At 67.1% G+C, this 230,686-nt stretch carries 208 protein-coding genes and 2 pseudogenes (1 of these 210 cut by a window edge); 96 read left to right on the top strand and 114 right to left on the bottom strand.

What is annotated here, in order from left to right:
• Positions 1–669: 669 nt before the first annotated feature.
• Complete coding sequence (locus K6T36_RS16440; RefSeq protein WP_222923814.1) at positions 670–1,560, top strand: ParA family protein; 891 nt, start codon at positions 670–672, stop codon at positions 1,558–1,560.
• Positions 1,560–2,024, top strand: a complete 465-nt coding sequence (locus tag K6T36_RS16445; RefSeq protein WP_222923815.1) for a DUF7970 domain-containing protein — start codon at positions 1,560–1,562, stop codon at positions 2,022–2,024. The genes K6T36_RS16440 and K6T36_RS16445 overlap by 1 nt, the downstream gene beginning before the upstream one ends.
• A gap of 177 nt (positions 2,025–2,201) precedes the next feature.
• Here the strand turns inward: K6T36_RS16445 and K6T36_RS16450 are convergent, their stop codons facing one another.
• The 8 genes from K6T36_RS16450 to K6T36_RS16485 form a co-directional block, all read right to left on the bottom strand.
• Complete coding sequence (locus K6T36_RS16450; protein ID WP_222923816.1) at positions 2,202–2,882, bottom strand: hypothetical protein; 681 nt, start codon at positions 2,880–2,882, stop codon at positions 2,202–2,204.
• Positions 2,883–3,037: 155 nt separating this feature from the next.
• Positions 3,038–4,609: a hypothetical protein gene (locus tag K6T36_RS16455; protein ID WP_222923817.1), complete on the bottom strand. Its 1,572-nt coding sequence runs from the start codon at positions 4,607–4,609 to the stop codon at positions 3,038–3,040.
• Positions 4,610–4,841: 232 nt separating this feature from the next.
• Positions 4,842–6,371 (bottom strand): succinyl-CoA:acetate CoA-transferase ScpC, encoded by a 1,530-nt coding sequence (scpC, locus tag K6T36_RS16460; RefSeq protein WP_222923818.1) that lies wholly within the window; start codon positions 6,369–6,371, stop codon positions 4,842–4,844.
• Positions 6,368–6,949 carry a MaoC family dehydratase gene (locus K6T36_RS16465; RefSeq protein WP_222923819.1) on the bottom strand — a complete coding sequence of 194 codons (582 nt, stop codon included), beginning with the start codon at positions 6,947–6,949 and terminating at the stop codon, positions 6,368–6,370. Before K6T36_RS16465 ends, scpC begins: the two co-directional genes overlap by 4 nt.
• A gap of 57 nt (positions 6,950–7,006) precedes the next feature.
• Complete coding sequence (locus K6T36_RS16470) at positions 7,007–8,206, bottom strand: acyl-CoA dehydrogenase family protein (RefSeq protein ID WP_222923820.1); 1,200 nt, start codon at positions 8,204–8,206, stop codon at positions 7,007–7,009.
• A gap of 44 nt (positions 8,207–8,250) precedes the next feature.
• On the bottom strand, positions 8,251–9,642 hold the full coding sequence (locus tag K6T36_RS16475; protein WP_222923821.1) for an MmgE/PrpD family protein: 1,392 nt from the start codon (positions 9,640–9,642) through the stop codon (positions 8,251–8,253).
• Positions 9,643–9,717: 75 nt separating this feature from the next.
• Positions 9,718–11,073: a TIGR00341 family protein gene (locus K6T36_RS16480; protein ID WP_222923822.1), complete on the bottom strand. Its 1,356-nt coding sequence runs from the start codon at positions 11,071–11,073 to the stop codon at positions 9,718–9,720.
• A 92-nt stretch (positions 11,074–11,165) separates the two neighbouring features.
• A complete protein-coding gene (locus K6T36_RS16485) occupies positions 11,166–11,849 on the bottom strand; it encodes a TIGR00266 family protein (RefSeq protein ID WP_222923823.1) in 684 nt (227 codons plus the stop codon).
• A 186-nt stretch (positions 11,850–12,035) separates the two neighbouring features.
• On the opposite strand from K6T36_RS16485, the gene K6T36_RS16490 reads away from it, so the two are divergent.
• The 5 genes from K6T36_RS16490 (at position 12,036) to K6T36_RS16510 (ending at position 16,135) form a co-directional block, all read left to right on the top strand.
• On the top strand, positions 12,036–12,590 hold the full coding sequence (locus K6T36_RS16490; RefSeq protein ID WP_222923824.1) for a DoxX family protein: 555 nt from the start codon (positions 12,036–12,038) through the stop codon (positions 12,588–12,590).
• Positions 12,591–12,664: 74 nt separating this feature from the next.
• Positions 12,665–13,216, top strand: a complete 552-nt coding sequence (locus K6T36_RS16495) for a VIT1/CCC1 transporter family protein (protein ID WP_222923825.1) — start codon at positions 12,665–12,667, stop codon at positions 13,214–13,216.
• A gap of 296 nt (positions 13,217–13,512) precedes the next feature.
• Positions 13,513–13,953, top strand: a complete 441-nt coding sequence (locus K6T36_RS16500; protein WP_222923826.1) for a metal-dependent transcriptional regulator — start codon at positions 13,513–13,515, stop codon at positions 13,951–13,953.
• A gap of 117 nt (positions 13,954–14,070) precedes the next feature.
• Entirely contained in the window at positions 14,071–15,228 is a 1,158-nt protein-coding gene (locus K6T36_RS16505; protein ID WP_222923827.1) for an ABC transporter substrate-binding protein, read from the top strand.
• Complete coding sequence (locus K6T36_RS16510; RefSeq protein ID WP_222923828.1) at positions 15,221–16,135, top strand: NAD(P)/FAD-dependent oxidoreductase; 915 nt, start codon at positions 15,221–15,223, stop codon at positions 16,133–16,135. Before K6T36_RS16505 ends, K6T36_RS16510 begins: the two co-directional genes overlap by 8 nt.
• 35 nt (positions 16,136–16,170) lie before the next feature.
• Here K6T36_RS16510 and K6T36_RS16515 read toward each other — a convergent pair whose 3' ends face one another.
• The 6 genes from K6T36_RS16515 to K6T36_RS16540 all read right to left on the bottom strand — a co-directional run bounded on the left by K6T36_RS16515 (position 16,171) and on the right by K6T36_RS16540 (position 25,126).
• Complete coding sequence (locus K6T36_RS16515; RefSeq protein ID WP_222923829.1) at positions 16,171–17,238, bottom strand: phosphotransacetylase family protein; 1,068 nt, start codon at positions 17,236–17,238, stop codon at positions 16,171–16,173.
• Positions 17,235–19,421 (bottom strand): acetate--CoA ligase family protein, encoded by a 2,187-nt coding sequence (locus tag K6T36_RS16520; RefSeq protein ID WP_222923830.1) that lies wholly within the window; start codon positions 19,419–19,421, stop codon positions 17,235–17,237. The genes K6T36_RS16515 and K6T36_RS16520 overlap by 4 nt, the downstream gene beginning before the upstream one ends.
• Before the next feature lie 284 nt (positions 19,422–19,705).
• Positions 19,706–20,410, bottom strand: a complete 705-nt coding sequence (locus tag K6T36_RS16525; RefSeq protein ID WP_222923831.1) for an endonuclease III domain-containing protein — start codon at positions 20,408–20,410, stop codon at positions 19,706–19,708.
• A gap of 236 nt (positions 20,411–20,646) precedes the next feature.
• Positions 20,647–21,309, bottom strand: coding sequence for an NEW3 domain-containing protein (locus tag K6T36_RS16530; RefSeq protein ID WP_222923832.1), 663 nt, complete (start codon positions 21,307–21,309; stop codon positions 20,647–20,649).
• The gene (locus tag K6T36_RS16535) at positions 21,302–22,306 is read right to left on the bottom strand and encodes a CARDB domain-containing protein (protein WP_222923833.1); all 1,005 of its coding nucleotides are present in this window, start codon (positions 22,304–22,306) and stop codon (positions 21,302–21,304) included. The genes K6T36_RS16530 and K6T36_RS16535 overlap by 8 nt, the downstream gene beginning before the upstream one ends.
• A 3-nt stretch (positions 22,307–22,309) precedes the next feature.
• Complete coding sequence (locus K6T36_RS16540) at positions 22,310–25,126, bottom strand: PKD domain-containing protein (RefSeq protein WP_222923834.1); 2,817 nt, start codon at positions 25,124–25,126, stop codon at positions 22,310–22,312.
• 192 nt (positions 25,127–25,318) lie between these two features.
• Here K6T36_RS16540 and K6T36_RS16545 point away from each other — a divergent pair, with 192 nt between their 5' ends.
• Entirely contained in the window at positions 25,319–26,353 is a 1,035-nt protein-coding gene (locus tag K6T36_RS16545) for a two-component system sensor histidine kinase NtrB (RefSeq protein ID WP_222923835.1), read from the top strand.
• 82 nt (positions 26,354–26,435) lie between these two features.
• On the opposite strand, the gene K6T36_RS16550 is transcribed toward K6T36_RS16545, so the two are convergent.
• The 5 genes from K6T36_RS16550 to K6T36_RS16570 all read right to left on the bottom strand — a co-directional run bounded on the left by K6T36_RS16550 (position 26,436) and on the right by K6T36_RS16570 (position 30,756).
• The gene (locus tag K6T36_RS16550) at positions 26,436–28,787 is read right to left on the bottom strand and encodes a hybrid sensor histidine kinase/response regulator (protein WP_222923836.1); all 2,352 of its coding nucleotides are present in this window, start codon (positions 28,785–28,787) and stop codon (positions 26,436–26,438) included.
• Between the two features lie 111 nt (positions 28,788–28,898).
• Entirely contained in the window at positions 28,899–29,399 is a 501-nt protein-coding gene (locus K6T36_RS16555; protein WP_222923837.1) for a hypothetical protein, read from the bottom strand.
• Between the two features lie 157 nt (positions 29,400–29,556).
• Positions 29,557–30,129 carry an ABC transporter permease gene (locus K6T36_RS16560; RefSeq protein WP_222923838.1) on the bottom strand — a complete coding sequence of 191 codons (573 nt, stop codon included), beginning with the start codon at positions 30,127–30,129 and terminating at the stop codon, positions 29,557–29,559.
• A complete protein-coding gene (locus tag K6T36_RS16565) occupies positions 30,130–30,276 on the bottom strand; it encodes a CBS domain-containing protein (RefSeq protein WP_222923839.1) in 147 nt (48 codons plus the stop codon). It lies immediately after the preceding gene.
• Positions 30,277–30,441: 165 nt separating this feature from the next.
• On the bottom strand, positions 30,442–30,756 hold the full coding sequence (locus K6T36_RS16570; RefSeq protein WP_222923840.1) for a hypothetical protein: 315 nt from the start codon (positions 30,754–30,756) through the stop codon (positions 30,442–30,444).
• 166 nt (positions 30,757–30,922) lie between these two features.
• Here K6T36_RS16570 and K6T36_RS16575 point away from each other — a divergent pair, with 166 nt between their 5' ends.
• Complete coding sequence (locus K6T36_RS16575) at positions 30,923–32,665, top strand: cytochrome c oxidase subunit I (protein ID WP_225935263.1); 1,743 nt, start codon at positions 30,923–30,925, stop codon at positions 32,663–32,665.
• A gap of 44 nt (positions 32,666–32,709) precedes the next feature.
• On the opposite strand, the gene K6T36_RS16580 is transcribed toward K6T36_RS16575, so the two are convergent.
• The 4 genes from K6T36_RS16580 to K6T36_RS16595 form a co-directional block, all read right to left on the bottom strand.
• Positions 32,710–33,753 carry a hypothetical protein gene (locus tag K6T36_RS16580; RefSeq protein WP_225935264.1) on the bottom strand — a complete coding sequence of 348 codons (1,044 nt, stop codon included), beginning with the start codon at positions 33,751–33,753 and terminating at the stop codon, positions 32,710–32,712.
• A gap of 397 nt (positions 33,754–34,150) precedes the next feature.
• Positions 34,151–35,056, bottom strand: coding sequence for a DUF7847 domain-containing protein (locus tag K6T36_RS16585; protein WP_225935265.1), 906 nt, complete (start codon positions 35,054–35,056; stop codon positions 34,151–34,153).
• The gene (locus K6T36_RS16590; RefSeq protein WP_222923843.1) at positions 35,056–35,508 is read right to left on the bottom strand and encodes an ArsR/SmtB family transcription factor; all 453 of its coding nucleotides are present in this window, start codon (positions 35,506–35,508) and stop codon (positions 35,056–35,058) included. The genes K6T36_RS16585 and K6T36_RS16590 overlap by 1 nt, the downstream gene beginning before the upstream one ends.
• A gap of 90 nt (positions 35,509–35,598) precedes the next feature.
• Positions 35,599–36,408 (bottom strand): DUF7847 domain-containing protein, encoded by an 810-nt coding sequence (locus K6T36_RS16595; RefSeq protein WP_222923844.1) that lies wholly within the window; start codon positions 36,406–36,408, stop codon positions 35,599–35,601.
• Between the two features lie 252 nt (positions 36,409–36,660).
• Between K6T36_RS16595 and K6T36_RS16600 the strand changes: the two genes are divergently transcribed.
• Complete coding sequence (locus tag K6T36_RS16600; RefSeq protein ID WP_222923845.1) at positions 36,661–37,095, top strand: DUF488 domain-containing protein; 435 nt, start codon at positions 36,661–36,663, stop codon at positions 37,093–37,095.
• A 272-nt stretch (positions 37,096–37,367) separates the two neighbouring features.
• Here the strand turns inward: K6T36_RS16600 and K6T36_RS19210 are convergent, their stop codons facing one another.
• Positions 37,368–37,523 carry a DUF7563 family protein gene (locus K6T36_RS19210; RefSeq protein ID WP_425601417.1) on the bottom strand — a complete coding sequence of 52 codons (156 nt, stop codon included), beginning with the start codon at positions 37,521–37,523 and terminating at the stop codon, positions 37,368–37,370.
• A gap of 197 nt (positions 37,524–37,720) precedes the next feature.
• Here K6T36_RS19210 and K6T36_RS16605 point away from each other — a divergent pair, with 197 nt between their 5' ends.
• The 7 genes from K6T36_RS16605 (at position 37,721) to K6T36_RS16635 (ending at position 44,458) form a co-directional block, all read left to right on the top strand.
• Positions 37,721–38,644: a TIGR03571 family LLM class oxidoreductase gene (locus K6T36_RS16605; protein WP_222923846.1), complete on the top strand. Its 924-nt coding sequence runs from the start codon at positions 37,721–37,723 to the stop codon at positions 38,642–38,644.
• Between the two features lie 389 nt (positions 38,645–39,033).
• Entirely contained in the window at positions 39,034–40,053 is a 1,020-nt protein-coding gene (locus K6T36_RS16610; RefSeq protein WP_222923847.1) for an endonuclease/exonuclease/phosphatase family protein, read from the top strand.
• Positions 40,054–40,436: 383 nt separating this feature from the next.
• Entirely contained in the window at positions 40,437–41,132 is a 696-nt protein-coding gene (locus K6T36_RS16615; protein ID WP_222923848.1) for a nucleotidyltransferase domain-containing protein, read from the top strand.
• Complete coding sequence (locus tag K6T36_RS16620) at positions 41,125–41,634, top strand: DUF8154 family protein (protein ID WP_222923849.1); 510 nt, start codon at positions 41,125–41,127, stop codon at positions 41,632–41,634. The genes K6T36_RS16615 and K6T36_RS16620 overlap by 8 nt, the downstream gene beginning before the upstream one ends.
• A gap of 311 nt (positions 41,635–41,945) precedes the next feature.
• Positions 41,946–42,173, top strand: a complete 228-nt coding sequence (locus K6T36_RS16625) for a DUF7385 family protein (protein ID WP_222609253.1) — start codon at positions 41,946–41,948, stop codon at positions 42,171–42,173.
• 112 nt (positions 42,174–42,285) lie between these two features.
• Positions 42,286–43,008 carry a profilin-fold protein gene (locus K6T36_RS16630; RefSeq protein ID WP_222923850.1) on the top strand — a complete coding sequence of 241 codons (723 nt, stop codon included), beginning with the start codon at positions 42,286–42,288 and terminating at the stop codon, positions 43,006–43,008.
• A 205-nt stretch (positions 43,009–43,213) separates the two neighbouring features.
• A complete protein-coding gene (locus tag K6T36_RS16635; RefSeq protein ID WP_222923851.1) occupies positions 43,214–44,458 on the top strand; it encodes a hypothetical protein in 1,245 nt (414 codons plus the stop codon).
• Positions 44,459–44,467: 9 nt separating this feature from the next.
• Here K6T36_RS16635 and K6T36_RS16640 read toward each other — a convergent pair whose 3' ends face one another.
• Positions 44,468–45,478 carry an aldo/keto reductase gene (locus K6T36_RS16640; RefSeq protein WP_222923852.1) on the bottom strand — a complete coding sequence of 337 codons (1,011 nt, stop codon included), beginning with the start codon at positions 45,476–45,478 and terminating at the stop codon, positions 44,468–44,470.
• A 189-nt stretch (positions 45,479–45,667) separates the two neighbouring features.
• Between K6T36_RS16640 and K6T36_RS16645 the strand changes: the two genes are divergently transcribed.
• A complete protein-coding gene (locus K6T36_RS16645; protein WP_222923853.1) occupies positions 45,668–46,420 on the top strand; it encodes an MBL fold metallo-hydrolase in 753 nt (250 codons plus the stop codon).
• A gap of 57 nt (positions 46,421–46,477) precedes the next feature.
• On the opposite strand, the gene K6T36_RS16650 is transcribed toward K6T36_RS16645, so the two are convergent.
• Positions 46,478–47,623 carry a tyrosine-type recombinase/integrase gene (locus K6T36_RS16650; RefSeq protein WP_222923854.1) on the bottom strand — a complete coding sequence of 382 codons (1,146 nt, stop codon included), beginning with the start codon at positions 47,621–47,623 and terminating at the stop codon, positions 46,478–46,480.
• A 216-nt stretch (positions 47,624–47,839) separates the two neighbouring features.
• On the opposite strand from K6T36_RS16650, the gene K6T36_RS16655 reads away from it, so the two are divergent.
• Complete coding sequence (locus K6T36_RS16655; protein ID WP_222923855.1) at positions 47,840–48,049, top strand: HalOD1 output domain-containing protein; 210 nt, start codon at positions 47,840–47,842, stop codon at positions 48,047–48,049.
• 155 nt (positions 48,050–48,204) lie between these two features.
• Positions 48,205–48,921 carry a hypothetical protein gene (locus tag K6T36_RS16660; RefSeq protein ID WP_222923953.1) on the top strand — a complete coding sequence of 239 codons (717 nt, stop codon included), beginning with the start codon at positions 48,205–48,207 and terminating at the stop codon, positions 48,919–48,921.
• A 47-nt stretch (positions 48,922–48,968) separates the two neighbouring features.
• Here the strand turns inward: K6T36_RS16660 and K6T36_RS16665 are convergent, their stop codons facing one another.
• The 4 genes from K6T36_RS16665 to K6T36_RS16680 all read right to left on the bottom strand — a co-directional run bounded on the left by K6T36_RS16665 (position 48,969) and on the right by K6T36_RS16680 (position 51,722).
• The gene (locus K6T36_RS16665) at positions 48,969–49,973 is read right to left on the bottom strand and encodes a ring-cleaving dioxygenase (protein ID WP_222923856.1); all 1,005 of its coding nucleotides are present in this window, start codon (positions 49,971–49,973) and stop codon (positions 48,969–48,971) included.
• A 103-nt stretch (positions 49,974–50,076) separates the two neighbouring features.
• The gene (locus tag K6T36_RS16670; RefSeq protein WP_222923857.1) at positions 50,077–50,808 is read right to left on the bottom strand and encodes a competence/damage-inducible protein A; all 732 of its coding nucleotides are present in this window, start codon (positions 50,806–50,808) and stop codon (positions 50,077–50,079) included.
• 142 nt (positions 50,809–50,950) lie between these two features.
• On the bottom strand, positions 50,951–51,298 hold the full coding sequence (locus K6T36_RS16675) for a HalOD1 output domain-containing protein (protein ID WP_222923858.1): 348 nt from the start codon (positions 51,296–51,298) through the stop codon (positions 50,951–50,953).
• The gene (locus tag K6T36_RS16680) at positions 51,291–51,722 is read right to left on the bottom strand and encodes a DUF7344 domain-containing protein (RefSeq protein WP_222923859.1); all 432 of its coding nucleotides are present in this window, start codon (positions 51,720–51,722) and stop codon (positions 51,291–51,293) included. The genes K6T36_RS16675 and K6T36_RS16680 overlap by 8 nt, the downstream gene beginning before the upstream one ends.
• A gap of 147 nt (positions 51,723–51,869) precedes the next feature.
• On the opposite strand from K6T36_RS16680, the gene K6T36_RS16685 reads away from it, so the two are divergent.
• Complete coding sequence (locus K6T36_RS16685) at positions 51,870–52,148, top strand: DUF7542 family protein (RefSeq protein ID WP_222923860.1); 279 nt, start codon at positions 51,870–51,872, stop codon at positions 52,146–52,148.
• Positions 52,149–52,249: 101 nt separating this feature from the next.
• Here K6T36_RS16685 and K6T36_RS16690 read toward each other — a convergent pair whose 3' ends face one another.
• From K6T36_RS16690 to K6T36_RS16700, 3 genes are read right to left on the bottom strand one after another with little or no spacing between them, the layout of a single operon-like run.
• Complete coding sequence (locus K6T36_RS16690; RefSeq protein ID WP_222923861.1) at positions 52,250–52,714, bottom strand: YeeE/YedE family protein; 465 nt, start codon at positions 52,712–52,714, stop codon at positions 52,250–52,252.
• Positions 52,714–53,208 carry a YeeE/YedE family protein gene (locus K6T36_RS16695; protein WP_222923862.1) on the bottom strand — a complete coding sequence of 165 codons (495 nt, stop codon included), beginning with the start codon at positions 53,206–53,208 and terminating at the stop codon, positions 52,714–52,716. The genes K6T36_RS16690 and K6T36_RS16695 overlap by 1 nt, the downstream gene beginning before the upstream one ends.
• Before the next feature lie 12 nt (positions 53,209–53,220).
• The gene (locus K6T36_RS16700) at positions 53,221–54,414 is read right to left on the bottom strand and encodes an MBL fold metallo-hydrolase (protein WP_222923863.1); all 1,194 of its coding nucleotides are present in this window, start codon (positions 54,412–54,414) and stop codon (positions 53,221–53,223) included.
• Positions 54,415–54,660: 246 nt separating this feature from the next.
• Here K6T36_RS16700 and K6T36_RS16705 point away from each other — a divergent pair, with 246 nt between their 5' ends.
• The 5 genes from K6T36_RS16705 (at position 54,661) to K6T36_RS16725 (ending at position 58,530) form a co-directional block, all read left to right on the top strand.
• The gene (locus K6T36_RS16705) at positions 54,661–54,906 is read left to right on the top strand and encodes a sulfurtransferase TusA family protein (protein ID WP_222923864.1); all 246 of its coding nucleotides are present in this window, start codon (positions 54,661–54,663) and stop codon (positions 54,904–54,906) included.
• Between the two features lies 1 nt (position 54,907).
• The gene (locus K6T36_RS16710; RefSeq protein WP_222923865.1) at positions 54,908–55,495 is read left to right on the top strand and encodes a DsrE/DsrF/DrsH-like family protein; all 588 of its coding nucleotides are present in this window, start codon (positions 54,908–54,910) and stop codon (positions 55,493–55,495) included.
• Positions 55,496–55,836: 341 nt separating this feature from the next.
• Entirely contained in the window at positions 55,837–57,273 is a 1,437-nt protein-coding gene (locus K6T36_RS16715) for a cytochrome ubiquinol oxidase subunit I (RefSeq protein WP_222923866.1), read from the top strand.
• Entirely contained in the window at positions 57,266–58,267 is a 1,002-nt protein-coding gene (locus tag K6T36_RS16720) for a cytochrome d ubiquinol oxidase subunit II (protein WP_222923867.1), read from the top strand. The genes K6T36_RS16715 and K6T36_RS16720 overlap by 8 nt, the downstream gene beginning before the upstream one ends.
• A 2-nt stretch (positions 58,268–58,269) precedes the next feature.
• A complete protein-coding gene (locus tag K6T36_RS16725) occupies positions 58,270–58,530 on the top strand; it encodes a hypothetical protein (RefSeq protein ID WP_225935266.1) in 261 nt (86 codons plus the stop codon).
• A 41-nt stretch (positions 58,531–58,571) separates the two neighbouring features.
• Here the strand turns inward: K6T36_RS16725 and K6T36_RS16730 are convergent, their stop codons facing one another.
• The 3 genes from K6T36_RS16730 to K6T36_RS16740 all read right to left on the bottom strand — a co-directional run bounded on the left by K6T36_RS16730 (position 58,572) and on the right by K6T36_RS16740 (position 59,868).
• Positions 58,572–58,832, bottom strand: coding sequence for a hypothetical protein (locus K6T36_RS16730; RefSeq protein ID WP_222923868.1), 261 nt, complete (start codon positions 58,830–58,832; stop codon positions 58,572–58,574).
• A gap of 69 nt (positions 58,833–58,901) precedes the next feature.
• Positions 58,902–59,300 carry a DUF5518 domain-containing protein gene (locus K6T36_RS16735; RefSeq protein WP_222923869.1) on the bottom strand — a complete coding sequence of 133 codons (399 nt, stop codon included), beginning with the start codon at positions 59,298–59,300 and terminating at the stop codon, positions 58,902–58,904.
• 118 nt (positions 59,301–59,418) lie between these two features.
• Positions 59,419–59,868, bottom strand: a complete 450-nt coding sequence (locus K6T36_RS16740) for a hypothetical protein (RefSeq protein ID WP_222923870.1) — start codon at positions 59,866–59,868, stop codon at positions 59,419–59,421.
• 288 nt (positions 59,869–60,156) lie between these two features.
• Here K6T36_RS16740 and K6T36_RS16745 point away from each other — a divergent pair, with 288 nt between their 5' ends.
• The 11 genes from K6T36_RS16745 to K6T36_RS16795 all read left to right on the top strand — a co-directional run bounded on the left by K6T36_RS16745 (position 60,157) and on the right by K6T36_RS16795 (position 77,738).
• Entirely contained in the window at positions 60,157–62,073 is a 1,917-nt protein-coding gene (locus tag K6T36_RS16745; protein ID WP_222923871.1) for a hypothetical protein, read from the top strand.
• 22 nt (positions 62,074–62,095) lie between these two features.
• Positions 62,096–63,733 (top strand): FtsZ/tubulin family protein, encoded by a 1,638-nt coding sequence (locus tag K6T36_RS16750; protein WP_222923872.1) that lies wholly within the window; start codon positions 62,096–62,098, stop codon positions 63,731–63,733.
• A gap of 3 nt (positions 63,734–63,736) precedes the next feature.
• Entirely contained in the window at positions 63,737–65,269 is a 1,533-nt protein-coding gene (locus tag K6T36_RS16755) for a hypothetical protein (protein WP_222923873.1), read from the top strand.
• Between the two features lie 81 nt (positions 65,270–65,350).
• On the top strand, positions 65,351–66,514 hold the full coding sequence (locus K6T36_RS16760) for an FtsZ/tubulin family protein (protein ID WP_222923874.1): 1,164 nt from the start codon (positions 65,351–65,353) through the stop codon (positions 66,512–66,514).
• A complete protein-coding gene (locus K6T36_RS16765; RefSeq protein ID WP_222923875.1) occupies positions 66,511–66,798 on the top strand; it encodes a hypothetical protein in 288 nt (95 codons plus the stop codon). Before K6T36_RS16760 ends, K6T36_RS16765 begins: the two co-directional genes overlap by 4 nt.
• A 1-nt stretch (position 66,799) precedes the next feature.
• Positions 66,800–67,843, top strand: a complete 1,044-nt coding sequence (locus tag K6T36_RS16770; RefSeq protein ID WP_222923876.1) for a hypothetical protein — start codon at positions 66,800–66,802, stop codon at positions 67,841–67,843.
• Entirely contained in the window at positions 67,840–69,924 is a 2,085-nt protein-coding gene (locus K6T36_RS16775) for a hypothetical protein (protein ID WP_222923877.1), read from the top strand. Before K6T36_RS16770 ends, K6T36_RS16775 begins: the two co-directional genes overlap by 4 nt.
• Entirely contained in the window at positions 69,924–71,123 is a 1,200-nt protein-coding gene (locus tag K6T36_RS16780; protein WP_222923878.1) for an FtsZ/tubulin family protein, read from the top strand. Before K6T36_RS16775 ends, K6T36_RS16780 begins: the two co-directional genes overlap by 1 nt.
• A 5-nt stretch (positions 71,124–71,128) precedes the next feature.
• A complete protein-coding gene (locus tag K6T36_RS16785) occupies positions 71,129–74,002 on the top strand; it encodes a carboxypeptidase regulatory-like domain-containing protein (protein ID WP_222923879.1) in 2,874 nt (957 codons plus the stop codon).
• 2 nt (positions 74,003–74,004) lie between these two features.
• Positions 74,005–75,006, top strand: a complete 1,002-nt coding sequence (locus K6T36_RS16790) for a hypothetical protein (protein WP_222923880.1) — start codon at positions 74,005–74,007, stop codon at positions 75,004–75,006.
• Positions 75,003–77,738 (top strand): COG1361 family protein, encoded by a 2,736-nt coding sequence (locus K6T36_RS16795; protein WP_222923881.1) that lies wholly within the window; start codon positions 75,003–75,005, stop codon positions 77,736–77,738. Before K6T36_RS16790 ends, K6T36_RS16795 begins: the two co-directional genes overlap by 4 nt.
• Positions 77,739–77,976: 238 nt before the next feature.
• Here the strand turns inward: K6T36_RS16795 and K6T36_RS16800 are convergent, their stop codons facing one another.
• From K6T36_RS16800 to K6T36_RS16820, 5 genes are all read right to left on the bottom strand, one after another.
• Positions 77,977–80,991, bottom strand: coding sequence for a hypothetical protein (locus tag K6T36_RS16800; RefSeq protein ID WP_222923882.1), 3,015 nt, complete (start codon positions 80,989–80,991; stop codon positions 77,977–77,979).
• Between the two features lie 2 nt (positions 80,992–80,993).
• A complete protein-coding gene (locus tag K6T36_RS16805) occupies positions 80,994–82,640 on the bottom strand; it encodes an ATP-binding protein (protein ID WP_222923883.1) in 1,647 nt (548 codons plus the stop codon).
• Positions 82,637–83,281 carry a hypothetical protein gene (locus K6T36_RS16810; protein ID WP_222609207.1) on the bottom strand — a complete coding sequence of 215 codons (645 nt, stop codon included), beginning with the start codon at positions 83,279–83,281 and terminating at the stop codon, positions 82,637–82,639. The genes K6T36_RS16805 and K6T36_RS16810 overlap by 4 nt, the downstream gene beginning before the upstream one ends.
• A 90-nt stretch (positions 83,282–83,371) precedes the next feature.
• Positions 83,372–84,406: a hypothetical protein gene (locus K6T36_RS16815; RefSeq protein ID WP_222923884.1), complete on the bottom strand. Its 1,035-nt coding sequence runs from the start codon at positions 84,404–84,406 to the stop codon at positions 83,372–83,374.
• A gap of 24 nt (positions 84,407–84,430) precedes the next feature.
• Positions 84,431–85,555 (bottom strand): hypothetical protein, encoded by a 1,125-nt coding sequence (locus K6T36_RS16820; RefSeq protein WP_222923885.1) that lies wholly within the window; start codon positions 85,553–85,555, stop codon positions 84,431–84,433.
• Positions 85,556–86,095: 540 nt separating this feature from the next.
• On the opposite strand from K6T36_RS16820, the gene K6T36_RS16825 reads away from it, so the two are divergent.
• Together K6T36_RS16825 and K6T36_RS16830 are read left to right on the top strand one after the other, a co-directional pair.
• Positions 86,096–86,341, top strand: a complete 246-nt coding sequence (locus tag K6T36_RS16825) for a DUF7331 family protein (protein ID WP_222923886.1) — start codon at positions 86,096–86,098, stop codon at positions 86,339–86,341.
• A gap of 2 nt (positions 86,342–86,343) precedes the next feature.
• Complete coding sequence (locus K6T36_RS16830; RefSeq protein ID WP_222923887.1) at positions 86,344–88,101, top strand: NAD+ synthase; 1,758 nt, start codon at positions 86,344–86,346, stop codon at positions 88,099–88,101.
• Positions 88,102–88,151: 50 nt separating this feature from the next.
• Here K6T36_RS16830 and K6T36_RS16835 read toward each other — a convergent pair whose 3' ends face one another.
• Together K6T36_RS16835 and K6T36_RS16840 are read right to left on the bottom strand one after the other, a co-directional pair.
• The gene (locus K6T36_RS16835; protein WP_222923888.1) at positions 88,152–88,670 is read right to left on the bottom strand and encodes a TrmB family transcriptional regulator; all 519 of its coding nucleotides are present in this window, start codon (positions 88,668–88,670) and stop codon (positions 88,152–88,154) included.
• A gap of 242 nt (positions 88,671–88,912) precedes the next feature.
• Positions 88,913–91,174 (bottom strand): NADP-dependent malic enzyme, encoded by a 2,262-nt coding sequence (locus K6T36_RS16840; RefSeq protein WP_222923889.1) that lies wholly within the window; start codon positions 91,172–91,174, stop codon positions 88,913–88,915.
• 147 nt (positions 91,175–91,321) lie between these two features.
• On the opposite strand from K6T36_RS16840, the gene K6T36_RS16845 reads away from it, so the two are divergent.
• The 8 genes from K6T36_RS16845 (at position 91,322) to K6T36_RS16880 (ending at position 101,645) form a co-directional block, all read left to right on the top strand.
• Positions 91,322–92,515: an MFS transporter gene (locus K6T36_RS16845; protein WP_222923890.1), complete on the top strand. Its 1,194-nt coding sequence runs from the start codon at positions 91,322–91,324 to the stop codon at positions 92,513–92,515.
• A 115-nt stretch (positions 92,516–92,630) separates the two neighbouring features.
• The gene (locus tag K6T36_RS16850; RefSeq protein ID WP_222923891.1) at positions 92,631–93,071 is read left to right on the top strand and encodes a universal stress protein; all 441 of its coding nucleotides are present in this window, start codon (positions 92,631–92,633) and stop codon (positions 93,069–93,071) included.
• Positions 93,072–93,317: 246 nt separating this feature from the next.
• The gene (locus K6T36_RS16855; protein WP_390182345.1) at positions 93,318–94,430 is read left to right on the top strand and encodes a TAXI family TRAP transporter solute-binding subunit; all 1,113 of its coding nucleotides are present in this window, start codon (positions 93,318–93,320) and stop codon (positions 94,428–94,430) included.
• Between the two features lie 125 nt (positions 94,431–94,555).
• Positions 94,556–96,676 carry a TRAP transporter permease gene (locus K6T36_RS16860; protein WP_222923892.1) on the top strand — a complete coding sequence of 707 codons (2,121 nt, stop codon included), beginning with the start codon at positions 94,556–94,558 and terminating at the stop codon, positions 96,674–96,676.
• A gap of 206 nt (positions 96,677–96,882) precedes the next feature.
• Positions 96,883–97,638, top strand: coding sequence for a glucose 1-dehydrogenase (locus K6T36_RS16865; RefSeq protein WP_222923893.1), 756 nt, complete (start codon positions 96,883–96,885; stop codon positions 97,636–97,638).
• 69 nt (positions 97,639–97,707) lie between these two features.
• Positions 97,708–98,139: a CBS domain-containing protein gene (locus tag K6T36_RS16870; RefSeq protein ID WP_222923894.1), complete on the top strand. Its 432-nt coding sequence runs from the start codon at positions 97,708–97,710 to the stop codon at positions 98,137–98,139.
• 774 nt (positions 98,140–98,913) lie between these two features.
• The gene (locus K6T36_RS16875) at positions 98,914–100,794 is read left to right on the top strand and encodes an ATP-binding protein (RefSeq protein WP_222923895.1); all 1,881 of its coding nucleotides are present in this window, start codon (positions 98,914–98,916) and stop codon (positions 100,792–100,794) included.
• Entirely contained in the window at positions 100,791–101,645 is an 855-nt protein-coding gene (locus tag K6T36_RS16880; RefSeq protein WP_225935276.1) for a tetratricopeptide repeat protein, read from the top strand. Before K6T36_RS16875 ends, K6T36_RS16880 begins: the two co-directional genes overlap by 4 nt.
• A 217-nt stretch (positions 101,646–101,862) precedes the next feature.
• Here K6T36_RS16880 and gfo6 read toward each other — a convergent pair whose 3' ends face one another.
• Together gfo6 and K6T36_RS16890 are read right to left on the bottom strand one after the other, a co-directional pair.
• Entirely contained in the window at positions 101,863–102,954 is a 1,092-nt protein-coding gene (gfo6, locus tag K6T36_RS16885; RefSeq protein ID WP_222923897.1) for a D-xylose 1-dehydrogenase Gfo6, read from the bottom strand.
• 64 nt (positions 102,955–103,018) lie between these two features.
• Positions 103,019–103,954, bottom strand: a complete 936-nt coding sequence (locus tag K6T36_RS16890; protein WP_222923898.1) for a DMT family transporter — start codon at positions 103,952–103,954, stop codon at positions 103,019–103,021.
• Positions 103,955–104,090: 136 nt separating this feature from the next.
• Here K6T36_RS16890 and K6T36_RS16895 point away from each other — a divergent pair, with 136 nt between their 5' ends.
• Both K6T36_RS16895 and K6T36_RS16900 read left to right on the top strand, forming a co-directional pair.
• Positions 104,091–105,116 carry an acetamidase/formamidase family protein gene (locus K6T36_RS16895; RefSeq protein WP_225935268.1) on the top strand — a complete coding sequence of 342 codons (1,026 nt, stop codon included), beginning with the start codon at positions 104,091–104,093 and terminating at the stop codon, positions 105,114–105,116.
• A 32-nt stretch (positions 105,117–105,148) separates the two neighbouring features.
• Positions 105,149–105,925: a sugar phosphate isomerase/epimerase family protein gene (locus K6T36_RS16900; protein WP_222923900.1), complete on the top strand. Its 777-nt coding sequence runs from the start codon at positions 105,149–105,151 to the stop codon at positions 105,923–105,925.
• Between the two features lie 21 nt (positions 105,926–105,946).
• Here K6T36_RS16900 and K6T36_RS16905 read toward each other — a convergent pair whose 3' ends face one another.
• The gene (locus K6T36_RS16905) at positions 105,947–106,528 is read right to left on the bottom strand and encodes a VIT1/CCC1 transporter family protein (RefSeq protein WP_222923901.1); all 582 of its coding nucleotides are present in this window, start codon (positions 106,526–106,528) and stop codon (positions 105,947–105,949) included.
• 6 nt (positions 106,529–106,534) lie between these two features.
• Positions 106,535–106,828, bottom strand: coding sequence for a DUF211 domain-containing protein (locus K6T36_RS16910; protein WP_222923902.1), 294 nt, complete (start codon positions 106,826–106,828; stop codon positions 106,535–106,537).
• Between the two features lie 142 nt (positions 106,829–106,970).
• Here K6T36_RS16910 and K6T36_RS16915 point away from each other — a divergent pair, with 142 nt between their 5' ends.
• Positions 106,971–107,426, top strand: coding sequence for a pyridoxamine 5'-phosphate oxidase family protein (locus K6T36_RS16915; protein ID WP_222923903.1), 456 nt, complete (start codon positions 106,971–106,973; stop codon positions 107,424–107,426).
• Positions 107,423–108,733: an APC family permease gene (locus K6T36_RS16920; RefSeq protein ID WP_222923904.1), complete on the top strand. Its 1,311-nt coding sequence runs from the start codon at positions 107,423–107,425 to the stop codon at positions 108,731–108,733. The genes K6T36_RS16915 and K6T36_RS16920 overlap by 4 nt, the downstream gene beginning before the upstream one ends.
• Here K6T36_RS16920 and K6T36_RS16925 read toward each other — a convergent pair.
• On the bottom strand, positions 108,712–109,419 hold the full coding sequence (locus K6T36_RS16925; protein WP_225935269.1) for a DUF2238 domain-containing protein: 708 nt from the start codon (positions 109,417–109,419) through the stop codon (positions 108,712–108,714). The genes K6T36_RS16920 and K6T36_RS16925 overlap by 22 nt on opposite strands.
• A 2-nt stretch (positions 109,420–109,421) precedes the next feature.
• Positions 109,422–110,114 carry a metal-dependent hydrolase gene (locus K6T36_RS16930; protein WP_225935270.1) on the bottom strand — a complete coding sequence of 231 codons (693 nt, stop codon included), beginning with the start codon at positions 110,112–110,114 and terminating at the stop codon, positions 109,422–109,424.
• Between the two features lie 27 nt (positions 110,115–110,141).
• Here K6T36_RS16930 and K6T36_RS16935 point away from each other — a divergent pair, with 27 nt between their 5' ends.
• The 4 genes from K6T36_RS16935 to K6T36_RS16950 all read left to right on the top strand — a co-directional run bounded on the left by K6T36_RS16935 (position 110,142) and on the right by K6T36_RS16950 (position 113,694).
• Positions 110,142–110,396 (top strand): hypothetical protein, encoded by a 255-nt coding sequence (locus tag K6T36_RS16935; protein WP_222923905.1) that lies wholly within the window; start codon positions 110,142–110,144, stop codon positions 110,394–110,396.
• Positions 110,397–110,499: 103 nt separating this feature from the next.
• Positions 110,500–110,802, top strand: a complete 303-nt coding sequence (locus tag K6T36_RS16940; RefSeq protein ID WP_222923906.1) for a HalOD1 output domain-containing protein — start codon at positions 110,500–110,502, stop codon at positions 110,800–110,802.
• 197 nt (positions 110,803–110,999) lie between these two features.
• Positions 111,000–112,154: a cobalamin-independent methionine synthase II family protein gene (locus K6T36_RS16945; RefSeq protein WP_222923907.1), complete on the top strand. Its 1,155-nt coding sequence runs from the start codon at positions 111,000–111,002 to the stop codon at positions 112,152–112,154.
• A gap of 106 nt (positions 112,155–112,260) precedes the next feature.
• The gene (locus tag K6T36_RS16950) at positions 112,261–113,694 is read left to right on the top strand and encodes an FAD-dependent oxidoreductase (protein WP_222923908.1); all 1,434 of its coding nucleotides are present in this window, start codon (positions 112,261–112,263) and stop codon (positions 113,692–113,694) included.
• A gap of 36 nt (positions 113,695–113,730) precedes the next feature.
• Here the strand turns inward: K6T36_RS16950 and K6T36_RS16955 are convergent, their stop codons facing one another.
• Positions 113,731–115,149 carry a glycerate kinase type-2 family protein gene (locus tag K6T36_RS16955; protein ID WP_222923909.1) on the bottom strand — a complete coding sequence of 473 codons (1,419 nt, stop codon included), beginning with the start codon at positions 115,147–115,149 and terminating at the stop codon, positions 113,731–113,733.
• 562 nt (positions 115,150–115,711) lie between these two features.
• On the opposite strand from K6T36_RS16955, the gene K6T36_RS16960 reads away from it, so the two are divergent.
• Positions 115,712–116,581, top strand: a complete 870-nt coding sequence (locus K6T36_RS16960; RefSeq protein ID WP_222923910.1) for a universal stress protein — start codon at positions 115,712–115,714, stop codon at positions 116,579–116,581.
• A gap of 83 nt (positions 116,582–116,664) precedes the next feature.
• Entirely contained in the window at positions 116,665–118,464 is a 1,800-nt protein-coding gene (locus K6T36_RS16965; RefSeq protein ID WP_222923911.1) for an acyl-CoA dehydrogenase family protein, read from the top strand.
• Between the two features lie 25 nt (positions 118,465–118,489).
• Here K6T36_RS16965 and K6T36_RS16970 read toward each other — a convergent pair whose 3' ends face one another.
• On the bottom strand, positions 118,490–119,236 hold the full coding sequence (locus K6T36_RS16970; protein WP_222923912.1) for a hypothetical protein: 747 nt from the start codon (positions 119,234–119,236) through the stop codon (positions 118,490–118,492).
• Positions 119,237–119,371: 135 nt separating this feature from the next.
• Here K6T36_RS16970 and K6T36_RS16975 point away from each other — a divergent pair, with 135 nt between their 5' ends.
• Positions 119,372–119,659, top strand: coding sequence for a DUF7526 family protein (locus tag K6T36_RS16975; RefSeq protein ID WP_222923913.1), 288 nt, complete (start codon positions 119,372–119,374; stop codon positions 119,657–119,659).
• Between the two features lie 123 nt (positions 119,660–119,782).
• Here K6T36_RS16975 and katG read toward each other — a convergent pair whose 3' ends face one another.
• The 3 genes from katG to K6T36_RS16990 form a co-directional block, all read right to left on the bottom strand.
• Positions 119,783–121,930, bottom strand: coding sequence for a catalase/peroxidase HPI (katG, locus tag K6T36_RS16980; protein WP_222923914.1), 2,148 nt, complete (start codon positions 121,928–121,930; stop codon positions 119,783–119,785).
• A 195-nt stretch (positions 121,931–122,125) separates the two neighbouring features.
• Positions 122,126–123,571 carry a dihydrolipoyl dehydrogenase gene (locus tag K6T36_RS16985; protein ID WP_222923915.1) on the bottom strand — a complete coding sequence of 482 codons (1,446 nt, stop codon included), beginning with the start codon at positions 123,569–123,571 and terminating at the stop codon, positions 122,126–122,128.
• Between the two features lie 224 nt (positions 123,572–123,795).
• Positions 123,796–124,194 (bottom strand): helix-turn-helix domain-containing protein, encoded by a 399-nt coding sequence (locus K6T36_RS16990; protein ID WP_222923916.1) that lies wholly within the window; start codon positions 124,192–124,194, stop codon positions 123,796–123,798.
• 351 nt (positions 124,195–124,545) lie between these two features.
• On the opposite strand from K6T36_RS16990, the gene K6T36_RS16995 reads away from it, so the two are divergent.
• The gene (locus tag K6T36_RS16995; protein ID WP_222923917.1) at positions 124,546–125,382 is read left to right on the top strand and encodes a DUF2270 domain-containing protein; all 837 of its coding nucleotides are present in this window, start codon (positions 124,546–124,548) and stop codon (positions 125,380–125,382) included.
• Between the two features lie 360 nt (positions 125,383–125,742).
• Here K6T36_RS16995 and K6T36_RS17000 read toward each other — a convergent pair whose 3' ends face one another.
• The 3 genes from K6T36_RS17000 to K6T36_RS17010 all read right to left on the bottom strand — a co-directional run bounded on the left by K6T36_RS17000 (position 125,743) and on the right by K6T36_RS17010 (position 129,189).
• On the bottom strand, positions 125,743–126,894 hold the full coding sequence (locus tag K6T36_RS17000; protein WP_222923918.1) for a PrpF domain-containing protein: 1,152 nt from the start codon (positions 126,892–126,894) through the stop codon (positions 125,743–125,745).
• A 105-nt stretch (positions 126,895–126,999) separates the two neighbouring features.
• Positions 127,000–127,899 carry an isocitrate lyase/PEP mutase family protein gene (locus tag K6T36_RS17005; RefSeq protein ID WP_222923919.1) on the bottom strand — a complete coding sequence of 300 codons (900 nt, stop codon included), beginning with the start codon at positions 127,897–127,899 and terminating at the stop codon, positions 127,000–127,002.
• 60 nt (positions 127,900–127,959) lie between these two features.
• Positions 127,960–129,189 (bottom strand): MFS transporter, encoded by a 1,230-nt coding sequence (locus K6T36_RS17010; protein ID WP_390182338.1) that lies wholly within the window; start codon positions 129,187–129,189, stop codon positions 127,960–127,962.
• 272 nt (positions 129,190–129,461) lie between these two features.
• Between K6T36_RS17010 and K6T36_RS17015 the strand changes: the two genes are divergently transcribed.
• Together K6T36_RS17015 and K6T36_RS17020 are read left to right on the top strand one after the other, a co-directional pair.
• The gene (locus tag K6T36_RS17015; protein WP_222923920.1) at positions 129,462–131,618 is read left to right on the top strand and encodes a dipeptide ABC transporter ATP-binding protein; all 2,157 of its coding nucleotides are present in this window, start codon (positions 129,462–129,464) and stop codon (positions 131,616–131,618) included.
• Positions 131,619–131,868: 250 nt separating this feature from the next.
• Entirely contained in the window at positions 131,869–132,723 is an 855-nt protein-coding gene (locus tag K6T36_RS17020; RefSeq protein ID WP_222923921.1) for an HpcH/HpaI aldolase/citrate lyase family protein, read from the top strand.
• Between the two features lie 32 nt (positions 132,724–132,755).
• On the opposite strand, the gene K6T36_RS17025 is transcribed toward K6T36_RS17020, so the two are convergent.
• The 3 genes from K6T36_RS17025 to K6T36_RS17035 all read right to left on the bottom strand — a co-directional run bounded on the left by K6T36_RS17025 (position 132,756) and on the right by K6T36_RS17035 (position 135,694).
• Entirely contained in the window at positions 132,756–133,496 is a 741-nt protein-coding gene (locus tag K6T36_RS17025) for an MBL fold metallo-hydrolase (RefSeq protein ID WP_222923922.1), read from the bottom strand.
• A 96-nt stretch (positions 133,497–133,592) separates the two neighbouring features.
• Positions 133,593–134,399, bottom strand: a complete 807-nt coding sequence (locus K6T36_RS17030) for an MBL fold metallo-hydrolase (RefSeq protein ID WP_222923923.1) — start codon at positions 134,397–134,399, stop codon at positions 133,593–133,595.
• Positions 134,400–134,557: 158 nt separating this feature from the next.
• On the bottom strand, positions 134,558–135,694 hold the full coding sequence (locus tag K6T36_RS17035) for a mandelate racemase/muconate lactonizing enzyme family protein (protein ID WP_222923924.1): 1,137 nt from the start codon (positions 135,692–135,694) through the stop codon (positions 134,558–134,560).
• Positions 135,695–135,792: 98 nt separating this feature from the next.
• Between K6T36_RS17035 and K6T36_RS17040 the strand changes: the two genes are divergently transcribed.
• The gene (locus tag K6T36_RS17040) at positions 135,793–137,940 is read left to right on the top strand and encodes an acetate--CoA ligase family protein (protein ID WP_222923925.1); all 2,148 of its coding nucleotides are present in this window, start codon (positions 135,793–135,795) and stop codon (positions 137,938–137,940) included.
• 203 nt (positions 137,941–138,143) lie between these two features.
• Here K6T36_RS17040 and K6T36_RS17045 read toward each other — a convergent pair whose 3' ends face one another.
• From K6T36_RS17045 to K6T36_RS17065, 5 genes are all read right to left on the bottom strand, one after another.
• Positions 138,144–140,249: a dipeptide ABC transporter ATP-binding protein gene (locus K6T36_RS17045; protein WP_222923926.1), complete on the bottom strand. Its 2,106-nt coding sequence runs from the start codon at positions 140,247–140,249 to the stop codon at positions 138,144–138,146.
• Positions 140,246–141,166, bottom strand: a complete 921-nt coding sequence (locus tag K6T36_RS17050; protein ID WP_222923927.1) for an ABC transporter permease — start codon at positions 141,164–141,166, stop codon at positions 140,246–140,248. The genes K6T36_RS17045 and K6T36_RS17050 overlap by 4 nt, the downstream gene beginning before the upstream one ends.
• Positions 141,166–142,149: an ABC transporter permease gene (locus K6T36_RS17055; RefSeq protein ID WP_222923928.1), complete on the bottom strand. Its 984-nt coding sequence runs from the start codon at positions 142,147–142,149 to the stop codon at positions 141,166–141,168. Before K6T36_RS17055 ends, K6T36_RS17050 begins: the two co-directional genes overlap by 1 nt.
• An 18-nt stretch (positions 142,150–142,167) precedes the next feature.
• Positions 142,168–144,144 carry an ABC transporter substrate-binding protein gene (locus K6T36_RS17060; RefSeq protein ID WP_222923929.1) on the bottom strand — a complete coding sequence of 659 codons (1,977 nt, stop codon included), beginning with the start codon at positions 144,142–144,144 and terminating at the stop codon, positions 142,168–142,170.
• Positions 144,145–144,366: 222 nt separating this feature from the next.
• On the bottom strand, positions 144,367–145,035 hold the full coding sequence (locus K6T36_RS17065) for a helix-turn-helix domain-containing protein (RefSeq protein ID WP_222923930.1): 669 nt from the start codon (positions 145,033–145,035) through the stop codon (positions 144,367–144,369).
• 320 nt (positions 145,036–145,355) lie between these two features.
• Between K6T36_RS17065 and K6T36_RS17070 the strand changes: the two genes are divergently transcribed.
• On the top strand, positions 145,356–147,323 hold the full coding sequence (locus K6T36_RS17070) for an aconitate hydratase (RefSeq protein WP_222923931.1): 1,968 nt from the start codon (positions 145,356–145,358) through the stop codon (positions 147,321–147,323).
• A 418-nt stretch (positions 147,324–147,741) separates the two neighbouring features.
• Here K6T36_RS17070 and K6T36_RS17075 read toward each other — a convergent pair whose 3' ends face one another.
• Positions 147,742–148,740: a Gfo/Idh/MocA family protein gene (locus K6T36_RS17075; protein ID WP_222923932.1), complete on the bottom strand. Its 999-nt coding sequence runs from the start codon at positions 148,738–148,740 to the stop codon at positions 147,742–147,744.
• A 610-nt stretch (positions 148,741–149,350) separates the two neighbouring features.
• Between K6T36_RS17075 and K6T36_RS17080 the strand changes: the two genes are divergently transcribed.
• Positions 149,351–149,719 carry a DUF8170 family protein gene (locus K6T36_RS17080; RefSeq protein WP_225935272.1) on the top strand — a complete coding sequence of 123 codons (369 nt, stop codon included), beginning with the start codon at positions 149,351–149,353 and terminating at the stop codon, positions 149,717–149,719.
• 100 nt (positions 149,720–149,819) lie between these two features.
• Here K6T36_RS17080 and K6T36_RS17085 read toward each other — a convergent pair whose 3' ends face one another.
• The 3 genes from K6T36_RS17085 to K6T36_RS17095 form a co-directional block, all read right to left on the bottom strand.
• A complete protein-coding gene (locus tag K6T36_RS17085) occupies positions 149,820–149,963 on the bottom strand; it encodes a DUF7557 family protein (RefSeq protein ID WP_222923933.1) in 144 nt (47 codons plus the stop codon).
• A 128-nt stretch (positions 149,964–150,091) separates the two neighbouring features.
• Positions 150,092–150,556 (bottom strand): DUF7992 family protein, encoded by a 465-nt coding sequence (locus tag K6T36_RS17090; protein WP_222923934.1) that lies wholly within the window; start codon positions 150,554–150,556, stop codon positions 150,092–150,094.
• A 153-nt stretch (positions 150,557–150,709) separates the two neighbouring features.
• Positions 150,710–151,369, bottom strand: coding sequence for a helix-turn-helix domain-containing protein (locus tag K6T36_RS17095; RefSeq protein ID WP_222923935.1), 660 nt, complete (start codon positions 151,367–151,369; stop codon positions 150,710–150,712).
• Positions 151,370–151,575: 206 nt separating this feature from the next.
• On the opposite strand from K6T36_RS17095, the gene K6T36_RS17100 reads away from it, so the two are divergent.
• Complete coding sequence (locus tag K6T36_RS17100) at positions 151,576–151,890, top strand: hypothetical protein (RefSeq protein ID WP_225935273.1); 315 nt, start codon at positions 151,576–151,578, stop codon at positions 151,888–151,890.
• 125 nt (positions 151,891–152,015) lie between these two features.
• Here K6T36_RS17100 and K6T36_RS17105 read toward each other — a convergent pair whose 3' ends face one another.
• Positions 152,016–152,402 carry a hypothetical protein gene (locus K6T36_RS17105; protein ID WP_222923936.1) on the bottom strand — a complete coding sequence of 129 codons (387 nt, stop codon included), beginning with the start codon at positions 152,400–152,402 and terminating at the stop codon, positions 152,016–152,018.
• Positions 152,403–152,519: 117 nt separating this feature from the next.
• Positions 152,520–153,311, bottom strand: coding sequence for a M14 family metallopeptidase (locus K6T36_RS17110; protein WP_225935274.1), 792 nt, complete (start codon positions 153,309–153,311; stop codon positions 152,520–152,522).
• 212 nt (positions 153,312–153,523) lie between these two features.
• On the opposite strand from K6T36_RS17110, the gene K6T36_RS17115 reads away from it, so the two are divergent.
• A complete protein-coding gene (locus tag K6T36_RS17115; protein WP_222923937.1) occupies positions 153,524–153,970 on the top strand; it encodes an Hsp20/alpha crystallin family protein in 447 nt (148 codons plus the stop codon).
• A gap of 141 nt (positions 153,971–154,111) precedes the next feature.
• On the opposite strand, the gene K6T36_RS17120 is transcribed toward K6T36_RS17115, so the two are convergent.
• Together K6T36_RS17120 and K6T36_RS17125 are read right to left on the bottom strand one after the other, a co-directional pair.
• The gene (locus K6T36_RS17120) at positions 154,112–154,744 is read right to left on the bottom strand and encodes a phosphoribosyltransferase (RefSeq protein WP_222923938.1); all 633 of its coding nucleotides are present in this window, start codon (positions 154,742–154,744) and stop codon (positions 154,112–154,114) included.
• A gap of 117 nt (positions 154,745–154,861) precedes the next feature.
• Entirely contained in the window at positions 154,862–155,260 is a 399-nt protein-coding gene (locus K6T36_RS17125; protein ID WP_222923939.1) for a MaoC family dehydratase, read from the bottom strand.
• An 87-nt stretch (positions 155,261–155,347) separates the two neighbouring features.
• Here K6T36_RS17125 and K6T36_RS17130 point away from each other — a divergent pair, with 87 nt between their 5' ends.
• Both K6T36_RS17130 and K6T36_RS17135 read left to right on the top strand, forming a co-directional pair.
• Complete coding sequence (locus K6T36_RS17130; RefSeq protein ID WP_222923940.1) at positions 155,348–156,157, top strand: alpha/beta fold hydrolase; 810 nt, start codon at positions 155,348–155,350, stop codon at positions 156,155–156,157.
• Positions 156,150–157,793 carry an AMP-binding protein gene (locus tag K6T36_RS17135; protein ID WP_222923941.1) on the top strand — a complete coding sequence of 548 codons (1,644 nt, stop codon included), beginning with the start codon at positions 156,150–156,152 and terminating at the stop codon, positions 157,791–157,793. The genes K6T36_RS17130 and K6T36_RS17135 overlap by 8 nt, the downstream gene beginning before the upstream one ends.
• 6 nt (positions 157,794–157,799) lie before the next feature.
• On the opposite strand, the gene K6T36_RS17140 is transcribed toward K6T36_RS17135, so the two are convergent.
• The gene (locus K6T36_RS17140; protein ID WP_222923942.1) at positions 157,800–158,438 is read right to left on the bottom strand and encodes an SDR family NAD(P)-dependent oxidoreductase; all 639 of its coding nucleotides are present in this window, start codon (positions 158,436–158,438) and stop codon (positions 157,800–157,802) included.
• 129 nt (positions 158,439–158,567) lie between these two features.
• Between K6T36_RS17140 and K6T36_RS17145 the strand changes: the two genes are divergently transcribed.
• On the top strand, positions 158,568–159,272 hold the full coding sequence (locus tag K6T36_RS17145) for a helix-turn-helix domain-containing protein (RefSeq protein ID WP_222923943.1): 705 nt from the start codon (positions 158,568–158,570) through the stop codon (positions 159,270–159,272).
• Between the two features lie 85 nt (positions 159,273–159,357).
• Here the strand turns inward: K6T36_RS17145 and K6T36_RS17150 are convergent, their stop codons facing one another.
• Together K6T36_RS17150 and K6T36_RS17155 are read right to left on the bottom strand one after the other, a co-directional pair.
• Positions 159,358–159,993 carry a type 1 glutamine amidotransferase gene (locus K6T36_RS17150; protein ID WP_222923944.1) on the bottom strand — a complete coding sequence of 212 codons (636 nt, stop codon included), beginning with the start codon at positions 159,991–159,993 and terminating at the stop codon, positions 159,358–159,360.
• A gap of 290 nt (positions 159,994–160,283) precedes the next feature.
• On the bottom strand, positions 160,284–160,718 hold the full coding sequence (locus tag K6T36_RS17155) for a universal stress protein (RefSeq protein WP_222923945.1): 435 nt from the start codon (positions 160,716–160,718) through the stop codon (positions 160,284–160,286).
• Between the two features lie 608 nt (positions 160,719–161,326).
• Between K6T36_RS17155 and K6T36_RS17160 the strand changes: the two genes are divergently transcribed.
• The 11 genes from K6T36_RS17160 to K6T36_RS17210 all read left to right on the top strand — a co-directional run bounded on the left by K6T36_RS17160 (position 161,327) and on the right by K6T36_RS17210 (position 174,106).
• Entirely contained in the window at positions 161,327–162,760 is a 1,434-nt protein-coding gene (locus tag K6T36_RS17160; protein WP_222923946.1) for an ABC transporter substrate-binding protein, read from the top strand.
• The gene (locus tag K6T36_RS17165) at positions 162,761–163,654 is read left to right on the top strand and encodes an ABC transporter ATP-binding protein (protein ID WP_222923947.1); all 894 of its coding nucleotides are present in this window, start codon (positions 162,761–162,763) and stop codon (positions 163,652–163,654) included.
• A 101-nt stretch (positions 163,655–163,755) separates the two neighbouring features.
• The gene (locus K6T36_RS17170; RefSeq protein ID WP_222923960.1) at positions 163,756–164,448 is read left to right on the top strand and encodes an ABC transporter ATP-binding protein; all 693 of its coding nucleotides are present in this window, start codon (positions 163,756–163,758) and stop codon (positions 164,446–164,448) included.
• Complete coding sequence (locus K6T36_RS17175) at positions 164,445–165,503, top strand: branched-chain amino acid ABC transporter permease (protein WP_222923948.1); 1,059 nt, start codon at positions 164,445–164,447, stop codon at positions 165,501–165,503. The genes K6T36_RS17170 and K6T36_RS17175 overlap by 4 nt, the downstream gene beginning before the upstream one ends.
• A 241-nt stretch (positions 165,504–165,744) precedes the next feature.
• Positions 165,745–166,944 (top strand): branched-chain amino acid ABC transporter permease, encoded by a 1,200-nt coding sequence (locus K6T36_RS17180; protein ID WP_222923949.1) that lies wholly within the window; start codon positions 165,745–165,747, stop codon positions 166,942–166,944.
• The gene (locus tag K6T36_RS17185) at positions 166,937–168,001 is read left to right on the top strand and encodes a 3-oxoacyl-ACP synthase (protein ID WP_222923950.1); all 1,065 of its coding nucleotides are present in this window, start codon (positions 166,937–166,939) and stop codon (positions 167,999–168,001) included. Before K6T36_RS17180 ends, K6T36_RS17185 begins: the two co-directional genes overlap by 8 nt.
• Positions 168,002–168,096: 95 nt before the next feature.
• Positions 168,097–169,290 (top strand): outer membrane protein assembly factor BamB family protein, encoded by a 1,194-nt coding sequence (locus tag K6T36_RS17190; RefSeq protein ID WP_222923951.1) that lies wholly within the window; start codon positions 168,097–168,099, stop codon positions 169,288–169,290.
• A 187-nt stretch (positions 169,291–169,477) separates the two neighbouring features.
• Entirely contained in the window at positions 169,478–170,746 is a 1,269-nt protein-coding gene (locus K6T36_RS17195; protein WP_222923682.1) for an acyl-CoA dehydrogenase family protein, read from the top strand.
• Positions 170,746–172,041, top strand: a complete 1,296-nt coding sequence (locus K6T36_RS17200; RefSeq protein ID WP_222923683.1) for an alkaline phosphatase family protein — start codon at positions 170,746–170,748, stop codon at positions 172,039–172,041. The genes K6T36_RS17195 and K6T36_RS17200 overlap by 1 nt, the downstream gene beginning before the upstream one ends.
• A complete protein-coding gene (locus K6T36_RS17205; RefSeq protein ID WP_222923684.1) occupies positions 172,038–173,510 on the top strand; it encodes a hypothetical protein in 1,473 nt (490 codons plus the stop codon). Before K6T36_RS17200 ends, K6T36_RS17205 begins: the two co-directional genes overlap by 4 nt.
• The gene (locus K6T36_RS17210; RefSeq protein ID WP_222923685.1) at positions 173,507–174,106 is read left to right on the top strand and encodes an adenylyltransferase/cytidyltransferase family protein; all 600 of its coding nucleotides are present in this window, start codon (positions 173,507–173,509) and stop codon (positions 174,104–174,106) included. Before K6T36_RS17205 ends, K6T36_RS17210 begins: the two co-directional genes overlap by 4 nt.
• A gap of 198 nt (positions 174,107–174,304) precedes the next feature.
• Here the strand turns inward: K6T36_RS17210 and K6T36_RS17215 are convergent, their stop codons facing one another.
• The 6 genes from K6T36_RS17215 to K6T36_RS17240 all read right to left on the bottom strand — a co-directional run bounded on the left by K6T36_RS17215 (position 174,305) and on the right by K6T36_RS17240 (position 179,518).
• Positions 174,305–175,546 carry an RNA-guided endonuclease InsQ/TnpB family protein gene (locus K6T36_RS17215; protein ID WP_222923686.1) on the bottom strand — a complete coding sequence of 414 codons (1,242 nt, stop codon included), beginning with the start codon at positions 175,544–175,546 and terminating at the stop codon, positions 174,305–174,307.
• A 1-nt stretch (position 175,547) separates the two neighbouring features.
• On the bottom strand, positions 175,548–175,952 hold the full coding sequence (gene tnpA, locus K6T36_RS17220) for an IS200/IS605 family transposase (RefSeq protein ID WP_222923687.1): 405 nt from the start codon (positions 175,950–175,952) through the stop codon (positions 175,548–175,550).
• Positions 175,953–176,373: 421 nt separating this feature from the next.
• Positions 176,374–177,153, bottom strand: coding sequence for a 2-oxo acid dehydrogenase subunit E2 (locus K6T36_RS17225; protein ID WP_222923688.1), 780 nt, complete (start codon positions 177,151–177,153; stop codon positions 176,374–176,376).
• Positions 177,154–177,159: 6 nt separating this feature from the next.
• The gene (locus K6T36_RS17230) at positions 177,160–177,471 is read right to left on the bottom strand and encodes a lipoyl domain-containing protein (protein WP_222923689.1); all 312 of its coding nucleotides are present in this window, start codon (positions 177,469–177,471) and stop codon (positions 177,160–177,162) included.
• Entirely contained in the window at positions 177,468–178,493 is a 1,026-nt protein-coding gene (locus tag K6T36_RS17235) for an alpha-ketoacid dehydrogenase subunit beta (RefSeq protein ID WP_222923690.1), read from the bottom strand. The genes K6T36_RS17230 and K6T36_RS17235 overlap by 4 nt, the downstream gene beginning before the upstream one ends.
• The gene (locus K6T36_RS17240; protein WP_222923961.1) at positions 178,493–179,518 is read right to left on the bottom strand and encodes a thiamine pyrophosphate-dependent dehydrogenase E1 component subunit alpha; all 1,026 of its coding nucleotides are present in this window, start codon (positions 179,516–179,518) and stop codon (positions 178,493–178,495) included. The genes K6T36_RS17235 and K6T36_RS17240 overlap by 1 nt, the downstream gene beginning before the upstream one ends.
• A gap of 319 nt (positions 179,519–179,837) precedes the next feature.
• On the opposite strand from K6T36_RS17240, the gene K6T36_RS17245 reads away from it, so the two are divergent.
• Positions 179,838–181,085 carry a sugar phosphate isomerase/epimerase family protein gene (locus K6T36_RS17245; RefSeq protein ID WP_222923691.1) on the top strand — a complete coding sequence of 416 codons (1,248 nt, stop codon included), beginning with the start codon at positions 179,838–179,840 and terminating at the stop codon, positions 181,083–181,085.
• Positions 181,086–181,200: 115 nt separating this feature from the next.
• Here K6T36_RS17245 and K6T36_RS17250 read toward each other — a convergent pair whose 3' ends face one another.
• A complete protein-coding gene (locus K6T36_RS17250; protein WP_222923692.1) occupies positions 181,201–181,413 on the bottom strand; it encodes a hypothetical protein in 213 nt (70 codons plus the stop codon).
• A 134-nt stretch (positions 181,414–181,547) separates the two neighbouring features.
• Here K6T36_RS17250 and fer point away from each other — a divergent pair, with 134 nt between their 5' ends.
• Positions 181,548–182,294 (top strand): ferredoxin Fer, encoded by a 747-nt coding sequence (fer, locus tag K6T36_RS17255; RefSeq protein ID WP_222923693.1) that lies wholly within the window; start codon positions 181,548–181,550, stop codon positions 182,292–182,294.
• A 22-nt stretch (positions 182,295–182,316) separates the two neighbouring features.
• Here fer and K6T36_RS17260 read toward each other — a convergent pair whose 3' ends face one another.
• From K6T36_RS17260 to K6T36_RS17275, 4 genes are all read right to left on the bottom strand, one after another.
• The gene (locus K6T36_RS17260; RefSeq protein WP_222609471.1) at positions 182,317–182,688 is read right to left on the bottom strand and encodes a winged helix-turn-helix domain-containing protein; all 372 of its coding nucleotides are present in this window, start codon (positions 182,686–182,688) and stop codon (positions 182,317–182,319) included.
• 434 nt (positions 182,689–183,122) lie between these two features.
• Positions 183,123–183,266 carry a hypothetical protein gene (locus K6T36_RS17265; RefSeq protein WP_222923694.1) on the bottom strand — a complete coding sequence of 48 codons (144 nt, stop codon included), beginning with the start codon at positions 183,264–183,266 and terminating at the stop codon, positions 183,123–183,125.
• A gap of 266 nt (positions 183,267–183,532) precedes the next feature.
• Positions 183,533–183,673, bottom strand: coding sequence for a hypothetical protein (locus K6T36_RS17270; RefSeq protein ID WP_222923695.1), 141 nt, complete (start codon positions 183,671–183,673; stop codon positions 183,533–183,535).
• 87 nt (positions 183,674–183,760) lie between these two features.
• Positions 183,761–183,919, bottom strand: a complete 159-nt coding sequence (locus K6T36_RS17275; protein ID WP_222923696.1) for a DUF7837 family putative zinc-binding protein — start codon at positions 183,917–183,919, stop codon at positions 183,761–183,763.
• A gap of 135 nt (positions 183,920–184,054) precedes the next feature.
• Between K6T36_RS17275 and K6T36_RS17280 the strand changes: the two genes are divergently transcribed.
• On the top strand, positions 184,055–184,495 hold the full coding sequence (locus tag K6T36_RS17280; RefSeq protein ID WP_222923697.1) for a hypothetical protein: 441 nt from the start codon (positions 184,055–184,057) through the stop codon (positions 184,493–184,495).
• A gap of 210 nt (positions 184,496–184,705) precedes the next feature.
• Here the strand turns inward: K6T36_RS17280 and K6T36_RS17285 are convergent, their stop codons facing one another.
• The 3 genes from K6T36_RS17285 to glmS all read right to left on the bottom strand — a co-directional run bounded on the left by K6T36_RS17285 (position 184,706) and on the right by glmS (position 187,587).
• Positions 184,706–184,984 (bottom strand): winged helix-turn-helix domain-containing protein, encoded by a 279-nt coding sequence (locus K6T36_RS17285; protein WP_222923698.1) that lies wholly within the window; start codon positions 184,982–184,984, stop codon positions 184,706–184,708.
• A gap of 105 nt (positions 184,985–185,089) precedes the next feature.
• Positions 185,090–185,608, bottom strand: coding sequence for a DUF7344 domain-containing protein (locus K6T36_RS17290; RefSeq protein WP_222923699.1), 519 nt, complete (start codon positions 185,606–185,608; stop codon positions 185,090–185,092).
• Positions 185,609–185,772: 164 nt separating this feature from the next.
• Positions 185,773–187,587 (bottom strand): glutamine--fructose-6-phosphate transaminase (isomerizing), encoded by a 1,815-nt coding sequence (glmS, locus tag K6T36_RS17295; RefSeq protein WP_222923700.1) that lies wholly within the window; start codon positions 187,585–187,587, stop codon positions 185,773–185,775.
• A gap of 354 nt (positions 187,588–187,941) precedes the next feature.
• Between glmS and K6T36_RS17300 the strand changes: the two genes are divergently transcribed.
• Entirely contained in the window at positions 187,942–189,027 is a 1,086-nt protein-coding gene (locus tag K6T36_RS17300; RefSeq protein WP_222923701.1) for a glucose-1-phosphate thymidylyltransferase, read from the top strand.
• A gap of 123 nt (positions 189,028–189,150) precedes the next feature.
• Positions 189,151–189,735, top strand: coding sequence for a DUF7344 domain-containing protein (locus K6T36_RS17305; RefSeq protein WP_222923702.1), 585 nt, complete (start codon positions 189,151–189,153; stop codon positions 189,733–189,735).
• 213 nt (positions 189,736–189,948) lie between these two features.
• On the opposite strand, the gene K6T36_RS17310 is transcribed toward K6T36_RS17305, so the two are convergent.
• The 3 genes from K6T36_RS17310 to K6T36_RS17320 all read right to left on the bottom strand — a co-directional run bounded on the left by K6T36_RS17310 (position 189,949) and on the right by K6T36_RS17320 (position 193,974).
• The gene (locus K6T36_RS17310) at positions 189,949–190,998 is read right to left on the bottom strand and encodes a sugar phosphate nucleotidyltransferase (RefSeq protein WP_222923703.1); all 1,050 of its coding nucleotides are present in this window, start codon (positions 190,996–190,998) and stop codon (positions 189,949–189,951) included.
• A gap of 261 nt (positions 190,999–191,259) precedes the next feature.
• Positions 191,260–192,600: a phosphoglucosamine mutase gene (glmM, locus tag K6T36_RS17315; RefSeq protein WP_222923704.1), complete on the bottom strand. Its 1,341-nt coding sequence runs from the start codon at positions 192,598–192,600 to the stop codon at positions 191,260–191,262.
• A gap of 60 nt (positions 192,601–192,660) precedes the next feature.
• On the bottom strand, positions 192,661–193,974 hold the full coding sequence (locus tag K6T36_RS17320) for a glycosyltransferase (protein WP_222923705.1): 1,314 nt from the start codon (positions 193,972–193,974) through the stop codon (positions 192,661–192,663).
• A gap of 175 nt (positions 193,975–194,149) precedes the next feature.
• On the opposite strand from K6T36_RS17320, the gene K6T36_RS17325 reads away from it, so the two are divergent.
• Positions 194,150–197,347 carry a PKD domain-containing protein gene (locus K6T36_RS17325; protein WP_222923706.1) on the top strand — a complete coding sequence of 1,066 codons (3,198 nt, stop codon included), beginning with the start codon at positions 194,150–194,152 and terminating at the stop codon, positions 197,345–197,347.
• A 298-nt stretch (positions 197,348–197,645) separates the two neighbouring features.
• Here the strand turns inward: K6T36_RS17325 and K6T36_RS17330 are convergent.
• Positions 197,646–198,280 (bottom strand): annotated as a pseudogene (locus K6T36_RS17330) (IS6 family transposase).
• A 176-nt stretch (positions 198,281–198,456) separates the two neighbouring features.
• Positions 198,457–199,827: a right-handed parallel beta-helix repeat-containing protein gene (locus tag K6T36_RS17335; protein WP_222923707.1), complete on the bottom strand. Its 1,371-nt coding sequence runs from the start codon at positions 199,825–199,827 to the stop codon at positions 198,457–198,459.
• A 275-nt stretch (positions 199,828–200,102) separates the two neighbouring features.
• On the opposite strand from K6T36_RS17335, the gene K6T36_RS17340 reads away from it, so the two are divergent.
• From K6T36_RS17340 to K6T36_RS17350, 3 genes are all read left to right on the top strand, one after another.
• A complete protein-coding gene (locus K6T36_RS17340; RefSeq protein WP_222923708.1) occupies positions 200,103–200,660 on the top strand; it encodes a metal-dependent hydrolase in 558 nt (185 codons plus the stop codon).
• Between the two features lie 205 nt (positions 200,661–200,865).
• Positions 200,866–201,885, top strand: coding sequence for a DUF1616 domain-containing protein (locus K6T36_RS17345; protein ID WP_222923709.1), 1,020 nt, complete (start codon positions 200,866–200,868; stop codon positions 201,883–201,885).
• Positions 201,878–202,858, top strand: a complete 981-nt coding sequence (locus K6T36_RS17350; RefSeq protein WP_222923710.1) for a hypothetical protein — start codon at positions 201,878–201,880, stop codon at positions 202,856–202,858. The genes K6T36_RS17345 and K6T36_RS17350 overlap by 8 nt, the downstream gene beginning before the upstream one ends.
• Before the next feature lie 26 nt (positions 202,859–202,884).
• Here K6T36_RS17350 and K6T36_RS17355 read toward each other — a convergent pair whose 3' ends face one another.
• From K6T36_RS17355 to K6T36_RS17415, 13 genes are all read right to left on the bottom strand, one after another.
• A complete protein-coding gene (locus tag K6T36_RS17355; protein WP_222923711.1) occupies positions 202,885–203,856 on the bottom strand; it encodes an NAD-dependent epimerase/dehydratase family protein in 972 nt (323 codons plus the stop codon).
• Positions 203,857–203,984: 128 nt separating this feature from the next.
• Positions 203,985–205,454, bottom strand: a complete 1,470-nt coding sequence (locus K6T36_RS17360; RefSeq protein WP_222923712.1) for a flippase — start codon at positions 205,452–205,454, stop codon at positions 203,985–203,987.
• A complete protein-coding gene (locus tag K6T36_RS17365) occupies positions 205,455–207,350 on the bottom strand; it encodes a hypothetical protein (RefSeq protein ID WP_222923713.1) in 1,896 nt (631 codons plus the stop codon).
• 106 nt (positions 207,351–207,456) lie between these two features.
• Positions 207,457–208,389: a glycosyltransferase gene (locus K6T36_RS17370; protein WP_222923714.1), complete on the bottom strand. Its 933-nt coding sequence runs from the start codon at positions 208,387–208,389 to the stop codon at positions 207,457–207,459.
• A gap of 4 nt (positions 208,390–208,393) precedes the next feature.
• On the bottom strand, positions 208,394–209,401 hold the full coding sequence (locus K6T36_RS17375; RefSeq protein WP_222923715.1) for a GNAT family N-acetyltransferase: 1,008 nt from the start codon (positions 209,399–209,401) through the stop codon (positions 208,394–208,396).
• Between the two features lie 142 nt (positions 209,402–209,543).
• The gene (locus K6T36_RS17380; RefSeq protein WP_390182346.1) at positions 209,544–210,557 is read right to left on the bottom strand and encodes a polysaccharide deacetylase family protein; all 1,014 of its coding nucleotides are present in this window, start codon (positions 210,555–210,557) and stop codon (positions 209,544–209,546) included.
• A gap of 50 nt (positions 210,558–210,607) precedes the next feature.
• Positions 210,608–211,639: a DUF354 domain-containing protein gene (locus K6T36_RS17385; RefSeq protein WP_222923717.1), complete on the bottom strand. Its 1,032-nt coding sequence runs from the start codon at positions 211,637–211,639 to the stop codon at positions 210,608–210,610.
• 5 nt (positions 211,640–211,644) lie between these two features.
• A complete protein-coding gene (locus K6T36_RS17390; RefSeq protein ID WP_222923718.1) occupies positions 211,645–213,213 on the bottom strand; it encodes an alkaline phosphatase family protein in 1,569 nt (522 codons plus the stop codon).
• Positions 213,210–214,019 (bottom strand): hypothetical protein, encoded by an 810-nt coding sequence (locus tag K6T36_RS17395; RefSeq protein WP_225935254.1) that lies wholly within the window; start codon positions 214,017–214,019, stop codon positions 213,210–213,212. Before K6T36_RS17395 ends, K6T36_RS17390 begins: the two co-directional genes overlap by 4 nt.
• Positions 214,016–215,380, bottom strand: coding sequence for a nucleotide sugar dehydrogenase (locus K6T36_RS17400; RefSeq protein WP_222923719.1), 1,365 nt, complete (start codon positions 215,378–215,380; stop codon positions 214,016–214,018). The genes K6T36_RS17395 and K6T36_RS17400 overlap by 4 nt, the downstream gene beginning before the upstream one ends.
• The gene (locus tag K6T36_RS17405; RefSeq protein ID WP_225935255.1) at positions 215,377–216,396 is read right to left on the bottom strand and encodes a Gfo/Idh/MocA family protein; all 1,020 of its coding nucleotides are present in this window, start codon (positions 216,394–216,396) and stop codon (positions 215,377–215,379) included. Before K6T36_RS17405 ends, K6T36_RS17400 begins: the two co-directional genes overlap by 4 nt.
• Positions 216,393–217,517: a DegT/DnrJ/EryC1/StrS family aminotransferase gene (locus tag K6T36_RS17410; protein ID WP_222923720.1), complete on the bottom strand. Its 1,125-nt coding sequence runs from the start codon at positions 217,515–217,517 to the stop codon at positions 216,393–216,395. The genes K6T36_RS17405 and K6T36_RS17410 overlap by 4 nt, the downstream gene beginning before the upstream one ends.
• Positions 217,514–218,125, bottom strand: a complete 612-nt coding sequence (locus tag K6T36_RS17415; protein WP_222923721.1) for an acyltransferase — start codon at positions 218,123–218,125, stop codon at positions 217,514–217,516. Before K6T36_RS17415 ends, K6T36_RS17410 begins: the two co-directional genes overlap by 4 nt.
• Positions 218,126–218,560: 435 nt before the next feature.
• Here K6T36_RS17415 and K6T36_RS19215 point away from each other — a divergent pair.
• A pseudogene (locus tag K6T36_RS19215) lies at positions 218,561–218,740 on the top strand (DUF7563 family protein); the annotation flags it as partial.
• 470 nt (positions 218,741–219,210) lie between these two features.
• Positions 219,211–219,462, top strand: coding sequence for a HalOD1 output domain-containing protein (locus K6T36_RS17420; protein ID WP_222923722.1), 252 nt, complete (start codon positions 219,211–219,213; stop codon positions 219,460–219,462).
• 50 nt (positions 219,463–219,512) lie between these two features.
• On the opposite strand, the gene K6T36_RS17425 is transcribed toward K6T36_RS17420, so the two are convergent.
• Complete coding sequence (locus K6T36_RS17425) at positions 219,513–220,514, bottom strand: GNAT family N-acetyltransferase (RefSeq protein ID WP_222923723.1); 1,002 nt, start codon at positions 220,512–220,514, stop codon at positions 219,513–219,515.
• The gene (locus tag K6T36_RS17430; RefSeq protein WP_225935256.1) at positions 220,511–222,121 is read right to left on the bottom strand and encodes an alkaline phosphatase family protein; all 1,611 of its coding nucleotides are present in this window, start codon (positions 222,119–222,121) and stop codon (positions 220,511–220,513) included. Before K6T36_RS17430 ends, K6T36_RS17425 begins: the two co-directional genes overlap by 4 nt.
• 462 nt (positions 222,122–222,583) lie before the next feature.
• Between K6T36_RS17430 and K6T36_RS17435 the strand changes: the two genes are divergently transcribed.
• Entirely contained in the window at positions 222,584–224,542 is a 1,959-nt protein-coding gene (locus tag K6T36_RS17435) for a right-handed parallel beta-helix repeat-containing protein (protein ID WP_222923725.1), read from the top strand.
• Positions 224,542–224,760, top strand: a complete 219-nt coding sequence (locus K6T36_RS17440) for a hypothetical protein (protein WP_222923726.1) — start codon at positions 224,542–224,544, stop codon at positions 224,758–224,760. Before K6T36_RS17435 ends, K6T36_RS17440 begins: the two co-directional genes overlap by 1 nt.
• 248 nt (positions 224,761–225,008) lie before the next feature.
• Here K6T36_RS17440 and K6T36_RS17445 read toward each other — a convergent pair whose 3' ends face one another.
• The 3 genes from K6T36_RS17445 to K6T36_RS17455 form a co-directional block, all read right to left on the bottom strand.
• A complete protein-coding gene (locus K6T36_RS17445) occupies positions 225,009–225,248 on the bottom strand; it encodes a hypothetical protein (protein WP_222923727.1) in 240 nt (79 codons plus the stop codon).
• Positions 225,249–225,352: 104 nt separating this feature from the next.
• The gene (locus tag K6T36_RS17450) at positions 225,353–225,559 is read right to left on the bottom strand and encodes a hypothetical protein (RefSeq protein ID WP_222923728.1); all 207 of its coding nucleotides are present in this window, start codon (positions 225,557–225,559) and stop codon (positions 225,353–225,355) included.
• A gap of 99 nt (positions 225,560–225,658) precedes the next feature.
• Complete coding sequence (locus tag K6T36_RS17455) at positions 225,659–226,600, bottom strand: DMT family transporter (RefSeq protein ID WP_222923729.1); 942 nt, start codon at positions 226,598–226,600, stop codon at positions 225,659–225,661.
• A gap of 167 nt (positions 226,601–226,767) precedes the next feature.
• Between K6T36_RS17455 and K6T36_RS17460 the strand changes: the two genes are divergently transcribed.
• The gene (locus K6T36_RS17460; RefSeq protein WP_222923730.1) at positions 226,768–227,253 is read left to right on the top strand and encodes an Lrp/AsnC family transcriptional regulator; all 486 of its coding nucleotides are present in this window, start codon (positions 226,768–226,770) and stop codon (positions 227,251–227,253) included.
• A 27-nt stretch (positions 227,254–227,280) separates the two neighbouring features.
• Here the strand turns inward: K6T36_RS17460 and K6T36_RS17465 are convergent, their stop codons facing one another.
• Positions 227,281–228,387: a GNAT family N-acetyltransferase gene (locus tag K6T36_RS17465; protein ID WP_222923731.1), complete on the bottom strand. Its 1,107-nt coding sequence runs from the start codon at positions 228,385–228,387 to the stop codon at positions 227,281–227,283.
• Positions 228,388–228,663: 276 nt separating this feature from the next.
• On the opposite strand from K6T36_RS17465, the gene K6T36_RS17470 reads away from it, so the two are divergent.
• A complete protein-coding gene (locus K6T36_RS17470; RefSeq protein ID WP_222923732.1) occupies positions 228,664–229,233 on the top strand; it encodes a gluconate 2-dehydrogenase subunit 3 family protein in 570 nt (189 codons plus the stop codon).
• Positions 229,230–230,686, top strand: the 5' portion of a protein-coding gene (locus K6T36_RS17475; protein ID WP_222923733.1) for a GMC family oxidoreductase. The gene runs 163 nt beyond the window's last position; the window shows 1,457 of its 1,620 coding nt (coding positions 1–1,457); its start codon is at positions 229,230–229,232; its stop codon lies off the right edge, out of view. Before K6T36_RS17470 ends, K6T36_RS17475 begins: the two co-directional genes overlap by 4 nt.

Here is a 230,686-nt window from a genome sequence, read left to right on the forward strand (position 1 = left end):
CCTTGTCCCGGGTGTGGGGATATCAATACAGATTTCGAACTTCTGGTCTATGTGTCTGTTATCGAAGCTCTCCCACCGTTCGATCGATAGGTGAGGTACCTAAGGTAGATATCTCGTCTATTCTTCTGCACCCTCTCCTTGCCTGACCAATAGCTGTCTCGGGTGCGTGGCTGATGCCGCGAGTATCGCACTCCCGTACCAATTCACGGGTTGTGGATCCCTCTCACTGACGAACAATAGCTAAGATACATCAGATAGCTATCTTAACTATCTTACCTATTTCAGAAGGTGTGGCTGAACGATGCTGCCGTGCGTGGTTGGCTCACCTCCTGTACCTGCGATCGATATCTTCTCTATTGGAGGTGACTCACCTGTTGAAGGTAAGTTACCTATCGTAGCTACCTTAGCTGAGATAGGTGGCTTCGATGGTTCACCTCGGGTTTCTGGCTCAGATGTCTTGCGTACCTTCTTGTATGATCCGCTGATACCCCTGTCTACAACACGGTAACCGGGCAGATCGATGTCGTCCCGTCGATCCTCCGGCCGGTGTGGAACACAAAATAGGCACAAACTTCGGAATAGGTGCCTATTTTGAGCGAGGTGAGGTACCTCGCTCAGCTACCTGTCCCACACTGGCGTCGTCGCTCGGTGGCCGACGAAGGTGATCCCATGTCAGAACACGACACTCAACCTCGCGCCGTCGCGGTCGGCGTTCTCAAAGGTGGCTTCGCGAAAACGACGACCGCGATCAACCTCGCGCGCGAGTTGGCACATCGGAACGAGTCCGCGCTCGTCATCGATCTCGACGACAACGGTCACATGACGCAGAATCTCGGCTTTATCGAAGAGTACGAAGCCGAGACGAACCACGTTCACGAGGTCCTCCTCGAAGACGGGGACGTACGCGATGCGATCGTCTCCGTCGTCGACGGTCTGGACCTCCTCCCGGCACATCAGGACCTCGAGGACGTTCAGACCCAATTGAAGAACGCGATGGGTGGTTCTACGCGGTTGAACACCCGTGTCGTCGAGCCGTTGCTCGGCGAGGAGTACGACTACATCGTCGTCGACTGCCCCGCCAACCAGGGGAAACTCAACGAAAACGCCCTGTACGCGACGAACAACCTCATTATCCCCGTGCGTCCGGAGACGGGATACGACTCCGGCATCCACAACACGGTCAATCGACTGGTGAAGGAGGCGCGCCAGTACTTCGAGTTGGACATTCTCGCGGTCGTTCCCTCGGGTTTATCGCAACGACTGGACCAGGACCGACGCGATCGCGCGCTTCTGCAGGAGATCAACTCGATGGGGATCGCCGATTCCGTCGTTCCGAACTTCTGTCGGATCTCCGACGATGACTGGGCGGCGATCGACGAGGGGACGTACGACGGTCCGCTCCCCGGGATCCGCTATCGGTCGGCGATCGACGACGCCAACGACGCGGGGCTCCCGTTGCGCGATTACGACGGCAGCTGCGACCAGCTCTCCTGTTACGGCGAACTAGCCGCGATCGTCGAAACCGGCGGCGTGGTCCGCGAGCGTGAGGTGGTGGCCTGATGGCGTTCGACGACCTCGACCAGGCAGAACAGGCCGAGGACGAGAGATCCGACACCCAGGATGCAGCGGAGGAACGAGACGCGTCTGAGCCGGTCGACGCGTCGGTCACAGAGGCCGATCTGACCGCCGATTCGGATTCACACTCCGAGAACCGCCGCCAGGACGATGCGGGACCCCTTGGATCGTCTGCCGGTACCGGTGAGGACACGACGGCGCATTCCGAACCGGCGTTCGGATTCGAGGAAGCGAAACAACGTCCGTTATACGCACGACAACGCGCGTGGGACGAGTTCGAGGACGCGCTCGCGATCGATGTCGAACCCACGCTACGGCGCCACGATGTCCGGGATGCGTCGAAGCGAGAACTCCACGACGCGGCGCTTCGTGTCCTCGCGGATCACGCCGAAGAGGTCGCGAATACGGTGCTGGAAGCTCGAGGACTCGGTTCGGACATCGACGATTGACTGTCCCGATAAATCACTAGCCGCTATATCAAGGGTGACTTGGAGGAGACTCCGGAGTTTCGGAGGATCGGCTCCGTGTATATCACGTCGAGAGGGTCTGGAGTACGCGAATTCGAAGGATTTCCGAATCTCAGGTACTCGATACGCTCGTGGAGAAGTATCCGATCCGCCGTAATTTCATTCAATCCGCTCGTACGATCCGTTCAGCAGGCGTCTGTACTGCCTACCATCGTACTCTATGATGCCGTTACCCAACGTTGTCGTCTCGGATTCTCCCACTGGGACATCCACGTCAGAGAGCGTCAGGCCAGACTCGGCGGGAGTGTAGGTGAAGGGAGCGTAGCTCTTTGCGTCGGATTCCGACAGTTTCCGCATCGAATCGGTGACATCGCGTCGAACGTCGGCATCGAACCGCTCTGCCTGTATCTGCGTATCGACGGCTCCGATCTGGGCGTTTTTGATGGCGGTGTAGGATTCACGCTGTTCGGGAGACATGTCCGCTATCGCCCCGAGCTCGCTGTGTAACGTTGCCATCTGTGCATCGACCATCGCGCCGGTGTTCGACTTCGGAACGTAGTCGGGTGATTTGATAGCCGCGAACGCCCGGTCCACCACGTCCGGGTAATCGGGAAGTCCCTCCGGCTCCGCTCGTTCGGAGCTCCCCAACCCGTCGGCGTCATCGACTGCCCCGTCCCCGATATCGGCCAGTGCGATGTCGGCCGATCCCGCTTCCGACGTGACGTCGAACAGCAGGCCGTCGAACTCGGCGGGGTCCGTGTCCAGCAGCTCGTCTACATCGTCGTCACCGTCCACCTCGGAAAGCACCCCGGCGATCGCTTCAAGCAGTTCATCAAGCATGGATTCTCGATACGGAGAGACGCCGGCCGCGATATTAGCCGTATACTCAACATTGTATCCGATTGTGGACCGTCTGTCGGGGTACCGTCCCTTCGTCCGTCCGGATACTGTGAACAGTGCAGGACTGTTCGTGTTGGCTCAGTGGGTGCACCCGTTTATTCCTCCTCCTCCGTCGCAGCGGTGAAGCCCTGTTCCCAGATATCCTGCCACGCCCGTGTCTCGAACGGGCAATCATCGAGGGACTCACCCGCATATGCAGCGATCATCCCTTTCTCGTAGACCGCCCGTTCCATCGGGTCGGAAACCGCAGTAAGCGTCTGCTGATCGGCGTCGGTAGCACTCCCGGCTCGGCGGTGCTGCTGTAACGCGGTCTGTTCGTCCTCGAATCCCCGCATCCAGATACGGTATTGCTCGGAGCCCGATTCGCCGGGGGCGATGCTCTCGGGCCGGTCGTTGTATGCGGCTGCAGCCCCCTCCCGGTACCACTCTCTCGCTTGCGGATCCGGGAGGTCCGGAGGCGGTGAGACGTGGGGGACGTCCATCCCGAGCAGCCGAGCTTGGGGTTCGTACCCGTCCTTCCAGTAATTCCGCCTCTGCAGGTTTCTGTAGGGACAGTCGGACACGTGCGAGCCTTCGGACGCTTGCCAAACACCCTCCATGTAGATCTCCCTCGGTTCTTGCTCGGTGAGCGAATAGGGGAGTTCGGGGGGATCAGGGTCCCGAAAGTCGTTCTCGTACGTGATCTTCGTCTCGGGCGTGATCAGGATGCGGCCTTCGGCAGGATCGGGAGTGCAGTCCCCGATCACGATCCCGATATCCCGGATGTTCAACGGGTACACGAGCTCATCGCCCGGCCGAACCACTGCCCGAACCAACTCCGATTCGAGTTTCTCGGTCTCGTCTCCGAACAGATCCGCGATGACCGTCACTTCTTCCGCCGCCGGTAGTTTCGAGGCTTCCTCCTCCCACCCTCGCTCCCAGCTTTTCTGCGTTTCCGGATCGTACCTCCGGAACGTCACGCTCGTGAACGGCTTGCTCTCTCGCGCCGATCGGACGCCGTCCCGATACGCCAGCACGTGGTCGACGGGCGAATCGGATTCGAGTGCGGACTCCAGAAACTCCGCCGGGAGGTGAATATCCGCCTCCGGAATCTTCGCGATGTTGTCCTCGATTCGTTCTAGCACCTCCCCGCGAACCTCACTGTCGTTCCGGGCATCTAGCAGCGTTCGGAGGTTCAGTTGGAGTTCGCGACACACCTTGTCGGCGTCGACCCCATCGAACCGAGTGAACCGATACTCCTTGGCGTATGTGGTCGTGATGGAGAGTTCCTTCCTGAGCTGTTCTTTCGCCTGCAACACCGCCGTGGGGAGTCGGGTGAAGATCGACGCTCGCCCGAGGGCGTTTGCCGCGGCACGCCTGGATTCGGTCCTCGGGGATTCGACGGACAACAGCCGGACCTGACTCAGTGGGATCTCGTCGGTTCCCTCGCGTTCGGTGTCGAGTATCACGAACCGACGGTCAGTCATCAACAGCAGTTTCTCCCCTTTTGGGGCGGTAGCCTGCTTGCAGAGTCGGGCCCAGACGGGGACCTCGCTCCCTTCGAGAACCGAGTCGATCGTCGGGCGGATGATCCGAACGTTCGCCGGGTTCGTGCTGTCGTCCCCGACCCGGAGAAAGTACAGCCGACCGTTATCGATCTCGAACTGCTTCAGCGTCCCCGTGTTCATACACGAGGAATCGCCGTCCCGAGGGTAATTCGAGTGGGGAATTCTTCCGGTTGTGGAAACCGATACCACTCGGTCCAGGAAACGACCCGCTCCGTCGGGTCCGAGCCAGTCAAACTCCGGTCAATAGATCGACAGTGACGGCGTACGTGCGGTCACGTCGACGCTAACGCCGCGCGTTCGAGCACGGAAATCGCGGGGAACCCGTGGAAGAGAAGAACGAATTGTCGACGATTCAGGCGTGCTCCGTCCAGTCGAAGGCGGTGTCGAGGTCGACGGGCTCGTGGCCGCCGGTCGCACCGGCGCGATCGAGATACGCCCGAAGGTCGTCGCGGTAGTCGGGATGTGCGCACTCGAGGAGCGCGCGGGCGCGCTCCCGCGGCGAAGTGCCCCGTAGGTCCGCCACCCCGTGTTCGGTGATCACCACGTCCACGTCGTGTTCGGTGTGGTCGACGTGTGAGGCCTTCGGGACGATCTTCGAGATGTCGCCGCCGGCGGCCGTCGAGCCGAGCGCGATCACCGACAGCGGGGCGTTGCGGGTGAAGTCGCCGCTGCCGCCGACGCCGCTTATCATCCGCGAGCCGCCGAGGTTGGTGGAGTTGACGTGCCCGTACAGGTCGACCTCGACGGCGCTGTTGACCGCGACGACGCCGAACCGATCGATCAGCGCCGGCCCGTTCGACACGTCGCCGGTGCGGATCACCACGTCCTCGGCGTATCGCTCGGCGTCGTCGAACAGGCGCTCTTGCCCTTCGGTCGACAGCGCCAGCGACGTGGCGCTCGCGGAGCGAAGCTCCCCCGCATCGAGCAGGTCGAGCAGGCCGTCCTGGAGCACCTCGCCGTAGTAGATCAGGTCGCGATCGCCGAGATCGGCGTCCCCGAGCGCGCCCATCAGGGCGTTGCCGAGGCTGCCGACGCCGAACTGGATCCGCAGCGAGTCGTCGTACAGCGACGAGCGCTCGACCTCGCGCTCCAGGAAGTCGCCGAGACGGTTCGCGATCCGCAGGTCCACGTCGGTCGGGTCGCGGAACTCGTAGGGGGCGTCGCGACCGGTCGTCTCGACGACGGCCTCGAGCTTCCCCGGCTCGAACGCGATCCGCGGGCCGCCGATGCGCTCGTCGGGGGTGGTCAACGGGATCGGGTCGCGCTCGGGCGGCGTCCCGGTCCGATACACGTCGTGGAACGCCGACAGCGACAGCGGCTGGTCCTCGTTCACCTCGACGATCACCGTGTCGGCAGCCTCGACGAACGCATGGGTCAGCCCGACCGACGTGGACGGGATCAACCAGTCGGGGCCGACGGCGACGGCCTCGACAACGGCGACGCTGCCGTCGGTGTCGACCATCCCGCCGAAGCGAACGTCGTCGCCGAGCGAGGAGATGTGTCGGTCGGCGAAGGCGACGCGGCCGTCGTTGATCGCGGCGTTGATCGCCTCGCGCGCCTGAAACGGGTAGCGTCGGTCGATCGCGCCGACCTCGACGAGCGCCTCGTCGATCTCCCCGCCGACGCTCCCGCCGCTGACGACCGACAGCGACAGATTTCGGCCGGCGTCGGCGTCCTCGCCCTCGGCGTCCCCGTCCCCGGCGGCCGCGTCGGCCAGCGCCCGCGGGACGGCCTTCGGGTAGCCGACGCTGCCGAAGCCGCTGACGAGCATCGTCGCGTCGTCGGGGACGTGCTCGGTGGCAGACGCGGCGTCGACGACCGGGAGATCGCCCTGGATCCGGCCGTCGGGGATCCGATCGGCGGGGTCAGACTCGCGGGTCACTCCTCGAGGTCCTCCGGTTGGGTTCCGATTCCCTCGGGCCACCCGGTCGGCGCCGCCGCCGACGGCTGTGCGTACTCGCGCTTCAGCACCATCGGCGTGCGCTCCAGTGTAAGCACGAGCTCGTCGTCCTGGTTGAACGCGCGCAGTTGGGTGGTGACCATGCCGACGTGGTCGCGCGACTCGCTCTCGCGCTTGTGGACCACCTCGCTCTCGGCGAAGATCGTATCGCCGTGGTAGACCGGCGCGTGATGGCGGATGTCGTCGTAGCCCAGGTTCGCGGTCGCGTTCGCGCTCACGTCGATGACGCTCATCCCGACGACGAGCGCGATGACGAACGTGCCGTCGACGAGGCGCTCGCCGAACTCCGTCTCGGCGGCGTACGCCTCGTTGAAGTGCATCGGGTTGAGGTTCATCGTGAGGTTGGTGAACCAGACGTTGTCCGTCTCGGTCACCGTCCGGCCGTACGGGTGCTTGTACACGTCGCCGACCGCGAAGTCCTCGTAGTAGCGGCCCTGCCAGCCCTCGACCAGTCGTCGCTCGATGTCGTCGCGTCCGTCGTCGGTGTCGTTGTCAGTCATGGTGTGAGTGGATCGTGGGTGTCTCTGTGTTGGTGAGTTCAGTGGCGCGTCCGTCCGTCAGTACGACCGCGGGAGCCCCAGCACGTTTTCCCCGAGGTAGTTCAGCGCCAGTTCCTGCGTGACGGGGACGAGCCGCGTGAGCCGCGCCTCCCTGAGGTACCGCTCCACGTCGTACGCGCGGTCGATCCCACGGCCGCCGTGCGTCTGGACCGCGGCGTCCGCGGCCTCGAAGGCGGCCTCCGCCGCGAGGTACTTCGCGGTGTTGGCCCACGCGCCGACGGCCTTCCGGTCCTCGTCGCCGGTCCGCTTCGCGGCGGCGAAGGTGAACTGCTTGGCCGCCTGCAGGCGGGCGTGTCCCGCGGCAAGCGGGTGCTGGATCGCCTGGTTCTGTCCGATTGCGCGGCCGAACACCTCGCGTTCGTTCGCGTAGTCGACGCCCTTCTCGACGGCGAGCTCGCCGAGGCCGACGGTCTCGGCCGCGATGACGAGCCGCTCCTCGTTGAGGCCGTCGAGCACCTGGTAGAACCCCTCGTCCTCGACGCCGATCAGTCGGTCCGCGGGGACGCGGAGGTCGTCGTAGGTGACCCGGAAGGAGCTGACGACGCCGCTCGCGGTCTTGTCGATCTCCTCCAGATCGAGGCTGCCCGCCTCGTGTCCCCGCTCGATGTCGACGAGGAACAGCGAGACGCCCTCGGTCTTCTTCTCGACTTCTTCGCGGGGCGTCGTCCGCGCCGCGAGCACGAGGTAGTCGCTCACGTCGATCCGGGAGGTCCACAGCTTCTCCCCGTTGATCACGTACTCGTCGCCGTCGCGGACGGCCTCGGTCTCGATCGCCGTCGACTCCGAGCCCGCCTTCGGCTCCGTCAGGCTGAAACACTGGATCCACGCGTCGCCGCTGGCGACCCGGGGAAGCAGATCGGATTTCAGTTCCTCGCTGCCGTAGTTCACGAGGGGCGCCGAATTGTAGATCGCCGCGTGGACCGTCTGGGCGCCGCTGAAACCGGCGCCGCTGCGGGCGATCGTGTACATCATCGCGACGGCCTCCTCCGTGCTGTATCCCTTCCCGCCGTACTCCTCGGGGAGGAGCACGCCGAGCCACCCCTCCTCGGCGAGGGCGTTCACGAAGTCGTGTGGATACTCGCCCTCGGCGTCGTGTTCCCGCCAGTACGCGGCGTCGAACTCGTCACAGATGTCGCCGACGGCGTCGCGGACCGACCGTTGTCGATCGGTCAACTGTACCGTGTCGGTAGCTACCATTCTGGTGTTCAAGAGTCCCGATAGCGAGCCAATAAACCGTCCGGTTACGGCAGTCGGGACGGGGTGTCGGCGCCGGCGACCGTCGCCGCCACGTCGTCCAGTTTCGGGAGCTCGCACAGCCGTTCGTACAGCCGTTCGGCGTCCTCGTCCGAGACCGCCCGCTCGGCGCACTCGAGGAACTTCGCGCGACGGCGCTCTGGCGACAGCGGATTCGTGTGGACCCCCGGGGGGTTCGTCCGCCGGCGCTCGTGGCGCTCGCCGTCGACGGTCTCGACCACGACGGTCGCCTCGTGTGAGTCGTACGGGAGCGACTCGTCGACGGCGAAGTCGACGCGCTCGCGGACGGCGTCGATCGCGGGGTCGGCGAGCGCCTCGGGCTCGAACGCCGCCAGGTCGACGCGCTCGCGGACGGCCGCGCAGGCGACGGCGTGCTCCATCGAGAACTTCGCCTGCAGCCCGGTCTCCGGGTCGGGATACGCGAGCGCGTCGCCGGCGCCGCCGGCCGCGCGAACCTCGATCCGGTCGATGTCGTCGGGGGCGACCCCGCCCTCGACGATATCCGCCGTCGCCGCGATGCTGGTGTGGGTGAAGTAACAGCACGGGTACGCCTTCGCGTGGATCCCCTCGGTCTCGATGGCCCAGTCGGCGTCCGGGTCGAACGCGAACACATCGCGAGCGTCGCGGTCAGTATCGTCCGCGTCCGGCCGGGGGTCGTACAGGTCCCAGAACCCCTTGTCGCCGGAGATGGCCGTCGTCGTCGCGGTGAGGCCGTCGCGCGCGAGCGTCGCGGCGGTGACGCCCGAGCGACAGCACAACCCCGCGTGCAGCGGCTTCGTCATCGACCCGAAGTTTCGTTTCGTCCCCGCGGGCGTCGACGCGGCGATGGACAGCGCTCGCTCGGTCGCGTCGGCGTCGAGGTCTAGGAGCGACGCCGCCGCGGCGGTCGCGCCGAAGGCGCCGAACGTCGACGTGGCGTGCCAGCCCGCCTCGTAGTGGGCGGGGCTGATCGGCCCGGCGAGCGCGCACTCGACCTCGAAGCCGACCGCGAAGGCCGCGATCAAGTCGCGCCCCGACGTGCCGGTTTCCTCGGCGAGTGCAAATAGCGGCGGAACCAGCGTCACGCTCGGGTGCCCGTCGAGGGCCCACGAGAGGTCGTCGTAGTCGAGCGCGTGGGCGGCAGTGCCGACGCGCAGCGCCGTCGCCGCGGGATCGTCGCCGCCGCCGGTGCCCAGCAGCGTCGCCGCGTCTGCGGCTTCGGGGTCGACCCCCGCCGAACGGCCGGTTTTCTCCCCCGCTCCCTCGACGGCACCCGTGAGGGTGACGCCGACGGTGTCGACGACCGCCCGGGTGACGGTCTCGGGGACTTCCTCCGGGAGATCGGCGTACTCCGTGTCGGCGACGAACGTCGCGAGTCGTCGCTCCGGTGTGTGGCCCATGGGTCTCTCTCCCCGACGAGCCGTATTAACCGTCCGTGTGGCGGCGAAGCTGCGTCGTGGTGTCCAGCAGTTCGGTCAGTGCTTCCCTGCCAGCATGTTCGACACTTCGGTGTCCGCGTCGGCCTCGCTCGTCGTGGCCGTCTGTCGCTCGATGAATTCGACGGTGACCGTCGCCTCCCTGTCGGTCTCGCGTTCGATCCGCTCGGCGATCGACCGACTCAACTCCGGGTACGGTCGGTCCGCGGGTCGGGCGACGACGACCGTGACGCGCTGCTCGTCGCCCACCGATACCGGGGCGCGGAGCCGGAACGCCGTCGACACCGACACGAGCTCCAGATCGGCGTAGGACTCGTCTGCGAGCACGTCGCCGGCGGCCTCGTTGGCCTGGCGCTCGAAGCCGATCTGTGCGGCCACGAGTCCGCCGCTGACGAGGAGGGTCGCGGCGAGGACGAGCGCCAGCACTGCCGCCGAGGCGTACCGGGGTGTGGCGCCGACGGCGTCGTCGCCGCCGGCGGTCGACCGCTCGGGGCGATAGCCGAGGTACCACAGCACCGCCGCCGCCGACAGGTGGATCGCGACGACGTTCAACACCAGCAGCAGGAACGCGCCCACCGCGACGCCGGGGACGCCCCACGCGATGCCGACGCCGACGGCGGCGGCCGCGGGAACCAGCGCGGCAGCGACCATCACGCCGACGAGCGCGACCGACACCCCGGTCGCGAGCCCGAACGCGCCGGCTGCGCCCGCGCACGCGCCGACGACGATCGACAGCAGCCCGGGCGAGACGCGGCCGGCGATCTGCTGGGTCGTGGTCACGTTCAAGGCCGGCGGGAGCACCGTCGCGTACCGCAGCGCGGCGCCGAACGCGGTCGCCGCCGCGATCGCGAGCACGAGTCCCAGGAGTTGCGTCTTCAACCCCTCCCACAGCATGTCGCGTTCGTCGAGGACGGTCCCCACGCTGGCGGTGAGCGCCGACCCCACCAGCGGCGCGATCACCATGGATCCGACGACGATCGCCGCGGAGTCGAGCAGGAGCCCCGCGGTCGCGACGAGCGCGCTCAGCGCCGTCATCGAGTAGTACGTCAGCGGGCTCGGCGTCAGATCGAGGGCGGTCGCGCGCACCTCCTCGGTGGCGATCGCGTCGTCCTCCTCGGTGCCGGTGACGAACCGCGCCTCCAGTTCGTCGACGTGGGGGGCGAACACCGACTCCGCGCTGGCGACGACCGTGTACGCGTCCTCGCCGTCCCCGATGTCGCGGAGCTCGTCGAGCACGGTTTCGACCGCCTGTGTCGGCACGGGGAACTCCACGAGCACCGCGTCTTCACGGTCGCTCGCCTCGCGCACGACCACGTGATCGATGTCGTAACCGTCGAGTATCGCCTCCACCTCGTCGACGGCGTCGGCCGACACCAGCGTCCGGACCAGTCGCATGCAGCCGGCTTCACGCCCCGGGGTGGTTATCCCGGGCGGGCGTTCTCACGACGCTGTGACGCGTGCGTCGTTCCGACTCACGGACCCGTCGCTCAGGTCGACGACGACGATGACCTGGTCGGCAGTTTCGGGATCAGCCACGAGAGGAACGCGTCCTGACTGCGCGACTGGAGCCACACGGTCCCCGAGCCGGTGAACTCACAGACGAGGCCCTCGCCGCTCGTCAGCGTCGAGCGCAGTCCCCCGACGCGCCGGACGGTGAAGTCGGCCGTCTCCTCGAAGGCGACGACGTGGCCGGTGTCGACGACGAACGAGTCGCGGTCGTCGAGGTCGATCGCCTCGATGGCGCCGTAGCTCGACACGAACAGCGGGCCGTCGCCGGCGACCCGCAGGAGGAACAGTCCCTCGCCGCCGAGGAACGTGCGCGCGCCGCCGAAGTCGGTATCCACGTCGAGGGCGGCGTCGCCCGCGAGGTACGACCCCGACTGGACGTACACCGTTTCCCCCCGCAGATCGAGGGTTGTGATGTCGCCAGGTAGCGGGGGTGCGAACTGTACGTCGCCGGCCTCCGTCGCGGTGAAGGTGTTCTGGAAGAAGCTCTCGCCGCCGACCGCGCGTCGGAGGGACTTCAGGAACCCGCCGGTCGCGTTCGTCTCGATGTCGACGCCGTGATCGTGGCTGACCATCGCGCCCGCCTCCGCGCGGACGGCCTCTCCCCGATCGAGGGAAACGGTGAGCAGCGCGAACGACGGACGCGAGGTGACCTCGTGATCCATACAGTGTGGTCGTCGCCTCACGAGAAATACGACTCCCACGGCTCCGACAGGTCGGGAACCGTCCCGGTCGGCGCGCCGCGCCACCGCTACCGGCGGGCGGAACGACCCGCGCAGGGTTCGGCTCCGCAGTCGGTCGAATATGTTCGGCGAGTAGACTTAATTAGGTGAGTTGTCATCTTCCGGTCGATGTCCACACGAGAGGTCGAACTGCGGAGCACGATCGGGGGGTTCACTGCGGAGGGCAAACTGCACACGTTGAGCGTCTGGTTCATCCTCGCGCTCAGGCTGATGATCGGCCTCGCGTTCTTCCAGAGCGGCGTCGACAAGGTGTTGTCGGGGAGCTTCAGCGCCGCCGGCTACCTGCAGAACGCGCCGCCGGCGAACGGAAGCCCGGTTGCCGGCCTGTTCGTCGCCATGGGGGACACGCCGTGGTTCGTCGACTTCGTCAACATCGCCGTACCGTGGGGCGAGGTGCTCATCGGACTCGGCGTGATCGTCGGGGGGTTCACGCGGCTCGCGGCGTTCTTCGGCGCGTTCATGATGCTGCTGTTCTATCTCGGCAACTGGGACATCTCCCACGGCTACATCAACGGCGACTTCGCGTACATGCTCGTGTTCCTCTCGGTCGCCGCCTTCGGCGCCGGTCGGATCCTCGGACTCGACCAGTACATCGAGGCGTACGACGTTGGTGGCGAAACCCTCGTCGAGCGGTACCCGTGGCTCCGGTACGTGCTCGGTTGACGTGCCGAGACGGCGTGTATGCGGCTGACTTCGCGGATCAGTTTATTCTACTCCGGTGACAATACCGGCTATCCATGATCGAACAGCTCCTCGGCGACGAAATCAAATCCTCCGGACGGTATCTCGCCGAGGTTATTTATGGGGCAAATGACGGAATCGTCACGACGTTCGCCGTCGTGTCGGGTGTCGCGGGTGCGGCGTTGAATCCCTCGATCGTGCTCGTGTTGGGTGCGGCAAACCTCTTTGCAGACGGCTTCTCGATGGGGATGAGTAACTACCTCAGCCGGCGTTCCGAACTGGATTACGAACGATCCCGCCCGGCCTTCAGCCCGGAGCGACCCCCGGATACGCACGACGGGAAGCCACCGTATCGGACGGCCGCTGTTACGTTTCTCGCGTTCGTCAGCGCCGGGTGGGCACCGCTGTTCCCGTACATCATTGGCGTGGCTCCCGCGTTTCGAACGTCGGTCGCGTTCACCGGAGCGGCCTTCTTCATCGTGGGGGCAAGCAGGAGTCTCGTGACGGCGCGGCCATGGTATCGCAACGGCGCCGAGATGCTCGCGGTCGGAATGGCTGCCGCCGGCGTCGCCTTCGGTGTCGGGCGTGCGCTCAGCGGGCTCGCGTGACTGGTAAGGGATCGCTCGGACCGGCTAAGCTGAGGGTGTAAATAGCAGGGTCTCGGGAGCCAGACCGTGTAGAGGCGGAGCGAAACGGGCCAGCGAGTCGTCTCAGTATTCGTTGCTCCGGTGAGCGGTTGGTTCCGTCGTTACACCGGAGCAACGGGGTGGACCGATCGCACCGACAGAATTTTTATTTTTTAGGTAGACCGAAAAAGCATGCGAGACGGATTCGGGTCGGGACCCGCCGACGGAGGGCCCGCGATCCCGGAGGACAGCCGCGAACCGCCGGAGGGAAGGGGCGGATGAGCGGTTCGGCGCAGTACCTACTCGCGCTGTTCATCTGTGAACACCGGCAGGACCCGCCGATACGGACCGGGACGGTCGCCGACCGGCTCGACCGGACGCCGGCGTCGGCGACGGAGATGATGAAGGATCTCGCCGAGGAGGGATACGTGGAGTACGAGCCGTACGAGGGGGCGACCCTGACGGAGGCGGGTCGCGAGCGCGCCGAGGAGTTGCACGAAACGTACGCCGCGCTGTCGTGGTTCTTCCGGGGCGTCCTGGAGTTGGAGGACCACGAGCGACAGGCCCTCGAGATCGCCGGTACGCTCGGTCCCGATGCGGCCGAACGGCTCGCCGACTCGTTACTCTCCTCGGACCCGGACGAGTTGCCGGACCGGTTCTCCGAACCGTCCGCCGGCGACGAGTCGCCCCCAGTGGACGCGGAGACGGAAACGGAGTGACGGTCGCTCCACAACCTACCGCTCGTTGACGGTCGTGTGGCCGCGAACGATTCGTCGGCGCTCTCCCCCGTGCCGGAAATGAGAACGTTTAGTATGTTTTAGGCTAACCTAAAAAATATGCCAGGAGAGATCCCACGGACGCGCCGGGACGTACTGGGCGGAGCTGTGATCGGCGCCGGACTGCTCGCGGGCTGTGCGGGTCGATCGAACGACGGTTCGGAGACGCCGTCCGACACTGAGACGACGACCGACGAGCCGACCTCGACTCCCGACCCGGGATACTCGGTGACGATGGAGCCGGCAGGGACCGTAGAGTTCGACGAGGTACCGGAACGGTGGGTGCCGTTCACCGGCGACTACGCCGACATGGGCGTCGCGCTGGGGCAGGCCGATGGGCTGGCCGGGATCGGGATCCCGGGCCGGTACGGCGCGCATCTCTACGAAGAGCTGCCGGGCGTCTCCGTCGACACCGACGAGCTCACCGCCCTCTATCAGGACGGCACGGGCAAGGAGATCTTCTACGAGATCGACGCCGACGTGCACGTCATCGACCCGAACTTCATGACCAACCGGCTCGGCTGGAGCCGGAGCGACGTGGACGAGGTCGCCGAGAACGTCGCGCCGTTCGTCGGCAACACGACGTTCACGCGAGTGTACGACTGGCACGACTACCCGCACTACTCGATGTACGAGGCGTTCGGGAAGCTCGCGGAGGTGTTCCGCGAGCGGGAGCGGTACGAGGCGTTCCGCGACTATCACGACGAGATCCTCGCGGACGTGCGGGACCGGCTGCCCGCTGAGACGCCGGACGTCGCGTTGCTGTATCCGGCCGACATCCCGCCGGAGGGGTTCTACCCGTACCTCGTTGGGGAGGGGACGACCTCGAAGCACTGGCGCGACCTCCGGGTGGGCGACGCGCTCGCGGCCGCGGGCGTAAACGACGCGCAGGCCGGCGGCGGCGTCCTCGACTTCGAGACGCTGTTGGAGATCGACCCCGACGCGCTCGCGATCCGGCTCCAGGGCGAGATCACCGAGGACTACTTCGACGAGAACGTTCGGTCGTACCTGGAGAACCACGAGGTCGCGAGCGAGCTGACGGCCGTCGAGAACGACCGAGTGATCTACGGCGGGCTCACCTACCAGGGGCCGATCATCAACCTCTTCCAACTCGAACAGGCCGCACAGGGCCTGTACCCCGACGAGTTCGGCGGCGAGGAGCTGTTCGATCGCGAGCGGGTCGCGAACATCGTCACCGGCGAGTTCGGCGATGCCTGAGCCGGACCACGGGGTCGTCGTCGTCGGGGGCGGCCCGACCGGAACCGGCGTGGGCGTGTTCACCGCCCGCTACGGCCTCGACACGGTCGTGTACGACCGCGGGAACGCGGCGCTCGCGCGGGCCGCGTTCATCGAGAACTACCCGGGCTTTCCCGGCGGGATCGACGTCGAAACGCTCACAGAGCTGTTTCGCGACCACCTCGCGGAGGCCGGAGGCGACCGCAGGGAGGACCTCGTCGAGTCCGTCGAGCGCGACGATACCGGGTTTCGGGTGACGCCTGCGGACGGGGAGCCGGTCACCGCCCGGTACGTCGTCGCGGCCGCGTGGTACGACGCGTCGTACCTCCGGGCGCTCGACGACGGCGACCAGTTCTTCGAGACGCACGAGCACCACGGTGAGGTGCGTGAACAGCTCGACCGCGACTTCCCGAACGACGACGGGAGCACCCCCGTCGACGGCCTGTACGTCGCCGCGCCGACCGACGGACGCAACGACCAGGTCGTCGTCGCGGTCGGCCACGGCGCCCACGTCGCCCGCACGGTGCTCGCCGATCACCGTCGGTCGGAAGGGTTCTCTGGCGGCGTCGTCCCCCACTATGACTGGCTCCGCCCGGACAGCGAGTTCACTGGCGAGTGGGCCGACCGCGACCGATGGCGCGAGTGGTTCGACAGCGAACTCGATGCGGACGACGATGTCCCGGCCGAGCGCATCGACGACCTTCGCGAGCGGTACATCGACCGAGCCTTCGATACGTGCCTGTCGGAGGAGGAGATCGCGGCGCGCCGCGAGCGGGGCCACCGACGCCTCGCTGAACACCTGGATTCGGACATCGTGCTCGATGCGATCGACGACGAGGAGATCGCCGCGTACCTCGCAGACAGCGACTCGAACGAATCAAGTTCGTAGCTGGAGGCGTCCGGGTTGCGGGGTTTACGGGTAACTCAGTCTCCGCCGGCCCCCAATAATGCCTCCACGTCCGCGTGCGTCTCCAGCAACTCCCGCATCACTTCGACCGTCCGCGCGTCGCGGGTCCGGCCGCTCCGGATCACGTCCTCCGCGCGATCGACGGTCGTGAGCGTGTCCGAGGCTACCGATAACACCGGGAGTCCAGCCTCCTTCGCCTTTCCGAGCACCGACCCGGAGGGACGGTGGCCGCCGGTGAGCACCAGGCAGCGCACGCTGTTGGCCTCGACGGCAGCCGTGGCGATGTCCGAGCGGTCGCCGCCGGTGATGACCGCGGCGTCGCGAGCGCGACGGAAGTGCCGCAGTGCCTCCTCGGCACCCATCGCCCCGACCATGAACCGCTGGACGAGCGCGTCCCCGTCTCCCTCGACGAGCACCTCCGCGCCGAGTTCGTCCGCCAGCGCCGACACGGTCACGCCGGCGAGCTCCGGACTGCGCGGCAGCGCACCGAGCGTGTCGACGCCGCGGCTCGTGAGGAACGGGATGGTATCCTGGTCGACATCGTCGTACACGGCGTCGTCGACGCGGTTGAACAGGACGCCCGCGAGTCGGTCGCCCACGTCGTCGACGGCCGCCAGCAGGTCGTCCACGTCGCCGGGTTCCCCGTAGTCGGCCACCAGCAGCACGTCGGCGTCGATCAACTCGGCCACCTCGGGGTCGGTGAGGTCGACGACGCCGCCGGTGCGGACGTCGCCGCCGCCCTCGACGAACATTGCGTCGACGTCCGCCGCGAGCCCGTCGTACGCCTCCGCGATGCGCTCGCGGAGCTCGTCGGGGTCCTCCCGGCCGCGGATCGCCCCCTCGATGAACGTCGGCGAGTAAACGATCGGCTCCATCTCGTGCATCTCGGCGTCGGTGCCGAGCAGTTCTCGCGCGAGCATGGGGTCCTCGTCGAGCGTCTTGCCGACGACGCTCTGGAGGCGTGTCCCCTTCGGTTTCATGTAGCCGACCTCGCGGCCGCGCTCGGCGGCGATGCGCGCGAGCGCGAGCGTGACGGCCGTCTTGCCGGTGCTCTCGGCGGTCGATGTGACGAGTAACGGGTTCATGACTGTGACTCCAGCTCCTCGGGGTCGACGGTGAGTCGCAGGTCGACGGCCCGGACCCCGTCGGGCGTCGCGACCAGTGGGTTCACGTCCAGTTCCACGATGCTCGGGAAGTCCGCGACCAGCTGTGACACTCGCCTGACGGCGTCGACGACGGAATCGAGGTCGACCGCCTCGCGCCCGCGGGCGCCGCGCAGCAGGGGCGCGGCCTCGATCTCCTCGGTCATCTCGGCGGCCTCGTCGCGCCCGACCGGCGCCAGGCGGAAGGTGGTGTCCTCCATGATCTCGACGAACACGCCGCCCAGCCCGAACATGACAAGCGGCCCGAACTGCGGGTCGGTGTGGCTGCCGACGATCGTCTCGACGCCGTCGTCGAGGTCGATCAGCTCCTGGATCTGCACGCCGAGGATCGTCGCGTCGGGCTGGTAGTTGCGTGCCCGCGACACCAGGTCCTCGTAGGCGTCGCCGACCTCCGCGACCGGGACGCCGACCTTGACGCCCCCGATGTCGGACTTGTGGAGGATGTCCGGCGAGACGATCTTCATCACGACCTCCTCGCCGATCCCCTCGGCGATCCGCTCGGCCTCGGCGGGGTCGTCGACGACCGCGCCCTCGGGCGTCGGGATCCCGTAGGCGTCGAAGATCTCCATCGCCTCGACGCCGAGGCGATTGTCCGACCGTTCGGTGACCGAAGAGAGGATCTCGCGGACGCGCTCGCGGTCCGCGTCGATCGGCTCGGGCTCGGGATACGACCGCCCGCGAACCTCGCGGTACTCCGCGAGCGACTCCAGGCCCCCGACCGCGCGCGCCGGGTCGAAGTACGACGGAACCCCGCGTTCGCGCAACACGTCGCGGGCGTCGGCGAGGCGACCGCCGCCCATTAGGCAGGCGGCCATCGGGACGCCGTGCTCGTCGGCGGCGTCGGCGATCATCTCGCCCAACTCGCCGAAGTCTAGCGTCGCCGTCGGCGCGGTGATCACCACAACCGAGCCCACGTCCGGATCCCGGAGGGCGATGTCGAGCGCCTCGCGGAACCGGTCGACGCTCGCGTCGCCGATCACGTCGACCGGGTTGTACACGTTCGCCTCGTCCGGGAGCGCCTCACTGAGGCTCTCGACCGTCCCGTCGTCGAAGCTGGCGAGGCGGAGGCGCTCGGCGTCGCCGACGGCGTCGGTCGCCATCACGCCCGGGCCGCCGGCGTTCGTCACGACGGCGACGCCGTCCGATTCGGGCACGTCGCCGCCGGCGAGCGCGCGGGCGGAGTCGAACAACTCCTGAACCGATTCCGCCCGGAGGACGCCGGCAGCATCGAGGCCGGCCTCGTAGGCCCGGTCCGATCCGGCGATGGCGCCGGTGTGGCTGGAGGCAGCCTGCGCGCCGGCGTCGGTGCGGCCGGACTTGACGACCGTCACGGGCGTGTCGTCGGTCGTCTCGCGGGCGGCGTCGACGAACGCGCGGCCGTCGTCGATGCTCTCGAGGTAGCCGACGACCACGTCGGTGTCGGGGTCGTCGCCCCACGCGCGCACGAAGTCCGTCTCGTCCAGGACGGCCTTGTTACCCAGCGAGACCACGTCCTTGAAGCCGATCCCCTGTTCTTTCGCCCAGTCGACGACGGCCGTGACGAACGCCCCCGACTGGCTCATGAACGAGACGCCCCCCGCGGGCGGCGCGTCGGGGCCGAACGTGGCGTTGAGCCCGCGCGGGCTCGACATGACGCCGAGGCTGTTCGGACCGACGAGGTTCAGGTCGTACTCGGCGGCGACGGATCTGAGCTGCTGTTCGCGGTCGGCGCCCTCGGCGCCGGTCTCGCCGAAGCCGGCCGTGAGCACGACGACGTTCCGGACCCCGGACTCGCCGCACTCGCGGACCACGTCGATGACGGCGCCCGGCGGGACCGCGACGACGGCCATGTCGGCGTCGGCATCGGCGACCGATCCCACACACGACAGGCCCAGCACCTCGTCGCGGCTCGGATTGACGGGGACGACCTCGCCGTCGAACTCGGCGATGAGGTTCTCCGTCACCGCCCGGCCCACCGACCCCTCGCGGTCGGTCGCGCCGACGACCGCGACGCGTTCCGGGGCGAACAACCCCGTGAGCGCACCGCCGCCGTCGGCCGTCACCTTGCCCCCGAACGACGTGTCGCCGTCGATCGATGGGTCGCCCGGCTCGTGGTCACCGCTCATCGCCCACCTCGCGTCGTCGACCGGGGCGTCGGCCGCCCCCGATCACGAGTCGACGGCGTCGGTCGGCCGACCGCGTCGGGACTCGTCTCGTACACATCACCGTGCGGCGGTTCGCGGCCGGGACACAAGAATCCATCCGCCGTTGTCAGCGGCTGGACCCCGCGAACGGTCGATCCGACGGTTCTACCGGAGGATCTATTATCTTCGTTCGTTGGTGACCCGGCGCCGCGTCCCGCGAGCGCGTCCGTTACCTCGTTCCGCGAGAGGGTTCGCCGGTGGGCCGGCTAACACCACTCGCAATCGCAGTATCGCTCGCACACCGGGTTGTCGCAGTCGGGACCGCGCGCCGAACAGTGGGTCCGCCCGTGTTCGATGAGCAGCACGTGCATCGGGTAGGTGAGTTCGTCCGGGATCGTCGCGTCCAGCACGTCGTGGGCGCGGGCGTTCGACGCCGACTCGGGGACGAGCCCGAACCGCTTGGACACCCGCTCGACGTGGGTGTCGACGGCCATCGTCGGCTTGCCGAAGTGGAAGTTGAGGACGACGCTCGCCGTCTTCGGGCCGACACCCTTGATCTCGGTGAGCCACTCCTTCGCCTCCTCGGTCCCCATCGCGTCGAGGAACGCCAGCGAGTACGCGCCGCCGGTCTCCTCGCGGATCGCCGCGAGCGCACGCTGGATCCGCGTCGCCTTCGTGTCGGCGAGGCCGGCGACGCGGATCGTCTCCGCGAGCTCGTCGGTCGGGGCCGATTCGATGGCCGCGAAGTCGTCGTACCTCGAAAAGAGACTCTCGGCGGCGCGGTCGGTGTTCGCGTCGGCGACGTTCTGTGAGAGGATCGTCGTCAGCAGCTGTCGGACACCCTCGCCCGGGTCGGCGTCGCTGTCGGCGCCGTGGGCGTCGCTGGCGCCGACAGCGCCGTGCAGTTCGACCAGTTCGGCGTGCAGGTCACGGACGGCCGCCTCGTCCCAGTCCGCCGATCGTGTCGACATATCACGTCGTCGGAGCCTGTGCGTCTTCAAGCACGCGGCCGCGCGACGACCGGGACGGTCGACGAGCAAATCCGAGGGAATCAGCAAGAGTTACCTACTTTGTCGATCGAGTACGAGCGGGTCGAACCGGTCCGAACCGTCGGGCCTCGGCCCTGTTGACACCACCCGCTGGACGGGGCGATCGGCCGTCGCCCCGGTCCGGTTTCCCGCGTGTCGTTCATCGCGCGACGCCTGCATCACTTCCGTCGACGAGTCGCCAGCGCCGCGGCGGTCAACAGGAGGCCCAGCACTGCCGGTACCGGACCGAACCCGGGCGTCTCCACCGAGGTGCGCAGTCGCTCGAGTCGCGACCGGGCGTCCGATCCCATCGGCGCGCCACCCCCCGAAGCGGCGTCGCTCGGCGTGGTCGTCGCGTCCGCCTCTCGCACCCTGATCGTGGTGCTCGCCGATGCCTCTCGATCCGTCCCGTCGCTCAAGGTTCCCGCCACCGTTCCCTCGCCCGCGGCGTCGGACGGCACCGCGACCACCACGGTGAACTTCAGCGTCTCGCCGGGATCGACCGCCGTCCAGAGCCACTCGTTCGTCGAGTCGCGGAACGCGGCGTCGGTTCCCGACCACGAATCGAGCGTCCAGCCGTCGGGCAGCGATGCCAACCGCAACACCGTGGCGGGCGCGACCGCGTCGCCTGCGTTCTCGACGGTCACGCCGATCTGAACCGTCTCGCCCGGCTCGACGGTGTCGCGAACCGGATCGAGCGAGAGACCGATCCCGTCGTCGGACTGGGCGGCGACTCCCGCCGTCGCCGTGGCAGCGACCACCAGCACCACGGCGATGGCGACGCAGCCCCACCGGATCCGCCGGGAGCGGGCGTCCGTACCCGTGTGTGACCGGTCACGCATCCGTCTCATCCTCGTTCGCCTCGATCCATTCGGTGACGAGTTGCTGGAGCGTCCCGGTGTCGACGGTCTCGCCGCCGGTTCCGGGCACGTGCGTGTCGTTCGTCCAGTGAGTGATCGCCGTTCTGATGTCGGTCGCGTCGAGCTCCCCGGACTCCCCCGCGATGGCCTCCCTGACGGACTGGGCCGTCTCGCGCACGTCGAACGAGTGCGTCACCGACTCCACGACCGAACCGTCCGCCTCCAGCGTGACCGTCACCGAGTGGGAGCCGGCCCGACGCCCGGAGACCTCGATCGCCACGTCCGTGCGGTCGCCGCCCGCGAGGGACCCCACCTCGTACGACGACCGGGCCGGCTCGACGCCCTCGTCGGACTCGACCGTCACCGAGAGGTCGGCGGATTCCGCGTCGCCGACGTTGCCGACGGTCGCGACGAACTCGACGGTGGTTCCACGCGTCAGCTCCTCGGGTGCCGAGTTCCCCAGGATACTCGGGGTCGCCGTCAGCGACGCCTCGGAGGCGACCGACGAGGCCGTGTCCGACGCCTCGCCGATGTCGCGTTCCGTGTTGCGGACGCGGTTCGTCGTCTCGACCAGCTCCGACCCGTCCCGGGTCCCCTCGAAGAAGTTCACCGCCTCGACGAGAAAGCCCGTCCTCGTCAGATCGGTCTGTGCGGCGTTCCTCGTGAACGCGAGCAGATCCTCCCGCTCGGATTCGGTGAGGGTGCCCTCCTCGACCGCCGCCATCGCACGCTGAGTGCGCGCCTGGAACTCCCGTCCGTTCCGTTCGTACGCGTCGGCGATCTGCCCGAGGATGGTTCGAGCGAGCACCCGACGGTCGTTGTCGACGGCCGTCGAGAAGTCGCTCAACAGCGAATCGACGCTCGACTCGGTGTCGTCGATCTGTACGGCGTATCCGACGGCCGCCGGGAGGTCTCCCTCCGCCAGCGCGCTGCGGTACTCGTCGAACAGCTCCGGTATCTGGGTGGATGTGTCCTGCATCGGTCACCCCCTGATGGCGTTGAACAGTCCGAGATGATGCGTCACGTTGATCTTCACAAGCGCACCGATCCCCCCGCCGGTCGCGAACGCGTCCACGACGCCGCCGGCGACGAACAGGACGACCGAGCCGATCGTCTTCGCGACCTCCCAGAGGCTGGGGTCGTTCCAGAGGCGATACACCGACTCCGTAAGCGAGAACGACTCGCCGAACTCCTTCGCGTCCCGGATGAGCCCCTGTGTGTCCTCGGCCTCGTTCGCGATCGAGTGTGAGGCGTCCGTCGCCGCGGACATGGCTGCGTTCGTGTCGCCCCTGAGCCCGCTTTCGGCCACGCGCTCGGGCGTGAGGAACTCGTAGAGGAAGTCGATGCCGGCCGCCAACGACGCCGGCGTCGACCCGACGAACGACCCGACGAGCGGGGAGACCCCGGCCGCCATCCGCGTCTCGGCGTAGTACTGGATCGACGTCGACACCGTGTCGATTATCCGTTGGACGGCCGCCTCGACGGCGTCGTTGACGGCACCGATCGTGTTCAGCCCGCCGGCGACGATCTCGCCGACGATCGTGTTGGCCTCGTAGTTGATCTTCGACATCGCGTCGATCTTCCGGCCCAACATCCCCTTCAGGATCGTCTTCACGGCGTCCTTGGCCTTCGACTTCGCCGTCGACAGGATCGCTTTCGTTCCGAGCCCGACCCCCTGTGAGACCTTCTTCGCGATCGAGACGACGGTCAACACCAGCTCCATCGCCGTGTTGATCGTCGGGAGCGCCATCTCCTGGGCCAGGTCGGCCCGATTGCTGCTCAGTTCGTCGGCGGGGCCGATGTGTTCGAGCGTGTGTTCCGTGACGCTCAGTCCCGAGTCGAGTCGACGGATCGCGTCGATCGCGGTGGCGTGATCGATGTCCCCCCGTTCGACGGCGTCGGTGAACGCGCGGTTCGCCCGTCGCGCCTTGGCGGTCGCGTCGAGGTTCGCGACGGAGATCGCGTCGACCCGTTCGGCCGTCTCTAGGTGCGCCGACGCGAGCGAGTCGAGCGGGCTCTCCGTGACGGTCACCGTTCCCCTGGTCGTTCCTTTCGCGCCCGCGTCGTCGACGACGGTGAGCGTGATCGTGTACTCCCCGGGCGACTCGTACGCGTACTCGACCCTCTCTCCGGTCGCGTCGCGGCTTCCGTCGCCGGTCAGGTCCCACCGATACTCCCGGATCTCCCCGTCCGGATCGGTGCTCGCCGACGCGTCGAATCGGACCGTCTCGCCGGCCATCGGTTCGGTCGTCGAGCTGTCGAACACCGCCGACGGAGGCTCGTTCTCCGGTTCGGCGACCGACACCGTCCGTTCGACCGCGTCGCCGGCGCCGTCGTCGTCGGTGACACGGAGGACGACCGTCGCGTCGCCGGCCTCCGCGAAGGTGTGTTCGACCGACGGACCCTCCGCATCGACGCTCCCGTCGCCGCCGAAGTCCCACTCGTAGCGCGCGATCGACCCGTCCGGATCGGCGGCGTCGGAGGCGTCGAACGTGGCCGCCGAGCCCGCGACCGGCGGCGACGGGGAGACCTCGAACTCCGCCGTCGGGGGTCGGTTCTCGGCTTCGCCGACCGTTATCGACCTGCTCGCGCGGTCGGTCGCCCCGTCGTCGTCGGTGACCCTGAGGACGACCTCGTACGTCCCCGCGCGCTCGACCGTTCGCTCGACGGTCCGCCCGGTAGCGTCGGTGTCGCCGTCGCCGTCGAGGTCCCACTCGTACCGCCGGATCGAGCCGTCGCCGTCGCTCGCGCCGCTCGCATCGAACGTGAGCGTGTCCCCGACCGTCGGCGACTGTGGTTCGATCCGAAACGCCGCCGACGGCGCGGCGTTTCCGCCGCCGACCGCGACGGTCCTCGTCGTCACAGCCGTGGCCCCGTCGTCGTCGGTCACCCGGAGCGACACCGGGTACTCGCCGCTGCTGCCGTAGGAGTGGACGACCGTCTCGCCCGTCGCGTCGTAATCGCCGTCGCCGTCGATGTCCCACGCGTAGCCGACGATCGAGCCGTCGGCGTCGCTCGCGTCGCTGGCGTCGAACACGACGTCGTCGTCGACCGTCGGCGACGAGGGCGCATATTGGAACGCCGCGTTCGGCACCTGGTTCCCGCCGCCGACGGTCTTCGCGACGACGGAGTCCCAGTACGCCGTGAAGTCCCCGCTGTTGAGCGTGAGATACGAGATGTCCGTCTCCCAACTCGCCGCGTCGACGGTCGTCGTTCCCCTGCTCGACCCGCCGTCGATCTCGTACTCGAGCGTGACCTCGTCGGCGCCGCCGTCGTATCGGTAGGTGATGTCGTAGCCGACCCACTCTCCGGGCGAGAACGTGCCGACCGCGACGTTACCGGGTGCATACAGCGTCCCGTCTCGGTGCATCGTGAGGATGGAACGGCTGGACCCGTCGGACCAGCCGCTACCGGCGTCGGTCCGCAGCTTGAGACGCGCGTAGTACTTGTCGTGGCAGCCGAAGGAACCGGCAGCGCCCGGGAGGATCGCCCCCGAGAATCGAACCGCGGTTTCGCCGGGATGGCCACCGATCGGCGCGTTCGCGATCGCTTCCCAGCAACCGCCGTGGCCGCCTTTGATCCGCAGCGACCTGCTCCCGCCGTGTGACCGTTCGCTCACGACCGACTGATCCGTGGCTCCGTCCTTCCTCCATCCGTCGGGATACCCGCCGACTGAGACGGACTCGAAGTCCTGGTCGAGCCCCGAAAACGACGCCCGCCCCACCGTCGTCCCGCCGACGGCGATCGACGCGGCTGCGCCGAGCCCGAGGAAGGTCCGTCTCCCGAACTGCCGATTCATACCGATTCACATACATATTCGTCGTATATATCTGTCCCATTATACACATATTGTTACCACGGAATGATCTGTCGGGTACGGATGTATGCTCCGGCAGTGATCGGACGGTTCAACGACGACGACGGCTCCGACCCGAGATCGTGACTACGGGTGGTTTTTCCGTGTTCGCACCCTCAAGACGGTAGTCTAGCAATGGACCCCGACATCCCAGTCGCCCCCGACGACTTCTTCCGCGCCCTCGTCGAGAACACCGCGGAGGGGATGTTGACGATCGACGAGGAGAGCACGATCCGGTACGCGAACCCGGCGATCGAGGACCTCCTCGGCTACTCGCCCGAGGAGCTCGTCGGCGAGTCGAAGATGGTAATCATCCCCGAGCGGCTCCGATCGATCCACGAGGAGGCGCTCGCTCGGTACGTCGAGTCGGACGAGCGGAGCATCGACTGGGACGGCATGGAACTCCCCGCGCTCCACAAGGACGGTACGGAAGTGCCGACGCTGATCAGCCTCCGTGAGCACACCCACGAAGACGAGCGATACCTCACCGGCATCGTCAGGGACATCTCCCAGCAGCGCGAGCGCGAGGCGGAGCTTCACGACCAGAAGGAGCGCCTCGACGACTTCGCGGACATCCTCGCACACGACATCCGAAACTCGCTGTCTGTCGCGCAGGGATACACGGATCTCGCTCGCCGGGAGCACGACGCGCCCGAGCTCGACACCGTGTCGGAGTCGCTCGACCGCATCGAGAAGCTCGTCGCCGACATCCTCGCGCTGTCGAAGGAGGGACGCTACGTCGGAGAGACGGAGCCGGTTCCGATCGCCGCGTGTGCCCGCGACGCGTGGAGAACCGTCCACGCCGACACGGCGACGTTCATCGTGGAGCTGGGGGAGGCGACGGTCGACGCCGACAGGAGCCGGCTCCAACAGCTCTTCGAGAACCTGTTTCGGAACGCGGTCGACCACGTCGGGGAGACCGTCACCGTCCGCGTCGGGAGCCTCGCAGATGACGACGGGATCTACGTCGCCGACGACGGCCCCGGCGTGCCGCCCGACGTTCGCGAGGAGGTCTTCGATCACGGGTTTTCGACGCGCGACCACGGGACCGGATACGGGCTGCCGATCGTCCGGCAGATCGCGACGGGACACGGCTGGACCGTCGACGTGGTCGACGGCGAGACCGGGGGCGCCCGCTTCGAGCTTCGCGGGCTCGACATCCGGTCGTGACTTCGGGGCCGATCTCTCCCGGTTCCGTCTCGTCGGACGCCCGCCTTCCGGTTGCATCTCGTCGACTCCGTCGACAGGGGTCCTAGTTCTCGACGGTGTCGACGCCGGTCACCTCGAACCGCGCCCCGCCGTCCCCGCCGTCGACGACATCGATCTCCCAGCCGTGTGCGTTCGCGATCTCCCGGACGATGTACAGTCCATACCCCGTACTCGCGTCGTCGGTGGTGTATCCGGGCTCGAACGCGGTCTCGCGCTCGTCGTCGGGGATCCCCGGGCCGTCGTCCGCGACGTAGAACCCGCCGGGGACGTCGCCGACGGTGATACGGCAGTCCTCGCCGGCGTGTTTCACCGCGTTTCCGATCAGGTTCTCGAAGAGCTGTTTGAGTCGGCTCGGGTCCGCACGGACGGTCCGGTCCGTCTCGACGACCAGCTCCGCCTCAGCCGTGTCGGTGTGCATCCAGCACTCCGAGATCGCCGAGGCGAGCTCGACGGGTTCGAGGTCCCCTTCGTCGTGTCCACGTCGCGCGACCGCGAGCGACTCCTCGAGCAGCGAGAGGGCCCGGTCGACCGCGCTCGCCGCGGGATCGAGGTGGTCGGAATCCGTCTCCTCGCGGGCCAACGAGATCCGTCCCTGCGCGACGTTGAGCGGGTTGCGGAGGTCGTGTGAGATCAGCCCGGCGAACTCGTCGAGCTGCTCGTTGCGCCGACGCAGCTCCTGTTCGTGTTCGACCCGGTTGAGCGCGGCGGTCACCGCCGTCGCCAGGATCTCGACAAATGTCTCGTCCGGCTCGTCGAATGCGTTCGGCTCCGTCGACGAGACGATGAACACCCCGTGGTCGTCGAGCGGGTGGACGATCACGCTCCGGCTCGGCGTCTCCTCCGCGAGGCGGTCATGCGTTCGGATGTCGTCGATGTGTCGTGGCTCGCCGCCGTCGAACGCGTCCCAGACGACCGCGCCGGCGGGGTCGTCCTCGACGCCCCGTTCGTACACCGGGAGTTCGTCGAACGACGACTCCACGAAGTCGGCGTGAGCCAGCAGTTCGAGCCGTCGGCCGCCGTCGCCGACGAGGTGGACTCCGCTCAGTTGCGCCCCGAGAGTCTCGCTGGCAGTCTCGACGGCGATATCCGCGATCTCCTCGGTGGTGGACGCCCGCATCAATCGCTGAGTGCGGTCCTGAAGTTCCTCGAGCACGTGCTCGCGCTCGATCCGGTGTAACACCGCGGTCGCGTGCTCGGCCAGCGTCCGCGCCATCGACACGTCGAGGTCGTCGAACGCGTCGCGTTCGGGGGAGCCGACGAGGAGCACGCCGTGATCCGACAGCGGGAGCGCCATCTGGCTGCGAATCGGCGTGTTCGGGTTGTACGGCTCAGTCTCCTCGGCGATGTCTGCGTACACGCGTGGTTCGCCCGCTTCGTAGGTTCTGCCGGCGATCCCCTGCCCGGGAGTGAACGTCGGCGGCGCCCCGACGATCTCCTCGGTCTCGCTCGTCCACGCGACCGGGACGAGTCCGTCCTCGCTCTCGTCGTAGAGGTGGACGCCGTTGAACGGGAGATCGAGCACGTCGCGGAGGGCATCGGCGGCGATCTGCGCGACCGACTCGGCAGTCGACGCCTCGACGAGTGCACCGGTCGCGGAGTGAAGCTCCTCGATCGCGTTCGCCCGGCGCTTCCGGTCGGTGATGTCGGTGTGCCACACGTACCAGCCGTCGGCACCGTCCTCGTCGGTTCCCCACGGGATCGCGCTCACCAGGAACTCCCGCTCGCCGTCGGCCGTCTCGCAGACGGCCTCTCCGAGTATCGGCTCGCCCTCGGCTATCCGAGACCGGACGGTCCGGTGCTCGTCCATGCGATCGGGGGGAATGATCACGTCGGCGATGTCCGATCCGACCACGTCGGTCGCCTCGTACCCGAACGTCTCCTCGAAGGCGGAGTTGACCGCCCGGATGCGATGGGTGTCGCCGCCGTCTACGATTTCTCCCTCGATGACCGAGTTGGGAGCGTTGTCGAACAGCGCCCGGAGTCGATCGTCCGCGGCCGATCGTTCCTCCGAACGGGTTCTTTCGACCGCCTTCCGGATCCCGTCGACGAGCCGTTCGTGTCGGTCCGTCCCCGCGTCCTTCGGGAGGTAGTCCGTCGCGCCCGCCGCGAACGCGTCGCTCGCTATCGCCTCGCTTCCCTCGCCGGTGTAAATGACGAACGGAAGATCTGAATGGTCCTCGCGCACCCGGTCGAGCAGCTCGATCCCGGTTCGGTCCGGCAGCGCGTACTCGGACACCACACAGTCGAACGCCGCCGACGCTATCCGGTCGAGCCCCTCCTCGGCGTCGGAGACGACTTCGACCACGATGTCGTCCGCGCGCTCGAAACGCTCCGCGATCAGTGCGGCTGACTCCGGCTCGGGGTCGATGTGGAGCACGCGGATCCGATCGACCATACTAACGGATCATCATTCCGTTGCCACGATATATACGTTCGGTAACAGTATCGACCGTGATTCTCTGCCGACGCGCTCGTGCGATTCGCCGTCGGTCCGTCTCCGCCCCGTTCACCAGTCGTACGTCCGGCGATCGGCTGATCCCTCGCCGGTGAGGACTGACAGCGTCGCGACGAACGTTACCGTCCCGTCGGCGACCGTCCGCGCGACGGGCGTGTCCGGGACTGCGACGGCGTAGGGGTCGACGGCGTGGCCGGCCGAATCCGTCAGATCCTCATAGAGCGCGCCGTGTGCCTCCGAGAGGGCGACGAACGCCGTCGGCGTATCGCCATCGCGGACCAGCGACGGGCCGTCCTCGTCGGCGCCCGGGACGACCACCGGGCCGGGGAGGCGGTCGGCGTCGTAGCGCAGCCGTACCTCGATGTGCTCGTCGCGGACGACGAACGCGACGCGGCACCCGGAGAGGGCGGACCACTCGTCGGTTTCGAGGCCGTCGGACCCGTACGCGACCGCCCGGTCGACCGTCCGTGCGATGTCGCGCTTGTCGGCGTCCGACAGCGGCGACCGCTCACGAGCCGTGATCGACGACCCGTCCTCCGCTGGCGACTCCATGCGCGGGACTTTCGGCCACGATACAAAACCGTTCGTTCCCGAGTATCATCCACGAAATCGAGATGTCGAGCTCTGACTGACCCAGTGGTTCGAAACATTACCAGACATACCTGTTGCTGGCGGCGAGAGCCACCGTTCTCGCTTATCCGTAGACGGGTCACGCGCCGGCAAGTTCCTGTGGCGTGTTGAACAACTTGATCCCGACGACGACCCACAGGCCGAGGCCGCCGCCACCGATGAAGAACGCGAGGTAGGCAGTCCCGACGGTGATGACCGAGGCAGTGCGGATTCCGGCGAAGATCACGGGGAGCGCGAGCGTGAGCTGGATCCTCCGGAGGATCTCCCAGTCGGTCGTTCCCATCCCCTGAGCCGCCTCGACGATCGACTCGTCGACGTCCTCGGTGCCCGCGATGGTGTTGGTGAGGATGGGGAGAATGGCGTAGGTGAACAGTCCCACGAGGGCCGTCGTGAACCCGATACCGAGGACGGGGAACACCAGGAAGATGATGGCGATAGTCGGCACCGACTGCGCGACGTTCCCGAACCCGAGGATGTATCGCTTCAGTTTCGGTCGTCGCGTCGCGAGGATACCCCCGGGGACGGCGACGAGGATAGCACAGACGACCGCAACGAGCACTAGCTGCAGGTGCGTGACGAGCAGTTGGAAGAACTGCTCCTGGTTCGCCAGCAGGTAGTCCCACGCGGCCGGGAGCTGTTGGACGATGCTCATCTATGCCCCCTCGCTGCGGCCGTCGCGGATCGCGGTCATCGTCACGATGCCGACGACTGCTCCGTCACGCGTGACCGGGAGCGCGTCGACATCGCTCTGAATGAGCTGTGAGAGCGCGACCTGCGTGCTGTCACGTCGGTCGATCAACCGACGCTCGACACCGCTCGGGAGCGGAACCCGGTACGAGAGAGGCGACAGCTGTTGACGACCGAGCGGACGGACGATGCTCGACAGCGGTAGGTGTCGTGATTGATGATCGCCAGCAGGGTTATCGGGATCGGATCCAGCGGGAGTTCCCTGACCGAGTTCCGTTCACCGGACAGTGGATAGCAGCGACGATAGAGAGCGGCCGACTACTCTCATTCGAGCCCACAGCTCGTGTGGCCATCGAGGCAGATGCCGCGGCAGATCCACGCCGACACACGTCGCTCCGACGCCGAGCGTACAGCGCTCGAACGCGCCGTCAGAGAGACTGCCCGGCTTCGAGCCCGATACCCGTTCCTCACAGGCGAACGCGAGACAGTCGAGAGACGGCTCGAACGCCCAGAGGTTGTGCGTCTCCTCGTTCACCCTGACCGCCCAGTTCGACTCCAGTAACTCGGTCGAACCGCTCTCGTACACAGTCACCACACGCGTCGTATACCCGTTCAACGAAGCCGCGTACCAACCCGTTCCGTCCGTTTGCACCGCCGTTCGGCTCCGATCGAAGATGTTCGCGATGGCGCTTACGGTACACTACCAGGATCCACGTAGCATGGCTACGGGAACCACTCAAATCGCCCTGACCGGAGTAATGGGCGTGTTTCTGCTCCTTGTGGTTCGGTGGCTGGTCCGCATCGAAAACTGGCGGTCGTACTCTCTCTCCGCCGGCGGGTCCGAAGCCAGCCATCACGAACAGGAGCACGTAGAGAAACCGAGCGGACTCATTCGATGGATCACGACTGTCGACCACAAGGATATCGGACTCATGTACGGGGTGTTCGCGGTGCTCTCGTTCGCGTGGGGAGGGATCGCCGTCGTCCTCATGCGGACGGAGCTGACGACGCCGCCGGTTGACCTGCTCAGCGAGACGTTCTATAACGCCCTGATGACGACCCACGGGATCACGATGCTGTTCCTGTTCGGCACGCCGATCCTAGCCGCGTTCTCGAACTACCTGATCCCGTTGCTGATCGGTGCCGACGACATGGCGTTCCCACGAATCAACGCCATCGCGTTCTGGTTGTTGCCTCCCGGGGCGCTGCTCATCTGGGGCGGGCTGATCCTCGAGCCGTTTCAGGTCGGCGTCGAAGGGGCCCAGACCGCGTGGACGCTCTATGCACCCCTGTCGGTCCAGCAGACGAACGCCGGTGTCGACCTGATGATCCTCGGGCTCCATCTGACCGGGGTGAGTGCGACGATGGGGGCGATCAACTTCATCACGACCATCTTCACCGAGCGCGGCGAGGACGTCACCTGGGCGAACCTGGACATCTTCTCGTGGACGGTCCTCGTCCAGTCCGGCCAGATCCTCTTCGCGTTCCCGCTGCTGGGGAGCGCGCTCGTCATGCTCCTGCTCGACCGTAACTTCGGGACGACGTTCTTCGCCGTCGAGGGCGGCGGGCCGATCCTCTGGCAACACCTGTTCTGGTTCTTCGGCCACCCCGAGGTGTACATCCTCGTGCTCCCGCCGATGGGACTCATCAGCTACATCCTCCCGCGGTTCGCTAGCCGGCGGCTCTTCGGGTTCAAGTTCGTCGTCTACTCCACGCTCGCACTCGGGGTACTGAGCTTCGGCGTGTGGGCACATCACATGTTCGCGACGGGGATCGACCCGCGACTCCGCGCGTCGTTCATGGCCGTCTCGATCGCGATCGCGATCCCCAGCGCGGTCAAGACGTTCAACTGGATCTCGACGATGTGGGGCGGAAAGATCCGATTGGTAACGCCGATGCTGTTCTGTATCGGGTTCATCGCGAACTTCATCATCGGCGGCGTCACGGGCGTCTTCGAGGCGGCGATCCCCGTCGACCTCGTGCTCCACGACACGTACCACGTCATCGCCCACTTCCACTACGTCATCATGGGCGGGATCGCGTTCGCGATCTTCGCCGGGATCTACTACTGGTTCCCGCTGGTCACCGGGCGGTGGTACCAGCGAACGCTCGGGAAGTGGCACTTCTGGCTCACCATGATCGGGACGAACATCACGTTCTTCCCGATGGTGTTGCTCGGCTACGGCGGCATGCCCCGTCGGTACGCCGGATACGACATCACCGTCGGCCCGGTCGGCTACTTCGCCGACCTCCACCAACTCGCCACGGTCGGCGTCTACATCCTCGCGATCGGACAACTGATCTTCGTGTGGAACCTCGTCACCTCGTGGCTGGAGGGACGCCCGATCGAGGACAGCGACCCCTGGAACCTCGACGAACACGGACTGCGTACCAACGAATGGGGCTGGCTCGAACAGCATCGGGAGACGGCGCTCGTCGACGGCGGTTCGGAAATGACCGATTCAGAGTCGTCCGAGAAGACATCGACCACGGACGATTGACGCCGGGTCCCTAGTTCGACTCGAACGGCCTCGGCGATGCTCGATCACCGTGATCCCACCGCGTTCATCAGCCGAATGACGAGGTAGCCGTACACGACCGCGCCCGTGAGAGCGAGTACGTCACCGGTAGTCGCCAAGATTGTGACCTCCGAAAGCGTCCCGACCACGATAAATACGAGCCCGCCCAACAGGGCGGCGATCACCAGCCACACGGTGGTCTCGGTCGCCCCCTTAAATCGACCCGCAGTGGGCGGGAAGAACTGCATCGCGAAGCCGATGATACACAACCCGAGAAACCCGAGGAGGTTCAGTTGAAGGTGCGCGGTGATCAGCTCGGAACTGACCGTTCCGAACGCGAACGAGAGGCCGAGTGATACCCCCGCGATCCCACAAATAACCCCGACAAGAACGCCGAAGAGACCGACAGTCCGTCGATCCGATCGGGCGAACAACAGGCCGTACACCCCCGTGAACCCGACCATCGCCGTCGCTTCGGCGATAGCACCGGCGATGAACGCCGGCCCGCCGCCGAGTCCGTACGCCAGCAATGCCGGGCCGAGTGCACCCGCTGGAAGGACGACGGCGACGAGTTCCTTCCGCGCCGGAACGCCGAGGAACCGCGGGGCGATACGAACGCCGAGCGTGAACACGAGCACCGTCGCACCTCCGGCAGCGAGGAGGTGGCTGACACGCGGGACGTATCCGTCCGTGATCCCTGGGAGCGGGGATCCGGGCGCGAGCAGTTCGTACGATCCGACCAGTACGTACCCGAGTGCCACTATCATGAACGGGTTCGCATACCGGTCGACCCACTCCAACTCCTCCATTCCGGCACCGGTCCCCGTCTCGCGTCCCGCCACGTTGTCCCGGATCGTCCACAGGATCGTCCCCAGAAACACGATGACGCCCAGAAACCACGCAGTGGCGCCCACGAGTTCGATGACAGGCGGGCCGACAGGGAGGGAGGCCACCGCGAGGAGTCCCGTACCGATCCCCGTCAACCCGAGTTGGATCGCCGGCGGCCACTTCGCATCCAGAACCCGTTCGAAGTAGGACGGGATCAGCAGATACCCCATCCCGAACACCATATGAAACACGAACCCGAACAGAGCCAGCACGACTTCCGTCCGGCGGGGAACTCCCGCCAGTGCCCCGAGTCGCCACAGGACGAGCGAGATCGCGCTGAAGACGACGAACCGACGCGACCAGCGACTGCTCCCCGCTGACACCATATATGTCGGAGTTCGATCGATGGGCCATTCAGTATTTCGCGAAGGGGACTCGCCTCGGCCGTTCGGTGTCGATTTTTATGGGGGCAAAGCTCACAGCTCTACCCGCTCAATGGGAAACCACTCGAACAGCAGGCGTTCGAGACCGAACGGAGGACACGACGGTTCTCTATCTCTGACGAACGTGAGCCGATCCGGATCTGTCACGCGAACACGTTCGCAGTCGCGTACGTTCTCGTTGGGTGCGATCGCCTGTTCACGACACGATTCCTTGGACGTAGATGTGTGCGTACGCGCTCGCCCACACTATCGAGAGCAGTTCCCCGACACTCGACGAGATCACGCCCAACACGGGATGCACCAACGTCATCTCCGTTTCGAGCTGGGGGACAACTGTTGGCAAATAGAGGCTGAGCGCACTTCCGATCGCGATGACACCGACAAGCAAGAACTTCGTTCGGTAGTTCGTCGTGATTCGCCAGCTCACCCGAAGTGATTCGAGCGGGCCGTACTCACCGATGACACACGCCTCGGGCGCGAACCAGAACTTGAACAGGAGAAAGAGGATCGGTACGACGAACACGATCACACCGACCGCTGCCGCGACAGGGAAACTGACCATCCCCACCGGGTTGATCGGGAGCGCGCCGACCAGAACGAGCAGCGGAAGCGACAGAAAGAACGGAATCGTCATCACCGAAAACACTGTCAGAAGGATAACGCCAACCAATGCCGGTGTGCGGCCGATGCTTCGACGGAGTCCCTCGCGTATCGTGACGGAATCGCCGGTCAGTTCGCCCGCGACGATCGTTCCCACGTAGGCGCGGAGCGAGATGACGAACGCGAAGGCAGTTACGGCCTCGATCATCCCGACCGCGGGCGTCGGGAGCAGCTCGATGGTGTCCGTCTCGAGAAGACGGTTGGCGAGGATGATCACGCCGGCGAAGGCGGGGATTGACGGATAGGACCGAAACAGGCGAACCGACCACACGAGCGCGTCGAGGACGGTTCGATTGGTGGTGGTAGTCTCGATGTGGCGGCATTCGAGACACCCACAGCCATCGACATCATCCCGGGCCCTGATCGTCGGTGCTACGTCACCCGGGGTTGTGCCGTGGCCGATAGAAGCACTTCGGGTCGCTGAGTCGGTGGATTCGCTCATTATTCGCCAGTAATGAACTGGGAGAGCGATTCGCCGGCCGCAAGCAGAATCGACGGTGGACCGAGAAGCGAGGCGAAGGCTTTGAACGCGCGTTTGAGACTCGGCCGATCCTCCTCGGTCCCGAGAAACAGGAGCGTCGGGTCTTCGGAAACGACGAAGACGCTCATCTCACGGCCTTTCTCCGAATAGCAGGTGTCGGTGACTTCGATCACGCCGGCCGATTCGAGGTTCTCCAAGTGGTAGTGGACGTTCTGCACGCTTTGGTCGAGTTGCTCGGCGATCCGCGACGGCGTCGCCGGCGTTTCGTTGAGCAGCCGAAAGATCTCGAAAGCGGTCTCGGAGGACAACGCTTCGATCACGGCCCGAGTCTCGTCGTCGTCGAGACTCAGTACGGCTGGGGTATCGCTTCGTTCGACAGCGGCGTCCGTTTGCGTCGGGAAGGGTTGTGCCATGGGTGCGGGTAGCTTCTGTAGCAGTCGGTCACGGGGACCCGGTTCGATAGGGCCTGTTCGGACCTATCGTACGTAATTGTTGGTAGGTGTTTATCGTGAATCCACGGCGGCTGGTGAGATCGCGATCAACCGCATGTAGTAGGCCGTGTAGACCGTATAGAAGTACGCGAAGCCGACCGCCGAGAAGGCGATCCCGACCGGAAGCAGGACGGCGATCGGCAACCCGAGGTCGATCGGTAGAATCTCGGCAGATCCAGTGTCCATCATCGTCCATTCGAGGAGGTATTCGGGGATGTAGAAGACGTTCAGGAGCCCGACCCATACCACCGAGAACCCGGCGACGCTTTTCAGGTTTGAACGGACGAGCCCGATGCTTCTGCGGAACGCGTCAGTGACGCTCTCGTTTTCGATGACGATCGCCGTGTCGTAGAACTGCACGAACATGATGACAACGAGGATCGACACCAACCAGAGGAGCAGCGAGCCGACGCTTGCGACGAACGCTGCCATCTCGTTGATCGCGGCGATCGCCATCGTTCCGATACCGAGGATGAACGTGATGACTCCGAGTGCGATAGCGGTTCCGAGGAACAGGAGCACGAACAGCACAGTCGCGAGGAGCAGTCGGAGGTAGTGTGTCCGGGCTGCAGTGAAAAAGTGAGTGAGCGACGCGTTCGTTCCGTCTATCGCAGCTCGGGCAGTGCCGATGAATCCGCCGAGAACGAACGGGAAGACTATCAGCCAGGCGAGCGACACGCCTGCCGAGAGAAGCGGCGATTCGACCAGGCGATCGACGTACTGCAATTGGCTTCCGCCCCCGACGAGGAGCCCGGCGACGAGCAGGATCGGATTCGCGCGGAGGGCGGTGAGTCCGTCTTTGAATGCGGAGACTGTGACCATCGTATCCACTGAGTACGGCTGTCACATCTTAGCTCGAACGTAGTATCAAAACTAGATTTAACCGTCCTACGTCCTTCCACCGCTGTTTCGTGAGTACGACAGTACCGTAGAACTCGGATTTTAATTACCGGTGCCTGGTCAACCGTTCGATACGTTGGTTGTCACCACCAGGGATGGCTGCTAGTTTCGGGGGACACAGACAGCCACCGGGAAGTTCACTACGCTGGGCGTGGAACGGGCTTTTCATAGACGATGACTTCCTCGAACCGCCTCGAGGATACGTACGTCGCGGCGCTGCAACACGATCTCGTGGATGTTCCCGCAGAGGCAACGCTGGTGGGAGTCGTTCGGCGACCGACCGGCTGGTTCCGAACGACGGTCGACGAGAACTACCCGGCACTCGGTCCCCCGTCGGACCTCCTCGACGAGTTCAAACAGCGGCACGAGGACTTCAAGATGCAGGGAATGTGTGATGAAGGCGCGCATAATGCGGCCTGGGACGAGGTCGGATTCGAGGATCGGTACCGATCACATCTTACCGACGCCGAGGAGGCCCGAGAGGCAGTCGGTGGACTCACGGACCGATTGCAGGACGGGGAACAGCTCGTCCTCGTCTGTTTCGAGAACACCGACCAGAAGCGGTGCCATCGAACGCTTCTCAAGGAACATCTCGCTACACGACTGTGAGTCTAGCCTCCCAGTTACCAGATCGGGAAGGGATCGTTCGCAACTGACGTACGACTTCGCGAGCAGTCCTCTCTCGGTGCAGTGATATTCGCGGATCTCTTTTCGGTGTATTAGCGGTCAGTTCAACATCACCTCCACACAACAACCGCTTCCCCAGTCAACTGCAGTGTACAAAGCCATCCTCAAACGTGTCCGAATACGAGGATTTCTCTAGAACAGATCGCCGACAACCTATCTTCCCTATTCTCAGTTCGCATTGTCAGGAACAGCGGTCACTGCCTCGCGCTGCGTGCTTCTCTGACACCGTTGCCGTCTCGAATGAGGTCTTCGCAGTTCGGACACACGCGAACCGTCTCCGACCCACTGGGCGCGAACACATCGACATACCGCTGCGTGACGAAGCCCTCACAGTTTCCACAGATCGGCATGTTCGTACACTTGGTGGTTATTTTATAGCTCTTTTGTCGCCAGCTGGTATGGTGAACCCATTGACGCCGTCGAGGCGACAGTTGACCGATCGCTCGAGGTTGTAGATTCCACGTGTTCGGACGGACATGGATGACCAGTCGGCGCGTTCCGAAACCACACCGGAGCCGACATACGACTCCCGGACCGATACGGTTCCGTGACTGATGCCTCCGACACCCGCGGGTTCCGGCGCCTCTTCGGCGGGGACGATCTCACCTTCGGTGCGGGCTTCCCCCTGACGGACGCCCGCGAGTCGCGCCCCGCCGTCGACGAGGAGATGGCGCTGGCCGCACACGCCGAGTCGGTCGGCTTCGACGGCCTGTGGGCGCGGGACGTACCGCTGTACTGGCCGCGCTTCGGCGACGCCGGCCAGACGTACGACACCTGGCCCTGGCTGAGCCACGTCGCGGCCCACACCGACGAGGTCGCGATCGGCACCGCGAGCGTCGTCCTCCCGCTCCGGCACCCGATACACGTCGCCAAGAGCGCCGCGACCGTCGACCACCTCTCGGACGGGCGGCTGGTGATGGGCGTCGCTACCGGCGACCGCGACCCCGAGTTCCCGGCGTTCGGCGTCGACATCGACGAGCGCGGCGAGCAGTTCCGCGAGTCGATCGACCTACTTCGGACCGTCTGGCGCGACGAGTTCCCCGAGACCGACGGATCGTGGGGCGAACTCGACGGCGACCTCGACGTGGTGCCGAAGCCGGTCGGGGAGACGATCCCCCTGCTGCCGACCGGGTTCGCCAGGCAGTCGATCGAGTGGATCGCCGACAACGGCGACGGCTGGTTCTTCTATCACCTCCCCGAGTCGACGCTGGAGTCGTACCTCGACGACTGGCGCGACGCCGCCGGCGACACGCCGTACGCGATGGCCGTCCGAACCGAGCTCGCCGACGATCCGGAGGCCGACCCGGAACACCGCCATCTCGGCTACCGCGCCGGCGCCGAGTGGTTCGTCGAGTACTTCCGGACGCTCGACGATATGGGCGTGGACCACGTGCTCGTCTCGCCGGCGGGCGGCGAAGATCCCGAGGCGTCGCTGACGCGGTTCGCCGAGACGGTTATCAACCAGGTGTGACGCTGACCGGTCGAGTACATTGCAGAATTTCTACTTTGCAGAAATCGGTTTTACTGAACTGGCACAGGTGGGGAGACATCGATGTTGGCGAGTCACTGGATCGGGGGCGGCGGTAAGCAGGTCGTACTCTCGGAGACACGTACAGCCCGTCGCCCGACGCCCAACCGATTCGACCGCGACGCCCGCGACGGAACTCGCATTTCCGGATCGCGGGGCGATACAGATCGGCTACGAACCCAATACTTCCGTATAACGAAACCATTCGGGGGCGAGCGACCGGTATGGGTGCTTACGAGATTGGCGATTCAGCGTCAGGTCCCCACCGTCGAACCGTCCTGAGGGGACTGGCGGGGGCGGTAGGGGCGACCCTCGCGGGGAGCAACCCGACGGTGGGGCGGGCGGCGACGCCATCGGAGGGGACGGCGACGGTGTTGACACAGAACGTCTATCTCGGCCTCGACTTCTCGCGGCTGCTCGGCGCGCGTTCGTACAGGGAGCTTCGCCGTACAGTCGGGCGCTTCCTGTCCGAAGTCGAGGCCGCAGAGTATCGAGCACGGGCTGACGCCGTCAGCGCGGCGGTGGAAGCGACGGACGCCGACGTTGTCGCACTTCAAGAGGCGTCCCTGTTCAGGAAACAGGAGCCCGGCGACTTCGCGTCGGTGGGTGCAGAGAGCGCGGACACCCAGGTCGTCGACATCCTCGCGGAGGTGGAGCGGGCGCTGGAGGCGCGAGGGCTCCGATACGAACGCGCGGCGGTGACGACTACCTCGGACGCGGAACTCCCAGCCGAGACGGACGACGGGCCGGTCGACCTGCGCGTCACCGACAGAAACGCGCTCCTCGTGCGGGCCGGCGTCGCCGTCGACAACGTCGTCACGAACTCGTACGAGGCGGACCTGGCGCTGCCGGTTCCGGGAACCGATCAGGAGGTCGCGCTCCGTCGGGGGTACGCGCAGGTAGATGTCGCGACCGACGAAGTCGAATTCACCGCCGTCTCAACGCACCTCGAGTCAGTGTCGTCGTTTCTGCGCGTCGTGCAGGCGCGAGAGCTGATCGACGACCTCCGGGGGACGAACCCCGTCGTCCTCTGTGGCGACCTCAACAGCGGCCCGGAGTACGAGCCGGCCGCCTACCAGGTGCTCACCGAACGCTTCACCGACTCCTACGACCGGGTCAAACCCCGGTCGAAGGGGAACACGTGCTGTCAGTCGCCGGACCTCCGCAACGACCGGTCGCAGTTGAGTCGGCGGATCGACGCCGTCCTCCGCCGTGGCGCTCTCCGGGCCACGGACGCCCGCCGGGTGAACCACAAGCGGAGCGACCGCCTGGAGGTCGACGGCGACGATGGGAGGGTCTCCGTGTGGCCCTCGGATCACGCCGGGGTCCTGGCGACGTTCGAGGCGACGTGAACCCCGCAGAAGCGGTGAGGGGACGGACACCGATCACGTTGTCGCGCACCGTCTGGGACTATCAACGAAATACGCGCTGGGCGCTGCCGGTGGCGCGTGACCGACTGGAGCGACCATCGCGGGTACGACCGTCTCTTCGGTGACGACGATCTGACGTTCGGCGCGGGGTACCCGCTGACGGGGGGATAGAGAGGAGCGACCCGTCGTCGAGACCCTCGTCTCGCCGACGGACGGGGACGACCCAGGGGCGTCGCTGACGCGGTTCGCCGAGACGGCTATCGACCAGGTGTGACGTTGACCCATCGAGTACTTTCCATAGTAATACTTAGGCAGAATCCGTTTTACGTATAGTATTTTTATAGTAGTGGTCCGTGATACGGCACATGAACCGTCAGACGGAGAGAACGGAACCCGCTGGAACCTCTATTTCGGTTTCGCTACCCCTTTCAGACCCGGATATATTCAAGCACAAAGCGACGAGCGATGTCCTTTTATTTTTAACTAACCATCGATTGAGTGATTTTTCGTTGCGGGAACTCGCGACGCAGATCGGTCATTCACACCAGTCCGTCCGTCGTGCAGTGAACGTTCTCAGTGCGAATGACTTGGTTGTCGAATCATCCGAAAGCAACCAGCGACTCGTACAGATCAACAGACAGCGCCTGTCGATTCCCGAAGACCCGATCCTCAGGATCCCCCAATCGGAGTATCACCACCCCGTGAACACTGCGGTAACAAAACTCCGTGAGAATCTCAGCGATGTCGTCGGTATCATCCTGTACGGGAGTGTCGCCCGAGGGGATGCTGACCGGCGAAGCGATATCGACCTCTGGGTGCTTACTCGCTCCGGACGGGCCGAATGCCAACGAGAAGCGAACGCCGTCGCACGCGATCTCGAAGAGACCGCGTTCGATGGTGACCGATACGCCTTCGATATCGATGTCGAGGCCGTCCAAGCGATCCCGACCTACACCGAGGACATTCGGGAGATCGTCGTCTCGGGAATTCCGGTCTACAAGACGAGCGACTTCGAAACAGTCGAAACCCTCCTGTTGGAGGAGGGAACCGCCGATGAGTAGCGGCTCCGATCCGACTGCCGTGATCGCGGCACTCGACCGCGCACAGGACGCCTTCGAGATGGTCGGACGCGGTCGGACGGAGTTCGAAGACGGGATCCGTGCCGATGAAGACTGGAAGACACAACTGACGAAAGCATGTCGCCTCCTCGCGGTCGTTGATACGCTCCAGTCACAGAATGGGTACTACACAGCCGTCATCGAGGTCTGTTTTGGCACTATCGAACGATCGATCGAGGCGTATGCGCTCTCGATGACGAACGATACGCTCCAAGCGTTCCAGGACCACCAATTCAGCTACGAGCGTGCCCACCAGATCGGGCTCTTCGAGAAGGAGACTGCCGAGGAAATGAAGAACCTCTACAGCGAGAACCGGACTGAGAGTTACTACGGCGGCGGGCGTCCGACCGAAGAACAGGCCGAGGCAATGACCGAACTCGCGATCGCCGTCCATCAGTTCGCTGTGAGTCAGATCCGGGAAGGTGGCGTCTGTCTGTGTGACTGACTACATCGCACTCCGATACTGATCCGAACACGAGCATGTCGCAAACTGGTACTCGCGATCATCGGCGCACCGCTCCCGCGTACTTTGACTGTAGTTGCGACGGCCGCCAGCGTGTAGTTCTCGCGTCTGAAGCGTGACGGAGCCGTGATCCAAACGGACAGAGACCACGTGCTGTTTCGCCGGTGAACGACGACAACCCCGAACCGCCGCTGACGCGGTTCGCCGAGACGGTGATCGATCGGGTGTGACCGGAGCGATGCCGGGCCTGTCGGTTCCTGATGATTAATTAGGTGTGACCCGCATCGGGAGGCATGGACATCGACACGGAGGAGCTACTCACGTCGCTGACCAAGCGCGAGGACAACGCGGCGATCAAGTCCTACCAGAACACCGTCGCGGTCGCGTGTCCCGCGTGCGAGAAACCGTTCGACGACCTCGTCGTCTGCAAGCAGAACCCCACGAGCCTGGACCTCTCGAAGCAGTTGGACCTGTGCGTCGGCGTCGACGACGGACAGGCGTACATCTTCACGCACAGCTAGCCGCCCACCCACGTCGAACAAGCCTGACCCTGCCGACGGCAGATCGGCACACTCGATCGGAACGTCCGATCGACACCGCGACGGTTATGGCCCGCTGGCGTCACCCATCGCTGTGACTGATTGGCCCCCGGTCGATCCAACCGACGCGGACGCGGTTGCCGACCGACGCGACGAGATTGTGGAAGCCGTCCGCGACCACGCCGGACGAATCGCCTACCAACTGGCGCTGCTACAGGGCGGCGACTACGGCAGCCGTGATGTCGACACCGACCGCGGTACCTGGACGGTGAAGTACGAGGGTGGCGACCTGGAGTACCTTCGATTCTCTCCGAAGAGTGGGTCGGACGTGTACGTGATCTCGACGAAGCGCGATCCGGAACCCGGGCCGCTGGCGACGGCGTTGGCCGACTACGACGCGTTCGTCCGCGGATTCAACGCGTACGTCGACTCGCTGAAGGGCGTCCTCGACGACGTGTCCACCGAGTTCCCGGAGGCGACGACTACGGAGACGGTCGTCGCCGAGCGAGACCGCGTGCTCGACGCCGTCCGCGACGCCTGTGACCGGATGGCCGGCGAACTCCACCGCTATGAGGGCGGCGACTACGGCACCTACGCCGCCCGTGTCGACGGGACCCGCTGGGAGCTGAAGTGGGAACGCGACGGCGTCTCGTACCTCCGCGCGGGCGGCAGCGGCGGCGTGTACCTCCTCTCGCAGTACGAGGCGCCCTCGGCGGCCGACGTTCGCCAGTACGCTCCCCAGTTCCGCGGCTTCGTGGAGGCGTACAACGATCACGTCGAAACGCTGGAGGCCGAACTGGCGAGCGTGGAACTGTAGGTTCGAATACATAATCGCTATGGTCCGGTCCGCTGTTGATGGCATCGTGAGGAGCGCAGTAACCCGCAGGACCGCGCTCCGATCGATCGCGGCGATTACCGGTGGCGGGCTCGCGACCAGCGGCGTCACGGGTCGCCGCCGGCAACGCGATCGATTCGAGCCGGAGCGGCATGGCTTCGGCTTTCGCAACTGGGGGGCGCGTTCGATGTACTTCGAGCCGCCGCCTGACCCGTCGCCGGCGGACGTCCGCGAGCGGGTCCGGGATCGGTGGCACGACCGGGCCCAGGCGTCGCTTCGGATCGATACGACGGGATTGCCGAGCGGGGTCGTCGACGCGATCGCGACCCAGATCCGGGCGGCTGTGATTCAGCGGGCCGGGACGAACGGCCACTGTTACGGCATGGTGTTGAGCGCGCAGGCGTACTTCGAGGACCCCGAGTCGATCCCCGTCGACGAGGAGGTCGCGAGCGAGATCGCGGGTCCGACGGTCCCGTTCGAATCCCCCGACGCACCGGTGTACGAGGAGATCGTTCGACGCCAAGCGGACCAGTTCCTCCGGTTCCGGCCGTGGCTCGCCCGGCGAGCGATCCTCCATCCCGAGTGGCTCGATCAGACCGCGGTGATCGACGACGTACGGTCGGTCGTCGAGGCGACGGGGACGGCGTCCGTCGTACTGTTCGGTGACTCGCTGCTCGCACACCAGGTGCTCGTCCACCGCGTCGAGGCCGTCGACGGCGGGGTGGAGCTGGGACTGTACGACCCGAACCGGTCGTCGGGTGGACACCGACGGCACCCGCCGACAGTCAGGTTCGACCGCGAGGACGGTCGGCTCACGATGAGACCCTACGACGACTTTACCGGACTGTTGTACACTCGCTATGACCAGATCGAGCAGGCGAGCGATCGAACCCGCGCGGGTCCGCTTGACCATCTGGACGTCGACACCGACCGCGTGCGCGACGGGCTCCTTCCGGTCGCGCAGGTCGCCGTCGACTCGACGGACGTGGCGCTGTCGGTTATCGAACCCTCCGGCGATCGAGCCCGTCGGATCCGAGGCCGGTTCGACGACCGATCGCGGGGATCCGTTCCGCGGCTCCGGACGTGTTACGGGGCCGAAATCGGCCGCTACCGGATCCGGCTCCTCGCGACCGCGGACACGACCTACGAGCTTCGCACGGTGGTCGCCGGCGCGGAGACGACGCGTCTGGAGGCGACGCGCTCGGGTGCGATGGACGCCGGCGCGGTCCGCGAGTACGAACTGATCGTCGGGTCACCGGCTCAAACGACGGTTCAGCGCGTCGATCTCGATCGAGGGGGCGGGTCGAAGGATCGGATCGTCGCCGCCGGCATCGGTGCGGTCGCGGGCGCGGCGCTCGGGGCCGGCGCGGTCGCACTCGGTCGGCACCGCGGCGGAACCTCCGAGAAGTCGACGGACGAGGGCGGGCGGTGACGGCGCCGGTTAGAGCCCGGTGTAGGGGCCGCCCTTCGCCTCGGTGAGCCGGTCGACCTGCTCCCCGGAGAGGTCGATCGTCGCGGCCGCGAGGTTTTCCTCCAGTTGGTCGACGGTTCGGGCGCCGACGATCGGCGCGCTGACGCCGTCGCGGTGCATCAGCCACGCGAGCGCGGTCTGGGCGGGCGAGGCGTCGACCTCGTCGGCGATCGCGTCGAGTTCGTCGTGCACGTCGAAGTTCTCCTCGGTGAGGTACTCGTCGGCGAAGCGGCTCGACTCGGCGGCGCGCGACTCGCCGGTCAGCCCGTCCTCGCGGTCGTACTTCCCGGTGAGGAAACCCTGTCCGAGCGGGCTCCACGGACACACCGCGAGATCCTCGTGGCGGGCCATCTCCAGGTAGTCCCCCTCGATCTCGCGGTCGACCAGGTTGTAGCGCGGCTGGAGGACGGTGAACGGCTCCCAACCCTCGTTGCGTGCGATCTCGTTGGCCCGCGCGACCTTCCACGCGTTGGGTCGCAGCGTCGAGGCGCCCAGGTAGTGGACCTTCCCGTCCTCGACGAGGCCGTTGAGCGTCTTCATCAGTTCGCGAGCGTCCGTCTGGTCGTCCCAGCGGTGGATGTACAGCACGTCCACGTAGTCGGTTCCGAGGCGGTCGAGCAGCGCGTCGATCCGGTGGCGGATGTTCTTACGGTTCGTGCCCCGGCTGTTGGGGTCGCCGTCGCGGATCTGCCAGAAGATCTTCGAGGCGATGGTGTAGCGCTCGCGGTCGCGGTCGGCGAGCCAGTCGCCGATCCAGCGTTCGCTCTCGCCGCCGCCGTACACGTCCGCGGTGTCGATGTATCGGCCGCCGGCCTCGGCGTACGCGTCGAGCAGCTCGTGTGCTCGTTTCTCGCCGATCTCGACGTTGCCCTCTTCGGTCTCCTTGCCGAAGCGCCAGGTGCCGAACTGCAGCTCGCTCGTCTGGATGCCGGTCCCCCCAAGCTGAACGAACTCTAGGTCGATGTCCGCGAGGTCAGTCATCGGGTGCGTGTTCGTCGCTTCGAGTGAAAAGGGTTCAGCATGCGGAACGGGACGTGGATAACCGGCTCCGTGATCCACTCGGCGGGCGAAAACCTTCGTCGACGCCGGCGGTACGGGCGATAGTAGAACGGTACGGTTCGTGCCTCAGGTGGACAGAACTGCTATCTGTTACGCTATCGAACGGACGGTATGATCGCCTCCCCGGCCGACGACGGGGGTGACCCCTCGGGTAGAGCGGTGGCCGAGGGCGTCTATCGGTTCGGCACGCGTCGGATCAACTGGTACGTCCTCGAGACGGGCGACAGCCTGACGGTCGTCGACGCGGGTCTCCCTGCTCACCGGCCGCAACTGACGAAGTGGCTCGGTGACAACGGCTACGAATTCGCCGACATCGCCGCCGTCGTACTGACTCACGCGGACGTCGACCACGTCGGCTTGGCCAAGCCCCTCGCGGATCAGGGGGTCCCCGTGTACTGTCACCCGGCAGACTTCCCTCTCCTTCGGAGCCATCCGCAGGGTCCTCCCCGGTGGTATCTGCGATCGCTGTGGCGGCCGAGATTCGTCGGCTATGCGCTTGAGATGCTCCGCGCCGGCGTTCGCTCCGTCGAACCGCTCACCGGTGTTGAACCGCTCTCCGACGGGGACGTCCTCCCCGTGGCGAGCGAACTGCGCGTGATTCACGCACCCGGGCATACCCCGGGGTCGTGTGCGTTGTATGCCGAGGACCGAGCGGTCCTCTTTTGCGGCGACGCGCTCGCCACACGGAATATCTTCACCCAACGGGAAGGTGAGCCGCAACTGCTCGGGTCCGCGGACGAGGACCACGAGGAGGCCAAGGCGTCGCTCGAGCGCCTCGACGGGTTGGGGTCGGTGACGGTCCTTCCGGGTCACGGGAACCCCTGGGACGGGGATATCGAGACGGCGATCGCCCTCGCCCGCTAACGAAGGCTCTCCGTTGGTGGGTTCATCGCGCGTTCTCGCTCGCCTTCGCCGCGCTAGCTACGAGTCGAGCGCGTCCTCGGCGGCCTCTCGGAGGCGTTCCACGTCGTCGTCTCGGTAACTCGCGTGTGTCGTCTCGACCGACTGGTGACGGAGCACCTCCTGTGCCAACTCCGCGCTGGTGTCGTACAGTTCGTCGCCGAGGCCGCGCCGCGCGCCGTGCGGGAGCAGCGTCTCGCCGTCCTCCGTGACCCCGCTTTCGGCAGAGAGCCGCTTCAGGAGGCTCCGTGCGCCGGCCGTCGAGATCGCCGGCGGGACGAGATCGTGTTCGTGCAGGAGCTCCCACACGGTCTCCTTCGTGGGCTCGGCATCGACGCCCTCGGCTTCTCGGACGACCCGATACAGGCTCGGGAGGTGGCTCGTGGCGAACACCGGCCACTCCTCGCTCGGCGGGTCCTGCCGGCGGTAATGCGCCCGAATGCGGTCGACACCGGGTTCCAGCAGCGGCGTCCGCTGCCACTCCTGGGTCTTGCCGTACACCCTGAGGGTCCCCTCGTCGAGGTCCACGTGTCGCCAGCGGAGTCCCTGGCGACGGTCGTTTTGCGGGTCGCGAAACAGTTCGGCGCCGCGGGCGCCGGAGTACGAGAGCACGGCGACGAGCGCGCGGTCACGCGTCGCTCGCGGCGGATCGAGCCAGCCGCGATCGAGGGCGTCCTCGGCGCGCCAGTCCGTCCAGCGGACGATCGCCTCGCGCGTGTCCGCGCTCCAGAACTGCTCGCGGTCGTCGCCGCGGACGCCGATCGAGCGGTCGGGGAGCGCGCCGGTCGCGACGGCCGATTTCGCGGGGTTGAACTCGATCGCGTCGCGCTCGAGGAGGAACGTACAGAAGGAGCGGACGAGCGCGAAGTACTGGTGTGCCGTCCGTCCGGTGATCCCCGTCCCTGCGTCCTCCTCTCTGGCCCAGGCTCGCCGCGCGAGATGGGAGGCATACGATTCTAGGTGCCCGACAGACAGATCCGCGGCCGTCACGGCGCCGCGGTCGCCGACCCTGCCCACGAAGTCGCCGACGACGCGCGCGACCTCCCCCCGGTGGCGACCCGAGTCCCCCTTGCTGACGTGGGCGACGAACGCCGCCAGCGCGTCATCGAGGGACGTGTTCGGCCGAACGTCCGTCGGGACGCCCGTCCGATCTGGCTGCGGACTCATCTATGGACGCGTAGGCGGTGCCGACGGGATAACTCTCCCGCACGCGACGCTCGGATCTCCCCGCTTCGGGGTTGGCCCGGCGCGCTGCTGTCCTTTACCCCTCTCGTGTTGCGTGACCTTCTGTGTTCGTAGAGTCTCCGTCGTCCCTCGAGTAGACGGGTAGGATGTCAACACAACAAGATTCTTAATTGTGTAGCTCTTTCATAGTTTACTCACTTGCCTCCCAAGATCGTTCACGAGGTCGTCACGACGATCGCCGACCGTAACGGCGTTCATCCCGACCAGCTCGAACCGCCGCTCGCCGCTGTCGTGGATCCCGACGCGCTGACGACGGTTCTCCGTGACACCTCCGGGTACGTAACCTTCGAGTACAACGGATACATCGTCACGGTCGGCGACGACGGCACCGTAACCGTCGAGGAGTAGCGGCTGGCGGTCGGTTCGGCGGTCGATCGATTTGCCCGCGTGCGAACGTGTGTAGCGAAACGTTCGGCTGACGCCACGGGGGTACGTTTATGTCGTCGCTTCAACGTCGTCGAACCGACATGTCTGCGACATCGGTTCGAGGGATGGTACGGGGAATGGCACGACGCGGCAACCCCGCGTTCGCGGTCGCCGTCGTGGCGATCCCCGTGGCCGCACTCGCCTACGCCGTGACCGGCGCGTCGGTTCAGATTCACACCTACGTCCACGTGATGACGGGACTGCTGTGGACGGGCATCGACATCTTCATCGGCGCCGTGCTCGGGCCCGTGATCGGCGGACTCGACGAGGAGCAAAGCGCGGCGGTGTTCGAACGGCTGACGCCGAAGACCGCGTTCCTCCTCCCGGCGCTGGCGTTCACGACGATCGCGGGCGGGATCACGCTCGCACAGCGCATCGACGTCTTCCCGCACGCGGACGTGTGGCTCCCGCTGTTCACCGCCGCGAACGTGATCCCCATCCTCCTGCTGTTCGGCTACCGGATGAACGTCTTCCGCGACCGTCGCTGGCAGGCGGTCTTCCTCGTCGGAACGGTCGGGTCGCTGGCGTGGGCCGCGACCACGATCGGGGGCTTCCAGATGACGACGCCCGTGATCGCGGTCGCGCTCGGCATCGTCACGATCCTGTCCGTGCAGGGGTTCGGCTTCCTCCTCCCCGGCGAGATCCGGATGTACAAGCAGATGATCTCCGCCGACCCGGATCCTGCGGTCATCTCGGCGATCGGACAGCAGAACGCGAAGCTGGGGCTCGTGCAGGGGATCTTTCAGTTGCTGCTCATCGCGGACATGGTGTACCTCCGCTACGGCGGCTTCTGAGTCCGCGGTTCGTTCGACCGGTCACGGCGGTCGAACGCACGCCGCCGTCAGTCGTCGGCTTCGCTCTCGGCCGTCTCGGCGGCTTCGGCCCGCGGCACCGTCACGTCCGTGAGCTGTGATTCGATCTCGTCGCGGCGCGCCTCGAACTCGCCCGGCAACACCAGCCGGCCGCCGAGGTCGTCGAGCGGCTCGTCGCTGTCGTAGCCTGGGTCGCTCGTCGCCAGTTCGAACAGCACGCCGTTGTGCTCGCGGAAGTACACCGAGCGGAACCAGTGGCGGTCGATCTGCTGGGTCGGCCGCAGGCCCTCCCCCTGGACGGCCGACCGCATCGCCGACTGGTCGTCGTCGGTCGGCGTCTGGAACGCGACGTGGTGGACGGTGCCGTGTCCCTGCCGGCCCGCCTGGACGGTCGGGAGCACGTCGACGTACTTGCCGACCGAGCCGGCGGCCGCAAAGCGCGTCCGTTCGTCGCCGGGGGTGTCGCCCGGCGACTCCTCGGTGCCGACCTCCTCCAACCCCATCGTCCGCAGGAGGTCCATCGTCGAGTCGGGGTTCGCGAGCCACAGGGTCACGGAGTGGAAGCCGCGGATGGCGTGATCGGCGGGGACGAACTCGGTCCACGGCACCGTCGGGTCGTCCTCCGGGATCTCGACTTCGACCAGTTCGACCGGGAGCCCGTCGGGGTCGCGGAACGGGAGCACCGTCTCGCCGAAGCGGTCGACGCGCTCGTCGTAGTCGACGCCGAACTCGTCGAAGCGGTCCTCCCAGTAGTCGAGGCTCCCCTCGGGGACGCGGAACGCGGTCCGCGACACCTGGCCGGACCCGACCTTCCCCTGCGAGAGGTTCTCCCACGGGAAGAACGTCATGCTGGTTCCGGGCGTTCCCTCCGCGTCGGCGAAGAAGAAGTGGTACGTGCCCGGGTCGTCCTGGTTGATCGACCGCTTCACGAGTCGCAGGCCGAGCGTCTCGACCCAGAAGTCCATGTTGCGCTGCGGGTCGCCGGCGACGCAGGTGACGTGGTGGATGCCCCGCGTGGGAGTAACGGATGCCATTACCGCTACCCACGGTCCACAGCGACTTGAATACGCGCTGACGTGAGTGTTACCGGTCCGGCTTCGACGGGATGGCGACCACCTCCCCCGGCCCTCTCGTAAATCACTCCTCGACCGTCTCGACACGCTCGGCGAGCCACTCGAACGCCTCGTCGACGGCGTCGGGGTCGTCGCCGCGGACGGTCAGTCGGTTGTGCCCCTGCGTGTCCGGGTAGCTCCCGATCGCGACGGCGAAGCGGTCGCGGGCGCCGTCGAGCGTCCCGACCATCGACCCCTCGGGCTGTGGCGTGTACAGCGTCCGAGCCACCTCGTCGCCGGCGAACTCGTCGGCGACGCGGCCGAAGACGGCCCGCACCTCGCTCGGGACGCCCGGCATCGCGTACACGTTCTCCAGAACGAACCCCGGACACAGACCGTCGTCGTTCGGGACGTATCGCGCGCCCTCGGGAAGCGACGCCCACGCGGCGACGTCGATATCCAGCTCGTGTGTCTCGACGAGGTCGGGGTTCGCATCGCGGTAGGCGGCGACCGTCTCCAGGACGGCCGCTCGAACCTCCTCGCGAACGGCCAGATCGCGGTCGAAAGCGTCGGCGATGGCGTCGGCCGTCACGTCGTCGTGGGTGCCGCCGAGTCCGCCGGTGACGATCACGGCGTCGTACGCGTCGGTCCACGCACGGACCCGATCCGCGATCGCCGTCCGATCGTCGGGCATCGTGAGGATTCGCCGGACGCGTGCGCCACGTCCGGCGATCTCGCCCGCGAGCCACGAGGCGTTCGTGTTCGTCGTCTCCCCGGCGAGCACCTCGTCGCCGACGGTGACGATCGCGACGTTCATCGGACGCGACGAGGTGACGTGACCACAAAAGCCCGCCGTCAGATAGCGGCTGACTGTACGGTCGCGGTCGAGCCGAGCGTGTGCTCGCGGTCCGACGGTCGGCACCGGTCAAGCGCCCGCTCGCGATCCACGCGACCGCCCGTCAGCCGGCGTCGTCGGTCGGCGAGAACACGCTGACCCACCCGTCGGTCCGAACCTCGACCAGCGACCCGTCGCGACCGAACCTGACGGAGTCGCGGTGGCCTGCGCCGGGGTTCTCGTTGTTCTCGACGAACCGGGTGACCGCATCGATGTCGACACACTCGTACAGCGGTGCCCCGGGTAACCCGCTGGGGACCACGTCGTTAGCGTCGGCGATCGTCGCCGCGATCACGTTCGAGAGATCGGCGCTCGTCTCCGGGTCGTACCGTCGCCGCGCGGTCCGCGTCCACTCCCGATCCCGCCACGTGACTCGCGCCGGCACGTCGGTCGGCGCGCTCGACTCATCCATCTATTCGTCCCCGTTCGGCGGCGTCAGAACAGTCGAGGGCGGTCTCGACGGCACCCAGCGCGTCGACGACGGGCCCGAACCGCTCCCCTGGGGAAACAGTCCCCCCGTCACTGTCGAACGAGACGACCTTCATCGACGCCAGCTTGGGAACGTGCTGGTGGTACAGGGAGGTGTACACCCGCTCGCATCCGTCGACCGACTCCGCGTGACTCAGCAACTGACGTTCGGCCGCGGCCACGCTCGCCGCGAGCGCGGTCACGTTCTGCTCGCCCCCCTCGGCGAGCATCCGACAGACGACCCGCCGCCGCCGGTCGTTCAGCGCGTCGAACACGAAGTCGGGACACCCAGTCCGCTGCGGCAGCAGCGGCGCCGCCGATTTCCGGGCGAGACTCTCCCCCTCCGAGTCGAACCGGTCTCCCGTCATGGCTCGTACGTTCGGGGACCGATGGATAATTGATGAGATCACTTGCTGTCACGTTACCCTACCGCCGGCGGCGAGGCCGACGGTCGTCGCGGCGGCTGTCGCCCGTAGATGGTGTGACTTACCACGAACGACCACGAACGAGACGGTATGTCGACGGCCGTCCTCGTCCGCTGTGACGACTGTTCCTACGAGGAGACGTTCGGGTCGCTTCGAGCCGCGCGGACGGCGCTCGACGAGCACGAGCGCGGGACTGCCCACACGGTCGACTGGTACATCGGCGGACTCCCGCCCGGCGTGGAGCGCGCGGGCGACGACGCCGGCGTGTGCGGTCGCGAGGGCTGCGCGAACCCCGACTCGCCGCTGCTGGATCGCGAGGCGGCGCGTTCGACCGGTCGAGACTCGACCGGCAGTTCCGGGCCGGAGTAGGCCACCTCGGATGGGGTGAGTGCGGGATATCGTCCGCCAACAGACCTGGAACGCGTCGACGATTCGCCGAGTTGATCGAGGGACTTCGTCCGATCAAATCGTCAGTCGGCACCCGGGGCCGACGCGTCGCTCGCGTCGTCGCGACTGCGCCACAGTCCCTGGGCGTACGTGCCGATGAACATCCCGGCGATCGCCCACAGGATCGTCAGATTGCCGACCCCGAGGCTGGCGTAGGCGGCGCCCGGGCAGATACCCGAGAGGCCCCACCCGACGCCGAAGACGGCGCCGCCGCCGAGCACGTGATTGTCGAACGACTTCAGCCGCCGTTCGAACGTGCGGTTCGTCAGCGCCGGCCGGTCGAGCAGTTTCGGCGCGAGGAAGTACGCCATTCCTGAGACGAGCGCGCCGCCGAACATGACGAACAGGAGTCCAATGTCCTCGAACTGGAGGAAATCCAGCACGACCTCCGGCCGCGCCATGTGACTGTAGCCGAGGCCGAACCCGAAGAGGAGGCCGCCGACAGCGATCAGCGGCATGAACAGCGGGTGACGATCGGCGTCGGTCATTACGGCGTCACCCCCATCGCGGCGACGAGTTGGGCGACGCCGATCGCGACGAGCAGGAACGTCGCGACGCCGATCAGCGACGTGCGCGAGGCCGATCCGACGCCACAGATCCCGTGGCCTGACGTACAGCCCTTTCCGATCCGGGTTCCGACGCCGACGAGGATCCCGCCGACGAACAGGCGCCACACCTGCACGTCGGTGGAGTACTGGAAGCCGTCGCCGAGGGTGAACGAGTAGATCGCCGCGCCGGCGATAATGCTCGCGGTGAACACTACCCGCCAGTCGCGCGATGAGACGTACTGCTGGAAGCGAGACTGTCCCGATACGTACGACAGCGTCGACTCGAGGAACGTGCTCGCGCCGGCGCTGATCCCCGTGCCGAGGTAGATGATACTGGCGCCGAGTCCCACGAACAGGCCGCCGATAGCGTATCGGCCGATCCCGTTCGGGAAGTACTCGGCGAACACTTGCAGGGGAAGTGGATCGATTACCATTGCGTGAGGTCGTTAGTCGTCGGCCAGGGAGCCCTGGCTGGCGGCGCAGTTGTTGGGGCCGAGTTCGAGGGTGAACGCTTCCTCGTCGTCGGTATCCTGCTGGCCGAGGTTGGTCGCGATGATCTCCTCGTAGTTGGCGGGCCGGGGCGGCATGTCCGCCAGCACCGTCTCCACGAACTCGTCATCGTCCATCGAGAGCGCGTCCATCCGCGACTTCAGGTCGCCGATCGGCGCCGTGTACGTGGCGTCGTCGGCGGGGACGGCGGCGTCGCTGAAGTGGGCGCCGCCGACGAGCGTCTCGTCGGGCAGCGTCAAGACACGCTCCTGCAGCGACTTGTAGAGCATCCGGGCAGCGTCCTCCGCGCCCTCGTCGCCCTCTTCGAGGTCGGGGCGGGCGACGCTCTCGATGAACAGTCCGTCGCCGGTCGCGAGCAGACTGTCGCCGAGCAGGTAGGAGGTCATGCCGCTGGTGTGTCCGGGCGTGTACACCGTCCCGACCGTCGCGTCGCCGACCGCGAACTCGTCGCCGTCGGCCGCCGTTGTCAGCTCGTCGGCGTAGGTGATCCCACGGTCGACGGCGGGCTCTGGAACGACGCCCTCGACGCCCCGGTCGTCGAGTTCGCGAACGCCAGAGATGTGGTCGGCGTGGACGTGGGTGTCGAACGCGTACGTGAGATCGACGCCGAGCTCGTCGGCGTCGGCGAGGTAGCGGTCGGTGAACGCGCGCAGGGGGTCGACGACTGCCGCCTCGTCGCCGTCGACGAGCAGGTAGCCGAGGCAACCGGAGGAGGGACGCTGGTACTGGTACACCGTTCCCCCACCGTCATAGTTCGTGACCTCCGTTCGTTCGTAGATGCGCGCCCAGCCGTTCATCCCGTCCTCCAGGTGGTTCACGTCGTACCCGTGATCGAGGAGCGTCCCGGCGACGAACTCGCTGGCGCCGCCTTTCGCACACAGGACCGTGACCTGGCGGTCGTCGGGGATCCGGTCGAGCACGTCCTCGTCGATGTCGTCGTCGAGGAACTCGAAGTACGGAACGTTGATCGACTCGACGGTCTCGCCGTCGATCTTCCATTCCTCGTAGTCGGAAGCCATTCGCGCGTCTATCAGCGTGACTTCCTCGCCGGCATCGATCCGACTCTTCAGCGATTCCGGGGAGACGGTGTCGGCGTCCGCCTTCGGCGTGGGGAAATCGTCGGGATCCATCGTACACCGAGTCGTATTGGGGGCTCGCACATAAGGGTTCGGATAGAATTTCTCAGTATATACAATATTCCTGCCGCGGAGATCGCCCGTGATGCGCAGGCGGATAGGGTGGCGTATGGGAGCCTCAGGGGCCAATATATGCGGTATTTCGGATAACATCCGGTCCGTTTACAAGAATCGATATGGTTTTATGCCGTCCATCAATATTGTGTAGTAGCTCCAATATACAACCGGAGCGATCAACCAATGAGTGACACATTCGACATCACCGAGACGCTCGACGTGAAGGGCGCGTCGTGCCCGATGCCGGTCGTGAAGACGAAATCCGCCGTAGACGGCCTCGACGAGGGTGAGATCCTCGAGGTCCTCGCGACAGACCCCGGCAGCATGAGCGACATCGACGGCTGGGCCGCCGGCACCGACGGCGTCGACCTGCTCGATCAGGTCGAGGACGGCGACGAATTCAAGCACTACATTCGGAAGACCACATAAGATGAGCGCTGAACCCTCCGAGTCCTCGTCCGAGGACGCCACCGACGCGATGACCGAGGCGGAGCTTCGGGCCCGCGTCGAGGAGCTCGAAGACTCGGTCGCTCGGCTCGAAGCCGACGCGGACGACGGCCAGAAGAAACTGACCATCATCGCCACCAAGGGGACCTTCGACATGGCGTACCCGCCGCTCATCCTGGCGTCGACCGCGGCCGCGTTCGGCTGGGAGGTCGTCGTGTTCCACACCTTCTGGGGGTTGGACATCCTCCACGAGGAGAAGTCCAAGAGCCTCCAGCTGTCGGCCGTCGGCAACCCGAACATGCCGATGCCGAACGCGCTCGCGGCGTTGCCCGGGATGGACCGGATGGCGACGAAGATGATGGAAAAGCGCATCGACGACAACGGGACCGCCACCATCGAGGAACTCGTCGAGGTCTCGCTCGACCAGGGCGTCGAGCTGCAGGCGTGCCAGATGACCATCGACCTGATGGACTACGACGAGGACGACTTCTACGACGAGGTCGTCACCGGCGTCGGCGCGGCCACCGCGCTCCAGCATATGACCGAGTCCGACGTGCAACTGCTCGTTTGAACGTCGTTTGAACGTCGTCTTTGGCGGCCAGTCCTCTGGAGTTGGGACGGGTCGATCGAGGTGACTGGAAACGATATCGTTCTGATCGTGTCGTCGGAGTCGCCGAGACGCGATGACTCGACAGGCTCGAGCGTCCACGAGGTCGGACGGTTCCCACACACTGGGAACAAGCGGCGGGTGTGATTCGTCGGTCTCCGTACTCCGTTCGTGAACGGACGGACGATGTCATCGAGACGTGAGGTGTTCGGTGGGCCTGCGGGTGGTTCGACGATCGGCGGTGCCGAACAAACTGTTATGTGTCAGGACCTGTCGACTGTGAACAACTCGCACACGAACGGGCAATGATAGATCCAGTCCTCGCGAGCCGGCTCCAGTTCGCCCTGACGACGATCGTCCACATCGTCTTCCCGGTGATGAGTATGGGTCTCGCGCCGTTTCTCATCTATTTCACGTGGCGCGAGATCCGCGGCGGCGACGCGGTGTACGAGCAGCTTCGACGCTTCTGGACGAAGATCTTCGCGATCTCGTTCGTCGTCGGGACGGTGACGGGGATCGTGTTGGAGTTCGAGTTCGGGACGAACTTCGCGGCGTTCTCGACGGCCGCGGGCGAGCTGTTCGGGGGACCGCTCGCCGTCGAGGGGATGATGGCGTTCATGCTGGAGGCGACGTTCCTCGGCATCTTCGTGTTCGGACGCGAGCGGGTGTCCGATCGCCTGTATATGATCTCCAGCGTCGCGGTGGGCCTCGGAACCTGGCTGTCGGCCGTCTGGATCCTCATCGCGAACTCGTGGATGCAGACCCCGCGAGGCTACGAGGTCGCCACCGAGAACGGGCAGACGGTCATCCACCTCGTCGACCCGATCGCGGCGTACCTGAACCCGCGGTTCGGGTTCATGTTCGTCCACATGCAAAACGCCGCCGTGGAGTCGGTCGCGCTGTTCATGGCCGGCGTCGCGGCGTACTACGTCTACCGCCACCACGTCTGGGGGTATCCCGTCGAACACGTCGCGTTCTGGCAGAAGACGCTCAAGATCGCGCTCGTCGCGCTCCTGCTCACCGCCCCCCTCCAGGTGCTTCACGGCGACCTGTACGCGCGACACGTCTACGAGACGCAGCCCCAGAAGTTCGCCGCGATGGAGGCCGTCTGGGACACCGAGGCGTACGTCCCCGAGTACATCTTCGCGATCCCGACGGACCTGAGCCAACTGACGGACCCACGCGCGAAGGAACTGTTCGGGTTCGGGATCCCCGGCGGCGCCTCCTGGCTCGCGAGCGGGGGGAACCCGAACGCCGAGATCCGCGGACTGAACTCCTTCGACTCGGAGGCGCCGCCGGTCGCCATCGTGTTCTGGTCGTTCCGCGCGATGGTCGGGCTGGGCTTTTGGTTCATCCTCCTGGCGTTCTGGGGCGGCTACCGGTGGTACACCGGGGAGCTGTTCGAGGACGGCCTCCTTCACAAGTCGCTGATGGCTTCGAGCCTGCTCGGGATCCTCGCGGTCGAGCTCGGGTGGGTCGTCACCGAGGTCGGCCGACAGCCGTGGGTGATCCAGGGCGTGCTCGAGACGAGCGAGGGGGTCTCGCCGGGACTGACCGGCACCGAGGCGATGATCACGCTCACCGGATTCGCCGCCGTCTACACCGCGATCCTCGCGGTGTACACGTACGTCATCGTGCGGCTCATCCGGAGCGGACCGCCGGACGAGGCGGACCTCGATTCGGTTCCGGACCGGCGGCCGGAGTCGGACGCGGCACCCGCGGGGGTGAGCGACGATGACTAGCGTCGAGGCGCTCGCGGCAGGTCCGTTGTTCGGACTACCGCTGCCGGAGCTGTGGTTCGCGCTCGTGTTCGCCATGCTCGGCACGTTCCTGTTTCTCGACGGGTTCGACTTCGGTGCCGGCGCGATCTTCGCGACGCTGGAGGAGGGCGAGGCGCGCGAGACGGTCCTCTCGGCGATCGGCCCGTTCTGGGACGGCAACGAGGTCTGGCTCGTCGTCTTCGGCGGGGCGCTGTTCGCGGCGTTCCCGGCCGTGTACGCCAACCTGTTCAGCCGCCATTACCTCCTCATGTTCGGTATCCTCGGCGCGCTCATCCTCCGCGGGCTCGCCCCCGAGATGTACGAACAGCGCCACGACGAGCGCTGGCAACGCTGGTGGGGTCGCTCGTTTATCGCCGGGAGCGTGCTCGCCCCGTTCCTCCTCGGCGCGTTCGCGGGCAACTGGCTCGCCGGCAGTTCACGCTCGTTCACGCTCGTCGGGATCGTCGTCGGGGTCACGGTCACTGCGCTGACTGTCGTCTCCGGGGCCGCGTTCCTCCGCTTGAAGGCGGCGGACGCGCTTCCGGCGTCGGTGCGACGGATCGGCCTCGGCGCGGTCGCGGCGTACCTGCTCTCGGTGGTCGCGACCCTCGGCGTCCTCGCCGTTCGCCTTCCCGCCGGGGTCGAGGCGCTGTTGACGGCGCCGGTGATCGCCCTCGTCCTCGCCTCCGTCGCGTTGGCGGGCGGCTACGCGCTCGCGCTTCGGCGGGGTGCGAACCTCGCCGCCCTCGCGGCGGCCGCGGGGCTGACGTACGGGCTCGTCACGGTCGTCGCGCTGCTCATGTACCCGAGCATGGACCCCGCCGCGGGGCTCACGGTCGGCGAGGCGATCGTCTCGACGCTGCCGTTGAACCTCATGTCGATCGGCGCCGCGCTGTTGTTGCCGCTCGTGGCGACGTACTTCGTCGTCCTCTATTCGGCGTTCAGCGGGCCGATATCCGCCGGGGAGGCGTACTGACGATGCGCGAGGACGCCTCCGCCGCGGACGACGACGCGCCGGCCGTCGAGCCGGCGTCGCCGGCGCCGACGTTCCTGCTCTCGCGCGTGATCATCACTTGGGCGGAACTGGTCGTCGTCGGCTTCGTCGGCGCGGCGCTCGGGGGCGCGGCGTCGGGCCCGCCACAGCTGGTCGTGTACCTGGCGACGGTCTTGGCGTCGGTGGCGGTGGTGCTGTACAACGTCGACCGGCTCGTGGCCGCCCGTCTCGCGGCGACGACGTAGCCGGACGACACGCGAAACGGATCGCGGGACGGCCCCCGCGCTCACTCTGAGGCGTCCGTCGACGCGTCGCTCCCGGCTTCAGGGCCGTTCGTCGACTCGTCGATCCCGTCGCGGGTCGCGATCGCGAATAGAAGCAGTGCGCTCGGGAGGAACACGAGCGAGCCGGCCGCGGTCACCACGTCGTCGTTGACCATCCCGTACCCGACGCCGCCGACGGTCGCGGCGAGCGCCACGACCGCCGGGACGAGAAGCCGACTCCGGAGCGCGTTCCCGACCCGCGTTCGTACGATCGACCGTAGCATCGCTTGCTGTTCGTAGCGTCCGGATCCCCCTTGGCGTTGTCGCCGCGAAACGGTGTCCGCCCGTGGGTGTCAGCGCGTCGTCGTCGTTCCGGTCGCCTCCGGCTCGCGCCGTTCCTTCATCCAGCCGCCGAGTGCGCCCGCGGCGGCCCCGGGGATCGCCTGGGCGATCAACGCTGTGACGCCGGCGACCAGCGTGATCGCCGCCGTAACGAGCCCCGCCGCCAGCGACTGCAGCACGAGCAACACCGCGAGCAACGCGACCGCGCCGATGACGGTCGCGAGTCCGCCGTGGATCGCCCCGGGGGTAACCCCCGAGACCATGTACCCGGCGACGAAGCCGCCGATCAGCCCCGGCGCCGCGAGCAGCAACGCCGAACTCCCCGACAGCGGCGTTACGAACGACAGCACGATACTCAACCCGAGCGCGACCGCGAAACCTGTCAGCACTGCGTACCAGTCTATCTTCATACGAGACGAGTACGCAGATCGGCCGGTTAGTTCGGCTGTCCTTATGAACACAGTAAGTTATCGCGTTTTCTGCAGGTTTGTCCACCGCAGCGTCGACACGACGTCCGTAGCCGGGATTTCAGACTGGTGGAGACCCGAGTTCGCCACGGTCGACGGCGAGCTCGTATTCGATGTCGTCGTAGCCGTAGTACACGCGGTCGATCGTCGCGTCGGACGGGAACTCCGCGATCGCGGTGACACACCGCGCACGAGCGCCGGGTCTGATCTCGATCTTCGCGTACCAGTGCGGCGGGAGCCAGTCGACGGCCTGTGACCCCCCGATCCCGACTCCCATGGAGTCGTCGGTGGCGTATTGGTATCGCTCCTCGTCGAGGACGTCGTGTTCGTCGTACCACCACTCGACCGGCTCGTCGCCGACGTTCTCCACCTCGAAGAACAGCACCGTCGCGGTGGCGGGCTCCTCGTCGTCGAACAGCCCGCCGTCGGTCGACTCGACATCGTCGGCGACCCCGACGAGACGGACGTCGAACTCGTCGGTGATCGCACGGTTGACCGGACTGCTACTCATGGGTCTCCTCCGCCCACGCCGTCGACACGCTGACACGGAAACTGGCTGGCATCGCCGGAGGGTGTACCCGGGGTGACATAACGTTCACCCCGGATCGCCGGGCGATCGCACGGCGGTCTCGTATCTCGGCAACTACCCCATGAGAGATCCGGTAGTACACGCCTACTCGGTGGAAATTCGAGCGATATCGACAGGACAGTCGGGTACCGATCGGTTTCCTCTCAACTCTCAGATCCGAAAAATACGGTCAACTGTTTTATACGTGTGCCCGTGTGTGGCTGGTAGTACATGTCTAGAACCGCGCACGGGCAAACGGTCGCGTGGGGGGCGGCAGGGATCCCCCTCGTGATCGCGCTCGTGCAGACGTTGTTGGCGCTGTTCGGCTACACGTCGAACTCGGCGGGGCTCACGCCCATCGCGGATCCGGTGTTGTCGATCCCCGTGCTGTTCGAAGCGGCGGTGGTGTTCAAGGACAGTTCGGCTGTCGTGATGGGGCTGTTCCTGCTCATCGCGCTGGCGTGGGCGGCCCAGGGCGGCGCGATGTTGCTCGTCGAGCACCGCGAGGCCGCCTACGGGGCGGCCACGCTCTCGTCGGTGCTGTTCTTCGCGCTGTTCTTCGGCGTGTACGCGCCGCTGACCTCGGCCGACGTCCCGCTCGTCCAGTTCGCCGCGTTCTACGCCGTTCCCGTATGTGCGGCCGCCCTCCAGTTGTTCGCGGTCGCGACGTACCCGTGGAACGAGGTGGTGCTCGAGGAGACCGGGGACGACCTCGGGCGTCTGGAGGCCGATCTAGCGAACAAGCGGTCGGCGTTCGACACCGCCTTCGACGCCCGCTTCGAGGGACTCGAGACGCTCTCGAACGTTGCCCCCGGCGGTGTTCGCGATGTCCGCGAGGGAGCCGAGGAGTTCCGTACACGTCTGGACGGGATCGACGACGACATCGCCGAGGTACGAACGATGTCCGACGGCGAGGCCGCGCAGGCGGCCCGCGCCGGCGTCGAATCCGAGATCGACGGCCTCGATCCCGAGGCCCGGATCGAGGAGCTCACAGACCGGCTCCGTCAGGCGCTCGCCAGCGGGATCCGAACCGAGTACGGGGAGTTCGTCGTCCGCTCCGAGTACGGCGAACGCTACCGAACGGTCAACCTCCCCACCAAACACCGTGAGGTGTCGATCCCGGGCGGCGCGGACGCGGTCCACCTCGATCACGTCGACGAGGAACTGGAGTCGCTGACGCGGTCGGCCGACTCGTTCGGCGCCGTCGCCGCGGCCGTCGAGGCGGTCGACGAACACCGTCAGCGCGTCCGCGCGCACGTTAGCGAGCGCGAGGCGCCCGTCGTCGAGGCGATCTCGACCGCGGAGTCCCGGCTCGATACGCTGGACGACCAGATCGAGGCGGTGGACGTTCCCTTCCGCGATCGGATCGACGAGGTGTTGGTCGCCGGACGCGACCCGGACCTCGCCGGCGCACGCGACGTGCAGTCGGATCTCGACCGCGCGCGCGAAGCGTTGCACGATTGCCAGTTCGACGACGCGCTCTCGGTCGCCGAGGACGCCGCCGAGCGGGCGGCGATGCTCGTGACGACGGCGGAACTGTTGTCGACGCTGGAGGCGACGATCGACGCCCGTCATGCCACCGTGTCGATCCCGACGGAGACCCCCGACGAATACATCGAGGCGATCGTTCCCGCCATCCGGGCCGGCTACGACGGCGTCGACGCGACCCTCGACGCCGGCGGCGGCCGGATCACGTTCACCTACGACGGCGTCGCGGACGGGACGGTTCCGGCCACCGATGTGGCGGCCGCGGGCGACACCTCCTCGGACGACGCCGGCGACCCGGCCGGTACATCGAACCAGCCCGATGCGGTCGAGACGGGATCGGGCCGGGAGTCGGTTCGCGTCGCGCCGCCGGAGGAGGTCGTCGACGGCGTGTTGTACGCGTTCCGCGAGTTCGAGCGCGTCGCCGAGGGCGACGACCGGATCGTCCAGTTCCGGCTGGAGGATCTCCCCGACTCGGTCGCGACCCGGGACGTGCTCGTCAACGTCGAGCGGTTCGCCGGTCGACAGTCCGACCTGTTCGAGGCCGTCGACCTCCAGAGCCCCGAGCCGCCGGGGTTCATCGAGTTCACCCCGGCCGAGGGCGAGTCGATCGAGCGATCCATGTCGGCGGCGCACCGGCGCTTCCGCGAAAAGTACACGTAACCGCATCCATAGAGACTACAAAATGACCGAATCCTGCGAGATCTGTTTTACCGCACCGGCGGACTGGGAGGAGGATAGCATCGAGGAACACGTTCTGAACGCCCACGGCGACGCGCAGCCGTCGGTGCGAGCCATCTACGGCGACCGGTTCGCTCACCTGTTCGAGGAGGGTACGGGCGAGGACGGCGACGGAGCCGGCGGAGCGGACGCCCCCGACGCCCCCGCCGGCGGCGACGCCCCGACGGATCTGGGCGGCGCCGAGGACCTGGGGCCGGTGTCGATGGACGACGACGGCGAGATGTACGGCCGCAAGTGGTTCCTCATCGGGATCGGCGGCGCCGGCAACAACATCGTCGACGCCGTGTTGATGCGTCGCGACACCCTCGCGCGCAACCACGAGGACCGCGCCCGCATCTGGCAGGGCGGGCTCGCGGGCTACGGCCTGCTCAACACCAACATCGCGGAGTTGGAGCAGACCTACTACACGAAGGAGCTGAAGGAGTACTCCCGCAACGACCTGCTGTCGAACTCGATCATCGGGTTCGGCAAGCACGGCTACAGCGGGATGGGGTACCGCTGGAGCAACGGCGCGAAGGTGGCGGCGGCCGACTTCGCCGACGGGAGCAATCCCTTCCGCGACCGCTGGGACATGACGAGCCAGGACATCCGCGACGCGCAGGCGGTGATGCTCGTCCACAGCGTCACGAAGGGGACCGGCTGCGGGGCGACGCCGGTCATCGCCGAGAAGCTCCGCGAGGAGGTCCAGGAGTCGGGACTCGTAATCGACCAGGCGATCCTCAGCTCCGTCGTCATCCCCTCGGAGGGCGGCCAGCAGTCGGCCGTCGGCGGCCGCGCGAAGACGAACGGCGTGATCGGCCTGTCGCGAATCTCGCGGTCGGCCGACGCGATCATCCCGTTCAACAACGACCACCTGCGCCGTGCGAGCACCGACATCGAGCCGCGTATCGAGGGGATCGACCAGTACAACCCGCCGGAGTTCGCGGACCTCAACAAGCCGCTGGTGGCGTTCCTGGAGGCGTTCACGATGTCGTCGACGCCGCAACTCACCGACCGCGACGCGACGATGAGCATCCGCGGGAGCGTCTTCGACGTGGCCGACAGCTTCCGGCTGGTCGAGGACAAGTATCCGCACGACATGGCGCCCGAGGAGCGCCCGGCGGTCGTGCTCGCGCCGGCGCTGGGCCGGCTTCGATCGGACGACATCTCGCGGTCGAGCCTCGAACTGCTCGCGCGCAACACGCTGTTGCAGAACCGGCTCGCCGACTTCGACCCCTCGACGGCGTGGGGCGGCAACTTCATGATCTACGGGCCGGAGGAGCAGATGTCGGACGTCTCCGAGTTCGTAACCGACGGGACGCTCCAGGAGATCCTCAACGGCGACGAGTTCCTCGACGCCGGCTCGCGTTCTGGCGTCGAGACCGTCGACGTGCAGCTGAACCAGCTCGTCATCCCGTACCTCGACGACGTGTTCATGTGGGGGACTCTGTGGAACCCACGGATGCCGTCGCTGGAGTCGATGTACGAGCACGCCAAGCGCCTGAAGGACGAGGGCCAGAGCGTGCAGGCGGAGGACATCCGCGACGTGTGGAACGAGGTGCAGCCGTTATTCGACTGCCTCGGCCGGTCCAACATGCTGTGACCCATGTCGGGACCACCAATCGCGGCCGTGTTCATGGGCCTGTTCGGCGGCTCGGAGGAACCCGACATCGAGGCGATCGCGGATCGCCTCGGCTCGCGGCCGACCGAGGGCGACGTAAAGCGGACGCTCGGCGAACTCGAGGAGTCGCTTGACCGGCTCGCTGCGGCCGCCGACATCGCCGGCCCCGACGGCCGCGTCGAGAACGACGCTCCGCCCGCCGACAAGGCGCGCGAACTCGCGACGCTGGTCGAGCGTGGACGCCTCAGCATCGATCGGCCCGTCTCGGGAGGGCAGGGCGGGGGCGGCTCAGAGGGCGACGGCGTCGTTGCGACCGTCGCCGACGACGTGTCCCGATCAAAGCGACCGAGCGGCCACCGCGCCGCGTCGCTGCTCGACGCGCTCGCGACCCCGTCGGCGACGGGGGAGGGAGCGGTCCGCGAGGCGCTCTCGGACGCGGTCGACCGGCTCGAGGCGGCCGACGACATCGATCGGGCGATCGAACTCGAGGACCCCGAGCGGACCGCGGGCCGACTGACTGGCGTCGACGACGACCTCGCGGCGGGCGTGGCCCGGATGGCCGAGGCCGCCAGCGACAGCGGCGGCGACGCGGCGGCGACGGAGGCCGAGGACGCGCGCGTCGTCGTCGATCGCGCGCTCGGGCGGATCGACGGCCCACAGCCGCGGCGGGACGCGACGCTGGCCGAGCGGGTCGAACTCCTCGCCGAGGCCGCCGAGGACGCGGACTCGGGTTCCGCCGCCGATGGCGCGCCGGGTTCGGAAGCGGCGCGGCGGGTCCGCGCGAACAACCGCGCCGAGTGCGAGCCGGCACGGGACCTGCTCGACGGCGTCGCCAGCGACGACCCCGAGGAGGTTGCCGACGCGCTTCGCGAGGGCGTCGACGCGCTTAACGAGGCCGCGACCGTCCGGAACCTCACCGCCGACGTCGATGCCGACGACGTCGCCGCCCGGGTTCGGTCGCTCGGGGAGACGGTGTCCGGGATCGACGGCCCCGTCGCGGACGCCATCGGCGACCGCGTCGACCGCCTGGACGCGATGCTGGAGCGCGCCGACGCGAGCAACGCCGTCGTCCCGTACGCGGTCCGCGAGGAGGTCGCCTTCTACGAGCGCGACCTGCTCCCGTTGCTCGAATCGGGGACGGCCGGGGGCGCGGCCGACACGGACGTGACGGCCGCCGACGGTTCCGTGGCCGGAGGTGCGGTTGGTGGGGATGCGACGGGCGACGACGCCGGCACGGCCGTCGGCGATGCCGGCGCGGCGGTCGACGCGCTCGACGAGCGCAGACGGGAGATCCGGTCCCGCTACGTCGACTCGCGAACCGACCACAACCACAGCATCCCGATGTTCTTCCTGTCGTTGACGGAGACGATGGAGGAGCGCGCACGCGAGGCGCTCTCGGCCGGAGAGGAAGGGCGCGCTCAGGGGATCGCCTCGGCGGCCGACGACTTGCTCGACCGAGTCGAGGCACTGTACGAACGCAACGAGTACAGCGTGATGCTTAGACGGCTCCGCGGGTGACCCCCGGTTCCAGTTATCGCAAAGCGTACATGTGACGGTAGAGTTATGTTGGCCTTACCAAAAGTCCGGGTCAGGTAGACAATGCCATATCTCTTTGTCGGCGCCGGTCAGGCGGGGTGTTCGCTGGTGGATGCGGTGTTCGACCACCAGCGTGTCGCCCAGCTGGCCACGCCAGTCGCGTTCAACTCGACGATACGGGACCTCCAAAACCTCTCGAACATCGAACGTGAGGCGTGGTACGGGGTCTCCGAGGGGAGTGGGCTCGTACCCGGCACTACGGCGGGGTTCGAGGAAGAAGTGACCGGCGGGTTCGGCCGGGACCCGGAGAAGGCCGACGCCGCGCTCGCGGGACAGCAGCCACAGTTAGTCGACGCCTACGAGGAGCGGTTCGGCGACGGCACGCCGCCGTTCGCGTTCCTGTTCCTCGGGCTGGGCGGCGGCACCGGGTGCGGGATCGCGCCGCACCTCGCGGAGGCGATCCGCGAGTACGGCGGCTCGTCGACGGACATCATCGCCGTCGCGGTGCTGCCGAACACGGCGGGAACGGTGACCGGCGACGACGGTCCCAGTGCCACCCGCCAGGCGACGAACGCGATCTACGGGCTCGACCGCCTGGAGGAGCACGTCGACGGGGTGATCCTCGTCGACAACCAGCGGCTCGCGTACGAGGACGCCGCGGAGGGGCGGTTCAAAGAGTACAACGACTACGCCGCCTCGGCGATCGTCGACCTCATTTCCGGCCCGATCCTCGAACGGATCAACCCCGGGGAGTACGACGACCTCGACGCGCCCGTGATCGACCTGCAGGACGTTGTCACGTCGCTCACGCTCGACGACGGGGGCGTCGGCTACGCGACGCTCGGGCGGTCGGTCACGATGACGCGTTCGCTTCCCGGCTATCTGCTTCCGTTCGTCGGGCGCAAGTCGGTCGACGGGGCGACGCTCTCGCGACTGGCCGTCTCGAAACGCAGCGTCGAGGACGTGAACCCGACGGACGCGGTCAAGGCGATCGGACAAGTTCGCGCGCCAGCGCCGTACCTCGTCGACGACGACTACCGGATCCAGGTGTCGGTGATCCGTGGGCTGCTCGACTCCTACTGCCCGGAGGTCAACATCGGGATGACGTTGACGAAGCGGAACCTCGCGTCGTTCACGACGCTGTTGACGTTCGCGCGCGAGGACATCTCACGGCTGGCCGAGATCGAGGACCTCGCGGCCGAGCACGCTGCGGGGGTGACGCCGTGAAGGGAGTCGACCGCACGCGCGGGGCGATGCTTCTGATCGCGGTCGGACTCGTCCTGCTGGGCGGCGTGCTCGCGACGACCGGGGTCGCACAGGAGTCCGCCGACGACAGCCAGCCGATTGGCGCGCTCACCGACGAGATCGCCGAGCAGTACGATGAGACGAACACGGCGGTCTCGATGGCGTCGTTCCCGCTCTCGCCGGCCCTGCTCGGCGGCGGCCTCGGCGTCGGGATCGGCGCGATCGGGGGTGCGGTGTTCGCCTATCAAAACCGGGGGATGCGCTGAGATGCCGGGGACGCGATCCAGCGCCGCGCTCGTCGTAGCGGTCGTCACGATCGCGTTGGCGGTCGGTCCCGGCGTCGTCGCCGGCGCGGCGAACCCGGACGCCCCGTGTGCCGGCATCGGCGACAACCAGCTCGTCGCGTACTACGACACCGACGAGCGCGTCGGCGACGCGACCGTCTATCCGGGGACGACGCTGACGCTGTACGTCTGCTCGGGCGACGAACCGGAGCCGTACGACGCGGCGTGGGGATTCGACGCGGACGCGGCACAGGGGATCGAGTCGGTGACCGAGCGTGATTCCAGCGTCGTCGTCACGGTCGCCGCCGGCGTCGACGGTATCGACCCCGCGAGCGCGGTGACACAGAAGTCCGACCTCTCCGGCCCGACGATCGGCGTCCAGAACGGGTACACGACCACGACGACTGTCGACGGCGAGTCGGTAACCCTCCAGTTCGAATCTCAGTCGGACCTTGATGCGTACCGGAACGCGAACGAGGCGTTCGAGACGAGGCGCTCCGAGGCGACGAACGCCTCCGAGACGCTCGCGGCGGCGGCCGAGAACGGGAGCGCGCTCGACACCGACCCGGCGGAGGAGTTGGGGACCGTCGAGGAGGCCAACCTGACGACCGCCGGGCAGCAGCTCGAACGGGCGACGTTCGCCGCCGCCGAGGCGGGAGACGCCGAGGACGCGCGGACGGTGATCGACGCCGTCGGGACGAAGCGTTCGGCCACCCAAGCGACGACGCGCGAGAACCTGAACGCGTATCTCGGCGCCCTCGAACGGCGCGGCGGGAACGCGGCGATGACCGTTCGGCTCGTTCTCGGCGGCGCGCTGCTGGGCGGTCTCATCGTCGGTGGGGGGGTCGGCTACCTCCTCGCCCGTCGAACGCTGAAGAAGATCGAGATCGACCGCGGCGTCTCGACGGCGACGCAGTACAGCCCGAAGCAGATCGCAGTGCCGCTGGCCATCGGCGTCGTCGCGCTCGCCGTCGCGGCGGTCGGCGCTGTCCTCGGCGGCGGCGACCTCCTGGCGGTGATTCTATGAAGAGACAGTACAAGGCAGCACTCGGAATCGGTGGAATCGTTCTCGCGACCGCGCTCGTGGGCCTGCTCTCGTTCCTCTATTTCGGCTCACAGATCGGCGTGTACGTCATCGGCGTGGGCGCGCCCCTCGCCGTCGTGGCGTCGATCGGCCTGTACGTTCGCGGCGTACTCACGCGTGACAACACGAGTCAGGGCGACTTCGTGCAGGAAGCCGCCCGCTCGGCCGCGGAGGCGTTCCGCGACGAACTGACGACGTACAACCGACTCAAGGCCGAACACGACCGGTGGGACCCCGGCGAACTCGAGACGCGGGCACGCCAGATCGCCGACGACTTCGGGGACGCCGGCGTCTCCGTCGACGTCGCCGCGGCGACGATCTCGGTCGATTCGCCCGGCCGCGTGCAGGAGTTCGACAAGCTGCAGGCGGACGTGAGCGCGTTCGCCGACGACCGCGACGAGTCGTTCGCGGCGTTCGGGCGCTCACAGATCGAACACGCCCGGCAGGGCGCGCGCTCGGTCGACGAGTCCGTGCTCGACGGCGACGGCGTGCCGGTCTCGACGGTGCCGGACGACGTTCCGGACGGCGCCGCCCCCGAGGAGACCGAGCGGGTCCTCTCGAAGGCGCGCGAGGAGGCCGCCGACGTGTTCGAGGACGCGGTCGACCGCATCGAATCGACCGTCGACGAGTACGACGGCGACGCCGCGCGGATCGAGTCCCATCTCGAAACTGCGCGCGCAGCCATCGACGACGCCGACTGGGACGCCGCCAGCGCCGCCATCGACGACGCCCAGGGCGACGCCGAGTCGGAGGTGAGCGCGGCGTTCACCGCCGACCGCGACAGCATCGACAAGCTCCTCTCGACGATCGACTCCGTCGACGTCGACCGCTACGCGGCCGACGACGACCTGCGGACGTTCGATGAGGCGCGCGAGACGCTCTCGGGCATCGACTCGGCGCTCGCGAGCGACGAGTTGGACGCCGTCGGCGAGGACGTCCGCCGGGCGGCGACGAGCGTCGTGGCGACCCTCGAGACGGAACTGGAGACGAACGTCGAGGTGATCAGGGACGCGGACGTGCCGGTCGGCTTCTACACGGCGCCGCCGGCGGTGGCGACCGACTACGAGGCGCGGCTCCGCGAGGCCGACGGCCTCGACGCGTTCCGCGAGGAGTGGCTCGCGGCGGCCGCCGACCTGACGGAGGCGGTCGACGCGGCCGAGTCGAAGGCCTCCGTGGCCGACTCCTACGGCATGGTCGAAGAGCGGATCGCCGACGGGGTTCGGACGGAGGGACGCGTAACCGGCGACGATCTGCCGGTCCGTGACGCGACGCCGTTCCTCGAGTTGTACGCCGAGGCGAACGACGGCGTCGAGTTCGACTCGTCGGTGCCCGCGATCGCCGCCGAGGGCGGCGGCGAGTCGTACGACGTGACCGCCACCGCGCAGTTGGCGACCTCGACCGGGGAGGAGCACGATCTGACGATCGAACTCTCCGGCGACGGCGTCTCCGAGCGCGAGACGGCGAGCACGTTCGTCGCCACGGAGGCGACGTTCGACGAGGTCCCCTACGGCGAGTACACGGTGAGCGCGAGCACGCCGACAGAGAGCTTCGCCGACGCGGAAGCGACGCTGCAGGTCTCAGACAACGAGTCCGTCGAACTCGTGCTCGAGGAGATCGGACTCCGCGAGCGCGTCTGCGGCGACGACACCGATGACGTGCGGAGCCAGCTCCCGACGGTGGCGCCCAAGTTGGAGGAGGGATTCGCCGCCGACGAGTACCTCACGCCCGACTCGGACATTCCCGTCGCGGCGGAGTACGTCCCCTGTCTCCTCGTTCTGTGGGCCGAGGAGGAAGGACACGAGGCGACGCTCGATGACGGGCGCGTTCTCGTGTACGACCACGACCAGTTCCGGTCGCGACTGGACACGATCACGACCCACAACCTGAGTGACGGCGAAACGATGACATACGACGAAATGCGGCGGAAGTTCCTCTCGGTACCGGCCTCCGACGACCTCATTCGCACGACGCTGCGCGAGCTCGACGCCGACGTCGCCGCCGACGAGACGGGGGTGAGCGCCTGATGTCCCGGGCGGACACGTTCACCCGCTGGGGCGTCGTCTCCTCGGGCGAGGGTGGCGGCCGGATCGCGGCCGAACTGCTCGCGCGCGAGGAGAACCCCGGCATCGACGACCGGATCGCGCTGTTGAACACGAACCGCGCGGACATCCTGAACACCATCGAGCGGGCGTCGCTCGACGACACCTCCGAGTACACGACGGTGTTCGGCTCCAAGCGCGGCGTCGGGAACAACTTCATCGCGGGCGAGCAGTGTGCACGCGAGGACATCGACCTCATCGTCGGCGACATCCAGGAGCGGATGACCGGCGCCGACGCGTTCATGCACATGACGACGCTCGGCGGCGGGACCGGAAACGGGTCGATCCCGTACCTGATCGAACAGCTGTCCGGCGGGTCGGACGCGTCGAACCTCCGGCCGTGGATGGACAGTGTCGTCCACGTCGCGTTGGCGGCGTGGCCCTACTACGACGAGCCAGCACAGCGGCAGTTCAACGCCCTGATGGGGCTGTCACGCCTCCTGATGCGACGCGACGGCCAGCAGAACGCCGACATGGTCTTGTTGGCGAGCAACTCCCACCTCGACGGCGACGGGGGGCAGGGCAGCTACGACGCGGTGAACGACAAGATCGTCACCGCGATCGACCTCTTCATCAGCGCCGGCCGCGAGGCCCGCGGCGTCATCGACGTGGAGGACTACGTCGCCCAGCCGTCGAACATCGGCGCGTACCACTTCACGCCCGCGGTCGCGACCGGCCTCAACGGGCGGATGCTCGAGTACGAACTGATGTTCGACCGCGCGGCCGAACAGACGTTCGTCCCGATGGACGTGACGACGGCGCGTGCGGCGTACGCGGTCGTTCGCGCGCCCGAACAACTCATCGAGTCGGGGGACATCACCGAGACCGGCGTCCAGTCGGCCTTCGGGGAGTGGAAGCGCGACAACGACATCGGCGGCGCCGTCGGGATGACGACGCTGACGCCGAAGCGGACCCGCGGCAACGACGTGGACGTGCTGGTGTTGCTCGGCGGCTTCGACCTGAACCCGCTGCTCGACCACTCCCGGGACGCCTTCGAGACGCACAAGCAGAACGTCGAGGCCGCACGTCAGCTAGGGAACGCACCCGAGGACTCCATCTCGGAGGCGCACGTCGCCGACCTCACGGAGAACCTCGAACGCTACGTGTCCATCAACGCGAGGTGACCGAGATGGGAACCAGCACACTCCAGTCGGTGCTCGTCGCGCTCCTCGCGCTCGTGCTCGTCGCCGGACCGGCGACGGCGGCCGTGACGGCCGTCGCTCCCGCCTCCGACACGGCCGAAGGGCTAACGACCTCGGGGACGGTGATGGCGCCCGGTGACCTGAATCAGACTGGCTCCGGAACGCTTGAGTTCGAACTCGACGCAAACGAATTTAACGACAGCAAATCGGCGGTGAAGATCAAGATCGAATCGGACGGTGGAGATGATACGTTGACCACAACCGCAGAAAATCCGGAAGCGGACGACGTGTACCGCTACCGCGTCGCTTCAGGTGAACTCCCCGACTTCTCGCTAACGAACACCACGATTAGGGTGTCGATTGTTGATGGCGAAGAACTTCTCAACGAGACAGGTGTCGACCTCCGGCACCTCGACATTGCAGACGAGAGCGCGTCTTTCAACGACAGGGGACGACTCACCCTAAATACGACGGACGACACCGCCGGGATCGACGGGTCGTTCCACCTCAATGCGACTGCCGACGGCGACGATCGAACCGCGACGCTCTCGGCGACGCTCGAGAACGGCACCGTCACGATCGACCGAAACGACGCGTTCAAACGGCTGCTGGCTCCGCCGGCAACCCTGACGTTCGCGGCGACTGACGGGGGTCCGTCGATCACGGGCGACACCGGCGTGACGCTCGCTGACGTCGCCCCCGACGCGACCGTCCTCGTGTCGCCGGGACGCGTGACGGTGCAGTCGCCGCTGTTGGTCGCCGACACTGAATACGGTGTGTACCTCAACACGACCGACCCGGACGGCGAGTACGCGGAGACGACGACCGCGGAGGGGACTGACGGCGTCACGTCGGTGACCGTCGAGAACGAGTACGTCGCCGGCACCGACAGCGTCGCCGTCGAGGTCTCGACGGACGGCTCGTCGGTTCTGTCGCAAACCCACGACCCCAGCGGCGCCGTTTCCGCGGCCGTCGCCCAGGGGAACCGTAGCGTGACGCTCGAGGACGAATCGTTCGAAGGCGACGAACTCTCGTTCGTCCTCCTGTCCACGTCGAGCGAGGTCAGCGTACTGAGCAATGCATCGGTCGACGGCGCGACGCTCTCGCTGGCCGGACTCCCGGACGAATCGGAACTGAACCCGGAAGGATCATACCGGATGGTCGTCGCGTTCGCTGATGCGCCGTCGACGACCGTCAGCGTCGGCGAGGGCAGTGAGCTGTCGGCGCTTCAACCGGCGACCGAGTCACAGAACGACATGAACGGGAGTGCGAACGGATCGTCCGGGAACGAGTCTTCTCTGGTTCCCTCCACTGTTGGAGGGATTCCATCCAGACAAATAGGGATCGGACTAGGTGTCGGAGTCCTTGTGCTAGGCATGTTGGGGCTCGGCTACGCCGTCGGTCAGATAGGCGGCGGCTCGGGCTCCGGCTCGTCGACGGCGACACAGCGGACGCGGGACGTCCGCGTTCGGATCACCGACGGGTTCGCGAACGAGCGGCTCTCGGATGAGGTGTACCTGACGGCGCGCCCGACCGGGCAGTCATCGGCGTCGACGAGCGGCGTGAACCACGACGGCGGCGGTCGAGAAGAGGCCGTCGACGGCGGGGTCGTTACATGGACGCTCAACGCCGAGCCGTACGAGTTCACCGCCTCCTACAACGGCACCACCGTCACCGAGACGGCGGAGTTGCTCGACGAGAAACTGACGCTCAGCTTCCAACCCGTGAGCAAACACGTCAGCGTCATCGACGAGACGGGGGAGCCGGTGGAGGGTGCGACCGTGACCGCCGAGTTCGACGGCGAGCGGATCTCCGAGACGACCGACGCCAACGGGCGGGCGTCGCTGACGCTCCCGGTGACCGCCTCCTCCGTGGAGGTGACCGCGACACACGACCGATACGAGCCCGACTCCCGCAGGGTGAACGACCCGAACGACCTCCCGTCGGAGCTGCGGGTCGTCGGTAAGACCGGCACACTCAGGCTCGAAACCGCCATCGGCGGGGAGCCGACTGACGCGGTAAATGTCAGCCTCGACACCGACGACGAGTGGCTACGCGAACGGCTCCAGGAATCGAGCCCGACCGACGAGGGCGACGACGCGGTCGGCCTTCCGGCGGGCGAGTACACGCTCGTCGGCTCGGTCGACGGCGCCCCGTTCGAGGACGTTCGATCGCGGGTCACCGTCCCCGAGGACGACACCACGTCCGTCACGCTGGACGTGCCCTTCGAATACGAGTTATCGGCGACACAGCGGGAATCGCTGGAGGCGTTGCGCCGCGAGGCGGACGACCTCCTGCCGGGCGGGCGGCTCGACTCCGCCATCCACGGCTACTACGCCAGCGTCGCGCAGTCGCTGGCCGACGCCGTCGAACGGGTTCCCGAGTCGGGAACCCGCTTCGCGGAGACCGGCGTCGAACCCGACCCGGTCGTCGACGCGACGTTGTCCGCGGGTCGCGGCTGCGTCGAGGGCGTCGACAACGCGATGAACACGAAACACAACGTCGACCTCTTCAGCGCGTGCGCCGACATGCGCGAGGCCTCCGAGGAGTGGCGGGCCGACTACGACCTCGACGACCTCTTCGAGCTGGCAGCGGCCGACCGCGTGAGCCAGCGAGCCGAACTAAAATCGAAGCTCTCGGAGGCGGAATCGACCGTCGAGGACAACCGCGGCGAGGTCAACGTCATCTCGCCCGCGGGCGACGTCCTCGAGGAACTACAGGCGTACGAAAGCGAGACGAGGGAGTCGGACGAGGTGCGCAACGCTGCGTTCGTCTTCGCCGTCGCCGGGTTCGCAGAGGCGGTCTCGGAACTGTTCGAACACCCGCGGCTGCTCGACCGACTCAACAGGACGATGTACTGACGATGCTATCCAATCACTCTACCCCACCGATCGCAACGATCGCCGTGTGTCTCCTGCTCGTCGTCGGCACGGTGCCCGTCGGGGCGGCCCAGACGGACGCCGAGACGGCCGACGAGTTCCTCGCGGAACTGCGGCAGTACGAGGACTCGCCGGCGCTGTCGACGTACAGTGAGTTCGAGGTGATGCGCGGACAGGCGGTCACGGACGTACAGACCGGCGAGTTCACCGAGGCCGACCGCGAACGTATGGCCGCGGTCGTGGCCGTCCTCGACGAGTTCACCGCGGCCTACGGCGCCGCACAGAACGACAGCAGCGCCGAGAGCCTCGACCAAGCCGACGCCACCGCGGAGGCCATCGATCGGCTCGAGGCGGCCGGCGGCGACAACTACGCGACGTTAGCGCGCCTCGGTCTCGAACGCTTCTACCGCCAGCGCGGCGAGGCGCTGTACGAGCGATCGCGCGAGGCGACAGACACGTCCGAGGAACTCGCCGCCCTTGAGAGCGCCGCGGCTGCGTTCGAGGCTGCCGGCGCGAGCGACCGGTACTCGACGGTCAGCGCCGAGGCGAGTCGCGTTCGGGCGATTTACGAGTCCGACCGCGCGCGGATGGAGTCGTCGATGAGCGCCGCCGGGACGTTCGTCGACGACTGCGGCGACGCGTGTGGTTCCCCCGTCGCGGCGATAACCGCGCTTGGTCCGGGCGTGTTCGGCACGTACACCGACGCGCGCTCGGCGAACAGTGACGCGGCCGTCGCCGCACAGTTGGCCGAGAAACACGGGCTCTCCGCCGAGAGCGAACGCGCGAACACGCTCGCGACCGCGACCAACGACGCGTTGTTCTCGCTGTCGGTCGCGGCGACCGTTCTCGCGCTCGTGTACGCGCTCCTCGTCGGCCTCGTCGCCGCCGCCTTCGGCTGGCGGATCGCGACGTGGGCCGAGGACGTGGACGGCTCGAAGGTGGGACGGATCGTCCCGCGCGACCCTGTGGAGGTGTCGGGCCAATGAGCCGGACGACGACCGCCGTGCGGCTGTTCGCGGTCGCGTTCGCCGTCGTCGTCGCGCTCGGCGCGGCGACGCCGGCTATCGCTGCCAACGTGACTGTCGAGAAGGACGCGGCGCTCACGGACCAGACGGTGAGCGACGAGCTGTCGTTCACGTTCACGGCCGACGCTAACGATACCGTGGATGCGACCGACGAGATCACTCGCGCGAACGGGAACGTCGTCTTCGAGTTCGACTCGTGGGAGCAAGTAGGCGGAACTGACTCAGGAAGCTCCAGTTCCTGGGAAGTCACCGCTGGTGAGGAGTACGAGGTCACCTACGAAGTAGTCGTCACCGGGGATGTCGCGGACGACACCTACTCGGGAACGGCCGAAGTAGAAGGAAACAGTGTCTACGCATCCGAGCCGCTGGAAGTGGATGTCAGGTTACTGTACCCCGAGTTCGGAACCCCGGACACCGGTGATCCGACGCTGGTATTCGACGATCCCAACAGCCAGTCGCAATCGACGACCTTCGACGTGAGTGTCCCGAACGACGGCGAGGGTGCGATGGTGATCTCCGAGGCGACGTTCTCGAACGTCCCGGACGGATTCTCCGTCGAAACCGAGTCGCTCCCCGACACGATCGACGGGTTCGGAGATGGGGACGTGGAGATACAAGTAACCGCGGACGACGACGTTACTGCGGGATCGTACAGCTTCACTATGACACTGGAGGACAACCTCCAGAGTACCCAAAACCGGGATGTAACCGTCTCCGTCGACGTGGCGAAGCCGCCGATCGCCTCGGTACCCGACGACGAGGTGAACGTCGGCGACGTGCTCGTCGGCTCCTCAAGCACGGTCGACTTCCAGATCGAGGAGATCGCAGGCAACGACGGCATCGACGGGCTCGATGTCGAGATCATCGGCGCGGAGACGGACGGCAGCGTCTCCTTCGACGGGCTCCAGTACGCCACCACGAGCCCGGGCGGCAGCGATACCGTCTCGGTGACGATGAACGCGCGAGACACCGCGGACCAACACGATGAACTGGAGTGGGACGTCCGGGTGACGCCGGAGGCGCAGGACGCGCCAAGCTACACGTTCACCGTCACCGGGCGGGTGATCTACCCCGCGAACCTCGAGGAGGTCGAAGCGTCCGACACGGACATCCCGTTCGACGAACCCAAGTCCTCGACGTCGACGTTCCAAGCGAGCGAGGAGGTCGGCATCGTCAACTCGGGCGACCTGGAGATGAACGTCGTGAGCGCCGAGGCGGAGATGGTGCAGGGCGGCGAGTACATCACCGCCGACGTCTCGAGCGTCCCGAACACCGTCGAGGGACTCTCGACCGGCTCGGCGACGCTCTCTCTGGCGGCCGACGACGACACGCCTGAGGGGGAATACGACGTAGAGATAACCGTGCAGACGGAGGACGCCGGCACACAGACGATCACGCGGACGGTGACGATCGCGCAGGAACCCGAGCTGTCGGTGTCCGAGTCTGTCACGTACGGCGACGTGACGATCACCGAGAACCGCACACAGACGATCGACGTGGCCGAGCGACTCGGCTTCGAGTCGATCGAGAACCTGCAGGTCGAGAAGGTCGACGGCCCGGACCGCTGGCTCACGGTGGTCAGCCAGCCCAGCGGCACCGTCGAGGCGGGCGAGGTGCGGCCGATGGTCGTCGCCCTGCAGTTCGATACGCAGGCGGAGCTGTACCAGCAGTACCGCTGGCGGTTCCGTATCTCCGGCGACGGCGTCGAGACGCAGACGATCACCGTGACCGCGGCGGCGAAGCCGTACAGCTTCGACCGTATCACCGAGCCCCTCGGCGAGTACGACTCCGAGGAACAGTGGAAACGCGACACGGCAACGCCGATGAACGACATGCTCCTGTCGATGGAGGAGCGCCTCCGCGGCGACGACGAGGTCCCCGGCTCCGACCTGTCGCGGGGGCTGGCTGCGGGACGGGCGACGCTGTTGTTCGTCGACTCGCTGGACGCCGCCCGGGCTGCACAGGAGAACGGGAGCTACGCGCAGGCACAGCGCTCGCTCGCCAGGGCGGCCGTCGCCCGTGACCTGATGCGGCAGTACGCCGACTCGCTCGAACAGCCCGAACTTCGGTCGACCGCACAGGGCGGGGTCGCGGCGGCCGATTCGGCGTTCGAGGCCACCGTCTCCACCCAGCGTGAGCACTACAGCGAGGTCGCCGAGGCGAACGAGACCGCGATCGAATCCGCGGAGGCGCACCGATCGCTGATGCAGCTTGCCGACTACACGGACGACGAGGAAGCCGAGCAGCGACACCAGTCCGGCTACGAGGACGCGTCGGCGCGCTACCGGTCGCTCGTCGACGATGCCGCGAGCGACCGCGCGACGGCCGACTCCGCGTACGCAGCGTACCGATCGAACGCCACGCTCGTGCTCGCCGGCTACCCGCTCGTCTTCAACCCGGCGCGCGCGGACACCGTACTCGAACGCATCGACCGGATCAACGGTCGCTATGACGACTCCGTCGAGGGCTTCGAGGCGGCCGGCGCCAGCGACGAGGCGAGCACTACGGCTGACCGGGCGTCGACAGTGGAGGGGCGGCTGACGATCAGTCGCTACGGGCTCTTCGGGGCGATCGGGACCTACGCGCTCGTCGTCGTGCTCGTGCTGGTCCGCGTCGCCTTCCGCACGTACGCGTACGTGCAGGACGCCGAGGCGGCCACGACCGGCGAGTTCCTCCCGCGGACGTCCACGTGAGGAACTCCCGGCTGTCCCGTCTCAGCCGACACAAGAGCCCGAATGCCGACGGGGCCGTCACTGTTCTGTCGGTGAATTTCGTTTCGCTGGGTCCGGTCCGTACGCACTCTTAGAGTCGACCAACGGTATCTGGTACAGGAGACGACCACAGATGCCACACACAGGAGTCGGATGAAAACTGGCCCGAGCGCGTTGACCGCGGTCGGTTTCGGCTGCTACTCGGTTGCGCCCCCGTGGATCACTCGTACTGCGTCGAGAGTCGGGACGGCAATCGGGAGTCGTCCGTCTCGACGTCGAGGGTCCAGTCGTCGGACGCGACGGCCGCCTCCTCGTCGGCGACCGCCGAGACGGTCGCGCGAGTGGCGGCCTCGCCGGCGGAGATCTCGGCGTCGACGACGACCTCGTCGCCCGATTCGACGCCCTCGAGATCGACTAGGTAGCGGATCGACGACTCCGGATCGATCGTCTCGCCGTCGTCGCCGTCGGCGTACATCGCCTTCTCGACGTGCGGCCCGTCCGCGTCGATCGAGACGCCGCCGACCGGCCGCGATCCGTCGTTCGTGACCGAGAGGAACACCGACCCGAAGCCGCGCTCGACGCGCGAGTCGGGCTCGACCTCGACGGTCAGGTCGTCCACGCGGTCGCCGTCCCCGGCCACGACCGAATCGTGAACGACGAGGGTGTTGACCTGCTGGACCTCGCCGTTCGTCGATCGGCCGTCGGTCCGGCGGGCACGAACGAACGCCTTCGCAACGTCGTCGCGGAGCGTGTACGGCGTGGCGACCGTGGCATGTGCCGGCGAATCGGGAGTCACCTCCGCGTCGATCTGCTCCGACGGCTCGCCGCCGACGACGGCCTCCTCGACCTCCCACGTTCCCTCGTCGCTCTCGACGGTCACCGAGAGCTCGCCGCCGTCGCCGCCGGCGGACTGCCCCCATGCGATCACCGCGACCAGCCCGCCGTCATCGACCGCGAGTTCGGTCGCGGGAACCGACGTGGTTCGTCCCTCGTGTTCGAGTTCGACTCGCGGGAGCGACAGCGTGGACTCCAGCGGCACGTGGTATCGGGTGCCGACCGCCCGCCCGTTCGCGCGGACCTTCAGTCGCTGGGCGTAGGCACCGTCGTCCGTTCGAAGCTCGAACTCGACGGGTTCGGCCGACTCGTTCGACACCACCAACCGCTCCTCGAACACGACGCCCCGCCTGGGGTCCGCCGACGGGAACTGCCGGTCCATGGAGACGGGGACGGATCCGCCGCCGCGATCCGACCGCGGACCGGCGGCCGTCCCGGTCGACGATCCGGACACGCCCCGATCGGTGCTGCCGCCGCCAGCTCGGTTCGCGACGCCTCCGCCGGTGTCGTCCTGAAGCAGCGAACACCGGTTCAGCGAGAGCCGTTCGGAGACGCGCCCGCCGCTCGTTTCGACCGTCACGGAGCGCTCGCCGGAGGAGGCGACCGGGAGCGCGAGCCGATAGGCGCCGTTCGCTGGGATCGACACCGGCATCGAGAACGAGCCGTTCCCGTCGGGAACGCCGTCGATCGTGACCTCGTCGTCGACGGCGACGGGCGTGTCGTTGTGCAGCGTCACCGAGAGGAAGCCGTCGGACTCGGCTTCGATCTCGATCCCCGTCGGCGTCGCGGGAACGCTCGTCTCGGCCTCCAGGGGGTCGACGCCGTCCGCCCGAACACGAACCGCGCCGCTGGGGAGGTCCTGCTCGAACGGAACTCGCTCGGACTCCCCCGGATCGAGCGTCCCGACCGGCGTTTCGCCGACGGTCACGCCCGTCACGCTCGTTTCCCCGTCGTTCTCCACGTCGATCGCCGCCGACAGCACGCCGTCCTCGACGCCGTGGAGGACCGATTCGACGTGGAGCGCGGTGGTCTCCTCCTGGACCTCGAGGGTCTTCTCGGTCGACGCCTCGCCGACGGCGGCGGCGACCGTCACCTCGTCGGCCGACAGCGCCTGCAGCGAGACGCGCCGACGCTGGGTCGCGCCGGCGTCGATCGTGGCGGACACGGTCGAGGAGGCGACGTCGGCGCCCTCGGCCTCGACGGTCGCGTCGACCTCGACGGCGCGGTCGCCCTCGTTCGTGAACGCGAGCACGACGGTCGGGTCGGCTGGCCGAAGCGACTCCGACTCGACGCGGACGCCGACCGACTCGTCGGCCCGTCCGACCGCCGCGTACACCGTCGCAGTCCCGCTTCCGACCGTACACACGAGGTCCAGCGACGGGGTCGCCGCGATCGGCGTGCCGCTGACCCCGTCCATCGGGTGACGGTTGCCGTCGGCGTCGACCGCGAAGTCGCTGCCGGCGACGCGGGCCGCCAGCCCGGCGACGCCGGCGTCCGCCAGCCAGGAGACGTCGCCGTCGATCCCCCACAGTTGCTCGTCACCCTCGTAGCCGACGAGTTGGCCGTCCTTCAGGGAGACGACCGCACGCCCGGGAAGCAGCCCGACGTCCGTGACTGCGCCCGACAGCGTCTGCTCGTCGAGCTGATCGCCCGAGGAATCGAGCACCGTCAGGAACGACCACGAGGCGACCGCGAGCCTGCCGTCCGCGGCCGCGACCGCCGGCGACTCGGCGACCTCGGCATGTGGTTGGTCGAACCGGCCCGCCTCGATGCCGGTCCGGCCTTCGATGACGACGAACTCGCCGTCGCCGGTTCTGACGTATACCCGATCGGCATCGGGGTCGGCGTCGACCGACCGGCCGTCCGCGATGTCGACGCCCCACACTCGGCTCCCCGCGTGCGAGAACGCCTCGAGTTCCGTGTCGCCGAGTGCGTACACCCTGTCCGCGACGGCGACGTCGACCACGTCGTCCCTGCGGGCGACCCGGCGACGGTCGCCCGACGTGATGAGCGAGATCCGGCCGTCGGCGGTCGCGACCGCGATGGCGCCGGAGCCGGCGTCGGCGGCCGCGACCTCCGGCATGTCGAAGGCGTCCACCTGCACGTACCGTTCGGGGACCTCAGCCTCGTCGGCATCCGGGCCGAACTCGTCGTCGGCGTCGTCCGACGCATCATCGGAGTCAGGCGGTGTCGTCGTTTCCGTCGCTTCCGCCGGGTCGGCCGGTTCCGCCGTCGTCGCTTCGCTCGCTGTTTCCGCCGTTGCCGCCGCTTCCGACTCGTCGACGGCTGCCTCGTTCGTCGGCTCGTCCCGGCCGTCGTCCGGTCGGTCGCCCCACTCGTCGGAGTCAGGGTCCGCCGAGGCGTCGTCCCACTCCTCCGGGTTCGAGCCGGCGTCGTCCACGGCTACTCGGCCCCCGTGTCCTCACCCGGCTCGTCCGGGCCGTCGTCCGCGGGGGCTCCGCCGTCGGGCGTCGCGGCCGCGTTCGCGTCCGCGCTCGCGGCGTTCTCCTCACGGATCTGCTTGGCCTGCTCCTCGAGGTAGCGCTTCATTTCCGGGTACCCCTCAAGTTCCGAGGCCTGCTTCATCGTCGATGAGACGTACTGGCGAACCGTCTTGGGCTCCGACTCCTCCAGCTTCTCCAGGAGGTACTGCTTGTCGGGTGTGATCGCGTCGCCGTCGATGACGCTCTCGATGAGTTCGCGCTGCAGCTCCGAGCCGAGCACGCGGTCGGCGATTTCGGCGGGAGTGTACCCGACCGACGCCTCCCCCAGCTCCTCGAGCGCCTCCTCGTCGAGGTCCTCGCCGATGCGTCCCAGCGACGTGCGCCACACCTCCGACATCACGTCGGCGTCGGGTTGCGGGATGAACTGCTGGATCGGGAACCGTCGGGTCGCCGCCGGGTCGATGCTGAAGGGCATGTTCGTCGCGCCGATCACCAGCAGGTTGTCCTCCACGTCGTTCATCTCCTGGAGGAACGCGTTCGTCAGCGCGCGCTCGTGGCGCTGGAGGTTGTCGTCCGACCGGTCGGGGATGAGCGTCTCCACCTCGTCGAAGAAGAGGACGGCGAACCCGTCGCCGGCGGCTTCGTGGGCCTGCTCGAAGGCCGCGCGGACGTTCTTCTCGGACTCGCCGGAGTACTTCGAGACCACGTCGCTGCCGCGAACCTCGAGGAAGACGACCTCGCCGTAGCTGTCCTCGATGTCGGTGTTGTGCTTCGCCTCGTAGGCGATCGCCTCCGAGACGAGCGTCTTCCCGCAGCCGGGCGGCCCGTACAGCATCATGCCGCCGCCGCGGTCGGCGAACTCCTCGCCGTAACGCTCGACGACCTCGTCGCGCACGTCCGGCTCGAACAGCGACAGCATCATCTCCGCCGTCTGCTTCACCTCCTCCAGTCCCGCGACGTCCTCCTCGAAGCTCGTCGTCGGGTTCTTCGGGGTGATGTCGATGTTGGCCTCCTCCTCGTCGGCCTGCCCGCCGGCACCGCCTCTACCGCCGCCGGCCGACCCGTCGCCCCCTCCGCCCGCGCCGGCGTCGGCCCCGGCCGGCGGGCCCGTGCTCGCGGGCGGTTCGTCGAGGAACTCGAATTCGGTGTCGTCGTCGACCCGGAGGGTCGTCCCCCGCGGCTCCAGTTCGTCGACGACGAACTCGACACGCTCGCCGCCGATGTCGGCCACCTCGTGGATGGGATGCAATAGGAACTGACGCTCGGCGAGCGCCGAGGCCAGCGCCTCCTCGTTGACCCCTTCGGCGTAGATGCTCGCGCGCTTGCAGGTCCGGACCGACCCGAGCGACACGTCGGTGTCGACGTAGAAGTCGTTCGTTCGGTTGATGCCGCCGAACAGCGTCGCGACGTTGCTGTTCAGGTAGACCTTGTTCTTGATCGTGCTCGCGAAGCCGTCGTCCTCGGTGTCGACGCGAAAGAACGCCTCCCGGCCCGCGTGCCGGACGCGGGCGATCTCGGCGCTCGGCCCCACCTTGCTCTCTCCCACGGTGACGTGGGACGTCGGCTGCTCCTCCTTCGTGATCGGCGTGAGATTGACACTCGTCATGTGACTGGGTTGTAGGCGTTCATCGTTCGGGTCACGTATTCGCGAACCCGCCTGTCCTCGGCGTCGACCAACCCGTCCGGCGGGTTGACCCACAGTGTCCGCGTGGCAACGTTTCGAACCGTCGTCCCGGTGTCACGAAGCGCGCCAGCGACGTCGTATAGCGCGGCCGCGGAGTCGTCGCGGTCGTACAGTTCCATCCGGCCGGCGCCGCGCTCGACCATGCCGGCGGCGCGGTCGAGTCGGTCGGCAACGACCGGAACCAGCACGAACCAGTTCGCGACCGGCGCGCCGGCAGTCGCGAGCGGGACCGTCGGCGACCCGGACTCGACGACCGTGATCCGATCCGCGTCGCGGGCCGTCTCGACGGCGTCCGTCGGCGGTTCCTCGCCGTCGATGGCCGCCGTGATCACTCGCTCGACCGCCTCCGCGATCCGCCCGTCGTCAGTCGTCGCCGGGACCGGGAGGGGGTATGCATCGGCCAGCACCGTCCCGATCCCGCGCAGCGACGCGTCGAACGACGCGATCGCCGCCCAGACCCGCCGTGGTTCGGGCGGCTCCGTCCACGAGAGGATCCGGTCGCACGTGTGCTCGACGGCGGCGACGCGGTCGACCCACGGGTCGACGGTGGACGGGCGGGACACGCGGTTACCTCCGACCCCCCGAAATCTCTCCGGACGGCGGTCGCGACTCGACGCCGTCGTCGACGCTCGAACTGGTCCCGGTCCACATCCTCACGATTCCGTGATCGGTCCCGTCTCGGTTTCTTCTTGGGCGATCGCCTGGGAGGACTCGTTCAACTCGGCCATCTCCTCGGAGTTGCCGCGGAGGCCGTCGAGGACGCTCTGTGCGTCCTCCTCCTCCATCCGCTGTTGCTTGGGGACGACGTTGCCCATCGCCGACAGCACGTTCGTGAACTGCTCGGAGGCGGCGACCGCCTCCGTCGGCCACAGCTGTTGGGTCCGGATGCGGTCGCGCAGGCGCTCCTGCTCGATCGAGAACTGGTCCTTGGTCGATTCGAGCTGGTTGATGATCTCCCCGAGGTCCATCTGATCGGGGTTCGGGTTCGGGATCGTCTCTCCTTGCTTCTCCTCCTGCTCGACGAGGTTGTCGTAGTGGTAGTACTGCTCGCGGGCGTGGTCGAACTTTCGCCGTTCCTCCTCGTCGAGGTCGTCGATATCGCGGTCGCCGGCGATCGAGAGCATCTCCTGTTTGTACTCCTCGCGCTTCTCGCGGAGGTTCTGGAGGTGCTCGGTCACGTCGGTCGTCTCCTCGGCCCGGGAGGTGAGCCGCTCTTGGGCCTCCTCGACCCGGCTGACCGCCGTCTCGATCCGCTCGGTGAGCGTGTCGAACGCCGCCGCCCAGTTGCTGTACATCTTCACCGCGCGGTCCATTTCGTCCTCGTCGTAGGTGTGAGGCGGCCGCAGCACGGTCACCGTCGACTGCTCGATCGTGACGATGTCGTTGTGGCCGAGGTAGTCGATGATAGCGCGCGCGGAGTCCTCGCTGCGGGCGTGTTCGCTCTCCGCGAGCGTTTGTGCGGCGTCCTCGACGTCGATTACTGCGTTGCCGTCCTGGTCGATGGAGAGCTCCTCGCCGCCGAGGACCTCCTCCATGAGGTGTGCGAGCAGCTCCTCCCAGTTCCCGCTGTCCTCGTCGGACCACTCGGCGAAGCCGTGCTCGAACCGCACCGCCGAATCGGTCTGGCTCTTCGGTCGTGCGACGACCGTCCCGGACTCCTCGTCTTCCTCGAAGCTAGTGTATCGCATTGTAATTGGTAGGGGTGTGGGGGTTCAGAATCGCTCGTCGATCAGCTCCTCGCCGCGTTCGCGGACCTTCGTCCGTGCGTACGCGTTACCGGCGTCGCTCGTCGTGAGGTGGAGCTCCTCGATCTCCTCGCGGAGTTCCTGCTTGAGGTTGTCGGCCGTCGTCGCCGTCAGGTCCTGCAGCAGCGGTCGAGTGAGGTCCTCGGCCCGCCCCTCGACCATGCGGTCGAACGGCTCGACCGCCACGGCGAGGCTGCGCGCCTCGAGCACCTCGACGTGAGGGTCCCCGTCCTCGTCGTCGTACTGCTCCCGGACGGCCTCGATGACGTCCCGCTTGCCGATGTCGGCGCCGCTGGACCTGACGTGCGCGAGCACGTTCGACCGCACCTCGATCTCCGATTCGATCAGCGAGTCGTACTCGCCGGTCGGCATCACGTTGCCGGCGTCCTCGAACGCCCGGCTCACGTCGTCGCCGAGGTCGTCGGCGAGCTTCTCGGCGAACTCATCCAGCGCGCTTCGGACGAGGTACTCGCCGTCCATGTCGATGATGAGCCCTTCACCCTGGAGGTAGCCGATCACGTCCGAGGTTGCGGCCACCGAGATGGCCTCCTCCAATTGGCCGTGTGAGAGCTTGCCGTGGGTCGCGCGCCGCTTGAGCTTCCCTTTGAGGTCGTCCTCGCCGGTCTCCTCCTTCAGGCGCGAACCGACGGAGTAGTAGTCCCGGCTCCCCGCGGCGATACGCATCACGAGGTTCTGTCGCCGCAGTTGCTTGGCGAAGAAGTCCGCGTCCTCGTGGGCCAGATCGAACGCCTTCCGGAGGTCCTCCGTCGTGACGACCATTTGATCCCGGAAGACGCCCTTGAGACGCTCGGTGATCCCCGTTCGCGTGCCGCTGCCGAACGGGTCCCAGTAGAACACCCCCGACCGGATCCGTTCGAGGCTGTAGTTCTCGTCCTCCGCCAGATCGCGAAGGGACTCCTTCACGTCGGATGTCGACAGCTTCGGCGCCTTCAATCGGCCTTTCTCCCGACTCTGGTACTGGTCCTTCAGGTCGTCGCGGACGCGGTCGACGTACAGGAACCCGTAATTGGACTGTGAGATGTCCTGTGAGATATCTTCCAGAACGTCGCGATCGACGGGACGAAGCGGCATTGACAGATATACCAGACTCATGGGTACTAAGTGTTATCCTGCTAGTATCATGCGGCGGAACGGGCCCTCCCGAACTGGACGAATCCACCGGACGTGACGGGGTACGGTCAGACTACCCCGAGTGTACCGCAAACGGAACCGGCGACGTGCGATCCTCTCGTCGGGACGAGTCCCACGCGGGGACCGCGGCGACCGATCCGGACCGGATGTCGGCGTGCGTCACTTGCTAGCCGGATCGGAACAAACACGCTGATAAATTAGGTGACTGTCCACTTGCTGTCGACTTCGTGTTCTAGTACACTAGCTGATATCGTGGAATATTATTCTACTGTCCGAAAATATTTTTACGATCGATATCGGTGTTCTCACTACGATGAGTGGACGCACCTCCAGACTAACTCCCAAAACCTGTAACAACCAATTAGCCGTATCGGAAAATCCCTGTGGAGTGTTCAGAACTAGTGTGACAGCGCCGCAGAACGGTTCCGACGGCTACGTTCGTCCGGTCCGTACGGTGACGGCGACCGTGGGAGGATCGTCGTGACCACGGACCCGCCCGCCGAGGGCGATGCGCCGACGGATCCGTCCGTGACACACAGGTACGGCCGGATCTCGCTCGTCGACGGCGGCGTGATCGTGTACGATCGCGACCGGGTGAACGCGTGGATCCAGTCGAGCGTCGCGTACGACCTCCCGGCGCCCGCGTCGGCGACGGACGCGACAGCCCTCGACCTCGGGGGCGGAGACGGAACGGTCGGGGGCGAAGACGGGCCGGGAGGTGACTGACGGTGGCAGCCGGATGCCCCGAGACGGCCTCGTCGACCGACGGAAGCCCAGGCACCGGCGACCCCGAGCTGCTTCGCTCCCGGTCGACGAAGCTGATCCGGGAGACAGCAGAGGCGGTCGACGCGTCGCACGGCGTCGTCTGTCTCTCCGGGGGCGTCGACTCGACCACCACGGCCGCGCTCGCGGTCGATGCGCTCGGCGCCGACGCCGTGACGGCGCTGATCATGCCGACGGACACGACCGACGAGGAGCACGTCCGCGACGCCAGGTCGTACGCCGACTCGCTCGGAGTGGATCACGCGACCGTGCCGCTCGAGCCCGCCCTCGACGTGTTCAAACGGTACGTCGCCCCCCGCATCGCGGCCGACGGCGACGCCGTCGCCGCCGGAAACCTCGCGGCCCGCCTCCGGATGGCGTGTGCACACCTCGTCGCCGACGCGTCCGACGGTATCGTCGTCGGGACGAGCAACCGGACCGAGCGGCTGCTCGGCTACTTCACCAAGTACGGCGACGGCGCCGCCGACCTGCACCCGCTCGGCGAATACGACAAGACGGCCGTCCGGGCGCTCGCGACACACCTCGACGTGCCGCCGGAGATCGTCTCCAGGCCGCCGACGGCGGGCTTCTGGCGGGGCCAAACCGACGAGTCCGAGCTCGGCGCCTCCTACGCGACGCTCGACACCGTTCTGGGGTCGCTCGTCGACACGTCGCCGCGCGGCCCGGCGACGGCCATCGACGAGGCGACGGGCGTCGACCGCGAAACCGTCACCCGGATCGTCGATCGGGTCGAACGCAACGCTCACAAGCGGTCACGGCCGCCGGCGCCGTCCCGGACCGTCGGGGACGCGACCGTCGAATCGGACGCGGGCGGGGACGACGATCGGGCCGTCATCGGCGGTTCCCGCCGGGCGGCCACGACCGTCGAGCGTGCCCAGGACCTCGTTCGGTCCCGCGTCGACGCCGCCGACGCCGGGGGCGTCGTCGTCGATCTCGGCGCCGGCCGGGAATCGAGCGTCGCAGCCGCGATCGCCGTCGAGGCGCTCGGGGCCGATCGGGTTCGCGGACTCCACCTCCCGTGTCACAAAGCGGCCGGACTCGATGACCCGGCTCCCGAATCGATCGCCGAGGACCTCGGGATCGCCGACGACAGGGTGACGATCAGGCCGCTCGTCACGGAACTCGAGGCGGCGCTTCCCTCGCGTGTCACCGAGCGCGCGGGCGCGACCGACCTGGGCGAGTTCGTCTCGCGGGTCCGGACGGCCTGTCGATACTACGTCGCCAACGTGGACGACCGGCTCGTCGTGGGCACGACGAACCGGACCGACACCCTCCTCGGGCGGACGACGCGGTACGGCGACGCGGCCGCGGACCTCCGGCCGCTGGGCGCAACGTACGCGAGCGAGCTGGACGCGGTCGGGCGCCGGCTCGGGTGTTCGTTCGCGTACGCGGATCGGTGCGACCGCCGTCGGTCGGGCGCGGTCGGGTCCGACAGCACGCGGGGGTTACCGGATGGAGCGTCCCCCGAACTGACCGACGCGATCCTCGTACGCCTCGTCGATCACGACCTCGGCATCGAGCGGACCGCCGACGCCGTCGACGCGGACCGGGAACTCGTCCGCCGGTGTGCCGCCCGGCACGTCGCGTCCGATCGGACACGTTCGCGCCCGCCGACGACCGGCGGTCGAACCGACGGCCGCGACGCTCCGCGCTACTTCCACGAACTCGAGTTGGCGTTCGACTCGTCGTCGTCGGACCCATAGAAACAGGGAGTCGAACTCACGGCGTGGACGCGTCGGGCGCTGGCCGTCCCCTACCGCTCCAGCGGCGCCTCCATCCGCGCTACGTCGAGATGGAGGACGTTACGTCCCTCGTCGGTCGCCTCGACCTGTCCCGTGATCACGAGCCCCGAGTTCGGCGTCGGCCCGACAATCACCGGGTCGCCGACGCTGAACCGCGTGACGGACTCCCGGAACGTCACGGTCGCTCGGCACTTCTCCGGGTGGTGGACGTTTGTGAAGTCGATCGACTCGACGGCCACGTCGACCCGGTCGTAGTCGTGGGCGAGGCCCAGGGTCTCGCCGTCGCCGCCGTCGGCCGGATCGCGGTCCAGCGCCTCGAAGGCGGCGTCGGTCGGCACGTACCCGCCCTCCGATCCCGGGACGCCCTCGACCAACCCGAGCGACTTCATCATCTGCATCAGGTTCCGGATCGTCCCCACGTGCCGGTCGCAGACCTCGGCGATCTCGGTGGCCGGCATCGGGGACTCCGTCTCCTCGTACCCGTTGACGAGGGTGTTCAGGATCTCCCGCTGGCTGCTGGTCAGGTCCATCTGCGTCTATCTCACACTCACCGCCGTCGTTCAAATACGTTTGGTTCGTCCCGTTTGCGACGACGACCTCGGGCGTTCATCCGAACACGGACTCGATTCCGGAAAGAACGTCCCCATATCCGGATCGGGAGTGAATGAACGTCGATATCGACCCCCGGCCGTCCGGCGTCTCCGGCCGGAGCGGCCCCGACCGAACCGATTCCGGGCGTCAGTCGCCGCGGAACCTCGGTCATCGCGAGCCGTTAGTCGTCGCCGGCGGTCGCGACCGCGACGCCGGCGAGGTTGACGATGTCGGCGACGTCGTCGCCGCGCTGGAGCACGTGCACGGGCTCGGCCATCCCGACAAGCATCGGCCCGACGACGGCGGCGTCGCCGAGGCGGTGGAGCAGCTTGTAGGCGACGTTGCCCGCCTCCAGGTTCGGGAAGACGAGCACGTTCGCTGGCGCATCCAGCTCCGCGAACTCGTAGTCCTCCGAGAGCAGGTCGTCGACGACGGCGGTGTCGGCCTGCATCTCGCCGTCGACGGCGAAGTCGACCTCGGGGTCCTCGCGCAGGCGGCGGGCGGCCTCGCGGGGCTTTCGGGTGCCCTCGTTGTCGACGGAGCCGAAGTCCGAGTACGACAGCAGCGCCGCCCGCGGCTCGACGTTGAACCGGCGAGCCAGCTCGGCGGTGTGTCTCGTCACCTCCGCGAGCACGTCGGCGTCCGGGTCCTGGTTCACCGTCGCGTCCGCACAGAAGACCACGCGGTCGTCGAACGCGAGCATGTAGACGCCGGCGGCGTACTCGGCGTCGTCGGCGGTGCCGACGATCTGTAGCGGCCGCCGCAGCGCGCTCGGGTAGTGGTGGGTGCGCCCGGTGAGCATCGCGTCGGCGTCGCCGGCGGCGACGAGCGCGCTCGCGAGCGCGTCGTTCTCGTACAGCAGGTCCCGCGCCTCGCTCCGGGTGAGGCCCTTGCGCTTGCGGCGCTCGTACACCAACTCCGCGTATGGGTCGAGATCGACTTCCGCCGGGTCGACGATCTCCGGGCTGAAGTCGAATCCGAGTTCGTCGAGCGTCGCCTCGACAGTGTCGCGATCGCCGACGAGCAGCGGCTCGGCGATGCCGCGGTCGACGAGCTGGTAGGCGGCGCGGACGACCGTCTCGTCGCTTCCCTCCGCCAGCACCAGCCGTTTGGGGTCGCGCTTCGCCTCCGTCAACACGGCGCGCATCGCCTCCCGGCTGCCGCCGAGGCGGTCCTCCAGCTCGCGGACGTACCCGTCGCGGTCGAGGTCGCGTCGGGCCACGCCCTCGTCGACGGCGGCCTCCGCGACCGCGGGGGCGACCTCGAACAGCACGCGTTCGTCGAGCGGCTTCGGGATGACGTACTCGGGGCCGAACTCCAGCGGCTGGTCGCCGTAGGCCCTCCTGACGCCGTCGGGCACGTCCTCGCGAGCCAGCTCCGCGAGCGCCTCCGCGGCGGCGACCTTCATACCCTCGGTGATATTACGCGCGCGAGCGTCGAGCGCCCCCCGGAACACGAACGGGAAACACAGGACGTTGTTCACCTGGTTCGGGTAGTCCGACCGGCCGGTCGCGACGATGACGGTATCGTCGCGGGCCTCCTTCGCGTCGTCGTAGGCGATCTCGGGGTCGGGGTTCGCCATCGCGAAGATGACCGGGTCGTCGGCCATCGACCGAACCATCTCCGGACTGACGATCCCGCCGACCGACAGCCCGACGAACACGTCCGCGCCGCCGATCGCGTCCGCGAGGTCGGTGCCGCCGACCGCGTCGGCGTCGGTCGCGAACTGGGCGACGTGGTCGTGTGGGTCGCCCTCGTCGGCCCGTTCGGGGGTGATCACGCCGTCGATGTCGCACATCGTGATCTGTTCGGCCGGAACCCCCAGCGACGTGTAGAACTTCGCGGTCGCGGTGGCGGCCGCCCCCGCGCCGGAGAAGACGACCTCCAGATCCGCGAGGTCCTTCTCGACGATGTCAGCGGCGTTGAGCAGCGCCGCGCCGGTGATGATCGCGGTGCCGTGCTGGTCGTCGTGAAACACCGGGACGTCCATCCGATCGCGCAGGCGCGATTCGGCCTCGAAGCACGCCGGCGCGGCGATGTCCTCGAGGTTGACGCCGCCGAAGGTCGGCTCCATCGCGGCGACGCGGTCGACGAACGAGTCGAGTGAGTCGGTCTCCAGTTCCAGGTCGAACACGTCGATGTCGGCGAAGCGCTTGAACAGGACGCCCTTCCCCTCCATCACGGGCTTGGAGGCGAGCGGGCCGATGTCGCCGAGGCCGAGCACGGCCGAGCCATCGGAGACGACGCCGACCAGGTTCCCCTTCGCGGTGTACTCGTAGCCGCGGTCAGTCTCGTCGGCGATGTCGAGACACGGCGCCGCCACGCCGGGAGAGTACGCAAGCGAGAGGTCGCGTTGCGTGTTCGTCGGCTTCGTCGTCGACACCTCGAGTTTCCCCGGAGGATCGCGACGGTGGTACTCGCGCGCGTCGTCGTCCAGTCCCATGGGTCACGACTCGATGGGTCACCCGAGTCTCTTTCGCTCCGACACTCCGACGCCGCGGCGACGGACCGAGCGATCGGCGAACCGGGCGATCGCCGAACCGGCCGCTACCCGAGGGCTTTAGCCGGCCGACCGAGCACCGTCTGGCGAATGGGACTCTATCGGATCGTCTCGCTGGTTCTCTCCTGGCAGGTCGCCGCGAGCGTCTGTTACTACGCGATCTTCGCCGCGACGCCCTTCTTCCGCGCGGAGTTCGACCTCTCGGGCGCCGCGGTCGGGCTCGTGGTCACGTCGCTGACGCTCGGGTACGCGGTGTTCCTGCTCCCGCTCGGGGCGCTCACCGACCGGTTCGGCGAACGACGCATGCTCACCGTCGGCCTGATCGGCGTCTCGACGGGCGCGTTCCTCGTGACGCAGGCGTGGTCGTTCCCGGCGTTGCTCGCGAGCGCGTTCCTGCTCGGATCGCTGTACGGAACCGCGATGCCGGGGACGAACAAGGCCGTCTTTGACAACACGCCGCCCGGACGACAGAACGTCGTCATGGGCGTGAAACAGGTCGGCGTCACCGCCGGCAGCGGCGCGAGCGCGCTGCTCGTGACCGGCATCGCTGGCGTCCTATACTGGGAGGCGGGCTTCTACGTCGCCGCCGGGACGGGTGCGGTCGTCGCGGTCCTGTTCTGGCTCGTCTACCGCGGCACCGAGCCCGGCGGCGAGGCGAGCTACCCCGACTTCCGAAAGCTCGGTGCGAACCCTCCCTACCGGGCGTTGACCGCCGCCGGGTTCTGTCTCGGCGCGGCGCTGTTCACGACGACCGGGTACACCGTGATCCACGTCACCGACTCCGTGGGGGCGTCCGTCGCGTTCGGGGGCGTCGTGCTAGCGGCGGTTCAGGTCTCGGGCAGCGTCGGTCGCGTCCTCACCGGATGGCTCAGCGACGCGCTGCCCGGCGACCCGACGCGTCGGATCGGCGGGATCCTCCTCGCGCAGGCGATAGCGAGCGCGGTCTCGCTCGTCGCGGTTGCGGTCGTCGCCGGCCGGACACCCACGACGGTCGCGTTCGTCGCGCTCGGGTTCTTCCTGCTTGGGTTCACCGGCGTGTACTACTCCTGTATGGCGACGGTCGTCTCCGCCGAGGAGATGGGCGGCGCCACCGGAGGCGGCCAGCTCGCGCTCACAAGCGGCGCCCTGTTCGCCCCGCCGGCGTTCGGCTACCTCGCGGACACGTACGGTTACCGGGCGGGGTGGCTCATGCTCGCGGCCGTCGTCGCGGTGGGCGCTTTGTTCGTCGTCAGGGTGATCGTCGCGGAGCCGCCGGCCGACACCGTCGTCGCTGCGGCCGACTGACGCTGACTACGACTCGAAGCAACGACCGGTCGTGTGGCGTCGGGACGCCGTCGCCGACGAAACACCGACGCCGGCGACGAAATTATATACCGGACGCCGCTCAACTGCCGCTCGCATGTACCACGTTCTGCTCGCGGTCGACGACGACGAGGACCGAACGGCCGACCAGATCGAGACGCTCCGGTCGCTTCCGGGACGCGATGACCTCCGAGTGACGGTCGTTCACGTCCACGAGACCGTCGACGCGCCGGCCGACGAGGCCGGTCGATCGGTGATCGAGTCGATCAACGACGAGATCGGCGAGCTGCAGGGGCTTCCCGAGACCGTCACGACGGTACGGGACGCGGTCGACGACCTCGGCGTTCCCGTCGAGGTGACCGAGCGGACCGGCGATGCCGCCGAGGAGGTCCTCGCGGAGGCCGAGGAACGGGACGCCGACGCGATCCTCCTTGCCGCTCGCAAGCGGAGTCCTGCGGGGAAGGCACTGTTCGGGAGCGTCACACAGCGTATCATTATCGACGGCGAGCGTCCGGTGATCGTCGCGGGCGGCCGCTAACGGAACTCGGTTCGCTTCCCCAGATCCCCCTCACTGTATTTACCGAACTCTGCAAGACTGCAGGAGTGAGCGGTCGCTAACTGAAAAAGACATGATCGATTAGTATGTACTGTTCCGATCATGTGTTTCAGAATCTATCATCATCGTATGCCTATATTTGACAACCCTGCCCTAACCACCATGGTTAACAATGCTGTACGTTAAGAGATAGCCATGTCTGGTGACGACATAAACAGGCGTGACGTGCTGGCAGGCGCAGGAACGATGGGCGTAATCACGCTCGCCGGCTGTACCGGCGGCGGAAACGGCGGCGATGGTGGCGATGGTGGCGATGGCGGTGACGGCGGCGGCGACGGTGGCGACGGCGGCGGTGACGGTGGGTCCGGCGGCGACGGCGGCGGGTCCGAGAGCTACCAGCTGACGATCGCGGGGACGTCCTCCGGGAGTTCGACCCAGCAGGCCGGGCAGGCACTGGCACGCGCGGCGAGCCAGCACAGCGACATTCTGGATATCTCCGTTCAGGTGACCGACGGCTGGACGGCGAACCTCTACGAGTACGACAGCGACAACATCAACGCGATGGGTGTCGACAACAACTCCCTCTCGAAGGCGCTGAACGAGGAGGGGCCGTTCGCGGAGGAGCCCGTCGACAGCCTTCCCCACCAGGGCTTCGTGTTCACGAACCTCGAGATCTATTGGGTCGCGACTGAGGAATCTGGCATCACCTCGACGGCCGACCTCGCCGAGGGTGGCTACACGATCTACCCGATCCAGCCCGGCTTCGGGACGCGGCTGCTGACCGAGGAGGTCATCCGCGAGGCCGGTCTGTGGGAGCCGAACGACATCCTCAACGTCGGTACCAGCGACATCGCGGGCGCCGTCGAGGAGGGTCGTGTCGACGCGCTGTGTATCTACGGCGCCAACGGCGTCGCCCTCTCCAGCTGGGTCCAGGAGGTCGACGTGCGCTCCGGCGGCGGGCTGAACGTCATCGAGGTCGACGACAACTTCTCGTCGGCGATCGACAACGTCGGCGGCGCGATCAAGAAGGAGGGCCTCGAGCCGTACGGCTGGGAGCAGGACGTGTCCGGCATCACCGACACCACCACGGCGTGGGTCCTCGCCGGCCAGTGGGCGTTCGGTCCTGACGTTCCCGCGGGCGCGACCGAGGAGGTCGCCCGCCTCGCTAACGAGCACTGGGAGGCCATCCGCGAGGCCGACCCGACCACGCTCGACCACTCCGACCCCGAGACGATGACGACCGCCGTCCTCGAGGACCTGCCGGTTCACGCCGGCGTCGCGGACTTCTTCCAGGCGAACGACGTCTGGGACGACAGCTGGACCGACGGCGAGAACGAGTAGAAACGACCATCGCCCCTGACCGGGCGACAATTTATAGGTACGATCATCACGATCATACGATTCAATGTGTGCAACTATCCAACAGCGGGTGGCAGAGGGACTCCGGGTATCGGGCGTGATAACTCATGAGTGACGCGGAAGCGGGCGCGAGGGCGGGAACAGGCGACGTGAGCTTCGACCGCGCGCAGCCGTGGGACGCCGAGCTGGTGTCGCTGCGGAACGTGCTCATCGCCCTGTCCGTGGTGTTCTGGGCGGGGGTGATGCTGTACACCAAGTTCTACCCGATGCCGCGCGCGCAGTTCGGCGTCGCCTTCCTCGGCGGCATCCTGATCCTGTACATCGTCACCGAGCTGATGGCGATGTCCGACGGGGACGGGAACGGACACCTCCTCGCCGACCTCAAGAGCGCCTACGGGCCGGGCAACCGCGTCGACGCGGCGTTGCTGTCGCTGTCGGCGATCGACGTGCTCGCGACCACGGTCTACATGTCCGTGAACTTCCAGGCGCTGTACGTCGAACGCGCGGGACGCGCGCTGCCGCACGAGTACGTGATGGCGGCCGTCTTCTCGGTCGTGATGGTGTACCTGACGTGGCGGTCCTTCGGCGGCACGTTCGTCGCCGTCGTGTTGCTCGGGTTCGGCTACGGCTACTTCGGGATGTACGCTCCCGGCCCGCTCCAGCACGGCGGGCTCGGCGTCGAGCGCATCCTCCGGACGGTCGTCGTCAGCGTCGACGGCTTCTTCGGCTTCCTGACGCAGCTGGTCGCGGCGTGGATCGCGCTGTTCCTGCTGTATGCGGGCTTCCTGAAGGCGTATGGCGCGTTCGACCTGATCATGCGGCTGGCGTTCCGCTCGGCGAAGTACATCGACTCGGGCATCGCCCAGACGGCGGTGCTCTCCAGTGCGGTCATCGGCTCCGTCAACGGGAGCCAGACCGCGAACGCCGGCATGACCGGCTCGTTCACGATCCCGCTGATGAAGCGCAACGGCGTCAAGCCGGAGACCGCGGGTGCCATCGAGGCGGTCGCCTCGACGGCGGGTCAGGTGCTCCCGCCGGTCATGGGCGCGGGCGCGTTCATCATGGCGTCGCTCATCACGGGCGTCACCTACGTGGACGTGATCATCGCGGGGATCATCCCCGCAGTGATCCTCTCGCTCACCATCTTCGTGGCGGTGCACTACGTCGCCGCCCCGCAGCTCGACGACACCGACGCATCGAAGCTGTTGGGTGACAAGATGCCGCGCTCGGAGTTCGCCTCCGAGAGCCTGAAGTACGGCATCCCGCTGGCGGTGCTCATCTACAAGCTCGGCGTCGAGCAGGTGACCGTCGGCACCGCGGCGCTGTGGACGACCGGCGCGATGCTGCTCACCGGCATGCTGTTCCCGGTGATCCACTCGGCCGTCGGTGACGCAGACGAGACGGTTGTCGAGTCGCTCAAGCGGACGACCTGGGAGACGCTCGACGGCGCCCGCGAGGGCGTGGTCGTGCTCGCCCCGGTGACGATCATCCTGGCGGCCATCAACGGCGTCGTCGACATCCTCACCGCGACGGGGGTGCCGACCGCCATCTCGCTGACGCTGCTCGACCTGTCGGGCGGCGTCCTGCTGATCGCGGCCATCCTCTCGATGATCATCTGTATCATCCTCGGGCTGGGGATGCCGACGACGGCGTCGTACACCATCGTCGCGCTGCTGGTGGCGCCGACGCTCATCAGCCAGTTCTTCCTGCCCGAGTTCGCGGGACACTTCTTCGTGTTCTACGCGGCCATCCTCGCGGGGCTGACGCCGCCCATCGCGACGTGTGTGGCGGTCGCCTGCGGGATCGCGGGCGCGAACTTCTGGCGGAGCTGCTGGGAGGCGATCAAGCTCTCGGCGCCGCTGTTCATCCTTCCGTTCACGTTCGTCTACCATCCCGAGGTCGTCTCGGCGGAGTTCAATCAGCTGTCGCTGACCTCCGGCGGGTTCGCGCTGTTCGGCGCGATCGCGATGATCCACGGGATCAACTACCGGTTCGTCTTCGGCGACGTGGTGACGATCACATCGCGCATCTCGTTCTTCGTCGCCGGCGTGCTCGCGATGGTGTACCCCTCGCGGGTCGTCCAGACCGCCGCGGTGCTGTTGGTGATCGCGATGTACGTGCTGCAGTCGTTCGCCGGTCGTCCCGACCCGGTCGGCGTCCTCACGCGGACCCTCGGCCTATCGAGCGGCGGCGGCGTTCCGGGGACCGAGCAGCCCGACCGCGAGTAGGGTCGCTCGCCAGCCGTCGTTTTTCGGTCTAACTCTCCTTTCGCAGTTGACGAAACCAGTACACTCCGACACGAGCGACAACATCCACAGCGCACTCGCCCCGATATACGACTGAACCCGCCCGAACGATCGCCGTGCCGTCTCCCGAACGATTCCTCGCCGGTGACTATTTGTCGTCTGAATACGTTGACACGTTCTGATATCTCATGAACGGAATCGAGGGCGGCGTCGCGATCGTCACCGGCGGAGCGGCGGGTATCGGACGGGCAGCCGCGGAGCGGTTCGCCGCGGAGGGTGCAAGGGTGGTCGTCGCGGACATCGACGCGGACGACCTCGCGGAGACGGTCGACCTGATCGAGGCGGACGGCGGCGAGGCGACCGCGGTCGAGACGGACGTGAGCGACGCCGACGACGTGGCGTCGCTCGTCGAGGAGACGGTCGACACCTACGGCGTCCCGGACTTCGCACTCAACAACGCGGGGATCGAGGGCAGCAGCGCGCCGCTTGCCGACCAGTCGCTCGAGGACTGGAAGCGGGTGATCGACGTGAACCAGACCGGCGTGTGGAACTGTCTGACCGAGGAGCTCGCCGTGATGGCCGACAACGGCGGCGGCGCGATCGTCAACACCTCGTCGATCGCCGGGCTCAGCGCCGCCGGCGGCGGTCCCTACGTCGCGAGCAAGCACGGGGTCATCGGGCTCACCCGTGCCGCGGCGGCCCAGTACGGTCCCGCCGGCGTCCGCGTGAACGCGGTCTGTCCTGGCGTCATCGACACGGAGATGATCGACCGCGCGAGCGACGAGATGGGCGAGGAGACTATCGACCAGATCGTGCAGGCGAAGCCCCTTCGCCGGATGGGCGAACCCGAGGAGGTCGCCAGCGCGGTCGTCTGGCTCTGTTCGGACGAGTCGTCGTTCGTCACCGGCCACCCGCTCGTCATCGACGGAGGGTATATGGCCTGACGACGGTTCACAGTGGAGTTCAGCGGAACCGAGCGACACAACTGAGTACCCCCGCCGTGACGCCCGACCATGCTCGTTCGGGACCTCATGACGCGGGAGGTCGTCACCTGCGACGCCGGCGTGACCGTTCAGGACGCCGCCGAGGTGATGCTCGAGGCCGATATCGGGAGCGTGCTGATCACCAAGGGCGGAACGCCGATGGCGATCCTCACGGAGACTGATATCGTCCATGCCGGCGCGGTCACCGGGCGTGGGTTCGACGACATCCCCGTCGACAAAGCCGCGAGCCACCCGTTGCGAACGGTCGCCCCCGACGCGACTGTCAGGGCGGCGGTCAAGCGAATGAATGACCGCGGGGTCAAGAAGCTCCCCGTGGTCGAGGACGCCGAACTCGTGGGAATCGTGACCCACGGTGACATCGTCGCCCACTACAGCGACTTCGTGCGGGAGGCCCACCGGCTCGACGCGAGCGCGAGCGAGTGGGAGTCGGATCGAGGCTGAAAGTGGCCTTCAGTGGCGCCCGGATCTGTCCCACAGGCGGCTACGGGAGATCGGGACTGGCTCCGTCGGGAACGTGCTGGTACGATCGGATTATCTGGAGCGGGACGGGTTCCTCGAAGAGGCGTTGGTCGACGCCGGACTCAAGACGCGCTCGTCGTCGAAGGCGGACGCCGCTTCTTCGTACCTCGTGCGTTGGAGAACGTCGACTCGCCGGCCGTCCACTTTCCCGACGAGGCGGAACATATCGAGGACAAACCGCTCGGTGAGTGGCTCGCAGGCATGACCGCGGAGGCTGCTTGAGATGGGCGATTTAAACGCGGTTCGCTACGGGTGTACATGCGTCTATTGCGGCACCGCTACGACGCGGCGGCCCGACGAACTCCGGCTGTGTGTGGGCTGTACGACGCGATCAGCGCCACGGATAGACCGGGGTATGTATTGTCGCGGTGCGCAGCGACGACAAGCCGATCGACTTGCCACTACCTACGCGTTGAATCAGTCGGTCGTCGCCGTCGACGTGCTAGCTCCTGGTGTTGGCCCTCGCGACGGCTGGGTCGTTGAGGCGACCTTTGGACCGGGAGTCGGTTCCGACCGAGGTGCTGCGGACGTTGGCAGATTGAGGCGCGATCGTGGTAGATGCGAGTATGTAAGGACCGACGAATATGATCGGGACCGTGACGGTCTAACCTTAGCCCGGTGTTCGGGTGAGGATACGATTTAGTATATATGCTTAGGTGACAAAAGAACTATCTGTGTCAACGGAATTTATCTTCTATGGACAGGAATCCGTATAGGTATCGTGGGGAAATTGAGGATCCGGAATTCTTCGTGGGCCGTGATGATCTGCTAAGTGACATTATGTACCTTCTTGAGCTCACTGATTCAGATCGCCCTCGCTTTCATAATATTGCAATTACAGGCCCTCCGGAAATAGGGAAGTCCAGCTTGATAAATGTAATGTCGCAAAGATCGACTTCGATAAACCTCGAAACTATAGAAGTGAATCTGAACGCTGGCCACCATAACGATCCTTCCAAAATATATGAAGAAATATGTGGATCTTTATCTAAATATCTAGACCAAAATCTAAGAAAGTCATTTCGCGAGTACCTTCGAGGAATAACTGATAGCTTTGAAATTGATCTCAGAGTCTTACGTTATGCAGCATCGCCGAGGAATAATGATGAAGACGGAGATCCCCATCAAACAAGTGGGATTAATTCGGTAGATGTCCAACATGACTTAACGAACCTTTACAATAAGGCTACGGAGGGTACTGAAATAACAGGATTTCTTGTCGTATTTGACAATATTGAGCAGTTTGCTGATCAGACTAGCGAGCTAAGCGTGATTATTGATGCCTTCATAAAGACTTACGGGTTCAACGTCGTCATTTCTGGAACAAAGGGTGTCTTTGAGAATTCAGATGTAATGATAGATTCCACTGAATTTGATAAATTTGAGCTCGAACCTTTCAATGAGATGTCAAAAACGAGAGAATGCTTAGAAATCCCGTTAACTGGTGAAGATACTCCAACACTCCCTGATAAGACTGTCCGAGATATTCATTCCCTATCTCAAGGTAATCCTTACGAAATTAATATGCTCGCTTTTTACATGTATAAAGTATATCCTGAAAACAGTTCAGAAGTTCTTCATCTCACTCCTGAAGCCATCTCTGAAGCGGCTGAGCAAATAAGATCGAGTGGGTCAAAAGCTGAATCAGAAGTAATTTCCAAAATTCAAACCTTATCCGATGATGAGCTTAAACTTCTAATTCCTCTCATAGAAAACCCCAAGCTGCCAAAGGATTGGTTGATCAGTTATGCGCTTCTGATTTCTTTCGATACTCTTGATCTAGAGGAAATAATTAGTCGTAAACGGAATATCTATGATGGACTTCTGAACCGGATGGTTAATCAAGGGATTATTGAGAGGTCTGAGGATGGGGAATATTTATTTAATTCAGATGTATACTCAACTGCCTTCGTCAAATACCATGCAATTTCAAATGATATTGTAAGCAATTTCAATAGTAAAAACTTAGATGAGAGTTCCTCTGAGAATATGAGAGAACGTATATTCTTATCAAGCTTGCACTATCGACTTGTTGATTCAACTATACTCAACGGAATAAACGGAGCACATAGCCATTATTCGTTCGATGATCCTCCAGGCCCATTCATAAAGTACAGTGAGGTCCTACTAGAGTCGGAGAACTTCGAAATAGATCCACATTCTGACACGAGACTTATTCCTGATCGGATTACGCAAGGGTTCTCAAACTTCGAAATCTTTGAAAATCTCACCGTCGATCCATTCAGAGAATCAGATCCGGAACTATCTGATGGGAACAAAAATGAAGATGCGTACACAGATGAACAGACTCTTCGATTTAGATGCGAAATTGATTGGACTAACAGCGGATACATGGTCGTCATTCACTCAGATACCGAAGAGATCTCCGAGACTGTAGAAACAAGGATTCAATCTCTGTCTCCTGATCTGGATATGCTTGGCTTAGATATTTCATTCGAGACAAGTATGCGATATGTCTCCGATGCATGCGAACAATTTGACGATTCAAAAAAGTGCCTTAGGCTTCTCAATCGTGCAAAGTCGATTAATAATAATAATTTATTAATATATATATAAATGAATCACTTCTACACTACAGAAACAAAAAGTTGGAGTCTGCCCTTTCAAGTATTAACTATGCCGTTGATAAGTTCCCTAATTGGGCTGACGCCCAGTATCTAAAGGCACTCATACATGCTGAGAAAGATGAATATGAAAAGGCAGGTGATGCATTCCAAAGAGCTATGGAAATATCTCCAAAAAGCGAAAGATTGCTAGAAAATATTCTATGTACTATGGATAGAGGAAATCCACAAGTTGCCATCGAAGCAGGTGAGCGGCTTAGAAAAATGGACGTTGCGGACGATCATCTCTTATTCCATTTAGCAAGTGCATATGAAGCAAATGGTGACTATGATAACGCTATTGAAACTGCTGATGACGTTCTGGAGATCTCTAGAGAGGGGTTTTCCGCTAATGCCTCTAAGATGGTGCAAGCTCGGAGCTTATTTGAACTAGAAGAAAGAGCCGCTTCTACTGAAATTTGCAAAGAACTAATCGATAATCATCCCAATACCACACACGAAATCTTCGCTCATTTTATCGCTGGAAGGAACCTTTATCGCTCTCACCCAGAAAAAGCAATTGACCACTTGGATGAATATCTCAATAACCAACCAGAACTTGATGATAGTAATAGATCGTTAAGGAGTCTGCGTTTGAAGAACCAATCTAATTCATCAAGTGAAAAACCTGCATTCGCTAGGCTATATAAAGGAATAGCGAAACTAGAGTTGGGGAATACAAGTGAAGGATTGGACGATCTGAGACATGCAGGAGAACAAAACACAGATATAGCAGAGTACCTACAGAAGGAGGACTTTTCGGAATATGTCGACTCAGACCAAGTGATTTTCAATCATAAATAAGAGCTAAGAATTGTGTTTCTGATTTCATATCTATCACGGTAACAGCTTCCTTCGCCAAAATTCTCACATGCTCCAAGCGAGAATAATTGATCAATGTCAGATTATTTTGACTATTTTTGATCCATCTTGTAGACAAAGTAATCAGACAACAAGTTTCAGAAGAACCCTTGTCCGGTCGAAATTCGCGAACGTGAAAAGTCTCCGGAACCGCCCCCGGCTACTCCGCGAGTCGAACGACTTCCCCCGTCTCGGCCGACTCGTAGACCGCCTCCAGCGCCCGGGAGTCCACCAGGGCATGTCGACCGTCGGGATAAATCGGCGTCTCCGTCAGCAGGTGGTGGCCGAAGTAGGCGAACTCCTCCTCGACCTGGTGGACCGGGTCGACCTCCACGTCCATCCTGACGCCGCCGCGTTCGACCGCCAGTTCGCGCTCCTCGCGCTCGTAGAACGCCGGGTCGAGGATCAGCCGCCCCTCGGTCCCGGTGATCTCCAGCCGGCTCGCGTGGGCGGCGTTCTGGCTGACGGTGCACATCGCCGCGACGCCGTCGGGGAACTCCAGCCGGAAGTCCGCGTGTTCGTCGACGCCGGCGAACGCCTCGTGCTCCGTGCGGGTGGTACCCGAGACGGCGACCGGATCGCTGTCGAGGACGAACCGGGTTGTGTTGAGCGGGTAGATCCCGATGTCCATGAGCGCGCAGCCGCCCGAGAGGTCGGGGTCCAGACGCCACTGGTCGGGATCGCCGGTGAGCTCGCCGAGCATCGTCTGCGACATCGTCGCGTGGACGTGGACGGGGTCGCCGACGAAGCCCGCGTCGAGGAGGTCCCGCAGTCGTCTGACAACGGGGTCGGTTTGCATCCGGTAGCCGACCATCAGGGGGACGCCGGCGTCCGCACAGGTCTCGACGAGTCGCTCGGCGCGCTCGGCCGACACCTCCATCGGTTTCTCACACAGTACCGCCTTCCCCTGCTCGGCCGCGGCCTCCACGTACTCGAGGTGCGTCGCGTTCGGCGTCGCGACGTACACCGCGTCGTACTCGCCGGCGACCTCGCCCGTGCGGAACGCCTCGGGCGTGACGCCGGTCAGGTCGGTCCCGGACGCGACCTCGTCGACGGCGTCGGCGTCGATGTCGGTGACGACGGTCGCTTCGGTGAACGCCGAGCGCTCGATGCCCGGGAGCGCCCACTCGCGCGAGAACCAGCCGAGCCCGACCAGCGCAATGCGGACCGGCTCGTCGACGGCGTCCGGGTCGAGCGTCTGCCAGTCGCGGCGGGTGAACTCGTCGACGTACTCGCCGAGTCGCGTGTCCATGGTGTCGGGTGATTTCCGCGGGAGCCGATAAGTCCGCCGGAGGCGGCGACCGGACCGGGAGCGGTCAGTCCGCGGTCCTCGCGTCGGTGCCGGTCCATGCCGTGATCTCGGCGCGGATCGCGCGTCGCTTCAGCAGGACGAACCCCGAGAAGATGAGGAGGAACCCGCCCGCCGTCGCGACCGATGGCACCTCCTGGAGGAACGCCCATCCCGCCAGGGCCGCGAATATCGGCGCGACGTAGCTGACGAGGTTGATCTCGATGGGGCCGAGGCGATCGAGTAGCTCGAAATAGATGAGGAAGCCGATCGCGCTGGCGGCCAGCGAGAGGTACGCGAGCGCGGCGATCGACTCCCCGTTGAGGACGATACGTCCGGCCGACTCCCCGAGCGCGAGCGAGACGACGTGCATGATCACCGCGCCGGCGATCATCGACCACGCCTCCATCGTCGCGATCGGGAGATCGGAGTCGACGCGCCGCGTGAGGACGCTGCCGAGCGCGAACGCGGCGGCGGCGCCGAGGATGAGTAGCTTCGGAACCGTGCCGCCCGCGAGCAGGTTCGAGGGGTCGAGTTCCGAGAGCACCGCGACGCCGACGAGTCCGAGGACCATGCCGACGACACCGACGGCAGTCAGCCGCTCGTTGGGAAGCAGTCCACGGGCGAAGCCGGTCGTGAGCACCGGGCTGAGGCTCACGACGACCGCTGCGGCCGCGCTGGTCACGGTCGGGTCGGTCTGCCCGATGAACAACAGCGCGTGATACGCCGCGATGAGCAACACCGCACCGATCGCGACCTCGGTCCACTCCGCACGGTCCCGGGGCAACGGCACGTCCGTCGCGTACAGGGCGTACGCCAGCATCACGACGCCGGCGATGTCGTAGCGGATCGCCGCGAACAGCACCGGCGGGAAGTACGCCAATCCAGCCTTGATCGCCATGAACGCCGAGCCCCAGACGGCCGCCAACACGAGGAACAGCCCGAGGCTTCGATACCGTGTCACGGTCGGTGTCGGTCGCCGGTGGGTCTGAACGTTACGACTCGCGGGTCCCGCCGCCCGCGGGTTGAAGGTGCCACCGCCATCCGGCCGTCGTCCGCCTCCGGGATGACTTATGCCGCTCGGCGCGGCACTGTCACCCGTGCCTCAGCGCCGCTTCGCCGTCCCCGACGCGCCCGACCCGGAGTACGAACTGTCCGCCGACGAGGCCGTCCACTACGAATGGGACGCGGCGATCGATCCTGCCCTCACCGTCGATCCGGGAAGCGTGATCCGCTTCGACTGTCGCGACGCCTACGACGGCCAGGTCGACCCGCCGGCGACCGTCGAGAAACTGCTCGCCGTCGACGCCGACGGTCACCCGCTCACCGGCCCGGTCGCGGTCGAGGGTGCCGAGCCGGGCGACACGCTCGCGGTCGACCTGCTCGCGTTCGAACACCGAGGTCGAGGTGTCACAGCCGTCCCGCCCGGCGAGCGTGAGGGCGGGCTACTCCCCGAGGAGTTCCGAGACCCGCACGTCCGGGAGTGGGATCTCGACGCCTCCCGCGAGGGAACGCCCGTCGCGACGTTCGTCGACTCCGACGCGCCCGACGTGGCGGTGCCGCTGGCGCCGTTCCCGGGGAACCTCGGCGTCGCCCCCGGCGACGAGGGGCCGCACTCGACGATGCCGCCGCGTCGCGTCGGCGGAAACGTGGACGTGAAGCACCTGACCACGGGCTCCCGCCTGTACCTCCCGGTCGAGGCGGCGGGGGCGCTGTTCTCTATCGGCGACTGTCACGCCGCACAGGGCGACGGCGAGGTGTGTCTCACCGGTATCGAGGCGCCGATGGCCGTCACCCTCCGCCTCGATCTCGTCGACGATCACCCCGTCGACGGCCCGCAGTTCGAGACCGACGGCCCGTTCACCTCCGCCGGTCACGACGAACGAACGTATGCGACGACCGGCATCGAGCCCGACCTGATGGACGCGGCGAAGGCGGCGATCAGCGACATGATCGCGCACCTCCACGACCGGCGGGGGTTCTCCCGCCCGGACGCCTACGTGCTGTGTTCGGCGGCGGTCGACCTGAAGATCAATCAGGTCGTCGACGCACCCAACTGGACCGTGTCGGCGTACCTCCCCGAGTCTGTGCTCGCGGGACCCGACGGGGATGGGTTCGGGCCGTAACCGACTACCGGCAGGGACGCGGACGGGAACGCATGACGGACGTTCGACGTGAGAAGGACCCCCGATTCGGGTTCCAACTGTACAGCCTCCGGGACATCGACGATCCACTCGACACCGTCATCCGGCACGTCGGCGACGCCGGCGTCGAGGGCGTGGAGTTCGCGGGCGTCGACGCCGCCGGCGTCGCCGGCGAGGACCCCGACGACATCCGGGGGGCGCTGGACGCGGCGAGCGTGTCGGCGGCCGGCGCTCACGTGGACCTGGCGGCGATCGAGTCGGAGCCTGCGGCTGTCGCCGCGAGGTGTACTACCCTCGGCTGCGACCGCGTCGTCGTTCCGTGGCTCGATCCCGAACACTTCCGGTCGGCGGCGTCGGTTCGGCGGGCCGCCGAACGGCTCTCAGCGGCCGCCGACGAGCTGTCGGACCGCGGGCTGGACCTCCACTACCACAACCACGATCAGGAGTTCGTCCGGGTCGACGGCGAGTACGCGTTACATCGCCTGCTGGCGCTCGCCGACGGCGTCGGTCTGGAACCGGATCTCGGATGGGCCGGCGCCGCCGGCGCCGAGCCGCTGACGCTGCTCTCGCGGTACGCCGACCGGATCGACCTCCTTCACCTCAAGGACTACGACGCCGAGACGGGAACGACGGTTCCGGTCGGCGACGGCGACATCGACCTGTCGGCCGTCGCCGACGCGGCCAGCGGCCATGGCATCGACTGGGTGATCTACGAGGCTGAGGGCGGAGCGGACACCTACGACACCCTCGATGCGGCGGCTCAGGTCGGTGCCGACCACTTTTCGGATTGAGCCCGCGGGCGATCGGGGCGCTCACGCCGGCAACACGAGGTTGATCGCCGCGACGACGATCCCGGCCAGGCCCATCCGTGCGGCGGCGACGTACCACCGCTGGTCGGAGATAGAGCCCATGTACGCCCCGAAGGCGCCCAGCACACACACCGCGATCGCGACGGAGACCGCACCGGCGGTCGCCATCGTGAACGTGCTCCCCTCGAACACGAACGGCGTGAGCGGGAGGAGGATCCCGATCAGGGGGCCCAGCCCGCTCGCGGCGGCGTGGACCAGCCGCGTGGTCGTCTGTTCGCGCTGGATCCGCGTGTCGTCGAGGTCGACGAGCATCGCCGCCTCCAGCCGGAGGATCTCCGCGCGCGTCTCGGCGCGTTCGATCTCCCAGACGCTCCACACCGCCGAGGTCCCGAGTCCGACGGCGGCACTCAGGCCGATCCTGACGACGACCGTTCCGCTCGGGATCCCGGACAGGACGGCGCCGACGACGATGCCGATCCCGGTCAGGGTTCCGTCGAACCCGTTGGAGACGAAGTACCGCCGGGCGATCGCTCGAACGTCCTCACGCGCGATCGTTCGCGCGAACCGCGATCGAAGCGACGACACGGTCGATCAGTCGTCCGACCCCGGCGCGAGCGTGTCGGTCGAGGGGCTGTCGCCGCAGGCCACCTCGTCGACCGAGTGGACCGTCGCGCCGACCCCCTCGACGGTCTCTACGACGGCGTCGTAGTCGACGTCCTCCCCCTCGACGGTCACCTCGATGTTCTGCACGTCGCGATCCAGTTCGATGAGCCGCGAACTCGCGGAGTCGACGCCCGCCGTCTCGCTTACCCGCTCGGTGAACTCGACTAACGGCGGGGCGTGCGGCTTCAACACGTCGACGACGACCCTGCGAACTGGTGCCATATCGCGAAATACGTCGGATCGCGTATAAGTAATCGGTCGAGGTTCCGAGGGCGCGGCAACGCGAACGGGACGACCGGGGTTCGATCGGGATCGCTGGGATCCGTCGACCCGTTTTTTCACTCTCGGTGATGTATCTCCGGATATGAGCGCCCCCGACGCGGTAACGATGGACGACGACGAACGCGACGAGTTCCTCGGAACCGGCGGCGTCGGTGTCCTCTCGTTGGCCCCCGACGACGGGGCCGACGAGCCGCCCCACAGCGTGCCCGTCTCGTACGGCTACGACGGCCGCAAGGAGACGTTCTATTTCCGTCTGGCCGTCGGAAGCGACAGCGAGAAACCCCCGCTCGCCGACCGCGCGGTCACGTTCGTCACCTACGACACCGTCGACGACCGGTGGCACAGCGTCGTCGCGTCGGGCCGACTCGAAGGCACCACCGACGACGAGATCTCGACGGAGTCGCTGGCAGGACTCGATCGGGTGGGTATCCCGCTGGTCGACGCGTTCGGCCGGCCGACGGCGGACGTGCAGTTCGAGTTCCACCGGCTCGTCCCCGACAGCCTCACCGGGCGCAAGGAGTCGAGCCCCGAGGTGTGACCGTCCCCGACGACCCGGGCGCGAACGGCGGCGACGCGCAGGGGGCCGCAAACGGGAGCGTCGACGACACTCCGGGAGCTACCGGCGCGGCTGCGCCGTCGCTCCGTCGGGAGCTCGGGCTGTTCGAGGTCGTCGTCTACGGCGTGGGATTGATCCTCGGCGCGGGGATCTACGCGATCCTGGGTGCGGCCGCGGGCGTCGCCGGCGAGTCCGTGCCGCTGGCGTTCCTGCTGGCGGCGGTCGTTGCCTCCTTTACCGGCCTCAGCTACGCCGAACTCTCGTCGCGGTTCCCGCGCGGCGAGGGCGATTACGTGTACGTCCGCGAGGCGTTCGACAGCAAGCGGCTCGCGGAGGTCGTCGCCGTCCTGCGCGTGTTCGTCGGCGTCGTCTCGACGGCGGCCGTCGCTATCGCCTTCGCGGGGTACCTGTCCGGGTTCGCGAGCGTGTCGACCGCGGCCGCCGCGCTCGTGCTCGTGCTCATCGCCTCCGCGGTGAACTACTGGGGGATCGACCTCTCGGCGAAACTGAACATCGTGTTCACGGCCGCCGAGATCGCCGGCCTGGCGGTCGTGATCTGGGTCGGCACGGGGACGTGGGACGGGGTCGACGTGTTCGCGCTCCCCTCCGGCGGGCTCGGGATCGTCGAGGCGACGTTCCTCGTCTTCTTCGCGTACCTGGGGTTCGGCTCGATCGTGACCGTCGCCGAGGAGACGGAGGACCCGACGCGGACAGTCCCCCGGGCGGTCGTGCTCGCCATCGTCGTCACGACCGTCCTGTACGTCATGGTCGCGTTCTCGGCCGTCGGACTGGTCGACCCGACGGTCCTCGGCGCGTCGGGATCGCCGCTGGCGCTCGTCGCCGAGGCGGGCGGCGGCGCCGCCGTGGGCAGCCTCGTCGGCGCCATCGCGCTCACCTCGACGGCCAACACCGTGCTCATCCTGTTGGTGTCGACCTCGCGGCTGACCTACGGCGTCTCGAAATCGGAGTACCGATCGTTCCCGACGGTCTTCTCGCGGATCCACCCGAAGCGGCGGACGCCCCATCTCGCGATCGCGCTCGTCGCCGCGCTCGCCGTTCCGTTCGTACTCCTGGACGATCTCGTCGTCGTCGCCGGCCTCGCGAACGCCTCGCTGTTGCTCGTGTTCGTCGCCGTCAACGGGGCGCTCGTGCGCCTGCGCTTCGAGGCTCCCGAGGACCGCGACGGCTTCACCGCGCCGCTGACCGTCGGGCGCGTCTCGCTGACGGCCGTGTTGGGCGTGCTCACATCGGTGGGACTGCTCGTGTTCTATCTCGCGTCCCTCGCGTAACGCGTGAGGAGCATTCCCGCCACGAACAGTACCGATCCCGCGCCGACGACCTGTCCGGTCCACACCAGCGCTGTTCGGGTCGCCGTCGGCGAGACGGCAGCGACTTCGACGAACAGTCGGAGATCCACGGCGACGACGAGCAGCGCGCCGACGACGTCGAACACCAGATCGAGCGCCGTATCGCGCCACCCGTAGTGAACTAACACCGGTTCGATGTCGAGCCAGTCGGCGACGTCCCGCGCGAGGAGCTCGCCGATCTCCCAGAACACGCCGATCGCGAACACGAAGCCGACCGTCGCGCCGGCGAGGCCGCCGGGCCAGAGGACGGGACCGGACGAGCGTGAGACCGCGACCAGACTGCCGTACACCAACGAGGCGAGCAACCCGGCCGAGAGCGTGTGCGTGAGGTGGTCCCACCACCTGACGGTGTCGTACCAGCCGAGCATCCCGACGACGTGGAGGAACCCCGCCAGCGCGAGCCACAGCGACAGTTCGGGAGTGGCGGACATCGCCTCCGCGACCGCCGCCGGTGCGGCCGCGGAGACCCCCACCGGCACGAGCGCGACGGTGAGCGCGAACGCGGCGTTGACCGCGGCGGCCACGTCCGCACGCCGGACCGCGACGACCCCCATCGCGACGATCCCGACCTGCAGAAGCGTCGCAGCGACGTGAGCCGCGTCGTGCACGGTTACCGCCCGTCCCGCGTTGCACGGGCGGACTGGCTCGCGTCGCGCTCGCGGCGAACCACATCCGCGCCGGTCGCCGAACCGGTCGGTGCCGGCTCACGATAGCGCGCGGGGAGCGAGGAGACGACCCCTGCCGGGAGCGCGGGGACGACCACCTCGACGACGTTCGGGAGAACGCGTCTCACGACCGTGTACACGGCCGCCACCGCGAGCGTTCCGGCGACGACGAGCCGCATATCGGCGGCGACGAAGCTCCACAGTCCGGCCGCGAGCGTCGCCGACAACAGGAGGTCCTCGGGGGCGCCGTCGTATCGGACCCAGCGACGCGGCGCGATCCAGCGACCGTTGAAGTGGTCGTACACCGCCCGGTCGGCGGTCGCTTGCCACGGCCGGAGTTCGAGCCCGCCCCCGAACACGTCGGCGACGCTGTGGGCGGCCGCACCAACGATCGCGGACGCCAGCGCGACGCTCGCGACTGTGCCGAGTATGAACGCCGACGGCACCGCGATGACGGCGGCAAGCGAGTAGTACACGGGGAAATGGAGGGTCCGGCGGTGACCGACGTACAGGTCGAGATCCGGCACGATCCCGCCCAGGAGCCCCGCAGCGAGCACGACGGGAGCCGCCTCGGGCGCCAGCGCCGCCAGGGGAACCGCGATGGCGGCGCCGGCGAGCGCGTGGGTGGGGAGCATCATGTGGCCGAGCGCACGGTCCCCACGGGTTTGAGCGTATCGTGCGAATCACCGACAGCCGGTGCGGACGTCCAAACACGAGTCCACGAAGAGATCCCCGACGCGGAGCTGTTCGAGTCGCTGTGGATCTGGTCGGACACGCCGGCGGGGTGGCTCTCGATGGTCGACGGCCCGCGGACGCTCGGGAGCGTGCTCGTCAACGGCGCGAATGCGGCCCCGACGGATCCCCGTTCCCAGACGGCGATCTGGGGTCCAGCGAGACGAACAGTCTCGTCGTCGTGCTGAAAGCTATCTTCATGCGGAGGCTAGAGGACGCCGACTATGTCGAGTACGTAGATGGTCACCACAATCAACGCCGATTCGCTACCGAGGTCCGGAGGAATCGTATATGACTGATGGGTCCGACAAGGGCGGATCCGGCGGGGATGACGAGACCGTTCGTGCCCAGTACAACTGGTCGTCGACTGCTCCGTCGATGGCGGTCATCGAAATGCTCAGGGTGGCACTCGGTCGCGAGGAGGCGACCCTCGAACCATTGTTCGACTCCATCGCGCCCGACGCGTTCTTCCGGTCGAAAGCCGCCACCGAGAGCGCGACCGATGTGGTCGTGTCGTTCACCGTTGCCGGTCGGCGGGTAACCATCCGCGGCGGTGGTGGTGTCGTCATCCGGCTTCGACCGTACGACGAGTAGCTCACCTCGCGTTGAGCGCCCCGCCTCGTCCCGGACACTGGTGTCCGCTGTTTCGAGATCTCCGATATCCGTTCATCGACGGGGCTGTTCGGCAGTGTTCCGTCGAGCCTCGAAACGAGAACGGCGGCGTATCGGATCCCGGTTGCGACTACCCTGAGTTATAAAATATTGTAGGTATATTACTACCATACGTTCTCATGACGGACAACGACGACCGGATCCGGACGACGCACATCGGAAGCCTCCCGAGACCGCCGGAGTTGCTCGATCTCCTTACCGACCGACAGGACGGCGCGGAGGTCGACGCCGACGAGTGGGACTCGACCGTCGCCGACGCCACTCGTGACGTGGTCGAACGGCAGGCGGATGCCGGCATCGACATCGCCAACAACGGCGAGCAGTCCCGCGTCTCGTTCAACTGGTACGTCGCCGACCGGCTCAGCGGGATCGAGGGCAAGCGCGAACAGGAGCTGTGGGCGGACCTCCAGGAGTTCCCCGACTACGCCGAGGAGACGTTCAAAACCGACGTGATCGACCTCTCGATGCATCCGGTCGTGACCGGGCCGGTCGAGTACACCGGCCGCGCGGAGGCCGAGGCCGAGATCGCGCAGTTTCAGGAGACGGTCGAGGCCGCCGACGCGGACTTCGAGGACACGTTCATGACCGCCGCGTCGCCGAGCGTCGTCACTGCCACGCACGTCAACGAGCACTACGACTCATACGACGAGTACCTCTTCGCCGTCGCGGACGCGATGGCCGAGGAGTACGAGCTCGTCGCCGACGCCGGCTTGACCCTCCAGATCGACGCCCCCGAACTCCTCACGATCGGGCACACCGCCGCATTCGCCGACGCCCCGCTGGCGGAGATCAAAGAGGCGACCGGCCTACATGTACAGGCGCTCAACGAGGCGCTGTCGAACGTCCCCGCCGAGCAGGTCCGCCTGCACACCTGCTGGGGGAGCTACGAGGGGCCCCACCACCTCGACACGGATCTGGTCGACATGCTCCCGGAGATATACGAGGCCGACATCACCGGACTCAGCGTCGAACAGGCGAACCCCCGCCACCAGCACGAGTACCGCGCGTTCGCCGAGCAGCCGGTGCCCGACGGCTGGACTCTGATCCCCGGCGTCGTCGACGTGAAGACGAACGTCATCGACCATCCGGAGACGATCGCCGACCGGATCGAGCGCGTCGCTCACGCGGTCGACGAGTGGACGCCGCTGGTCGCCGCGCCCGACTGCGGGTTCGGCACGCAGGCCGGGCTCGGGATGGTCGACCCCGAGATCGCGTGGGCGAAACTCGAGGCGCTCGACGAGGGTGCCGGGATCGCGAGCGAGCGGCTCTCCTGACGTCGGCGGCCGGGCGAGTCGCTCGCCAACCCGGGCGGATCGACGGATGTGCGCCCGTTCGAACCGTCGGCGATAGCTGTAAGTCGGCCCCGAGCGGAGTTCGCGTGTGACAGATCCGGTCGTCATCGTCGGCGGCGACGCGGCGGGGTTGAGCGCGGCGAGCAAGCTCTCCCGCGAGGACCCCGACCGCGAGGTGATCGTGTTCGAGCGCGGCCGGTGGGTGTCGTACGCCCACTGCGGCGAGCCGTACTTCGTCAAGGGCGAGGTCGACGAACTCGACGACCTGCTGTCGTTGTCGCCCGCGGAGATCGACGACCGGGGGATAGAGATCCGGCGCGAACACGAGGTCGTCGCTGTCGACACCGACGCCCGAACCGTCTCGGTCGAGGGACCCGAGGACTCCTTCGAGCAGCCGTACGGCGACCTCGTCGTCGCGACGGGCGCGACAGCCAGGACCGAACCGATCGCCGGTAGCGAGCTGACCGGCGCGTTCACGATCCACGGGCTCGACTCGGCGGCGGCCGTGCGCGCGATGCTCACGCCGCCCGACGAGTTCGACGTCGACAACCTCGGGGGCGGTCACTCCCTCGATCGCGAACTGGTCGCCCGCTACGGCGCGATGGAGCCGCCCGAGACCGCCGCGATCGTCGGCGGCGGGTACGTCGGCGTCGAGATGGCCGAGGCGCTCGACGCGTGGGACGTGGACGTACACCTGTTCCAGCGCTCGGAGCGACCGATCCCGACGTTCGGCGAGGCGGTGGGGGAGGCGGTCGCCGACCACCTCCTCGAACGCGGCGTCGACCTCCACCTCGGCGCCGAGGTCAACCGCTTGCTCGGCGAGGACGGCCGCGTTGCGGGCGTTCGGTGCGAGGACGGTTCGACGCTGGATGCGGAACTGGCGATCGTCGGCGTCGGCGTCGCGCCGAACGTCGAGATCGTCGAAAACACGCCCGTCGAGTTGGGCGAGGGGGGCGCGATCGCGGTCGACGAGTACGGCGAGACCGCCGTGGAGGACGTGTACGCCGCCGGCGATTGCGCCGAAGATCACCACGTCGTCACCGGCGAGCCGGCATGGGTCCCGCTGGGGCTGACGGCGAATCGCGCCGGACGGGCGATCGGACAAACCCTGGCCGGAACGCCGACCGAAACCGGCGGGATCGCGGGCACCGCCGTCGTGAAGGCGTTCGAGCTGGAGTGCGGCCGAACCGGGATCCTCGACGCCGACGAGGCCCGCGCCGCCGGCTTCGACCCGGTCTCGCGGACGATCACCGCGGGGTCGCGCTCCGGCTACTACCCGGGCAACGAGGAGACGACGGTGACGCTCGTGGCCGACCGCGACAGCGGCCGGCTCATCGGCGGCTCCATCGTCGGCAAAGATCGGGCGGCGGTCCGCATCGACACGGTGGCGACCGCCCTGGAGGGCGGGCTCACCGTCGACGAAGTGGAGCGGTTGGATCTCGCGTACGCCCCGCCGTTCAGTCCCGTCTGGGACCCGGTGTTAGTCGCGGCGAAGGTGTTGAACGGCGCGCTCGAGAAGTGACCCGACCGACGGACGGCAGTCTGGGTCCGTCCCCGCTTACGCTCCGACGACGATCACCCGGAAGTCGTTGACGTTCGTCCCCGTCGCGCCCGTCGTGACGACCGCGTTCCGCTCGCGCAACGCGGGGAGCGCGTCGTTTTCGTCGAGTGCGGCGCGTGCGTCCGCCGCGTCGGCCGCGTCCGCGATCGTCTGCGGGGTCACCACCGCCCCGGCAGCGTCGGAACTGCCGTCGTGGCCGTCCGTGTCGGCCGCGAGGAACGCGACTGACCGCCCGGCGACCGGCGAGTCGGGGCTCGCGAACTCGATGGCGGCTGCGAGGGTACATTCGAGGTTCGGCCCGCCCGTTCCGTCGCCCGCGACGGTCACCGTCGTCTCGCCGCCCGAGAGGACGACCGCCGGCCCGTCGACCGGGTTGCCCGAGTCGACCATCTCCTCGGCGATCGCGGCGTGTGTCACGCCCGCCTCGCGAGCCTCCCCGCGGATGCGACTCGACAGGATCAGCGGGTCGTATCCGCGGTCCGCGGCGGCCGACGCGGCCGCATCCAGCGCGGTCGCCGCGGAGGCGACCACGTGCGTGTCGACCCGGTCGAAGGCGGTTGCGTCGGCGGTCGGCGTCTCGGGTTCGGCGCCCCGGGCGCCGCGCTCCAGGTGGTCGCGGACGGCCGTCGGCGCGTCGATCCCGTATCGGTCGAGCACGTCGAGGGCCTCGGCGTACGTCGAGCCGTCCGGGGCGGTAGGCCCGCTCCCGATCACGCCGAGGTCGTCGCCGACCACGTCGCTGAGGACGACCCCGACGACCGTCGCCGGTGCGGCCGCGGCCGCGAGCCGGCCCCCCTTCACCCGCGAGAGGTGCTTGCGGACGGCGTTGATCTCGTCGATGTCGGCGCCGGCGCTCAACAGCGCGTCCGTCGTCTCTCGCAACGCGGACAGGCCGACCGAGTCGACCGGCGCCGCGAACAGCGCGCTCGCGCCGCCGGCGATCACCGCGAGCACGAGCGTGTCCTCGCCGGCCGACCGGGCCAACTCGACCGCCCGTTCGGTCCCCTCGACGCCGTCGCTCGTGGGCACGGGATGCCCGCCGACCGCTCGTTCGACCCGTTCGTTTCGCGACCCATCCGGATCGCCTTCGGGGACAGAGCCCCCCGCGTCGTCGACGACGATCGTGCCCGCGTCGATCCGGTCGCCCAGGATCGACTCCAGTGCCGCCGCCGCGCCGTCGGCCGCCTTTCCTCCGCCGACCACGACGACCCGGTCGTACGCCCCGAGGTCGTAAGTCGCGTCGCCGACGGTGAGTGCGTCGCCGTCGAGCGAGATGGCGTCGGCGACGACCGTTTCGGGAAGGGCGGCCTCGATGCCGGCGCGGAGACACGCGATCGCGACCCCCTCGGCACCATCTCGGGTCACGCCCGCGGAGTCGCTGTCGACCGGGTCCGTCGGTCGCTCGTCGTTCGCCATACCCGACCTGCCCGCGATCGGAATATAATTGCACCGGCGTCTCGTGGTGGCTCGGGACCGACCGTGGGCTCGAACTCGGGAGTATCGACGGCGCGCATCCCGACTACCGTCACTGGATCGCTACCGTTCTAGCCGGGTCCGTCTGGATCGCCATTCCCACGCAGCCTCGGCCGCCGTCCAGATCCCTGCCCACACCCAAAAGAGGACGAAGACTAACGCGGTCGTCGTCAACAGCTCCGGCTGGAGTCCTCCGATCACGGTCACCAACTCCGAGTAGAAGACGACGGCGAACGCGATCGTCGCGACGAACCCGACGGCTGCGCAGAGGGCGTGTCCGACGGCCGCTCGGGGATTTGAAGGGGAACTGCCGGGGGACCGCTTTCGGGGCGCCCGATCCGTCCCGCCTGCAGGTGGTGTGTTCACAACCATCACGCTCCGTGGTAGATATATCACGAACGACAATTATATATCTGCCGGCGAGGCCCGTGATCGCGACGGACGACCCCGAGCGAGCGGGGACAAACCATTACGGACTGCGGAGAGTACGGTTCGCCGATCAACCATGTACAATGACATCCTCGTCCCGTTCGACGGAAGCGACGGCGCGACGGCCGTCCTCGACCACGTCGCCGATATCGCCGACGCAGCGGACGCCACGGTGCACGTCCTCTTCGTCGCCGATACCACGCGCGATTCGGTGACCGTCGTCGGGGGCGAAACCGTGGACGCGCTCGTCGAACAGGGGGAAACCGTCGTCGAGGAGGCCGAGCGCGTGCTCGTGTCGAAGGGAGTCAGCTACGAGACGGACGTGATACAGGGGAACCCGCCCTCCGAGATACCCGAGTACGCCGAGCGCTACGGACACGACCTGATCGTCATGTCCACGCACGGTCGACGGGGCATCTCCCGGTTCCTTCTCGGCAGCGTGACTGAGAAAGTCGTCCGGCTCTCGTCGGTACCAGTGTTGACTGCGCGGATGAAACCGGACGAGCGGCTCGCGTTCCCCTACGAGAACGTCCTCCTTCCGACCGACGGGAGCCCCGGGGCGACCGCCGCCGTCGAGCACGGGCTGGCGCTCGCGTCGGCGCTGGGCGCGACCGTCCACGCGCTGTCGGTCGTCGACGACCGGTCGCTCGGCTTCGACGTGCGGTCGGCCGAGGCGGCCGAGTACGGGACGGAAGCGGCCGACGAGGCCCTCGACGACGTCGTCTCCAGGGCCGACGCGTACGACATCGACGAGGTGATCCGTCACCGAGAACGGGGGAGCCCGGTGGAGGGCATCCTCGACACCATCGACGAGGAGGACATCGACGCCGTCGTCATGGGGACGGTCGGCCGCCGCGGAACGGACCGGATCACGTTGGGCAGCGTCGCCGAGAAGACCGTCCGGTCGGCGCCCGTCCCGGTGATAACGGTCAGGAAAGACGAGTAGGGCGACCCCGGCTCGCCGCGGCGCGGGACCCGACTCGCTTCCCGACGGTAACGTTGATACGACCGGGACCGAGAGCGTGGTGCATGTCAACTGGCCCCATCGACTACGGCGACCTCACATCGGGTCGCGAGTGCAACTACTGGCGGATGGACCCGACGCTGCGGGCCGCCGTCGAGCGGGCGTACCCGAGCGATGAGTTCTCGTGGGCGAGCCCGATCCTGGAACGGTTCGGACACGCGTGCGGCCACGGTATCGCCGACCGCTCCGACCGGATAGACCGTCATCCGCCGGAACTGCACACATACGACGCCGACGGCGAGATCGTAAACGAGGTCGAGTACCACCCCGACCAGCGGGAGAACGAGCGGGTCGTCTACGGGGAGTTCCGGCTCACGCACGATCCGTTTCACGCGCCGCCGGGACGCGGCGAACCGGCCAGTTATACGCACGCGCTCGCGATGCAGGCGCTGTTGTCGTACTGCGACATCGGGTTCACCTGTCCGGCGTCGATGACGACCGGTGCGGCGATCGTGCTCGACGCGGCCGACCACGACTGTGAGGAGTACTTCGACCGTCTGACCAACGACGATATCGACGAACACATCGAGGGGGCGATGTTCCTCACCGAGAAGCAGGGCGGCAGCGACGTGGGCGCCAACGAGGTCCGCGCCGAGCCGGCCGACGACGGCACCTACCGCCTGTACGGGGAGAAGTGGTTCTGTTCGAACATCGACGCGCAGGGGGCGCTCGCGCTGGCACGGACGCCCGACGCGCCGGACGGGACCGAGGGCCTGTCGCTGTTTCTCGTCCCCCGCGAGGTCGACGGCGAGGTGAACGACTCGCTGTTTCGCCGCCTGAAGGACAAGCTGGGGACGCTGTCGGTGCCGACGGGGGAGATCGAGTTCCGTGGCGCCACGGGGTATCTGATCGGCGAGGAGGGCGACGGCTTCCGGCTGATGGCGGAGATGATGAACTACGAGCGGCTCACCAACGCGACCGGCGCCGTCGGGGTGATGGGCCGCGCGCTGTTGGAGGCGAAGGTGCACGCGGCCGACCGGGAGACGTTCGGCAAGCGGCTCGACGAACACGCGCTCATGCGGCGCGACCTCGCGGAGCTGACCGTCGAGTACGAGGGGGCGGCGACGTTCTCGTTCGAGGCGGCGCGGTGGTACAACGAGTACAAACGGGGGGTGGAGTCGGATGACGACACGGGGTCGGACGCGGATCGCGCGTTCAAGCTCATGCGCCTCCTGGTTCCGGTGGCGAAGTACCGGACCGCCCGTGACTCCGTCGGAATCGCCTCCTACTGCATGGAGATCCTCGGCGGGAACGGGTACGTCCGCGAGCACACGACGCCGCGCCTGCTCCGGGACACGCAGGTGCTCCCGATCTGGGAGGGCGCCTCGAACGTGATCTCGCTGGACGTGCTTCGCGTGCTCGAACGCGAGCGCGCCCACGAGGCGTTGATCCCGTTCGTCTCGGAACTGCTCGCCGTCGACGACGACCGGCTCTCGGCGCTCTCGGAGGAGATCCGGGAGTCGTTCGAGGCGCTTCAGGCGTCGCTCGGAACGCTCGCGACCGAGGACGCCGAGTACGCCCAGTACCACGCCAAGGAGCTGGCGAACCTGATATACGACGTTGTGACGGCCGCGTTGCTGCTCGCTCGCGCCGACGACGCGCTCGCCGTCGACGACGGGAGCGGCCCCGACGGACGGCTCGCGCTCGTCGCGGAGGCGTTCGTCGACGAACACCTTCGCGACGACACGTCTCGAGGGATCACGTCGGGGTCGACGGTCTGCGACGACCACTTCGACGCGCTGGCGCGGTACGCGAGCGTCGCTCCCGGGACGCTGACCGGGTCGACCCTCGCCGCACGCGATTGAACGTCGGTCGCGACGGCGACGCCGCTCAGGCCGGGTCGATCGCCTCGATCGCCAGATCGAAGCCCCACTCCGCGCTCGGCGATTCCTCGTCACCCGCGATCCCGCCGGTGTGGTCCGTGTAGGTCGTCTCGAACCGCGCTGTTCCGGTCGGGAAACAGCCATCGACGCCCGAGGCATCGTGTGTGACGTACAACCCGACGAACGCCGTGAGCGTTCCGCCGCCGGGGATCTCGACGGTCCCGTACTCCATCGTCTGTGCGATCCCGGAGGCGAGCCGCCAGCACCCCTCGTCCGCGAGATCCAGATCCGGAAGCGCGCGGTCCGGCTCGCCGTCCGTCGATCGCTTCGAGTGTGGATACCAGACCAACGCCCCGTCGGCGCTTCGCACGTACTGGAAGACGACGGGCCGGTACTCGCCGATCACGACCGGCTCGTCGGTGTCGTTCTCGACATCGACGCGGAGGACTACCGGGGAGCCGTCCGTCACGTACGGGTTCGCGAGCGAGACGCGCGGGCTGATCGGAAGCTCCGGCGCGGCGTCCTGCGAGGCGATCGCCGCCTCGTGTGTCGCGCCCGGCGGGTACTCGCGGTCGGAGGGACGGGTTCCGTCCCCGTTGCCGCCGTCATCGGGTCCGCCGTCGGCGTCGTCGGTCCCGCTTCCGCCGTCGGGGAGCGGTCGTTCGGTCGTCCCGTTCGCGAGGCCGGTACAGCCGGCGAGTCCCGCGAGGCCGACGACGCCGGCCGCACGGAGGAGGGCTCGTCTGTGGTGCACGATCGGGAGTTACCGAGGGCGACGATAAGCCCGCCGTACGGTCAAACCCCCCTTTGACTCTTCGCCCGCGTCGACTCGTCTCGGAACTCCGCCGAGGACCGACAGGGGGATGCGACAGCGCCCGAACACACGACCGTGACCGAGACGATCACGATCGAGGTGGTACACGCCGTCGCGCCCGAGGAACTCGACGAGGCCCAGCTGCAGCCCGCGCTTCGAGAACTCGCCGGCGCTCGACACGTCCTCGTCGGTCGCAAGGGCGGCCGACAGTCGTGGTTCGATCGGATCCGGGCGTTCCTCGCGCGCGAACCGGTGGAGGCGGTGACGGTCGTGACCGACGAGCCCGCGAGCGAGGGATCGGAGGTGACCCTCCGCGTCGAGGAGACAGACATCGCGGGCGTGTACGTCGCGGCGGCCACGTAGCCAGTTGGACGGGCGCGACCGGGGTTTATCGACGGATGGGCGGTACTGAATCCGCAGTGCTACCTAGTCGCTCAGGAAGCGAACGGAAAGAAAACGGAGTCGGCGTGTCGGTCGCGTCCGTCGCTATTCGAGGTCGAAGCGGTCGAGCCGCATGACCTTCTCCCAGGTGTCGGCGAAGTCCTCGACGAACTGCTCCTCGCCGTCCTCGGCGGCGTACACTTCCGAGATGGTACGCAGGCGGGCGTTCGAGCCGAACACGAGGTCGAAGCGGGTGGCCTCCCACTCGACCTCGCCCGTCTCGCGGTCGATCCCCTCGAACACCTGCCGCGACTCCGAGACCGGCTCCCACTCCGTGTCCATGGTCAGCAGGTTCACGAAGAAGTCGTTGGTCAGCGTCCCGGGCTCGTCGGTGAGGACGCCGCGATCGGTGTCCTGATACGTCGCGCCGAGCGCGCGCATGCCGCCCAGCAGCGCCGTCATCTCGCTGACCGACAGGTTCAGCAGGTCCGAATTGTCGACCAGCAGGTCCTCGGCGCGGCGCGGGGCGTCGTCGCTGATGTAGTTGCGGAAGCCGTCGGCGTGCGGCTTGAGCGCCTCGAACGACTCCTCGTCGGTCTGCTCCTGCGAGGCGTCCGTCCGGCCGGGGTCGAAGGCGATCTCCACGTCGTAGCCGGCGTCCGCGGCGGCCTGCTCGACGGCCGCGTTGCCGCCGAGGACGATCACGTCCGCGAGCGAGACCCTCGTGTCGTCGGACTGCGCGGTGTTGAACTCCGCCTGGACCTCCTCGAGGGTTTCGAGAACGCTCTCCAGCTCCGCCGGCTCGTTCACCTCCCAGCTACGCTGGGGTTCGAAACGGATGCGTGCGCCGTTGGCGCCGCCGCGCTTGTCGCTGTCGCGGTACGTCGAGGCCGACGCCCAGGCGGTCTTCACCAGCTGCGGGACCGACAGGTCGGTGTCGAGGATCTCCGACTTCAGCTCGGCGGCGTCCTCCTCGTCGATCAGGTCGTAGTCGGCGTCGGGCAGGGGATCCTGCCACAGCATCTCCTCGTCCGGAACCTCGGGGCCGAGGAACCGCTCGGGCGGGCCCATGTCGCGGTGGATGAGCTTGTACCACGCCTTCGCGAAGCTGATCCCGAACTCCATCGGGTTCTCCTGGAACCGTTCGAGGACCTCGCGGAAGTCAGGGTCGTGCTTCAGGGCCACGTCGGTCGTGAGCATCATCACGTCCTCCGTGTCCGAGGGGTCCTGCACGCCGGGTGCGGCGTCGTCGAGTTCGCCGTCCTTCGTCGTCCACTGCCACGCGCCGCCGGGACCCTTCTCGGGCTCCCACTCGTGGTTCAGGAGGTTGTCGACGTAGCTCGTGTCCCACTGGGTCGGCGTGGTGTTCCACGGACCCTCGATCCCGCTCGTGATCGTGTCGGGGCCCTTGCCCTCGCCGAAGTCGCTCTCCCAGCCGAAGCCCTGGTCCTCCATGGGTGCGGCCGCGGGCTCGGGGCCGACGTGTTCCTCGGGGTCGTCGGCGCCGTGGACCTTCCCGAACGTGTGTCCGCCGGCGATGAGTGCGACCGTCTCCTCGTCGTTCATCGCCATCTGGCTGAACGACTCGCGGATGTTCTGTGCGGATCCTTCGAGGTCGGGCTCGCCGTCCGGTCCCTCGGGATTCACGTAGATGAGCCCCATGACCGTGTTGCCGAGCGGCCACTTGAGGCTCCCGTCCTCATCGAACCGGTCCTCGGAGGACAGCTCGAACTCCTCCTCCGGGCCCCAGTCGACGGCCTCGTCGGGCTTGTAGTCGTCCTCACGTCCCCCGGCGAAGCCGAACGTCTCGAACCCCATCGATTCGAGCGCGACGTTGCCGGCGAGGACGATCAGGTCGCCCCACGAGAGCTTGCGGCCGTACTTCCGTTTGACGGGCCACAGCAGCCGGCGTGCCTTGTCGAGGTTCGCGTTGTCCGGCCAGCTGTCGAGCGGGGGAAGCCGCTGTCGCCCGCCGGAGGCGCCGCCGCGCCCGTCGTACGTCCGGTACGTTCCGGCGCTGTGCCACGCCATCCGGATGAACAGCGGACCGTAGTGGCCGTAGTCGGCCGGCCACCACTCCTGGGACGTCGTCATCACGTCCTCGATGTCCGCCTTCACCTGCTCGTAGTCGAGCGACTGGAAGGCCTCCGCGTAATCGAACTCCTCGTCCACCGGCCCCGCGCTCTGGGCGTTGTGGTCGAGGATCTCTAGGTTCAGCTGGTCTGGCCACCAGTCCTTGTTGGACCTCGTCATCACTCGATAGTTGCCGCCCTCGTATGTTAATATTGTCTTCTTGGGTAAGGAAGTCTTCGCTCTATCGAACCTGGATATCGAATCAGCAAATAATAGTTTGTCATCGGAGCAAGCGACCGGCCTCACCGCCGTGATCCGGGCAGCCTCCGAGACACCCGTTCGAACAGTCGGTCGCAGCGATACGCCGACCTCGCTTCAGTGTGAGTGACCGTCGCCGCCTCGTGTGAACTGGCCGGAGAACCCCCGCTGGACGACCTCCGAGAGCGCGGGGTGAACGTGCACCGACTCACGGATGTCCCGGACGGTCCCCGTTCCCGACTTCATCGCGACGACGACCTCCTCGATGAGATTAGACGCCTCCGGGCCGACGATGTGACACCCGAGGATCTCGCCCTCGAGCGTTATGATCGCCTTCAGGAACCCGTCCGCCTTCATCGCGCTTCCCCGTGCGGTCTGGTCGTACGCGTACGTTCGAGTCGCGTACTCACGGCCGTCCGCCCGGAGTTCGTCCTCGGTCGCGCCGACGCCCGCGACTTCGGGCGACGCGAACACGGCGAACGGCATCGCGGAGTAGTCGACCGCTTCGAGCTCGTCGCCGAAGAGGTTCCGTACCACCGCCTGTGCCTCGTGGTTGGCGCTGTGTTTCAGCAGATATTCCCCGACGATGTCGCCGAGGGCCCACACGCCGTCGACGGTCGTCCGGAGGTACTCGTCGGTCTCGACGAACCCCCGTTCGTCGGTCTCGATGCCGGTCTCCCCGAGGTTCAACGTGTCCGTGTTCGGCGTCCGACCGGCGGCGACGAGGAGTTCGTCCCCCGTCACCGACACCGGATCGTCGTCCACGATCCCGCCATCGTCTCCGTCATTACCCTCATCTCCGTACTCGTACGGCTTCGCCTCGACGGAGACCCTCCCGTCGGACTGCGAGACCGCCGTCGCGGCGTGGCCCGTGTGGACGGTCATCCGCTCCGCGTAGCGGTCGGTGAACGCCTCGGCGACCTCCGGGTCCGCCTCCGGGAGGAGGTTCGGCCGGCGACCGACGATCGTCACTTCGCTCCCGAACGTCTCGAAGAAGTGGCCGAGCTCGGCGGCGATGTAGCCGCCGCCGACGATGACGAGGTGGTCGGGCGGCGTCTCCAGTTGCAGGGCCTCGGTGCTGGTCAGGTAGTCCACGTCCTCGATCCCGTCGATCGGCGGGATCGCCGGCCGCGTCCCCGCCGCGACGAGGATCGTGTCGGCGGCGATCCGCGTTCCGTCGTCGTCGCCGCCGACGATCTCGACGGTGTGGTCGTCGACGAACCGGCCCTCCCCCTCGTACAGGTCGTGTCTCGGGGACGACCGAAGCCCCTCCCGGATCGACGCCGAGTCCCCCTCGACTTCCTCGTTTACCTCCCGGACGATCGCCGAGAAGTCAACGTCCTCGACGGTCGCGTCGATGTGGAACTCGTCGGCCCGCTCGATCGTTTCGAGCATCTCCGCGTGGTACAACAGCATCTTCGACGGGATGCAGCCGCGGTTGAGACAGGTACCGCCGAGCGGACCCTTCTCCACGATAGCGACCGACTGTCCCCGGTTCGCGGCCGCGTTCGCGACGTCGAGGCCGGACCCGGACCCGATGACGAGAAAATCGAATTCGTCCATGAACCTCCAGTCGGCGACCGGATACAATAATCAACGGGCGGTGTGTCCGATCGATGCCAATCCGCTCATGCTCGGAACACACGGGAGAACCCCATTTTGGACTCCGGACGAGTACTCTCGCCACAGTAGTGTGCTTTAGTGGGAATACTAAACAGAACTAACGGGAGAGGCGATTCGATCAGCCCGACGAGGCTGACTTGGGTGCTAAACCGACGTGCGAGCCGTCAGTTCTCGGCGGGTACCTGCTCGGGCTGTTCGTATTTGGCCTCGAACTCGCCGATGAGTTGGCCCATCTTCGCGTACCAGTCGTTGAGCATACGCTGCATGTCGTCGGCGATCTGCGACGGGTCCGTCGGACTGTAGACGTGGTAGTATCCGCCTTGATCGTAGTTGATCTGATCCTTCTGGATGAAGCCGGCGTCCAGAAGTCGCTGGACAGCGCGGTAGGCGGTCGAGCGCTCCCGGTCGACGCGCTCGGCGATCTCGTCGATAGTCAGCGGGGAGTCGGCCGACACCAACGTCTGGAAGCAGTCCTTGTCGAGTTGTTTCAGGCCGTGAAAGCACTCGAGCAGCCCCTCGCACTCCATGTCCCGTCGGAGTTGTTCGGACATCGAATCGGGCATTTGTACGGTAATACCAACGATCTCCGTCGACATAAGGGTTGTGTGTGCAATATACAATCTCGTCTCTCCGGTTGTCGGCGGGAACGACGCCCGAAACCGAGCAACCGACCGGTTCGCCTGTCGGGTACCCTCTCGCCGAAAAACGTTCGATGCACCCGAAGGAAGTCACGGATGGACGGTGCCGTGGGGTCCATCGAGGCCGGACACAACCAATAAACCGCTCGGGATAGTATTGGGCATTATGATACATACTGCTGCCGGACTTGTCGCCGTCGGATCGGGTGGGTTCCCAGGGCGAATTGGCTCGGTGGCGACGACGGCTCCGACTGAGTCCGCGCGGATCGACCGACGATGACGGCCGACCCTGACAGCGATCCCGAGACCGCCGACACCGCCGCCGCCGACGAGACCGGGGCCGCTCCGGCCGACGACAGCGGCGGGAACACCGTCGACTCCGAACGTAGTCCGACCGGAGCCGGGACGCCGACGGAGGGATCACGGCCGGGAGCGACCCCGGGTGACGATGTATCCCCCCACATCGGTGGGGGACTGCTCGACGAGAACATGGGACCGAGCTCGGCGATGGCGCACCTGTACCGGGGTGAGCTCCACCGGATGAAGCTGTGGCGTGAGCGCCTCGACCGGACCACGAACTGGGGCGTCGTCGTCATCGCCGCGTTGCTCACGTGGGCGTTCACGAGCCCGGACAACCCCCACTACATCATCCTCGTCGGCGTCGCGACGCTGTCGGTGTTCCTGGTGATCGAGTCGCGTCGCTACCGCGGCTACGACATCTGGCGTACGCGCGTCCGCACCATCCAGGAGAACGTCTGGGCCTACGGGCTCGACCCCGAGGGCGGCCTCGCCGACCGAGACTGGCGCGAACGCCTCGGCGACGACTACCGGACGCCGACGCTGAAGATCACGGCCGAGGAGGCGATCGCCCACCGGCTTCGCCGGGTGTACCTCCCGCTGTTCGCCGTCCTCCTGGCTGCCTGGCTGATCCGAACTACGGCCTTCTCGTCCGAGCCGTGGCCGGACGCCGCGGCGATCGGGATGGTCCCGGGAACTGTCGTTCTCCTCACCGTCGGCGCCTTCTACGCCGCCGCGATCGGGATCGCATGTCGACCCCGAACCTGGCACGCGAAGGGCGAACTTCGGTCGGAGGACCTCCGGAAACGGCGCTAACAGCGTCGATCGACTCCGCGGCGACGACGATCATGCGACTGGGACACAGTTCGCACAGTGGAGGAACTGGTCTTTGGTCTGATGGAGGTCGTCGCACCGCCCGTCAGGTACGTCGAGTTTGACTTTGACAGTGCGAATCACGTCCCCCATCCGTATTTCACAAGTTGACTATTTCTTTATATCTACGGCTGATGTTGGGGAGTCGGACTGCTATCGCTCGTGGATTGATTCGAGGATTGTCGGATTCCTCCCACGGCTCAAGCCGTGGGCTTCCTCCTTGCATTTCTGTGAACCCGCCACCGCTTACGGGAGTAGGGCGGGTCAGTAGCTACACTCAGGTCCTCAAACCGGAGGAGGATGTCAATCCGTGCTGTTCCGGTAGTATACGTGTCCGTCAAAGAGCAGTCGTGCAGTGCGACCGACGCGGACCCGGTCGATCGTCGTTCCCCCGTCACGCGTCGCTCCCTCGACACCGATCGTGATCCTCCCCTTGGGATGGCCGATGACCACGTTGGGGCCCCCGGCGTCCCGAGCAAGCTCCGCCGGGATCGTCCCATCGATCTGGGTCGCCGCGGCGAGACACATGGCGCCGGTCGTCGCGTACGAGTGGTGGGGTGTCTGGGTCGTCACGATCCTGGCCGTGATATCGATATCGTCGTCGTTGACACGTTCGCCCGAGGCGGTGCTGAACGATTTCGGTTCGGATACCACCGCGATCTGGGGGATCGCCGGGCATTCGTCGACGGCGTCGCGCCGGTCATCGACGAGACCGAGCCGTTCGCAGGCTGCCCCCCTGAGGAGTTCGAGTCGGTCGAGGAGGTCCGGGTCGTTCAGCGTGTCGGGGAGCTCCGTTCCCTCGAGCCCGAGGTCACGGGCACGGAGGAACACGTTGGGGTTCGCGATATCGACGATCAAGACGGTGTAGTCCTCACCGGCGACCGAGAGTGTCTCACGGACCGCACCGGTCGGCAACGTCTGGCCGGTGACCGAGCCGCCCGGGTCCCGGAAGTACGAGTCGATCCGGGCACCCGTCCCCGGGATCCCGTCGACATGGTACTCGCCGTGTACCGCCGGTTCCCCGTCGGCGATCGGGACGACCTGGTCGATATACGTGTCCGTATTCGTGTTGTAGAGGACCAGTTCCGTCTCCGGGTCCCGAGCGTCGACGAGTCCGGTCGCCGCGGCGAACACGCCGATACCGCTCGTCAGGTTCCCACAGTTCCCCGACCAATCGACGGTCGCGTTGTCGATCCCGACCTGCCCGAACGTGTATTCGATGTCGGCGTCCGGCCGGTCCGCCTCGTCGACGATCATCACCTTGCTCGTGTGGGAGTTTCCTCCACCGATGCCGTCGATCTGTAGCGGGTCCGGGGTTCCGAAGAGCTCGATGAGGATCTCGTCCCGCAGCTCGCCGGCCGGCGGCAACTGCTCGGGTGTCACGTACAGTCCCCGGCTCGTTCCGCCGCGGATCAGGGTCCCCCGAACGGAGCCCTGGATCGATTGGTCGACCATGCCGTCGGGCTCGTGTTCCTCCGGCGTAGGTGTTGTGTCGTCGGGGGTTCACACCACAGGTCACCGTCACCGGGGATCCGTTCATCGCTCTCCCCGAGCGGGGGTTCAGCCGTCGTCGGTCGCGAACCGCTCTTCGAGGTCGTCGACCGCCGGCTTCCCCACGAGGTCGGTGTAGTACTCCCAGTCGACGACGGCGTCGGGTGCCTCGTACTCGTCGGACGTCCCGACTGCCGTCGAGAGTTCCTCCAGCCCGCGTTTCATCCCCGCGGTCGCCGCGGCGGTGATGAGCCGCGGGTAGATGACGACGTCGACCCCCATCTCGTCGAGTCGTGCGGCCGGGATCAGCGGCGTCGTCGGGCGGCTACGCACGCCGAACCCCATGTTGACGGAGAGCGGCGCGTCGACCTCGGCCGCGACGCGACGGATGTCGTCCGCCGAGCGCAGCGCGTCCGCGAAGACGACGTCGGCGCCGGCGTCCGCGAACGCGTTCAGCCGCCGGATCGCCTCGTCGAGTCCGTCCGGCTCGGTCGCGTCGGTCCGCGCCTTCAGGAGCATGTCCGGGGCGTGCGAATCGCGTGCGTCCGCTGCCGCCTCGATCTTCGCGACGGCCTCCTCGAACGCGACGACGGACTTACCCGCCATGTGGCCGCACCGCTTCGGCCACTCCTGGTCCTCGATCATGACGGCAGCCGCCCCCGCGTCGGCCAGCCTCCGGATCGTGCGATGGACGGAGACCGCGTTCCCGTAGCCGGTGTCGGCGTCGACCCAGACCGGGATCTCGACCGCATCCGTGATCTCGCGCGACTGGTCGGCGATATCCGGCAGCGTGAGGAAGCCGACATCCGGCTGCGCCAGGCGACTGTTGGAGACGCCGGCACCGGAGAGGAACCCGCTCTCGAAGCCCTGTTGCTCGACGAGCCGCGCACTGATGCCGTCGTATACGCCCGGAACGACCGTGATCTCCGATCCGGCGATCGTCTCCGCCAACCGCTCGCGCCCGTACATACGAGACAGACGACACCCGAGGGGTAAAGTACCGATCGGCCGAGTCGTCGGAGCGCGCCGTCAGGGCGAGTCGAACACCCACAGGAGGACGGACAACCCCGTCGCGACGAGAAGCGCGGCGGTGAGTACCCAGAACGCCGGCCGAAGTCCGGCCGTCTCCGAGACGACGCCGACGAGGGCGGGTGAGGACGCTCCGGCGACCATCTGAATCGTCCGCACCGCGCCGAGGCTCCCGCCGGCGACGGAGGTCGGAATGACCGACATGAGGTACGCCCCCCGTACTGGACGGTAGCCGTGTGCGCCGAGTCCGAGACACACGACAGCCCCACCCAGCATCAGGGGTCCAGCGACGTCCGACAGGAGGAGTATCGCTCCGAGGCCCGCCGTCGCCAGCCCGACAGTGAGCGCGATGAGCGGGAGCGCCCCCGTTCGATCGCTTATCTCCCCGGTGAGCAACTGAACGAGGCTGACCGCGAACAGGACGCTGAACAGCAGGCTCGCTGTGGTGGTAGTGAGGCCGGCCTCCCGCGTGAAGTACAACGGGAGGAACGCGAGCGTGGCGTTGTAGGCGAACGAGAACAGGGTCGTGACGAGGACGAACACGGAGAAGCGCCACTCCCGAAACAGCGCCCCGTACTCGCGGATCGGAACGGTCGTCTCGGTGTCGGCCCGGTCCGGCTCGGGATCCGGAAGCCGCCGGGGGACCCGGGCAACAAACCCGACCGTGACGCAGATCCCGACGATCCCGGCGACGAGGAAGGTCGTTCGCCAGCCGGCACCGACCACCCCGGGTGCGTTCGCGAAGAGCACGACTGCGGCGGGCGCCGCCGCGCCGCCGAGGGTCCCGAACGTGTCGAACACGCCGAGGGCACGCCCGGTCTGTCTAGGATACGTCCGCGAGAGCACCCGAATGCCGACCGTCTTGACCGGGCCGGTACCGGCGCCGATCGTCAGCATGGCCCCGACGAGGACGACCAGCGGACTGTCGACCGCCAGCGCGAGCGCCCCGACCGCCGCGAGTACGGTCCCCGCACCGATGACGGCCACGGAACTAACCCTGTCAGCGATGAGTCCCGACGGGAACTGCATCGCCGCGTAGACCATGAGCAGGCCGCTGAACGCCCCACCGAGGACCGCCGGTGAAACGCCGTACACGCGGGAGAGCCGTTCGAACAACGGCGGGAACGCGAAGCGAACGAACTTGCTCAGGAACCACAGTCCGGAGGTAAGCACGATCGCGTCAAAGCGGCCGATCCGGCCGACTAGCGATCGGATCTCCGCGGTCACCACGTGCGCTCTCGGACGCCGTGTCCGGTGGATATCATTACTCTGGTTCTGTCTGGGGCGACCTGTGATCTCTCCCGACGCGTGGCCGATAGCGGACGGGACGAGCGCCCTCCTGTCGTGTCGAGTCTCAGTGCTATCCGAGGGTTCTTAACTTGTGTCATGCTACGCTGTGCCAGGATGACTCGGCGTGAACGCATCGGTTCGTCTTCGGACTGTCTCGATGCCTCTCGGATCGGTTTGATCGACCTCCGGGCGTCGTCGGCGACGGGACGACGATGACGCTCCTCGATGTCGACGACCTAGCGGTCCGGTACGACACGCGCGAAGGGCCGCTCCACAGCGTGAACGGGATCTCGTTCAGTATCGACGACGGCATCAACTACGCGCTCTCGGGTGAGTCGGCCTCGGGAAAGTCCACGACCGCGAAGGCCATCCTGGGGCTGTTGCCGGACCACGCGGAGATCGAGTCGGGAGCGATCGAGTTCGAGGGACGGGACCTGCGCTCGCTGACGCCGTCGGAGCGGCAGGATCTACTCTGGGAGGAGATCGCGTTCATTCCACAGACGGCCATCGACGCGCTCGACCCGGTGATGACGGCCGGCGCACAGATCAGGCAGGCGATCCAGACGCACCGGGAGCTCTCGGAACGCAACGCCCGTCGGCGCGCACGCGAACTGTTCGAGATGGTCGGGCTGGACCCCGACCGCGTCGACGACTATCCCCACCAGTTCTCGGGCGGGATGCGCCAACGTGTCGTCATCGCGATGGCGCTCGCGCTCGATCCGAAGCTCGTCATCGCCGACGAGCCGACGACCGGCTTGGACGTGGTCGTTCAAGACAAGATCATCGACAACATCCTCCAGATACAGGAGGAGACCGACAGCTCGCTCCTGTTGATCACGCACGACTTGAGCGTCATCGCCGAGACCTGCGACGAGATGTCGGTCATGTACGGCGGGAAGATCATGGAGCAGGGCTGCGTGGAGAACCTCCTGCTCAACCCCACGAATCCGTACACGATGGGGTTGAAGAACGCGTTTCCGGCGCTCGATGACGACGCCGACGACCTCGTCTCCGTCCCGGGAAAGCCGCCGAGCCTCGGCACCGAGCCGACGGGCTGCGTCTTCGAGCCGCGGTGTCCGTTCTCGAGCGAGGGGTGTGCGACAACGGAACCGGACGTGGAGACGATCCCGTACCGGAACCAGCGAGTCGCCTGCCACAACGCGGATCGAGCCGCACGGATACGCCAAGAGGCCGACGACGCCTCCACGTGGGGCGGCGCCACGGAAGGGTCACGATCCCGTGACGGTGAGGTGTTGCTCGAAGTCACCGACCTCTGCAAGTGGTACGAGCGTTCGGAGTCGCTGTTGGGGCGCTTCCCCATCGACGGCCTCTCGCCGACGGTAACCGGCATCTCGAACAGCGTCCGCCGGTGGTACGAACAGCGCGGCGAGATCCTCAACGAGGTGCTCAGGGACGGCGGATCACACGTTCGCGCCGTCGACGGCGTTTCGTTGTCCGTCGCACGTGGAGAGATCCTGGGCGTCGTCGGCGAGTCGGGCTGTGGGAAGACGACGCTCGGCCAAACGCTCGCGCTTCTTGAGGATCCGACTGACGGCGGGTTCGAATTCGACGGTCACTCACACGAGTACTATCAAGACGGGAACCTCCAGTCGTTCCGACAACGGTTACAGATCGTCTTCCAGAACCCGTACGACTCGCTGAACCCACGGCTGACCGTCGAACAGTTGGTCAAGGAGCCGCTGACGATTCACGACTACCGGACGGACGAGAAGGCCGAGGCCGTCCGGGAGACGCTCGAGCAGGTCGGGATGGCTCCCGCCGAGAACTATCTCGAGAAGTATCCCAACGAGCTGTCCGGCGGGCAGCGACAGCGTGTCGCGATCGCTCGTGCGCTGGTTATCGACCCGGACTTCTTCATCTGCGACGAGCCGGCGTCGATGCTCGACGTGTCGCTCCAGGCGGAGGTGCTCAACCTGCTTCGGACGCTCGCGAACACGCGGGGTATCGGCGTGTTGTACATCTCTCACGACCTCGCGAGCCTCACACAGATCGCCGACAGGCTCTCGATCATGTACCTCGGACAGTTCGTCGAACAGGGACGGACCGAGCGCGTCGTGAACGACCCGAAGCACCCCTACACGGAGGCATTACTCTCGGCCGTCCCCGAAACGGACCCGCGAGGGAGCCGCGAGCGTGTCTTCCTCGACGGGAAACCGTCCGACCCGGTGGGGGAACCGCAGGGGTGCCGGTTCGCCCCCCGCTGTCCGAAGGTAACCGACGAGTGTCTGGACGCGGAGCCCGAGCTCGACGAGTGGACGGGACCGGACCACTCGGCCGCGTGTTTCCGGCCGGCGGAGCGACCGGAGCCGGACGAGCCCGCACGGGTCAGCGGGTCCGTCGACGACTGACCGGGTGAACGGTCGCACTCGTCGAGCGCCCAAAGGCGCACACGCACGAACGACTCACGTCGGTCGCCCCGCGACGGTTGACTTCCCTACTACGGCGGACGAAACTGTGTAGACGGCGACGGATGTCCGCGTTTCACAGCCAAATCGAGGCGGATGCCCCGAGACTTGACCCCGAGGCAATTTACAGTCGACCACGTCACTCCTCGTAATCGCCCATTGATCTTATCCAATGACGGTGTGAGTCTCCGGCATGGTTCAGCGCTCGCTGCTATACTCGCCCGGGGACGACCGTGAGATGTTGAAGAAGGCAGTCGAGACCGAAGCGGACACGGTCGTCTTCGATCTGGAGGACGCCGTCGCGCCCGCCGCGAAGGAGGGGGCGCGGGCGACCGTCCGGTCGATGCTCGATGACCTGGACGACCCTACCCCGAACGTCGCCGTCCGCATCAATCCGTACGACCTATCGGGGCCGGCTGATGTCGCCGCAGTCGTCGGCGAGCCGGAACGGCCGCCCGACAGTATCCTCCTCCCGAAAGTGAACGACGCCGAGCCCGTCGAGTCTCTCCGCGACCAACTCACGGAACTCGGCGCTGCAGCCGTCGGCATCGTCCCGCTGATCGAGACAGCGGCGGGTGTCATCGCCGCCAACGAGATCGCGGCCGCACCGGGCGTCACGGCTGTCGCGTACGGCGACCAGGACTTCACCGCCGATATCGGTGCGACCGTCACCGACGACAAGACCGAGTCGCTGTACGCCCGCCAGCGGACGGTCGTCGCCGCTGCCGCCGCCGGCGTCGACGCGCTCGACACCGTCCACACCGACATCAGTGACACGGAGGGACTCCGCGAACAGACCGAGTTCGTCGTCGAACTCGGCTTCGACGGGAAGCTCGCGATCCACCCTGACCAGATCGCCGTCATCAACGAGGCGTTCACGCCGGGGGAAGACGAACTCGAGTGGGCCGAGACGGTGCTCGCCGGGCAAGAACGGGCGAGCGATGAGGGCGACGGCGTGTTCACCGTCGACGGGCAGATGATCGACCCGCCGCTGGTCGAGCGCGCCCGGACGATCGTCCGGCGGGCAGAAGCTGCCGGGATCCGGTAGCCACGGCGCCTACCGACCCCGAGATCGACGGACTACGCGACCGAGTGCTCCGAGGCGATCCGCTCGATCGACTCGCGGAGTCGCTCGCGATAGGTGTCGAGGTCGTCGCCCACGATGGGGTTGCCATGGATCGGCGCGACGGCGTTCACGTCGTACGACGCGAAGATGTCGTCGAGCGTCCGGTCGACTTTCTCCGGGGCGACGTAGCGGAGCCAGACGAGGTTGTCGCGATGGTACTCGTAGATCCGATCCGTCGGGGTCGACTCCGGGAAGTCGTCCGAGAGGTAGTCGCATCGCCCGGGGTCGTGGTAGTTACCGAACCCGTCGGCGGTGAAGAGGACGCCGTCGCCGTGGTCGTAGATCCACGTCGTGTGTGACCGGTCGGCCAGCGGCGGGTCGATGAAGCTGAACTCCCGGCCCTCGATCGTAAGCGAGCCGCCGATGTCGCACTTGCGGGCGTCCGGGAGCCCCTGCTGGGCCGGCGACGCCGACGAGGCGACGAGTTCGACGTCCTCCGTGTCGCCGCCCAGCGGCGAGACGTTCGCCGCGTGGGGATAGTCCGAGTGTGAGAGGACGATGGCGTCCGGACCGTCGCCGTCGGTCGCCTCGTCGACGGCGGCGGTGATCTCCTCGCGGTGGTAGAACGACCCCGAGTCGACGAGGACCGTCCCCTCCGGCGCGCGAAGGAGGTACAGCGAGACGTGTTCGTGGTCCCCCTCGTGTTCGTAACACTGGTTGATCCACTCGACGCTGGGGGTGACCTGGACCGTCATGCGTGTCCCTCCGCGCTGGCGTGTGCGCTCGTCTCCTCGCTCGTGGTGGTGTGTGCGCTCACCTGCTTGCTCGTGTAGGTGTGTCCCGTCATCCGTTCACCCGAGGGTTCCCACCCGGCCCTGTTCGTCGATCGTGCGCGTCACGTCCTTCATGAGTTCCATGTACTCGGTGGCGTCCTCGCGGATGACGAGCCCGTGTGCCGGCGCGACGATCTCCGGGTCGAACTTCTCGATCAGGGCGTCTATCTCCGCGTTCGTCTTCTCGACGTCGACGTACTGGTACCAGAACAGCACCCGTCCGTGGAATTCGACGAGCCGACTGACGTCGAACTCCCCGTCGAGTTCGTCCACGAAGACCAGCCGCTCGTTGTCGAGGTGCGTGAACCCCATCCAGTCGACCGGGAACAGCGTCCCCGTCTCCCGTTCGGTCATCCACACCGAGACGGGCGCGTCGAGGAAGGTCGCCTCGTGGAACTCGACGATGCGGTTCCCGAGGGCGATCTCGTCGCCCTCGGTGACGTGGACCCCGTCGTCGAGCCGGTAGAGTTCGTGGTCGTTCCCGTAGCCGGGAGCGACGAGCGTCGTCTCCGGGTGCTCATCGAGGATCGCGAGCGCGTTCCCCGCGTGGGGGACGTCGGGGTGGGAGACGACGAGGTAATCGAGCCCGCGGTCGCCGACGAGCTCGTCGATAGCCGCGAGGATCTCGTCGGTGCTCGCGGGCGACAGCGTGTCGAACAGCAGCGTCTCGTCCCCGCCGTCGACGAGGTACGCACACTGGGGCACGTACGCCTCCTGCCCCTCCTCGTACCATTCCGGGTCACGGTCCGCCAAGTCCCACGACTCAGTCCTGTCCGGCCCGGCTTCGTAGATCCAGTGAATACCGGGCTCGATCTCGCGTGGCATGCGTTCACACCTGAACTGGCCGGCACAAAAGCCGTGGTGACCGTTCACTCCCCCCTATTTGAACGCCGGCGAGCATCGACGGCTATCGGGTACGGGTCGCCGCCGCCATCGAACACTCCGGGATGGCGTCCGGGACGTGAGAGACCAACGTTCGCGGATCAGTCGACCCGGAATTCCGCGAGGGTCTCGGGGTCGACCTCGATGCCGAGGCCCGGCCCGTCCGGCACGGGAACCGCTGTCCCCTCGTTCCGGATCGGGTCGACCGCGAGTTCCTCGCGGATCGGGTTCGGCGTCCGGTCGAACTCGAGGCGCGGCGATCCCGGGAGCGTCGCGAGCAACTGCAGGCTCGCCGCGAGCGCGACGGCGCTCCCGAAGACGTGCGGGTACGTCGCCAGCCCGGCGGCGTGGGCGATCTCGGCGGCCCGGCGCGACGACGTGAGCCCGCCGGCGCTGGTTACGTCCGGCTGGAGTACGTCGACCGCACCCGCGTTCGCCACGCGCCGGAACTCGGGCGCGAACGCCCAGCATTCCCCGCCGGCGATCGGCACGTCGCTGTCCTCGGCGAGTCGTGCGTACGCGTCGATCCGGTCGGGAGGGAGCGGCTCCTCGAAGAACTCGATGTCCAGATCCGCGAGACCGTCGGCCACGCGGCGGGCCGCCGGGAGATCGTAGGCGTGGTTCGCGTCCGCCATCAACGCGATGTCGTCGCCCACCGCCTCCCGGACGGCCCGGACGAGTTCGATGTCGTACTCCGGCCCCCAGCCGAAGTGTCGCTGCATGCCGATCTTCATCTTGAGTGCGCCGAATCCGGCGTCGACGTGGGACTTCGCCTCCGAGACGACCGACTCCCTGACCGTCTCGAACTCGTCGGCTGGCGGCCAGAAGTGTCCCGTCGCGTACGCGGGAACCGCGCCGCGCCGGCGCCCCCCGCGCAGCGTCGCGGCCGACGCCCCGGCCGCTTTGCCGCGGAGGTCCCAGAGCGCGAGGTCGACACCGCTGACGGCGCCCGCCGGGATCGTCGAGTGGTACGCCGACCGGAGGTCGTGAACGAGGTCCCCGTGGACCGACTCGACGCGTTCGGCGTCCCGTCCCCGAAGAACCGCCGCGATCCGGTCGTCGATCAGTTCGCGCGTTCCCGCTATCGGCCCCCAGCACTCGCCCCAGCCGACGGCGCCGTCCGCGGTCTCGATCCGAACCAAACAGTACTCGCGGGAGTCGATCCACTTCTGTGCGTTCGCGAACCGCTCGTCGAGCTCTCGACGTAACGGAACCGCGTCGACGTGTCGGATCTCCATCTCGTTGTGGGCCGATCGGTGCGATCCCTGATAAAGAATGATTACTATGGCGTCGCTTCGGGGGCAGGTACAGGCCAGTCTACGGAGTAGCGAACCGCATGGAAGAAACCGACCCGTCGCTATCGAGCGCCGATCTCACGGTCCCGGAACTGGGCCCGCTGTTCGACCCGGACTCGGTCGCCGTCATCGGCGCCAGTCCCGACTCGTTCTACTCCGGGAACCTCGTGGACAACCTCCTCGGATACGGGTTCGACGGAACGTTGTACCCCGTCAATCCCGGACGGGACGAGGTCTGGGGGCGGGAGTGTTACGACGACATCGCCGACGTGCCCGAGACGGTCGACCTCGCCGTCGTGAGCGTTCCGCGAGAGTACGTCGTCGATGTGGTCGCGACGGCCGGCGAGCGGGGCGTCCCGGTTGCGCTCGTCCTCACCGCCGGGTTCTCGGAGGCCGACGAGGAGGGCCGCGACTTGGAGTCGCAACTCGCCGAGGCGGCCGCCGACGCCGGCATCCGCGTCGTCGGACCGAACTGCATCGGCGTGATGTCGGCCAGGGGCGCGACGCTCACGTCGACCTGTTCACGCGAACCGGAGCCCGGTCGGATCGGCCTCGTCAGTCAGTCCGGCGCGCTGGCGTTCACCACCTTTTTCGAGCGTGCGGCGGACAGGGACCTCCATTTCAGCCACATCGTCTCGACCGGCAACGAGACCGACCTGACGCTCACGGACTATGTCGCCTATCTCGCCGAGCGGGACACCGTCGACGTGATCTGTACCTACGTCGAGGGGATCGAGGACCCCGAGCGGTTCATGCGCGTCGCCGAGCGGGCGACCCGCGACGGTACCCCGGTCATGACGGTGAAGATCGGACAGTCCGACCTCGCCGAGGCGGCGACGCTCTCACACACCGGCTCTCTCACCGGAGGGGACGACGCGTGGCAGGCGGCGTTCGATCAAAGCGGCGTCCAGCGGGTGCCCGACATTCCCGACCTGCTCTCGCGGGCGACCGCCCACACCGCCTACGACCACGTCGACGGCGACCGGATCTGTATCGCCTCGACCAGCGGCGGCCTCGCGAGCCTCCTCGCGGACATGGCGGACGAACGGGACCTCGCGTTGCCCGACATCGACGGTGGAACCGAACGAACGCTGCTGGACATCGACGAGCTACTGACCTACGGCGGCTTCCATAATCCCGCGGACATCCGCGGGTACGGCGCCGAGGTGCTCCCGGACATCGCCGACGCGCTGCTGGCCGACGACGCATTCGACGCCTACCTCTTCGCGATCGGTCTTCCGGGGGTCGACGAGCGCGCCGAGACGATCGCCGAGGATCTAGAGTCGATCGTCGCGGGTGCCGACGACCCGGTGTACGTGCTCTGGACGGGGCGGAAGGAACCGGACGACCCGACCGTGACCCCGCCATATGCGCGCCTCCGGGAGTCCGTGCCGGTGTACGAGGACCCGGGGCGCTGTCTGGACGCGATCGCGTCGACGACCGCGTACGTCGCGGACCGCGACCGCGTCGCCGGGCGACCGTCCAGGCGCGATCTCGCGGAGGATCTCGACGCTCCCGACCTCGACCTCCCTCGAGGGCGAGTCCTCGCGTGGGACGAGGCGGAACCCCTCCTGGACGCCTTCGACGTCCCCGTCGTCGAGACGCGCGTCGCGACCGACCCCGAGGAGGCGGTCGCGGCCGCCGAGGCCGTCGGCTACCCGGTCGTCCTGAAGGTCGACTCGCCGGCGCTCCCCCACCGGACGGACGCCGGCGCCGTCGCGCTCGGCCTCGACTCGCCGGAGGCGGTCCGCGGGGCGTACCGAGACGTGCGGGAGGCGGCGCTGGCACACGTCGATGAGTCGGACGTAACAGGCGTATTAGTCCAGCCGATGGTGGACAACGGCGTCGAGGCCATTCTGGGAGTCGCCCCCGGCGACGTGTTCGACTCGGTCGTCACCGTCGGTCCCGGCGGTGTCTTGGTGGAGGCGCTCGACGAGAGCGCGGCACTCGTTCCGCCGTTCTCGCCTACCGACGCCCGGCGCGCCGTGGAGGGAACCGCGCTCGCGGACCTGTTGACCGACCGCCGCGGCGGGGAGGCGCTGTCCGTCGACGCCGTCGTCGATCTCCTGGTGAACGTCGGGGAGTTGGCGGCGTCGGTGGACGCCGTCGCCGAACTCGACCTCAACCCGGTCGTGGTCACGGAGGACGGACCGATGGCCGTCGACGTGTTAGTCCGGACGCACGAATAGCCGGCGTCCCCTTCGAGACTGACCGTCTTCGACTGACAGGGGTCGCCCTCGACCGTCGGTACCGTCCAGTCCGGCCCCGATTCGGTCTCTTTGCTCCGGCTCCGTCGTTCGTGGAGCGTACGACGATCGCTAACTTCGAGAACGGACGAACGCGAAAACGAGCTGATCGTGAGCGGAGGACGAACGAGGGGAACCGCTGTCGGCTACAGCGTCATCTCCTCGCCGATCGCGTTCGAGACCTCGTCCTCGTGTTCCTCGGCGTAGCGTTCCAGCAGTTCCGTCTCGACGTCGTCGACCGGGAAGTAGCAGGCGGCTTCGTGTCCATCGTCGGCGAACGCGGACCGCGACGGGTCCTCGCCGCGACACTCCTCGGTCGCCTTCGGACACCGGGGTGCGAAGTTGCACCCGTTCGGCAGATCGACCGGGTTCGGCGGCTCGCCGGGCAACAGCACCCGCTGACGGTCGATGTCGGGGTCAGTCCGGGGTGAGGCGGACAGGAGCGACGCCGTGTAGGGGTGTTTGGGCGTCCGAACCACGTCCTCCGTGTCCCCGAGCTCCGCGATCCGCCCGAGGTACATCACTGCGAGCCGATCGGCGATCTGGGTGAGGCTCGCGAGGTCGTGCGAGATGTAGATGATACCGATGTCCCGCTCGTCGGCCATCTCCCGCAGAATGTTGAGGATATTGGCCTTCAGGGAGACGTCGAGCATCGACGCCGGCTCGTCGCAGATGAGCAATCGCGGCTCGAGCACCAGCGCCTGCGCGATGGCGACCCGCTGGCGCTCTCCGCCCGACAGCTGCGCAGGCAGCTTGTCGAGGTACTTCTCGGCCGGCTTCAGGCCGACGTCCTCGACCGTCTGTCTGACCCGACGATCGATGGTTTCGCGGTCGACCCCCTGGATCTTCAGGGGTTCGGAGACGGCCGCCTCGACCCGCTGGCGCGGGTTGAGCGAGTCGAACGGGTCCTGGAAGATGAACTGTACCTGCGAACGGAACTTCTTCGTGCTCTCCTCGAGCAGGTCGTCGACCGACGTGCCGTCGACGTGGATCTCCCCGCCGGTTCGTTCCTGCAGCGCGGCGATCACCTCCGCGAGGGTCGATTTCCCACATCCCGACTCGCCGGCGACGCCGACGATCTCGCCCTCGTGGACGGTGAGATCGACATCGTTGACGGCCTTCACGTAATCGGGGTCTTTCCCGCGAAAGTCCTCGAGGATCCCCTGTGGCTGCTCGAACCACTTCTCGAGTCCGCTGGTTTCGAGGATGACGTCACCGGTGTCGCCCGTCCTCCCGCTTTCGTCCCGGGGCTCTATCCCCCACGTCTCGGGGTCGGCGGCCTGCTCCCGCATCTCGTCGGCCCGGTCCGTGTAGTGACAGGCCGACAGTTGCCCGTCCGTCTCGACAAGTGGGGGATGGCTCTCCCCACATTCCTCCGTGGCGAAGGGACACCGGTTACGGAACACGCAGCCGGTCGGCTCGCGGGTGAGATCCGGCAGCGACCCGGGGATCGAAATCGCCTGCTCGTCGAACTCGTCGACCTCAGGGAAGGCGTTCTTGAGCCCCATCGAGTACGGGTTCGTCGGCGCCCGGAACACCTCGTCGGTGTTGCCCTGCTCCATCACCTTCCCGCCGTACAGGACCGACACCTCGTCGCACGTCTCGGCGACCACGCCCACGTCGTGAGTGATGAGCAGGAGCGAACTCCCCGTCTTCTCTTGGATCTCGAGCAGCTTGTCGATGATCTTGTCCTGGACGATCACGTCCAGCCCGGTCGTCGGCTCGTCGGCGATAATGAGATCCGGGTCCAGGGCGAGCGCCATCGCGATCGTGACTCGCTGACGCATCCCGCCCGAGAACTGGTGCGGGTAGTCGCCAGTCCGTGCCGGATCGAGCCCGACCATCTCGAACACCTCATCGACACGCTCGTTCGCGGTCGCCTTCGAGACGTTCCTGTGTTTGCGGATGGCCTGCCGGATCTGTGCGCCGACCGTCATCACCGGATCCAGCGAGTCCATCGCGCTCTGTGGGATGTAGGAGATCTCCTCCCAGCGGACAGACTTCCAGTCGCGCTCGGAGAGATCGATCAGCTCCCGACCGTCGAACCGGATGCTTCCCGAGCGGATCTCCCCGTTGTCGTCGAGGAGTCCGAGGACCGCCTTGGCGACGGTCGATTTGCCGGAGCCGGACTCGCCGACGAGTCCGTAGTTGTCCCCCTCGTCGATCGAGAAGGAGACGTTGTTGACGGCGTGGACGTCCCTGTTCGGCATCCGATACGTGATCTTCACGTCGTCGACTTCGAGCAGACTCATTCTTGCTCCGTTTGTAGGTCGGGATTGACTATCTCCTCGAACGCCCGGCCGACCAGGAAGACGGACGTCGTGACGGCACCGATACCGATCGCGGGCGGGAGTACCCACCACCACGCCACACGGATGGCGCCCGAGCGGAACACCTGCTGGAGCATCCGGCCCCAGGACGTGGTCGTCGGGTCGCCGAAGCCGAGGAACGCGAGCGACGCGCCGGCGACGATCGACCAGCCGACGGCGTACGCGGTGTAGAGGAAGCCGATCCCCAGCACATTCGGGGCGACGTGCAGGAACATCGTCCGCATGTGGCCGGCGCCCCGCGCTCTGGCGGACTTGACGAACGTCCGCTCTTTGACCGTCATCACTTCCGAACGGATGACCCGCGCGGGCATCTTCCAGAGGAAGACGACCAGCACAGCAGTGATCAGCCAGACGCTCGGGGTGACGAACGAGAGGATGACGAGCGCCATCGGCAGAAACGGCAACGCGAACGTCAAGTCGGTCATCCGCATCAGGAACTCGTCGACACGGCCGCCGAAGTAGCCGCTCGTGAGACCGACGAGGAATCCTAACACGCCGGTCCCGACGCCGCCGAACAGGCCGACGATGAGTGTCGGCCGTGCGCCGGCGAGGAACTGGCTCAATACGTCCTTGCCGAAGGAGGTCGTCCCCAGCATCGCCTTCCCTCCCGGTTCCTGAAGCCGCATCATCGACCCGCCCTGTTGGAGCGTGTCCTGGATGGGCTGATATGGGGCGATGTACGGCCCGAAGAGGCCGAGGAACACGAACACGGCGAGCGTCACGAAGCCAACTTTCGCAGCGGTGTCCTCGAGGACGTAACTGAGCGTCCGCTTGGCTCGTCCGAACTCCGAGCGCAATCTGTCGACCGCGGTGTCGGTATCGAGTGTGTATCCCGACATCAGACGTCACCTGCCTCGACAGTCGGATCCAGTTTCGCGTACGCTACGTCGGCGGTGAGGTTCATCACGATGACCGCAAGCGCCATGATAAACACGGCCGCCTGTACCGTCGGGTAATCCTGATTGAGGATCGCTTGAACGAGCGCGCGACCGATACCCGGCCACGCGAAGACGACCTCCAGCGTGATGACTCCCTGAAAGAGCATCCCCGTCCGAAGCGCGAAGTACGTGACCAGCGGCAACAGCGAGTTACGACCAGCCCGCCCGAGTTGTTCCATCTCGGACAGTCCCTTCGCACGGTGGAGCATGAGGAACTCCGAGCCTTTCCGTTCGACGACGGAGTTGCGGGCGAGCATCAGGAAGTCGCCGCTGTAGAACAACACCGTCGCCGTGAAGGGGAGCGTGTAGTGTTTCAGGAAGTCTACTGAGAGATACGTCTCCAGATAGCCGTCCGGGTTCGCGAGCGGACTCCGCATCCCGAACGCCGGCAGCCAGCCCAGCCCGTACGAGAAGATGATGAGCAGGAAGATCCCCGTCACGAAGATCGGGACCGCGCGAAAGACCGTGGTCACGACGATGCTCGACTGCTCGAACCACGATCCTCGGTTCCACCCTGCGTACATGCCGGCGGCCGAACTGACGATCGCCGTCACGACGAGCGCGGGCAACAGCAGGACCATGGTGTTCACCAGCGCGGGAACGATGATCTCGCCGACCGGCCGTTGCTGGGTGAGCGAGATCCCGAACTGGAACGTGAACAGGTTCTGGATGTATCTCAGGTACTGGATGTAGATCGGTTCGTCCAGTCCGTACATTGCGCGCACCTGTGCCACTTGTTCGGCTGTGAGGGCCCCGGACGCGACAAGTCCGCTGAACGGGTCCGACGGTAACAGCCGCAGCGTCACGAAGATGATACTGACGGCTATCAGTGTCAGCATCACCGCGATCGCTGTCCGCTTTATCAGGAAGCGTCGAAAGCTCATTTTAAATCGTGATGCTAGTTACGAGAATTCGGATTGATCGAGTTCGGAACGGGAGGCGTGTCCGTTCTCGACACGCTCGGCGAACGCGTCCCAGGCGTCGCCCTGGGGCCACACCAGCATGTCTTGGTCGTCGAAGGTGTACCCCGCCTGGCGGAGCATTTGACGGGCACCCTCAACGTCGTACTCGTACGGCTCGGTCTCCCCGTGGAACGGCGTCAGGAGTGGTGTGAGGAGGTTCTGTCCCTCGATCACCTCACCACGCCCACCGAGCGTGTTCTGGACGAATCCTTCCTTATCGAAGGCGTGACACAGCGCGACGCGGAACGTTTTGTCCCGGAACAGCGGAACGAGGTGGCTGAGGTGGACGTCCGTGGGGACGTAGTTGCGCGCGGTCTGTTTCTCGACGCCGCTCGCGCTCGCTGCGCGTTCGGCCTGCTGGTTCGAGACAGTCGTCCCGATAGCGTCGATGTCACCGGACTGCATGGCGCCGATGAGCGTCGAGACGTTGCCGACATTGGCGTGAACCATCTCGTCGATCCCGTCGCCGGGGACGAAGTAGTCGCCGAGGAGTTCCTCCCGAACGTCGTCGTCCCACATCCAGTTGTTCTCGTGTTTCTCGAGCCTGAGCTCGGAGCCCTGCTCCCAGTTGACGAACGAGAACGGGCCGGTTCCGACCGGGTTGTCGGGGTTGTACTCGGCGGGACTGTCGACGTCCTCCCAGCGGTGTTTCGGCACGATGGCGCTGCGGGCCACCCGCTGGGTGAGGAACGCCGCGTCGGGTTCGGTGAGGTTGAACCTGACGCGACCGCCGCCGCTCTCCGACAGGATTTCGACGCTGTCGATCGTCCGGACGAACGCCCCCTGCTGGGGTGCGTTGTACTCTTTGTACATCTCGACGCTGAACTTGACGTCGTCCGGACCGAACGACTCCCCGTCGTGCCACTCGACCCCTTCGCGGAGATCCATCTCGACGGTCGTGTCATCGACGACATCGGCGTTCGTCGCCAGCGCCGGGACGATCTCGAGCTCCGGCGAGGCGTCGAACAATCCGTCATAGACGTTGAGGAGGCGTTTCTCCTCCTGGCCACCGCTGGAGAACGGGAGGTTCGTCCCCTGCATCCCTGACGTGACGCCCTTGACCCAGGTGGTCGAGTCGCCCTGCGGCTGGAGGTTCACCTGCGTCCAGATGAACGAGTCTCGGGTCGTTCCGTTGCCCGGCGTCGGGACGTACCCCTCCCAGTCGGCGGTGTTGGCCACCGTGATGACCTCCGGGAAGTTCGCCGCGATGAGGTAGGCGTCCTCACTGAGTTTGCGCTGGATCTCGTGGCAGATCTCGGCGCGTGCCTCCACGTCACCGATCGTCTGCGCCTGCTCGTCGAGCAGTTCCGTGATCTCGTCGTTCTTGTAGTTGTAGTAGTTCCCGCCCGTCTCCGGGTGCGCGCGCATGAGGAACGGGTTCGGATCCAGGCCACGCTGAGGGTCCGGACCGTGGAGGTTCATCGTCACCGGCACTGGGTGCCCGATATCTGCCCGCCAGAACTCGCCGTACCGAGTACTGGGTTGGACGGTGATCAGGTTCACCGGGACGCCGATGTCGTTGAATGATTGCTGAACCTGCAGCGCGAACTCGCGCATCCACGGTGTCTCCGCCTGCGCGAAGTGCGTATCGACCTCCGGCACGGACTGTCCTTCGACGGCCGTGTACTCGAACTGGATCGCCTCGTCGTTGACATCGACACCTTTCGTCTCGACGGGCCACTCCTCCCAGAACCGTGTCTCGATGGATTCACCGCCTCCGTTACCACCACCGCCGCCGCCACCGCCACCGCCACCGTTGCCACCACCGCCACCGGTGTCGGTACCGTCACCGGATTGGTTCCCACCACATCCAGCCAGCCCGGCCATTCCCGCTGCACCCGCGATCCGCATGAATCGCCGGCGCGATGCGTTTCCAGTCGTCCCCGATTCGATCTCGAACGGCTTGTCCTGCGACATACCACCTGATCGAATAGGCGGTATCTGCCTCAACCTATTCCCGATGGCCTCCAATATGCATCATCCTTTATTAGGCATGCCGGGAGCGACGGGAGTGACTCGTTTGGTTCCGCCGAGCTAACCGTCATATGGAAACTCAGAATCACAATGGAAATGTAACATGAAGTAGCGGGGCTCTACACCGATACCGATCACTACTCGGTCGATCAGATCTCGGACCGATTAGTTCTCCTTCGTGTTCCCTGCTGATTCACTTCCCGACCCCGAGAAGACGAGGTCGAACAGCCGCTGCTCCGCGAGCCGGAGCCGTTCGCTGAGTGTCGACTGTGCGATATCGAGTTCCGCGGCGATGTCATCCGCCGACGCCTTTCGCGGAACGTCGAAGTAGCCGAGCCTGTGAGCGGTTTGTAGGACAGTAAGCTGTTCCTGCGAGAGTTCGTTCCGCAGGACGCGCCCGAGTTGCCCGCTGCCGAACGGTTCGCCGGTGGTTTCGACTTGATTGACGCTTAACAGCTCGAACCGTCCGAACTGTTCCTCGATTTGCTCCGCGAGCGCTCGAAACGATTCCCACTCCTTGACGGTGACAACTCCCTCGAACGAGTCGTGGTGGAGCTGGAGTCGATTGGGGATCGCCCTTCCACGTAAGATTACTCCGAGGAGGAACGGATAGGGTTCCTGGGCGACGACGGTCAGTCGATAGCTCGCGTTGTCGACGGTCGGGCCCGATACTCGTTCGTGGTGAAACAGCTCCACCCGCGAGAGTTCCCCCGTCACCGATTCCGGATCGAATTGAGACCGTGACGTGACGAGTAGCGACTCGATCCAGTTGCCTTCGTCCGCGTAGAACGCGTTCTCGAACTCGATCCGTTCTCCGTCCGGGATCCGTTCCATGAGATCCCGGACGACCCCGGACGCATCTGTCCGAAACTCGATTCGAAGGATACCAGATCACCACCCAGGGTGTATTGAGCCTTCCCACGACCTATATATAAAATTTGGTTAGAGGTCTAATATTGGCGGAGCGCGGCGCTGAGCCTCCGTTCCCAGCGAGTGACGACTGAACGGGCGGCGAGAACAGCACGGAATCCGGAGTCATGTCATTCTGATGTCTGTTTCGGTGGCAGGCGGATGAACCAATCGAAGGTACAGTCCTTCTCTCACTCAGGGGCGGAGTACTGTTATTGTGTAGCACTGTGCAAACACTGGTAGTTATGGACGGGACACTGACGGAGAAAGTGTTAGAAGACCACCTCGTTGACGGCGAGATAGCGACGGGCGAGGAGATCGGTATCACGGTCGACCAAACCATCGCTCACGACCTGACCGGGACGATGGCGTGGCTTCAGTTCGAGGCGCTCGGCCTCGACGAGGTACAGGTCGAGGTCGCTGGCCAACACTGCGACCACCAGACCTACCAACCGGATTTCAAGGTGTCCGACGATCATCGGTTCCTCCGTTCCGCGGCGGGCACCTTCGGCGCCTACTTTGCGAGACCGGGGACCGGGATCCTCCATCAAGTTCACAAAGAGAACTTCACGGCGCCCGGGAAGACCCTTATCGGCGCCGATTCGCACACGCCGACCGCTGGTGGTCTCGGTTGTCTCGGGATCGGCACCGGCGGACTCGACGTAGCCACCGCGATGGGCGGCGCACCGTATTATCTCGACGTGCCCGAAGTTGTCAACGTTCGCCTACAGGGCGAGCTTCCCGAGTGGTCGACGGCGAAAGACGTCATCCTCGAACTCCTCCGCCGGTTCTCGGTCAAACACGGCGTCGGTAAAGTGTTCGAATACACCGGTCCGGGCGTCAAGGCCCTCTCAGCCCACGAGCGCACCGTTATCGCCAATATGGGCACGGAACTCGGTGCGACCAGCTCCGTTTTCCCGACGGACGAGCGAACGAAGGAGTTCTTCGAGCGCCTCGGCCGGCCCGAAGACTACGTAGAACTGACCCCTGACGACGACGCGGAGTACGACGACGAGGTCGTGGTTGATCTCTCGGAGATCGAACCCTTGATCGCCTGCCCGTCCATGCCCGATAACGTCGTGCCGGTCCGGGACGTTGCGGGGAAAGAGACCGAACAGGTACTCGTCGGCTCCTGCACCAACGGCGCATACGAAGACATCCTTCCCGTCGCGAAGATGTTCCAGGACCGCGAGGTCGCCAAGCGGACGGAGACGATCATCGCGCCTGGCTCGAAACAGGCCGCAGAGATGCTGGCACGGAACGGCTTCACGGCCGAGTTGATGGCCGCAGGCGTCAATTTCTCCGAGGCGACGTGTGGAGCCTGTATCGGGGCCGGCCATGTCCCCGCTTCCGACACCGTGAGCGTACGTACGTTCAATCGCAACTTCGAGGGGCGGTCCGGGATGGAAGACGACGTGGTCTACCTCTGCTCGCCCGAGGTGGCCGCGGCGACGGCTCTCAGAGGGGAGATCACGGATCCGCGTGACTTGGCTGACGACCTCGACGACTTGGAGGCACCGGGATTCGAGTACCCTGAGCGCTATATCGGCGCCAGCGAGTCGGACATCATCATGCCCGAGCAGGCCGTTGACGACGGGCTCGTCAAGGGGCCGAACATCGACGAGGTCCCCTTGAAGGACCCGCTCGGCAGCGATCTGGCGGGACCGGCGCTCCTGAAAATGCCGGACAATATCACGACCGACCACATCATCCCGGCGACACAGGAGGTGTCGGTATACCGCTCGAACGTGCCCAAGCTTTCGGAGTTCACGCTCAAGCGGGTTGACGAGACGTTTGCTGCCCGCGCCGCGGAGGCCGACGGCGGCTTCCTCGTTGCCGGGGAGAACTATGGCCAAGGGTCATCGCGGGAGCACGCCGCGCTCTGTCCGATGTATCTCGGAATTCACGGAGTCCTCGCACGGTCGTTCGCCCGCATTCACAAGTCGAACCTGATCAACTTCGGCCTACTCCCGTTGACCATCGACGAGGAGACGTATGAGAATATCGAGCAGGGCGACGACATCGAACTCGTCGATGACGCGCTTGCGGTGGTCGAGAGCGGTCAGCAGACGTTCACGGTCCGAGTGAACAACAGCTGGGAAGCGAACGCCCATCTGGACGCCAACGAGCGTGAACGCGAACTGCTCGCTGCGGGCGGGAAACTTCCGCACACGCGGCGAGAGTTCGCCGACGGCGTTGACGAGGAGTCGTAGGGTACCCTCCGGCAGACGGCGCCGGATGGTTTTACTCCCGGTTCGCCATTACCGTGCTCACGTGTACACTACCCCACGCTACTCCCTCGGCGCTACCCGCCTGGATTGAGGCCGGAAACTCTCCCTCGTAAACGCTGAATTCGTCGCGTACCCCGGATATTGGAAGTCGGTGTCCATGTTGCTTCACCGAGGGCGGCGACCACCCTGGATCCACTTGCGCTTAGTATATTAAGCAAAAGTGGATTAAGATAGCGGCTACATTGCCCATTTTCGACGGTATACGGCTTGAATCCGTGAATATCTGGGTCACCCCGCACATATAAACCATATATCGTTATACCAAATTTGACTTATTCCGGCGAGCACGCTGGAGATGGGGTCGCCGTCGTGAGACACTGTGATAGGGCCCCGCGCCGGATCAGCGGAGATCGACCGCACAGCCCTCGTCAGCGCTCTCGTACAGCGCGTCGATCACTCGCATCGTCGCGATCGCGTTCTCGCCGTCGGTCAGCGGCGTCGTGTCGTTGGCGACACAGTCGGCGAAGTGTTCCACCTCGAGTCGGTACTGATCCGTCGGGTCGAACGTCTCCACGGCGTGCCTGCCGTCTATCTCGTACTCGAGTGACACCGACTCGTCGACGGGCGCGTCGAACGCTCGCTCGACCGCGATCCAGCCGTTCGTCGCGTCGATCCGATATCGCTGGACGAGCTGGGTGTCGAACCCGGAGGCGACGCGCGCCGAGCGGCCGTCGTCGTATTCGAGCACCCCCGCCAACTCCGTGTCGACGCCGGCGTCCCTGGTATCGTTGGTGTGGGCGTACGCCCGGTCGGGATCGCCGAGGACCGCTCTCGTGAGTGATACGGGGTAACAACCGACGTCCATCAGCGATCCCCCGGCGAGATCCGGACGCAGACGGACGTCGTTCGGCCGGTCGTACAGCGGGAACCGGAACGTCGAGGTCACCGTACGAACGTCCGCGAGGTCGTCGACGACGAGATCGAGCACCCGTTCGGTCCGCGGGTGGTACCGGTACATGAATCCCTCCATGAGGGTGACGTCTCGTTGCTCACAGTGGTCGACGACCGCACGCGCCTCCGACGTGTCGACCGCCAGCGGCTTCTCACAGAGCACGTCGAGCCCGGCGTCGGCCGCGCGCTTCGTCCACTCGGCGTGGAGTCCGTTGGGAAGCGGGACGTACACTGCATCGAGATCCTCGTCGGCCAGCAGTTCCTCGTACGAACCGTAACTCCGCGGGATCGATTCCTCCGCCGCGAACTCGCGGGCGCGCTCGCAGTCCCGGGACGCGACCGCCTCGACCGTGTGCTCGCTCCCCCGGATTCCCGGTATTACCGCCGTTCGGGCGATCCCGGCGGTGCCGAGCACGCCGAACGCGAGTCGGCGCGAGGAGTCCGTCATCCCCGAGTCACCTCCAGCGGACGCGACGAGTCCCGGCGCGCGAACGCGACGAGTCCCGGCGCGCGAACGCGACGGTTCCCGCGCTCGCAACGCGGTCACCTCCGCCCCGCCCCGCCGTTTCGGCCGTGTCGCACTCCGTATCGGCCCGTGATGTGCATCCGCTCGTGGAACCGGTTGTGAGAACCATTATCGAGATCACTTCTCGGTAGCGTATCGTACCGATCATCGTGATAAGATGTTTGTGGAACCGTTAAGCCGAGCCGTTCGGTCGTCGAGCGGTTCCTGGGTCGTTCGGGCGATTCAACGGATGGATACAGCAGTGTAACCAATGGATATGTCTTCTCTGAACTGATATCCAAACCGATCTCTCTCGGAGGTTTGCTCCGGGTACGCTTTCGAACTATCACGGATGTCGCGCTCCCCGTCCGGTAAAACGCATTCCCACGAGGTTGGTTTCAGTTTCGTCCGTTGGGACGGTCGACGCCTTCTGCGGCCTCGATCTCGCCTGTTTTCTCGACCTCGTCGAACAGCTCTCGGTATGCATCGGGTTCGAAGAGGTTGTTCCGATCGAACAGTTCGCGGGCAGCGTCGGTCAGCTGAACGAATCGGTATGGTTGGCCCCGTTCGAGACCACCTCGCGAACGATGCCGCAGCCTCGAACTCCGATGACGGGGTCGATACGTTCCTGATGGACGATATTCTGGATGTATCGGAGTTCTTCACGACGAAATTCAAGTTGCTGGTCAGCTACGCGGACCATATCGTGGGGGTGTACGAACACTTCCTTGGCGGGCACGCGTGGGAAGGAGGCTACATCGATCAGCCGACCTATCGGGACCGGACACGAGCGTTTTATCGTGCCTACGAGACTGAGGAGGGACAGTACTCTGCGTACGACGGGATGTTTTGCACACTATCTCCTCTCGATGGAGCGGGTGGACCGTGCGTACACGTGGACGACGCCCGCGGAACTTCGTGACCATGTCGAGGACGCCTACGCGTCAGACTGATCGCGGGAGTGACCGAGAGCGGAGCCGGACCGCGGTAGCGACGGCCCACCGCACCCGCTGTGTGTGCCGCTACGCGCCTTCCTGGAGGAACCGGCCCTCCTGTTCGTATATCGAGACCAACTCCTGGAGAAATTCCTCGATGGTCTCGTCCTCCTCGCAGTGCTCCTCGATGCGCTCCACGAGGTCGTCGTTGAGTTCGATCGTCTTACCCATGGATAGTTGTTCGCGCGGCAAGATGTTAAACCCCGTTCCGAATCCGGACCGTCGAGAGACGACGGCCAACGGTCCCGGCGACTGACCATGAGCGGCCGATATTCGCCTTGCGATGGTCCACCCTCCGGTCACTCCTCGGGCGACTCGTCGTCGAACGTCTCATCGGTCCACGGTTCCTCGACGCCGCTGTCGGCGTCCCAGTCGAGATACGCGTCGTCGAGCGTCTCGACCACCAGATCGCACAGCTCCGCGAGTTCGGTTTCCGCGCTGTCGGCCAGATCGGCGTCGATATCCCGGGTTGGAGCGATCGTCGGAACCTCGTGTCGGATCCGCCCCTCGGTCGGGTCCCAGAAGAAGTCTACCTCCTCGAAGCAACCGGCATCCGCGAGCAAGGTGATCTCCGATTCGGTCAGGTCCGTGTACTCGGTCCACTCGTGGAACGCATCCGACCACGCGCCGTCGGCGAGCGCCCCCTCCAGTTCGGCCCGACGGAGGTCGCCGTCCGAGTCGCTCACCTCGTCGGCGCCGAGGACGCTCGGCACCGGTCGGTTCGTCAGATCGGGCTGAGCGGGCGTCTCGACATCGAGCACCATACCGGAGGGTACGTCGACATCGCTGATAAATGTCGACGTAGTATCACGGAGACACGCGGCCGTCGGTGTGAATTCTTCAGTGGTACCGAGGCTGTTTCGGCCGACGCGAACGATCGGGCCGCTTGATCGACGCTCCTGACGCGAGATCGGAGCTCACGCGGGATCTGGCGCGTCGGCCTCGAGAGTGTCGGCGAGTAGGTTCTGCAGACCGCGTCGCAGCCGCTGTGAGGCTGCCGTATCGGAGATCCCGAGCCGGTCGGCCAACTCCGCGAGCGTCACCTCCCGCGGCACCGCGAAGTACCCCGCATCGAAGGCGGTCGCGAGCGCCTCACGTTGAGCGGACGTGAGCGCCCGCGATGCCGACTGTCGGAGGCCTTCCCCCTCGTGCACGCGATCGACGGAGAGTCGGACGTCGCGATCGAGACACCGGTGGTAGCAGTCGGTGAGTTGCTCGTGGCTGTCGAACCGGAGCGTCAGGTGCCACGTTCCGCGGGTCGCAACCGCCTCGACGCAGACAGCGTCGGCGTCACGAAGTGCCGTCAACACCGGCGATCGGGGGCCCGTCCACCGAACGCGCACGAGCCACTCGTCGTCGCCGCGGCGGAGCGGGTCGACCCGATCGACGGACGGCTCCGCGGCGACGAGATCACACACCGTCTTCGGGTCGTCGGCCGCGATGGTGAGGTACGGCGCGAACCGATCCCCCAGCGGGACCGCGCATTCGAGCTCGATCCGTGCGTCGCCGGCGACGGCGAGTGTCCTCCCGAGGAGGAACTCGCGAGGGGCAACCGCGACCGTCGCGTGAACGACCATTCGGGCGACCAGAGATCCGCCAAGGACGTGAATCGCGCCAGTCTTTTCCATAGCGTGGAATCACGGGGGCCACCGGGAACCGATGACCGGACCGATACCCGCCCCCTCTTGAACTCGTTTGAGGCCGATAGTCAGCGTTCATACGGAGGTACGGCGAGGATCCGAGCGGGGATCTGGTCGACGAACGACAAGTCGTCGACCGCCCCGTGCGGGACCGACGCGACCGCGACGGATGGCGACCGCAGGACGCGCGAACGAACACGAGAGCTACAGCATCCATGGTACGAAACTTCAGGGCCGAAGACGAGGGGAAGCGCGTGATAACCGCCGACGGCGACGAGATCGGAACGATCGAGAAAACGTCGGGATCGATGGCGCACGTCAAACCGACATCGAACCTGTCACAGAGCGTACGACGCCGCCTCGGCTGGGCCGAGGAGGGGGAGGATACGTACGAGCTGCGAACGTCCAAGGTCGACGACATCGGATCCAACGAGATCAAACTCAAGAAGAACCTCTGAGCGGCGTCGAACGCCACGGAGGGACCGTTCGAACGGCGAAATTTTTTTCGGCGCCTCACCGCGAGAGCGTTCGAACTATCGTGACTGACATGCGGCGGGCTGCTATGCGGGTGACTGACGACGGTTCACCGACGTGAGCGGTGAGGCTTGTCGTGTTCCGATCCGGATCGATCGTCCGCCACGCCCCGACCCTCCGTGCCCCGATCGTCCGTCCCCCGCGCGCCTTCGAGGATCGAGTCCGTGTCCGAATCGACGGCGAGCACGACGGTCGCCTCTCCCTCGCCGACCACCGCGTCCGGGTCGAGCGTGTACCGCCCGCCCTCGTGCCACGAGGGAGCGATCCACGAGTCGCACCCGCGCAACAACCCCGGGTTGGGTTTGGCGTGCCACTCGTCGGGGTCTCCCTCGCCGTCACCGTCCGCTCCATCGCCGCGACGCGCCCAGCCGACCGGCTGCCCCTCGGCCGTCACGAGCCGCTTCCACCCCGTCGTGTCCGCGTGTGTCGGTCCCATCTGGGTTCCTCCGTGATCGGCGCGTCGACCGCGGCCGCCGGGAGTCGGTGCGCCTGACCATGACATACACACGCCAGGGGCATAGCCGACGGCCATGGACAGTGCTACCGTTTATCGCTATTCGAGGGGTTCGCCGTTATCGTCGTTATCACTCTCGAGGGCGACGAGTCTGCGCTCCAGTTCCTCGAGGTGGCTCATCCCGACGACGACGGCGACGTCCCCCTCGCTTCGAAGCGCCGCGAGCCTCGCCACCATCACGTCCTCACGGGTCCGATCGACGAGCGCCGTTTCGGGCGGCGGCTCGACCACGCCGACGAACGCACGGTGTTGCGCGAGGTGACTCGCCTCGTGCTCGGCTTGCACGTCGGGATCGTCGAGCAGCGTCGCGTCGTACTGGATATGCGCGTACACCCGCGGCGTGTACGGCGTGAAGGCGGCGACGATCGCCCCGAGCCGGCAGGCAACGGCCTGCCCGAGCCCGCGGGCGAGATCGGAGACGACCGGCCGTGTGAGCGTTCGTGCGGCGGAGTCGTTCCGGAACCGATCGAAGAGCGCCGTGAGGTAGCGGCGGTTCGGCGCGTCGACGCCGACGACGCGGGCCCCCTCGGCCGCCCGGATGGCCGCGCTCATCTCCCCGCCCAGCCGCGGCGGCACGTGCGAGTCGCGCGCGTACCGGCGAAACAACGGGACCGAAAGCGGCGGCAACTCGACCGCGAGAACGTCCGGCGGGAACGATTCGAGCAGGTGTGAGACCCGGAACACGCTCGCCGGGTGATCGTGTACGACGCCGAGGAGGAGTACCGAGCCCGAGCCGTCGGAGCCACGAAGACAGCGCACGTGCCCCGAGTCGAGTCGGGGATCGGCCGTCTCCGCGTTCGCCGCGGCCAGCACCTCGTCACAGTCGATCATGGAATCTCGGGCGTATGGCGGCTCGTGAACACGGCGAACGCGACTCCTCGAAACTCACAGGAGATCCGACGTGCCGCCGGTCGCTACGTCCCATCACGAACCGTACATACCTTTAGCTGTCGGCGAAAAGGACCCGGCGGTCGTTTCCACGTCGGTCCGATCGACGGAGCGTATTTTGTGTCGGTCGGCGAACTGCGAACGAGGGAGCACCGATGCCGACACGAAGGGATCCGTTCTCCGAGGTGGAACAGCTCATCGAACGGATGAACCGTCAACTCGAAGCCGCGACAGGGTCGAGGTCCGGCGAGGAGTTCGCCGACGAAGAGGAGTACGCGCCGGTCGACCTGGTGGAGTACGACGACGAGTTCGTCGCGACCGTCGATCTGCCGGGGTTCGATCGATCCGAGGTGTCGGTCGAAGTGACGGACAACACGCTCCGGATCGCCGGCGAGCGCGAGGAGGAGACCGAGGAACGCGAGGAGGGAGAAGAAGAACGCGTCCTGCGGCGCGAACGACGTCACGAGTCGGTGCAACGGTCGCTCAGTCTCCCCGACGAGATCGACACGGACGGCGTCACGGCCGAGATGAAAAACGGCGTGTTGACCGTGACGCTCCCGCGCCTGGACGTCGAGTCGTCCCGTGAGATCGAGATCGAGTGACTGACGCCGTTCAGGTCCGGAATCACCGCGAGCGACGAGGACCGGTCGGCTCGTCCCGACAGACCGCTCAGCGCCGGCCGTGCCGTCGGAGACGGGCCGAGATCGGAGCGTATCGGGTCGGCAGCGGTCGTCGTGGACTCATCAGGGTGTATCAGTGGTGAGATACGAACGGGCGTCGTCGTCGGTGACCTGATCGAAGGTTCGGTAGAACTGCCCGACCGCGCCGAAAGATGACGGGATCTCCACGCAGACAACGTCGTCGACCTCGGCGGCCAGACGGGCGAGGGTGTCCGGGGGCGCGACCGGGACCGCCAACACGATCCGGTCGGCGTCCGCGGCGACGATCTGCCGGAGGCACGCGTGCATCGTCGCGCCGGTCGCGACGCCATCGTCCACGACGACGACGCGTTTGCCGGCCAACTCCAACGGCGGACGGTCACCGCGGTATCGGTCCACCTTCTCACGGGCGACCTCGCGTTCGTGCTCGCGACGCTCGGAGACGTACTCGTCGCCGATCCCGGCCTCCGCGATGAGTTCCTCGTTGAGCCAGACGCTGCCGTCGCCGGCGACGGCGCCGATCGCGAGCTCGGGGTTCCACGGCGCGCCGATCTTTCGAGCGGAGACGATGTCGAGCGGTACCTCCAGGCGGTCGGCCACCGCGCGACCGACCGGGAGCCCGCCACGCGGCACCGCGAGCACGATGTCGGCTTCGACGCCGCGCTCCGCGAGGAGGTCGGCCACCCGGTCGCCGGCGTCGTTCCTGTCCTCGAACATCCGTCGCCCTCTCACGCGTCGTGACGCACGCGTCTTCGTCGCCCGACACATTGAACGGTTCGACCATGCGGTCCACAGGCGACGAACCGGCTTACCCGGACGCCGAGTCCACCCCGGTCAGGCGTCGTGCGGCAGCGACAGCACCGTCGCCTCCCCCTCGATCACCGGCTCGCCGTCGACCGACGCGACCGTCTCGACGCGGATCCGGTCGCCGCCGAGCTCCTCCTCGACGCTCGCGCGTGCCTCGATCGTGTCACCGGGTCGTACCGGGGCCTCGAACGAACAGTCCTGATCGAGGTAGACGATATCGCCGGGGAGGGACGCGAGCGCGGCGCTGACGACGCCGGCGCCGAGCATTCCGTGGGCGATCCGCCCGCCGAACATCGTCTCGCTCGCGTACGATTCGTCGAGGTGTATCGGGTTCTCATCGCCCGTGAGGGCGGCGTACTCGTCGATCCTCTCGGTCGTCACGTCGATGCTCGCGGTCGCGGCGTCGCCGACGGTTGCGACTGGCATGGTCGTGCTCATTGCGGGTCGGGGAAAGCGTCGCGGGTTAACATGTGAAGCGCCCGCTTGAAGGTGACGCGAGCGCTGGGATCCCTCGTGCAAACCGCGGATCACGACGGCGTCGCGATCGCCTACGAGGAGCGCGGTCTCGACCCCGCCGAGGCGGAGACGGTCGTCCTGTGTGAGGGGCTCGGCTACGGGCGCTGGATGTGGAACTGGCAGGCCGACGCGCTGACGGACGCCTATCACGTGGTGCTGTGGGACAACCGCGGGACGGGCGAGTCGGACGTTCCGGAGGGGCCGTACACGATAGATCAACTCGCCGGCGACCTGGAGACGGTGCTCGCCGACGCCGGGATCGAGGAGGCACACGTCGTCGGCGCGTCAATGGGCGGGATGGTCGCCCAGCGGTACGCCCTGTCGTACGACCGTGCCCGGTCGTTGGCGCTGCTGTGCACCTCCCCGGGCGGCCCCGACGCGGTGCCGACGCCGGACGCGACGCTCGCGCGGATGTTCTCTGTCCCCGACGACGCAGACGAGCGCGAGGCGATCCGCTACAAGATGGCGCCGGCCGTCACCGACGGGTTCATCGAGGGGAATCCAGAACTTATCGAGCGGATCGTCGACTGGCGCCTCGAGTCGGATGCGCCGCCGAGCGCCCGGGAGGCCCAGGCGGCGGCGGTGCAGGCGTTCGACGCCGGCGACGAACTCGACGAGCTGGACGTTCCGACGCTCGTCGCCCACGGGACCGACGATCGGGTGCTCCCCGTCGAGAACGGCGAGTTGCTCGCGGAGGCGATCCCGAACGCGGACGCGGAGTTCATCGAGGGGGGCTCGCACCTGTTCTTCATCGAGGAGTCCGAACGCGTGAACGACCTGCTCGTCCAGTTCCTGGCCGATGTCTGAGGGGGACGGGGGCGCCCCGGACGAGAACGGAACGACGAGCCCGCCCTCCTCCGGTCCCGACTGGGTCGGCGACTGGTCCGGTCGTCGCGCGTCGCTGTCGCCCGACCGCGTGGGGCTCGTCGACGGGACCACCGGCCGGGAGTACACCTACGCCGAGTTGGACGATCGCGCGGTCCGGACCGCACGAGTCCTCCAGTCCGCGGGCGTGGAGAAGGGCGACCGGGTGGTGTCGCTCTCTCGGAACCGGCCGGCGCTGGTCGACCTGTTCTTCGCGACCGGGAAAGTCGGCGCCGTGCTCGCGCCGCTGTCCCACCGGCTGGCGCCGCCGGAGCTGGCCGAGCTCGTCGGCGACACCGACCCCGCCGCGGTCGTCGTCGAGGCGGCGTTCGCGGACCTCGCGGCCGAGGCGCTCGACGAGGGAGCCATCGACCGCACCGACGTTCCGGTGTTCGTCGTCGGCGACGACACCGACGCCGTCGCGACCGCGGCCGACGACCTCGGAGGAGAGTCGTTCGAGGCCGCTCGGCAGTCCGACGAGACCAACCCCCACCCGAACGCCGACAGCGGGCCGGAGCGACCCGAGGTGTCGCTGTCGGACCCCCACCTGTTCCTCCACACCGGCGGGTCGACCGGGACGCCGAAGCAGACGGTGATCACCCACCGGGCGGTGTACTGGAACTCGATGACGACGATCGCCGCGTGGAACCTCCGCGGCGACGACGTGACGCCGATGCCGTTCCCGATGTTCCACACCGGCGGGTGGAACGTGCTCACGGTACCGTTGTTCCACACCGGCGGGACCGTCGTGATCGCCCGCGGGTTCGACCCCGGGCAGGTGTTGGGCGTCGTCGACGACCGCGACGCGACGGTGCTGGTCGCGGTGCCGGCGGTGTTGCGGATGATGAGCGACCACGACGACTGGGCCGACACGGATCTGTCGTCGCTGCGGTTCGCCAAGTCCGGCGGCGGCCCCTGCCGACGCTCGGTGCTGGAGGCGTGGTGGGACCGCGGCGTCGACCTCTCGCAGGGGTACGGCCTCACCGAGTGCGGCCCGAACAACTTCGCGATGCCCGACGACTGGCCCCGCGAGAAGGCCGACGCGGTCGGCGTTCCCGCACCGCACGTTTCCGCTCGAGTCGTCGACGGCGAGGGCGACCCCGTCGAGCGCGGGACCGTCGGCGAGCTCGAACTGTCCAGCCCCGCGGCAGCCGACGGCTACTGGAACGCCCCCGAGGAGTCCGCAGAGACGTTCGGCGGCGGGTGGGTGTCGACCGGCGACCTCGCGCGCGTCGACGACGACGGCTACTACCACATCGAGGGGCGCAAGAAGAACATGTACGTCAGCGGCGGCGAGAACGTCTTTCCGCCCGAGGTCGAGGACGCGCTCACCGATCACCCGGACGTCAGGGAGGCGGTCGTCATCGGCGTCCCCGACGACACGTGGGGGACCGTCGGGAAGGCCGTCATCGACGGCGACGAGTCGCTGACGCTGGAGGACGTGACGGCGTTCCTCGACGGCCGGCTCGCGCGGTTCAAACACCCGAAACACCTCGCGTTCGTCGAGGAGGTCCCGTACTCGGGCCCCTCGAAGATCGACCGCGAGGCGGTGCGCGAGCGGTTCGGCGAGGACGAGTGACGAACCCTACTCCGCCTCCTCGACGAACCGCGCGGTTCCACGGTCCACGAGCGAGGGGAAGCGCCGCGAGAGCGCGATCCCCAACCGCGTTCGCCAGTCCGCGTAGATGACGGCGTCGGTGCGGTCGACCTTCCGGGCCAGTTTCCGCCCGACCTCGTCGGGGTCGGCGAGCAACGACTCGGGATACCCGATCTCGGCAGCCGAGCGCGTGTTCGTCAGCGGCGGATGCATCAGCGTGACCGCGACGTTCGTGTGGCGCAGTTCCGAGCGGACGGAGCGGACGAGCGCCTCGAGGGCCCCCTTCGTCGAGGCGTACCCCGAGAGCAGCGGGTGGCCGACGATCCCGGCACCGGAACTGACGGTGTGGACCGTCCCGGCATCGCGCTTCAGCATCTCGGGGAGGACCGCCCGCATCGTACGGACGGCGCCGATCGCCGACAACACCGAGTCGTCGTCCGTCACGTCGCACTCGTGGTACCGGACGGCGTCGCCGTGAATCGCCTGAAGGGCGTCGACGCCGGCGCCGTTCACTTCGAGGACGGCGACGCGGTCGCCGTCGGCGAGCAGCGCGGCCGCGATGCCGTGGCCGATCCCCTCGTTCGCCCCGGTCACCGCGACGACCCGTGAGCGGTCAGTTCGTGTCATCCTGCCGTCCCGGAGGCCGTCGGCGACAAAGACTGTGTCCTCGACCGCGGGGGCCGGACCGACCGGGGAGTCACTACACAAACAATTATGTAGTTCGTCCCGAATTTCCCACGAAGGTCGGGGAGCACCATGATCGACGTCACCTTGGACATGGAGCAGTACGACTGTCCGTTCATCCACGCCACCGAGGAGCACGATCTGGCGTTCTCCGCGGTGCACTGGGAGTTCGACACCGCGACCGACTCCCTCGAGACGCGCATGGTCGTCGAGGGTGACGACCGCGAGTCGCTCGGGCGGGGACTGACGGAGCTACGCGAGCACGACGGCCTGCGCGAGTACACTCTCCTCTCGAAGACCGGCGGCGTCGGCCACATCCGAACCGTCATCGACGAGACGGCCGCGATGTCGACCGTCCGCGACGGCGGCGGCTACATCACGGGACCCTTCTACATCGCCGACGGCTCCGAGCTATGGCACGTCGGCTTCGACGATCGCGGCGAGGCCGACGGCACCCTCTCGCGGCTCGATCGCGACAACGAGTACGAAGTGCTCGAACGCGACGAGCCGGATCTGCCGGAGCTGCAGGGGTTCATCCAGAACGCCGGCGCCGCGATGACGCTCATCGAGGGCTGCAAGGACCTCTCGGACGTGGAGCGCGAGACGCTGCAGACGGCGGCCTCGGAGGGGTACTTCGAGAGCCCGCGCTCGGCCACGCTCGGGACGCTCGCCGAGGAGTTCGACGTGTCCAAGCCGGCCGTCTCGAAGAACCTCCGGCGCGGCCAGCGGAAGATGCTCCAGCGTGTCGTCGACGCGATGGGCGAATTGGAGGAGTGACCCGCCTCGGAAGCTCGTTCCGGGCCACAATCGCTCGATTCGCCGTCTCGTTCACGCTACCCGATAACTCGTGTGCGGTCCGGGCTCACTGGCCGGCGTGGGACGCCACGAGGTCCGCGAAGTTGGCGAGCGTTCGGGTGGCGGTGGACTCCGCGAAGGAGCGGTCGGACTCCTCCCAGTCGTCGTACTCGTCGACGATCCGCGGCGTGAACTCCGGGTGATACTGGACGGACCACACCGGGCTGTCGCGGTGCCGGGTGGCGAAGTACTCGTAGTAGTCCGCGCGACCGATGATCTCCATCCCCTCGCCGAGTTCGGTAACCACATCGGAGTGAAGGACGGGCACGGTCGGTTCGACCCCCTCGAAGAGAGGATCGTCGTCGAACTCGGCGTCACGGAGGTGGAGCCGGGAGGTTCCGCTGTCCTCGACCTCCCCGCCGAGGGCGGCGTTCAGGATCTGGTGGCCGAAACAGATGCCGAGCGTCGGCACGCCGTCCTCGACGAGGCGGCGCGCGAACCGCTTCTGCTCGGTGATCCACGGCTGGTCCGGCTCGTCGTACACGCCGGTGCCGCTCCCGCCGATGACGACGCCGTCCACGTCCTCGAGGCTCGGGTCGCCGTCCTCGTTCGGGTAGTTGTACGCACGAGCGTCGGGGAGGAAGTGCACGATCTCGCCGGCCATGTAGCCGCCGTCGACCGCGTTGTCGAGTACCAGTATCATATCCGCGTTCGTTGAGAGGAATTGATATCTTGGCGGTAACATGACTTTCGATGCTGTGGCGGACGGGGGGGACGTTCACGTGCTCGACTGCTACGTCGCCCACGAGCTTGCGGGCCAGTATCTCGATACCCGACGCGTGCGTCGAAGACTCCGAGGACCTCATCCGGGAAGCCGCTCGCGAATACGTCGCGGATGAGCACCGTGCAGGATCTTCAGCCCGACGGTCGCTCGAGGGGACTGTCCGCTATGTACAGGGAGTTCAGCTATCTCTGTCGAATCCGATGCCGGCCTCACGCGTCTCCGGCGCCCGCACCCCCGACCACGAGTGTCGGGATGTCCGTCAGTCTGACCACACGTTCTGTCGTGCTTCCGGCGGTGGCAATGCGTGAGAACCCGGTCCGGCCCTGCGTCCCCATGACGATGAGGTCGACCTCGTAGTCGGCGGCGGCGTCGACGATCTCCTCGCTGGGCGTCCCACGTCGAACGTGGCGCTCGACGCGTACGCCGCGCTCGTCGCCCAGTGCGGCTACCGTGTCCAGCACCTCCTCGCCGATCTCCTCCTGTTTCTCGACCACGAAATCCCAGTGGCCGCTCGGCCCTGTCTGTTCGACGACGAACAGCGCGTGGACCATCGCGCCGAACTGCTCAGCGAGATTCATCGCGTGTTCGGCTGCTAGGTCGCTGTGGTCGCTCCCGTCGATCGGAACGAGGATACGCTCGTACATGCGGCCATCAGCGCGCGGCACGAGAATAAACGGTGGGGGTCGGTCACTAGTCGGTACGCAGGATCGTCCTATCGAGTTTTTCGATCGGGAAGAGGTGAGAAAATAAAGACCCCGATCGTGTCGCAGGTTCAGTACGTGATGACCGCTAGTTCGTCGACGCTCCGAGAGTCGGAGCCGTTCGAAACGACCGGTTCATCGAGGAGGAGACCATGAACGGTGACAGCTGGATCATTGGTGCGTGGACGGTGTTGCGCCCACGGCTCGGTCTGTCGCCTCCTCGACGCTGAAATCACGGTCGAGTTCGGCGGCGGCGTCCGCAAAGTCGGTCGCTGATCCGGATCTGTTTCGCCCTCATACAGGTTCATTGATAGTTCAACCCAACGCCGCGGGTTCAGGTCCGTTCTCGATCGGCCGAAAACAGCCGTCGAGCGATGCGACCAAGGCCGACGGAACGGCGAGCAACCGCTGTCCGCGAACGACCGGTCGATCTCTGAGGGCCGTCGAGCGGTTCAACGGATCCGAACCGGTCGAAACCGTCCCGGCAAACGCCGCCTCGTTCACATGTTAACCCCGCAGTTCTTGCCGGATACGTCACAGTACAGCACTGTATGAGTGAGCGTATCACACGACGCCGGACGCTGGCCGCGCTGGGTGCGACGGGCATCGCGGGTTTGGCCGGCTGTGCCGGCGGGAACGGCGGCGACGGAACCGAAACCGACGGAGATACCGCGGCGGCGGACACGGAGACGACCGACGACATGGACGGGACAACGACGGGGAGTTCGAGCGGGGCGTCCGGGACGGTGAAGATCGGCGTGCTGCAGCCCATCTCGGGCGACCTCCAGTACTACGGGCAACAGGCGCTGTGGGGCTTCTCGTCCGGGCTCGGGTACAAAGCGGGTGCCGAGCCGTCGGTGACCGCGGAGACCGGCAGCCAGACTGTCACCGTCGGCGACGTGGACTACGAGCTGTACATCCGTGACACGCAGTTCTCGGCGGACACCGCCCAGACGCTCGCGACGAACCTGGTCACCGACGAGGAGGTCGACATGCTGTTCGGCTGCGCCTCCTCGGGGGCCGCCACCCGCGTGAGCACGACCGTCGCCCAGCAGGCCGGCGTCCCGTACATGGCCGGTCCCGCGGCGTCGGCGTCGCTCACGTCCGGGTCGGAGGCGTGCGCCGACAACGTGTTCCGCGCCTCCGAGAACACGGCGATGGACGCGCGCTCGGGCGGGAAGTACGTCGCTCAGGAGTCGGACGTGTCGAGGGTGTTCCTGTTCGGCGCCGACTACTCGTTCGGCCGCGCCGTCGTCAACAACTACGAGCAGGTGCTCACGAACGAGGGCGTCGAGATCGTCGGCAAGCGGTTCGTCCCGCAGGGCTACAGCGAGTGGGAGGGGTTGCTCGACAACGCCGTCGAGGCCGGCGCCGAGGGCATCGTCGGCGGGTTCACCGTCGCGACCCTCCCGAACCTGTTCACGACGTACCTCCAGGGCGACTACGACTTCACCGTGTTCGGCGGCTTCGCGACCTCGATCACGAACAACGTCGTCGGCGGCCTGCTCCAGAACCAGCTGGGCGAGCCGCTCACCGAGGAGAAGCTCGACGGCCTCGGCGTCGGTCCGTTCACCACCCGCTACCACTGGAACCAGTACGACAACGAGATCAACTCGGCGTTCGTCGACGGCTACGTGAACGCCTACGGGCGGGTGCCGGATCTCTTCACCTCGGGGACGTTCACCGCGGCCTCAGCGATCGTGCAGGGCGTCGAGGAGGGCGGCTCCACCGAGGGCGCCGACATCGCCGAGGCGTTGCGCGGGATGACCGTCGCGGACACGCCGAAGGGGACGGACGCGTACACCTTCCAGGAGTACAACAACCAGGCCCGATCGGAGATGACCGTCGCGAACGTCGTCCCCACGGCCGACGAGTGGAGCGACGCCTGGGGCGCGGCCGTCCAGCCGAGCGAGCCCGTCGCGCGCATCGCGGCCGAGGAGACGACGATCCCGGCCGACAGCGACGACATGAACTGCTCGCTGTAGATGCTTCGCACGAGCGGCCTCACGAAGCGGTTCGGCGGGCTCACCGCCGTCGATGACGTGGACTTCGCGCTCGACGGTGACGAGCTGTGCTCGCTGATCGGCCCCAACGGCGCCGGCAAGACGACGTTCTTCAACCTCCTCACGGGGGTGCTCGAACCGACCGAGGGCGCCGTCGAATTCCGAGCCGGGAACGGCGGGAGCGTCGACACCGGCAGCGATGAAGCCGACGCGGCGAACGGTGACACGGACGACACCGACGGCTGGCGCGACATCACCGGCGACGCGCCACACGAGATCGCGTCGCTCGGCGTCCACCGGTCGTACCAGGTGACGAACGTGTTCCCGAACTCGACCGTGCTGGAGAACGTCCGCGTCGCCGCGCAGGCCGCCGGCGGCGAGGGCACCAACTTCTGGCGAAACGCCGGCCAGCTCGACCGGTACATCGAGGAGGCGTACGCGATCCTCGATCGCGTCGACTTGGCGGACAGCGCCGAGGTACCCGCCAGCGCGCTGTCGCACGGGGCGAAGCGCCAACTGGAGGTCGGGATCGCGCTCGCCGGCGACCCGGACGTGCTCCTGCTCGACGAGCCGAACGCCGGCGTCTCCTCCGAGAGCGTCGACCGCGTCGTCGACCTCATCGAGGACGTGGCGACGGATCACGCCGTGCTGCTCGTCGAGCACAACATGGACATCGTGATGGAGGTGTCCGACCGCGTCGTCGTGCTCAACCAAGGTGCGGTTATCGCCGACGACGAACCGGCCGCCGTCAGGGACGATCCCGCCGTCCAGAAGGCGTATCTCGGCGGCTACGAGCCCGGAAGCGCGACCAACGCCGCATCGTCCGACGCCGGCGACGACGCGGACACGGGAACGAACGGGGGTGAACCGGCGTGAGCGCGGACGCGAGCGCTGAGTCGAACGCGAGTACGGATGCGAGCACTGACGCGGACGACCGCGTCGCCGACGAGTCCACGAGCGACGACCGCGGCGACCCGCTGCTCTCGCTGTCGGGCGTCGAGACGTACTACGGCGACAGCCACGTGCTCGAGGGCGTCGACCTGGAGGTGTACGAGGGCGAGGTCGTCGCGCTGATGGGGCGAAACGGCGTCGGGAAGACGACGACGCTGCGCTCGGTGTTGCAGCTCACGCCCCCGCGCGAGGGATCGATCCGATACCGCGGCGAGGAACTCGTGGGGCGAGAGACTCACGAGGTCGCCGCCCGCGGCCTGGGGTGGATCCCCGAGAACAGGCGTATGTTCGGACAGCTCACCGTCGAGGAGAACGTCCGCGTGGCCGTCCCGGCCGCCGACGACGCCGACGAGGCGCTGGATCTGGCATTCGACACGTTCCCGGACCTCCGGGAGCGATGCGACGCGAAGGCGGGCGACCTCTCGGGCGGGCAACAGCAGATGCTCTCCATCGCCCGCGGGCTCGTCGGCGAGAACGACCTGTTGCTCGTCGACGAGCCCAGCGAGGGGCTGGCGCCGCTCATCGTCGAGGCCGTCGCGGAGGCGCTGACTGAGGCGGCCAGCGACACGACGATGCTGCTGGTCGAACAGAACCTCCCGCTCGCGCTCGACGTGGCCGACCGGTTCTACGTGCTCGATCACGGCACCGTCGTCGACGAGGGCGACACCGACGCCGTCAGCGCCGACGGCGACCGACTCCGGAGGTACCTCTCGGCATGAGCGCGATCGCTCACGCGGCGGCGTCGCTGGCCTCGCTCGCGCCCGCCGGAGCCGCGCTCCCCCTGCAGTTCACGGACGCGTTGATCGAGTTCCTCTCGCCGACGACGCTCGCGGACGTGATCGTTCGCGGGATCGCCGAGGCGAGCCTCTACGTGATGATCGCCGCCGGCCTGACGCTGGTGTTCGGGCTGATGGGCGTGCTCAACTTCGCCCACGGGTCGCTGACGATGCTGGGCGCGTACCTCGGCGGGCTGGTGCTCGTGACCGTAGTCGCGCAGTCGACCGGCGGGGCCGGGCGACTGCTCGCGTTCGGCGTCGCCGTCGTCGTCGCCTTCGGCGCGCTCGCAGCGCTCGGCGGCGGGCTGGAGATCGGGCTCGTGCGGCCGATCTACGACCGGCCACCGCTGTATCAGATCCTGCTCACCTTCGGCGTGACGCTGGTGCTCGACGAGCTGGCGCGCATCGTCGTGCTGTTCTACGGCCTGCAGCCGACGACCGTCTGGCAGGACGTGCTCGGGACGAAGCCGGCGTTCCTCGCCGACTCGCTCGGCGTCGCCGGCGTCTCCGCGAGCGGGCTGGAGCTGTTCCACATCCTGTTCGGCGTCGCGACCGTCGTCGGCGTCCACCTGTTTCTCACCCGGACGCGCTACGGGCTGTTCGTGCGCGCCGGCGGCGAGGACAGCGAGATGCTGTCGGCGCTCGGCGTCGACGTGAACCGGGTGTTCACCGTCGTGTTCGCGCTCGGGACCGGCATCGCCGGCGCCGCAGGCGTGCTGCTCGCGTGGGACCCCTCGTGGGGCGCGTCGGTACCGCTGGCTGCTGAAACGCTGCTCCCGGCGTTCGTCGTCGTGATCGTCGGCGGACTGGGAACCTTCCGCGGCACCGTCGTCGCGGCGCTGATCGTCGGCCTGGTCGACTCGTCGATGACGTGGTGGTTCCAGAACTTCGTCGACTTCACCGGCCTGCCGGAGATGGTGGTGTTCCTCGTGCTCGTGATCACGCTGATCGTGAAGCCGCAGGGCCTCTACGGCGTCTCGGAGGTGGGGGGCCATTAGCTCACCCGACGACGGCTCCGCGGACGGAGCCGACTCCGAAGCACGCGCCGACACGGGCGACGCGGACTCCGGATCCGCCGGGACGACCGTCGGCGACGGCGGGGAGTCCGTCGACGCGACGGCGGACACCGACGCCGTCGACGGCGCCGTCGACGCCGCGACCGCGATCGAGCGGTACGGGGGCGGGACGGACACCGCGTGGTACCGGCAGTACGCCGAGGACCATCTGGTCCACCTGGTCGTGATACTCGCGTTCGCCGCGTACCCCGGCGTATACGCCCTGCTCGTGAACTCCGGGCTCTCGGCGGAAGTCACCGCCCTGTTGCCCCGGATCGAGACGCTCGTCGTCGTGTTGTTCTTCGCGCTGTTCGCGATGTCGTTCGACTTCATCAGCGGCTACACCGGCTATCTCTCCTTCGGGCACGCGGCGTTCTACGGCACCGGCGCCTACCTCGTCGCGCTCGCGGCCAACGGGAAGATCCCGCTGTTGGGTCCGGAGACACCGTTCATGCTGCTGCTCGTGCTCGCTGGCGTCGCCGCCGCGGTGCTGGCGCTCGCCATCGGGAGCGTGTCGTTCCGCCTGTCGGGCGTCTACTTCGCGATGATCACCCTCGGGTTCTCGCAAGTGTTGTACGTGTTCATGCGAGACTGGGACTTCGTCTCCTCGGCGCCGCGAGACGGCGTCGCGGTGACGGGCACGTTCGAGGGGTTCCGGATCGGCGTCCCCGGCGTCGACGGGCTCTCGGTCGCGATCGGGCAGCTCACGGGCGACTCGATCGAGGGGCTGTTCGGCTTCATCAATCTCTCGCCGACCGAGGTGTCGTTCTACGCCATCGGGGCGGTGGTGCTCGTGTGTTACCTCGCGATGCAGCGGCTCGTCCACTCGCCGTTCGGGCGGACGCTGATCGCGATCCGCGAGAACGAGGAGCGTGCCCGGGCGATCGGGTACAACACCTACGCGTACAAGCTCGGGGCCTTCGTCGTCTCCGGCTTCTTCGCCGGGATCGCCGGCGCGCTGTTCGTCGGGTTCCGGCGCTCGGTGACGCCCGAGAACGGGTTCTACTTCCTCGTCGCCGGCGACGCGCTGTTGGTGTCGATCATCGGCGGGTTCGGCACGCTGGCCGGGCCGCTGTACGGCGAGCTGTTCGACGCGACCGTCCGCGAGTTCCTCTCGAAGGAGGGCGGCGGCGGCGGTTTGCTGCCGTATCTGCGCGCGAACGTCGGCGACGCGACGCTCGCGACCGAGATATACAATGGACTCACGGTCGCCGAGGCCATCGACACGTTCCTGAACGGCCACGCCGCGCTGTACGTCGGCCTGCTGTTCGTCCTGTTCGTGTTGTACGTCCCGAACGGCCTGCTCGGCACCGCCCGCGACCGCATGGGTGGCAGGCTGGCGAAGGCCGTCCCGCGTCACCTCCGGCGGTGGTTCGATGGCTGAGGGGCGGACCGTCGGCCTCACCGGCCTCGGCACGTACGTGCCCGACGAGGTGTTGACCGGGGAGGAGATCGGGGAGATCAGTGGGATCCCCGAGGAGATCGTCATCGAGAAGATGGGCATGCGCGAGAAGCGCGTCTGCCCGCCCGACGACGACCACGTGAGCGACATGTGCGTCGCGGCGGGTCGCGAGGCGCTGGCGGACGCCGGCGTCGACCCGGGTTCCCTCGATCTGGTGCTGTATCACGGCAGCGAGTACAAGGACCACGTCGTCTGGTCGGCCGCCGCGGACGTGGCCGAGCGCCTCGGCGCGGACGACGCCTACGCCCACGAGTCGTACGCGCTGTGTGCGGGCGCGCCGATCGCGATCCGGCACACGGCCGCCCAGCTCCGCGTCGGCGACATCGACCGCGCGCTGCTGGTCGCCGCGAGTCGCGAGGAGGACCTGGTCGACTACGCCGACGGGGACGCGAGCTTCATGTTTAACTTCGGTTCGGGCGCGGCCGCGACGGTTCTGGAGGCCGACCCCGGGGACGACCGGACGCGGGCAGTCGTCCGCGAGTCGGCGGCGACGACCGACGGGGGCTTCTCCCGCGACGTGGTGATGCCCGCGGGCGGGTCGGCGAAGCCGCCGAGCCGCGAGACCGTCGAGACGGGCGAGCACACGCTGACGGTTCCCGACCCGGATGACATGAAGGAACGACTCGCGGACGTGTCGGCGCCGTCGTTCCTGTCGGTCGCCGACGAGGCGCTAACCGGCTCCGGATACGAGCGCGACGACATCGACTTCCTGGCGCTCACCCACATGAAGCGGTCGTTCCACGGGTACCTGTGTGACGAACTCGGCGTCGACGACGGCGGCCAGTACTACCTGGACGACTACGGCCACGTCCAGAGCGCCGATCAGGCGCTCGCACTCCGGGAGGGACTCGACCTGGGACGCGTCGCCGACGGCGACGTGGTCCTCTTTCTCGCGGCGGGGACCGGCTACACGTGGGCGGCGACCGTGTTGGAGTGGACCGTCGCTGAGTCGTCGGCCCCGTCGAAACCTCCGGAGTGACGATCGTGGGACCAACGCGTTCTCCTGTCCGCCGTGAGACGCCGACCGGAGGACGGTGCAGAAGAGATATTGTTCCACGTACGGACGTGTAAACGATGCCCTCCAGACGCGCGGTACTTGCCGGACTCGCCGGCGGAGCCGTCGGCTCCCTCGCGGGGTGTGTGAACACCGCCGGAACCTCAGCGGAGCCGGGAACGGACTCGAATACGGACTGGCCGATGTTCGGCGCGGATCGTCTGCGGTCGGGATACGTTCCCTCGGCGGCCGCTCCACGGTCCGCGCCCGGTGAGCGATTCACGGCCTCGCTCGAGGGAACGCCCATCGGCCAACCCATCGTTGCCGACGGAACCGTCCTCCAGTCGACGTGGTACGGTATCGAGGCGTTCGACGCGGCCGACGGCGAGTCGCTGTGGCGGTTCCGGGACGAGGAACCGGAAGACACGGCCGTCCAGTACCAGCCGCCGGCCGTTCACGACGGGGTCGCATACGTGGGAACGGAATCGGGCCTCGTCGCGCTCGATGCGGGATCGGGCGAGGTGCGATGGCGCGTGGAAACGGACAGTCGGGTCTCGGCACCGCCGGTAGCGGGGTACGACTGGACCCACCTCTACGTCGGGACGGTCGAGGGAACCCTCCTCGACGTGGTGCTCGAGGGAGGGAGTTCCGAACCCCCGGGGACGGTCCAGTGGACGAAATCCGTGTACGGGGAGATCGTCAGGCTCGTCGCTTCGAACGTTGCCGGTGTGACCGCGGGGACGAGTGGCGGGGAGGTGTTCATGGTGTACGACGGCCGTGGGCTCTGGCGCACGAAAGTTCCCGGCGGCGTCACCGCGATGACGGCCGAACGGGGCAACTCGCTGTACGTCGCGACCTTCGGCGGGGGCGTCCTCAAGCTACGAACCGCCGCCCACGCCGGCCGTGTGAGCTGGCACGCCGAGGAGGGACCGGTCGCACAGGGGCTACTCGTTCGTGCCGCCGGCGGGGTCCACGGTGCCGATGGCGGCGGCCTCACGTCGCTGCGTACCGATGACGGAGGCGAACGCTGGACGTTCGACGACGCCGCGAGCAGCGTTCCCGCAGCCGCCGGCGACACGCTGTATATCGGCGGGGAGGACAGAATCCTCGCGTACAAACTCGACGGCGGGACCGGCGTCGGCGGAGCACGGATCGACCCACTGCGGTGGCAGTACACGCACGAGGGCGGGTACGTCTCGGGCGTGAGTGTCGCGGACGGTGCCGTCTTCGCGGCCGTCGGTGACGACGATCGGCGGATCCTCGCGCTGGAGTGATCCGGCGCGATTCGTGAGTGCCCCCTGTATTTGACAGGCCGACTCCTCGAGCTTAGATCCCCGGCAGTCTTCATCGGAGCGGCTCGGGACGTCTCGGACGCGGGGAAACCCGTCAGTCGGAACGATGAACCGGTAATCGGCCACGGTCAAGCCAATACTTATCCACCGGAGTGCGAATCGGTATCATATGACGACGTTCCCAGAGGACGACGCGCTCGCCGGCGAGTTCACGGTTCCCGACGACGTTCGGCCGGTCGTCGATCGCGTCATCGAGTTCATCGAGGAGGAGGTGCTGCCGTACGAGGAGGAACACGCCGAGCACGTCGGCGGCCCCCTGGACTACCTCGACGACGACGGCCTCATGAAGCCCGAGACGCGTGCGATGCAGGAGGAGATCCGGAAGCGCAGCGCCGACGCGGGGCTGTACGCGCTGCATCTCCCCGAGGAGGTCGGCGGCGGCGGCCTCTCGAACCGCGAGCACTTCTACGTCCAGGAGGCGGTGTTCCGCTACGGCACCGGACACGGGTCCAGCGTCGCCCGGGCGATGATGGCGTGGACCGAGGGACCCTCGCCCGCGCTGTTGCATCTCGACGAGGACCAGCGCGAGGAGTGGCTCCGACCGCTCGTCGAGGGGCGGAAGACTGCCTGCATCGGCATCACCGAGCCGGGCGCCGGATCGGACGTGACGGCCATCTCGACGACCGCCGAGCGCGACGGCGACGGGTGGGTGCTCAACGGCGACAAGCGCTACATCACCAATGGACCGTTCGCCGACACCGCCCAGATCCTCGCGAAGGTGGAGGGGGCGGATGGGCCGGCCCACGAGACGATGGGGATGTTCCTCGTCGACACCGACAACCCCGGCTTCGAGGTGGGGCAGCCGAACCTGAACATCATGATGGACGGCATCACCTCCGACGTGCATCTCCGCGACTGCCGGGTCGCCGACGACCAACTCGTCGGCGAGGTGGGCGACGGCCTGCCGCTGGCGCTGTCGTGGGTGAACTGGCGCCGCGCCGGACGGGCCGGGATGTGTGCCGGGATGGGGCGGTACCTCCTCGACCGGATGCTCACGTACGCGAAAGAGCGCGAGACGTTCGGCGAGCCCATCGGCACCAATCAGGCCGTGCAGTGGCCCATCGTCGAGACGGCGACGGAGATCCACGCCGTCCGCGAGTTCGGGACGGCACTGCTGGGCGCCTACGACGCGGAGGCGAACCTCCACGACCTCAGCCAGCCGGCGACCGCCCGGCGGAAGCTCTCGATGCTGAAGTACTACCCCGAGGACCGGCTGTTCGACTGGGCCGACCGCGCGATCCAGGTGCTCGGCGGCTACGGCCTCATGCGAGCCGGCGGGGTCGAGCGCGTGTTCCGGGTGGCGCGCAACCTCCGGATCCCCGCGGGGACGACGGAGGTACAGAAACGAACCATCGCGAAGACGCTCGGCCTGGAGTGATGCGCGGGAGGGATCGCTCCATCCTGCTGCTCCTGCTCGACGGCGCGGCCGACCGGCCGGCCCCCGAACTGGACGGGCGGACGCCGCTTGAGGCCGCGGAGACGCCGAACCTCGACCGGCTCGCGACCGCCGGGATCAACGGGACGATGCACGTCGCCGACCCGGGCGTCCCGCTGTCGAGCGATCTCGCACACACCCGACTGTTCGGCTACGACCCCGAGGAGGTACCGGGGCGAGGCGTGCTTGAGGCACGAGGCTTCGGCCGCGACCCCCCCGCCGGCAGCGTCGTCTGCTCGGCGTCGTTCGCGTCGCTGGATCCCGAGACCGGAACGCGTGTCTCGGACCGCCATCTCGCGAGCGACGCCGCCGATTTCCCCGCGCTCGCGGACCGGGCCGGCGTCGCCACCGTCGACGTGCCGGTGGTCGAGGGCTGCACCGCGAGCTTCGAATACACGTGGAAGAACCGGGGACTGGTGACGATTACTGCGGACACGGTGGTGTCGCCGGCGGTCACCGATGTCGACCCGTTCGAGGAGGGGCTTCCGGTCGTCGCCAGCGAGCCGACACGCGACGCGGAGCACCGGGCCGCCGCCCGGCGGACCGCCGACGCGCTGCGGACGTACACGCGCTCGACACGGTCGGCGCTTGCGGACGCGCCGGGGCCGGCGGACGTGGTGCTCTCGAAGTGGGCCGGCACGGCGACGCGTGTCGAGTCGTTCCGGCGGCGCCACGGCTTGGAGGCCGCGAGCGTGACGCCCAAGCCGGTGTTGACGGGGCTGGCTCGGACCCTCGGGATGACCCACGTCGACCCGCCGGAGGGGTACGACGACCGGGCGGACCTCGCGCTCGACACGCTCGCCGACCACGAGTTCGTCCACGTCCACTATCCGGAGCCCGACGAGGTGTCCCACGCCGCCGGTCCCGAGGAGAAGCGCGACGAGTTGGCGTCCATCGACGCGTCGCTCGCGCCGGTGGTCGAGCGCGCGCTGGAGGACCCGGAGCTGGTCACCGTCGTCACCGCCGACCACACCACGCCGAGCACGGAGGACGTGGTCCACTCCGGGGAGCCTGTGCCCGTGACGATGGTCGCCGAGCCCGTTCGCGTCGACGACGTGGACGCGGTCGGGGAGCGTCCGGCCGCCAATGGCGGGTTCCGGGACGTGCGCGGTCGGGAGCTGTTGAAGACCGCGCGGGCGGCCGCCGACCGTGTCATGCTCGACGGGCTGCGTCGGACGCCGGCGGTCCGTGACTACCCGACGACGGAGGTGACGCCGCTGTGGCCGCGCGAGGAGTGAGCTGGAGCCGGGCCGTCGCCGACGGTGGACGGGACCGCGACCGATCGGCCGGAGCACCCAGCGTCACGCCGGCTGCCGGGGCAGATCCGCGGCGATGCGGCTGTGCCGGCAAGACTCCACTCGACCGGGTGGTGTTGCCGGCACGCGACCGCATCCGCGACGCGCTCAACGAGACGAGCGTCCGGCTGGGAACAGACTCCGACGCGGCGATCCTCCGGAATCCGACCGCCATCGACCCGACCGACCGGGCGGTCGACACGGTCGCGCTCGGTGAGGAACAGCCCACAGCCCCGTTATCAGGCGACGCGGGGGGCGGTCCCGTCGTGACGCTCGCGTGTGCGTTCGTCGGCGACGACCTCGCGGACCCGGACGCCCTCGGCGACGCGCTGGCGACCGCCTACGCCGGCCTCGACGGGCCGGTCGTGACGATCGGGAAGGGCCACGCCGTGCAGATCCCCGACCTCGATGGCGGCCTCCTCTGGCTCGAACACCTCCGGCAGGGAGGCGACAGTGGCAGCGACCGCGACGGCGACAACGACGGCGATAGAGGCAACGTCGGAAGGGCCGACGCCGGATTCGGTACCGAGTCCGCGGGGTTCGTCGCGGCGAACGTCGACGCGATCCACGCGTTTCCGGAGCTGTCGCCGCCGGAGCAGGCTCGGATCGCCGCCCTCAACGCCTGCAACGACGTGTACGCCGCCGGGGCGACTGCCGACCGCGTCGTCCGGCCGATGGTCGCCGTACCCGCCGGCGTCGACCTGCCGCCGTCGCGGGCGACCGACTGGTACCGCGCCGGGGTTCCGAACGAGGTGTCGGTGCTGCCTGCGTCGGTGCTCACCCACGGCGGCGAGAGCTGGCTCTTCGGCGCGAGTGTCACCGCCGGCGGCAACGTCGACCCGACCGGGTCGCCGCTCCCCGACGACTGCGATGTACTCTTGACGCGTCCGCTCGGGGGTTTGGCGGCGTTCGCACTCGGTCAGATCGACGGCGGCCGGGGCCTCCGCGAGTTGGGGCGGGACCGACTCACGCGGGACGCCCGACCCGTCGCCGAGGTGCTAGCCGCGTGTCGACCGGAGCCCGACGAGCCGTTCGATCCAGCGCGACACCTCGCTCGCGTCACCGACGTGTCCGGGGAGGGGATCGGCGGCGTCGGCCGCCTGGTCGCCGGCGAGGGACGGTCGCTTCGGCTCGACCGACTTCCGCTCCTGCCGGGAGTCGCCGACGCGGCAGCGGGAGGATGGACGATCCCCGACGCGACCGTGGAGACGAACGGCCCGTTCGCGGCGATCGGAACGCCGAGCGCCCTGGCGCGAGCGAGCGAGCGACTTCGGAGCGTCGAGGGCGCCGACCCCGTCCGGGTCGGTACGCTCGACCGCGGCGACGCGCCGATCCGCGACGCCACCGGCGGCGACCCGGCGCGGTTCATCGAGGCGGCCGCGCGCTGGCCGGCCGCGGGGGAGGACCGGTGACCGTCGGCCACGTCCACGGCCGCTTCCAGCCGTTCCACGACGGCCACCTCGCGTACTGCGAGTGGGCCGCCGAGGAGTGTGACGAGCTGATCGTCGGGATCACGAACGCCGACCCCGCACACGTCGCCCACGAGACGGCCGACCCGGAGCGCGACGACCCGCGGAACAACCCGTTCCGCTACCACGAGCGCCACCGGATGGTGAGCGACGCGCTGGCGGCCGCGGATCTGGGCGTCCCCGTTCGCGTGCTCCCGTTCCCGATCAACCGCCCGGAGCTGTGGGAGCACTACGCGCCGCCGGACGCGCTGCACCTCCTCCGGGTGCTCGAACCGTGGCACGAGGTGAAGGCGGACCGTCTGCGCGAGCACGGGCGAGCCGTGCGGACGATCGAGGCCGAGCGCACGGTGAGCGGAACGGCGATCCGCGAGTCGATGGCCGCCGAGGACGACGGACGCGGTGCACGGGACAGCAACCGACAGGATGCCACGTCCGACGCCAGCGCCGGTCGCTGGCGTGAGTCGGTGCCGCCGCCCGTGGAGGCCGTGATCGACGACATCGACGGCGCGGCGCGCGTGCGGTCGTTAGTCGACGAGTGACCGGCGGTGACGTTCGACAGGTGAGCGCCGGCTACGGCGTTCCCGACTCGGATCCCGCTCGGTACTACCGAAGACTGTCGGGAAAGATGTCGGATGGAATGTCGTCAGTCAGCACGATGTTCGGTTCGATGAGGTCGGCGTTCGCCTCGGTGAGAAACTGTTCGAGACACCCCTCGCACAGTTGTGAACTACCCTACCCTACTCGCTCACGGCTGACGCCGTTCGCTCCTTGAGGGAAGGGCTTCCTGTTTCCACGACGCGCTTTGCAGATACAGGTGTATCCACAGGGAGCGCAGTCTCCACAGGCGTTGATTCGGAGTATCCCACTCCTATATCTTCGAGGCCACGAGAAAGAATGTTCCACGCCGCGTTTGCGTCCCTATCCGCTGCAAACCCGCAGGCGGGACAGGAGTGTTCACGGACCCACAGCGGCTTGTCCGTCGAGACACCGCACGACGCACACTCCTTGGTTGTCCCTCTCGGGTTGACCGCTACGAAGTGCGTTCCTTCGCGTTCGCACTTGTATTCGAGCAACGAGAGGAACGTCCGCCATGCGGCAGACGCGGTGTTGCGGCTGTTCGACGACGACTCCACCATCCCCTTCACGTTCAGATCTTCGACTGCCACGAGGTCGTACTCCCGAGCGTAGTAGTTCGAGAGCTTGTGCAAGAAGTCGCGGCGCTTCCGTCGGAGGGCCGCGTGACACTCTGCAACGCGCCGTCGTTGCTTCTCGTAGTTGACAGAGCCGTGTTGCTTCCGCGAGAGCGTCCGTTGCTCGCGTTCCAAGCGTTCTCGTTCGGCGGAGAGGTCGAGCGACCCGACTGCCGTGCCGTCGGTGTCGTGGGCGTACGTGAGAATCCCTACGTCGATGCCGACGCACCGCTCGGGATTCTCGGGAGTCTCAGGCGGTTCGCGATCCATTTGGACGCCGAAGGTGGCGAACCACTCGCCCGTCGGTTCCTTCTTGACCGTGACCTGTTTGAGCGCCGCCTCGTCGGGGATGGTACGGTGGAGTCGAATCGGAATATCCGCGAGTTTCGAGAGCGACAGCACAGTCTGACCGCCCTTCTTGTCAAGCTTGAAGCCAGACTGACTGTACGTGAAACTGCGGAACTCCCGTGGCGGCTTCCACTTGAGTTGACCGACGCCGTAGCCGTTCTTCTTGAGCGCGGAGAGGCCTTTCAGGTTGTCGAACAGGCGTTCCACGACGGTTTGGAGAACCTTCGAGTACACGTCCGAGAGGCCATCCCACCACGTCTTGAGGTCGGGTAGTTCCGACCGCAGGGTGGTCATGGACGGCAATTCGCCGTGTTCGTCTTGGTACTCGTTGAGGCGGTAGCGCGTGTGGTTGTACAGTTGCCGACAAATGTCTCGGTGGCGGTCCAACTCCTCACGGTGGGCGTCGGACGGCTTGAGGCGGTACTTGTAGGCGTAGTACATTCTACTCGCGTTGGTTCTCGACGTACTGGTTCAGCACATCCAGCGACACCTGCCCCGTCGAGATGAGGCAATACGAATCGTTCCAGAACGAGTCGCCCCACAGGTCGGTCTTCAGTTCGTCCGCGTACTCGTTGCGGATACGGCGGGCGGTCGCGCCCTTGACCGTGTTGATGAACTTCACGAGGTCTGTGGTGGGTTTCGCTCGGAACAAGATGTGTACGTGGTCGTCCTCGCCGTCGAGGTTCGTCAGTTCGACGCCGTAGTTGTCCGTGAACCCGCTGATGACCTCGTGAATGAATTGGGTTCGCTCCTCGGTGAGCACTCCGCGCCGATACTTCGTGGTGAGTACCAGGTGATAGTGCAGGGAATACGTCGAGTGCGCTCCCGAGTCGAGGTCGTATTCCATTGGGTTCAGTTAAGACTATACTATCCTACTGCAAAAACATAGCGACTGCGTGGGCCTGTAGGTCTGTAACCGTAGTCTGTATGAAAATTGTGCGGTGCTGTATCCCCTCCCTGCTCGCGTCTCCCATTCGGTCGGCGCTCGCTGAGGAAGGGGGCTTAGCGCCTCAATCCAGCAAACTCCGTCGTCCGCTCCTCCCCGCCCTCAGGAGAAAACCGCAGCGTGTAGTGGTCGCAGTCTCCGATTCCACAGTGAACACATGTCATCTCAACCGGATAGGAGGCATATAGTATAAATAATTTTATATTAGTTCATATACCCATCATTTATCCCTAGATACGGATCGTCCCCAGTGCCGTCTGATAGCCTGAAAGTTGTCTGGAGAAAATGATAGTATTGAGGCGGTACGGCCCCCCGTCCGTGGTCATCCCTCGAACAGCTCGTCCGGCTCCTCGATCACGGTCGCGAGCGTCCGCAGGAACCGTCCCGCGTCGGCGCCGTCGACGACGCGGTGGTCGAAGCTCAGGTCCAGGGGGAGCTGCCGGCGGAACACGACGGCGTCGCCGTCGTCGTCCGGACGAACCGCCCGCTCCCGCACGGCGTTCACCCCCAGGATCGCGACCTGCGGGGGGTTGATGATCGGCGTGAACGAGTCGACCCCGAGCGGGCCGAGGTTCGAGACGGTGAACGTCCCGCCGCGGAGGTCGGCCGTGTCGTAGTCGCCGGCGCGCACGCGATCGACCAGCGCCGTCCGTCGGCGGTGGATCTCAGCGATCGACAGCGACCCCACGTCGGCGAGGACGGGCGCGACGAGCCCCTGGTCGAGGTCGACGCCGTATCCGAGGTTGTGCTCCTCGTACACGCGATGGGTGCCGTCCTCGAACGTGGCGTTGAACGAGGGATGTCGCTCCAGCGTCGCCGAGACCGCCGCCAGCACCGCGTCCGAGGGCGAGAGGTCGACGCCGTGGCGGTCGCCGGCGGCGTCGGCCGCCTCGAACAGCGCCTCCGCGTCGACGACGCGCGTCGCCGTGACGTGAACCGCCTCGCTGTAGCTCTCGTGAAGCCGACGCGCGATCGTCCGCCGCATCGGGCTCGGCGTGTGCTCCTCGGCGACGGTGCGAGGCGCCGGCTCGTCTCGCGGAGCGTCGGCCGCGTCGCCGCCGTCCGTACGGACGGGCGGTGAACTCCGGCTGTCCGATGGCATCCGCGATCACCCCTCCGGTTCCACGTATCCGAGCACGTCCCCGCGGTCGAACTCGCCGTCCTCGTCGACGACGACCTCCGCGAGCGTCCCCGACGCGGGTGCGGGGACGTCCACGTCGACCTTCTCGACCTGGAACTCGGCGATCCGGTCGCCCTCCGACACCCGGCTCCCCTCCGAGACGAACCAGTTGAGCAGCAGTCCCACGTCGTCGTCCGTGTCGCCGGGCCACAGCGCCCCGCTGTCAACGGGGACACGGTCGGCGCCGCCGTCGGTGGCCGTGGGGTGAGCCCAGTCGGCGTGCGGATCGCTCCGGCTCATTCGCCGACCGAGCGGACCGCCTCGGCCACGTCCTCGGCGCCGGGGATCACCGCGTTCTCCATCGGCCGCGAGTACGGGATGGGCACGTCGGGAACGGCGACGCGCTCGACGGCTTCGAGCGCCTCGATGTCCGACTCGGCGACGCTGGAGATGATCTCGCCCGTGACGCCGTACGACTGGTAGTCCTCGTCGACCACGACGAGGCTGCCCGTCTTCCGCACGGACTCCACCACCGTCTCGCGGTCCAGGGGCTTCAGCGTCCGGAGGTCGATCACCTCCGCGTCGATCCCCTCGTCGGCGAGGGTCTCGGCGGCCTCCAGCGCGCGATGGACGTGCAGGCCGAGCGTGACGACCGTCACGTCGTCGCCCTCGCGTTTCACGTCGGCCTTGCCGAAGGGGATGGTGTACTCCTCCTCGGGGACGGGCGTCTTCGGCCCGTCGGGGGCGGGCATCCAGCCGATCCCCATGAGCCGCTTGTGGAACATGTAGACGACCGGGTCGTCGTCGCGGATGGCGTTGTGCATGAGGCCCTTGGCGTCGTACGCCGTCGAGGGGACGACCACCTTCATGCCGGGGAGGTGCGCGAACGTCCCGTACAGCGTCTGGGAGTGCTGGGCGGCGTCGTTGTACGTGCCGCCGACGGCGGTGGTGAGCACCATCGGGACGCTGAACGACCCCCCGCTCATGTAGGTGTTCTTCGCCATCTGGTTGTAGATCTGGTCCATCGCGACGCCGAAGAAGTCGACGAACATCAGCTCGGCGATGGGGCGCATGCCCGCCTGTGCGGCGCCGACGGCCGCGCCGAGGTACGCCGTCTCGCTGATGGGTACGTCCATCACGCGGTCGCGCCCGAACTCGTCGAGCAGCCCCGTGGTGGAGTCGAAGATGCCGCCGTAGTCGGCGACGTCCTCGCCCATGTAGAACACCTCCTCGTCGGCGCGCATCTCGCTGGCGATCGCCTCGACCATCGCGTCGCTCATCGTCGCGGTACGTCCAGTCTGCTGTTGTTCCTGGGAACTCATCAGTCGTCACCTCCTGCGGCCGCGCCGGCGTCGGAGAACTCCGGCTCCTCGTCGGTCACGCCCGATGGCGGGTTCGTGAACACGTGGTCGTGGGCCGCCTCCGGCTCGGGCAGCGGCTGTTGTTTCGCCCACGTGACCGCCTCGTCGACCCGCTCGGCCGCCCGGTCGCGGATCTCCTCCAGCTCCTCGTCGTCGATGCCGAACTCGCGCATGTCGGCCGCGAGGCGCTCGATGGAGTCGCGTTCGGCCGCACGCTCCTGATCCTCCTCGGGGCGATACGTCTCCGGGTCGCCCATGAAGTGACCCATCCGGCGGTGGACCTGCACCTCCAGCACGGTGGGTCCGTTGCCGTCGCGGGCCCGCCCGACCGCCTCGGCGCCGGCTTCGTACACCGCGCGGGCGTCGTCGCTGTCGACGCGGACGCCGTGCATGTCGAAGCCGTCAGCGCGAGCGGAGCCGTCCTGCGGGCTCGTGACGCGCTCCTTCGGCATGCTGATCGCCCAGTCGTTGTCCTCGATGACGAACACGACCGGCAGGTCGTGGACGCTCGCCATGTTGAGCGATTCCAGGAACCCGCCCTGGTCGATCGCGCCCTCGCCGAGGTACGCGACGGCGACGCTGTCGGTGTTTCGCTTCTTCGCGGCCATCCCCGCGCCGACGGCGGGCGGGCACCCCTGCGCGATGATCCCGCTGCACGCGAAGTTCACGTCCGGGTCGAACAGGTGCATGTGCCCGCCCTTCCCGTGGCACAGCCCCGTCTCCCGGCCGAAGATCTCCGCGGTCATTCGCTTCAGGTCGACCCCCTTCGCGATGGCGACGTGGTGCGGTCGGTGCGGGGCCGTCACCGTGTCGTCGTCGCGGAGGTGGTGGCACACCCCCACCGCGGCCGCCTCCTGTCCGGCCGCGAGGTGGAGTTCGCCGGGAATGTCGCCGGCGCTGATGTCGAACCCCGGCCGTTTCCCCTCCATGTACTCCTCCTGGAGGCGTTCCTCGTAGAGGCGCGCCGTTACCATGTCCTCGTACATCCGCCGCAGTTGGTCCGGGCTAGCTGTTGGCATGCTCCGCGTCAACTATCCACGTATCACCATATCAAGGTGACCCCAGATTGCCACGTGCGGGCACGTTTGCCCCGAATGGCGTCATCTCGCGGGCGTCAGCGGTTCCGATGCGTTCCGGGTGCCAACGCACAGCAACTCGTAGCCGCCCGAAACGAATCGGGGAGGCGAACGGACGGAATCGCCAACTACCCTTTTCGGCGCTCACGTCGGTGTGTAACGTGTCACACAGTTATCGTGTGTGACGCGACGCGATGCGACCCGAACGAGGTCACGGAGTGACGACACCATGCCACCGAAACGACGAGACGTACTCAAGGCGACGGGTGGAACAGTCGCGCTCGGCGCGGGCGCCGCGGGAATGGACGAGGCGCTTGCGGAGGACGTCGACCGAGCGCAGGAAGTGAGACAGCAACAACAACAGCCCGATGTCGACGTGCTCGCGTCCTACTGGGCACACGCCGGCGACGTGAAGCCGTTCACGGGACGCCAGTGGAGTCCCTGGGATCTGGAGAACCGCGTGGAGATGCTCGCGGAGGTCGGCTTCACGGGGATCGGCCTGTTCCACGACGACATCCAGCACATGGTCGAGGAGGAGGGTCGGACGCTCGAAGGGATCGGGGAGACGATACGCGACGCCGGGATCGACACGATCGAGTTGGAGTTCCTCGTGAACTGGCTCCTCCCGGAGGACGACCCGCGACGGCAAGCCGAGGAGGAGACGAGACAGCTCCTCCTCGATGCAGCGGAGGCGATGGACGCGCGCCACATCAAGATCGGGAACATCAACGGCTACCCGGTGGAGACGGACGACCTCGCCGACCGATTCGCGGCGTTCTGCGAGGAGGCGGCCGAAGTCGACACGCTCGTCGGGATGGAGATCCTGCCGCCGGACCCGAACTCGCAGACCCTCGACCAAGCGCTGGAGTGGGTGAGCGGTCCGGAGAACGGCGGCCTGTTCCTCGACACCTGGCACATCACGACCATCGAGACGATCGACTACGACGACGTGGCGGCGCTGTCGGCCGAGGACATCACCGCCGTCGAGATCGACGACGGCTTCACCGACACCGGCCGCGGCGGCTTCGTCGAGAACACCGTCAACATGCGTCGGGTGCCCGGCTACGGCGACTTCGACGTGCAGGGGTTCGTCGACGCCTGTCGCGAGGCCGGCTTCGCGGGGCCGTGGGGCAACGAGATCCTCTCGGAGGAGTACCGCCGGCGCGGGATGGAGAGCGCGTACACCCACACCTACGAGGGCGCGCTCTCGGTTCTCGGCGACGCGGCCGACGGAACGGACGACGAGGACGACGAGACGGAGGAGCCGACCGACACCCCCGAGGAGACGCCCGAGGGGACCGAGACGCCGAACGGTACCGAAACGGGAACGCCCGAGGGGACAGGGACGCCGAACGGAACCGAGACGGGAACACCCGAGGGAACCCCGACGGGAACGCCGGACGGAACGCCGACCGGGACCGAGAACGGGACGCCGACGGGGACGCCCGACGGCACTCCGACCGGAACGCCGGAGTAGACCGTCGACCGGATCGGGCCGAGCGCCGACTGCGGGCGGAAGCGACCGCCGCCGGTCGGTGCCGGCCCTCGACACGTCGGGCTCGTCCGCCGACCGAACACCGAGTAGAAACCGCCTACCGAGGCACGAACGACGTGCACTCGCTGCCGTGACCGGGTTTCCTCCTGTCGACCTCGCGTACAGTCTTGCTCCACGTCGTCGGCGTCCGCTGGGAGGTGATCTCGACCGTCGAGTCGTCGAGCGGCGACGGATTGGCGGTGGTCGACGACGACGCGCCGTTCACAACTGCCGGGAACGCGCGGGAACCGGGGACCTCTGACAGTTCCATCCCGACCACTCCCGGGTTCCCGCGCGTAGTAGTGCGCGAGTCGACATATTCTCGCGGTGGTCGTGCGTCGGCTGCGTCCACGACGGGTCGCCGCGGGGAACGGCGTTATATGTCCCTCGTTCCTACCAAGTGGCGTGGATTCTCCGTACGACGTACTGGGGCTCGACGCCGACGCCGACGATACGGAGATCGAACGCGCCTATCGACGGCGAGTGAAGGAGGCGCATCCGGACCGGGGCGGCTCGTTCGAGGAGTTCCAGCGCGTCCGCGAGGCGTACGAGGCAGCGATCTCGGGAACTGCGGTCCCGGCCACAGACGCCGTCCCCGAGAGTAACGGGGCGGAACCGCCCCGGGAGGAACCGGGGGTGGCGGAGTCGGGGGGCAACAAGAGTACCGACCCGGCCGATCGAACCGGCGGGGAGCGCGGAAACGGCACCGCGAACGGGTCCGAGGCGACGACCACCCGCGTGGAGTATCTGAACTACGAGGTCATCGCCGATCACGGGTGGGAGATCGACGACGACGACCTCTTCGAGACGGCGTCGGACGCCGACCTCGACACGGACGACTACGGGATGTTCCTCGCGGAGCCGGGCGAGACCCTCCTCGAAGCGGCCGAACAGCGCGGGTTCGCGTGGCCGTTCGCCTGCCGCGGCGGCGCCTGCGCGAACTGCGCCGTCGCGGTCGTGGAGGGCGAACTCGACAGCACCGTCGACAACGTGCTCACCGACGACCTCCTCGACCGTGGGTTCCGGCTCTCGTGTATCGGGCGGCCGGTTTCCGAGACGCTTCGCGTCGTCTACAACGTCAAGCACCTCCCCGGGCTCGAGGACCTGCGCCTGCCGGCCGACCGGTTCGAGCGCGCGCGTGCCGACGACTGACCGGTCGACGCGGGGAGCCGCCTCACAGAGTCAGCTTGAGAACGGGCGCGTCGACGGCGTGCATCGTCGGCTCCGCGCCGAAGCTGACGACCAGCGTTTCGACGGGGCGCGAGTACTCGCTGGCGTGATGGCCGCCCTCGCTGACGCGAGTCGTCTCCTCGACGAGCGGGGTGTCGACCAGTTCGTTCACGCAGCGGTACACCGTCGAGAGCGGGATGTCTCCGGCCGCCTGGAGCTCCTTCGCGGTCAGCGGGCCGTCCTCCAGCGCCCGGACCACCGTGCGGCACGCCTCGCTATCGAGGGCGTCGAACAGCCGGGCCGTCTCCGCGGGCGACGCGTGGACCACCGGCGTCTCGATGCCGGTCGCCGGATCCGACGCCGTCGAACGGGTCACTGCCCACCCCGCTGGAGCACGTGCTCAACGCCGGTACGTGGGGCCGGTGTCGGTCGACGACGGGTCGTGACCTGGGTGACACGCCACATACAACGGAATCGACCAAGCGCCCCGTTAGTTATACACCCGTACAATCGCGGTATTGTGTCGTTTCGACCCGTACGACGGCGGATCCGGTCGCCGGCGACTGGGCGACCGTCACCACGGTCTCCGATCGATGGCGCGCCGGCGTCCTCTACGACGACACGAAAAAAGCGGTCTCTGGTACGCGACCGCGACCCTGGCCGGTTCGACGGTCGATTCGACACGTCGATCGATTCGCCCGCTCGGGAGGGCGGTGTCACGGAGACACACCGGTTAGCGACGATGGCGTCGGTCAACCGCGTGTGGGTGCCCCGTTCCCGTTGTAGCGAGTTCCCGCCCCTGTCACGTAGTTAGCGCCGCGTGGGCGCCTCCTCTTGCTCGTCGGAGTCCTCCTCGGACTCCGGCTCGAGGAAGTGCGGTCCGCGCTGGTAGCGCGGCGTCGCGGCGAACTTACGAATCCGTTCCTGCTCTTCGTCCGTGATCCAGTTCGGCACGGACCGTGATACCACCATATAGGATAAAGTAATAGTCAGGGTAGCCGAGAGTAGCGCGTCGTTAAACAGGGGGTAGAAACCCGAGATCGCCGGTACACGTCTGTTCCACGGCCGCGAGAACGATTCCAGTGGTATGGTTGAGCCTCGTCGAGGACGGATGTCGCCGGGATCGGAGCTGCGGGTCGTAGCACCCGCCTACCGATCCTCCGGACGACGGGTCGATACCGTTCGTGTCCGGACGCCGCGTCGGGGCTTTCGTCGGCCGTTCAGCTCCCGTACTCGTCGGCCAACTCCGGTCGGGTGCGTCGCTCGACGACGCGAGCAATAACCAGGACGATCGCTGCGATGACCGCGAACGCGAGGGGTTTCTTCGACATTGCGGTCGGTTCCAGGACGACGCCACCCATCGTTATACACCCGATAGCGGGGACGACCCCTGTCGGGCTGCGTCGCCGATCGGCATCCCTTGTAGCCGCCGGTCGACGGTCGACCGATCACTCGGGATGGACGACCTCGTCGCACTCCCGACAGGTCGCGAATAGCAGCGGCCAATCGCCCTTCCGGTAACTGATCAGGTGGCTTGCGCGCGGAATCGACCGCCCGCACAGCGGGCACGCGCCGAGCGCGTCGTCGCCGGGAGCACGGAGCGCCATGGCGGTAGACTGCTCGGGGTGTCCTTTGTTAGTACACGACAACCGCCTCTGACGGACCCTGGGAACCGGTTCGGTCGTGGCGGGACCACGAACAGGCCTCATAACGAACGGCCACGGTCGCGTAGTTCGGAACGAATGCGCCGAACCGGCCGGGGCGATCAGGTCGCACCGGGGGTGAAGGATGCGGACGCGATCGTCGAGACCGACCGCAGCGTCGGGGCGGTCACGACGGCCGGCGTGCTGGGACTGACCGTAACGAAATCCCTCGACCTCGGCACGACGGTGATCGGCCTCGGTGTGTCTCCGGCGATCGGCGAGCGCAACCCGATCGCGGCGGCGGCGATCGTCCAGTGGGGCGTCGTGCCCGGGCTGCTCGCGGTCGGACTGCTCACGGTCGGTCTCACGGTCCTCCTCGTCGAGGGAGGGTTCGGGCTGGCGACCGGCCATGCCCGGGGCGACGGCGGATCGTCCGCCCGAACCGGACGGCTCATCTGTTACTGGGTCGGCTGCGCATGCAACCTCGCGATCGCGGCGCACAACGTCGTGGTCATTCTGGCCGTCGCGTTCCCACCGTGAATGGGTCTGTGAGGCCGTCTATCCGACCCGTACGCCGTCCGGTAAGATCGGCGTGAATTCTGTCGGTCCTCGCGATACGTCCGACTAACAAAGCCGCCGGAGGAAATACACATGCTCGGGGGAGACACAGCACGGCCCCATTCCCATTCCCCTGGCATCCAACACCTGCTCCTCTCCTCCCCCGTTTTTACCCGAGCCGCGAGCGCGCGGTCACTCCGCGAGGTCCTTCGTACTGATGTCGGCCCACACCTCCTCCCCGGCGGAGGTGATGCCGTAGACGCGCCCCTTTCGGCGCTCCTCCGGGACGAGCAGCTCGACGAGCCCCTTCTCTCGCAGCGACCCGAGCGCCCGGGAGACGTGCGACACGGACAGCTCCACGTCCTCGGCGATCCGCGTCGGCGTCGCCGGACCCTCCGCGAGGCGTCCCAGGACGACCACACGGTGGTCGGAGCTGATGACGTAGCCGATGACGTCCCAGTCGGTGGTCACGGGCGATCACCCGTGTGCGATACTTCGGGGGCGGTCTTCGACGCGAGTGCGGCCGTCGTCGAACGGACGGCGGCGGGAGCGTGTGTATTCACGGTTTGATGGTGGTTATCCGCGGGAGCGTTCATACAGGTACTGTGCGGCGACGACGGCGCCGAACGCCGCGAACACGAGCAGGCCGACGACGTTGAGTGTCGTCTGTGGGATCGTTCCGGCGGCCATGGTCGCGACGCCGTAGACCACGAGACCGACGACGGCGAGCCCCAGGTAGATCGCCTGCCACGGGATCTCGCGCCGGTCTTCCTCCGGGAGATAGGCGTCGAGCGAGGAGACGTTCGAGGTGAGCGACACCAACCCCGACTCCTTGTCGTACTCGACGATACCCGACTCCTCGAGCTTCGGGATGTGCGTCTGGTACAGCGAGACGTACACCCGCTTGATCTGCTGGTCGGTCAGCTCCTCCACGGGGAGATCGTTCTCCCAGGCCGCGACGCGGTCGGAAAGCTCGCTGAGCGGAATCGGCTCCCCCTCCTCCCGGAGCAAGTAGATGACGAACCGGCGCCTGCCGTTGCTCAGGATGTCGTAGACCTCGTCCCTGCTGAGTGCGTCTGTGTTTGTGCTCGACATCTACTCGGGGGTCTCCGCGGTTCACCACCTCGGCCCGCCCGGGCTGTCGGCGCCGGGGAGCCGCGACGGAACGCGCCCGACGGCGGTCGGGGGCTGCGATCGCGTTCGTCGTCGCTCGCGGGGGTCGATACGTACCGTGTTCGGACATCCGCGGTCTCCTCCCGTCACTCTACCGTCACACTCTTTGCCAGATTGCGGGGTTTGTCGATCGACCGATTCAGGACGTTCGCCACGTAGTACGAGACGAGTTGCAGCTGGACGTTCGCGAGGATTCCCGCGACGTCCGGATGTGTCTCCGGGACGGCCAGGAACTCGTCGACGGCGGCGGCGACGTTGTCGGCCGACTCGGGGGCGACGCCGATCACCGGCGCACCGCGCGAGCGGACCTCCTCGACGTTGTTGAGCGTCTTCCTGTCGTGTTTTCCGGAGAACACCGCGACGACGGGCGTCTCCGATGTCACCAGTGCGAGCGGGCCGTGTTTCAGCTCGCCCGCGGAGAACCCCTCGGCGTGCTCGTAGGAGATCTCTTTGAGCTTCAGCGCCCCCTCACGCGCGACCGGGTACGCGACGCCGCGGCCGATGAAGAAGTGCCCGTCGCTGCCGGCGTACCTGTTCGCCAGCGACGACGCCGTCGAGTCCCGGATCACCCGATTGACCAGGTCCGGGAGCTCCTGCAACGCCGACAGGACCGCCTCGCTGTCCTCGCTCGGTGTTCCCGTGACGTCGGCCACGAGCCGCTCGATGACGAGCGCCAGCGTGGCGACCTGCGAGGAGAACGTCTTGGTCGCGGCGACGCCGATCTCCGGGCCCGCCCGGATGAACAGCGCCTCGTCTGCCTCGCGGGCGGCCGTCGATCCGACGACGTTCGTCACCGCGAGCGTCCGCGCCCCGCGCGCGTTCGCGCTCCGCAACGACGCGAGCGTGTCAGCCGTCTCGCCGCTTTGGGTGACTGCGATGACGAGCGTGTCCTCCGAGACCGGCGCCGGCGTCGTGGCGTACTCCCCTGCCGTGAACGCGTGCGCGGGGATGCCGCGGTCCCGGAGGAGCTGTTGTGCGTACATCGAGGCGTGATGTGAGGTTCCACACGAGAGGAAGTGGACTTCCGAAACGCCGTCGAAGGCTCCCGCCGGGAACTCCTCGAGGTCGACGCGACCGTCGTCGGTGATCCGGCCGTTGATCGTTCGCTCCAGCGCCTCCGGCTGCTCGTTGATCTCCTTGAGCATGTAGTGGTCGTAGCCGCCGCGCTCGGCGTCCTCCGACCCCCAATCGACGGTGTCTATCGGCCGGGAGACGGGGTCGCCGTCCACGTCGGTGATCGAGTGTTCGCCGGGGGTGAGCCGGACGACGTCGCCGTCGTGGAGATACACCACGCGTGACGTGAACTCGATGAACGACGGCACGTCGCTGGCGAGGAATCGACGCCCGTCGTCGACGCCGAGCACCAGGGGCGAACCCTGCCGGGTCGCGAAGATCGCCTCGGTCCCGTCGATCAGGGCCGCGATGGCGTAGCTCCCCTCCAGGCGGTCGACAGCTGCCCGAAACGCCGCCTCGGGGGGCTTGCCAGCGGCCAACTCGCTCTCGATGAGATGGGGGATCACCTCCGTGTCGGTCTCGCTGGTGAACAGGTGTCCGGCCGCCGAGAGTTCGCCGCGGAGCTCGGCGTAGTTCTCGATGATCCCGTTGTGCACGACCGCGACGGATGCGGTACAGTCGGTGTGCGGGTGAGCGTTCTCGTCGGTCGGCGCTCCGTGCGTGCTCCACCGTGTGTGGCCGACGCCGAACTCCCCGCGGAGGTCGACGCCGTCGACCTCCGCGACAAGCTCGTCGATGCCGCCCTCGCGCTTGTGGACGCGAACGCCGGCGCCGTTGAGCGTGGCGATCCCGGCGGAGTCGTAACCTCGGTATTCGAGGTTCTTCAGCCCGGTAAGCACGGTATCGACGACATCGTCGTCGCCGACGCAGGCGGTAATCCCGCACATCAGCGATCGCCCGCTCCCCGGCGACGTACTCCGGTATTCCCGTGATTACTCGGCGCGTGTTCCTCCTGGCGTCGTGCCGTCAGTCCGGCGCGGTGGCGTGTACAGATCATGGTCAGGCCGAACGGATAGCGTCCGGGGTAACATGCGCCAATCCCGGCAGTCGGGCATTGTTATTAGGCTGTTACGTCCAAATAGCGGCGGTTGCGCGTCTCTAACGCCGAAATACGACCGATCTCGTTCGGGACCGGATCCGGCGAGGAACGAGCGAGTGATCGAAATGGGCAGTGGGCTGGTACCTAACCGCACATATAATCTCTATAACAATACAAGTAGGTCCGACAGTAACAGCCGGGTATGCTCGGGGTACTTGCGTCGGGAGGGGAGATCGGAACCGCGTACGCGCCGTCGACATCCGCAGCGCAGGTGTCGGTCGCCGGAACGCCGGTGGCCGTCCGCGTCGCCGACTCGATGGTTCGTGCCGGCGTCGACGAACTCCTCGTTACGGGCGTCGAACCGACCGTCCAGCGGCGGCTACTCGACCGGTACCCGGAGATAGTGACGACTGAACGGGCGGATCCGCCGACCGCGCACGACCGCGTGGTCCGGCTGCCCGCGACCGCTATCGTCTCCCCGGGCGCGCTCGACGCGCTCGGGCGCCGGAACGCCGCCTACCTCCGGCGCCCCGGGGAACCGCTACCGCCGCTCGACGGCCCGGAAGTCCGTCCGCTTCTGGTACCTACGGACGCGTTCGAGGGTCGCCCGCCGACGGCGGCGGTCGAGGTCGCACGGGAGCTCGCGACCGACGCGGCCATCGACCCGATCGAACACGAGCACGTCGCCGACGTGCGCCGCCCGTGGGAGTACCTCGACGCGACCGAGTGGATGCTCGCGGGAACGACCGGCTCGGCCGGGTTCGCGGGGATCGAACCGGATCGCTCCGGCGAGATCCACCCCGATGCGGAACTCACCGGACCGATCGCCGTCTGCGAGGGCGCGACCGTGCGCTCGGGGGCCGTCATCGAGGGGCCGGCCCTCGTGATGCCCGGCGCGACGGTCGGACCGAACTGTTATGTGAGGGCAAACAGTTTTATTTCAAATGACACAAAGATAGGGGCAGGCGTGGAACTCAAAAACAGCGTCATCATGAACGACGCGAACGTTCCCCACCAGAGCTACGTGGGCGACAGCGTCGTCGGCCCGCGCGCGAACGTGGGCGCCGGCTCGCTCGTGGCGAACCTTCGTCACGACGGCGAGCAGGTGACGCTGACGCACGCCGATCGCCGCGTTCGAACCGGGAGACGGAAGTTCGGCGCGGTGATCGGCGAGGGAGCGAAGCTGGGGATCGGAACCCGCCTCAACGTGGGGACCGTCGTCGGGGCGAACGCGACGACGGCACCCGGGGAAGTCGTCCGCAGGGACGTCACGACGGAGGATCCGTAACCATGCGATCTGGGATCGCAGCCGCGGACGAACTCGAGCGGAATCGACACGCAGACGGAACCGAGCCAAACCACGAAAATGGTCAACACAACCCACGCGACAACGACGACGGAGGAGCCGACGATGACCGCTGAGTCGACGACGCAGCCAGAGATCGAACCGGAACACGAGATCGATGCCGATGACGACGACGAACGAGAAACCGAGCCGGACCCGTTACCGCTGGATCTGACCTTCGAGATCCTGAAGAACCAACGCCGGCGACTCGTGTTGAGTCACCTCAGATCGGTCGACGGCGAGTCGACGATCGGCGAGCTCGCCGAACACATCGCCGCGATCGAGAACGACTGCGACGTGCAGGCGCTCGGCGCCCAACAGCGCAAGCGCGTGTACATCGGGCTGTACCAGTGTCACCTCCCGAAGATGGACGATGCGGGGGTCATCGACTTCAACCAGAGCCGGGGTCGGGTCGAACTCGAACCGGAGGCCGGGCCGCTGTACGAGTATCTGGTCGACGAGGACGACGAGGACGAGGGATCCGAGTCCGAATCCGTCGATCCGCGACCGTACGGCGCGGCGACGGTCGGCGTCGGCGCGCTCTTCGGCGTCGCGCAGTTCATGGGGCATCACCTCCTGGCGAGCGCGTTGATGTTCGGGTTCCTGACGGCCGTGCTCTATCTCGGTCGTCGATCGTTGACGAGCGAGTAACCTCGAAACCGGAACGCGAGTAGTCGCCTGGGGGCCGACGACTCGACCGCGAGGCCGGACCGTTCTCCCACGGACGCTATCCCGACGAGCGGCGGCGCTGGTGAGGGATCGACTGAGCGGACACTACCCGGTGAGCGACTGGACCGGTACGACCGACGGTCAAACCGCATGAGCCGCGCGAAACGGGACGGAAAACCGGCGAACGACGAGTCCTCAGTAGCCGAGTGCCGACTCCAGTGGGCTGTGCGTGGCAACGACCGACGTGGTCTCGCCGGACTGGTGCGTCCCGGAGACGCACGCGCCCGTGGAGAGGTCACACCTGGGTCCGAGGACGACCCCGTGGAGGATGACGCGGGACCCGACCCGCGCGCCCGGGAACAGCACCGATCGCGTCAGCTCCGCCTCAGGGCCGACGCTCGCGCCCGCGCCGACGACGCTCGGACCGCGGATCACCGCGTCGGCCTCGATCACGGCGTTCGCGCCGATCATCGCGGGGCCGTGGACGGTCGCGTCGTCGGCGACGCTGGCGCCGGGTGCGACGTACACGCCGTCGCCCCAGTGGTCGCCGTCCTCCACGGGGACCCCCTCGGCGAGCACGAGTTCGTTCGCCCGGACGAAGTCGTCCGGGCGCGCGACGTCCAGCCACCGGGAAGTCGTCACGGCCGCCACGTCGCACTCGGCGATGAGGGACTCCACCGCGTCGGTGATCTCGTACTCCCCGCGGCTGCTGCGCGGGACATCGAAAGCGTCGCACATCGACTCCGGGAAGACGTACGCGCCCGCGTTCGCGAGATCAGTCGGGGGGTCGTCGGGCTTCTCGACGATGCCCGTGACGCGCGACCCGTCCGTCGAGAGGACGCCGTACTCGCGCGGGTCGTCGACGCGGTGGGCCAACACCGCGGCGTCGTGATCGAACAGGCGGGCGATCGCCTCGGCCTCGAACAGGTTGTCGCCGTTGAGGACGGCGAAGCGGCCGTCGATGTACGGCGTCGCACAGCGAACTGCGTCGGCGGTGCCCGCCGGCGGATCCTGCACGGCGTACGTCACCGGAACGCCCCGGTAGCTGTCGCCGAAGTACTCTCGCAGGTGTCCGTCGCCGTCCCCGACGACGAAGATAAGGTCGTCGGCGCCGCCGGCGACGGCCGCGTCCGCGACGTGTGCGACGAGCGGGCGGTCCCCGACGGGAAGCATCGGCTTCGGCGTGATCCGCGAGAGCGGCCGCATTCGGGTGCCGCGCCCGGCCGCCAGTATCACTGCGTGCATGACGACCGAAGGCAGGAATGGGGCGTCCCTTGTTATGGGCAGACAACGAGAGCTCGCGCCGGTTAGGTGGTCGTGTACCGGTGGCGGACGTCGGGAGTGTCCCCCGAACGTGTTCAGGACTATTGAGGATGATCGGCCGGGAGGGGAGATGAGAGGGGAAAGAAGACCGAGAGTTCGAGACAGTGAGAAAGTGTGTGTGAGGGGAAGGGGCGTCAGTCGGGGACCGTCAGTTCACCGTCCGAGGAGTGAGCGAGCCGCAGTTCAATCAGACGCCGGGGCGGCGACGGCCCGCTTCGCCTCCCTGACGAGGTCGGTCGCCGTCTCGAACAGCGACTCCATCTCGGATTCGATGCCGGCCTCGGCGGTGACGCGCACGAGCGGCTGCGTCCCGCTGGCGCGCACGAGGAACCAGCCGGCGTCGACGTCGACGCGGACGCCGTCGACGGTGGAGACGTTCGCGTACCGGTCGGCGACGCGGTCGGCGACGTGCGCGACGAGATCGTGTTTCGCGTCGGTCTCGATGTTCGCGCGGCGCAGGGGGACGGTCTCGACTTGGGCCGCCAGGTCGTCGAGCGGCCCCCGTCGCGCGACCAGCTCGGCCAGCTTCGCCGCGGCGAGCGGGCCGTCCGGACAGCGGGCCAGCTCCGGCCAGATCCACGCCCCGCTGGGCTCGCCGCCGAAGACTACGTCGGTCTCGCGGGTCCGCTCGGCGACGTAGCCGTCGCCGACCCGCGTGTGGACCGTCGAGGCGCCGATCGCCTCCAGCGTCGTGTCGACGGCGATGCTGGTGTCGATCGGGACGGCGACGCGGTCGCCGGCGGCGGCGATGTCGCGCGCGAACAGCGCCAGGAGTACGTCGCCGGAGGGGAACTCCCCCGACCCTGTCGCCGCGCGCATCCGGTCGGCGTCGCCGTCGTGGGCGATCCCGAGGTCGGCGTCGGTCGCGGCGACGACCTCCCGCAGCGTCCCGCAGTTGTCCGCGGTCGGCTCGCTGGGTCGGCTCGGGAACGAGCCGTCGGGTTCGGCCGCGAGCGTCCGGACGGTACAGCCGAGATCCCGGAGGATCGTCGCGGTGATCCGGCCGCTGCCGTTGCCCACGTCGAGGACCACGTCGAGCCCGATATCTCCGTCGACAGCGTCCACGACGGCGTCGACGTGGCGCGAGCGCGCGCGTCGGCTCCGCATGCGGCTACCGTACTCGTTCCAGCCGACGAGGTCGAACGCGTTCTCGCGGATCCGCTCGGCGACGGCGTCCTGTGCGGTGCCGACGTAGGCGGCGCCGTCGTCGGTCCACAGCTTCAGGCCGTTGTCGGAGGCGGGGTTGTGCGAGGCGGTGACGGCGATCCCCGCGTCGGCGCCGTACCACTCGACGGCCCGCGCGACCGTCGGCGTCGGTACCTCACCCAGCGAGACGGCGTCGGCGCCGCACTCGCGCAGCCCGGCGGTCGCCGCGTCGACGAGCGCGGGCCCGGTCGATCGGGGGTCGCGACCGATCACGACCCGTCTCGCGCCCTCGGAGGCGACGGCCCGACCCACGTCGAGCGCGACCGACGCGGTGACCTCCTCGCCCACGGTTCCCCTGATACCGCTCGTTCCGAACATACGATCGGTACGCGCGACGGCCCGAGTTTGTTACAACCCGACTATCGGGGTACCGATCGGCTACCCGTCCGAGCCGGGAGGCGCCTCGGAGTCCGCGTCGGACGGTCCCGTCCGACGGCCGCCGTCGGATTCGATGGTCGAACCCGACTTCCGCGACACCTGAGACCCGTTCGACTCCGTGTCCCCGGCGACCGACGGGAGGACGTCCGGCCCCGATTCGACCGGTCCCCCGGTCGGTCCCCCACGGTCGGGAAACAGCACGTCGTCCAGGTGGTCGTTCTCGCTGATGTCCATCGCCATCGCCCCGACGAGCGCGCACGCGCCGACGACGAACAGCAGCGCGGAGACCAGCCCGGCGACGCCGACAGTCGACGCCGCGGCGGACCCGGCACCGACGAGACCGGCCACCGACGCCAGCGACGCGAACAGCCCGACCGCGCCGAGCGCGCTCGCGCCGGCGCCGACGCCGTACGCGACGACGAGCGGGTGGAAGTCGTACACGAGGTAGTTCGTCCGCAAGCGCCACAGGAAGTTGCGAAGCAACATCCACGACACCCGCGGGACGTACGTCCGGTAGCGGATGTGACTCTCCTCGTCGCCGTAGATGATCGGGTTCGGGAGGTCGACGACCCGCAGCCGGGCCACGTTGAGCTTCACGAGCAGATCGTTGCAGTAGCCGTAGAACTCGTACATCCCCTCGATGTCGGCCTCGTGGAGGGCGCGCCGTGAGATGGCCGTGTACCCGCTCTGGGGATCGCCGGTCGACCAGTAGCCGCTCGCGATCTTCGTCAGCGCGCCCAGCATCGCGTTCCCGACGAACCGGAGCCGCGGCATGTCCCCGCGGTCGCGTCGCCCGACGAACCGGTTGCCCTTGACGTAGTCCGCCTCGCCGTCGACGATCGGGTCGAACAGCGTCCCGAGCACGTCCGGGTCCATCTGTCCGTCGCCGCCCATCACGGCGGTCGCGGCGATGTCGTCGTCGCGCGCGTGGAGGTAGCCGGTCTTGATCGCGCCGCCGACGCCCCTGTTCTCCTCGTGACGAATGGCGACGATCCGCTCGTCGAAGGGGCCGTCGGTTCGCGTCGATTCGTCGGTTCCGCGGGCGCCGTCGGGTCGTTCGGGACGACTCTCTTGCCTATCTGAGCTATTGTGCCTATCGTGCTTTCGGTTCCGTTCGGACCGGCCCCGTCGGTCGGATCGGGCGCGGTCCAGCGCGACCGCGCGCTGGATCTCCGTCCAGGTGTCGTCGGTGGAGGCGTCGTCGACGACGTAGATCCGATCGACGAACGCGGGGACCGTCACGATCGTCTCGCGGACGAACGGTTCCTCGTTGTACGCCGGGATGACAACCCCGACCGTCTGTCCTCGATACATTGTGTAGGTAACCGTGACCGCCGGCTGGTGACAGCAAGCGACGCATCGGATTTTGTTACCCATACCCTGCACCGTGAACCGGGGATCGCACCGCCGATCGTCGACGACAGAGATGGGGGTTGGGGGAGCGAAACCGATCCATAACAAAGCCGGATCTGCCGGGAATTGGGGTGTAATGGGAACGTACTCCGAACCGGCGGTGTCTCGAGTGGTGGTCATCGTTCTCCTTCTCGTGGCCGCGCCCGCCGTGGGGCCGCTCGCGGACACCGCGCGGGCGGCCGCCGGCGACGATCAGACGTTCGCCGTCGCGCAGGGGGACTCGTGTTACGCCGTGGCGACACACGAGAACGGCTCACGGAACGTCACGGCGTTCTACGACTATCGGAACCCGTACCCGTCGATCACGGGGCGTCCGGCGGCGTCGACGTACAGCTCGTACGGCACCGATCGGTTCCAGCGAACAGGGACGAGCGCCCTCCTGTTTTACGCCGGGCCAGACGACACAAGCATGGTGGTCGTCCACGGTCGTCGGGGCGACGAGGCCGGCGGAAGTACGGTGAACTACCGGATCAGCGGGCTCCCGGACGGGTCGTGGGCGGTGCGCGACGACGAGTACCCGCTCATGGACGACGAGTGGGACATCGGCGCATCGACGACCTCGGTCGACTGGAAGTGGGCGGACAACCGCACCGATGGCGGCGCCTACCGCGGCTTCGACTCGCTGTCGGGGACGACCGTGATCGACCCACGGTACAACGAGCGCGCGCCGTCGTGGGGAGACTGGGGGTACTCGGGGAGCGAGGAGAACCGGATAACCGACTGGGTGCTCTACGGCGGCGACGGTGCCGAGCACTCGCTCGCGCTCGACCGCCGGGTGTTCATCCACGCCGGCGGCTGCGTCGACGCCAACGTGAGCGCGTCGCTGCGGGCGCCGAGCGACGCCCCGGCCGGCGAGAACGTCACCCTCGACGCGAGCGGCACGAGCGCCGCGGGGACGGTCGCGGGCTACGAGTGGGACTTCGACGCCGACGGCGATGTCGACGCCGTCACCGAGGGGCCGACCGTGCGTCACGCGTTCGAGGAGGAGCGCGAACACACCGTCCGCGTGACGCCGTTCGACACGTACGGGAACGGCGACACCGCCGAGACGACGTTCGTCGTCGGCGAGCCGTACGCCCCGGACGCGACGCTTTCGGCGTCGCCGTCGACGGTCACGGTGAACCAGTCGCTCACGCTCGACGCGAGCGAGTCGACGGACAACGGGACGATCGTCCGCTACGACTGGGATCTCGACGGCGACGGCACGATCGACGCGAACACGACCGAACCGACGCTCACCACCGCCTTCGAGTCGGCCGGCGACCGGGAGGTGACCGTCACCGCCGTCGACGACACGAACCAGACCGGAAGCGCGTCCGTGACGGTCGACGTGACGCCCGACCGGCCGCCGAGCGCGTCGCTGACGGGACCGGAGGACGTCGCGGTCGGCGAGGACCTCACCCTCGATGCGAGCGAGTCGACCGACGACCGAGGGGTCGTCCGCTACGAGTGGGACATCGACGGGGACGGAACGGTCGACGCGAACACGACCGAGCCGACGTATTCGTTCGCCTACGAGGACGCCGGGACCGTCGACGCGACCGTCACCGCCGTCGACGAGCAGGGACAGACGGGTACCGCGACGACCACCGTGCGCGTGGGCGTCACCGCGTCGTTGTCGGCACCCGCGGAGTCGCTGGTGACGCGACCCGTCACCCTCGACGCGAGCGAGTCGACGATAGACGGAGACGACGCGATCTACCGCTGGGACCCCGACGGCGACGGAGATGTCGACGCGAACACCACCGAGCCGACGCTGGCACACGCGTACAACGAGACGGGAAGCTACACCCCGCGCGTCGTCGTGAGCGACGGGGAGAACATCACGGACGAGGCGACCGCGAGCGTCGCGGTCGAGGCCCAGGCGGCCCTCACGGTGCCCGAATCGGTCGTCGTCGGTGAGTCGGTCACGCTCGACGCCGGCGGGAGCGCCGTCGGCGGGTCGAACGTCACCTACGAGTGGGACCTCGACGGCGACGGCGAGTTCGAGACGAGCGCGAGCGCGTCGCCGACGATCTCACACGCGTACAACGAGTCGGGAACGTACACGCCGGGGGTTCGCGTGACCAGCGACGCCGGCGAGACGCTGACGGCGAGCGCGAGCGTCTCCGTCGAGGAACCGAACCCGTCCATCGATGCCGACGCGACCGAGGTCGAGGCGGAGCGGTCGGTCGCGTTCGACGCGGACGCGGGCGTCGGGGACGGCTCCTCCGTCGGGTTCAGATGGGAGTTCGGCGACGGAACGACTGCTGACGGGCGGTCCGTCGAACACGCCTACGCCGAATCGGGGCGGTACACGGTGACGCTGAGCGTGCTGATGGGCGGAAGCGCGATCGCGAGCACGGACCTGCCGGTGAACGTCACCGAGGCGCCGGAGGATCCCGGTGGCGGCAGTTCGGGCGGTTCCTCCGGCGGTAACTCGGGCGGGTCGTCCAGTGGGCCCCCCGGCGGCAACACGGGCGGGAGTTCCGGAGGCGACCCCGGCGGGAACGCCGGCGGTAGCTCCGGAGGGTCCGCCGAGGGTAGCTCCGACGAGACCTCGGACGGCGACGCCGGGAGCGAGCCGGCGGCCGACCTCGAGCCGGAGTACACGAACGTGACGGCGACGGTCAACGACACGGACCTCGTGACCGGCGACACCCTCGTCGCGACGGCGACGGTGAGCAACGTCGGGAACGGCTCCGGGACCAAGACGATCGAGTTCGAGGTCGACGGCGAACAGGTCGATTCCCGGCAGTTCACCCTCGAACCCAACCAGAGCCGGACCGTCCGGTTCACCTGGACGTTCGAGGAGCCCGACGTGTACTCGGTCGAGATCGACCGGAGCGAGCGGTTCCTGATCAACGTGACGCCGCCGCAGCCGAACGTCTCGGTCGCCGAGTTGAACGCGAACCCCGACGAGATCGACGCCGGCGAGGAGATCAGGTTCACGGCGGTGGTGCGCAACGACGGGCGCGCGGCCGGGTCGGAGGTGGTCGCGCTCCGGCTGTTCAACGAGACCGTCGCCACGGAAAACGTGACCGTCCAGCCTGGCACGAGCACACGGGTGACGTTCACCAGGCGGATCGTCGCCGCGGGCGAGTACAACGCCAGTGTCGGGGACCGGACGGTCGCGTTCGCCGTCCGCCCCACGACCACGGCGACCGAAGGTCACGGGACCGCCACCGGCAGCAGCACCCTGACGAACGCGCCGGGGTTCGGGCCGCTCGCGGCGACGGTGGCGATCGCCGGCGCCGCCGCGCTGCTGGCCCGCCGGCGCCGCCGTACCCGGTGACGGCGAGCCGGGGAGGCGTTCGGCAGGCGAAGTACCTGGACAGCACGCGACTCTTCGACGACCGCACCGTGTCGCCGGCGGTCGGTCCCGTCCTGTCGGTCGCCATCACGGTGCCCTTGCGACAATGATCGGGTCGTTCGTCCTGGAGCCGGGAGTGGCATCCTCCCCGTGCAAAGACGGGGGTCCCCGTACCGCAGTCGGGATAGTTGCCGGTCTACGACACCACGCGTTCTCTCGTAGAAACCGTCCCGCTCCGGCGGTCGAACAAGGATGTCGATGGCTGTGCCACAGGTAGCGTTCAGATACACTGGTTCCATGCGAAGGCGAACGACTGGAGCCAGTTTTCGGCGGCGTTCGCGTCGGCGTGGCTGAACGGGTTGAGAACTGGTTAGTTCAGCGTTTTAGTTCGCGGAAGACACGTTCGGCGCTACTCCGATCGCCATGGTGCTCGTATCCGTACTCGAGGTCGTGTCGGTGGAGAGCTGCGTGCAGCCACGCTGCAGGACCGACGAGAACGACCGCATCATCGACGGGATGGTCCTCGCGGGGTTCAGAACGGACCACCTCGGTGAGCGCTCGCGTTCTCGTCGGAGCAAGCCTGAGGTGGAGCAAACGGTTCGTGTCGGGACCAACCGCTCCAGAATCGCTCGTCGTTCAGCTGGATCACGGGGTCGTCTACCGCGACGTGATCCGGGTCGGCCCCATCGATCGGCCGTAGATCTGCCTGTTGCACTCGATCGAGACTGTTGAACGGCACCGATCGGCGCCCAATATATCGAGAATCGAGACGGTATCCGAACGTGAGCGCCCAGACAGACGGAGTCGGATACCGAGCGTCATCGCGGACTCGGGTGTCGCCTCCCGCTCGGGAAACTCTACCTCGAGGCAGTCGCCCTCCGATGAGGCGGGCGATTTCGAGCGTTGACCACCCAACGTTCGCTCCGTCCGCCTCGTGACCCGTACCTGAACACCGTCCGTTGAATATCCTGCCTTCCATCGACGGTAGTTCGTGTCGGAGTTGTCGGATTCACTCCCGCCGTTAACGGCGGGACTCTCTCCTCGACGGAACATAGCCGAAAATCGGAATCGCGAGTGGAGGGCCGGAAGCGTCAGCAGGAGTTGTCGCGTACGTCGTTCCCCTCGACACCCAGGCGGACCTGCATGTCGCGGTTGGCGTTGCGACACACGGTGTTGTTGTGGACGTCGTTATCGGTCGAACCCCGGATGTCGAAGCCGTCGTCTCCGTTGTCCCGGAGGACGTTGCGCGCGACGACGTTGCTGTCCGCCTCGCGGAGGAAGACGCCGTCGTCGACGTTGTCGTGCGCGACGTTCGAGATCACCCTGTTGTCGACGCCGCTGTCGAGGTCGAGGCCGTCGTCGCCGTTGCCCGCGAGCGTGTTGTTCGTCAGGACGTTCCCGGACCCGAACACGTAGACGCCGTCGTTGGCGTTGTCGACGAGGCGGTTCTCCGCCACGGTCGTCTGGCCCGTGGACGCGAGCGCGATGCCGTCGTCGGTGCTGCCGGAGACGTTGTTCCCGACGACGGTCCCGTCGGAGGCGTTGAGGAGGCGGATCCCGTCGGTCGCGCCGGAGACGACGTTACCAGAGATCCGGCTCCCGTTCTGTCCACGGACGAACACCCCCTCGTAGCGGTTGGCCGCGATCCGGTTGTCGGCGACGACGACCGACGCCCGGTCGGGGGCGGCATCCGTCGGGGCGAACAGCCCGCCGAGGCCGTCGTACCCGCCGCCGCCGAGCAGCGGCAGCAGCCAGGAGGGAACGTCCGGAGTGCGCTCGATCGGGTCGGAGTCGTCCGCGACGGCGACGCCCATCCCGCCGTTGTTCACGATGGCGCTCTCGCGGACCGTCGTCGTCTCCGACCGCCGAACCGACACGCCGTCGCCGGTGTTGTTCACGAGGCGCATCCGCTCGACGGTCGTGGTCTCGCTTTCGAGCACGGCGATCGCGTGGCCGCCGGACGCGACGACGCTCCCGTTGGCGACGGTGACGCTCGCGGAGTCGCGGATCCGGACGCCGTCGGCGCTCGCGTTCTCGACGGCCACGCCCTCGACGGTCACGTCCGCGGCGTCGACGACCGTGACGCCGCGCCACCAGTCGACCGCGTCGAAGCCCTCGACGTGGACGCCGGTCGCGCCGTCGACGACGATCGCCGAGCCGGTTGCGTTCTCGCCGACCACCGCGTGGCCCGCACCCAACAACCGCACGTCGTCGGCCGTCACCGTGAAGCAGTCCCCGTCGGTCGACCGCACGTCGCGATCGAGGACGTACGTGCCGGCGTCATCGAGGGTGGCACAGTGGTCGAGATAGGTGACGCCGTCCGGTCCCGCGTTGATCGTCCCGGACGCCTGCGTCGTCGCCACTGCTGCCGCCGGCATCGCCGTCGCGACGACCATCGCCGTGACGAGCGCGATAACGACGCGCCGTCGGGTCTCACTCCGCCAGTCTGGTCTCATATCCATGACGTACCCAGGCGGTAGACTCCTATTGTAACCGACAAGCTTCCATTACCAGCCCGCCATCGAGGTGGGCAAGAACGGACCCGATCGGCGGTTCCAGCGCCGGCACTGTCCAGTATCGGGGTCGTAACAAAGCGTGTACCGGGTCATCGGCACACCACTCGATGCACAGTGGCCGACGGGGAGGGAGCGACAGCGACGGATTGGGGCGGTGTGAACGGACGCGTACCGCACGACTCGACGATCGGGGGGAGTGACCCGTGTGGCCCTGGGATCACATGGCGATCGCGTACCTCGCGTACTCGGGATACGCCCACGTTCGAGGGCGCCAGCCGTCCGCAACGACCGCCCTCGTGGTAGTAGTAGCCGCGGTCGTGCCCGACGTGATCGACAAGCCGTTGTCGTGGTGGCTCGCCGTCTTCCCGTCCGGCCGGTCGCTCGGTCACTCGGCATTCACGGCCGTGGGCGTCGTCGCGATCACTGGCGCCGTCCAACGGCGCGTCGGCCCGGTCGGTCTCACCCCCGCGGTCGCCATCGGGTACGTCTCACACCTCCTCGGCGACGTGGCGTATCCACTGCTGGTTAAGGACACGCTTAGCGTCGAGTTCCTACTGTGGCCGCTGGTGCCCGCTGTGAACGACCCCACACCGCCACCGTTCACGTACGTGTCCGAGCTGTTCGCTGCCTATCTCGGATACCTCTCGACGCCTGCGGGAGCGACGTATCTGGTACTGGATCTCGTTCTCCTGCTCGGAACCGCGACACTGTGGATCCGAGATGGCGCTCCCGGGGCCAGATGGATCCGGGAGTGGACTACCGACTCAGACGGGCAGTGATACGTGTTACCTACTGCCGTAAGAGGCTGCCGACGAAGGCACCCAACGCGAGGCCGCGGGACGCGTCTCGGTCGTGTCCTCGGAACACTCGCGACAGCGTCACGTCTCGCGACTAACGACTACATAACAATCCACGGAACGGAACAAATCGACTCCATGGGATCGATCCATCCGTCACGGGTCACGTTCGGCGAGGTGTGGAGGGATGAGTGACAGCGGTGGTGGCCGGCGCGGCGGGAAGGGCGACCGCAACCGGATCCCGGTCGACGTGGTTCTCAGCGCCATCTACGCCGTTCTCGTCGGTGCCGTCGCTCTTACGGGGTCGATACGAGGGCCCGCAATGGTCGTCCTGGCCGGGCCTCTCGTGTTGTTTCTTCCGGGGTATGCGCTGCTGTCGGTCTTGGTTCCGGGATCGGCTAACTCGAGCGGAGACGCCGTGTCCGACCCGCCGCTCGGTAGCGTAACGATCGGGTGGTTCGAGCGAGCCTCGCTATCCGTTGGACTCAGTGTCGCCGTTCTCCCCATTCTCGTGGTTCTGCTGGCTGCGCTCGGGTACCAACCGACACGAACGACTGTCTCCGTGACGCTGGTGGGGTTCGTCGTTCTGGCGTCGGCGCTCGGCGCGGCTCGGCGGCTCGCACTCCCGGAGGAGAATCGCTACGGGCTCCCGGTCGACCGGTGGCTGCGTGAATTGCGGACGTTCGCCGGGTCACCACGAGCAACGCGAGTCGACAAGTTCGGGGCCGTCGTGCTCGGCGTGCTGGTGGTACTCGCGCTGGCAGGGATGTCGGTGGGACTCGCCGCCCCTCCGGACGGAGAGTCCTACACAGAGGTCGCGCTGTTGACACCGAGCGAAGACGGGCCGGTCGCCGCGGGGTATCCCGACGCCGTCGCGAACGACGAACCACTCGAGCTGGTGTTGTCGATCGAGAACGACCTCGGTCGCCCAACGGCGTACGAGTACGTCGTCGTCTTGGATCGCGTGTCTTCGTCGGCGGACGGCACCGAGATGACGGTGCTCGAGCGGGACGCTCTCGAACGGGGGAACGTGAGCCTCGCGGACGACGAGACGGCGACCCGAACGCTGTCGTTGGTGCCGTCGATGCTCGGTAGCGACCTCCGACTGAGCGTGTTCGTGTACGAGGAAGCGGCGCCGGAGTTCCCGTCACGCACCACCGCGGACGAACACCTGTACATCTGGGTCGACGTCGAGGACAGTGGATAACGACGAGACACAGCCACGGCGGGAGGATACGAGTGAAGACGTGGCCCGCCTGGAGTTCTCGGAGGACAGACGAAGACGGGGCGCGGCGAGAGACGAGAACGGAGCAAGCGAGGGGGATCTGGCCGCCAGTCAAGTGACGGAGACGGACACGAGCGGTGTGTTCGACGCGTTATCCGAGAGTTCAGCGGGAGAGGTGGTTCGATCAGTCGGTACCGCGCTGTTTCGACGCGTTCGGTCGCTGCAACTGCCACTGTTGTTCGCGAGAGATCGCTACGCGAGGGCGGTCGTCCGACTTCGGACGGTCGCTAACTCCGTCCGGTACGCTGCACCGCCCGAGCCGTACCGGCTGATCGACGTCGACCCGGCGGCGATCACCTCCGTCAGGCAATTCAATCGGTCGAAGTACGTCCAAGCAGCGGTCGTCGAAGACGGCGACTGGGCTACCCCTCAGTGCAAGTTCACCGACCTCGATGTGTACCAAGCCTATCGTGCGCACTTCCGCGACGGGGTCGACTGGGCAGATACGTCGTTCTACCGGCGGGTCGTCGACGAGATCGAAGCCGGATCTGTGTTGTGGAACTGCCACAGCGAGGCGGACTTCCGCGAACGGTGTGCGGGAGTCGACAAGCTGTACGAGCGCATCGAGACCGACGGGTATCGGACGCAAGCGGAGTTACTCGAGGAGGAACCTGACCCCATCGACCTCGGCAGGGAGTCTCGACTGCTCACCGAGCGCATGAAAGACGAGATCGCCGTCCACATCGCCGACGACGGCGAGATCCTGTTCGCGGACGGCCGCAATCGACTGTCGATCCTCAAACTACTCGACACGGGGGCGGTTCCGGTTCGGGTCCTCAAGCGCCACGCGGACTGGCAACGTGTACGTGACGCGTACGTCCGCGGCGAAGCGTGGACTCACGCGTACGACGATCACCCGGATATCAGCTATCTTCGGTTCGACAGCGTCACGTGACGATGTGAGCGAGAGCCGACGACGCGTTATCGCGCGAGCCGCTGTCGGCTGGCTAACTCGGCGATCCCGGTGTGAAGGTCGACGCTCGGCTCGAAGCCGAGCAGCCGACGTGCCTTCGAGATGTCCGCACGGCTACGTTCCACGTCGCCCGGTCGGGGGTCGACGTGGTTGATCCCTGCAGTGGCGCCGGTCACGTCGGCGATCAGCTCCGCGAGTTCCCGGATCGTGACGCTGTCGCCGGTGCCGATGTTGAACGCCTCGCCGACGTGTTCGGTCGTTGCGGCCGCGAGGTTCGCCCGGACCACGTCGGCGACGTGGACGAAATCACGCGTCTGGGAGCCGTCACCCTCGACGGTGATCGGCTGGCCCGAGCGCGCCTGTTCGAGGAACGTGCTCACGACGCCCGCGTAGCTGCCCGTCGACTGGCCGGGGCCGTACACGTTGAAGTACCGGAGCGAAACCGTCTCCAGCCCGTATCGTTCGTGATACACGCGTGCGTAGTGGTCGATCGCGAGCTTGTCGGTCGCATACGGGGAGGTCGGACGGGTCGGGTGCGACTCGTCGACCGGGACCGTCTCCGGGTCGCCGTAGATGGCGACGCTGGAGGCGAGTACGACCCGCGCGTCGACGGCGCGTGCGGCTTCGAGGACCGCGAGCGTGCCGGCGACGTTCACCCGATTGCTCTCAACCGGGCGCTCGACCGACTTCGGGACGCTGACCAGCCCGGCCTCGTGGAACACGAGGTCGACGCCGTCGATCGCGTCCTGCAACAGCCCCTCGTCGAGGAGATCGCCCTCGTACAGCGTCGCATCCGCCGGAACGTTGCCCGGCTGGCCGGTCGAACAGTCGTCGAGCACGCGGACCTCGTTGTCGCGGACGAGCGCTCGTGCGAGATGGCTTCCCACGAACCCGGCACCCCCGGTGACCAGCACCGTGCGTCCGGTGATGTCGGCGTCGATCGCCGCCGTCTCCGTCTCCCTGCCGTTGACAGTATCCATGGATTGTGGGTACCCAGCGGCCGGGTTTGTTATAGAGCGGCAAACAACCCGGAGGCAAACTCGTCGCTGACCGCGGTTATTATCCCAACGGCGGTCGGGAATCCTCGGGCTTTGGCGCGGGGAGGATGTCAACCGATCAGCCGGGTGACCTCGTTCGGGTCGAGCAGGCCACCGGCGATAGATAACACGGCCCACGTCGCCGCCCCGAGTACGACGGCCCCGATCAGCGTCGGGACCCCGGACACGTAGGGGAGCGTCAGCCAGACGACGATGGACATGACGATGGTGACCGCAACCGCGGCCCCGGAGACGCCGACGAGATCGCGGGGGTTCAGCGGGAGTTCCTGATGGATGATGTATACGTTGGCGAACGTGTAGAAGCTGAACGTGATCACGGTGGCGACCGCGGCGCCGACCACGCCCATGAGTGGGATGAGGATCAGATTGAGCACGACGTTGCCAAGTGCCATGACCGTCTTCACGATCGCCCGAGAGCGTGCTCGCCCGAGGTAATCCAGTCCGTCGCTGGTCACCTTGTTGATCGCGTTGACGAGGATGAACAGGCCGAAGACTTGGACGACCGGGGCGGCGCCGTCGTATCCGGAGCCGAATACGTATCGGACCATCGGTTCGGCCACGAGGATCAACCCAGCAACGGCGGGGATGTACGCCAGGAGGACGTATCGGAGCGTCGTCTGGTAGATCCGTGCAGCCCTGGCCTCGCTCCCTTTGGACCGTTGTTCGCTCAGGGCCGGCGAGATCGTGTACCCGAGCGAGGACGCCGGCATCGACACGAAATCGGAGATGGCCTTCCCGATCGTATAGAATCCGACGGCGGTCATGTCGACGAGGACGCCGACGAGCACGGTGTCGACCTTCTTGTCGATGACGTTCGCGCTCCGGGTCGCCGTGAGCGGCACGCTGTACTCTAGGATCCGACGGGAGACGGACGCGTCCGGGTCGACGTCGGGTTCGTACGTCGAGTAGAAGCGCCGGTAGAGGACGACGCCTCCGATGAGAACGCCTAACGCCAGTCCTGCGACGTAGCCGAACAGCGCGCCTGCCACGCCGTACCCTAGCCAGACGAACAGCGTGACGAACAGTAGCCGGGAGACCCCCGAGATAACTCCGACGACGCCGCTCCACTCGACGCTGTTGAACGCCTGGAACAGCTGCCGAGTGTACGCCGACAACGCGGTGGCGGCGATGAACAGCGCGCCGACCCCGAGCACCGGCACGAGCGAGGGGACGCCGAACCGCGTGGCGACCTCATTGCCGAAGAGGGCAGTTCCCCCAGCGATGAGCAGTGTGAAAAACAGGAGGAACCCGAGCGACCTGACGATGACGTGCGGCACCATCCCCGGCCGCTGCTCGGCGAACTCCGTGACGTATCGGGCCGCCGACTTCGGAAGCCCCAGCGTCGCGAGGATCGCGAGGCCGCCGAGCACCGACAGCGCGAAGTTCAACTCGCCGTACTGCTCGGGAGTCAACAGCACACGCGTCAACAGCAGGAGGAGGCCGGCTTTCGCCAGCATCGTGACCAGGTTGGCCGCGAAGATCGCCTGGATCCCGCGGCTCAGTCGTTTCGCTAGATCCATTCAGTCCGTGCCTCCATCGTCGGACGGAGGTTCGGCCGAGTCGGACGAGAAGTAGTACAAGGAGAACCCGGAGCTCGTCCGTATCCGGTTGACCGCCGGTGTCGTCTCCAACTGTTCGAACCCCTGCTGTGAGTAGCGGAGTTCATCGTAGAGGACGACCTCGCGCTCGTAGTCCGCCTGGGTGATGCCGAGGTACCGCGGCTCGTCGTATGTCGACCTGTACGCCCCCCCGTTGAACACGTCTGGCGTGATTCTGTCGCTGTACCCGGGGAAATCCAGTGTCGTGCGGGCGCGCTGGGACCCGTAGTAGTAGTCGACGTACCGTTCAGGCCCGCCACGCAATCCCGTGAACTCGATCCCCTCACCTCGGTGCTCGAACGAGGCCGTGTACCCGTCGAGTTGACTCTCGGTGACGTGGGAAGTCGGCTGATACATGTACGGTGACGTATGGTACCCCATCACAGCGACGGGAGACAGCACCAACAACAACACGAGCGCGAGCGCCCGTCCGGTACCCGGTTTGACCGACGCGTCGAGGCGGTCGACAGCGAGGGAGATCCCGGTGGCACCTAACACGGTGATAAACACCATGATGAACCCCTGATACCGCAAGTACATGTCGCCGGCACCGATCGCGAATACGAGCAGGAAAACCAGGAACGGCGGAACCAGCGCCACCGTCAGATACCGCACCGAGGTGTCGGTGAGGCGCCGCTCAACCCGCCCGAGGAGCACAGCGAACACGAGCAAAGCGGCGATAAGCGAGAGGACTGCCCCGGCAAGGAACAGCCTCGTCGACAGCGTAAGCAGGCTGCCGCCCAACGCGGTCAGGGAGGTGGATTTCGCCGCGACCACAGTCCCAGCGGCCGTCTCGCCGGTGAAGAAACTGCCGAGCGTGAAACGTATCGTTCCGACCGCGCGCTCGAACCGTGGCACCCACAGGAGGAACAACACAGCGACGATCACGGCCTGGACGCCGAGCCAGCGGTGGCCGGTAAATGCCGAGCCGGGGCGAAGCCAACTGAGGACCGATTGCACCACGGCGATCGCCGCCAGCACCAGCGCGACGTTGAGCGCCTGCTGAGGGTGGTACAACACGAGTGCACCGGAAACGACCACCAACAAGACGCCGGTCGCCGTCGGGCCGCTCCGCCATCCGCCGTCGGTGATCGCGCGCGAGGAGGACGGCGTGTCCTCGTCCACCGGGGACACGACGGAGTCGGTATCGAGCCTGTACGTGTATGCAAGCGTGACCAGAATCGCCAACGGAACGAACAGGATCGCCTGACTGGTGGGGTGGGCGACCGGGTGGACGCTGATGTTGTTGATCGGGACGAACAGCGCCGCGGCGGCGAGCCCGACGCTGTACGCCCACGGCGTACCGGCGATCAGCCTCACGATCAGCGGGACAGTGACCAGGAACACCAGCGGGAAGACGACGAGCGTCACGTACAGCATCGCCTGGGCGAGCGGAACGCCGGTCAGCGTGGCAACGGCGACCGTGAACGTGTGGATTCCTGGATACAGGAGATCCGTCGCCGGGAGGGAACCGGCGGCGATCTCGCGAGCCCAGCCGAGATGCGTGAGCGAGTCGCCGGCGCCGTAGAAGCGGTAGCCACGAAGGATCGGCATCGCGGTGAGCGTAAGAGCTGACAGACCGATGAGTCCGAGGCTCGCGTGGTGGATCCGGCTCTCGGGCCGTGTCGACAGCGCGATGAACAGCCCGGCCACGGCGGCAACGCCAAAGGCGACCCAAACTGCCACAGGCGTTTCGGCGTACAGCGACAGCTCGTAGGCGGTGGCTGGCGCGTTGTGTGCCGCCACCACGGCGCCGAGCAGCCCCGCGTACCCGATCGCGAGCCCGATTCCGGCCAAGCGGCGTTTCGTTGCGGACATTACAGACATCACCGAGTAGCGGAGGTCTGGCGCCTCCGTGAATAGTTATGAAGTGGGTACGGTTCGACGTGGGGGTCGGCGCGAACACGGACTCGAAGGCGAGCGGTCACGAGAGCACCTCCTCGTACACGGCCAGCAGTCGAGCGCCAGTCTCCTCGGCCGACACCTCCTCGGCGGCCGCCCGGCCGTCCGAGCGTTCGCCTGCGCGGAGCGCCGCGACGACGCCGTCGACGAGTTGCGCGTCGCTGCGGGCGACTCGCGAGTGGGCGACGCCGTCGAGCCGCTCGGGCACGTCGCCCACGTCGGTGGAGACGACCGGGAGGTTGCACGCCAGCGCTTCCTTCACGGCGTTGGGCGAGCCCTCGTGTCGAGAGGTGAGCAGCAACACGTCCGCGGCGTTCATGTACACCGGCATCCGCTCGTGGGGCTCGCCGGTGACGGTGTGGAAGGCGACCTCCCCGTCGAGGCGGTCGCGGACGCGGTCGACGACGCGCTCGGCGCGCGGGTAGTCCTTCACCCCGCGTGCGGGCGGGTACGGGAACAGCACGTGGTCGGCGTCGGCGTCCCATCCCAGCTCGGCGCGGGCGTCGTCCGTCGGCATCGGCTCGAACAGGTCGAGGTCGACGCCGTGGGGGATGACGTGACACGGGCGATCCAGCGCCGCGGCCATTCGGTCGGACATCACGACGACCTCGTCCGCGCGACGGGCGCACGCCTTCGTGATCGGGCCGTACCTGCCCATCAGATCCGTCCCCCACAGCGACAGCACCACCGGGAGCCGAAGCTGCGCGAGCGCGTGCGGCGCCGTCAGCCCGTAGTTCGCGTGAACGAGATCGAACCCCCCGAACGAGCGTCGCACGACCTGCGGGAGAAACCTGAGGTAGTCGACCGCGGACCGCTCGTTCGTCGAGCCGTCGTCGTAGGTGTGGTCGCCGGGGACGGTCAGCGTGGTCTCCTCGACGCCCATATCCGTGAGCGTGTCCCGCTGTTTTCGAAAGAAGCGCGCGCGTTCGTTGGTGACCAGGTTGAGCACCCGCATCAGGTCACCTGCTCACGAGCCGGTAGGCGGTCTTGGCGGCGCGCATTCCAGCGCCCTCGGACTCGACGGTGTAGTACGCCACGAGGTCCGCCCCGAACTTGCTCTTGTACCGGCAGAGTCGCTCGGTGTTGGCGCCCATCAGGTCGTACGTGTCGACCGATCCGAGGGGTTCGTCGGCGGCGATGTCGCGGACGATCCGCCAGTGGAGCGCGCTGTTGACCGTCGTTCCCTCCAGGGTCGCGACCGCGCCCCCGAGCCAGAAGTACGCGGCGTCGTTGGAGTACAACACGAGGATCCCGCTGACGAAGTCGCCGTCGGCGTCGCGGACGACGTACGGGCGACAGCGGTCGACCGCCGAGAGCGCGTCGGTGAGGTCGCGCACGTACGGCCACGTCATCGTGAAGCCGCGGTCCTGCTCGGCGTAGCGGTCGCGCGCCTGCTCGTAGATCCGACGCACGTCCTCGCGGTCGCCGACCTCGAACGAGCAGTCCACGTCCTCGGCGTCGCGGATCTCCCGCCGGAGACTCTTCGAGAAGGACTTCAGTATCGCGTCGGTGTCCCCGTCGACCGGGAGGTGGTAGGTGAACGTCGGCTCGACCGACAGCGACGACCACCCGAACGGGCGCGGGTCCGCGTAGCTGGTCGGACAGACCATCCGGAACAGCGTCGTCGACGCGTCGACGTCGACCTCCTCCAGCAGCCCCTCGGCGAACCGGCCGTTGACGCGTTCGCGCTTGCGCTGTTTGGGGCTGGTCGGCATGACGAGCGGCCCGAGCCGGGGGATCCCGAACCCGGGCGGCGGCGACAACGCGGCGGTGCCGAACGCCTGCTCGCGAACGAACACCGGCGCGAGGCCGATCGCCTGTTCGCCCTTGTACCCGCCGTAGAGTCGCAGTTCCCCCCTCGCGTGCGCGTCGAGCGTTTCGAGCGCCTCGGGCGTGTGGAACACCTCGAACCCATCGTCCGGGAGTGCCTCGTCCCACTCCGCCAGTGAGAGCCGTCGGATATCCATGTACGGAGACGGGGGGTCGAGCGGGGGATTGTTATACGGAGGGTACCACCGGAGACGACGGCGATCCGTCGGGACGGAGCGAGGCAGCGAACGGCGACACGGGCGGGCAACGACGGGTGTGCAGGCGGGCGGTGTTCGGTCGCTACCGTCCCTCGGACGGGTCTCGCGCCGTCGAGTCGGCCGTCGTCCTCGTCGCCGCGGAGGTGGCCGCCGCCGCGACGCTCCCCGTCCCGTCGGCGCCACCAAGATCCGTCTCCTCGTAGAACTGTCCGGGCGACCCGACCCACGCGCCGAGCTCCTGAGCCCGGCGGATCAGCTTCCGATAGATCCGATCGTAGCCCGGGAACTCGTCGGGGGCGAAGTGGCGCAGGTGCCACAGCACGCTCATCACCGCGCCCTCCTCGCGTGCTTCCTCCAGGAGGGCCTCGCAGACGGCCCACGCGGCGTCGAAGTCCTCGCCGGGGTCCGGGATCGACTGCTCCATGATCGTCAGCGGGAACACGACGAACCCGTCGTCGTCGCCGAACGGGCGCCTGATCCCGTGCCCGTGATGAAAGCCGGGCTCGGCGCTCGTCCCGAGGCTACAGTCGTAACGCAGTCCGAGCGCGCGCTGGTGTTCCCACGTGTCGGGCGTCTTGAGGTTGAGGTAGTGCTGGCGGCCGCCGGCGACCGCGTGGCCGACGACCGACTCGACCGTCTCCTTCTCGGCGCGCATTCGCTCGCGGTCGTCGAACGACTCGTAGGAGCCGTGGAGACCGATCTCCCAGCCGCCGTCGTCGAGCGCGCGGAACGCGTCGCGTATCTCGGGCGACGTGGGATCGTACCGGCCGGCGAACAGCTGCCAGCCCTCCATCGTCAGCCACTCCGCGGCCGGGCGGTCGCGGAACAGCCGCTGTTCGTCGAGCATGTAACACGCCGAGCGAACGCCGAGGTCGTCCTCGAGCGCCATCAGCTCCTCGAAGCGCCAGTAGGGGTTGACGCCGGGGATCAGCGTCGAGAGGTGGTACGCGCGGCGGTCGGACTCGGTCGCCGCGTAGTACACCGACTGGTACGTCTTGTACGGGCGGTCGATGTCGTGGGTGAGCAGGAGGCTGAACTCGTGGCCGTCGGGGACGGGGCGCTCCTCGGGGGGCTCGCGGCCGCCGGGCCACGTGATGTCGTCGTTGCCGGGGAGGAACGACGGTCGCCCCGCGTCGCCCGAGCGGCTCACGACGTACCCACCTCCTCCGCGAGTTCGACCATGAACGCCGTCACGTCGATCTTCTCCCCGAGGAGGCGGCGACGGCGGCGTCGCCAGCGGTCGGCGGCGTCGGGGTCGGCCGCGAGCTCGACGGCTCGCTCGACGACCGCGCGCTCGTCAGCGATCGAGTCGACGAGCCCCAGCTCCGCGAGCGTCTCGAAGTTCCCCATGCTGGACTCGTAGGGGTCGTACCGGACCGTCGGCGTCGCCAGCAACGCCGCCTCCGTCGCCATCGTCCCCGAGTCGCCGACGTAACAGTCGGCGTACGCGAGCAGGTCGTGGGCTGCGTCGGGCGCGACGGGCGCCTCGTACGGAGCGAGATCGTCGGGAAGGGCTCCCTCGCTGGAGAGGTACACGGCGCCGGACTCCCCGAGCCGGTCCACCAGCTCGCGGACGGTGTCCGGGTCGAAACCGGCGGCGCCGGCGTCGTGGTGGGCGCTCCACTCGACGAGTCGGACGACCGAGAACGGCTCGTCCGGGTCGACGCCGGCGTCGGTGAGCCGTCTGGGATCTGGATCGAACCGGGCGGGGTGGAGGTACGCCAGCTCGTGGTACCCCTCATACCGGATCTGGTGGGTTCCCGCGTCGCGGGCGAACTCCGCCGGCGTACAGACGACCGTCGCGAACGGCGTCGTCGCGCGATCGAGCAGCCCCGCCTGTTCGGTGTCGTGAAAGACGACGTTCGGCGCGCCGACGAGCCGGGAGACGTACGCCGCGGTCGGGTTGAGCCTGCTGAGGACCACGTCGGGTCGAAATCCGGCCACCTGCCGGAGGAGCCGGGCCCCGCGGGCGGTCCACTCGCGAGCGACGCCGGCGGCGCCGCCGGCCTTCGCGGACAGCGGGACGTGATCGATGCCGTACGCGTCGAGCAGATCCGTGGTCACGTCCTTCTCGCGGCTTACGACGCGGACCTCGTGTCCCCGGTCGTCGAGCTCCGTGATCGCGTTGCGAAAGAGGTGGACGTGCGCGGGGTGGCTCACATCGACGAGAACGCGCATGGGACTCACTCCAGGTAGCCCAGGTCCGCGAGCCGGGCCTCGACCTCGGCGTCGTCGGTCTCCTCGCCGGCCCGATCCCCGGAGAGCGGTTCGCGCGTCCGGACCGGGCGCTTCGCGGGGTCGGTCCCCGGATCAAACACGTCCAGCACCTCGCCGTCGAGGTCGTCGGGGACCGCCGCGCCCATCGCGTGCAGCAGGGTGGGCGCGAGATCGACGATGCGGGCGCGTTCGGTGAGGCCGTCCGACCGGAAGCTGGGCCCCGAAAAGAGGAACACGCCGTCGGGCATGTTGCCGCCGAGCCAGACGCCCGAGTCGGCGACGGGCTCGTCGGGACCGATCGCGTCGCTCGTGTGGACGCCGTCGCCCTGATCGAGGATGAGGTCCGGCGCGCGGTCGGCCGCGTGGCCGGTGTAGTGTTCCTCCCCGCGGTACACCGCCCGAACCAGCGGCGTCCCCGTCTCGGGGTGGCGAAGCGACTCCAGCCCCTCGATCAGCTCGGTGCGTAGCTCCTCGTAGCCGGGGTCCTCGCGCGAGCGCGTGAGGTAGATCGGTCCCTGGTTGCTGGCGACAGCCTCCGTCCCGTCCCAATCGAGGATCGACAGCACGCGGTCGCGCTTGACGCCCTCGTCCCACGGGATGACCTTCTGGATCCCCTCGGGCACGACGCGGCTCAGGGTCTCGACCATGCCGAGGCGCTTCGCGACCGAGAGCGCGCGTTCGCGGGTGATCCCCGCCTTTCGGAGCGCGCCGTCGATGTTGTTCTCGACGGCGAGATACCCCTGCTGCTGGAGCCAGACGTTCACGTAGAAGACCGCATCGACGTAGCAGGTCCCGTGATCCGACATCACGAGGATGTCGTGTCCCTCGTCGAGGAAGTCGCCGAGGTGGGCGTCGATGCGCTGCCACGCGCGCTCGACGGGCTCGCCGTCGTAGAAGTAGTGCTGCAGCGCCATGCTGTAAAACACCGTGAGGTGGAGGAAGTCCGGGTCCTCACGCTCCAAGAGCGCCTTCGCCGCCTCGAATCGCAGGTCGATCAGGTCGAGGACCGCCTCGACCTCGGCCTCGCCGGTCTCGCTCGGGGAGATCATCGGGCTCGGGTGGACCCGGTAGTCGAGTTCCTCGCGAAGGAACTCCTCGACGCGATCGGGCGTCGCGAAGCCGCGCTCCAGCGAGCGATACTCCGTCTCGGAGGCGTCGGGACCGCCGGCGACCATGAAGCCGTCGAGGTCCTTCGGCGGGTACGTCGACGGCTTGTTGATCACGCCGGCCGTCTTCCCCTCGTCGTTGAGGTAGTCCCACAGCTCCGCGCTCTCGAAGTCGGTCGCGTCGTGGAACACGTGCGTCCGGTTCTCGGTGTCGATCCGGTCGAACCGGTACACGCCGAGCTTCCCGGGGTTCTTGCCGGTCGAGTAACACTTCCAGTTCGGGACGGTGATCGGCGGCAGACAGCTCTCGGAGACGCCGCCGACGCCGTCGTCGACGAGGCGCCGGAGGTTCGGCAGGTCGCCGTCCTCGAGCCAGTCGCCGATGAGGTCCCAGTTCGCGCCGTCGAGGCCGATCGTGATCGTGGTCATGATGTGGATGAAGGGGTTGCCGGCGGGCGGACGAGCCGGAGTCCGCGTTTCACGGCGTTGATCGCGCCGTCTTTCGTGCGTTCGACGAACAGTTCGGGCACCGAGTCGGCCCACCGCTCGGGGTGGACGAGCAGGCAGCCGCGCTCGACGCCGCCCTCGCGGAGGAGCGCCGCGAGCTCGGCGGTTTCGGCGACCGAAACCGCCTTCGCGCTGTCGCCGACGGTGTGGTCCTTGATCTTCAACGCGCCGTCGCGCCAGGTGCGGCCGGTGTCGGAGAAGTACGTCACGTCGACGAAGTCCATCGAGAGGTACGCCTCCCCGAGGAGGTCGTACGCGTCGAACCCTGGCGCGTCCGTGGCGGTCCACATGTCGCGGTTGTCGTGGGGCGACAGGGGGTTACCGTGCATGCAGACGGTCTCCACGTCGCAGTAGCGCCGGAACAGGTGGAGGTGTCGCGCGAAGCGGTCGTGAGCCCCCTCGAGGTCGCCGTCCGCGCGGACGTAGTCCTCGTAGTGGTAGCCGACCTCGTGACCGAGCGATTCGAGGGTGCGGACGAACCCCGGGTCGAACGTCCCGGTGCGGACGTAGTAAGTCGCCTCGATGCCACGGTCCGCCTCGATGCGGGCCATTCGCGCGGCGTTGCGGACCTTCCGGTCCACGTCGTGACGGAGGAGGAGGAACCGCTCGGGGCGGTCCTCGGCCGGGGTCGCGAGGTAGTCGGCGACGGTGAGGAACTCGTATCCCCCGTCGTCGGCCGCATCGAGGAGGTCGACGTACGATTCGGTGGTGAAGCCGTCCGCGATCACGGTCCCCTCCCGACGACGTACACGTCGCGTCCGAGTCGGTCGCGGTCGAGCGCGTCGCGCGTGTCGATCAGGACCGTCGACGACGGGTAGGCGTCCCAGTCGATCGCATCGAAGGCCTCGTGGTCGGTCGCGAGCACGACCGCGTCGGCGTCGATGGCGCCGACCTCCTCGGGGTGGACCCACGTCGCGGGGATCCCCTCGGCGTCGACGAGCGGGTCGCTGGCGTACACGGTCGCGCCGCGGTCGTCGAGCGTCCGGCAGATGTCGATCGCCGGGCTCGCGCGCGTCTCCGCGACGCCGGCGCGGTAGGTGATCCCGAGGACGACGACCGTCGACCCCGCGAGCGAGTCCCCCCGCTCCTCGATCCGTGCCTCCAGGAGGTCGACCACATGAACGGGCGTCGCGTCGTTCACCTCGCGGGCGGTCGCGAGCAGCGGCGCGGGGGTCTCCAGCCAGTTGAGCACGAAGTACGGGTAATACGGGATGCAGTGGCCGCCGACGCCCGGGCCGGGGTCGTGGATGTCGCAGTACGGCTGCGTGTTCGCCACGTCGATCGCCTCACGCACGTCGATCCCGAGTTCCTCCGTGAACCGCGCCAACTCGTTCGCCAGCGCGATGTTCACGTCGCGGTACAGCCCCTCGAACACCTTCACCGCCTCCGCGGTCGTCGTGTCGGAGACGGGGATCACCTCGTTCGTCGTGAGCTCGTCGTACGCCAGCGCCGCCGCGCGCGTGCTCTCGGCGTCGACGCCGCCGACGACCTTCGGGTGGCTTCCGCGCACGTCAGCGAGCGCTCGACCGCTCGAGGTCCGCTCGGGGCAGAACGCCAGCCCGAACTCGCCGGCGTCGAGTCCGCTCTCGTATCGCAACAGCGGCGCGAGCACGTCCCGACAGGTGCCCGGCGGGAGCGTCGACTCGACGCAGACCAGATCTCCCGGCGCCAGCCCCTCCGCGATGTCGCGCGCGACGCTCGTGACGACCGAGGTGTCCGGCCGGCGGTCATCGGTTATCAGCGTCGGAACGATGACGACGTGGATCCGGGCGTCCTCCGCGGCCGCGGCGCCGTCGGTGGTCGCGCGCAGCGCCCCGTCGGCGACGAGGTCGGCGACCGCCTCGTCGAGGCCGGGCTCGTTTCGTACGTGACAGTCCCCGTCGTTGACGCGGTCGACGACCGACTCGTCGATATCGACGCCGGTGACGGTTCCTGTGGTCTCGGCGAAGACGGTCGCGATGGGGAGGCCCATCTTTCCGAGGCCGTAGACGGCGACCGGGTACTCGCCGCGGTCGAACGCCTCGCGTTGGGCACGTTCGGGTCGGTCGCTGCCGTACAGCGGCGCGGAGAGTTCGGCGCGTTCGCTCATCGCGTCGCCTCCTGTCGCGCGGCGAGTTCGTCCTCCATTCCGATCACGCCCTCGACCTGCCGGGCGAACTCGACGGCCGCGAGGCCGTCCTCGACCGTGACCATCGGCTCGCTCCCCTCGCGGACCGCCTCGACGAACGCGCCGAGCTCGGCCTTCAGCGGCTCGCCCGTCTCGACGAACGGTCGCTCGACGACGCTCTCGGTGCGGTGGCGGACCGTGCCGTTCGACTCCACGTACTCGGGCACCTCGCTGCGGTGGATCTCGACGGTCTGTGCGAGGTAGTCGACGACGACCAGACACTCGCGGGCGGTGATCTCGAGCCGTCTGACCTTCCGACGGGTGACCCGACTGGCCGTGAACGTCGTGACGGTGCCGTCCTCGTAGACGCACTGGACGGTGGCGTAGTCGCCGTCGGCCGCGCCGGTCGCGCCGAGCGTGCCGGGACGGGCGTCGATGACCGCGTTGATCACGTCGATGTCGTGGATCATCAGGTCCGAGACGACGGTACCGTCCAGCTCGCGGTCCGTCGGCGGCCCGAGTCGACGCGCGTCGACCGCGAGCACGTCGAGGTTCGGGAGTATCCGCATCAACGTCCGCACCGCCGGGTTGAACCGCTCGACGTGGCCCACCTGAACGGTGACCCCGGCCTCCTCGGCCCGGACCGCCAGCTCGCGTCCGGTCGCGATGTCGTCGACGAACGGCTTCTCGACGAGCGCGTGCACGCCGGCGTCGATACACCGTTCGAGCACCGGGGCGTGCGCGCTCGTCGGGACCGCGACGCTCACCGCGTCTGCGACCCCGAGGAGGTCGTCGGTGTCGTACGCGACCGTGCCGTACTCGCGGGCGACGCGCTCGGCCGCTTCGGTGTCCATGTCGGCGACGCCGACCAACTCCACGTCGGCGAGCTCGCGGTAGACCCGGGCGTGGTTGCGCCCCATGCTCCCGATGCCGATGACGCCCACCCGAACGGGTCCGTCCGTGGCCGCCTCCTCGGCGACGTCGTTGGCTGCGCTCACGAGTCCACCCGCCCCTCGTTCGCGGCCGGCTCGGGGACCCGTTCGCTGTGCTCGAAGCGCTCGACCGCGTCGACGACGGCCTCCAGGTCGGCCACCGAGAGGTCGGGGTGGACCGGCAGCGAGAGGACGCGCCCGGCGGCGCGCTCGGCGACGGGGAGCGACACGTCGACGTCCGGATACGCCGGCTGCTCGTGGATCGGCAGCGGGTAGTACACCGCCGAGGAGACGCCGTGGTCGGCGAGGTGCGACTCCAGCAGGTCTCGGTGATCCGAGCGGACGGTGTACTGGTGATACACCGGCGTACGTCCGTCCGGTTCCGTGGGCGTCTCGACGGACGTACCCGCGAGGTGCTCGGTGAGATAGGCGGCGTTGCCGCGGCGCGCCAGGTTGTACTCGGGGAGCTTCTCCAGTTGGGCGCGGCCGATCGCCGCACACAGGCTCGTCATCCGGAAGTTGTGCCCGACCTCGCCGTGGCGGTACTCGACGGTTCGTCCGTGGTCACAGAACCGGGCGGCGCGGTCGGCGAGCGCCCCGTCGTCGGTGGTGATCATCCCGCCCTCGCCGCTCGTCATGTTCTTCGTCGGGTAAAACGAGAAGCAGGCGGCGTCGGCGAGGCTTCCGACGGGATCGCCCTCGTGGGTCGCGCCGTGTGCCTGCGCGGCGTCCTCGACGAGCGCCACGTCGTGCTCGTCCGCGAGCGCGCGCAGTCGGCCCATGGCGGCGGGCATGCCGTAGATGTGGACCGCGAGGATAGCGGCCACGTCGTCGCGCTGGGCGAGCACCTCCTCGACGCGGTCCGGGTCCAGCGTGAGCGTCGAGGGCTCCACGTCGGCGAACACCGGCTCGGCGCCGGCGTGGACGATCGAGTTCGCGCTCGCGATGAACGAGAACGGCGTCGTGACCACCGCGTCGCCCTCGCCGACCCCGAGCGCCTCGAAGGCGGCGTGGAGGGCCGTCGTTCCGTTCGTCGTCGCCACCGCGTGCTCGGTCCCGCAGTACCGGGCGAACTCCCGCTCGAACGCTCGGACCTCCTCGCCGTCGGCGAGCTGGCCCGAATCGAGCACGTCGAGGACGCGCTCGCGCTCGTCGGCTCCGATGTCGGGACTCGCGAGGGGGATCACTGGTCGTTCCCTCCGTCGAGCTCCGCGGGAAGCGACCGGAACTCCGCGGGCGACCCCACCGCGAGCGTCCGCGGGGGCACGTCCTCGGTGACGAGCGCGGCGGCGGCGACGAACGCGCCCTCGCCGACGGTGACGCCCGGGAGGATCGTCGCGTTGGCGCCGACGGAGACGTCGTCCTCGAGCGTCGGCGCCTCCAGGTCCGCCTCCGTCCGGAGCGGATAGGGATCGTTCGTCAGCACCGCGTGGGGTCCGAGGAACACCCGGTCGCCGAGGGTGGTGCCGGTCGGACAGTACACGCCGGTCTGAATGCTCACGTCGTCGCCGACGGTGCAGTCGCCGTCGAGGACGGCCTGCGTTCCGACGAGCACGTCGTCGCCGGCGGTCGTCCCCTCGCGGACGACCGCGTGGTGGCCCGTCGTGAACCGGTCGCCGACGACCACGTCGGCGTAGACCACGGTACCCTCGCGGATCGTCGGGTCGGCGCCGAACGTCGGCCCGCGTCCGCCCTCGCGTTTGATCGTCGCGCCCGGGTGAACCGTCCCGTCCGAGGCGCGCTCGGAAACGGGGGTCCCTCCGTCCGCCCGGGCGTGTCCGTACGCGTCAGTCATCTCCACTCCTCTCGACCGCTCCACGTGTCAACTACCGGACGCCCGCCCGGCTCCGACAGATCTGCGCGGCCACACCCTGGGTGGCGCTGTGCTCCGTTCGGCGCTTGGTTCGTTCTTGGGGACATGTTCCATGTTCCGCCGATGGCGGTTATCTCCCCATCCCCGGTTTCGCACATTGTTATGGGCGCGTTTGGAGGGTTACTCCCTCGGTGACCGCGAACGGAGCGCCGTGACGCGTGCGAGGACATCGACGAGGAGACGGCTGCAGTCACCGATCGATCGGGGGGAAAATCGGTCCGATCGACGCGACGAGCGATCGGGGCGACGGCGTGTGTCCGGTCGGCAAGTATGCGGCGGTTACGCGGCGGCGGTTCGGTCGGTCGACGGTTCGGGACTGAATAACAATACACGTCCCCGTCCCGCTGCCGGTGTATGCCAGAGTGTGTGACCTGCGGAAACCACGTCACGGAACGGTTCGCACGGGTGTTCGGGGACAACAGGAACGTCGTTCGACGGTGTATCGGATGCTCGCGGGCGGCGGACCTCGACGAGAGTCCCGCTCGCGACGAGCGGGACCACGCGATCGAAGAGCAGCCGTTGACGACGTGGAGTTGAGGTACGTCCGTTGACGACGTGGAGCTGAGGAACTGGGCGGCCGATCGCTCGACTTCGTTTTCCCTTCCCGTTGCGACCGTCTCACCGATCGGAGCGTAGCCCGACGGGTTTCACTTGGAGGCGGTTCCCCCCGGGGTGAGGGGGTGAATGGACAGTATTGTTCGTGTCGAAAAAGCCCATTCTGTCAATAGGACGACCGATACGAACGGGCGATGCAGTTATTTATATATGGCAGACCGTCGTGATCAGGTATGTAATATTCCCGTCTACTATCACCCGTTCACGTCGGAGAGTTGTGAGATCGGGTGTGAGCGCGCTCGAAGGGGCAGTCTACTCGTCCGCTGGAATGTTCCCGATCTTTGATACACGGTGGGGGCGTACCGGAGCTTTTATGAACAAAAACCAAATATACTGACCCGAGCAGTTGTGTATATATGACGGTTGACAATAGCACTACGGGGGGGATGGAAATGGAGACCCCGACGTACCGATCAGATTGGACGGAGTTCGAGCGCCCGAGTACCGCCGTTGTGGTCGCCGTCGCGGAGGCGACCGGCGTCGAGGCGGATCAGCTCCCGGTCCTCAACGAGTACGTCGACGGGGACGCCCTCGACACGCTTCTCCGGCAGTCGAACGCCGGCGTGGAGGTGTCGTTCGAGTACGACACCGTCACCGTTCGAGCGTCGTCCGACGGGCGACTCGACGTCGAGTCGCTCCGGTAGCCGGGCGGGGTCGAACGGGACAGATCGGCGATCGAACGCGGTGCGGAGGTTCACCGCAGTTTATTGTACAACGACACGGCTACGTCCATCGTTCGCGAGGCGTGCTTTACCCGGTAGTAGGGAACGAGATCGGGAGCGAACTTCGCCTTGTACTCGGCGATCCGGGGGGTGTTCGCGCCCGCGAGATCGAACGAAGTTACCCCTCGACCGGCCGCGCGTCGGCAGTACTCCCAGTCGATAAGGTCGTTCGCGGGGAGGTCACAGGACGGCTTCGCCGAACCCACCCACCGGATCGCGGCGTCGTGGGCTTCGAGACAGACGGTTCCGGCGGTGAACTCGCCGTCGATCCGGCAGACGACGGGGCGGACCACCCCCTCCGGCGCCGCCTCGTATAGGTCGACCACGAACGGGGAGTCGATCGGGAACGGCTCCCCCTGATCGGCGTGTCGCCGTTTTGTCTGTTCGACGATCCGTTCGATGTCCCCGGCGTCGCCCGGAACGATCTCGTAGTCCACGTCGTAGTCGTCGGTGACGTTGCGCCTGGCGTCCGAGCTGAAGCTGTCGAGCAGTTCCTCCTCGGGCCTCGTGAGGTCGACCACGTACGTGTAGCGCGGATCCGCCTCGTACTCGTTCCACGAGAACGGGCGAACATCGTCGTACCCCGGGGGGGTGCGGACGTTGACGAGCGCGGGGTCCATCGAGGCCGACAGGTGCTCGACGGTCCGTTCGACGAACTCGTGGTGTTGCCGGTCGAGGCGCCGGCGCTTCGGCGCGTCGCCGCGAACGACGAGCGTGGGGCCGAGGTACGGCACCTTCAGGTCCGGCGGCGGCGAGAACACCCCCGAGACGGGGCCGCGGTCCACCTCGAACACCGGAAACAGGCCGACCGGTTCCTGCCCCTTGAACCCGCCGAGGCGGTGGAGCGTCGCGTCCGCCGCGGACGCGAGCACGTCCAGCACCTCCGCGTAGTGAAACGGGGTCGGCGTCGGGGCGTGGTCGAGGTAGCCGTTCCACCGGTCGTCGTCGTCGACCGGCCGAACCTCGATGCTCATCGTCCCCCCTCCAGATACCCGAGGTTCGAGAGACGATCCTCGACGTTTCCGGTGCCCGTTCGTTCGGTGTCCCGCGGCGAGAACGGCGCGTACTCCGCCGGCGGCACCGACGCAACCGGCGGGAGCGTCCCGCCGTCCATCCGGTCGCTCGGGGGGACACCGAGCGCGGACAACACCGTCGGCGCGACATCGAACAGGTGGGCGTCCTCCAGCGGCTCGTCGGCGTCGACGCCCATTCCGGTCAGCGAGACGATACCCGTCGGCTTGTGGTTCCACGGCTCCGAGGGCGGGCCGAACTGCTCGTCGCGGACCGACGCGGAGAGGTACACGTCGAACTCCCGCGGGACCGTGACGATGTCGACCGCGTCGTCGACGTGGGGGCCGTGAAACACGTCCTCCGCCGGGACGACCGCCTCGAACGCCGGTTCGCCGTCCGGCGTCCGGACTGCCTCCAACGCCTCGATCAGGTCCTCGCGAACCGAGGCGTACTCGCTCGGCGAGACCACACCCTGCGGGTCGCGCCCCGCCTTGTTGATCCGGACCCCCAGTTCCGTCCGCGAGCGCATGTACGCCGCGGACGCGGGGAAGTCGACCCGCTCGGTCGCCGCCCGGACCGTCTCCGTCGAGACGCGATCGAGAACGAACCCGTCGAGCCGAAGCGCGGACAACACCTTGTTGATCCGCTGACTGGTCATGCCGACGGCCGCGGCCGCCTTGACGGCCCGGCCGGCGAACGACGCGGTCGCGTCGCCGTCGCGAGCTAACTCCCCCCACGACGGCATTCCGCCCTCGCCGGTGGTCGTTCGAACGTACGAGGACTCGCGGAGGAAGGAGTTCACGCGGAACTCGTGTCCCTCGTAGGGACCGATCCCGTGATCGCTGGCGACGATCACCGTGTCGGGGTCGCACGCGTCGAGGATCCGTCCGATCTCGTCATCGACGGCGGAGAACACCCGTTCGACGGCCCGGTCGTCAGTCGGCCGTTCGTGGAAGACGGTGTCCGTCTGTTGGAACTGGACGAACCCGAAATGCGGGTCGTACTCGTCGGACAGGTGGCGGAAGGCGGCCCCGCGCATCCGGACGAGCCGCTCGTACCAGTCGATCTCCTCCTCGTCGGTCGCGTCAGCGGGCGCGTACACGCGGTACTCGCCGATCTCCTCGCGGAGGTCGTCCAGGAGGCCCGCCGGGTGACAGGTCGGCTCCTCGGGGGCGACGTAGCCGGGCACGAGCGCGCCGTCGAACGGTCGCGGGGGGTCGGTCACCGGGACGTTCACGACGACGCTTCGAAGCCCCCGTTGATCCAACAGCTCCCACAGGGCGTGCTCGTGTACGTCGCCGCGGTCGACGAGGTCCCAGTCGTAGCCGTCGAAGCTGAGGAAGTCGAATACGCCGTGCTTACCCGGGTTAACACCGGTGTACAGCGACGGCCACGCGCTGGGCGTCCACGGGGGAAGCTGCGACGCCAGATCGCCGACCGCACCCCGGTCGAACAGCGATCCGAGCGTCGGGAGTATCCCCTCCGCACGTAACGGATCGAGCACGGACCACGAGGCCCCGTCGATCCCGATCAGAAGGGTCCGTAGCTCGGTTTGGTCTCGGTCGCTCACGGCCGAACCTGGGTCGAGTCCGACCTTTGTTATGATGAGCGCCACCCGTAGGGTGTCCCAACGTCGCCCGGGTACGGCTATCCCTAACCGGTAGTCACGTCGAAACCACATTCGGCTCGGCGTACTTCGTCGAAGGGGCGCCGAGGCGGTCGAGTCGTCCCCCGGCAGAGATCGCCACGTCAGGGGACGGTTCCCGGGATATTCGCGTCCCTACCGATCGTTTGTCGCCGATTACTGACGCGCGTCGGAGGTTATCAGCTCCGAAGGGTGAACGTACCACCCCGACCGGCGCGCCGGCGCGGACCCGCCGATCGTGAATCCATTTCGTATCTATTCTGTAGCTACCCGAAACAAACGGTACGGGGAACGTACCCGCGTTCGACCGTAAGTAACCGTATCTTACCGCCGATCGGGGGGGAATTCGTCAGATCCTACTTGTGTGTATTCGCTCCCTTCCCGTCCATGGCAAACAGCCATACTGGGGACGCAGACGAGAAGGAGTCGACTACCGAACAGAAGTCGGAGGATACCGCCTCCGCGAGCCGCCGAACGCTGCTGAAGGGGATCGGCGCGTTCGCGGCAGTCGGCGGCGCCGGGGCGCTCGCGAGCGAGTCGGCCACCGCGGCTGGGGACTTCGGCGAGTACAGCTCGCCCAGCGGCGAGGTCAGGATCCCGGCCGGCGAGTACACCTGGAACGACGACGACCTCGACATCGGCTCGGGCGACGCGCTGATCGGCGAGGGCAACCCCGGCGACGTCGTCGTGAACCTCGAGGGAGGCACGATGGACGGCTGGATCGAGGGACGGCTCGAGAACATCGTCGTCCGCGGACGCAACAATGAGGCCCGTGCTGGACTGTACGTCGTGTCCGGCAGTGAGATCGAAGGATTCCACTGGCCCGAGGGCGGCGACGAGTCACGTGACCGCGCGATGTACAATCCGGAGGGTGGGGAACGTGCGGTCGTTCGAAACTCCTCGTGGGCGTGGATGGGCAACAACGGCGCCTACACCGACAAGCTCCCGATGACCTTCGAGAACTGTGTCGCGGCCAACAGCAACATCTCGAACATCCGGGTCGGCCACCGGCGTGGCACCGACGTCGACGAGACGACGTACGTGCGTAACTGCCTGATCGCGGTGACCGACCCGGTGCGCACCGACGACACCAACGTGAGAAACGGCCGCGGGCTCCGTCTGCGCCACCCGGGGAACTTCGTCGTCGAGAACTGCTACTTCGTCGCGATGGACGTCGACGGCGTCGGAAACCCGATCGTCGCGCACGACGGAGCCGCGGGATCGACGCTCACGGTCCGTAATTGTCACTTCTACAACGACTCCAGTGGCGACATCATCCGCGACAAGACCGGCGGCGACATCGACGTGACCGTCGAGGACTGTACGTTCCAAGGCTCCGGCAGCGACGGGATCGAGCCCGCCTACGACGGGAACGGTATCGTCGACGGCGCGCCCGAGTTCCCGCTCCCCTCGGACATCACCGGCTACGCGGTCTCCGACGAGATCGAAGGGATCGAGGCGGGCGTCGGCCCGTGGGGCGACGGCTCGACGACCGTCGAGTCGGACCCCGTCGAGTACGACAACACTCTGGTACTCCACGCCGACCCGGACAACCCGCTTTCGGACACCGCCGAGCCCGGGGACTTCGACATGGACATCGTGGTGAGCGGGGAGGCGGCGTTCGGAGACAAGGCCGAGCCCGGCTCCGACAGCATCACCACTACCAGCGATGGGAACACGCTGATGGAGGTTCAGGACCTCCAGCCTGACGAACTGGACTCGTTCCGATTCAACGGCGACGTGCTCGATTACGTCGTCGACGACGGCTACGGCTACTCCGTCTCGTTGAACGGGACGACGACCACCTTCGAGGAACTCGTCAACGGGGAAGTGCCGACCGACGACGACGGGTCTGGCGACGACTCGTCCGGTGACGGTTCCACGGACGACGGATCGACCGACGGTGACGGATCGACCGACGGGAGTACGGACGATGGGTCCACCGACGATGGGTCCACCGACGATGGGTCCACCGACGATGGGTCCACCGACGACGGCTCCACCGACGACGGCTCCACCGACGACGGCTCCACCGACGACGGCTCCACCGACGACGGCGACCGCACGTACGACGACGACCTGTCGAACCAGGTCGTGGTCAACGGCGCCGACAACGGCCGGCCGACGAACTACACGTTCACCGTCTCCGGCGAGGTCGTCCGAGACACCGAGGCGAGCAGTAAGACGGAAGACGGCACCGACTGGGACCGCGTCGAGGACTTCGCGCGCGACGGCAAGGTGATCGGGGTCGTCGGGTCCGGCGTCGACGCGTACCGGTTCAGCGGCACCCTCACGGGGATCACCGTCGACGGCGAGGCGGACCTCACGATCGAACGAGGAGCCTGATGCCGCGGTCGATGACCGACGCCTGGCGAGAGCTTCCCCCGAACCCGGACCCGCTCGATGACCTGGGCTACGACCTCATCGAGTTGGACTTCATCCCCACCTCGACGAGCGGCGGGGAGGAGGTGCTCGTGCTCCCGACGGACGAGGACCTGCTCCGCGAGGACGCCTTCATCGTCGCCGACCGCGGGAGCGTGACGGAGCTGTCCGACCGGGCCTGATCCCGCCGGACGGTCTCGATCCCGCGCCGCCGTCCCCTCACCGGTGGGGCGAGTTGATCACCCCACCGACACGCTGACGCGACTCCCCTCCACGCCCTCCGGATCGACCCCGCTCGCCGCCGTCTCCTTTCGTCAGTGTTCGCCGATCCCCGAATCCCGAACGTCGGCCGCTTCCGGCCGCATGTTCGGCCGCGACGGGTCGATCCAGGCGTCTGCCACACCACCACGTCCGCGGTTCTCCGACACCATCACGTCCGCGGTTCTTCGACCCCCGTATCCGAACTGAACTCGGTGGCCGGCGCGTACACCTCGATCACGTCAGGGGTGATCCGGACCCAATGGCCCCACAGCGCGAACGACACCGTCGTGGTCGGCGCCCCCGCGAGCGCGTTCAGTGCGTCGGTCTCGACGGAATCATGCAACACGGACGGCTGACTATCGGGGTCGATCCCGAGCCGTGCGAACAGTAACACCAGTTGTTCGGACACGGTAAGCCACCGGCTCCGGGGGTCGACGGCGATGGGTGACCGCTCCTGGATGCTCGGGGTCAACACGGTCGGGTACGGGATCTGTTCGATCGACGGCGAATCTGTTACCGTCGTTCGAGCCGACGCCGTGACGACGGGGGGTCGTCCCCCGATTGTGCACGAAGGACATCGAGATACTGGAGCGCGGTTCGGATGTGGTAGCGGGCCTCGTCGGACTCGGCCGTCGCGAGCGCACGCCGTAGCGACCGCTCCAGCTTCGGAAGCCCCGACCCGCCGTCGTGGTGCTCGGGCGGGCGGTCGGCAGTGTCCATACCCGACTGTCGGCCGTCGGTCCCAAAGTTATTATCGCGCTTCATGTCATCATCCCTGAAAATCGGTCGGCCTACCGCACAGTCCGGCCGAACGATGCCTCACGGAAGCGCCGCGCGGAGCCGTCCGACCGCACCGCCCGCGGCGTCGCGGAGGGCGTGTCCCTCGACGAGCGCGAAGCCGCCAAGCACGAGGAGAAAGCCGATAACGGCCCCGTCGGTCGGCACGTAGCCGAACAGCGCGAACGAGAGTCCCGCGGCAGCGATAGGTTCGAGATAGCCGACGAGCATCGTCCGCGTCGCCCCCACCGAGTCGAGCAGCCGGAAGTACAGCAGGAACGCGATCACGCCGGGGCCGACGACGAGAAACGCGAGCGTCGCCACCCCCGTCGTCGAGACGGCGACCGTCTGGGCCTCGCCGAGGGCACGGCTCCCGCCGTGCAGCAGGACGGCTCCGGTCAGCATCCCCCACCCCTGCAGGGCCGCCGCCGAGATCGTCGGCCGAACCCGCCGCAGCAGGACCGTCCCGACGGCGAACGCGACGGTCGCCCCGAACACGAGCAGCGTTCCGGTCGCCGGGATACCGCCGGCTCCCCCGGGATCCGTCACCGAGACGACGCCGAGGAACCCGAGGGCGACCCCCAGATACTGGACTCGACCGAGTTCCCCCGCGCCGAGCACGTACGGCGCGATCAGCGCAGTCAGGACGGGCGAGAGCGCGACGACCGCGGAGGCGACGGGGCCGGGGACCGTCTCCTGTCCGACGTACAACAGCGCGTGGTGTGCGAAGACGACGAACACCGCGAGGCTCGCGACGGCGGCGAGGTCGCCTCGGGTCCGCGGCAGCACGCGTCCACCCCCAACGGCCGCGACCGCGAGCACGAGTACGCCCGCGAGGTCGTACCTGATCGCCGCGAACAGCAACGGCGGCCACTCCTTCACGCCGGCCTCGATGGCGACGAACGACCCGCCCCACAGCGTCGCAAGGAGAACGAACAACACGCCGGTCGTCGGCGCGGTTCTCCAAACAGAACGGAGATTCATTGATTCTGTTCCAACGAAAGAGAGCAGAGTTGATAAGCACTTCCACTCTTACCGAGTGTGATCAGACGTGTCTCTCACGAATATTCGTTTTCTTTGAATCAGGTTCGGATCGAGCTGTGATCCTCGGAGCGGATGGAACTATCAGGCTCGCCGTCGGGGGAGTCGGTATGGACGAGCGCGACGTTCGCATCCTCAAGGCGATCGCCGACCTGGGTACCGGGAGCCCCGAGCGGATCAACGAGGAGACCGGGATCCCGGTCTCGACCGTGCACTACCGGCTGAACAACCTCCGGGAGGCGGGCGTGATCACCAACGACCTGTACGACCTGGACCTCGACGCGCTCGGATTGGGCGTGACGGTGCTCGTCGAGGTGCTCGCCGACTACGCCGGCGAGCACGCGGACGTCGCGTCGACGATCACCGAGATCGAGGGGGTGACGACGCTGTTGTCGACGATGGGCGAGACCGACTTCGTCGCGGTCGCACACTTACCCGACGACAAGGCGGTCGGGCGGTTGCTCCGTGAGTTCGAGCGGATCCCGGCCGTCGAGCGGACCAACTCCACGTACGTCATCGAGACGCTGTACGACGACGCACGCGCGCTCTCGTCGTACTCGACGGAGTCGCTCGTCGAGGCGCTCGTCGACGAGTGAGCGGGCGGGCCCGGCGCCTCTGGGGCGCTACTCGGTGTCGATCTGTGACCGCCGATACCGCGTACGGGCGAGGTCGTAGACGGTCGACGCCCCCGGAAGCGTGCCCCGTTCCCAGCGGCACAACTGGACCGGCTTCCCGCCGTACTTCTCCTTGAACCGGAACACGGAGTTGGAGAAGTGTGGCGAGACCGGCCCGAACGAGTAGCGGTCGTACCCCTCCCGCATCCCCCACTTGATCGCCCGCTGATGGAGAAGCTCGGAGGGGTAGCGATCGAAGTCATCGCTGTCGCCGATGGCGGACAGCCAGTGGTGGAGTACCGAGCTCTCGTCGTCGAGGAGATAGACGTACCGTCCGACCTCGTCGCCGTCGACGACCGCCTTGAACAGCCTGACGCGCTCGGGGATCCGCGCCGCGATCGCCTCGAAGAACCGCAGCGGGAGTCGGTTTCCACCCACCCGTTCGATGTTCGAGACGTAGTCGTCGTGCGTCCGTTTCAGTTCGTCGCCGAACGGACGGATCTCCACCTCGTAGTCCTGTTCGAGCGCCCGGCGTATCCCGCGGCGCCGTCCCTTGTCCATGTTGTCGTGGATAGTTTCCCAGTCGTCGTCGAGGTCGAGAACGAACGTACATTCGGTGATCTTCGGAGTGTATCCCAACGATTCGAGGAATCGCCCGTACCGGACGGCGTCGGGATCGAACGTCTGGACGTAGTGGGAGACCGTTCTGGGGCCGTTCGTCAACGCGGCAGGATCGAAGAGCCGGGCGAGGATCTCGAGCGTGTCGCTCGTCAGGATCGGGCCTCCGTAGCCGGGAGGCGGCGGTTGCACGATCTCGAGCGGAAGCGCGTCCGCGATCCGATCGCCGACCTCGCCCGGTAGCGGGAGGTCGGCCGCGAAGTTCGGGAGAAACCCGACGGGGTTGTCGCCCTTGCGCACGATGACGTGCCGCGGCTCGACGTCGAGACCCTCCTCGACGGCCGCCAGCCAGCCGTATCGGTGGAACAGCGTTCCGCCCTCCGACTGCGTCACGAGGTTGTTCAACTGGTTCTCGCGGATCTCCTCGATACCACGACAGGTTGTGGACTCAAGGCGGGAAGAATCACCGGCGGATCCGCCCGTAGCGCTCTCGAACATGTGGTGATTCCGAAACGCGTCTGCGGGTTTTGCTATAGGTCTGTTACCGAGAGTAACCGGATACGACTGTCGGGCCCCCGATCGCGGCCGACACGTACAGTCGCCTTACCGAGCGTTGTTCGGATCGCCGCGCGACGTGGTCCCTCCCGCGGTACGTCCGCCATTCGAGTCAGACTCATCCGCGACCGTCCCCGATTCGACCGACGAGCGGGCGCCGAACGTCGCCCGGATCGAGAGCGCAACCCTCTTGTTTAGGTTGGCCTAATCGGTTCGCGAATGCAGCTCTCCCGTCGCGACGCGATGCTCGCGCTGTCGGCAGCGGGCGTCGGATCGCTGGCCGGCTGTGGCGCGCCGGTCGCGAGCGACGGCCCCGGCGACGGCACCACCACCGACGACGAGGACGGAGGAGCGCGCGACGACACAGTCGGCGACCACGAACTGTCGACGCTGATCGCGGTCGCCCGCGCGGTGTACCCCTCCGCCGTCGACGGGGTCGACGAGTTCGTCCGCACCTACACCGGGGGCCGCGTCGACGGCGACGGTGCGTACGCCCGCGGGGTCGCCGATGCGGTGGAGACGCTCGACGAGTACACGGGGAACTTGTACGACGCGCAGTACGTCGATCTGGAACCTGCGGACCGCGTCGAGGCGCTGGACGTGATGAGCGTCGACGTGGCGGAGCCCGAACCCGACGGCACCGACCCCCAGCGCGTCCGCCACTACCTCGTGAACGAACTGCTGTACGCGCTGTACGCCTCGCCGACCGGCGCGTCGTTGGCTGGACTGGAGAACCCCCCGGGCCACCCGGGCGGCACCGAGTCGTACCGGGAGGGACCGAACCGATGAGCGCCGACGGGACTGACAGCGAAAACGGAAGGGATCGAACGCCGTCGCCGCGGGTCGACGTGTGCGTCGTCGGCGCGGGACCGGCGGGCGGGCTCGTCGCCGCGGAGCTGTCGGCGGCCGGCCACGACGTGGTCGTTCTCGATGCCGGTCCTCGGTTCGATCCCGAGGACCGCACCGAGCGGATGGAACGGCACCTCCGGCCGGGCGTCGACGGCCCGGTGTGGGACACCGACCCCGAGCGCGACGCCTACAGCAGCACCGGCGATCGGTACTACCCGCTCAACGCCGCTCGCGTGAAGGGGATCGGCGGGAGCACGCTCCACTGGCAGGGGATGGTGATGCGGATGCACGAGCAGGACTTCGAACTGGGGTCGGCGACCGGGATGGGCGCCGACTGGCCGATCGACTACGACGATCTGCGACCGTACTACGCCGACGCCGAGGGGGAGCTGTCCGTGTCGGGCGCCTCGGATAACCCCTTCGCGCCGCCGCGGGAGGAACCGCACCCGCTGCCGGCGTTCCCGCCGTCGTACTCGGACTCGCTGTTCGCTGAGGCGTGTGAGCAGGTCGGCCTCGCGACCCACTCGGTGCCGAACGCGCGCAACTCCGAGCCGACCGACGAGGCGAGCGCGTGCGTCGGCTACGGCACCTGCAGACCCGTCTGCCCGTCGGGCGCGAAGTACGACGCGACGCGGCACATCGACGCTGCTGAGGCGAACGGCGCGCGCGTGCTCGACCGGGTCCCCGTCCAGCGGCTCGAACACGACGACCGCGGAGAACGTGTCACCGCGGCGGTGTACGCGACCCCCGACGGCGAGGAGCACCGTCAGGAGGCTCGCGAGTTCGTCGTCGCCGCCGGCGGGGTCGAGACGCCGCGGCTCCTCCTGCTCTCCCGGAGCGAGGCGTACCCGGACGGCCTCGCCAACTCCTCGGGGCTCGTTGGCCGATACTTCATGGACCACCTGTTCGCGGGGATGGGCGGGACGCTCGACGAGCCGACCCGCCAGAAGCACGTCGGCTTCAACACCACCGAGAGCCACCAGTTCTACGACCGACCGGACGACTCCCGGACCGCGATCAAGCTGGAGTTCCTCAACTACGCCGGTCCGTCGCCGGCGGACATCGCCCTCGGTGCGGACAGCTTCGGCGACGACCTGCTGGAGGAGATCCGCGAGGGATACGGCCAGCACGTCGCGATGGGGGCGCTCGTCGAGCAGTTGCCCCGGAGGGAGAACCGGATCCGGCTGGACCCCTCGCGGACGGACGACCACGGGAACCCCGTCCCCGACGTGGTGTGGAGCCTCGACCAGACGACGCGCCGGACCATCGAGCGCGCCAACGAGATCCAACGCGAGGTGCTCGAGGAGCTGGGCGTCGACATCGGCTGGACGGTCGGCCCCGACAACACCGGTCCGGCGTATCACCACATGGGGACGACCAGGATGGGTACCGA

It is taken from the genome of Halobaculum roseum, from assembly GCF_019880245.1.
In the GTDB taxonomy this organism is placed as follows: domain Archaea; phylum Halobacteriota; class Halobacteria; order Halobacteriales; family Haloferacaceae; genus Halobaculum; species Halobaculum roseum.

Bases quoted from the DNA above. Each gene is read 5' to 3' on its own strand.
- K6T36_RS16440 (WP_222923814.1), top strand. From the start codon at position 670: ATGTCAGAACACGACACTCAACCTCGCGCCGTCGCGGTCGGCGTTCTC.
- K6T36_RS16445 (WP_222923815.1), top strand. From the start codon at position 1,560: ATGGCGTTCGACGACCTCGACCAGGCAGAACAGGCCGAGGACGAGAGA.
- K6T36_RS16450 (WP_222923816.1), bottom strand. From the start codon at position 2,882: ATGCTTGATGAACTGCTTGAAGCGATCGCCGGGGTGCTTTCCGAGGTG.
- K6T36_RS16455 (WP_222923817.1), bottom strand. From the start codon at position 4,609: ATGAACACGGGGACGCTGAAGCAGTTCGAGATCGATAACGGTCGGCTG.
- K6T36_RS16465 (WP_222923819.1), bottom strand. From the start codon at position 6,949: ATGACTGACAACGACACCGACGACGGACGCGACGACATCGAGCGACGA.
- K6T36_RS16470 (WP_222923820.1), bottom strand. From the start codon at position 8,206: ATGGTAGCTACCGACACGGTACAGTTGACCGATCGACAACGGTCGGTC.
- K6T36_RS16475 (WP_222923821.1), bottom strand. From the start codon at position 9,642: ATGGGCCACACACCGGAGCGACGACTCGCGACGTTCGTCGCCGACACG.
- K6T36_RS16480 (WP_222923822.1), bottom strand. From the start codon at position 11,073: ATGCGACTGGTCCGGACGCTGGTGTCGGCCGACGCCGTCGACGAGGTG.
- K6T36_RS16485 (WP_222923823.1), bottom strand. From the start codon at position 11,849: ATGGATCACGAGGTCACCTCGCGTCCGTCGTTCGCGCTGCTCACCGTT.
- K6T36_RS16490 (WP_222923824.1), top strand. From the start codon at position 12,036: ATGTCCACACGAGAGGTCGAACTGCGGAGCACGATCGGGGGGTTCACT.
- K6T36_RS16495 (WP_222923825.1), top strand. From the start codon at position 12,665: ATGATCGAACAGCTCCTCGGCGACGAAATCAAATCCTCCGGACGGTAT.
- K6T36_RS16500 (WP_222923826.1), top strand. From the start codon at position 13,513: ATGAGCGGTTCGGCGCAGTACCTACTCGCGCTGTTCATCTGTGAACAC.
- K6T36_RS16505 (WP_222923827.1), top strand. From the start codon at position 14,071: ATGCCAGGAGAGATCCCACGGACGCGCCGGGACGTACTGGGCGGAGCT.
- K6T36_RS16510 (WP_222923828.1), top strand. From the start codon at position 15,221: ATGCCTGAGCCGGACCACGGGGTCGTCGTCGTCGGGGGCGGCCCGACC.
- K6T36_RS16515 (WP_222923829.1), bottom strand. From the start codon at position 17,238: ATGAACCCGTTACTCGTCACATCGACCGCCGAGAGCACCGGCAAGACG.
- K6T36_RS16520 (WP_222923830.1), bottom strand. From the start codon at position 19,421: ATGAGCGGTGACCACGAGCCGGGCGACCCATCGATCGACGGCGACACG.
- K6T36_RS16525 (WP_222923831.1), bottom strand. From the start codon at position 20,410: ATGTCGACACGATCGGCGGACTGGGACGAGGCGGCCGTCCGTGACCTG.
- K6T36_RS16530 (WP_222923832.1), bottom strand. From the start codon at position 21,309: ATGCGTGACCGGTCACACACGGGTACGGACGCCCGCTCCCGGCGGATC.
- K6T36_RS16535 (WP_222923833.1), bottom strand. From the start codon at position 22,306: ATGCAGGACACATCCACCCAGATACCGGAGCTGTTCGACGAGTACCGC.
- K6T36_RS16540 (WP_222923834.1), bottom strand. From the start codon at position 25,126: ATGAATCGGCAGTTCGGGAGACGGACCTTCCTCGGGCTCGGCGCAGCC.
- K6T36_RS16545 (WP_222923835.1), top strand. From the start codon at position 25,319: ATGGACCCCGACATCCCAGTCGCCCCCGACGACTTCTTCCGCGCCCTC.
- K6T36_RS16550 (WP_222923836.1), bottom strand. From the start codon at position 28,787: ATGGTCGATCGGATCCGCGTGCTCCACATCGACCCCGAGCCGGAGTCA.
- K6T36_RS16555 (WP_222923837.1), bottom strand. From the start codon at position 29,399: ATGGAGTCGCCAGCGGAGGACGGGTCGTCGATCACGGCTCGTGAGCGG.
- K6T36_RS16560 (WP_222923838.1), bottom strand. From the start codon at position 30,129: ATGAGCATCGTCCAACAGCTCCCGGCCGCGTGGGACTACCTGCTGGCG.
- K6T36_RS16575 (WP_225935263.1), top strand. From the start codon at position 30,923: ATGGGCGTGTTTCTGCTCCTTGTGGTTCGGTGGCTGGTCCGCATCGAA.
- K6T36_RS16580 (WP_225935264.1), bottom strand. From the start codon at position 33,753: ATGGTGTTCGGGATGGGGTATCTGCTGATCCCGTCCTACTTCGAACGG.
- K6T36_RS16585 (WP_225935265.1), bottom strand. From the start codon at position 35,056: ATGAGCGAATCCACCGACTCAGCGACCCGAAGTGCTTCTATCGGCCAC.
- K6T36_RS16590 (WP_222923843.1), bottom strand. From the start codon at position 35,508: ATGGCACAACCCTTCCCGACGCAAACGGACGCCGCTGTCGAACGAAGC.
- K6T36_RS16595 (WP_222923844.1), bottom strand. From the start codon at position 36,408: ATGGTCACAGTCTCCGCATTCAAAGACGGACTCACCGCCCTCCGCGCG.
- K6T36_RS16600 (WP_222923845.1), top strand. From the start codon at position 36,661: ATGACTTCCTCGAACCGCCTCGAGGATACGTACGTCGCGGCGCTGCAA.
- K6T36_RS19210 (WP_425601417.1), bottom strand. From the start codon at position 37,523: ATGCCGATCTGTGGAAACTGTGAGGGCTTCGTCACGCAGCGGTATGTC.
- K6T36_RS16615 (WP_222923848.1), top strand. From the start codon at position 40,437: ATGAACCGTCAGACGGAGAGAACGGAACCCGCTGGAACCTCTATTTCG.
- K6T36_RS16620 (WP_222923849.1), top strand. From the start codon at position 41,125: ATGAGTAGCGGCTCCGATCCGACTGCCGTGATCGCGGCACTCGACCGC.
- K6T36_RS16625 (WP_222609253.1), top strand. From the start codon at position 41,946: ATGGACATCGACACGGAGGAGCTACTCACGTCGCTGACCAAGCGCGAG.
- K6T36_RS16635 (WP_222923851.1), top strand. From the start codon at position 43,214: ATGTACTTCGAGCCGCCGCCTGACCCGTCGCCGGCGGACGTCCGCGAG.
- K6T36_RS16640 (WP_222923852.1), bottom strand. From the start codon at position 45,478: ATGACTGACCTCGCGGACATCGACCTAGAGTTCGTTCAGCTTGGGGGG.
- K6T36_RS16645 (WP_222923853.1), top strand. From the start codon at position 45,668: ATGATCGCCTCCCCGGCCGACGACGGGGGTGACCCCTCGGGTAGAGCG.
- K6T36_RS16650 (WP_222923854.1), bottom strand. From the start codon at position 47,623: ATGAGTCCGCAGCCAGATCGGACGGGCGTCCCGACGGACGTTCGGCCG.
- K6T36_RS16660 (WP_222923953.1), top strand. From the start codon at position 48,205: ATGGCACGACGCGGCAACCCCGCGTTCGCGGTCGCCGTCGTGGCGATC.
- K6T36_RS16665 (WP_222923856.1), bottom strand. From the start codon at position 49,973: ATGGCATCCGTTACTCCCACGCGGGGCATCCACCACGTCACCTGCGTC.
- K6T36_RS16670 (WP_222923857.1), bottom strand. From the start codon at position 50,808: ATGAACGTCGCGATCGTCACCGTCGGCGACGAGGTGCTCGCCGGGGAG.
- K6T36_RS16675 (WP_222923858.1), bottom strand. From the start codon at position 51,298: ATGGATGAGTCGAGCGCGCCGACCGACGTGCCGGCGCGAGTCACGTGG.
- K6T36_RS16680 (WP_222923859.1), bottom strand. From the start codon at position 51,722: ATGACGGGAGACCGGTTCGACTCGGAGGGGGAGAGTCTCGCCCGGAAA.
- K6T36_RS16685 (WP_222923860.1), top strand. From the start codon at position 51,870: ATGTCGACGGCCGTCCTCGTCCGCTGTGACGACTGTTCCTACGAGGAG.
- K6T36_RS16690 (WP_222923861.1), bottom strand. From the start codon at position 52,714: ATGACCGACGCCGATCGTCACCCGCTGTTCATGCCGCTGATCGCTGTC.
- K6T36_RS16695 (WP_222923862.1), bottom strand. From the start codon at position 53,208: ATGGTAATCGATCCACTTCCCCTGCAAGTGTTCGCCGAGTACTTCCCG.
- K6T36_RS16700 (WP_222923863.1), bottom strand. From the start codon at position 54,414: ATGGATCCCGACGATTTCCCCACGCCGAAGGCGGACGCCGACACCGTC.
- K6T36_RS16705 (WP_222923864.1), top strand. From the start codon at position 54,661: ATGAGTGACACATTCGACATCACCGAGACGCTCGACGTGAAGGGCGCG.
- K6T36_RS16710 (WP_222923865.1), top strand. From the start codon at position 54,908: ATGAGCGCTGAACCCTCCGAGTCCTCGTCCGAGGACGCCACCGACGCG.
- K6T36_RS16715 (WP_222923866.1), top strand. From the start codon at position 55,837: ATGATAGATCCAGTCCTCGCGAGCCGGCTCCAGTTCGCCCTGACGACG.
- K6T36_RS16720 (WP_222923867.1), top strand. From the start codon at position 57,266: ATGACTAGCGTCGAGGCGCTCGCGGCAGGTCCGTTGTTCGGACTACCG.
- K6T36_RS16725 (WP_225935266.1), top strand. From the start codon at position 58,270: ATGCGCGAGGACGCCTCCGCCGCGGACGACGACGCGCCGGCCGTCGAG.
- K6T36_RS16730 (WP_222923868.1), bottom strand. From the start codon at position 58,832: ATGCTACGGTCGATCGTACGAACGCGGGTCGGGAACGCGCTCCGGAGT.
- K6T36_RS16735 (WP_222923869.1), bottom strand. From the start codon at position 59,300: ATGAAGATAGACTGGTACGCAGTGCTGACAGGTTTCGCGGTCGCGCTC.
- K6T36_RS16740 (WP_222923870.1), bottom strand. From the start codon at position 59,868: ATGAGTAGCAGTCCGGTCAACCGTGCGATCACCGACGAGTTCGACGTC.
- K6T36_RS16745 (WP_222923871.1), top strand. From the start codon at position 60,157: ATGTCTAGAACCGCGCACGGGCAAACGGTCGCGTGGGGGGCGGCAGGG.
- K6T36_RS16750 (WP_222923872.1), top strand. From the start codon at position 62,096: ATGACCGAATCCTGCGAGATCTGTTTTACCGCACCGGCGGACTGGGAG.
- K6T36_RS16755 (WP_222923873.1), top strand. From the start codon at position 63,737: ATGTCGGGACCACCAATCGCGGCCGTGTTCATGGGCCTGTTCGGCGGC.
- K6T36_RS16760 (WP_222923874.1), top strand. From the start codon at position 65,351: ATGCCATATCTCTTTGTCGGCGCCGGTCAGGCGGGGTGTTCGCTGGTG.
- K6T36_RS16770 (WP_222923876.1), top strand. From the start codon at position 66,800: ATGCCGGGGACGCGATCCAGCGCCGCGCTCGTCGTAGCGGTCGTCACG.
- K6T36_RS16775 (WP_222923877.1), top strand. From the start codon at position 67,840: ATGAAGAGACAGTACAAGGCAGCACTCGGAATCGGTGGAATCGTTCTC.
- K6T36_RS16780 (WP_222923878.1), top strand. From the start codon at position 69,924: ATGTCCCGGGCGGACACGTTCACCCGCTGGGGCGTCGTCTCCTCGGGC.
- K6T36_RS16785 (WP_222923879.1), top strand. From the start codon at position 71,129: ATGGGAACCAGCACACTCCAGTCGGTGCTCGTCGCGCTCCTCGCGCTC.
- K6T36_RS16790 (WP_222923880.1), top strand. From the start codon at position 74,005: ATGCTATCCAATCACTCTACCCCACCGATCGCAACGATCGCCGTGTGT.
- K6T36_RS16795 (WP_222923881.1), top strand. From the start codon at position 75,003: ATGAGCCGGACGACGACCGCCGTGCGGCTGTTCGCGGTCGCGTTCGCC.
- K6T36_RS16805 (WP_222923883.1), bottom strand. From the start codon at position 82,640: ATGACGAGTGTCAATCTCACGCCGATCACGAAGGAGGAGCAGCCGACG.
- K6T36_RS16815 (WP_222923884.1), bottom strand. From the start codon at position 84,406: ATGCGATACACTAGCTTCGAGGAAGACGAGGAGTCCGGGACGGTCGTC.
- K6T36_RS16820 (WP_222923885.1), bottom strand. From the start codon at position 85,555: ATGCCGCTTCGTCCCGTCGATCGCGACGTTCTGGAAGATATCTCACAG.
- K6T36_RS16835 (WP_222923888.1), bottom strand. From the start codon at position 88,670: ATGGACCTGACCAGCAGCCAGCGGGAGATCCTGAACACCCTCGTCAAC.
- K6T36_RS16840 (WP_222923889.1), bottom strand. From the start codon at position 91,174: ATGGGACTGGACGACGACGCGCGCGAGTACCACCGTCGCGATCCTCCG.
- K6T36_RS16845 (WP_222923890.1), top strand. From the start codon at position 91,322: ATGGGACTCTATCGGATCGTCTCGCTGGTTCTCTCCTGGCAGGTCGCC.
- K6T36_RS16850 (WP_222923891.1), top strand. From the start codon at position 92,631: ATGTACCACGTTCTGCTCGCGGTCGACGACGACGAGGACCGAACGGCC.
- K6T36_RS16860 (WP_222923892.1), top strand. From the start codon at position 94,556: ATGAGTGACGCGGAAGCGGGCGCGAGGGCGGGAACAGGCGACGTGAGC.
- K6T36_RS16865 (WP_222923893.1), top strand. From the start codon at position 96,883: ATGAACGGAATCGAGGGCGGCGTCGCGATCGTCACCGGCGGAGCGGCG.
- K6T36_RS16870 (WP_222923894.1), top strand. From the start codon at position 97,708: ATGCTCGTTCGGGACCTCATGACGCGGGAGGTCGTCACCTGCGACGCC.
- K6T36_RS16875 (WP_222923895.1), top strand. From the start codon at position 98,914: ATGGACAGGAATCCGTATAGGTATCGTGGGGAAATTGAGGATCCGGAA.
- gfo6 (WP_222923897.1), bottom strand. From the start codon at position 102,954: ATGGACACGCGACTCGGCGAGTACGTCGACGAGTTCACCCGCCGCGAC.
- K6T36_RS16900 (WP_222923900.1), top strand. From the start codon at position 105,149: ATGACGGACGTTCGACGTGAGAAGGACCCCCGATTCGGGTTCCAACTG.
- K6T36_RS16910 (WP_222923902.1), bottom strand. From the start codon at position 106,828: ATGGCACCAGTTCGCAGGGTCGTCGTCGACGTGTTGAAGCCGCACGCC.
- K6T36_RS16915 (WP_222923903.1), top strand. From the start codon at position 106,971: ATGAGCGCCCCCGACGCGGTAACGATGGACGACGACGAACGCGACGAG.
- K6T36_RS16930 (WP_225935270.1), bottom strand. From the start codon at position 110,114: ATGATGCTCCCCACCCACGCGCTCGCCGGCGCCGCCATCGCGGTTCCC.
- K6T36_RS16940 (WP_222923906.1), top strand. From the start codon at position 110,500: ATGACTGATGGGTCCGACAAGGGCGGATCCGGCGGGGATGACGAGACC.
- K6T36_RS16945 (WP_222923907.1), top strand. From the start codon at position 111,000: ATGACGGACAACGACGACCGGATCCGGACGACGCACATCGGAAGCCTC.
- K6T36_RS16955 (WP_222923909.1), bottom strand. From the start codon at position 115,149: ATGGCGAACGACGAGCGACCGACGGACCCGGTCGACAGCGACTCCGCG.
- K6T36_RS16960 (WP_222923910.1), top strand. From the start codon at position 115,712: ATGTACAATGACATCCTCGTCCCGTTCGACGGAAGCGACGGCGCGACG.
- K6T36_RS16965 (WP_222923911.1), top strand. From the start codon at position 116,665: ATGTCAACTGGCCCCATCGACTACGGCGACCTCACATCGGGTCGCGAG.
- katG (WP_222923914.1), bottom strand. From the start codon at position 121,930: ATGACGAGGTCCAACAAGGACTGGTGGCCAGACCAGCTGAACCTAGAG.
- K6T36_RS16985 (WP_222923915.1), bottom strand. From the start codon at position 123,571: ATGGACGAATTCGATTTTCTCGTCATCGGGTCCGGGTCCGGCCTCGAC.
- K6T36_RS16990 (WP_222923916.1), bottom strand. From the start codon at position 124,194: ATGCCCGATTCGATGTCCGAACAACTCCGACGGGACATGGAGTGCGAG.
- K6T36_RS16995 (WP_222923917.1), top strand. From the start codon at position 124,546: ATGACGGCCGACCCTGACAGCGATCCCGAGACCGCCGACACCGCCGCC.
- K6T36_RS17000 (WP_222923918.1), bottom strand. From the start codon at position 126,894: ATGGTCGACCAATCGATCCAGGGCTCCGTTCGGGGGACCCTGATCCGC.
- K6T36_RS17005 (WP_222923919.1), bottom strand. From the start codon at position 127,899: ATGTACGGGCGCGAGCGGTTGGCGGAGACGATCGCCGGATCGGAGATC.
- K6T36_RS17015 (WP_222923920.1), top strand. From the start codon at position 129,462: ATGACGCTCCTCGATGTCGACGACCTAGCGGTCCGGTACGACACGCGC.
- K6T36_RS17020 (WP_222923921.1), top strand. From the start codon at position 131,869: ATGGTTCAGCGCTCGCTGCTATACTCGCCCGGGGACGACCGTGAGATG.
- K6T36_RS17025 (WP_222923922.1), bottom strand. From the start codon at position 133,496: ATGACGGTCCAGGTCACCCCCAGCGTCGAGTGGATCAACCAGTGTTAC.
- K6T36_RS17030 (WP_222923923.1), bottom strand. From the start codon at position 134,399: ATGCCACGCGAGATCGAGCCCGGTATTCACTGGATCTACGAAGCCGGG.
- K6T36_RS17035 (WP_222923924.1), bottom strand. From the start codon at position 135,694: ATGGAGATCCGACACGTCGACGCGGTTCCGTTACGTCGAGAGCTCGAC.
- K6T36_RS17040 (WP_222923925.1), top strand. From the start codon at position 135,793: ATGGAAGAAACCGACCCGTCGCTATCGAGCGCCGATCTCACGGTCCCG.
- K6T36_RS17045 (WP_222923926.1), bottom strand. From the start codon at position 140,249: ATGAGTCTGCTCGAAGTCGACGACGTGAAGATCACGTATCGGATGCCG.
- K6T36_RS17050 (WP_222923927.1), bottom strand. From the start codon at position 141,166: ATGTCGGGATACACACTCGATACCGACACCGCGGTCGACAGATTGCGC.
- K6T36_RS17055 (WP_222923928.1), bottom strand. From the start codon at position 142,149: ATGAGCTTTCGACGCTTCCTGATAAAGCGGACAGCGATCGCGGTGATG.
- K6T36_RS17060 (WP_222923929.1), bottom strand. From the start codon at position 144,144: ATGTCGCAGGACAAGCCGTTCGAGATCGAATCGGGGACGACTGGAAAC.
- K6T36_RS17065 (WP_222923930.1), bottom strand. From the start codon at position 145,035: ATGGAACGGATCCCGGACGGAGAACGGATCGAGTTCGAGAACGCGTTC.
- K6T36_RS17070 (WP_222923931.1), top strand. From the start codon at position 145,356: ATGGACGGGACACTGACGGAGAAAGTGTTAGAAGACCACCTCGTTGAC.
- K6T36_RS17075 (WP_222923932.1), bottom strand. From the start codon at position 148,740: ATGACGGACTCCTCGCGCCGACTCGCGTTCGGCGTGCTCGGCACCGCC.
- K6T36_RS17080 (WP_225935272.1), top strand. From the start codon at position 149,351: ATGGTTGGCCCCGTTCGAGACCACCTCGCGAACGATGCCGCAGCCTCG.
- K6T36_RS17085 (WP_222923933.1), bottom strand. From the start codon at position 149,963: ATGGGTAAGACGATCGAACTCAACGACGACCTCGTGGAGCGCATCGAG.
- K6T36_RS17090 (WP_222923934.1), bottom strand. From the start codon at position 150,556: ATGGTGCTCGATGTCGAGACGCCCGCTCAGCCCGATCTGACGAACCGA.
- K6T36_RS17095 (WP_222923935.1), bottom strand. From the start codon at position 151,369: ATGGTCGTTCACGCGACGGTCGCGGTTGCCCCTCGCGAGTTCCTCCTC.
- K6T36_RS17105 (WP_222923936.1), bottom strand. From the start codon at position 152,402: ATGGGACCGACACACGCGGACACGACGGGGTGGAAGCGGCTCGTGACG.
- K6T36_RS17110 (WP_225935274.1), bottom strand. From the start codon at position 153,311: ATGATCGACTGTGACGAGGTGCTGGCCGCGGCGAACGCGGAGACGGCC.
- K6T36_RS17115 (WP_222923937.1), top strand. From the start codon at position 153,524: ATGCCGACACGAAGGGATCCGTTCTCCGAGGTGGAACAGCTCATCGAA.
- K6T36_RS17120 (WP_222923938.1), bottom strand. From the start codon at position 154,744: ATGTTCGAGGACAGGAACGACGCCGGCGACCGGGTGGCCGACCTCCTC.
- K6T36_RS17125 (WP_222923939.1), bottom strand. From the start codon at position 155,260: ATGCCAGTCGCAACCGTCGGCGACGCCGCGACCGCGAGCATCGACGTG.
- K6T36_RS17135 (WP_222923941.1), top strand. From the start codon at position 156,150: ATGTCTGAGGGGGACGGGGGCGCCCCGGACGAGAACGGAACGACGAGC.
- K6T36_RS17140 (WP_222923942.1), bottom strand. From the start codon at position 158,438: ATGACACGAACTGACCGCTCACGGGTCGTCGCGGTGACCGGGGCGAAC.
- K6T36_RS17145 (WP_222923943.1), top strand. From the start codon at position 158,568: ATGATCGACGTCACCTTGGACATGGAGCAGTACGACTGTCCGTTCATC.
- K6T36_RS17150 (WP_222923944.1), bottom strand. From the start codon at position 159,993: ATGATACTGGTACTCGACAACGCGGTCGACGGCGGCTACATGGCCGGC.
- K6T36_RS17155 (WP_222923945.1), bottom strand. From the start codon at position 160,718: ATGTACGAGCGTATCCTCGTTCCGATCGACGGGAGCGACCACAGCGAC.
- K6T36_RS17160 (WP_222923946.1), top strand. From the start codon at position 161,327: ATGAGTGAGCGTATCACACGACGCCGGACGCTGGCCGCGCTGGGTGCG.
- K6T36_RS17165 (WP_222923947.1), top strand. From the start codon at position 162,761: ATGCTTCGCACGAGCGGCCTCACGAAGCGGTTCGGCGGGCTCACCGCC.
- K6T36_RS17175 (WP_222923948.1), top strand. From the start codon at position 164,445: ATGAGCGCGATCGCTCACGCGGCGGCGTCGCTGGCCTCGCTCGCGCCC.
- K6T36_RS17185 (WP_222923950.1), top strand. From the start codon at position 166,937: ATGGCTGAGGGGCGGACCGTCGGCCTCACCGGCCTCGGCACGTACGTG.
- K6T36_RS17190 (WP_222923951.1), top strand. From the start codon at position 168,097: ATGCCCTCCAGACGCGCGGTACTTGCCGGACTCGCCGGCGGAGCCGTC.
- K6T36_RS17195 (WP_222923682.1), top strand. From the start codon at position 169,478: ATGACGACGTTCCCAGAGGACGACGCGCTCGCCGGCGAGTTCACGGTT.
- K6T36_RS17200 (WP_222923683.1), top strand. From the start codon at position 170,746: ATGCGCGGGAGGGATCGCTCCATCCTGCTGCTCCTGCTCGACGGCGCG.
- K6T36_RS17215 (WP_222923686.1), bottom strand. From the start codon at position 175,546: ATGTACTACGCCTACAAGTACCGCCTCAAGCCGTCCGACGCCCACCGT.
- tnpA (WP_222923687.1), bottom strand. From the start codon at position 175,952: ATGGAATACGACCTCGACTCGGGAGCGCACTCGACGTATTCCCTGCAC.
- K6T36_RS17225 (WP_222923688.1), bottom strand. From the start codon at position 177,153: ATGCCATCGGACAGCCGGAGTTCACCGCCCGTCCGTACGGACGGCGGC.
- K6T36_RS17230 (WP_222923689.1), bottom strand. From the start codon at position 177,471: ATGAGCCGGAGCGATCCGCACGCCGACTGGGCTCACCCCACGGCCACC.
- K6T36_RS17235 (WP_222923690.1), bottom strand. From the start codon at position 178,493: ATGAGTTCCCAGGAACAACAGCAGACTGGACGTACCGCGACGATGAGC.
- K6T36_RS17240 (WP_222923961.1), bottom strand. From the start codon at position 179,518: ATGTACGAGGACATGGTAACGGCGCGCCTCTACGAGGAACGCCTCCAG.
- K6T36_RS17245 (WP_222923691.1), top strand. From the start codon at position 179,838: ATGCCACCGAAACGACGAGACGTACTCAAGGCGACGGGTGGAACAGTC.
- K6T36_RS17250 (WP_222923692.1), bottom strand. From the start codon at position 181,413: ATGGAACTGTCAGAGGTCCCCGGTTCCCGCGCGTTCCCGGCAGTTGTG.
- K6T36_RS17270 (WP_222923695.1), bottom strand. From the start codon at position 183,673: ATGGGTGGCGTCGTCCTGGAACCGACCGCAATGTCGAAGAAACCCCTC.
- K6T36_RS17275 (WP_222923696.1), bottom strand. From the start codon at position 183,919: ATGGCGCTCCGTGCTCCCGGCGACGACGCGCTCGGCGCGTGCCCGCTG.
- K6T36_RS17280 (WP_222923697.1), top strand. From the start codon at position 184,055: ATGCGCCGAACCGGCCGGGGCGATCAGGTCGCACCGGGGGTGAAGGAT.
- K6T36_RS17290 (WP_222923699.1), bottom strand. From the start codon at position 185,608: ATGTCGAGCACAAACACAGACGCACTCAGCAGGGACGAGGTCTACGAC.
- glmS (WP_222923700.1), bottom strand. From the start codon at position 187,587: ATGTGCGGGATTACCGCCTGCGTCGGCGACGACGATGTCGTCGATACC.
- K6T36_RS17300 (WP_222923701.1), top strand. From the start codon at position 187,942: ATGCTCGGGGTACTTGCGTCGGGAGGGGAGATCGGAACCGCGTACGCG.
- K6T36_RS17305 (WP_222923702.1), top strand. From the start codon at position 189,151: ATGACCGCTGAGTCGACGACGCAGCCAGAGATCGAACCGGAACACGAG.
- K6T36_RS17310 (WP_222923703.1), bottom strand. From the start codon at position 190,998: ATGCACGCAGTGATACTGGCGGCCGGGCGCGGCACCCGAATGCGGCCG.
- glmM (WP_222923704.1), bottom strand. From the start codon at position 192,600: ATGTTCGGAACGAGCGGTATCAGGGGAACCGTGGGCGAGGAGGTCACC.
- K6T36_RS17320 (WP_222923705.1), bottom strand. From the start codon at position 193,974: ATGTATCGAGGACAGACGGTCGGGGTTGTCATCCCGGCGTACAACGAG.
- K6T36_RS17325 (WP_222923706.1), top strand. From the start codon at position 194,150: ATGGGAACGTACTCCGAACCGGCGGTGTCTCGAGTGGTGGTCATCGTT.
- K6T36_RS17335 (WP_222923707.1), bottom strand. From the start codon at position 199,827: ATGGATATGAGACCAGACTGGCGGAGTGAGACCCGACGGCGCGTCGTT.
- K6T36_RS17340 (WP_222923708.1), top strand. From the start codon at position 200,103: ATGGCGATCGCGTACCTCGCGTACTCGGGATACGCCCACGTTCGAGGG.
- K6T36_RS17345 (WP_222923709.1), top strand. From the start codon at position 200,866: ATGAGTGACAGCGGTGGTGGCCGGCGCGGCGGGAAGGGCGACCGCAAC.
- K6T36_RS17355 (WP_222923711.1), bottom strand. From the start codon at position 203,856: ATGGATACTGTCAACGGCAGGGAGACGGAGACGGCGGCGATCGACGCC.
- K6T36_RS17360 (WP_222923712.1), bottom strand. From the start codon at position 205,454: ATGGATCTAGCGAAACGACTGAGCCGCGGGATCCAGGCGATCTTCGCG.
- K6T36_RS17365 (WP_222923713.1), bottom strand. From the start codon at position 207,350: ATGTCCGCAACGAAACGCCGCTTGGCCGGAATCGGGCTCGCGATCGGG.
- K6T36_RS17370 (WP_222923714.1), bottom strand. From the start codon at position 208,389: ATGCGGGTGCTCAACCTGGTCACCAACGAACGCGCGCGCTTCTTTCGA.
- K6T36_RS17375 (WP_222923715.1), bottom strand. From the start codon at position 209,401: ATGGATATCCGACGGCTCTCACTGGCGGAGTGGGACGAGGCACTCCCG.
- K6T36_RS17385 (WP_222923717.1), bottom strand. From the start codon at position 211,639: ATGCGCGTTCTCGTCGATGTGAGCCACCCCGCGCACGTCCACCTCTTT.
- K6T36_RS17390 (WP_222923718.1), bottom strand. From the start codon at position 213,213: ATGACCACGATCACGATCGGCCTCGACGGCGCGAACTGGGACCTCATC.
- K6T36_RS17400 (WP_222923719.1), bottom strand. From the start codon at position 215,380: ATGAGCGAACGCGCCGAACTCTCCGCGCCGCTGTACGGCAGCGACCGA.
- K6T36_RS17415 (WP_222923721.1), bottom strand. From the start codon at position 218,125: ATGACTGACGCGTACGGACACGCCCGGGCGGACGGAGGGACCCCCGTT.
- K6T36_RS17420 (WP_222923722.1), top strand. From the start codon at position 219,211: ATGGAGACCCCGACGTACCGATCAGATTGGACGGAGTTCGAGCGCCCG.
- K6T36_RS17425 (WP_222923723.1), bottom strand. From the start codon at position 220,514: ATGAGCATCGAGGTTCGGCCGGTCGACGACGACGACCGGTGGAACGGC.
- K6T36_RS17435 (WP_222923725.1), top strand. From the start codon at position 222,584: ATGGCAAACAGCCATACTGGGGACGCAGACGAGAAGGAGTCGACTACC.
- K6T36_RS17440 (WP_222923726.1), top strand. From the start codon at position 224,542: ATGCCGCGGTCGATGACCGACGCCTGGCGAGAGCTTCCCCCGAACCCG.
- K6T36_RS17450 (WP_222923728.1), bottom strand. From the start codon at position 225,559: ATGGACACTGCCGACCGCCCGCCCGAGCACCACGACGGCGGGTCGGGG.
- K6T36_RS17455 (WP_222923729.1), bottom strand. From the start codon at position 226,600: ATGAATCTCCGTTCTGTTTGGAGAACCGCGCCGACGACCGGCGTGTTG.
- K6T36_RS17460 (WP_222923730.1), top strand. From the start codon at position 226,768: ATGGACGAGCGCGACGTTCGCATCCTCAAGGCGATCGCCGACCTGGGT.
- K6T36_RS17465 (WP_222923731.1), bottom strand. From the start codon at position 228,387: ATGTTCGAGAGCGCTACGGGCGGATCCGCCGGTGATTCTTCCCGCCTT.
- K6T36_RS17470 (WP_222923732.1), top strand. From the start codon at position 228,664: ATGCAGCTCTCCCGTCGCGACGCGATGCTCGCGCTGTCGGCAGCGGGC.